The following is a 226,727-nucleotide window of genomic DNA, read 5'->3' on the forward strand; positions in this document are numbered from 1 at the left end:
TTCGCATCTGCCAGCACGTACGCACTCAGTGTGTATTCGGTATTGCTTGTGACAGGAACTGACTGCTCTAGACGAGCACCATTGCCAGAGAATTTTGCTGACTTTGCGCCGTCATAGGCAACACCGGAGACAGCGGTTGGATCCACCTCTGTCCATCCAGAAAAATCTTGTTCAAAACTTGGGTTAACGAGATTGACTTCGGCACTGTGTGCGGCAAAAGAGCTCAGTAAAACGGCACTGCCGACAATATTGACTAACTTGCTTTTCATGTTGTTCTCCACGGTTTTCAACGATGGCTTATCTTCTAATCCTGTAGAAGTAAGTTGTGCTTCATGTATTTTAATAACACAAATAGGCGTTAGTTCTTTCTCTGGAGAACAAAGATGAAGATGAAAAGCGAACTTCTGTATTTTGGTTGCGGCTAACTAGCGATCTTACGCAACTATTTGCAATGTAATTCTTTAACATGCTGCTTTGGTTTGGAAGCGCGATTGCACTTTGTAGGTGTCAAAGCTTAGAAAAGTCTTTCAGGAATAGAGGGTTACAAGCTATACAATATGAATAATTGTGAGCGAAGATCGGTTTTATGAAGACGAAAAAAAGCCGAACATGACGTCCGGCTTTGAATTAGTTCCCGATTTTTACATTAATTTTTAGTGACTAGCTAAAGATTAAATTTGTGCGAATGCGCCTTCCCAAGTGTAAGTCACACCGTCGAACTCAATGCGATGTGCGGCGTTCTGTTTGTCTTCTTCTAGATTGCAGATAGCGAAGTGGTAAGCGTTGCCTGTTGTGGTTTGCAGACGAATCACGGTACCCACTTCGTTGTTGCCAACGACGGTTACTGACTCTACTAGACCACGAGCGCCAACCGATGCTTCGATAGACTCGTTGAAGTAACCGTGTGTCTCTAGAACAGAAGCAAACACGTGGTTCTGACCAGATTGACGTAAGATCAGTGCTGGTTCGCTCTTCAAGTTGAAGTCTGGATCATTTGCACCAGTGCGAGTGAAGAACACTTTGCCGCCGTTTGTTGCGCTTGTGATTAGTGAGTAGTAGCTGTTATCGTGCAACCAGCTTACAAGCGAGCTGCCTTGAACTTGGCCTGAGCCTACATTCCATAGGTGTTGGTAGCCGTTGTCTTCGCCCATTGGGCGCAGCGTGCTTTCTACATCGTATTCAAAATCCGTACGAATGATTTGACCAGAGTAGTGCACTGGCAGGTCGTATTGGTGCTCTTGGTCTGCTTCGATGCGGTAAACATCAATCACAAGTGGTTTTTCGAATTCTGGCAATTCAGCAAGAATAATGCTGCGTTGCATGTCTACGCCATTGTAGTAACCAGAAATACGACCGCTCATGCCTTGCAGTTTTTCGTCATCAGCTTTGAAGAAGTGCTTAGAACCGAACTTGGTTTCTGCTAGCGCTGTGTCGAAGTTGTTTTGCGTCTTTTGGTCAACCGTTACTGTGTTGTGCGCGATCGTCTGCTTACAGTAAGACTTGTTCTCTGGGATGTAACGACCGCCAAATTTAGGCTCAACGTTTACCCAGCGACCAAAGCCGTAATCGTGCAGCACTTCATGACCGCGGTTAAACACGCTCAGGTGCAGACCATCGTAGTGACCGTGGTCTAGCGCTGAGTGGTACTGGTGATCGCTGCCATGCTGACCAAACCAGATAAGCGCCATTGTGTCGTCGTCTTGCTCGTCACGGTGACGAAGAATGCTTACGCCACCTTTTTCGCCTTCTGGGCCATCAGTCACGAATAGGCTACCCCAGTTGAATGGCTTGATGTTGTCTGCGGCTGCAACCGCGTCAGACAATGTTTTGCCTGAGATATGAACCCAAACGTCTTGCTGGTGGTCTGCCATACCAAGTAGCGTTTCAGACTGCTCGTAACGGTGGAAACATACTGACGTTGCCATGATTACGCCTTCATCATTGATCGAAATCGTCTTCGATGAATCGTTCAGTGCTGGCAAAGTACCATCTGGGAATGCCGTCTTAAATACTGCGTAAGACGTGGTCTTGATGACCGAGTCGTTGAACTCGTAAATACCAAGCTCAGGCTGGCGACGTTCAATCGCTTCTGCAAATAGGTAGATTGGACGCAGCGAGAAACGGTGGTAGTAAGGACCTTCCATGTAGTAGCCGTCTGGCGAGAACAGTTGGTCTAACTGAGCTAGGAAGCCGCCGCTAACTTTATCCAGTTTCAAGCCGTAAAGCGCTTTGTCTACTGCATCTTGATCGTTAATTGCGTAACCACAGATACCGACTGCTGCTACAGCCCACAGACCGTGGTTGTGTACGATGTCAAAGTCGTGACCGTAAGTGACTACGAACAGCTCAATCATTTGTTTGAACAGATCGTTTTCAATCAGTGTTTTTTGCTCTTCTTCCAATGTGTGGTAAATGCAGCTGTACGCACAAGAGGCGTATAGCATCCACATGTTCTCGTTCAGAGTTTGGTGGAAGATCTTACCCGGAGGGTTAGAGTCACGGCTGGTGTTGCTTTCTAGCGTCGGGTAAACCTTCGCGTAAGCCGTTAGCATGTCCACGATGTAATCGCGGTACTTCTGTTCGCCAGTGATAAGGAATAGGCGACCCGCTAGATCAATGTGGATGTAGTTTTGCTTGTGACGGTTATGCTCGTAACCGCCGCCTTCGCCGTGACCTGGAACTTCAATACCGACCTCAGCCATGTAAGCGTCAGTTTGTCTGATGTCACGTGCTAATGCATTTCCTAATAGGCTATCCGTGCCAAGTGCTTTGCTTAGTTCTGCCGCTTCTTCAAAGTTCATTAATAGCGGTTGGTAAGACTGGGTTTGGTAGCTCATTATTATTTCTCCTGCCCGAATGCATTCACTTCTAGAGAGTAGAAGCCATTCCAGCTGTAGGTTTTACCGTTCAATTCTACTTGGTGTGGGGTTTGGTCGTCAGCGCCTAGAACATTGCTGATCATCACAGTAACCAGTGATTTTTCAGTCGTGATTTCTACGATGCTGCCAACGGCGTTGTAACCCACGACGCGGATATCTTTCACCTGACCACGTGCATTCACCGATTGCTCAAACTCTTCGTTGAAGTAGCCGTGTGTTTCTAGCGCAGAAGCAAATAGTGTCGATTCGCCCTTGCTGCGCAGAATGAATGCCGGTTCGCTACGTAGGTTAAAGCTCGGGTCATTGGCGCCAGTGCGAGCGAAGATAACTTCATTATCGCCGTTCTGTTTCGCGCTGCTGCTTGTGCCTAACCAAGTGTAGTAGGTGTTGTTTTGTAGCCAGCTAACCAGCGCCGTATCTTGCACTTTGCCGCTCGCTACTTTCCAAAGGTGTTGGTAACCGAAGTCATCGCCAAGCGTGTTCAGTTCACCAAAGCTTTGGTAATCGAAGTTAGTACGTACGATTTGACCATCGTATTGATGAGAGTAGTCGTACTGATGCTCGCCTTCACCTTCGATGCGGTAAAGGTCTAGCAATAGCGGTGCTTCAAGCTCATCTAGGTTAAGCATGAACACACTGCGCTGCATGTCTGTGTTCGGGTAGTGGTCGTTCGCAAACGCGCTCATACCGTTGATTTCAGTGCCTTCCACTTTGAAGAAGTGAGGCAAACCGTGCACTGAATCAGCGCGGTCTACATCGAAACCATTCTGACATTGCTCATCAATCGTTACCGCGTTATGCGCGATAGTTTGACGTGCGTACGATTTGTTTTCGTCTAAGTAACGACCGCCGAATTTAGGCTCAACGTTTACCCATCGACAGAAGCCGTATTCACGCAGCACTTCTTGACCACGGTTGAAGAAGGTAATGCCAAGCGTATCGAAGTTACCATGTCCCATGCCGTGTTGACCGTAGTTCATCACAAGCTGTGACACATCACCGGTTTTATCCTGCATACGGATAAAGCCTTGTGCACCGTTGTTGCCAGTTGGACCTTCGTTAAGTTCCACACTTGGCCAGAAAGGTATACCGATTTCACGGTCTGCGATTGCTTTATCGTAAGCTTGAGAAAGCTCTAGACCGCATGGGTGCATCCAAACGGCGTTTTGAATCTTCGCCATGCCTAGAATGTTGTCATCCAAGCCGTAGTGCTTGCTGTAAACGCTCACTGCAACTTGAACACCCATATCGGTAATGCTCATGGTTCGAGATGCGTCGTTTAGGGCTGGGAACTCACCATTCGGGTAAGCTGTTGCCAGCATCGCCTGTACTGTGTTGCCAATCACTTTGTCTTTGTAGTTGTAGATGTCTACTTCAGGCATATGACGGTGTACTACTTCTGCAAATACACAAGTTGGACGAATCGCATAACGATGGTAGTAAGGGCCTTCCATGTAGTAACCAGAAGGGGCGAACAGTTGCGAGATTTGCGCTAGGAAGCCACCGGTATCATCACGGTCTTGACCGTATACCGACATCTCTAGATATTCAGGTTTTCCAATGGCTAGACCACAGATACCAACAGCCGCAACTGCCCAGATGCCGTGGTTGTGAATACGGTCGAAATCGTGCGCGTATTTCACGGTGAACATGTCTAGCATTGGTTCGAAAATGCGCTCAACAACGGCTGTGCGCTCTTCTTCTGTCATCACTGATGCCACGCAAGAGTAAGCAAGGCTAGTAAACATTAACCAACAGTGTTCATTAAGGATCTGGTGGAAAAGACGACCTGTTGGGTTAGTGTTTTTCTGTACGTGGAAATCAAAAGTTAGGTACTTCTCTGCATAGATAGCGAGAAGATCTTTAACGAACTGCGCGTACTTTTCTTCTTGAGTGATCAAGAACAAACGACCCGCTAAGTTCATGTAGGTATAGTTTTGTTTGTGGCGGTTGTGCTCGTAGCCACCCGCTTCGCCGTGACCTGGTACGTCTAGAGGCAGACGCATGAAGGCTTCAAGTTCCTTGCGATTCGCTTCAATGGATTTGCCCATTAAGCTCGGCTTTCCGACTTCCTTTCTTAGTAGTTCGACTTCTGCTTCAGTCAACAAAATCGGTTGTGTAGTCATTTCTTTACCACCCTCAGATGAAGTGTGTTGTTTTCTTAAACTTTCTATAAAGTAATACAATATTAAGTTTGGGTGTAGTTTTTGTGGCAAAAAGGGAGAGTGAAATCACGCGAATTTAGCTAACTTATTGATTTATATTGGTGTGGTAATCCTTGTTGTGACTGATGTTTCGGCGTTATCAATCGTTAAGTGGAATGCTTTAGCGAGCACCATTTGATGAATATCACATATTTTTAGATATATTGTATGACAATTAAAGTGGATCGGATATGCTCGTTACCAATTCGACAGCAGACCCTTTCGCTTTGCGTTTCACTTTTATCAATACGACGCTTTTTTAAGAGAACCTTTTAATAAAAGCATGGTTAAGAATGAAGTGCCGTAGGGTTCGCTTTAATAGAGACTTTTTAGGAGTATGACGATGAATTCTTTCTTTGTATTAGATGAGAACCCGTGGGAAGAGCTAGGCGGCGGTATCAAACGTAAAATTGTTGCTTACACAGATGATCTGATGGCTGTTCACCTATGTTTTGACAAAGGTGCGATTGGTGCTCCACATACGCATGAGATTCACGATCAAATCGGTTACGTAGTACGTGGCAGCTTTGAAGCAGAAATCGAAGGCGAAAAGAAAGTACTGAAAGAGGGTGACGCGTATTTTGCTCGTAAGCACATGATGCATGGCGCGGTTGCACTAGAGCAAGACAGCATTCTTCTGGATATCTTCAACCCAGCTCGTGAAGACTTCTTAAAGTAACGTATAGCGCAACCTCAGTTGCTAAGGTGACAGTATGAAATCATTAAATATCGCGATCATTGGCGAATGTATGGTTGAGCTACAGAAAAAGGAAGGTCAGTTGCGTCAGTCATTCGGTGGTGACACGTTGAATACCGCACTGTATTTATCTCGTTTGACCAAAGCTCACGATATCAAAACTAGCTATGTAACTGCCCTGGGTAATGATCCTTTTAGCCAAGAAATGCTTTCAGCATGGCAAGAAGAGGGCATTGATACCAGCTTAGTGTTGACTGTTAATGGTAAACAGCCGGGTATTTACTACATCGAAACGGATGAGACAGGCGAGCGTTACTTCCACTATTGGCGTAATGAAGCAGCAGCAAAGTTTTTGTTTGAACAGGACGAATCTTCGGCACTAGTCGACACGCTTTATTCTTATGATGCGGTTTACCTGAGTGGCATTACATTAGCGATTCTTACTGAAGAAGGTAAGACGCAGTTGTTTGCATTCCTCGAACGCTTTAAAGCACAAGGCGGCCAGGTTATTTTCGATAATAACTACCGTCCTAAATTGTGGGAAAGCCGAGAGAGTGCCATGTCTTGGTACCTTAAGATTCTTAAGTTTACCGATATTGCTCTGCTCACATTTGAAGATGAGCAAATGCTGTATGGTGATGAGCACCTAGAGCAATGTATTGAAAGAACCTCTGCACTGGGCGTAGATGAAATCATCATTAAACGTGGCAGCAAAGATTGTTTAGTTGTGGCGAATGGTGAAGCGCAATACGTGGCACCAAACAAAGTCGATAGCGTGATTGATACGACGGCAGCAGGTGACTCTTTCAGTGCAGGCTTTTTGGCGAAGCGTTTGACTGGTGGTAACGCGGCTGAATCGGCTTACTCTGGTCATTGTATGGCTGGTGAGGTTATTCAGCACAAAGGTGCCATCATTCCACGTGAAGTGATGCCCGATCTTCCTTTGTAATTCTTTTGCGGAGTGTTGAATAATCGGCGCTCCGCAGTGATTTATTGAACTCAAGTTAACGACGATGAGTACACTCTTATGACGACATTAAACGAACAATTAGCAAACCTAAAAGTAATTCCTGTTATTGCCATCAACAAAGCAGAAGATGCGATTCCTTTAGGTCGCACTTTGGTTGAAAACGGTATGCCTTGCGCTGAAATCACGTTCCGCACAGAGTGTGCTGCAGAAGCGATTCGTGCTATGCGCGCTGAGTTCCCAGAAATGTTGATTGGTGCGGGTACAATCTTAACTAATGAACAAGTTGACCAAGCGATTGAAGCCGGTGTGGACTTTATTGTTAGCCCAGGCTTTAACCCTCGTACGGTTCAATACTGCCTAGACAAGGGCGTAGCTATTGTACCTGGCGTAAACAATCCAAGCCTTGTTGAGCAAGCGATGGAAATGGGTCTGCGTACACTTAAGTTCTTCCCTGCTGAGCCATCTGGCGGTGTTGGTATGCTTAAAGCACTAACGGCAGTTTACCCAGTAAAATTCATGCCAACAGGTGGTGTGAGCCTAGGTAACGTAGATGAGTACTTGTCTATTCCTTCAGTGCTGGCATGTGGCGGTACTTGGATGGTTCCAACCAAACTTATCGATGAAGGCAAGTGGGATGAACTAGGTACATTGGTTCGTGACGCCGTCGCTCACGTAGCATAAGTGCAGTAGCGCCCCGATAAAATTAGCGAAAAGAATGTAAAGCGAGCCTTAGTGCTCGCTTTTTTGTGTTTGAAAGAGGCGAGATAAAGGAACCAGAAAAGAGATTTCCTACTCAGTCGTCCTCCTTCTAGGAAATGACGGTAAGGAGTAGGGGAAAAGCTGAGAGGAGAAGCATGAGGTTTGAGAGCTGGGAATAGAAATGCGCAGAACCTACTCCGCGTCATTCTCGAGAGCGACGAAGGAGCGAGTCGGGAATCTCAATTTTTGTATTCATCTATAATCGCGCTTGCGATCCAGTTCATCTGAAACATCTCATTACGTTTCCTACAAATAAATGCCACGCATTTTTGATCTTCAGACAAAGCACAAGAAAGAAAAATATTCCATACTTTAATGGATTTTCAATATATTATTTGTATTACAATATAGCGCAATGGCTTACGTGGTGATTATTCCTTTAAATCCCAAAGATCCAAGAAAATAAAGGCTTTTAGTGCGTTTTCTTCGTCGAATAACTTATGCTTTAGATCACAATTAAAGCTTATTGTAGTACAAATAAAAATATGAACGGAGTAATCTAGGCAGTAGAAAATGATCAAACTCGAAAGGCTGAAAAAATGACTATTGATACTTTTGTTGTTCTTGCCTACTTCTTCTTCCTAGTTGCCATTGGTTGGATGTTCCGTAAGTTCACGACGTCGACCAGTGACTACTTCCGAGGGGGCGGTAAGATGTTATGGTGGATGGTAGGTGCTACCGCCTTCATGACGCAATTTTCAGCATGGACGTTTACAGGTGCCGCAGGACGCGCGTTCAACGACGGTTTCGTTGTTGTAATCCTATTCTTAGCCAACGCATTTGGCTACTTCTTGAACTACCTCTACTTTGCTCCAAAGTTCCGCCAGCTACGTGTAGTAACGGCAATCGAAGCAATTCGTCAGCGTTTTGGTAAAACGTCAGAGCAGTTCTTCACTTGGGCTGGCATGCCAGACAGCTTGATCTCAGCTGGTATCTGGTTGAATGGTCTCGCAATCTTTGTGGCTGCGGTATTCAATATTCCGATGGAAGCGACCATTATCGTAACTGGTTTGGTTCTGATGTTGATGGCGGTAACGGGCGGCTCTTGGGCGGTTGTTGCTTCTGACTTCATGCAGATGCTGGTTATCATGGCGGTAACCATTACTTGTGCGGTGGCGGCTTACTTCCACGGCGGCGGTATTGGTAACATCGTGTCGAATTTCCACGGCGACTTCATGCTGGGTAATAATCTGAACTACATCAGTATCTTTGTCCTTTGGGTGGTGTTCATCTTTGTTAAGCAGTTCGGTGTAATGAACAACAGCATCAACGCTTACCGCTACCTATGTGCAAAAGACAGTGAAAATGCACGTAAAGCAGCAGGTCTTGCATGTGTGCTGATGATTGTCGGTCCTATCATTTGGTTCCTACCACCTTGGTACGTTGCGGCATTTATGCCTGATTTCGCAGAGCAATACGGCTCAGTAGGTGGTGATGCAGCTTACCTAGCATTCGTACAAAACGTAATGCCAGCGGGTATGGTGGGTCTTCTGATGTCAGCAATGTTTGCGGCGACCATGTCTTCAATGGACTCTGGACTAAACCGTAACGCGGGTATCTTCGTGATGAACTTCTACAGCCCGATTGTACGTCCACAAGCGTCACAAAAAGAGCTGGTTATTGTAAGTAAATTAACGACTATTATGATGGGCTTCATCATCATTGGTATTGGTTTATTCATTAACTCGCTACGTCATTTGAGCCTGTTCGATATCGTACTGAACGTGGGTGCATTGATAGGTTTCCCAATGTTGATTCCTGTACTGCTTGGTATGTGGATTCGTAAGACGCCGGATTGGGCTGGTTGGGCAACACTGGTTGTTGGTGGCTTTGTTTCTTACATCTTCGGTATCTCACTACAAGCTGAAGACGTAGAGCGCCTATTCGGTCTAGAGCAAGCGTTTACTGCACGCGAGTGGGCGGACCTGAAAGTTGGTTTGAGCTTAGCGGCACACGTTATCTTCACCGGTGGTTTCTTCCTACTGACAACGCGCTTCTACAAAGGTTTATCGCCTGAGCGTGAGAAAGAAGTGGCTCAATTGTTCGAGAACTGGAATACGCCACTTGTGGCTGACAGCGAAGAGCAGCAGAACCTAGATACAAAACAGCGCGGCATGCTTGGTAAGCTTATCAGCGTAGCGGGCTTCGGTATCCTAGCGATGGCTCTGATTCCAAACGAACCATCTGGTCGACTACTGTTTATCTTGTGTGGTGCGATTGTTCTCTCGGTGGGTGTTCTATTGGTGAACGCAGCTCGAGGGCCTAAAAGCCCAAAGTTAGCTAACGCGAAAAGCTAACCACAATTAACGACTCTCTATGAAAAATCCCACAGTATCGCTACTGTGGGATTTTTTTATGCTGCCATCAAAGGAGTTATAAGTGGTTTTTCATCATTCCAAGTGGCTTGCAATGAGTTATTCAGGAGGGGCAGGACTGATGTTTGATCTGCTTTGAAACTGTGGCGATACAGCGCATTGCCGAACCACTCACTCCAGATAATTGGAAGAATCCATGAATAACACCTAGATAACGCTCACAGTATGCGTCTACACCTTGAGACAACAGTGATCGATAAAGTTCTTCTCCCTCATCACGCAACGGGTCATATTCCGCGGTAATAATGGTTGTCATAGGTAGACCACTGAGGTCATTAGTCAAAAGATTAAGTTCTGGTTCAGCTGCGATTTCTGCGTCGTGGTTAGTATAAAGTTCAAAACCCGATAGAAGCATTCGCGCTGTAATAATGTAGTCGGTTCCATTTTCTATGTAGCTTTGTGAACTGCCTTGAGGGTCTAACATTGGGTAGATGAGGATTTGCTGATTTGGTAGCCAAGGCTGTGATTCTTTTAGCCTGAGTGATGTCGATAATGCCAATTGCGCCCCGGCACTATCCCCAACAAAAACCACATGATTGGTATCGCCACCATATTTGTGCCCGTGTTCTTTAATTCCTAATACAGCTTGATACACATCATCATGTGCTGCTGGATAGGTATGTTCTGGTGCAAGTCTGTATTTAATGCAGATCACAATTGTGTGAGATAAGACAGCGATTTGTCTTAGCTGGACTTCGTGGGTTTCAAAGCCTCCGCTGATGAAACAACCGCCGTGGAAGTAGATGGTGACAGGTAAGTTCACCTCGCTCGCTGGCTTATAAACTTTGATTTGAATGCCATTGATGACATCTAAGAACTCGCGCTCTAATGTTGGGCTCTCACCTGCTAAGACAGTACTGCCAATATAGCCGGCACGTCGTTCAGCGATGGTTTGTAGTGAAGGGCAAGGCTTCCCGTTAATTTGGAATTCTTCTACTAATGATTTGATACCAGCCTCAAGATAATCGGTCATTCTTTAACTCTATAACGAAAATAACCGCGGAATAATATACAAACACAAAACCATGTATATAAATACAGTGTAAATGTGTGATGTGAATGTCAAAGAGGGGAGACTGTGAGTTTAGGCTGCTAAGAGAGGGCATAAAAAGCCTTGCTACGGGGTTAGCAAGGCTTTGGAAGTGTGGTTGACTAAGGTATTAACCTTCTAATTCTGCGAAGTAATCAAAGATCACAGGTACGTCGTTTTGACCAAGGCCTTGGTCTACTGCTGCTTGTAGGCTCTTAGAAGTACCTTCAGCAATAAGAGACTCAGTACCTAGGTCTTTAACCATTTCTAGGAAGTAACCTAGATCTTTGTTTGCGTTTGCGATTGAGAAACCTAGCTTTTCTTCGCCGTCTACTGCGTAGAACTTACAGAACTGCATGAATGGTGAGTTTGATGGACCTGCAGACATGATGTCGAATAGTTGTTGACCATCAACGCCAGCACGTTTAGCAACAGCAAATGCCTGAGACATGGTTGCTACTGTTGTCATGCCCATGAAGTTGTTTACTAGCTTAGTCACATGACCAGAACCTAGCGCGCCAAGGTGGAATACGTTTTCACCTTGATCGTCCAGTACAGGCTTCACCTTGTTGAATGTTTCGATGTCACCTGCAGCCATGATGTTCAAAAGACCATCTTTTGCGTGAGCAGGTGTACGGCCTAGAGGCGCGTCGATCATGCCAGCGCCTTTCGCTGCAAGGTCTGCACCGATCTTGCGAGTTGAAGCTGGGATAGAAGTACCGAAGTCGATCAGAGTCGCGCCTTCTTTGATACCCGCTAGAATACCTTCTTCACCGTAAACGATCTTTTCTACAACTTCAGAAGTCGTTAGACATAGCATCACGATGTCACTTGCTTCAGCAAGTTCTTTAGGTGTGTTTGCCGCTTTAGCACCGCGAGCCACACAAGCTGCCACAGCGTCTTTATTCAAATCCATTACGTTTAATTCGTAACCACGGTTTTGTAGGTTCTCAACCATGTTTCCACCCATCAGACCAAGGCCGATGAAACCAATGACAGGTTTTGTCATATTAGACTCCAAATATCGTATTGTATGATTATATGGCTTCATCTTAAGTCCTCAGTTGGATTTTGCAATCGGAAAATGCAGTGAATAAGGTTTTATCGATTTTTTTGGGCAAAAGTGAGAGGTCGGTTGGACTGTGGGTTCGATTTATCTTGGCTTTTGGTGGTTTTTAGTGTTTCAGGTAATGAGTTTGTCAATACCAAATATAACTGAGATATTCGCTTTAATTGCGCAAATGTTTGTCCAATGAATAACATTAATTGTATTACAATTGTTCTATCGGGGAGAAAGGGAACAGTGGCCGTTAGGATGGAAAAATAAGAGCCGAGGTCATCGGCTCTTTTGAAAGGTGAAGGATAAAGCGTTCTTTATAAGTCGAAGCGGTCGTTGTTCATCACTTTCACCCACGCGGCAACAAAATCATGTACGAACTTCTCTTTGTTGTCGTCTTGAGCGTAAACCTCTGCGTAAGAGCGGAGCACCGAGTTCGAACCAAACACCAAATCCACACGTGACGCTGTCCATTTTGTTTGGCCAGAAGCGCGCTCGCGGATTTCGTATTCGTTATCACCGACTGGGTGCCAGGTGTAACTCATATCAGTGAGGTTGACGAAGAAGTCGTTAGTTAGCGCGCCGACGTTCTCGGTGAGTACGCCTTGGCTCGTGCCGCCATAGTTGGTGCCCAGTACGCGCATACCGCCGATAAGCACTGTCATCTCAACCGCCGTTAGCTGCATCAATTGACTTCTTTCAAGCAAAAGTTCCTCCGCGGTGACCACGTAATTGGACTTTAGCCAGTTACGGAAGCCATCATGGATTGGCTCGAGTACATCGAACGAATCGGCGTCGGTTATTGCATCCGTGGCATCTCCACGGCCTTGGCTAAATGGTACTGAGATATCCATTCCAGCATTGGAGGCGGCCTTCTCAATACCTACGCTGCCACCGAGTACAATCATATCGGCCATGCTGATAGGTGAGTGGTGCGTAGTGCGAATCGAATCCAGCACATTGAGTACTTTCTGCAATCTTTCAGGTTCGTTACCTACCCAGTCTTTTTGTGGGGCAAGACGAATACGAGCGCCATTTGCCCCGCCGCGACGGTCAGAGCCACGGTAAGTACGTGCGCTGTCCCATGCTGTAGAAACGAGCTCAGCAATGCTCAATTCGCTATTGAGAATCGCCATCTTCAGTGCATCGATATTGTCTTCAGACAGATAGTAAGAGACAGGTGGAACCGGATCTTGCCAAATCAAATCTTCCGCTGGCACATCGGGGCCAAGGTAACGAGACTTAGGGCCTAAATCGCGGTGTGTTAGTTTGAACCAAGCGCGAGCAAAACAGTCTTCGAACTCTTTTGGATTGTCACGAAAGCGCTCCGCAATCTTGCGATATTCAGGGTCATATTTGAGTGCCATATCCGCATCGGTCATCATCGGATTGTGACGGATGTTAGCGTCTTCCACATCCACTGGCATGTCTTCTTCTTTGATGTCTACTGGTTTCCATTGGGCGGCACCTGCAGGGCTCTTGGTGATTTCCCAATCGTAGGTGAACAGCAAGTGGAAGTATCCGTTATCCCACTTCGTCGGGTTAGTAGTCCATGCACCTTCAACGCCACTGGTGACAGTATCACGCCCTATGCCACGAGAGGTCTTATTGAGCCAGCCAAAACCTTGGTCTTCAATTTCTGCGCCTTCAGGCTCTGGCCCAAGTACCGAAGCATCGCCATTACCATGAGCTTTACCCACGGTATGGCCGCCAGCTGTTAGCGCAACAGTTTCTTCATCGTTCATTGCCATTCGCGCAAAGGTGACTCGCATGTCGTGTGCGGTTTTGAGTGGGTCTGGTTTGCCATCGACGCCTTCTGGGTTCACGTAAATCAAGCCCATCATCACCGCGGCGAGTGGGTTCTCAAGATCGCGTTCGCCAGAGTAACGGTTATTTTCGCCGCCGCTCGGTTGTAGCCACTCTTTCTCTGCACCCCAGTAGATGTCTTTTTCTGGGTGCCAAATGTCTTCACGACCGCCTGCAAAACCGAACGTTTTAAAGCCCATCGATTCATAAGCCATGTTGCCAGCAAGGATCATTAAGTCTGCCCAAGAGAGCTTGTTGCCGTATTTTCTTTTGATTGGCCACAGTAAACGTCGTGCTTTGTCGAGGTTGCCGTTATCAGGCCAACTGTTGAGTGGCGCAAAACGCTGGTTCCCTCGGCTTGCGCCACCACGACCATCTGCAATTCGATACGTACCTGCAGAGTGCCACGCCATACGAATCATTAAGCCACCGTAATGCCCCCAGTCTGCTGGCCACCAGTCTTGGCTGTCGGTCATCAGATCTTTCAGGTCTTTTTTCACTTCCTCGAAATCGAGTGAGTTAAATGCGTCGGCGTAGCTAAAGTCCGCGCCCATTGGATCGGTCTTATGATCGTGCTGATGAAGAATGTCGAGGTTGAGGCTTTTCGGCCACCAATTGAACTCGCTGGCTTGTTGGTTAGTGTTCGCTCCGTGCATAACAGGGCATTTGGAGTGATGGTTTTTGTCGCTCATCTCTTGCTCCCTAACAAGGGTTAGTGTCCCAAAAGTTTAGTTATTAGTTGGGTATTTTGCTTTGATGTTTTACTACGGTGACCAAAAGCGAAAAATCTCGAGATAGAGGGAGCCATAAGCGTCAGTTTTTCTGAAATGGCTCGCAGATATAGCGATTCAGCATTTAACTTCGGTCCGCTTGCCTCGAGCCTACAGAGCAAAACTTAGTGTAGATTTATGGAGAATGTAGATGGAGCTTGATACTGCTTACTCACCGACGATAGTTGCAATCGGATTAACTGGTTTGGTTTTTCTGGTTCAGCTTCTTGTTCTGGACGTATTGGGTTTAGCCCAAAGGCATACCCCGGGACATCCCATAGAAGCAGATCATGAAAGCTTTCTATTTAGGGCGTCACGGTCACTACATAACAGTAATGAGAGTGTTGGCATCTACATCTTGTTTGTGATGTTCGCATTACTATCTAGTGCATCTGCTGATCTGCTCAATATCGCAGTTTGGGTATACTTGACTGGTCGTGTGTTGCATATGCTGTTTTACTACATCAACTTAAAAATACTAAGAAGTATTGCGTTTGTAATTAGCCTAATTGGATTAGGCGCGATTTTTATTTTAGGAGCCATTAATTGGTTCTAACTAAGGTATTCACGGATGAAAAGTAAACAGAACCGAGCGGTATTGTTTGCGTTTGTATCAGGTAGCGTGTTTGGCGCTGCACTGGTCATCGCAATGTATATCCAAATTTGATTCAGTGTTGGTTGAACCTATCAAAACTGGAAAATCAAGTTATGCAAGGGGTAGGGTTGTTTTTAGCTCTGCTCCTTGTTAGTTTAAAAAATATGAAAACGACATTTACCCCTTCATCAAACTTCTTCTGGTGGCGCTCTAATTAGAGCGGCGCGGAATCCTTACATTCTTACGCTGCTGGACGGTAGCTAAGAGTGTCTTGTCTTTTTTATCTCCAGTAGCGATCTATTTTTAGTCGGAGATAAGTCATGAACACCACACTAAGTACTCAACAACGTGAAATCATTCTTACTGGCGATCGAGCTACAGGCCCTTTGCATTTAGGCCATTACGTTGGTTCATTACAGCAACGTGTTGCGCTACAAAGTCAGCACGATCAAACCATTTTAGTTGCCGACATGCAGGGGTTAACCGATAACGCGCACAACCCTTCTAAGGTCTCTTCTAATATTCTGAACGTGGTGGCGGATTATCTTGCGGTAGGCATCGACCCGACTCAAACGACCATCTGTTTGCAGTCTCAGGTGCCAGCGCTTGCTGAACTCACCATGTACTACAGCAATCTGGTTTCAATTGCGCGGTTAGAGCGTAACCCGACGGTAAAAAACGAAATCCAAAATAAAGGCTTTGAACGTTCGATTCCGACAGGGTTTCTGACTTACCCAATCTCTCAAGCGGCAGATATAACAGGCTTTCACGCTACCTTAGTTCCTGTCGGCGATGATCAATTGCCAATGCTTGAGCAAACTAACGAAATCGTAAGAAAAATAAACCATCTCGGTGGAAAAGAGATTCTGAAGGAGTGCCGTCCGCTGCTCAGCGCCGCGCCGCGTTTGCCTAGTACCGATGGTAAAAACAAGATGTCGAAAAGCATGGGTAACGCGATTAATCTAGGGGCTAAAGAGAAAGAGATTTCAGCGGCTGTGAAGTCTATGTACACAGACCCAAACCATTTGCGCATCGAAGATCCAGGCCAAGTGGAAGGCAACATCGTGTTCACTTACCTAGATGCTTTTCATACCGATAAAGATTATGTTGAAGAGCTAAAAGCACATTATCGTCGTGGCGGGCTAGGTGACGGCACTACCAAGAAAGTATTGGAAGAATGCTTACAAGAAATGCTACGACCAATCCGAGAAAAACGCGCCATGTTCCTAGATGATAAAGCGCAGCTTGTCGATATCCTCAAACAAGGCAGCCAACGTTCACGTGAGAAAACCGAACAAGTACTGTTTGATGTAAAAGGTGTGTTTGGTTTGAACCTGTTCTGAGATTCGCGGATACAGCTACATCGAGTGCGTACTCAACGTAAAGCAGTGCGGACACTCAATAGGGGGCTCTTTATCTAATGGGCCCTATTACATTCGGTAAAACCTATTGATTTAATTGATGTAAGCGATTGGACGAGTTTATTTACCCTCTGCAACAATCCTGCCATTGAAACCTTTCGCAACCCTGAAATCTCGCCCCAATTATCTTCATCCATCGTTAAATCGAGTTTCTTTTGTGATTAGGTTACCGAATTGGAACTGACTTAGCCAAAATCACATTTTATTTGTAATTTTTGCAAGGCTTGGAAGGTCTGGTTTCTTTCGTGGAAAAATAAAAATAGAGGCTACTGATCAAGTAGCCCTCAACTTTCTCGTTTGCTATCAGGAGTATGAAATGCAATACCTTGCTCAGTTGAAAGTGAGAACTCGTTTGGCGCTAGGTTTTGGTACGTTAGTAGCGCTAATGGCAGTGCTTACAATAGTTGGAATTCAAAAGGTTAACTTTATCGATATGACCTTGTCTGAGGTGACAGACATTAACTCAGTGAAACAACGATATGCGATTAACTATCGCGGCAGTGTTCATGACCGCGCGATTGCCATTCGTGATGTGGTTATGGCTCGTGATACACAAGAAATGCGTGTTTTTGAAAATGAGATCAAAAGGCTCGAAGAATTCTACCGTCAGTCGGAGTTGCGTATGCAGAAGATGATGGCTGATGGTGTTCCTTTTACGGAAAAGGAGTTAAAAATCTTGCGCAGTATTGATGAGATTCAGGCGCAGACATTGCCTTTGGTGCAAGAGGTCATTACCAAGAAAGAAAACGGTGAACCAGTCACGACAATGCTGTTAGATCAAGTTCGCCCTAGCTTTGCAATGTGGTTGAAGGTGATCAATGAGTTCATCGATTACCAAGAGGAATTGAATCAACAACTCACACCTATTGCTCGCGAACAGGCAAGTGGGTTTCAAAGCTTGATGCTTGCTTTGAGTGGAATTGCTTTACTGATTTCAATCTTAGTTGGCTTTGTTATCGAACGCAGTTTCCGACGTTCACTGGGTGGTGAACCGTTTGTCGCTCAAAGTGCGATTCAGACGATGGCAGAAGGTGAGTTAACACAAGATCATAGCGATAGTGCGCCGGGCAGTATTTTGCATTCTCTGTCTTTGATGTCAGAAAAACTAAGCTCGATTGTCAGCAATATTCGCGGAGCATCAGAACAATTGGCAGAACAAGTCGAAGAGGTGTCTCACGGTTCTCGCTCAGTATTTGATACGGCTCAACAGCAAGCCTCACTGACGGACCAAATGGCGATTAGATTGGAAACGATGCATGCTCGCATTGATGAGATTGCCAAGATCGTTCATTTATCAGAGCAAAACTCTGCTAACACATCAGAGAATGCTCGTGATGGCCGTGAGCGTATTGCTGCTGTTGCAGAGCAAATGTTGTCAGTTACCGCTGCGGTGAATGGCACTGTAGGGCAAGTGAAAGCGCTGGAAGCGAAAACGCGCGATATTGGTGGCATTGTGAATATGATCAGTGACATCTCTGAGCAGACCAACTTATTGGCGCTCAATGCTGCAATTGAAGCGGCACGAGCAGGTGAGTCTGGGCGTGGCTTTGCAGTTGTTGCAGATGAGGTGAGAAATCTAGCTAAACGTACTGGTGAAGCAACGACTCAAATTGAAAGCATGTTGAAAGAGGTTCAAGCCCAAACGGTTGCCAGCGTAAATGCGATGGAAAGCACTCAGCCACAAGTGGAAAGTTGTCAAAGGAACACCGAAGAAGCTACGCATTTATTGGTGAGTATTGAGAAACAAGCGCAGGATTCACTGGAACGAGTTCGTGACATTGTGAGTGCGACAGAAGAACAAGTTCAAGTAGTGAGCGAGCTTGTAGTGGCGATGGATCAAATTTCCAGTATGTCTAAAGACTCGATTGATTCGATGAAAAATAACGACGTTGCAAGCCAAAATCTGAATGCGCTTTCGAACAGACTAAAAGAAGAAGTCGCGTTTTTTTAAAGTCTAGCCGTATTGACTTCGTGTTCTATTTATCATCAAAAAACGCACGCTAAATTAAATAGCGTGCGATTTTCATCTATTCACTCAAGTTTCTAACTATTTTGCTCGTTGTTTTTTGAAAAGCTTCGAGCTCTTCCGAAGACATATCTTGTGTCATTTTTTTGAGTATCAACTCATCAACGTGTGCGATCTTTTCCATGACTACATTGCCTTCATCTGTGACTAGGAGCCATTGGCTACGTTTGTCTTCTGGATTCGCTTCTTTAACGATTAGACGTTGATAGCTTGAGAAAGGGAAGTGGGCTAGATGAAGCTGAGGCGACAAAAGTTGGTGTAGCAATACGTTTGCTAGGCCCTGTGATGATGAAAGACAGAAAGTACCCACTGTTCATTGACTTCATGCCTGTGTTCAAAGGGTTTATGCAGAATTTAAAACGTACAGTTAAATCAGCTATTGCTGACTAGTTATTGTTATTACCACCGCTTTGTATCGAAAAAACTGAACTGTAATGGTTCGGTTTTTTTGTGTCATCATAAAAGCGTAATTGATTGATGAGGTTTTGGAAATTCGTCGTGAAATATTACGGAAAAAAATAGCTGATTATTGAAGCGGTATATATAAGTAGAGCTACGTATCAAAATCAGAAAATAGTGATAACAACTTTATCAATGGGTGGTTAAAGTGAGCGTGTAACGCCCCGGTTATAAAGAGGCGTGAAGTAGTCACATTGTTAGTAAGTATTGTTTTTTGCGTTTGATGTCGTTTCATTTTTGAGACGTCTCATTAACGCTGTCGCGAGGAAGTTTATGAGTATTAAAGACTTAAGTGTCGTAAAGAAAATATGGTTGAGTTATTTGACTGTGTTTGCCGTATTTGCAGTGGTATCTATTATGTTGGTGCTGAGCTTATCGACTCTGAATAAGAATATTGCGGTACTTACGGAGAAGAGCCTACCGTCAGTTGCTATTCTGAAGGGGATCCAAGTCGACATCACTAAAGTGCGAAAAGATGAGTTTTCGTTGCTTCCAAATGGGGATCACCCAAAGATTGGTGAATGGCTGAAAGATCTTGATCAATGGCGTGCAGATGTGCAGTCAGGGATTGCCGCTTTTGAAGCATTGAATTTAAATACGGAAGAAAAGCAATCGTTTGCTGTATTTAAGGAAACTTGGAACCAATACATAAAAGAGACTAAACCTTATAATGATTTACTTAGCCAAGGTAAGTCTGATGAAGCGAACAAAGTCGTTTTATTCAGCTTCTCAACTTACTCAAAAGCACTGAATAGTTTAGATGATACGCTGGCACTAAATGATGAGCTTGTGAACCATATTGGTGAAGAAGTGCATGCAGAGGCGCTTTCGACTCAATACAGTGCTGGCATTGGTGCGCTCGTTATTATCGTGGTCATCGCGTTGTCTTCAGTTTTACTTTCACGTGCGATTTGTCGCCCTGTAGATCGTGCATTGGCATTTGCTTCTAAGATCGCGCAGGGTCAGTTGAACAACACGATTGACGAGGAAGATCTAACCAAAGATGAACTTGGTACTTTGCTAAAAGAGCTTGTGACGATGCAAAGCAATTTGCATTCATTAGTATCTGAAATTAGTGATTCGACCATTCAATTGACCGCTGCAGTAGAAGAGGTCAGCGCAATCTCTTCTCAAACCGCTTCTGGTATGCAGAATCAACAGCTTGAATTGAGCTCCGTCGCTTCTGCAATGACAGAGATGCAAGCCGCTGTAGGGGAAGTGGCTCAAAATACCGAAGTAGGTGCGACTTCTGCTTACTCAGCTACCGAGGTAGCGAAGCAGGGTACGGAAACGCTTCAACAAACTATTGCTGTTATCGAGCGTGTATCGCAGACAATTCAAGAGTCAGATGATTTAGCACAGGAGCTTGAATCTAGTTCGAACAACATCAACCTGGTCGTAGATGTGATTCGCGGCATCGCAGAGCAAACAAACTTGCTAGCGCTCAACGCAGCAATCGAAGCGGCGCGTGCGGGTGAACAAGGGCGAGGATTTGCGGTTGTGGCAGATGAGGTTCGTTCTTTAGCTCAACGTACTCAGGATTCAACTTCGCAAATCATCGAAATCGTGAATCAACTGCAAGAGAACACCAGCAAGATGGGGCACTCAAGTCGAGATTGCCAAGCAGGCATTGCCCAGTGTGTGGAACAAGTAAATCAAGCAGGTAATCAAATCAATGAAATTGAACACTCGGTGGATAACATTGCTCAAATGAGTACTCAAATTGCGACGGCTTGTAGCGAACAGAACTCAGTCTCTGAGGAACTGAATCGTAGTGTTGAGCACATCAATAGTGCTTCAACAGAAATGGCTGAAGGGGCATCGCAAACGGCGGTGGCTTGTCAGCAGATTAGTAGTCTTGCCCATAATCTGAAATCAAGAATGGAAACCTTTAAGCTCTAAGAGACGGTAGAATAAGAAGCCCTAGCATTATTGCTAGGGCTTTGTTTTTTGGCATGGCCGATTACAGCTTAGTGGCTATTTGGTCTGTTAGATTACTTAAGCCTTCAGAAAGTGCATCAACAAGTGCGTCGTAGCCGTCGTCTTGCAAGGGAACATTGATGTTTACTGGCGCGCTGTTTGTCACTTTGCCATTCGCATCAATAATTAACCATTCGCCTTCGAGCTCCGCATTGCCTTCAAAGTTACCGTTGAACTTGCTTAGAGAAAGCTGAAGTTTGCTTTCGTGACTCTGATCGAGCAAGTTGTTGACTTCAACAGGCCAGTATTGCGTTTGTTTGGTTCGTAGTTCGTTAATCACGCGAGAAGTGATCTGCTCAGAAATGCTGTGTGCCCATTGATTGTGCTTTGCTTGAACAATCTGAGTTTCTGATGTGCGATACACAATTCCGCTATCAGCGAGATAACTGGCTAACTCGACAGGACGAACAATGAGCGGAGTGCGTTGGACTACTAGGGTGCTATTAATGTTTGCCGCGCTGAACTCTGGCAACACATAAAAGGCATCGGTGTTTTTCGGAGCGCTACTACAGCCAGCGAGTAGGGCAGAGATCAATAAAATTCTACGTTTCATTATTTTTGTCCTCTAACTGGCATTGGGTCGTTCATCTCATCTTTACCAAATACAAGTGAGTTTGGCTTATCGTTCAATTGCTGCAGGACGGGCCTGAACTCGGTCATCACTTTCTCTAGCTCTTTCAACGTTGATTCCATTTCGCTGTACATCGTTGAGTTCGGGCCATAGCCATCAAGTGTCTTTTGTAACTGCTGCAGGCTTTGACGAATATCCGCTGGTATTGCTTTAGTGTCTTGTTGATTTAGCAACTTATCGATACTGCTCGCGACACGCTCTGCAGATGCTAATGTCTTCTCGGAGGTCTTTAGCGTCTTGTTTAGGGAAAGCAATGTATCTTCCATTGGTAAATTGTTGATCTTATTTAGGAAGTCATTAACCTGTCGTTGTACTTGAGCAAAGCCCCCTTGTTTTGTAGGAAACACATCTAAGCCCTCGAAAGTACTTGCTACGTATGGGGCTTCCTCTGGGTAGAAGTCTGTATCAATATACAATGCACCAGTCAGCAAGTTACCAGTTTTTAGCGTGCCGCGAAGGCCTTTCTTAAACTCTTCTTTTAACTTGCCTTTAAACAGCGGAAGTTTATCTACTGGAAGATTGTCATAAACTCGACCCAATTCGATACGTACTAATACTGGAATTTTCTTTGCGGAAAAATCTTCCTCAGGGGTTGGCATGCGCATAGGCACTTTCATCACAGTACCAATTCTTAGGCCTCTGTACTCAACAGGTGCTTTGCGTTTCAACCCTCGAACCGATTCTTCAAACATCATAACGAATTGAATGTACTCGTCATACATGCCTTCACGAACCTGTTTCACGTCATCGAATAAACGGAATTTTGTCATGTCTTCAGTGACTTCTGCCCCATCTCCAATTCCTGGAATCGTATCAAATGTCACACCGCCGGTGATCAACGTTTCTAAGGAGCCGAATTTGACTTCGAAGCCTTCAGCGTTTAACTGAAGATCGACGCCAGAGCTCAACCAAAAATGTGTTTTAGTTCGAATGAGACTGTCGTATGGCTTGAAGATAAACAGTTGGTACAGTGCACGGCGAGTATCAACATCAAAGCTTGTAGTTTCAACACGACCGACAGTAAAGCCTTTGTAGATAACCGGATCGCCAACGCCCAGTTTACCTGCCTCTCGGTTGGTCAGTACTACTCGTAAACCTTCCGCATCAGGAGCGGCGACAGGTGGAACATCTAACACATCAAAGTGCTCTTGCTCTATGTTTGATTTACCAGGTTGAAGCTGAATATAAGCACCGGAAAGCAGTGTTTCTAAGCCCGATACGCCTTCACGACCAATACGAGGTTTTACCACCCAAAACATCGAGTCTTCGCGAAGCATGCGCTTAGCATCTTTATTCATCTGTGCGGTGGCAATGATGTGGTCATAGTCCTTGCTCAGTTTTACATCGGTAATCACCCCAACCTTAACGTTTAGAGCTTTGATCTCGGTTTTTCCGACTTCAATACCCTCTGCGGTTGGAAGTTTTAGGTTGATTTCTGGCCCGGTACTGTTGACGTACTGAAACAGCATCCATGCGCCCATTGCCAATGCAAGAATTGGGATAATCCAAATCGCAGATATCTGCTTTTGTGGGGTTATTTGAGCGGTTATTTTGTTCTCATCACTCATATTTAGCTTTCTCAGTTAAGTTATCTGTTATTGGCTCCTGCGCTTGTTTTTGTGGAAGTTGCCACAATAAACGCGAGTCAAAAATCATTGCAGAGAGCATGGTAAAAATGACCACTGCAGCGAAAGAGAGTGCTGCAGGGCCAGGGTATATTGCCATTAAGTTCTGTAGTTGCACTAAAGCCACTAAGATGGCGACAACAAAGATATCGATCATTGACCAACGGCCAATGAACTCGGTCATACGGTACACTTTTAAACGCGAGATACTCTCTTCCGGAGGCAAGTACTGCGCTTTTTGGGCGTTGTAGTACAACCAAGCCAGCGCGAGCATTTTGGCCATCGGGATAAATACACTAGCGAAGAAGATAACTGCAGCAATCGGGTAAGAGCCCAGTTGCCACAGTAGCACGACACCTTCCATGATTGTTGAACCTTCGGAATGACCAAGGCTGACGGTATACATCATTGGGTATAAGTTGGCTGGGATATAGAAAATGATCGACGCAAACAATAGTGCCCAGGCTTTTTGCAGGTTATTTATGGGATCATACTTATGCACAGGGCTTTGGCAGCGAATACACTTCTGGTGTTTTTTATCTTCAATAGGGTTCAGTTGATGACAAGTGTGGCAGCCGATGTGATTCTCGCTGTGGTGAGTGTCGCCTTCTTTTACACTTGGTAGCTCTACCGCTGCAATGAAGTGCCCCCAGAGCCAGCTTCTATCGACCATAGAAATACATTTAACAACTAACACCGTATACACGCAGAATGCCCAGAATGAGCTGCCCATACCGACATCTGCGAGAGAGGCGATTTTAATCAGGCTAACCAATACACCAATCAGAAATACATCGACCATTAGCCAAGGTTCCACCCGGAATAAAATTCGGCACAGCACTTTTGCCATGCGCGTTTTCTTTTTGCTTAATGGGTGCTTCGTTGATTTCAATGCTTCCAAGTGAAGGAACAATATCAGACCGACATAAATGGCAGGTAACACGACTACGGTAGCCAGTAAAAGGACACCAAGTAAAACGTTGTGAAACTCAGCCAGCATTTTGGCTGCATGCATTAACGTTATTTCTTGTGTGAGCCCTTGAACGCTAAATGACATGAATGGAAATGAAATGCTCAAAACCAACATGATCAAACTAGCGATCGATACCGCCACTACACTTTGATAGGGTTTAGCGTTAACTTTTGTTAGTGAGTGCTCGCAGCGTGGACACTGTGCTTTTTGACCTTGCTGTATATCTGGAATACGGACAACTAGGCCGCATTCTTCACAGGCGATCAATTGGCGAGAATTAGGTTGAATGCTCATTCAATTATTATTTCGTACTTTTAATAACTAAGAATAACCCTTTTTATCGATATGCGCTTGTTTTAGCGGAGATGTTTTACAAGCTTCTAACCTGTTTAAATGAAAAAACTAGCCTCGGAGACTGGTTTCATGTCTATTTGATACTGCTACGGAAGAGCACCCGACCAAAATTGGCGTGATTTACCAACGTTACTACCATCTACATGAAGGCTTCAACAAAGAAGAAGCTGAGCAACAAACTCAAGTTGAAAGCGTACCAGCACAAGCGTAATCGTTACGTTTTCACTTAAGTACCCCAACTCAATTTAGTCACTAAGATAAAGCGCCTCCAGATGGAGGCGTTTTTGTTTGCTTCGATAAAGTTTTTTGATTGGCTGAAATCTATTTTTTAGACAATAATTTCAGTTGGTTAAAGGATTAAGGCGCTTGGATTACTCCAAGATAAAACGATGAAAAAACGTAAACGCATTTCGTTAAGGACAGTGCTAGGGTTGATGTTTGTCTTCTGTACCCTAGTGACAGTAGGTGTGGCGATAATTTTGCAATACCACTTTGCAAGAAAAACTGAGCTGCAACACACCCTCACTCGATATCAAGCCATCGCGACAGGGGTATCGAGTCACCTATCCAATCTACAAAATTTAGCAGAGAACGTGACACGAAGTGGCGCGCAGCTGGTGTCGCTCATTGGGGTAGATACACCCGAAGAGAGCATCATCATCCCTTTGTCTAAATTGCTGGTAAGAGAACCTAGCATTCACAGTATTTTTGTTGCCAAAGCGAACAATGACTTCTTCCAACTGATCAACCTTTCTTCAGAAGAAATACGTTCCCGTGTGGAAGCGCACCCCGGCGATAAATGGTTGTTGGTCGTTCATAGTGGCGTGAAGCGAGATCGTCGTAAGGTGAGTATTTACTACGATGAAAACTTCGTATCACGCCATGCTTCAGACGAGTTCAGTAACTTCATCCCGACTCAGCGTAGCTGGTTTGAAAATGCCGATTACGATGATACTTACAACACCTCTCCGTATCTGTTTAACACGCTAAAAGTCTCAGGGGAAACCTTCTCTATTAAGGTGCCTGAATCCGATACCGTGGTAGGCGTGGACATTCTTCTCTCCTCGCTTGAGGCTCAACTCACCAACCGTTTTATCGAAAATAAGCAAGCGTCAGAAGCGGAAGCGTTTATCTACCAAGCGAACGGTCGATTGATTGCGACCAACAAGATGATCGACATCGAAGAGCGCTTGCCCTTGGTTTCACCGGTGAATTTAACGGATGAGCAGCGAGCGCTGGTAGCACAAACGCCAGAGTTGAAAGTGTCGAACCAAAATAACTGGGCGCCGGTTGATTACACCGTTGGCGGTCGCCCAAATGGCTTCTCGATTGATCTGTTTAAGATGATTTCGGAAATGACCGGCTTAAAGTTTAAGTTTGTGAACGGTCGAAGTTGGAATGAGCTCGTCAACGACTTTAAAAATGGCAATATCGATATTCTTCAATCGATTGCCGACCAAGATGACCTTTCGAGCATTGGCGTAGTGGGTGAACCTCTTTATCACGCAAAGTTTGCGTTACTCACCACAGAAGAGAACAAGCACATCAATACCTTAGAGCAAGTGAAGAACGAAAGAATTGGCTTGCTAAAAGGATGGAGCATTCAAGATGACTTGTTAGAAGCTTACCCGCAAATGACCATCGTCAATTACGCTTCTTTGCACGATGCGATCGATGGGGTATTGAACGGTGACATCGTCGCTGTGCTCGACATTCGCCAAATATTGGTCAACAAAATACGCGAAACATTCCGTCAGAACTTAGCCATCACTTTAGTTAAGGATTCCAACCTCTCCAACGCGTTTTACTACTTGGCGAATGAGGAACAAAGACCTCTCGTTGAGATCATTAACCGCGCCATTGATGCAATTACGCCAGAGCAAAGAAAAGAGCTGCGCGAAAAATGGTTTGAGGGTAAGGCAGCACTGTCGACTTATACCTTTACGCCATACGAAGAATTGGTCAAATTTGCCAAAGATCCTGAGTTCATCAACTCGGTTCAACTGGTGGAGATCAATGGGAAAGACAAATATGTTTTCGTCTCCAAACTCACTCATAAGGAAGAGCGTTACTTTGCTGTCGTGATTCCGCAAGCTTACGTCATGTCCGGTGTAAATGAAGTGACGCTATATGCTGTGGGCGCATCCTTGTTTGTTCTTGCGTTGTTGATTCCCGTTGCATGGGAGATGGCGAAACCAATCTCTCAGCCAATCAATATGTTGAGAAAGCAAGTCAGATTTGTACGCGATCGCGAATACGACAAAGTGCAGCGTGTTCACTCTCGCATTGAAGAAATTCACCAACTAGGTCTTTCAGTGATGCGAGGCAGCAACTCGCTTAAACAGTTTGAACGAAGACAAAATGAGTTCTTTGAATCTGTCATTCAGCTTATCGCACGCGCGATCGATGAAAAGTCTCCGTACACGGCAGGGCACTGTAATCGTGTGCCGGAGATTGCTTTGATGCTGGCAGAAGAGGCCGAGAAGTCAGAGCAAGGGCCGTTTGAGTCGTTCGCTTTTGAAAGCGATGAAGAGCGTCGTGAGTTCCGCATCGCTGCTTGGCTTCATGATTGTGGCAAGATCGCGACGCCTGAGTATGTGGTTGATAAAGGCAGTAAGCTAGAAACCAACTACAACCGCATTCACGAAGTTCGTATGCGATTCGAGGTGCTGTGGCGAGATGCCCAGATTCAATATCTACTCAAAAAGCTAAAAACGATGGGTGTGGATGAGCAGCCCGAGCAAGCACTAGAACAAGAATTTGCGGCGCTGAAAGAAGAGTTCGAATTTGTCGCCAATGCGAATGTGGGGGCGGAGTTTATGTCGGATCAAGACATCGAACGTCTACACAAGCTGGCCGAGAAAGAGTGGACGCGTTACTTCGATTGTGGACTTGGTTTATCGCCATTAGAAGAAACGCGTTATCAACCACAACCAACGCCAGCAACAGAGAAGCTGCTTTCTGATCGTCCTGAGCATGTAATTGAGCGTGAACAGCCGTTTGATCTTGACCCTGAGTTTGGCATCAATATGACGGTGCCAGAAAAGCTCTATAACCATGGTGAACTGTATAACTTGGCCGTGCAGCGCGGTACGTTATCAGCAGAAGAGCGCTTTAAGATTAATGAGCACATGATCAGCGGAATCAAGATGCTCGAAAGCATACCGTTCCCACCCGAACTTGAGCGCGTTCCTCGCTACGCTACTACGCACCACGAGGCGATGGAAGGCTTTGGTTATCCGAGAGGTTTGATGGGAGAGGAGCTATCGATCCCTGAACGCATTCTGGCGGTAGCGGATATTTTCGAAGCGTTAACCGCGGCTGATCGACCGTACAAGAAAGCCAAATCCTTGAGTGAGGCAATCAGCATTATGTCGAAAATGGCACTCGGTGGGCACATTGATAAAGACGTATTTAAGCTGCTGTTAACCAGTGGCACTTATCTAAGTTACGCCAAGCGCTATCTGCCAGATGAGCTTATCGATGATGTCGATATTGAGGGCTACATAGAGAAGCTATCTTAGCCTTCATCAAGTTTGCATAATGTGCGTAAGCGTTTCGGTTCTTACGCACTTTTTTATGCGCCAAACTTAAACATCAAAGTCTTGTTCAAATTTGGTTTTGACGAAATCGATGAAGGTACGAAGACGTTTAGGTTGGTAGCGATCACGGTGGAAAATGGCAGATAGTGGCACAGACGGGATTTCCCATTCCGGCATCACTTTGACCAGTTGGCCTTTCTCGACTTCCTCGTCACAGTAACTCAATGGCACACGAATAATTCCGTTACCGTGTAGTGCGCCCATCACAAGTGCGCGGCCGTTCTTGCAACGCAGATTGCCTTTCACTATCACATCACTGTGCTCTTTCGGATTAGCAACGTTACGATAACTCCAGCGAGTGACTGAGCCCGTTAGCGTGCGATGTTTGGCTAACTCTTTTGGGGTTACGGGTTCGCCATAGGTCTTCAAGTATTTCGGGCTTGCAAGCGTCACCATATCAATCATCATCAGCTTACGCGCGACAAAACCTGCGTCTTCCAACTCGCCCATGCGAATCGCAACGTCGAATTGATCTTCAATCAAGTCAATGCGTGGCGAAGAGAAGTCGAGATCGACCGTAATGTTCGGGTATTCCAACATGAACTCATTGACGTATTTGGCAATGATGTCTTCACCGATATAACCACCCACGCAGTTTACGCGAATCAAACCGCGCACTTCTTGAGTGTCGTCGACCGCGGCGATCAACGCTTGGTCGATATCGTGCAGTGCCTTCTCACATTCTTGGTAGAAACGCTCTCCGGCATGAGTCAGGCGCAGCGTCCTTGTTGTGCGGGTCAGCAAGGTCACGCCCATTTGCGCTTCGAGCCCACTGATTTGGCGAGACACATGAGAACGCGACACCGAAAGGGCTTCTGCCGCTTTAGTGAAGTTACCCAGTTGAGCGATCAAAACGAACGAGCGAATATCAGCAAGATTAACTTTATTGAGCATGTTGAATTATTTACGGAAACGGTAGTCATAAGACTATCATAATTTGTTACCAATGAGAGCGACGCCAAAAATCATACCACTTGAGGTTTATGCTAACTTGCGTATGATTTCCGGCGTTTCCACATTTATCGAAGTTAGAATGCATTCATCCACCTCACAATCTGCTGCGTCACGACAACAGGGTAAATGGCTCCTAGCGTTAATTGGCTGGGTGATTGTGGTGTGTCTGATGAAAAATTCTGGCTTGATGTTCAGTTGTGCCATGCAATATGACGCGAGCTCTACTTCTGCGGTCGTTGGCGATGAAGTCAAAATCGTAAAAGCAGAGAGCGGACACAAATCTGGTAAGTGTGAGTTGTCTGAAAAGCTGATTCAATTTGCTCAGCAACAACTGGAAACCTTGGTCGTTGTTTTGTTTGTTGGCATCCTCGCGCTTGTCGTGTGGCGCTGTTGTGCGTTCGCCAGCAAAAGGCAATGGACCGAACCGATAGCCCGAAAGTATCGAGTCCATCTCACCTTGTGTGTATTCCGCGAATGACAAGTGATTTCTGACGAGTTTCGTCAGCGATTTTCTACACTTGTTTTAACTAGGAATAACTATGAACCACATGAAAAAAACGACTCAAGCCGCGTTGATGCTCATCATGACGTTGGCACTGAGCTTATTCTCACTGTTTGCCCAAGCACAAATGACGGACACAGGTTGGCTGACCAATCCTCAGCACCCACCTGTGCAGACACGCTTTGTCTTAACCGGACAGCAAGACCCGAATACCAACACCATCACAGGTTACCTTGATGTCAAACTGACCGGTGACTGGAAAACCTATTGGCGTTCGCCAGGTGAGGGCGGTGTTGCACCTTCCATTGATTGGGAAAAATCACAAAACCTAACTAAAGTGGATTGGCAATGGCCGTACCCGCAGAAATACGAACTGCTTGGCATTGAGACGCTAGGCTACAAAGGTGACACTGTCTTTCCAATGACGTTGCACGTCGAAGACATGAACAAGCCAGTGACGATTGATGCGACGCTGACACTATCTTCATGTACAACGATTTGTGTCCTGACGGATTACCACATTCAGCTGTCTTTCCTACCTTCCGATCTACAAGTCGATGAAGATGTGATGTTCACTTACGCGCAAGCGGTAAGCAGTGTGCCTCAAGCTTCACCATTTGTTGAAGTGACAGAAGCGAACTGGGATGCAAACCAGTCTAAGCTACAAATCAAACTGACTAACTCACAAGGTTGGCAAAAACCAGAAGTGTTGGTTGATGGTGTCGACGAAGCAACCAGCGATTACAGCTTCAAATTAGAAGGGCTGCATCAAGAGGGCAACACGCTTACTGCCAACTACCTAGTCAATACTTGGTTGGGTGACGTAGAGCTGGATAACCAGTCAGTTTATGTCTCAATCAAAGACAACAACTTATTGGCGCAAGAAACCGCGCAAGCCAAAGCAGGTTTGATTACTGAAGCCTTACCAAGTACATCACTGGTGAACATTTTCTTGTTCGCGTTACTCGGTGGTTTGATTCTCAACATCATGCCTTGTGTATTGCCCGTTCTCGGCATGAAGTTAAGTAGCATCGTAGCGGCACAAGGCGTTGAACGTCGTCAAATTCGCACTCAGTTCGTGGCGTCTTCGCTAGGTATTCTAACGTCTTTCTGGCTACTCGCTGGCTTTATCTTAGTGCTGAAGCTCACTGGTAACGCCATCGGCTGGGGCGTGCAATTCCAAAGCCCTTGGTTCTTAGGTCTAATGCTGTTGGTGACCGGATTGTTTGGTGCCAACATGCTTGGCTTGTTTGAAATTCGCTTGTCTTCGGGTACGAACACTTGGTTGGCTTCAAAAGGTGATAACTCACTGCTTGGGCATTACGTGCAAGGTATGTTCGCGACTCTGCTAGCAACGCCTTGTTCTGCACCTTTCCTAGGCACTGCGGTGGCGTTTGCACTGGGTGCAGACGTAGTGACTCTGTTTGCTATCTTCACTGCGTTAGCTATGGGTATGGCACTGCCTTGGATCTTAGTGGCTATCTTCCCGGGGATTGCACTCAAACTACCTAAGCCAGGCCAATGGATGAATGTCGTGAAAATTGTATTCGGCATCATGATGTTAGCAACCAGTGCGTGGTTGTTGTCATTGATGGCGAATCACTTGCCGGTATTTTGGGTCATTCTGATTGGCCTAGCTGCGTTCATCGTCATCATGGCGCGTGTTAAGCGTATTTATGGCAATAAAGCGTTGGCGATCTCTGGCACGGTTTCGTTGATTCTGATTGCTGGTGGTTTGGTACTAGGCAGTGTGACTGCAAATCATTGGGCGACGCCATTGCCAGAAGATTTGGCTTGGGAAAAACTGTCAAACGAAGCGATTGCAGACCACGTGAAGAATGGCCGTGTGGTGTTCGTCGATGTGACTGCAGATTGGTGTGTGACTTGTAAAGCCAACAAAATCGGCGTGATCTGGCAAGATCCGGTTTACTCACTGTTGCAAAGCCCGAACGTGGCGACACTGAAAGGCGATTGGACACATCCGAATGGCTCAGTGACCGATTTCTTGCGTGCGCACGGTCGCTTTGGTGTGCCATTTAACATCGTGTATGGCCCAGCAGCACCAGAGGGGATTCCTCTGCCAGTGATTCTGACTGACGATGTGGTGGTGAAAGCAATCGAACAGGCAAGTGGAGGCGCAATTAAGTGAACACAGTAAAAAAGCGCAAGTCGCTCAAATACTGGCTCAGTCAAGCGCTACAACTCGTCCTTATGGTGACCGTGATTTCGGTCGCCATGGATTGGTATCGCACTAAAGAGATCCCTAAAGAGCAAGCACCACCTCTGAGTGCGATCATGGCCGATGGCGAATTTGTCGATATGATTGCCAAAAGCCATGAAGAACCCGTCGTGGTGTACTTTTGGGCAACGTGGTGTCCGGCATGCAAGTTTGTTAGCCCAAGCGTGAGTTGGTTGAGTGATTACTATGAGGTGGTTGCGGTATCTGGTGCGTCTGGCCCGCAAGAACGGGTGCAAAAGTTCATGCAGTCTAAAGACTACCAGTTTGACAACATTAATGACCCGAAAAGCGCCATCATGCAAGAATGGAGCATTAGCGTGACCCCGACCATCTATGTGTTAAAAGATGGAGAAGTGAGCTCAATTACCACAGGCGTCACAACGCCAATGGGCATTCTGGCAAGGATCTGGATGGCCTAAATCAATGCGTAGCACGTCGACTTTTTTCACGATTTTACAATGACATAAGTGTGCAGGTGAGTATGGCGTGCTACATTCGGACTCTTGATGTAGATAATAAACAAGGACTGTTTTTGAAGACACAAGACCTGAGTGAGTTTGCATCAGGCATGGAATACGATGCTCAGTATGATAAACATTACGAAGATGATATTGCTCTGATACAAAAGCACATTGCGGCGATGGGTGCTCGAAGTTTGCTGGATGTGTGCTGTGGTACGGGTATTGTCACCATACCTGTCGCGAAGCAACTCGATAATGCTGTCGGTATTGATATTGCCGAAGGGATGTTAAAACATGCTAAACACAAAGCGCAGGGATTAGATAACCTTTCTTTCTTGCAACAGGATGCCACTCAATTCTCTCTCGATAAACGCTTCGACATGGCGATTATGACGGGCAACGCTTTCCAAGCTTTCCTCTCCGATGAGATGCTAGTTGGCGTCCTTAATTCGATTTCTAATCACCTCAATAGAGGTGGGCGTTTCATCTTTGATACCCGCTTACCAACGCCAGATAACTTGGAAATTGATGCTGAAATGTCGCTGTGGCAAACCTATGAATTGCCAGACAAAGGCGAAGTGAAGTACATGGGAATGAGCGAACGTTATGACGCTGAAAGTACAGTACTTTATTTGAAGAAAGAACGTCACTACCAAGATGGGACAATGGTCTACTCAAGCATTGACTTGAGGTATCGAAAGTTATCTGAAATTGAAGCGTTTCTTGCTCAGGCGGGTTTATGTATTACCGAAAAATACAGCTCGTGGACAGAAGATAAGTTGTCTGAAAACTCAAACAACCTAATTTGCGTCGCAGAGAAGCTTTGATTTATTGGGAGAACGCAATGCAAGGATATCGTATTAGCACAGCCTTTGAAGAGATGGATTTGGATTGCATTCATCAGTTCATCTCACAGAGCTATTGGGCGAAAGGAGTGCCAAGGGACACGCTAGATAAAGCGATACGAAACTCTTTTTGCTTTGGTGTGTTTACCGAGTCGAATCAGCAAATCGCGTTTGCTCGCCTTATTACTGACAAAGCCACCTTCGCTTATCTCGCCGATGTTTTCGTACTCCCTGATTACCGCGGCAGTGGTATTAGTAAGTGGTTGGTTTCTGAAATTGTGTCCCACCCAGACCTTCAAGGTCTTCGTAGAATGATTCTTGCGACGCGCGATGCACATGGTCTTTATGAACAATACGGCTTTAAGCCCATCGAGCCCGCCGAAAACTTTATGCAGATTTGGAATCCAAACGTGTATCAAGGTGAGAACCAATGAGGCGAGAAGCGCAAGATATAGCAATAAGATACCTTGAAGAAACTGATGCCGTTCCTTTGTTTGAAAACTACCTTGGTGATGAGCAAACGTGTTTGTATCTCAATCGACAAGCCCATCTAAGCCCAATTCAAACGCTACAAGCGATCGGTCGATGGCGAGCTCAGTACGAGTTGGCTCACCCTAATTTCTTGGTACTCGCAATTGAAGAAAGCGCAACTCAAGTTCCCATTGGTTGCTTAGTCTTAATCCCTGAAGGCAGTCATAGCGAAATTCACTTTGGGATCTCTAGAAATTATCAAGGTAAAGGGTATGCGACTCAGGCGTGTAAGCTCGGCATTGAGTATCTGAAAAGCATCGGAGTCGAAGAGATTTATACGGCTCCTCATATTGACCATCAAGCCAGTATTCGCGTGCTCGAAAAATGTGGATTTAAGAAACAAGGTGTCTTGAAAGAGTATGCGGTATTTCCTGCCCTTAGCGACGAACTTCAGGATTGTTTGGATATGCAGCTAAAAGAGTTGAAAGCATGAAATGGCTAATATGCTTAATGACTCTCATCGGATCTGAAGCAGTAGCAAATGAGAGGCTTCAAACTGCCGTTGAAGAGACTCCATACTCGGCTGTTGTGGTACTAACGGGCTTTGAGGGACCGGAGAAAGACGGTGGAGATAACTACTATAAGGTTCAAGCTAAGGTGCTGGATGGAGTTCGAGGCCACATTACTACCAACATTACTTTCGGTATGTACACAGAGATTGGAGATTCCCCTACAATTGGAATTGATCCAATAATCATCACTCTTTGTCATGATGAGCAAGGGTACTACTGGCCGGGAACGGGGGCTGAATTCACAGTTACCCAAGAACAAGTTTTGATAGCGAAAGAAGCCGCTAAGAACCTAACTGACGGGCAAATAGTTTTTGCACATTGCGACCAGTAGAATCTTATTCACCTAAGCCCAAAATATGTGTTTTGGGCTTTTGTTGCTTAGGCGTTATTGCACCTGCTCATCTGGATGACTCCACATCAATGGATCAGAAAAAGGTCCCTTGATGGGCTAAGTGGATTAAAAGTAGAGTAAGAATCGAAGGTGATTGAAACTGATGTTGTAAACCTCTGTCTAATCACACAATTACCATTACTTTTTTCTAGAAGCATCAAATCTCGTTATTGTCTCATCCACTAAAGCGGTTCAACGTCATTAGGAGACACCATGATCGTTACCACTCTCGTTGATAATTCTCGTGTTGAGGACCGAGCCGATCTCTGTGTTGAGCGCGGTTTATCGCTGCATATCGATACAGAAGGAACCAAACTGTTGTTCGATATGGGCAGTGGGCGAACGTTTTGCGACAACGCACCTTTACTAAACATCGATATCCAAGAAGTTGATCTCGCGGTTATTTCTCATCGGCATCATGACCATTGCAACGGTACTTCTCACTTTCTAGAGCAAAACGATGTAGCCAAAGTCTATTTAAAATCGTGTGGAGATCAGGACTATTACTTTCGAGCTTTTGGTTTCAAGAGTGATGTTGGTATCGACAAAGCTTTGTTAGACACAACCAATGACCGCATAGTGCAGGTAAGCGAAACGACGCAAGTTGCTCCGAATGTTCATGTGATTACCAAGATCAGCGACAAGTACCCACAACCCAAAGGAAATCAGTACCTCTATACCCAATCGAAAGATGGCGGTTATGAGCAAGATGCTTTTGAACACGAGTTACTTTTGGTGATCAAGGAAGAAGATGGCTTGGTTGTGTTCACGGGATGTGCGCACAGCGGAGTATTGAACATGATTGAAACCGCCATTGAATTATTTCCAAACTGCAGAATCAAAGCGGTAGTGGGTGGCTTTCATCTTGTGGGCTTACCTGTATTTAATGGCATCGGCGGTACTAAAGACGATATAAAAGCATTAGGTAAAGCCCTGTCTGAATACCCCATTGAGAAGTTTTACACGGGCCACTGCACGGGCATGAAAGCGTATCATTTGTTGAAAGAAGTACTTGATGAGCGTTTAGAGCATTTACCAACTGGGCGTCGTGTTGAAATCTAATCAATCACTCATTTTTATTTTGGAGAATAGATGTACAGTCCAAAAGTCTTACACGCACAAATCAAAGATGTGACTTGTGGTGAAAATGTCACCATCATCGAACCTGCAAACGTCTATGGCTGCGAGCTAAAAGAAGGCGTATTCGTTGGCCCTTTTGTTGAAATCCAGAAGAACACAGTGATTGGTGAGCGAACTAAAATCCAATCTCATACCTTTATTTGCGAATACGTGACCATCGGCAGTGATTGTTTTGTTGGTCATGGGGTAATGTTTGCCAACGACCTGTTCAAAGACGGAAAACCAGACGCGAATCCAGACAGCTGGGGGCGCACCGTTATTGGCAATAACGTAACTATAGGCTCGAATGCCACGATACTTGCCGTGAAAATTTGTGAAGGTGTGGTTATTGGCGCAGGTAGCGTGGTGACGAAAGACATCACAGAGAAAGGCATCTATGCAGGGAATCCAGCGAAGAAGTTGAGAGATTTACCCTGACGAAGAACACAAGCATCCACGGAAGAACCACGGAAAAAATGAAGTTTAGAGAAGTGACAGCGTCTGATTTAGCGCTGCAAAAAGAGCTATTGTTGGTGGCGCTTTGGACGCCGGATGATGAACCCGACCACGATCCAAAAGTGCTCGAACTGGCGCACATCAAAGCCTATTGTGAAGAATGGGGTAAAGCGGGCGACCTCGGATTATTCGCATTAAACCAATTCGATGAGCCAATTGGCATCGTTCAGATTCGCTATAAATCGAGCCAAACTGTCCAATATGCTGAGTATCCAGAATTGGCAATGGCGGTTCATGCCAGTCATCGCGGCAAAGGCGTCGCATCAGAACTCATGAAAGCACTATTACAGAGAGTCGAAGGCACTTGTGATGGTATTCGTCTTGGCGTTCATCCTAAAAACGAAGCCGCTCAAAAGCTGTATGAGAAGTTTGGATTCGTCACCTATGAAATCGCGCAAAGTGGTTTTCCTCAAATGGTACGAACGAAGTAAGCTACTCTCGCTTAACACAACACGAAAAGCAAAAACACAAGGAAGAATCGATGCCACTGACATACCGTAGCGCGACATTTGAAGACTTAACCAGCTTGGTTGCATTGCTGGCTAATGACCCGTTAGGAAGCAAGAGAGAAGACGCAAGCTCGCCACTGAATCAGGCTTACCTCTCTGCGTTTGAAGCGATTGACAAAGACCCGAACAACCAATTGCTGGTGGTAGAACTTGAAGGTGCTTTGGTTGGCATGTTACAGCTGACTTTTATCCCTTATCTGACCCACATTGGCAGTTGGCGTTGCTTGATTGAAGGCGTCCGAATTCATCAAGATTATCGCGGACGTGGCTTTGGTGAGCAGATGTTTGAATACGCGATAAAGCAGGCGAAAGACAAAGGTTGTCAACTCGTTCAATTGACCAGTGATAAACAACGCCCTGATGCGCTGCGCTTCTATGAAAAGTTGGGTTTTAAGGCCACGCACGAGGGCTTCAAACTGGCGTTGTAAATACTTACTAACCTAAAACTAGACCTCAAGTTCATTTACGCGTGAACTTGAGGTTTTCTTTATTCTGTCTCTTTATTTCTAGGTTAGCGTCATCTCTGCGAATTCCATCTTTCTCAAACAAGTACAAAATCTAAGCGTTTAACGCCGATTTCAGCTATTCATCCTGCTTATTGTCAAAGCGCCCTGACAAAACCTTACTAAATATGACAATCTTAGCGGCTTCAAACCACGATATCCTTAGAACTTAATGTTCATGAGATGGTCACAAGACTACAAAACAATAATTGGAATCAATGATGGCAAAAACTTGGCTTGTCGCTGCTGTGAGCGTTGCATTGCTTGGCGGCGGTGCGTATTTCTATCTGCAATCTTCGGCTCAACCAGAGGCATTTCCGACTCTGGCAGTGGAAAAGGGAACCATTGAGAAACAAGCGGTCGCAGTCGGCAATATTGTCCCTGCACACTCAGTTTCGATTAAGTCGCAAATTGACGGTATCGTCGGCGAGATTTACGTCCAAGTTGGCGAGAAAGTGAAACAAGGCCAGCCATTGATTAAGGTTCGTCCGAACCCGACGCCACAGGCACTTACGGATGCGTCCACGGATTTAATGCGTAGCGAAGCAGACCTCGAATCCGCTAAGCAAAAGCTCGCCAACTTAGAGAGCTTGGTGAAGCAAGACATCATTCCAAGCAACTACGATGAATACGTTAGCGCGCGCTCGACAGTGAAATCGGCTCAAGCGAACGTGCTTCAAAAACGCCAGAACCTCGAATTGATCCGCAGCGGTGAAGCATCGATCGGTAACGCGCGTTTGACCTCGACCATCTACGCACCGATTGACGGCACAGTATTGAACCGCAAAGTGGAAGTGGGTGAGCCAATCATCTCAACCGAATCCAGCCAAGCTGCAACAGAAATGATGTCTCTAGCCGATATGAACAGCCTGATCTTTAAAGGCAGCGTAAGCGAACATGATGCCGCACAGCTTTCTCCGGGCATGCCGGTATTGCTGACCGTTGCGCCGTATCCTGATGTAGAAATCTCCGGCGTGCTGACCAAAGTTGCGATTCAATCAGAGAACCTAAACTCGCCAGAAGGCAATGCATCGGCAAAAAGTTTTGATAACGGGTTTGAAGTGGAAGTGGGCGAGCTGAAGATCCCACAAGAAGTACTGCTTCGCTCGGGCTTCTCATCCAATGCGCAAATCACACTGAAGAAATCAGAGAACGTATTAACTCTGCCTGAGCGTGCGCTGCAATTTGATGGCGATACACCCAACGTGTTGATTCCAGATAGTTCAGAACAAGGTTTCCACAAACAGAAAGTGAAGCTTGGTTTGTCAGACGGCATCAATGTAGAAGTACTGGATGGTGTTGAGCTCAACGAAGAGATCATCGATAACAGCATGATGATGGGAGCCGCGCATGGCTAAGCTGCATTTGTCTAAAATTGGTTGCGCGATCTTAGCCGCAACACTCAGCTTACCAAGCTATGCGATTTCAATTGAACAAGCGTGGCAACAAGCGAAACAGAGTGACCCAAATTACGAGAAAGCCAAGATTGGCGTGCAACTCGGTGAAGTCGGTGTGGATGCGAGCCGCAGTTCATTACTGCCAGGTTTGAGTGCGACGGCATCGGCGGATTGGAGTGAATCGGCCGATAACACCAATAGCTACGGAGCATCACTTTCTCAAACCATTTGGGACAGCAGCTTGTGGTCCGATCTAGACCAAGCCAATGCCAACTACATCAAGGCTCAATTAGAACTGGCTCAATCGCACAATGAATTAGCACAAAGACTGCTTTCATCGTATTTGGATGTTGCGAGTGCACAAGGCGATTTGCAATTGGCGCAATCCAAATTGGAAGAAGGCAACAAACTGCTGAAGATCATCGAGAAGCGTTACCGCGCTGGTAAGGTGAAATCCGTTGATGTAGAAGAGATCCGTGCGACTCAAGTAGCTGACCGAGCGGGGATCTTGAGCGCAAGATCTGATTTGGAAGTCAAACGTGCCGAGCTTGCTGCGTTGATCAATCAAATCCCACAAAGCGTTGACCAAATTCGCACCGATTCTCTTATTCAACCGCCAATGATGGTGGACTCTCAAGAGCAATGGTTAAAGCTTGCCAAAGACAGCAGCCCGGAGCTGTTAGTGGCTGCGCAAAACGTGAAAGCCAGCGAGTTTGCCAAAGACTCAGCTCAAGGTGGTTACTACCCAACCGTAAAAGGGAACGTCGGCTACAACGATGATGACCGACGCAAAGACGGAGAATTCAACGCAGGCATTACTCTAAGTGTGCCGATCGATCTGAATGGTGCAACGCGTGCAAGAGTCGACGAAGCATCCTTGAATATCCTCAGTGCCAAACAAGATCTACGCAGAGTCGAAATCGACATTCAAAAGCGCGTTATCCAGCAGTTTACCCAAGTTGACATCAACTGGAACCAAGTCTTGATGGCAAACGAACTGGTTATCTCTCGTGAGAAAGTGCTGCGCAGCAAAGAGAAACTTTACGATGCAGGTATGTTAGAAGTATCGGAAGTCATTAGAGCCCACAACAACTTGTTTGAGGCCAAAAATAGCCTGCAAAGCAACTTGTACAACTACTGGCGTCAACGCATCGGTCTGCTGCAAACCGCAGGTAAGCTAGACGACGACACCATGGCACTGATCTCCCGAGCTTTTAATTCATGACCAGTTTACTGCAACAAACATGGCAAACGCTGATGGCGCATCGCATGAAAAGCATGCTCGCCATCATTGCCATTGCTTGGGGCGTGATATCCGTGGTGGTGCTGATTGCACTGGGTGAGGGCTTTTATCGCCATCAAACTCAGCAGTTGTCGTTTATGGTCAACAACGTGCAAATCGCGTTTCCGTCGAGCACCAGCAAACCATGGCACGGCTTACCTTCAAGGCGTCAAATTCAGATCCCGCAAGACAAAGTCGATATGATCAAGCAGTCCGGCTTTGTCGAGGCTGCGTCGAGCGTTTATGCCAAATGGGATGCGAGCGTCACCAATGACAAAGGCCAGAACCTGACCAGTAACGTCAGCGGTATTGACCCGTCTTACTTCTCCCTCATTCAACGTAAGTTGGAGTCTGGCTCGCGCAACCTGTCACCAACTGATATCGCTAACCACACGCGTGTTGCCGTGCTTGGTGATCAAATTGCCAAGATGGGTGAAATCGGCATTGGGCAAATGGTCAAAGTGAACGGCATTCCCTTCTTGGTGATTGGTATCATCAAAGATGAAGACGCAGGCATTTCATTCGGCGACAGCCGCAAAGTCTTTATTCCGCAAACCACATATCTCGATTTGTGGGGTGCCAAACCGTGGATGCTATTGCTTAAGCCAACAGAAGGTATGAATGGTCCCGCTTTCCGACAAGCCATTGTCAACTTCTACGCTAAGCAATTGCACTTTGACCCAACCGATAAAGAAGCGATCAACCTACCGGACTTTAGTGAAGGTGCTGCGCTAATCACGGGCATTTTCCGAGGCATTCAAATCTTCCTTGGGGCAAGTGGCGCAATGACCATGGCTGTTGGGGCGCTCGGTGTCGCGAACATTATGTTCCTCTCAGTGACAGAGCGAACGCGAGAAATCGGCGTGCGCTTGGCAATAGGCGCGACACAAAAATCCATCCTTAGCCAGTTCATTCTGGAGGGCTTGTTCTTGGTGGCTGTCGGTACGGCACTTGGCTTATTAGTCGCGTATATGGTGGTGGCGTTGTTAGGCTCTATTACCTTACCAGAGTGGCTAGGTTTCCCTGTAATCACACCAGATTCTATTGCGTGGTCACTGTTAGTCACACTGGTTCTGGCGTTGTTAGCGTCTTACTTCCCAGCGAGACGAGCATCGCGACTCACTCCAGTAATTGCTTTGAGTGCGAGGGCATAATCATGTTGCTACCAATGAGACAAATCTTTCAGGAAATGGCGGCAGAAAAGCTTCGCTTAGGTTTAACCATTCTTGCTGTGGCGTGGGCGACCTTGTGTATCGCCGCGATGCTGGCCGTGGGCGAGGGCATTCGTCAGGGCGTATTAAGAACCGCGCAAAATGGTAACGGGAACCTGATTTACCTAACGGGTGGCATGGCGACGGTCGATTATGGCGCTTTTCACCAAGGCAAATTCTTAACCTTAAAAGTTGACGATACCGATGTGGTCAAAGCCCTTCCTGAAGTAAAGAGCGTTGCACCGACCGCAATTTGGAATGAGCGCATTACTGTGGGCGACCGAGGCTCATGGCAAGAGCCATTGGCCGTCACTACAGATTTTGCGTCAATGACCAACCTAACGCCAATGGATGGCGGACGTTGGCTAAACCCACTCGATCAAAAGCAGATGCGCAAAGTGGTCGTATTGGGTTATTCGCTCGCGGCAGACTTGTTTAACCCTGTCGATGACTTCAGCTGGTTCGCGCCAGTGACACTGCAAACCGATCCCGTGGGGGAAAAGGTCAAGATTGGCAGTGAAGAGTTCACCGTGATTGGTGTATTGAAGAAGAGCAGTGCCGAGATTGAGCAGGGCGACCAAATCAATTATTCCAGCTTTGTGCCGTTAGCAACGTGGCAGCGCTTTCATACCAATGGCGATATTGGCGGCATCAACGTGGAGCCACAAGCTAACACCGACCGCAAAAAGCTCGCAGAGACCATTCGCCAAGTCATTGCTCGCAAACATGGCGCTAGTGTCAGTGATGAGCAAGTGGTGCAAGTGGAAGACATGTTCCTCAAACAGAAAAGCATGCAGCAGTTCTTGATTGGCCTGCAAAGCTTTCTTGGCATCATCGGTTTTGTCACCCTTGCTGTTGCGGGCGTGGGGATCGCCAACGTTATGTACGCGACCGTGAAGCGTTCAACCCGAGACATCGGCGTACGAATGGCGGTCGGTGCTACACCAACGGCGATTCGCTTGCACTATTTGGTCCAATCACTGATGACCATGATGTTAGGTGGCGTATTGGGATTAGGCGTGACTTACGCGTTGGTATCGGCAATCAGCGCCATCAACCTAGAAGGTAACGTGTTCTATGAACACCTTGGTAAACCAGTCCCGGAGCTGTCGTGGATTGTCGTCGCGATTGTGATTACCACCTTGGTGATCATCGGTGTTGCATCCGCTTGGTTGCCTGCAAACCGAGCTGCCAAAGTGAGCCCGTTGGAGGCACTGCAAAGTGAATAATAATAAGAATTCTGGAGAGAAGATGTCGAACAAACCACTTGTTGAGCTAACCAACATCTGCAAATACTACTCTAGCGGAGAGGCGGAAGTACGTGCGCTAGACGGCGTTGACTTAACCATCAATCAAGGTGAGTTTCTTTCGATTCTTGGCCCGTCTGGTTCGGGGAAATCAACGCTAATGAACATGCTCGGCTGCCTAGATAAACCGACCGATGGTAAATACCAACTAGGTGGTCAAAACGTGGCAAGTTTAAGCGCGAACGACCTAGCGGGTATTCGCAACCAAAAGATAGGGTTTGTCTTCCAAAGCTTTAACTTGTTGGAATACGCGACAGCGTTGGATAACGTGGCATTACCTTTGGTTTACTCTGGCATCAAAGCCAAGGAGCGTCGCCAACGTGCCGCGAAGTTGTTAGAACAAGTGGGGCTAGGGGACCGTCTCGACCATAAACCAAACCAGCTTTCTGGCGGTCAAAAACAGAGGGTCGCGATTGCAAGAGCCTTGGTCAACGATCCGCAAATCATCTTAGCGGATGAACCAACAGGGGCATTGGATTCGAAATCTGGTGCGGAGATTGAAGCCTTGTTCAATCAACTCCACGCCGAAGGCAGAACGTTGATCATCGTAACTCACGATAACGCCCTAGCAGAGCGCACCAAACGCATCATCACCATTAAAGATGGCAAGGTGATTTCGGATAGAGTGCCGACTTAAAAAGTCTTCCTATAGACTTGAGTTCCTCTAATAAACAGCTCTAAACAAGAAGCAATTTTGGTTGGTTAAATCAGAATTGCTTAACCCTTTCTTTCTATCCTTATCGCAAAGTCCATAAATTGTCGCCTAATGATCGGCTAATCATTTTTCTTCGATTGTCTATAAATTAAACCGGTTTAAATTTCTTGCACAGTTAGAGGTGGTGATCACAATAAGTGATTGTTCTTATTGTCCTAAATTGTTCTTGGCTCTAAATTTAAACCGGTTTAAATATTTGTCGAAAATGATGACGACTATCAAAACACTTTCCGAACATCTTAAGTTATCAAAGGCGACAGTAAGTCGAGCTCTAAATGGTTACCCTGAAGTAGGAGCGAAAACTCGTGAACGCGTTCTTAAAGCAGCCAAAGAGCTTGACTACTCTGCAAACGCGAGTGCAAAACAACTGGCTACTGGCCGTTCTGGGATGATTGGAATGATTTTGAAATCAACGAACGAACTAGTCGATGCTCCAACCTATGTTGAAGAGCTTGCCTCGATCAGTTCTTACCTTGCGGAATTAAATCACCATCTACTCATCGGTTCTTCTGTGAAAGGCGACGCGCTCTCTACCATTAAACAATTTGTCTCAAAAAAAACGGTTGACGGTTTGATTTTAAAAGCGCCAGAAGTTGATGACCCGCGAATCAAATATTTATTGGAAAAAAACTTCCCGTTCGTCGTTCATGGTCGCTCAGAGGTTAAACCTAACTATGCTTTTTACGATATTGATAATGAACAAGTCGCCACACTTGCAGTAGACCATCTCATAGAGCTTGGTCACGAGAAGATCGCATTCATAAACGCCCCAACACATTTAGCGTTTGCTCAGCAGCGTCAAGCGGCTTTTGAAAGAAGAGTCGCAAATATTAAAAGCAAGGTTGTCAACGTATCCGTTGTTGAACATGAAGGTTTTGAAGCCACAATGGCATTGCTTAACCCCAACAATCATTTCATTCCGACGGCAATCGTATGCTCAAGTGTCAGCTTGGCCTTGGGATGCTATCAAGCAATTAAACAAAGCGGACTGGAAGTTGGAAAAGACATATCTGTCGTTGCACATGATGACGTGCTAGCTCACCTTAACAGCGCCAAATTCAACCCTCCGCTCACAGTGACATTGTCTCCAATTAATGACTCTTCAAAGCCACTAGCAGAAAAAATGAAATCTCTGCTTGATGGCAAACCGATCGAAGAGCTTCAAACCATATTACCCGTCGAGCTCATTAGACGTAGTTCGACACAGCAACGATAAAAATTTTAACGTTTACACGGAGAGTTAAATTGGCAACTGTAAATACAAGCTTTCAGCATCCTGAGTGGTCAAAATCGGCCAATATTTACCAGGTCAACCTTAGACAATATTCAGAAGCAGGAGACATTCAGTCATTTAGACAAGACCTTCCGCGTCTAAAAGAGTTGGGTGTAGATATTATATGGCTAATGCCCATTCATCCTATTGGTGAAAAAGAGCGTAAGGGGAGCTTGGGAAGCCCATATTCTGTAAAAGATTATTATGGAGTTTGTCCAACGCTTGGCACTTTAGATGATTTCAAAGTTCTAGTGGATGACGTTCATGAGTTAGGAATGTACATCATTATGGATTGGGTCGCTAACCATTCAGCTTGGGATAACCGTTGGGTTACTGAGCATCCTGAATGGTACCTAAAGAATGCCCAAGGAGAGATCCATTCGTACGTCTATGATAACGGTGAAGAGCTTGAGTATTGGGATGATGTCGTGGGCTTCGATTACACTCAGAAGCCACTCTGGGACGAAATGCAAAACGCTCTTAAGTATTGGGTTCAAGAGGCTAACATTGATGGGTATCGCTGTGATGTCGCGGGTCTTGTTCCAACCCAATTTTGGGAGCGCGTAAGAGCAACGTTGGATGAAATTAAGCCAGTCTTCATGCTTGCTGAATGGTCAACGGTGGAGCTACATGAAAAGTCGTTTGATATGACTTATAACTGGGATTTCTACGACGTTATGAAATCGGTGGCTGCTGGTAAACCAATCATCACATCCTTCAAAGAGTACCTATCAAAAGAGGTGTCGCGTTACCCATATGATGCTTATCGTATGGCTTTTACTACGAATCATGACAAAAATTCCTGGGATGAGTGCGATGTGAAAATCTTCGGCGATGCATTGAAAGCGTATTTGGCGCTGACGATGACATTTCACGGCATGCCATTGATCTATAACGGGCAAGAGTCGGGATTAGGCAAAAAGCTCGCTTTTTTTGAAAAAGATACCATCGATTGGAAGACATTCGCCTTTACACCGCTAATCAAAGAACTGTTTTTCCTAAAGAAAAACAACCCAGCATTATGGAACGGCCAATATGGTTCTGTACCAGAGATTCTAGAAGCTTCAAACGGTGAAGTTATTGTTTTTTCTCGTGAAAAAGAAAACAACAAAGTCATTATTTGCATTAATTTTTCATCGAAACAAGCTGCAGTTACGTTAAATAAAACAGTCATTACTTTGGAACCTTATGGATTTAAAGCAGTGGTTGAACAACAGTAATAATAAGGTGAAACAATGAACAAACTAAAAGCGCTTAGTATCGCTACATTATTGGCAATAACTTCTTCAAACGCTGTCGCTTTCTCAGAAGACACAATTACAGTGTGGGTGCCGAGTGACAAAGGCTACAACGGCATTATCGAAATTGGTAAGAAATTCACTGAAGAAACGGGTATTAACTTAGTTGTGGAATACCCTGACAAACTAGAAGTGAAATACGAGAGTCGTGCTGCGGTTGGTCAGGGGCCAGACATCATGATCTTTGCCCACGATCGATTTGGTGGTTACGCTCAAGCTGGCCTTGTTCGTGAAGTTAAGCCTAGTGAGGAATACAAAAGTAAATTTGAAGCCTTCACTTGGAGTGCAATGAACTTCAATGGTAAGTATTTCGGATACCCGATTTCGGCGGAAACGCTTTCACTCATTTATAACAAAGACATTATTTCAGAGCCAATTGAGAACTGGGAAGATGTTTACGCCCTAGATAAAGAGCTATCCAAACAAGGCAAGAAAGCCATTATGTGGGATATTAAATCTCCGTTCTTTACTTGGCCATTGTTAACCACTAATGGTGCTTATGCCTTTGGTATAAATGATAAAGGCTACAATGCAAAAGATGTAGGGGTAAACAACAAAGGTGCTCATAAGTCGATGGCATTTTTGAAAGAGCTCGTCGATAACAAGATCATCATCGCTGATGCCGATTATGCTAATGCTGAGTCTGCCTTCAATCAAGGCAAGGTAGCTATGACGATTAATGGCCCTTGGGCATGGGCTAACTTGGACAAAAACGGAATGAACTATGGGTTGGCTGTCCTTCCTAAACTCAACGGTAACCCATCCAAGCCATTTGTGGGGGTTCTGACCGCCGGCATTAGTTCTGCCACACCAAATGAAGATTTGGCAAGAGAGTTTATCGAAAGCTACCTTCTGACCAACGATGGTCTTCGCTACATGAATAACGACAAACCCATTGGTGTACCTGCATTGAAATCATTCAATGAAGAACTGAAGAAAGACTTTAGAGTGGCCGCAACTTATGAGAATGCGATTCGAGGTGAGGTAATGCCTAACATCCCTCAAATGATGCCATTCTGGTTTGGTCAACAAGCTGCAATTGCGGATGTACTTACAGACAGACAATCGATTGAGGATGCACTTGCAACCGTTGAAAAACGCATGTTGGCGAATAAGTAGGGCACTTATTCAATACTAGATGAGCAGGTTCCAATCTGCTTAAGTGAGTTTGAATCACATAAGATGAACGCTTGATAACAAGACGAAAATCTCAATGTCGTTATCAAGCGTTATAACAAAATTTGTCTGTCCAATAGGACAGAATCAGAACTGATTAAATAGAGGCAAGTAGGAAGATACGCCAAGAAGTCGAACTAAGCGCGGCTTTTAGCCAGTAGCTGATCCACTTTTCCTTTTGCTGTCTTACTTACCGTCTGCATAAACTTGAAGCTTGGCGCTGCAATGCCCGATTGCTCAAGCTCTTCCACCATCAGCAACCACAGTTTTGCCGTTACCTGTGCATCGGCTAACGCGCGGTGGAATACACCGTCGTTTTCGATGTTCTTATAACGAACCAACTCACCCAACTTGTGTGACGGCGCATCTTGAATCAGGCGTCGTGCCACCAATAAAGAACACGCGAACTCGCCAGAATAACCGCAGTCGATTCGCTCTAGTTCTGCATCCAGAAATCGCTTATCGAACGACGCGTTGTGCGCGATAAGATTCTCACCCGCAATAAACTCACTGAACGATGCCATCACTTCATCGCAACTCGGCGCGGTGCGCAGCATGTTATTGGTTATACCTGTGTAGCCCTCAATAAATGAGCTCACACGAAAGCCAGGGTTCATAAGTTTTTGAAAACTATCAACCACCTCACCATCAACGATCTTAACCGCACCGATTTCAATTGCGCGATCACCCATATTCGGAGACAGACCTGTGGTTTCAAAGTCGAGTACGACAACGGAGTTAGCTTGAGGCATGAAGTTTTCCAACTGAACAATAAGGCGCAAGAGTATCGTTGAAAGTGGTGGAAAATGGAAGTCGGGGGAAGTGTTAGTTGCGTGAGAAATCAGGGAAAGTAGAGATAAATAATAGGTGTCAAAGGGTGCGCTAACGGGGCGTGTGATACTAAATGCCCCAAAATTGATCAGAGCTAATGCTCTATTTCTTTTTAAGGCGTGCATTCCCCATCAAATCTAATACGAGCCTAGGGAAAAAAGCATCATCATTATGGGCTTTAGGCGGTACGTGCTCTCGATTGAGCGTTAGTATGAAAAACTTCTCCCCCAACCATCATCCCACCTTCAGTAGTGAATGGCGTTTTTCAATGCCTAAACCACGATATCTTCATGTCAATGTGTGAATCTCATTCAATAAATGTTTTTCAACTTCGACGTGCAATCTATTGCGTATCAGTTAACATGAAGTCGTAAAAATATTTAATCAGGTCAAGGTGATATGAGCTATCGAGTTGTACAGATCACAGAGTTAATGGCTTATGAGTTTGGACACGTTGAAGGTGGCTTTAATGAACTCATTGAAAGCGAGTTAAAGGCAGTCATTCCATCAGGCATGGAGTTTAAAGCTTTTATGGAGCAGTTAAGGCAAGGACACCTTGTATTACTGACAGATTCACCCTCAACACCGATGCTGCTGTCTGAATCAGGAGCGATGGGGAGTAGCAATACGTGGGCTTTGAACCCCCAAGCTACCAATAATGTTGAGCCTGCTGCACAAAGTGCATTGCTGGATAGAACTCGAATGAATGAAAGTAGTGCTGGTTACAGTCGCAGTCAGAATCTCTATCCGCCGTTACCTATGCCTACGTATATTCCTGAGCCTCCATTACCTGATTACTCAGATGAACCTCCTAAGCTAAAGTATGAATACAGCTTTGAAATTACGTGCTCTCAAGATTCGGTACGTAAAGTGGGTAACTGCCACTTTATTTTGGCCAATACAGAGAATGAAGTGGAGCTAGGTCGTTGGGTTGAAACAAAAACAGAACATGGCACCCGCTACACTATATTGACTGCATTTGATGAACCTAAACAACTTGTCGCCCAAGTTGCTTCTCGTGCTATGGGAGTTTCTCCCACGCATCTCGTCAAAGTCAGGAGTAGCGGCACACAAGTCGCTGATGAAGGATTTATTCCCGTGACACCCACTGTGCAATTGGGCGAACGTTTAGGGTTCCCTACCGAAGGCTTTTATTATCACTTCCATGATTGCAAGTTGGTACAAGAGTACCGTTTACTGGGTGATAAACGTTGGGATTTTTATGCCACTCTAAGCTCGCATCAGAGTCTTGATCCTGAAAGGGGTTACAACACGGACCAATCTGCCATTCTGGTCTTTTGGAAGCTAGGTGGCAAGGTTATTGAAAATCAGTATCTTGTTTACCTACAAAGACAAATTACTCGTGATGAGTTAGATAACTTGACCGAAGAGTGGCTGAATGAGCATGGAGTGAAGTTAGATATTCCTCAATTACTTGAAGCGACCAAACATCTCATAATCAAACGAACCGTAGCAGAGAAACCAGCCGAGCAAAAACAGCCAGAGCTACTTCATCATATTGTTCAAACTGATCCCGAAACAGGATCACGAGAAACGTGGGCGAAGATTGCCAAGCAGTACGGTCTTGCTCCAAAAGCTTTGTTAGGTATCAATCCGCAGTATGACGCAGATCCGATGTCTTTATCGCTTGGTGATTCTTTGAATGTACAGAAATCGCAACCTCAACGCATTGAAAAGGAATCCGTTTACGAGATACCTCCTGAGCGTCCTAAGCGATTTAATCAACCGTTGAATACATATTATGACTATACAGATCACTATTTAGCTAATACGTCAATAGTCTCAATTAGTAACGAAAGGTTGGTCGAAAAAGACATTCCTGTAGTTAACTTGAAAAAAGTCGAAGAAAAAATACTACGAATTGGGGTGTTCTTTGATGGAACTGGGCAAAACCATCTGAATGATCTCTACAAAGAAACACGTGGGGTAAAATCACGCACCAATGTGGCACGGCTATTTGAAATTTACCCATTAGATGATGATACCAATAAAATTTATGTTGCTGGGGTCGGGACTGTGGATGGGGCGTGGCAAACTCCAACCTTGATAGATGAAGGAAAAGATGAGGTCGATTTAGCGCAAGCGTTTGGTGTTAGCCCAAACAATTTAGAGAAAACATCGACGTTCATTGACGTAGCCTACAACCTTGTCGCGGACGAAACAGGGGCATTTTACAAGTGGCAAAACTGGACAAAGCAGTATTTTAACATTATCCAGTACTTAAAAGACAACCAATTATTTCACGATATAACGCACATTGAGTTCGACGTTTTCGGCTTTAGTCGCGGCGCGGCTTTAGCTCGTCACTTTGTTAATGCCGTTAAAGATGGACTACCTGATTATGACAAGCCGCGAGATGGTGAAGCATTCGGTGAAGTTTTCCCAAACTTATTGTCACACCAAGAAGATATCAGTAGCCAACGTAAACATGGTTATTATCCTGACGAAACACGAACCTGTAGTGTTCGTTTTTTAGGGCTGTTCGATACCGTAGGCTCGTTCTATCTGGCTGGAAACAACGATGAAGGCAATTTTGAACTAGGACTTGATACTAGTTGTGCGGAGCGTGTATTCCAGATAAGTGCTCATCACGAATACAGAAAGAACTTCCCTCTAACGTCACTGCTTCCTAGCGATGGCATTCTACCATCTAACTTTTATGAGGAAGTGTTTGCTGGCTGTCACACAGACATTGGTGGCGGTTATCCTTCAAAAGAGCAGTATGCAAAGCAAGGTTTACCTGAAAGGTATGGGATGCCTCTGTCTGCAACTTATAATCGTGAGCTAATAAAAACAGAATCCATAAGAGAAGAGATACAAGCACAACAGAATGTTTATGGAGCCGCCGCTTACAGCGAACGCCTATACAAGCACGCTCAAGATGCTTGGAATTTGGAATGCCGCACTAAGGGGTTATATGGTGTTGTGACACTGGTGAATGGCATTCTCTATTATTACGAGCTACAGCCTATTAGCAATGCACTTTCGGCTTTGCCATTAGAAAGAATGAAACAGCAGGCAGAGGTCGCAGGTGTGAATTGGGATGATGAAAAGCTCGCCTATCCTCAAGATTTTAGCCAATTGACAGGAAATGATGTGGCTTTAAAAACGTTGAATGAAAAATTATTAGCTCAACCGTTAGGAAGCATTGCAGCGATACATTGGCAAGGTGAGATTAGCCAGTATGGAAAGGAATGGATACATCGTCCTCATGATGCACTAATCAATGCAGGGTGTGAGACTGCAATGGACAGTATTGTTAATGCGGTAACGAAAGAAGGTAACCAACTCAAGCGAGTGGTATTTGATAATGAAGTATAAATTTTTAATTGCTGTAAGCATGTGCTTTTTACTGAATGGTTGCTTTGAGAGTAAGCCTGTTTCAGTTGCGAGCATTGGCAATGCCGGGTCTTTAGGTGGTCCACATTTTATTCGTGATATGTGGGTCAGTGATATTTATGGTGGAGGTGCAAACTTTGCGTATGGGAGCGTCCAAGGCTGTTGTGCTAGTGCAAGCATTGGTATTGGTGTTCCTAGCGCTATAAAAGGCGAATGGGAAAATGGGGTTGGTGGTGGCTCATCACGTGAAAAGTGGCAAAAGCGTTGGAAGCCAGAATGGGGTAATTTCGATGAGAATTATGATACTAAATGGTTTCGAATTGATGATGTGATAGACAGTGAGCTTGCCAAACAAAAAATAGAAACAATGAACCATTACTACAAGAACCATCGTGCAAACCCAGTCATGAAGCTTCTAGTTAATGATGACAAAGTTATGCTTCTGTATTCTATTTTGTGTGTGAAATCTGCAAATGATGACTGCACGGTTAACGAAGGTGCAGACCCTAATGGATGGATAGTCCCTTCCCCCAATAGGCACCCTAAAAGCGTCGCTGTAGTTACCGTCCTATATGATGGTAAAGGGGAAGTGTCAGACAAACCATTTGAGGATAAGACGCCTTAATGCGGTTTAGAGTATAGCAATAGCTGCCCTACAAAACTTTAGCCAACAAGGTTCAGAGCAACCGAAGGTAAAAAAATCAATACATCAGCTAATTTGTTAACGCGGTAACGAAAGAAGGAAACCAACTCAAACGAGTGGTATTTGATAATGAAGCATAGATTTTTCATCGTCGTAAGTATGTGCTTTTTACTGAATGGTTGCTTTGAGAGTAAGCCTGTTTCAGTTGCGAGCATTGGTAATGCAGGGACACTAGGAAGCCCTCATTTTATTCGTGATATGTGGGTGAGTGATATCTATGGTGGCGGCGCGAGCTTTGCGTATGGGGCTGTTCAAGGCTGTTGTGCTAGTGCCAGTATTGGCATTGGTATCCCTAGCGCCATAAAAGGCGAATGGGAAAATAGTTTCGGTAGCAGTTACTGGAAGGAGGAATGGCAAAAGCGTTGGAAGCCAGAATGGGGTAATTTCGATGAGAATTATGATACTAAATGGTTTCGAATTGATGATGTGATAGACAGTGAGCTTGCCAAACAAAAAATAGAAACAATGAACCATTACTACAAGAACCATCATGCAAACCCAGTCATGAAGCTTCTTGTGAATAATGATAGGGTCTTGCTTTTGTATGCTTATGGCTGTACTCCAGAAATAAATGATGACTGCACCGTTAGAGAGGGAGCAGACCCTAACGGGTGGGTTCAAGTAGCACCGTATAGCACGCATAAGAACTCAACAGTGGTTGTTCTTTATGAAGGCAGAGGTGAAGTGTCAGACCAACCATTTGAGGATAAGACGCCTTAATGCGGTTTAGAGTATAGCGATAGCTGCCCTACAAAACCTTAGCCCACTGCTTCAAACCAAGACGTAGGCTTTTTTCACTTTGCGGTAGCAACTCAGGGTTAGTCACCACCTAAATGCAACTTCATGACTGTAACTTCTTTTAGCCAATAAGGTTCAGAGCAACCGAAGGTAAAAAAATCAATACATCAGCTAATTTGTTAATGCGGTAACGAAAGAAGGTAACCAACTCAAGCGAGTGGTATTTGATAATGAAGTATAAATTCTTAATTGCTGTAAGCATTTGCTTTTTACTGAATGGTTGCTTTGAGAGTAAGCCTGTTTCAGTTGCGAGCATTGGCAATGCCGGGTCTTTAGGTGGTCCACATTTTATTCGTGATATGTGGGTCAGTGACATTTATGGTGGAGGTGCAAACTTTGCGTATGGAAGCGTTCAGGGCTGTTGTAAAAGTGCCAGCATTGGCATTGGTGTTCCTAGCGCTATAAAAGGCGAATGGGAAAATGGGGTTGGTGGCGGCTCATCACGTGAAAAGTGGCAAAAGCGTTGGAAGCCAGAATGGGGTAATTTCGATGCGAATTATGATACTAAATGGTTTCGAATTGATGATGTGATAGACAGTGAGCTTGCCAAGCAAAAAATAGAGACAATCAACCATTATTACCCAAACTTCAAGACAAATGGAGTTATGCAGGTCTTAGTAAATAAAGAGCAAGTATTACTATTATACAAGTACTCTTGTAATCCCAATAGAAAGCATAATGACTGTACTATCCGAGAGAATGCAGATCCTAATGGCTGGGTACAATCTGCGCCATATAGTAAGACAGGTAATACAAAAGTCGTTGTTTTATATGACGGTAAGGGAGAGGTGTCGGACAAACCATTTGAGGATAAGACGCCTTAATGCGGTTTAGAGCATAGCAATAGCTGCCCTACAAAACTTTAGCCCACTGCTTCAAACCAATACGTAGGCTTCTCCCAATTTGCGGTAATCTTAGTTATTCATAATTTGCTAATTTTCGATTGTCCGAAACTAATAATTATCCAACTTTGAGCTGGTACACTCAAAGCCAATAACCTCTTCACTACAAATTCGAGACGCAGAAATCGCTGCGTCTCATCACCCCAACCTCAAGCAAACAACTGTACCGCGCAGTAAATCAGTGTCGCCGCTAAGGTCATATTGATCGCTTTGCCATATTTCTGGAATTGCGATTGAAGAAGTTTGCCTGCAATCGCCCAGATCAAGTTGCTGGCCAATGCGATAAACGCGAGTACTAGGCTGGTGGCCAAGATCCAGTAGATGTTTTGTGTGTAAGGCAGCACGAATGTCGAGATGGATGTTACGCCGTACAGAATGATTTTCACGTTCACGAACTGCAAACCAAAGCCCGTCAAGAAAGTGATGCCCTCAGAATCTTTTGATGCGGTTTTGATATCACTTGTCGCGATTCCCCAAGCTAACCAAATGATATAAGCCGCACCCACCCATGTGAGCCAAGGTGTAATCACAGGAAGCAGGCTGACCATGTGATAAGTGAAAACGCCACACAACAGCATCAAAACAATATAGCCGCAGAACATCCCAGAAATGACTTTGGTAGAACGCTTTAGCCCGTGTTGTGTTGCAACACTGAGCGACAAAATGTTGTTGGGACCCGGCGTGATCGAAGTAATGATGACGTAGGTGAAAAATGCGGTGTAGATGGCACTCATCTCTATCTCTCCTGTTTTTTGTGCACTATACTTCGCGTTAATCAATTAAAAAATTGAATATATTTAAACTAAGAGTTTTAACTTTTCGAACTATGCAGTTAGGAGTTTGGTCATGAATCTAAAGCGTTTCCTTACGTTTAAAACCATTGTTGAGGAAGGCTCGTTTCTTAAAGCATCGCAAAAGCTTTATTGCACTCAGTCGACAGTGACCTTTCAGATCAAACAGTTAGAACAAGATCTCTCATTACAGTTGTTCGAAAAGATCGGCCGAAAAATGGTGCTGACTCAAGCAGGAGAAAAGATTCTTCCTTACGTTTATGAGCTCGCACGAGTGATGGAAAACATTGAGGGCACGGCACAACAAGAGAGTTCTGAGCCGACAGGGGAGTTGAAGGTTTTAATCGCAGAAACTCAGCTTGCTTACAAAATGGCCAATGTTTTGAAGGAATTCAGAATACGAGCGCCGAAAGTAAGGCTCTCTCTACAATCACAAAACTGCTACAAGATTCGTGATGAATTGATTGCTGATAAAGCCGATTTGGGTGTGTTTTATCGTGTCGGTAACGATGATGCGCTTAAGGTGCATGAGTTTGAACAAGAGCCGTTAGTCCTTGTCGCTTCGCCGCTTTTAACAGGATTGGATTTGCAGAAAAGGGATCAACACATTGATTTGGGATTCATCAGCAATGGCCCTAAGTGCCTTTTCCGTCAGACTTTTGAGAGCATCATCCAAGAGCGCAACATCAGCATCGATAACATGATTGAGCTGAGCAGCATTAACACCATCAAAAACTGTGTAGAGAGTAATATCGGTATCTCGTATCTGCCTCGTTTCACTGTTGAAAAAGAACTGCAAGAGGGCAGTCTGCAAGAGCTCGCGTTTACCGATGCACCGCAAATGATCAAGCCGCTGTGTGGCTACCATGCCGGAAAGTGTGTTACGCCCGCAATGGAAGTCTTTATCGACTGTATGTGCAACGCGCACTAGACAGGCTTTTTCCTCAAACCATGAAATTCCTTCATGTTCAACGTGAAGTATTACCAATGTTATTCAAGTAACGAAGCAAGTATAAAAAACAGACTGCTCTGGTGTTAGGCACTGTGACAGCTGTTTTTGAACTGAATTTTCGAAGTAAACGCTGCGCACACTGACGATTGGGAAAATCAAAAAAACACAACCATCCCCAAGAACAGAGTTAGGAATCAGTCAGCGTTTATCTAAGGAAATAGGATACCAACTCACCATGAATAACGATTTCAACTTTGCTATTAAAAGCATCCGCTTTGATGAGAACTACCAACCATCAGACAGCACACGCATCACGACCAACTTTGCCAATCTAGCTCGTGGTGACAGCCGCCAAAATAACCTTCGCAATGCACTGCGTATGATCGACAATCGTTTTAATGCCTTGGCACATTGGGATAACCCAAATGGCGATCGTTACAGTGTCGAGTTGGAAATCATCTCTGTGGATATGGATATCCAAGGCAGTGGCGAAGCGTTCCCATCCATTGAAGTGCTTAAAACCAACATTATTGACCGCAAAACCAATGAACGCATCGAAGGGATTGTGGGTAACAACTTCTCTTCTTATGTGCGCGATTACGACTTTAGCGTTCTGCTGTTAGACCACAACAAAGACCAACCTCAATTTAGCATCCCTGCTGATTTTGGTGAGTTGCACGGCAAGCTGTTTAAAGCGTTCGTGAAGTCGGAATCGTACCAACAACATTTCCAAAAGCCGCCAGTGATTTGCTTGAGTGTGTCGGACAACAAGGTTTACCGCCGTACTGACAACCAGCATCCAGTGTTGGGTTTTGAATACCAGCCAAACGAATCGTCATTGACCGAACAGTACTTCAAAAAGATGGGCTTGCAAGTGCGCTACTTTATGCCGCCAAACAGTGTCGCTCCGTTAGCGTTCTACTTCTTCGGTGACTTGTTGAATGACTACTCGAATCTAGAGCTGATCAGCACCATCAGTACCATGGAGACGTTCCAAAAGATTTATCGCCCAGAGATTTACAACGCGAACGCGGTAGCAGGTCAATGTTACCAACCGAACTTGAAGAATCTCGATCACTCGTTAACCCAAATCGTTTATGACCGCGAAGAGCGCAGCCAGCTTGCGAAAGAGCAAGGGAAGTTTGCTGAGGAGCACTTCATCAAACCTTATCAAGCGATCCTTGAGCAATGGTCTGCAAATTATGCGTAATCGAAAACGATAATCTAAAAGGGAATGACGATGAAAACACTATTACCGACTTCAACGGCGGGCAGCTTACCTAAGCCTTCTTGGCTGGCTCAACCAGAGACGCTTTGGTCACCGTGGAAACTGCAAGGCGAAGAGCTAATTGATGGCAAACGTGATGCGCTGCGTGTCTCTTTACAAGAGCAAGAACTAGCAGGGGTCGATATTGTCAGCGACGGTGAACAAACTCGCCAACACTTTGTGACGACCTTTATTGAACACCTTAGCGGCGTAGACTTTGAGAACCGCAAAACCGTGACTATTCGTAACCGCTATGATGCGAGTGTACCGACGGTTGTTGGCCCAGTTAGCCGAACCAAACCTGTGTTTGTGGAAGATGCGAAGTTCTTGCGTCAGCAAACCAAACAACCGATCAAGTGGGCGCTGCCGGGGCCAATGACGATGATCGACACATTGTATGATGATCACTACGGTAGCCGTGAAAAACTGGCTTGGGAATTCGCAAAGATCCTTAACCAAGAAGCCAAAGAGCTTGAAGCGGCAGGCGTCGACATTATCCAATTTGATGAGCCCGCGTTTAATGTGTTCTTTGATGATGTGAACGAGTGGGGCATTGCGTGTTTAGAGCGCGCTATCGAAGGGCTAAAGTGCGAAACCGCAGTGCATATCTGCTATGGCTACGGCATCAAAGCCAATACGGATTGGAAGAAGACGCTAGGTTCTGAGTGGCGACAATATGAAGAGGTATTTCCGAAGCTGCAAAAATCCAACATCGATATTATCTCGCTTGAGTGTCACAACTCGCGTGTACCTATCGAACTACTTGAACTTATCCGCGGCAAGAAGGTGATGGTTGGCGCAATTGATGTGGCAACCAACGAGATTGAAACACCAGAAGAGGTTGCAGAAACTCTGCGCGAAGCACTTAAGTACGTCGACGCTGACAAACTTTACCCATGCACCAACTGTGGCATGGCGCCTCTATCTCGCGAAGTTTCAACCGCGAAGCTCAATGCGCTCAGCGCAGGTGCAGAGATCATTCGTAAAGAGTTGGCTGGCTAATATCAAAACTTAGGTTCGACGCAATAAATTAAAGTCAGGGTCATTCCAGCGAATCTAAGCGAGACTAGGAATCTGCTCACAACTCGCTGGGAAATGGCGATAACCTTCGAACTTCACAGCACTCGGTGGGTAGATCCTGAATCACGCTCGTCCCTCGCTGTTCAGGATGACAGATGCTAGGAATTATTTCGTTCACAACAAATCCAAGAGTTAAGCTCTTGGTTATTTTTGTCTATTAAATCAACAGTATAGATTGATTTTTGTTTATAAAAAGTTAGCATTCGGTTTATAAAAGTTAGTATTAGATAAGGCATCTAATAAAATTCAGTCCCTTTGTGATTTTAATTCGGAAACAAAAAATGCCTATTTAATCAGCTAGAGCTGAATATATAAAACAAGTATATTAATCGCGATTCATATATGGTGGCTAAATTATTTGTGATGAAGCCACTTGGATAGATAAGTGATTATATAGAGGAAAAAATGAAAAAATTATCACTGTTGTTATCGCTTTGTTCGCTAGGTTTGGTTGCTAATGGCTGTTTTGCTGCTGAATGGTTGGAAGGGGTTTATGTTAACCAAGATGAGTCATCTTCGATGGATGAAGCTATCTTCTGTGATAGCGGTAAAGCATACGCTGGCATGGCTCCAAGACTGTACCAAATTGAGGAGAAAGACGACGGTAACTACGTCGTGTTGAACTCGAACGGTAAGTTCACTTTCAAGATCTCAGACGACAAAACAGAGTTATTTCCTGCTGATGGATTTACCTCACAGTGGTTCACTGAAACCAGCCTAAAGCTAGATCCAAAACGAAACGATACTTGTAATTGGTAATCGCGTTAACAGGTAAGTGCATCACGCAATGTTCTTACTTGCACTTGAGCCTATTGCGCTTGCAAAAAGACTTTCTGATTGCGCAAAAACAATAGCTTAATAGGCTCAAATATCTCATCCTTTATTCGACCGAATTCAAGCTCCCTCAAGCTAAACCTGCACTTTTGGACTCCTCTACTTTGATGCGTAACTATCGGCATTTTTAAGCAAAACTGACTGGTAAGCTTCTTGATGTGTCTATAGAGTAAGGCTATTGCATCATTTTGTTTTTAGGGAAGTTTACTGTGATAAGAGAAATGGAAATCTCAGACTATGATCAGGTTATTGCGTTGTGGTCTGAAACAGAAGCCATGCTGCTAAGGGATGCCGATTCCAAAGAAAATATCGCCAAATATCTAGAGCGCAATCCTAGTTTGAGTTTTGTTGCGTTGGATGGTGATGTGGTTGTCGGCGCCATTTTAGTCGGGACAGATGGGCGTAGAGGTTATGTTCAACATTTAGCGGTTAAGCCTGAGTGCCGAGGCTTGGGTACTGGTGCTCGACTTATCTCAAGTGCAGTGGATGCGTTGTCTCAAGTAGGGATTGCGAAAACTCACCTTTTTGTTGCTAATGAAAACCTTAATGCGCAAGCATTTTATGAGAAGTTGGGTTGGTTCCCACGTGATGAAGTCCGTATGTTTTCCTTCAATTCCTCTGAGCTAAGCAATGTTTAGGTTGCATTGCTCACCCAATCAACAGGCGCTAAGAACCGATCAGGAATAAAACCATGAAATATAAGGTAATCAAAGAGTACACAGATGCACCAAAGGATCCGATACAGGTGTCTGAAGGTGAACAATTACAATTTATTGAAGAGTCCGACCCAAATGGGGATTGGGCCAATTGTGTATTCTGCAAAGGCGTCGGGAAAGAAGGCTGGGTGCCAACGCAAATACTTACAATTGAAGGCTGCGATGTTCTGGTGCGCAAAGATTACTTTGCAAAAGAACACACGCTGTCAGTGGGCGATGAACTTGTCGAAGAATATGAGCTAAATGGCTGGATATGGTGCGAGAAGGTTGGGGCGTTGGGTGAATGGGGATGGGCTCCTTTAAATCATTTATCTAAGGGATGAGTGAGCCAATGTGATGGTATGGCTTATCTGTACCCAGAATTAGAAAACCCAAGGTGATGAGCCTTGGGTTTGGTGTTTTAAAACGCTTCCATTAGACGTTTGTATTGAGCATCGTCCTCATACATTTTGTGGAAAATTTTGTACTTCGCATCATAGAAGTGTTTTATTTTTTCTGTCTGAGGCATCACGCTTTTGCTTATCCGACTCATCGCATTCATCGCATCTGGAATATCACTGTAGAACCCTGCAGCCACGGAGCCCAACATTGCAGAGCCAAGAAGCACGGCTTCACTCTCTTCTGGTAGTAGGATCATACAGCCAGTCGCGTTGGCGTGTTCTTGTAGAAAGACACTGTTTTTCGTACCACCGCCACAGGCCATAATGGTATCGATGTCATAGCCTGAGTCATTCATCACTTCGATAATATGGCGTGTGCCGAGTGCGATGCCTTGAATGGTTGCAAGGTACTGTAGTGCCATATCATCCAACGTTTTTGACATTTTTAGTCCGGTGATTGTGCCAGTTAAATGAGCATTCGCTCTCGGTGAGCGGTTGCCATGGAAGTAAGGCAGAACATGAATGTCTTTTGTCAAAAATGCGATGTCTTCTTTGTTGCCAGCCAGTTCCAACAAGCGATCGTTTAATAGTTGATAAACGGTTTTGCCTTGCTTGTCGGCTAGCTCCTTCGCGTTTTCATACAGTGGGTGAGAGGTTATGATGTGGTCGATCAAAGCACCGGTAGCTGATTGCCCACCTTCATTGAGCCAGTAACCCGGGATCATTGCACTGTAGTACGCTCCCCAAACACCATCAATGAATCGAGCAGTCTTTGATGCTGCCATATGGCAAGACGAGGTTCCGCCAATCAGAGCAAGACGTTTGTTAAAGTCGGCTTTCTCACCCGTCATCCCTGAGGCACCAAGAACACCAATACCACCGGCATGGGCGTCGATGATGGATGTGCCCACGGCAGTACCTGGGGTTAAACCTAAGTCATCGGCTGCGTGCACCGTTAGACCGTCACCGACAGGCTGGCCCATAGGTAGAATTCTGTCACCAATGGTTTTTGCATTATCTTCCAGTAGGTCTTCCAAACCAATCAGTTCGAAAAAGCCTCGATCCCATTTGTTTTCATGGCCAAGGTATGTCCATTTACATACGGTTGAGCAAAGGGAACGACTGGCATCGAATGTTGCTTTCCAAGTTAAAAAGTCGGGTAGGTCGAAGAAGTAACCCGCTTTTGCCCATGTATTTGGCATGTTTTGCTTGAGCCAAAGCAGCTTAGGTGTTTGCATCTCTGGTGAGATACGGTTGCCCACATAAGCCAATACAGGATGCTGAGTTTTGTTGATCCGATCGGCTTGCGCAATAGCGCGATGGTCCATCCACATTACGACGTTTTGTTCGCTGCGCCCAGTAGGACTCACCGTTAGCGGCTGGCCACTTTTATCCAACACGACTAATGAACAAGTTGCATCGAAACCGATGCCTTTGACTTGGATAGGGTCGATGTTGGCTTGGGATACTGCATCTTTAACCGCAAGACACACACATTGCCAGATGTCATCGGAAGATTGCTCAACGAAGTTAGCTTGAGGTTTGAACATCATGGTGTCGCGTTTGGCTTCGCCCACTTTACGACCTTCTGCGTTAAAGACACCCGCACGGGCGCTGCCACTGCCTACATCAACGCCGATAAAATAAATACTCATATACTGCTCCGTTAAGCCTTATTTTTTTGTAAGAAGATAAATAAGATCAAGATGCCGCCCCATAGCGCCATAGTGAGATAGCTGCTCACTCCCAGCAAATTAAAGCCACTTTCTAATGTTTGTAATACGACAAGTGCAAGACCAATACCGATAATGCGTCCAAAACCACCGTCTGGGTTAATTCCCCCCAGTACTGAAGCGAGAATGGCCGTCAAAAGATAGGATTCTCCGTAGCCAGCCTTCGCGGAGTTGAATTTTGCCATCATCACAATGGCTGCGACCCAGCAAAGCACAGAAGAGATGACATAAACGTACAAGGTCGCTTTTTGTGTGTTGATACCAGAGAAACGAGTGGCTTTTTCATTGGATCCCATCAGGTAGATAGTTCGGCCTAAACTGGTGTGCTCCAATAGTGCCCACAAGCCAATTGCAAAACCAACGAACAAGATCAGCGGCATAGGTACGCCAAAGATAGATCCGTTGCCGAGTACCAAAAGGGTTTCTGGGAAACCAGAGATAACACTACCGCCAGAGATCAACACGTTCAGACCGTTAATCAGGGTCATTGTCCCTAAGGTTGCGAGTATTGGTGAAACGCCAACGTACGCGATCAATGCACCATTGAGCAAGCCGATAACCGTAGCGGTAATGAGGCCTCCGAAAAGCGCCAGGACAAGCATTGTTGAGCTATCAGGAGCTTGAGTAATGATGCTCGCCATTACCAAACCACACGCGTTGGTTGTTGCAATGATCGACAGGTTGATACCGCCAGTCAGCATGCACACGGCCATTGCCAGTGCCAGTAGACCGAGCAGTGGCATTTGCGATGACATCGATTGTAAGTTATCAATGGAGAAGAACGCTTGCCCACTTGAGAACGCCATAACGGCGAGAATGCCAACTAAAATCACCAGTAAGTAACGAATGTTCTTGTCTGTCGGTAGCTTTAAACTATTTAGCACTTGTTCCATGGTTTATGCCTCTTGTAGCGCTTGTTTTTTCTCATTGATTGCCGTCATGCTGATGCTGCAAACAATGATTAAGCCAGTTACGACCGTGTGCCAATATGAAGGTACACCGAGCAACGTTAGACCGTTCTTAGCAACAGCGAGCAAGATCACCCCAAGGACCACGCCAAACAGCGTACCTTTGCCTCCTGTCATACTCGTGCCACCAAGTACAACTGCAGCCAGTACCGTAAGCTCAAACCCCATCAGAGAGTTTGGAGCGACTGATTGGGTAATTTGGGTTTGAACCACTGAAGCAATGCCTGCAAGTGCCCCCATGTAGCCATAAACGAACAGATTAATACCAAAGAGGTTAATACCAATACGACTCGCCGCGTCTGCATTGCCGCCTACCGCGTAAATCTGACGACCTAAGCGGGTCTTAGACATCAGGAATGAGGTGAGGGCAATCATTGCAACTAAGGTTAAGATTGGCAGTGATAAACCGTAGTCATAGCCGTCGCTACCGGTAAATGTGAACAGCTCAATACCATCCATAAACCAGTCAGGAAAACCGTACAACCATTCGCCGTTACTAAAGTAAATCAGTAAGCCAAAGAACACATTCAATGTTGAAATGGTAATGATGATCGCTGGCACCTTGAGTTTGTATACTAGTGTGGCGTTGATCATGCCCAGTAACACACCCACAACGGTTGCAATAGCAAACGCAATCATGAAGTTACCACCAATCGTCAAAATGTACGTCGCGGTGATGTACTGCGCAATCGCAGCGGTCGCTGGGAATGAGATGTCGATGCCGCCAGCGATAAGCACGACAAACAAACCACAAGCCATGATGCCTAGTAATGCAGAGCTGACTGACATATCAAAGATGTTGCCAAGAGTGAGGAAATCTTCAGAGGTAAAAGTCAGCACTGCGACAATCAACACAATCATCAATGAGAGGTAGAATTCATGACGCTTGGTGAATGAAGATAAGGAACAACGAAACTGGTTAAGCATTGACTGCCTCCATGATTTGTTGCTCGGTAGAGTGAGCGGGTTGGAAGTCATGAGTAAAACGTCCTTCTTTCATCACAATCACGCGGTGACTGTTGTAGAACACTTCTGGGATTTCATCGCTGACCATGATGATTGCCATTCCTTTTGCGGCAAGGTCTTTTGCGATGGTGTAGATTGCTTCTTTGTTGGCAACGTCTACACCCACGGTCGGAGAGTCAAGGATGAGCACTTCTGGCTCAGCGGCTATCCATTTTGCGATAGAGATACGCTGCGCATTACCACCGGATAAACTGGTTACCGGGAGTTTTGGGTCCGCGACTTTGATGGACAATGAAGAAATCAATCTATCGACGAGCTTGTTTGCCTTTAGATGGTCAAGAAAACCTGAGGGCTTCTTCAGTCTGTGCATGACTGAGGCAGTGATGTTGTCTTGAATCGCTTGTTCCATCACCAACCCAGTCGACATGCGGTCTTCAGAGACATAACCGATGCCTTGAGAAATCGCGTCACGGTTAGATTTGAATGTAGTCGGTTGGCCGTTTATGCGGATAACGCCGCTGTCTGGTTGAGTCATACCGAACAATGCCATACACAATTCGGTTCGGCCTGCGCCAAGTAAGCCGGTGATGGAGACGATCTCTCCCGCACGAACTTGAAATGAAATATCGTCAAACTGGCCACGTTTTGACAGCTTTTCGACTTCAAGTTTGACGGCACCTTGCTGGTGGTAATCGGCAAGAGGAGTGAATTCGAATCGTTGTCCGGTCATTAGAAAAGCCAATTCGTCGCTGTCTACTTCATCAGCTTGATAGGTACCGATGGTACGGCCATCACGAATGACCGTGATTCGGTCGGAGATCTCCATTACTTCATCAAGCTTGTGGCTCACAAATACCACCGTGACGCCTTTGGATTTAAGGTCTGCTACCACTTCGATGAGGTGATTCACTTCGGTGCGAGTGAGTGAGGCGGTTGGCTCATCCATGATCATTAATTTGGCATCAGATGCCATGGCTCGGCAAATGGCGACGAGCTGACATTCGGCAATTGAAAGCTGCTCAACGCGTTTATCCAGTGGTAATTTGACACCGACTTTTGCCATTGCTTGAGTTGCAATGCTCTGGATACGCTTTTGTTGCACCAGCCCTTTTGTCCATTCAACATGATCCTGAATGGCAATATTCTCTGCGACAGTCAAGTTTGGGAATAGGGATAAGTCTTGATAGATAACTTGAATGCCGTGTTCTATTGATTGCTGTGGAGTGAGTCGAGAGTAGCGTTTGCCCGCTAATGTGATTTCAGCGCCTTTCTCTGGTGCGTGAACGCCAGATATCACTTTAAATAATGTGCTTTTCCCACAGCCATTTTTGCCGGCTAAGCAGTGCACCTCACCCTGATTGAATGTTAGGTTTATCCCATCCAATGCCTTCACGGAACCAAAGTGCTTGGATACTTGCTTGAGGGTAATAAAAGGAGTTCCAGACATGATCATTTCCAATATGGTAGGGCGGCGTTGCACCGCCCAATTTAGAACAGAGTTTGTTTAGCTTAGAAACCAAGTTGACGTGCGTTGGTTTTATCCACTTCTAGAATCTTGTTAAACTTGATCACGCGGTTTTGCGTATCGATTTCTGCATCGCCCAGCCCTTGGACATTGACCCCTTGAGATACGTCTTTGCCTTCGAGCATTTGCTTAGCAACGGCAACCATGGCATAGCCTGCATCTGCTGGGTTCCACAAGAAGCCTTTATCAATCTCGCCACGAGCTAAGTAAGGAGCAGCTTGGCTTGGCATCATAATACCCACGACGCTGATTTTGTCTTTTGCGCGTTTTTTCTTAATGGCTTCACCTGCACCGATACCACCTAATGAACCGTAAGAAACGATGCCTGCCATATCTGGGTGTGCTTTCATCAGGTCATTCGTTGCTGCATAAGATTGATCGATGCTTTCTGCAACGGGCATACGGCTAGTGACTTCATACATGTCTGGGTAGTTTTTCTTTTGGTAATCGATCGCTAGATTTGCCCAGTTGTTATGCAGTGGCACCGTTAATGAGCCAACATAAACCGCGTAACCACCTTGCTTGTCCATATTTTTTGCAAGCTCATCCATGGTTGCTTTCGCGTAGGCTTGGTTATCAATCGTTTCGATATCCCAATCCGCGCCATGTCCATCTGGTGATTCATGGGTTAATACGATAATCCCTTTCTCACGAGCTTTTTTAAATACTGGCTCCAATACAGTTACATCATTCGGTACCACAGTAATTGCATCAACGCCTTTGGCAATCAAGTCTTCAATAATTTTAACTTGTTGCGCTGGATCTGGAGTGGAAGGACCAAGCTGGCGAGCTGTCACGCCGAAATCCGTAGCTGCTTGCTCGATCCCTTTGTTCATTTGGTTAAACCAAGGAATGCCAGACACTTTAACTACGTTTACGATTTCATAATCTTTAGCTTGAACGCCTGCAGCAGCAAGGGCTAGCGTTAAAGCTGCCGCTTTTAGTAAGACCTTTTTCATCTTCATCAATCCTTTATTCGTTATGTGTAGGGTAAGTTGAATCGATGAGGTGATCTTAAGGTGTATTTCAATAGAAGATTGAGCACCAGAGATTGAATTGTGATTTACACACGTTAATGAAAAATTCTCTAGCGATTTGTGTCAATAAATTGTGATCGTGAAAGTGTGACGTAATTTAAGGATCAGTTTTTGCGATTGTGGTTATCGAGAATCTAACAATTGGATCATTTTGTTTACATATTTATTGGGTTTTGAAAATGCAGGCAGATGGTGATGAGCAGAACTGGCTCTTAATGAGAGATTAATTGATAAATAGTGACGTTCAATCACAATAAATAGCAATCAAACAGTTTGTTACATGGCTTGTAGTTGATGGTCATCACCTGCGTTCATGATAAGAAAAAGAGAGAACGCAGGCAGTTTGTAATTATATAACGAATAGTAGTGCGTAGTTTTCACAAGCGGCTACTGATGTAAACCGTCCAGAACCAGAACGAGGTTCGGTTCACCATGCACATGCACAACTACATTTCCACATGTTGAATCTCTGGGTGCTTCAACAGCATCACTCGAATCCAGTGGTGTACGACCCACATCACCATGGCAGTGAGCAACACCGCAATGAAGATAGAGCTAAAGCGGTACAAGATGGAAAAGAACGCGTCTTTTTGCTCGGGAACTAACGATGTTGTTAGTGGCACGGATAGAGCAGACATGGCCGAGAATGCAATGGCGGCTTTGGCTTGCCCCTTGGTGAGCCACAGACAAAATGGTCCCATCGCGATGGTAAATGCTAGCCAGAACAACAAACCGTGCCCAAACCAACTGCCCAAAATTAACTGTACTGTCATACCCGCAATACAGCCTAGTGCGGTGCCGATGATGCGTATCTTTGCCATTGCCATTGAGCCTGCCAGTGTCATTGGCGTTAGGATAATGAGTATCGAAGCTTGTGCAGAGAGTGAGTCGTACAAATCACCCACTTGGAACACCACAAACGCTGCCATAGCGACGACCCAACCCATTGCAACTTGGCTAATGTAGTCGATATCGCTTTTCACTGGCGTGGTCATTTCTGTTTGCAGGATCTTTGATTCAGGCTCTGGGAACAGCCAGTAGGCAAGGGCGCAAACAAAGATATTGCTGAATGAGATTACCCAAAGGTTGACGTTGAACTCTTCAATATCCATGAAATCGTAGCTTGCAAAGTTAAGTACGATAGAGCCGACCAGCAATCCCATATAGCCAAACAAGTAGGTTTTCTGGTTCATCATTGCAATGCATTTGAACATCATCATGATGCCCACAGCCGCGAACATCAGAGTGGGATGGAACTGTAAGTATTCGAGAATAAAGGTGGCTTGAACCGTGGTCCAAACCGCCGAGAACAGCACCATCAATACCAATGGTAGACTGAAGTGATCCATGCGGCCGAGCACGAACAGTGGCAGCATGACGGCAAAGAAACCGTATGACCAACCAAAGATCATGCTCAATGCCAACCCCATCGAGCAGCCGAACCAAATACGTAAGGTTTTCATCGTAGCCGCCTAGTAGATAAAGTGGAACCAGCTAGCAAGATAGATTTGTACTTGTGCCATCAGCGCCCAGAACGGGCTGTTGTCTGGATAAAGCACGATGGTTGCACGCGAGCCGACAAATAGCGATGAAGGCAGTGCTTCTTCACTGGTTAGGTTCACGCGAGTGCGCTGTGCATCTCGTACCCAACGGTTGTTTACTTCGACTTTGGTTAGCGCGCCATTGGGTGTTTGTTGTGCTGCAGCGACACCGTAATCTCGGCTGGACAGATCGAAGTCGTAGACTGAGCCTGGATTAGCATCAAACGCGACCATTGCGTGATAGCTGTTATTGACGTTGGCAACCGATTTCTCGCGGAAATCAGCCGCCACCCACATTGAACCTGTTGGTACGAATGTCAGTAGTGGCATGTTAGTGTTTGCCATGGTTCCCACTTCCAACTGCAGGTTAGTCACAACACCGTCACTTGGTGCAAGTACTGAGGTATTTGCAAGATCGAGCTGTGCTTTCTCGATACCATTTTTAGCAATGCGCACAGCGGTGCTTTGGCCTTTTTTATCGCCAAGTTGGGCTTCAATCACTTTCAGGTTTTGCTGCTCAGCCTTTAGGGCTGCACGCGATACTTGGTTTTGTGCGTAGGCGTTGTCTAAGTTCGATTGTGAAATGACTTTCTGTTGAGACAGCTTCTGCAGACGGGAGTATTCACGGTGTGCGTTATTGTAGGTCGCTTCTGCTCGTGCAATGTTCGCCAATGCTGCTTCACGTTGTGAGTAGAGGGTGGCTTCTTTTTCGTAAGCCGATTGCAGTGACAACTCCGCTTGCTCTAGAGCAATTTTGTATTTGCGGTCATCGATTTTGAATAGCACATCGCCTTTGTGAACCGACTGGTTGTTGTCGATAAGCACGTCGGTCACTTTGCCAGAGACCTCTGGCGCGACTTGCACCACATAACCTTGAACTCGCCCTTCGGTGGTGATTGGCGCGTGACGGTCAGCAATGATGATGTAGAAAAAGAGTACAATGAACAGGACAATAAGTGTTCGCATCCAGTGTTTGAATTTATGATCCGCTGTCATAAGAGATACCTGAATTTATGGCGCTAACAAGCAAATAAGACAGGCGATTATAGAGAAGTTGGTCACAGTTCAGTAGAATGACATTAAGTGCATGAATGACCTAAAAGTAGGACAATGAACGTAAGTTTCGATGATCTTCACCTGTTTAGCCAAACCGTTGTACACGGAGGCATCAGTGCTGCCGCAGACGCTAACCAATTACAGCGCTCCAAAGTGAGCCGCAGACTACAGGAGTTGGAAAAAGCGCTAGGCTGCCAATTGCTGATTAGAACCACGCGAACCATTGAGTTGACCGAGCACGGCAAGCGTCTGTTTGAGCTGGTGGGGCAACCCATTGAGCACATTCAGCAAGGTTTGAATGTGATGCACGAATATCAACAAGAACTGACGGGGAAAGTACGGGTTGCTATTCCTTCTGCGTTGATGAGCTCGGCGGCGTTCAATTGGATCATCAACGAATACACCACGCGCTACCCGGAGATGTCGGTGGAGATTGAAAACCATCAAGAGAGTGTCGATCTCAAGCGCCAAGCATTCGACCTTCAGCTTCTTCCGAGCGTTGCAAAAGTCTCGGATGACAGTTATGTTCAGTTCAGTTTATTGCCGTATCGTAGTCATTTCGTGGCATCCCAAGCCTATCTTGATGCACATCCGCCGCTGAAAAACATGGATGACTTAAAACATCATCGGTTGTTGACCAATAGATACAACGCAGATTTATTGGATCCAGAATTACACGTGGCGGTTAGGTCAGATGATTTGAACTTGCTGCGTCTAATGGCGATTGCAGGAAACGGCATCGCATTCATACCTCAAGTGCATTCAAAGCCTGCCTTGGAGGACGGGCAGTTGGTCGAAGTGTTGCCAGAGTTTACTCATCCTAAACAGCATCTGACTCTGATTTATCCATCTAACCTGTTTTTACCAAACAAGGTTAAAGCCTTGATTGAGCTGTTTAGAGAAAAATTTCAATAGGAATAGCGTGAGCGGGCAATAACTTTGCGAATTTGCTCATCTGATTGTTTGGTAGTTCTGGTAGATTTATCTTAATCAAACGCTTGAATATGTTGATTCTCAAGCGACTCATAGGAGATGAGAATGTTATCGAAAAATGCCACGGGTCTGATTATTGTCGATGTACAAGGTAAGTTGGCAACGCTCATGCATGAAAGCGAAGCGCTGATTGAAAGCACCACCAAACTAGTCAAAGGAGCGAAAGCACTCAACTTACCTATCGTTTGGCTAGAGCAAAACCCAGAGCGCTTGGGGCCAACGGTAGAGCCAATTCGTGAAGTGTTGGCGAAAGATCATCTGCCGATCGCCAAGTACACGTTTGATGGTTGCAAAGAGCCGACATTCAAACTCGCTGTAGAAAATGCCAAAGTCGATACGTGGTTGGTTTGTGGCATCGAGGCACATATTTGCGTGTATCAAACTGCGGTCTCGCTGCGGCAGATGGGTTACCGAGTGGAACTTGTGACTGATTGTGTTTCTTCCCGAACACCAGCTAACAAAGCGCTGGCGCTAGCCAAACTGACCGCCAATGGTGTTGGTTTAACTGGTGTGGAAATGTGCTTGTATGAAATGGTTGAAGATTGCCGCGTGCCAGAATTTAAATCAATCCTAACACTCATTAAGTAACCAGATTCCGCTACAGCATTTATTCGAATTCTCGTTGATATCTTGGCAACATGGACTCGTTGCCAAGTAATCCACCTTGATGGATATAGATGAGAGTTTTGTCTTTATTTTCTGCCAACCACGGCTGTAAACACTGCCACATGTAAGGGTCATAAAGCAGGTCAAACTCAAGGTTAGTTTGGTCGTGCAACGCGTTCCATGTTTCGTAATCGCTTTGGTATAAACGGCCGAAGTGGTGCTTATCGCGTACGGATAAAATGGTCGGATGGTTATCCGTTTCCAAAGTATTGAATTGTTCAGTCAGGTATTGTGCGTCACCTACGCAAGCACAGGTTACTACGTCTATTCCGTGTGGTTTTAAATGCTTACTCAAATAGAGTGCGGTTGTGCCTGTTCCGGATGGTAAGGCGATGACAAACTGTTTACTGCCTTCAAAGCGCGTCCACTCAAGGATTTCCATCGCTAGCTGTTTCACACCCGGTTCGGCAATGGAAGCTCGTCCACCTTCTGGTACCACAAGGGTGGTTTCGTCCACACCACGCACTTGTTCAATATACTCCAGAGGGTGAAGCTCAGAGCCAATGTTTTGCATTGCGGTGATGGTCATTCCCAGATCAAGTGCGCCACGATAGTTACCAATCGGCGCGTCTTGGAGCCAAGAAGGAATGTGCTGAACGTAGAACTCGAAGTTCCAGCCTTTGATTTGTGCCAGTGCAGCAAGGGAATACATCGCATTGGATTGGGCTGAACCATAACTGATAAGCGTTTTGATATCGCTATTCTGCGTTTCCATCAACGCCATAAACTTACGTGCTTTATTCCCAGAAAAGTGAGAGTGCAGCATGTCATCACGCTTTAGGAAAAAGGTATGACCGTTAAAGTTGTGTTGAGTTATCGGGCTTTCAGAGAGTTTCATGCTACTGCTGACGTGTCCAACCACGTGACCTTGCCGTAAAAAGGGCGCGTAGTGTAACGCCATTAAACTCAGATAAAAAGTCCGTGTTTCAATACAACCTTTTCGATTATTCCTGATGGTCATGGGAGTCTTAAAAGGTTTCATATCCAACAAGGTTTGCAGCTTAAATGAACCAAGCGGTATCACGACTCGCGTTTCTTCTTCAAGCCACGTAAACTACGCCGCTTATTTTCATTCAATCAGAAGGCTTGGTTTTGCAGACTCTAGAACAATTACAAACAGGACAATTAGTAGGAATCAAACAACTGAAGTTGGCGGAAGGGCTAACTGAGTTTCCGATGGAAATTTTAGAGCTTGCAGAAACGCTTGAAGTATTGGACTTATCCGGCAACGCACTGTCAGATTTACCTCCAGAATTGGAACAACTGACCAAGCTGAAAATCATCTTTGCTTCGAATAACCAGTTCACCCATTTGCCAGAGGTTCTGGGCAAGCTACCAAACCTTGAGATGGTTGGGTTTAAAACCAATAAGATCAAAATGGTGAGTGAAGCCTCGCTGCCAAGCCAGTTACGTTGGTTGATTCTGACGGATAACGAGATTGAAGTTCTCCCAAACAGCCTTGGTGAAAGACCGCGCCTAAGAAAGCTGGCATTGGCGGGGAACCGCATCAAGCAACTGCCAAATAGCATGGAAAACTTGGTCAATTTGGAATTGATTCGTTTATCTGCGAACCAGTTAGAGCAGTTCCCGGACGTATTGATGAAGCTGCCTAAGCTGGCGTGGTTTGCGTTCGCAGGTAACCCATTCTGCAAACATCTATCTTCTCTAGACAGTGTGCCGAAAGTGACGACAAACAGTTACTCGCTTAACCATGTTCTCGGCCAAGGAGCGAGTGGCGTGATTTCTCATGCTAACTGGACTGACACTCAATACGACTTCCCGAGTGAAGTGGCGGTGAAAGTGTTCAAGGGCGAAGTGACAAGTGACGGTTACCCACATGATGAACTTGAAGCGTGTCTGCAAGCGGGACATCACAACAACTTGGTGAAATCCATCGCTCAAGTGGATGACGGTAATGAGTTAGCGTTGGTGATGGAGCTGATTCCAAACAGTTACTACAACTTAGGTTTGCCGCCAACTTTGGAAACCTGCACACGAGACACCTTCCCAAAAGGGTTTACCTTAACCGTCGAGCAAGTAAATGCCATTGTTGAACAGATGGTGGATGTGTTTAATCACTTGCATGACAACAAGGTATGTCACGGTGATTTGTATGCACACAATACCTTGGTGAATGAACAAGGTGAGATGATCTTCGGTGATTTTGGTGCGGCGAGCATTTACGGCTATTTATCTGAAGAGCAACAAACTGCGATTAGAACCATTGAATCCAGAGCGTTGACGTACTTTATCGAAGACTTGTTTTCTGTGTGTGAAGAGTCGGCGCCTACGTCACAAGCATTCAAACGATTAGCAGCGCTCATCGCATAGGGTGTCAATTAAGCGAATCAGAAAGAGGTATCAGATTGCCTGTGTTGATACTAAGCAAGTAAGATACCTCTCTGATTGACTCTTTTTCTTAGCAAGTTACGCCTAAGCAATTCGCGTTACTTAGGGTGGAGCTATGATCTACTCTTTATACTCTGACGCGAGATCAATCAGTGCTTCACATCCACCCTCTGGATGTGTGCCAATCTTAAATTGCCAGCCATAACGTTGGCATAAGTCATCCACAATCATCAAGCCCAAGCCATGACCATCAGAATGAGGAATACTTGAGAAGCCTTCCCCTTCGTCACGGACCGAGATGGTGTTTTTATCCATGCCTATGTGAATCGACCCTGATGGTGTTGCCGCAATACCGTTGCGAATTAGGTTGCCAAGAATAATAGTGAGCACCGCTTTGGTGGCTCGCGTTGTTGGATTACCGTTTACCTGAACATCAAATTTGAGCGCTTTTTCATCCGCTTGAGCTTGGCTTTGGGAGATGATTTGGCTGAGTTCCTCTTCGGTAATGCTTCGCATAGGAGAGTCATCTGCATTGCGCTCGTATCGCACTAAACCGAGTAGGGCGTCCACCATAGTTGACATCTGCTGCGTGGCATCCTGAATTCGATTCACTTGGCGTGTTTGGAAATCTGTATTTGCACTTCTTGCCAATAAGCTGCTTGAACCTTTCATTACCGTTAGAGGAGTACGAAGCTCGTGACTCGCATATCGAGCAAACGCTTGTTCACGCTTGATGGTTTTATTAATTTCACTTCGGTATTCGTTTAGGTGCGAAGCCAGTTTCTGGAATTCTTGTGCTGATCCGGCTGGAACTGAAAAAATCTGCGTTGGGTCACCATGATGTTGATCCAACTGGCTTTTCAATGAATTTACAGGCTCAATTAGGCTTTGAGATAGTCGCAATAAGAGACTGCCAAACAAAAAAATGAGGACCGCAACGACACTGAGTACTAAAGCGACGACGAAGATAAATTCATCGTAGGTGATTTCAATTTCATCAATGAGCGAAATGAGGATGACTGGGTACTCAACACCATTATGTGTATAAGTACTCATGTAGACCATACGTGAGGATATTTCGTCACCCACTTCATCGAGAAACTGTTTTTTTCCTACTAAGTATTCTTGATATTCGGTTGGAACTAACTCTATATCGTTGTACGCGGTGGTTAGCAGGTCGAGTTTAATGATCCCTTCATCAGGATAGAGTTGAAAGTGCTCTATGGCCTCTTTTTTGTCTATCATGATGCGACGCTCACCGACACGATCTTCAGACCATAGTAGTGACGCTGTAACTAATAGGAAGCAAAATATACCGATGACGATTGAAACCAAAGAGAAAAACAGAGCTAACCGCCCAGTCATGCTCTGTGTGTTGTCAAGCAGTCGGCGTATCATTCACCACTCTCCAATCTAAAGCCGACTTTCGGTATTGTCTTTAACAGATGTGACTCGAACGGTTTATCGAGTTGATTCCTCAGCTGGTAAATATGGCTGCGTAATACATCATTATTGGGCTCATTTTCTTGCCACAAGCTAAATGCAATATCCTCACGCGTAACGATATCCGGGGCACTCTTTACCAGCATTTCTAAGATGGTGTATGTGGTTGGATTGAGCGCCAGTAACTTGTCTTGTCTGTAAGCTTTTCGTGTTTTTTGGTCGATCGACACTTCACCGTACTCGAGTTTGGCTGAAGCCACAGTCCCACGATAACGACGGATGAGTGCTTCCATTCGAGCTTCTAAGATATCCAAGTCAAATGGTTTGGTTAGGTAGTCGTCTGCGCCATGCTGGAAGCCTTTAAGCATATCGTCACGGCTATCAAGTGCGGTCAGCATCAATACTGGGGTATTGTTGCCAGCATCTCTAAGTTTGTTGCATACCGTTAAGCCGTCCATTCGTGGAAGCATCAAATCGAGCAAAATAATGTCGAAGCTGTTTTCCATAGCAAGTTTCAATCCCAGCTCACCATTATCTGCATAATCGAGATCCATTCCTGCACACTCGAAATAATCGAAAAGCATGCCGGCAATTTCTCGATTATCTTCGACTAAAAGTACGCGTTTCATGTATTGCTCTCCATTTTTTGCAGATTTTAGAAAATCGCTTTCTGCTTTAACCGAACATTATGCACTAAGGGCGTGAAAAAGATGTCGACAACAACTCTTTCACATTGCAACAAGTAGATTAGTGCAACTAAAAGATTCCAGTGGAAGAGTAGCATGTCGACTTTAAACATTCACGCCGCAACCTTTTCAAAGGTCAATCAAGACTCTGAGCTTAAACCGGTTTTGTCTGTCATTGTGCCTTTTTACAATGAACAGGAAGTCCTTCCTGAGTTTCATCGCCGCCTAACTGATGTATTAGATGCTATGCCAGAGCATTGCGAAATTATCTACGTTGATGATGGTAGCCAAGATAGCAGTTTAATGATCGCGCAAAACTTTTCTCAATCCTCTAGCGTGGTTCGTTGTATTGCTCTTAGCCGTAATTTTGGAAAGGAATCTGCCATGAGTGCAGGCCTAGAGCATTGTAAAGGTGAGGCTGTCATCGTGATCGACGCCGACCTGCAGGATCCGCCAGAGTTGATTCCTAAGATGGTCTCCAAATGGCGTGAAGGCTATGACGTGGTGAACATGCAACGCAGTGAGCGTCATGGTGAAACGTGGTTTAAACGTTTCTCTGCGGCTTGCTTCTACAAACTCCTAAACAGTATGGCGAAGCTTGATGTACCGGAGAACGTAGGTGATTTCCGTCTGTTGAGTGCAAAAGTGGTAAAACACATCAACGCCTTACCAGAGCGTAACCGTTACATGAAAGGTATTTTCTCTTGGCCTGGTTTCAAGCAAGTCACGGTTCAGTTTGAACGCGATGCTCGTCATTGCGGAGAAACTAAGTGGAACTATCTCAAGCTAATCGGGCTTGCTATGGATGGCATCACGTCCTTTTCAATCCGTCCTCTTCGCTTGGCGACGTTGGCGGGTGCTTTAGTTGCGTTTAGTGCATTTCTTTATGGTGCTTTCATAGTGATGAAAACCGTCGTATTCGGTGAGCCCGTCACCGGTTATCCATCCATGATGGTGGTTCAACTCGCATTGGGTGGCGTTCAACTTCTGTCTATTGGTCTTTTGGGTGAATACATCGGGCGTATTTTCGTCGAGACCAAGCAACGTCCTCTCTATCTTGTTCAGTCTGTTTACGAGCAGCCAGCAAAACATCAATCCATCCAATCTCTGAAATTTAAATTGGGAGAAACCGCGTAATCATGAGTATTAATAAAACCCACCTGTGGTTGTTATTGGCGTTTGCTCTTTTACTCCGTCTTATTTCACTAGCTACTTATCCTCTAATGGACACCACGGAAGCCCGTTATGGAGAAATGGCGCGCTTAATGGTGGAAACTGGGAATTGGTTAACCCCGCAATTTGACTACGGCGTGCCTTTCTGGGGTAAGCCACCTTTATTTACTTGGATGAGTGCATACGGTATTGAGCTATTTGGCTTGAATGAGTTTGCTGTGCGTGCGCCCCATTGGTTAGCGGGTGTACTGACAATCGGCCTCATTGCATTTATGGCTCATCGAGCAGGTTTCAGTGCGCTGATCGCTTCTCTCGTCTTGGCGACTTGTGGCATTTTTTCTATCGCAGCGGGAGCGGTCATGACGGACATGGCTCTTACCCTCGCGATGACAATAGCAATGATAGGTTTCTATTACTGCTGGCTTGGAAAAGATAAGTACAGCCAACTTTGGGGCTATTTAGGCTTCTTTGGTTTAGCGTGCGGTCTGCTAGCTAAGGGACCAGTGGCGATTGTGATCATGGGTATAGCTGTATTCCCGTGGCTTGTCATCCAGCATGGTTTTTTGGGGGCTTTCAAAACGTTGTGGCAGCGTTTCCCAATTGTTTCCGGATTGGCACTGATGCTAGCAATTGCATTGCCATGGTACATCATGGCAGAGATGGCGACCCCTGGCTTTATTGATTACTTTATCGTTGGTGAACACTTTAAGCGCTTTGTGGTAAGTGGTTGGGAAGGGGACTTATATGGCTCTGCCCACGACCAACCTCGCGGTATGATTTGGTTATTCTGGCTACAATCAGCTGCGCCATGGTCTATCGTTTTACCCGTTTTAGCTTTGAAGCGTAGAAAAGCACTGAAGGAGATCGAAACCGATCATCAGGGTTTATTTACCTTTTTGCTTTGTTGGCTAATTTCCCCAATGATTTTGTTTACGATGGCAGGCAACATCTTACCTGCATATGTGCTTCCGGGAGTTCCCGCGCTTGGGTTAATTATCGCGATGCTAGTCGACAAGCAAGACCTCAAATGGCTTTCTGGGACCGCAACTGTTCTACCGGTTCTTTTGATGATCGCGATGCTAGTTTTGAATCTTGGTAAGGCGGATAGCCGCAGCGATCGTGTGATCTTAGAGCAGGTAAAAGATGAAGTTCCTGTCTTCTACGTTGGCAAGCGTCCATTCTCTGGACAGTTTTATAGCCAAGGCCAAGCAAAACAACTCGAAGATCTTGCCGTTCTAGAATCATTACCTCGTTACCATTTAGTTGGTAAAGATCATGAAGTTGATGTTCTCATCAAGAGCAAATCATTAAGTTGCATGAACGAGTTTACTGCCAATTCTAAGCGCTCCCTATATAGCTGTATTACCAGTGAAGCGAATGGCTAAATTTGCTCGGTTTGCTTTTGTCGGTGGTGTTGGCTTTGTGGTCGACACCATTATCTTTGCGTTGCTATTCCATTTTATTGGCTTGGAGCTAATGATTGCCCGTAGTATTGCCTTTTTGTTTGCGGCCACCACAACCTGGCTTGGTAATCGCTGGCTTACATTTTCCCAATCCAACAAAGCCAATCCTTTACGACAATGGCAAAAGTTTATGATGAGTGCTTGTGTCAGTGCGCTACCAAATTTCATTGTTTTCAAAGGCGTCACTTTATTCTTAGGAACTCAAGGTTTCATGGTGTACGTTGCATTAGTTTTGGGAATACTGACAGGCATGGTGAGCAACTATTTGTTGAGTTCAAAGTGGGTATTTCGCCAGGGGTGAGGTTTCAGCACATTCCCAGCTCTGCCTGAAATTGACCAAGCGACTTATTCTCATCACAGTTCAAGCTTTCTTATTCTCTCTTTTACTGAGTTATCGATAAACCGAGTGCGTAGTGCACTCGGTTTTTTTGTCTATTCTCTTCCGTTTTTTTCTTTAATTTGCGTCTTTTTGAAATTTGCTACGTCCTACAAGTATGAATTGGGATTGATTTAATGATGCTTGGTGATGTTTTATGCAAATTTAATGATCTGACGAATGCTTTAATTGGCTGGATTTTATAAATCAAATGGTGCTTCTAAGGAGTCATTACCGTATGGAGTGTTTACTGTGTTTTAGAACTTGCGCTAGATCATTAAAGTGTTCAAAATTGCAATCTTTGATTTTAAATATTTAAACTTTGATGTGGTTTAAGAAATTAAACCTGACTCATATGTTTTTGGTGATCTTGTTCAACTATTGCGCGTGATTTCGATCAATTCTTCGATTTTTGTTGGTGTTTTAGACGTAAATTGATGGTTTACAGAAGTTTACTCTGTATTGCTCAACTAACCCGAAAGAAGTAATTTACAGTCATTGAGTTCAAAAATGTAAACCAAGATGAAGAGTGTAAAGCAAGTACGATTCACCGATGAAGATAGAGAATGTTTAAGCAACTACTTTCGTTTGGCAGACACGATTGCCGATTTGATCGGACCGTACTGTGAAGTGGTTATTCATTCATTTGAAAGCCTAGAAAATTCAGTCGTGAAGATCGTGAATGGCCATCATACCGGGCGTGAAATTGGCTCGCCAATCACCGATTTGGGCTTACGTATGTGGAGCACATTCGAGAAAACAGGCGAAGTCTCTCCGAAGAGCTATTTCACCAATGCTGCTGATGGCTCGCTATTGAAATCGACCACGTGCATTTTGGCTGGTCCAGAGCAAAAGCCGATTGGCATGCTGTGCATCAACATGAACTTATCTTTCCCATTTCCAGAAATCGTCAAGACGCTGATGCCACAGTGCCACGTGTCGCAAACCTTGGTCAGTGAAACCTTCAGCAATAACGCGAACGACGTGATCAAGCAGGCACTGAGCGCTGCCATGCAAGAGGTGGATCAAGACGAGACGGTTTCCGCTAAAGGTCGTAACAAAGCCATCATTCGTTGTTTGTTTGATAACGGTGTGTTTGAACTAAAAGAGACGACCACACAAGTATCAGAGCAACTTGGGATCAGCCGTCAGGCGGTTTACAAGTTTATCCGTGAATTTAAATCAGAATAAAACTAATAACTTAGGAGTTATATCGTGAAACAGATCATTGCCACTGAACAAGCACCTGCCGCTATCGGTCCTTACTCTCAAGGTACGTCTTACGGCGACATGGTTTACACATCAGGCCAACTACCACTGGTTCCAGAAACCATGCAGTTTGTTGAGGGTGGCATCAAAGAGCAAGCTCGTCAGTCTCTAGAAAACTTAAAAGCGGTTCTAGAAGCAAGCGGTGCGGGTCTAGACACAGTATTGAAGACGACATGCTTCCTATCAGATATGGAAAACTTCGCCGCATTTAACGAAGTGTACACAGAGGTATTTGGTACAGAAAACGCACCAGCTCGCTCTTGCGTTGAAGCAGCAAGACTACCAAAAGACGCATTGGTTGAAGTTGAAGCCATTGCATACAAAAAGTAACCGATTTTCGGACATAAATGAGTATCAATAGGAGATTCTCATGAGCGTTTCATTTATTGGATTGAGCATCCTGTTCTTTGGGTTCTACGCATTACTTGCGAACTTCAAAAAACAAAAGAAAAGCTTTAACTTCCGCGTACTGAGTGCGCTTGCTGCTGGTCTGTTATTCGGCGGTGCGATTCAACTTGTATTCGGTGTTGGCAACGTTGCAACGGCAGGTTTTGCTGAACTGATTTCTGTGTTCGGTAAAGGCTACATCAAGCTTCTACAAATGATCGTTATCCCGCTAGTATTTGTAGCGATGATCTCTTCGATCATGAACGTAGAAGGCGGTGCACTTTCGCGTATCGCACCAAAAATCATCGGTATTCTACTTTTCACTTGTGCTATCTCTGCCGCAGTGGGCATCGCAAGTATTTACCTATTCGGTATCGATGCAAACGCGCTAGTCAGCACTATCGGCACTAACAGCGCTATCGAAGCGCGTGGTGACTCTCTGATTGCAACACAAGATGCGATGGCAAGCAGCGGCCTGTCAGGTATGGCGCTGTCTATCATCCCAACCAACATCTTTGACATGCTAACGGGCTCTCAACGTACGTCGACGCTATCAACGGTATTGTTCGGTATGTTCCTTGGTTACTGTATCCTGCAAGTGAAAAACCGTAAGCCTGAGAAAGTGCAAAACTTCGTTGATTTCATCAACTCTGCAAAAGAAGTCGTACTTTCAATGGTACGTGAGATTCTGAAGCTGACGCCTTACGGTGTATTCGCTCTGATGACCACGTTCATGATGACAAACGATTTGTTCGCACTAGCAGAAATGGGTCGCTTCCTACTAGCAAGCTACGTGGCAATCGGTGTCATGTTCGCTATCCACTTCGTGATGGTGTCTATGTTCGGTCTGTCTCCTGCGAAGTTCATGAAGAAAATCTGGCCAGTGCTTGTATTTGGCTTCGGTTCTCGCTCAAGCATGGCAGCAATCCCACTAAACGTTGAAACTCAAACTCAACGTCTAGGTGTGGACGAAGAAACAGCAAACATGTCAGCAACATTCGGTACCAGTATCGGTCAGAACGGTTGTGCGGGTATCTACCCAGCAATGCTAGCTATCATGGCGGCTCAAGTAATGGGCATGCCAGTTGACCTAGGCTTCATCCTACAACTGATTGCTGTCATCGCGATTGCTTCATTCGGTATCGCAGGTGTTGGTGGCGGTGCAACGTTCGCGGCGGTAGCGGTGCTGACTATCATGGGTCTAGACATTACGGTTGTGGCGATTCTGGTTTCTATCGAAGCACTTATCGACATGGCTCGTACCGCGCTTAACATCTCTGGCTCAATGTTGTCAGGTGTACTAACCGCGAAGAAGAATGGCTCACTAAACACTGAGCAATACAACGCTGATGTTGCTGCAACAGTAACAAAAGAAGCAGCAGTGTAATTTCCAAACTTAATAAAGAGCACCCAACGCGGGTGCTCTCCGTTTTTCCTGAGTTCAGGTTATTTAGGTAATAAATATGAAAGTTGTTGTCGTAGGCGGTAGTGCTGCAGGTATGAGTTTCGCAGCGAAATACAAACGTAATCAGCCATCAGATGAAGTGATTGTGCTAGATAAGCGCGATTACATCTCGTTCGGTGCGTGTGGCTTACCTTACTTTGCTGGTGGCATGTTTGATGACACTGAACGCATGATTTCTCGTACGCCAGAACAAGCGATTAAATCGGGTTTAGACGTGCGCATTGAAACTGAAATGGTGGCACTAGACCGCACTGAAAAGCAGATTAAAGTCCGTCACCAAGGTGAAGAAAGCACCATCGATTACGATATGTTGGTGATTGCCACGGGCGCGCGTCCAATCGTGCCATCGTTTGGCGAGTTCAACCCAGAACACGTATACACGCTAACCAGCATGGAAGATGGCTTGGCGGTAAAAGAAGCGCTTAAGGACAGCAACAAACAACGCGTTTGCGTTATCGGCGGCGGCTTTATCGGCCTTGAAGTGTTCGATGCTGCGCACCTACTAGGCAAACACGTCACCATTATTGAGCGTGAACAACACGTGATGAGCCGTCAGTTCAGCCCTGAGATGATTGAAGTGGTAGAAGGCGCGATTCGTGAATCTGGCGCTGAGCTAAAAACCAGTTGCAGCGTATCAGCCATTCGCGACGCAGAGCAAGGCGGTTACATCGTAGAAACCGACAACGGCAATGTGGAAGCAGACGTTGTGATCATGTCACTTGGCTTTAAACCAAACACAGAAGCGTTCGAGTTACCAAAAGCCGCGAACGGCGCACTACTAGTCGATGAGTTTGGCGCAACAGAAGATGCACACATCTACGCAGCTGGCGACTGTGCAGTGGTTCACCACATGGCGCTAGGAAAATCAGTGTATGTTCCACTTGCAACCACTGCTAACAAACAAGCGCGCATGATGGCGGATAAACTTGCAGGCAAAGACACTTACATGAGTGGTTTCTTGGGCTCGTCTTGCTTGAAAGTGCTGGACTACGAACTGGCATGCACAGGCGTATCAGAACTTCTAGCCAAAGAACACGGTTTGGAAGTGAAGGTTTCAACCATTTCAGATAAGAACCAAACCGACTACTACCCAGGTCAAGAAGACATTAAAGTGAAGCTGGTTTATCACCCAGAAACCAATGTATTGCTTGGTGGCGAAATCGTTGGTAAGAAAGGCGCAGTAGGCAGAATCAACGCACTTGCTGTTGCCATCACCGCGAAGATGACAACACAGCAACTAGGCTACATGGACTTCTGCTACGCACCACCATTCGCACGTACTTGGGATGCACTGAACGTTGCAGGTAACGTAGCGAAATAATTTAGCTATCCAGGTTCATTCAGACAAAACAAAAGGGCTCCAGAGTTATCTCTGGAGCCCTTTTTAGTATTCAAGTCATATTGAATTAACGGCGTTTCGGTTTGCGTTGACCAGCCGGTTTGCCTTGTCCTTGAGGACGACCTTGACCTTGTGAACCTGCGCCGTTTGAACGGTTTTGGTTGTTACCGCCTGGTCGAGAGCTCGAGTTAGGACGTTGACCATTTGCGCCACCATTACCGCGGTTTTGGTTTCCACGACCTTGGCCGTTTTGACCGCCTTGCGTTTTACCTGAACCGTTGCGGTTGCCAGATGGTTTGCCATCACGCGAGCCACCTTCAGAACGTTTGTTCAAGTGACCACCAAAGCCTGGTTGGTTCTTGGTGTGTTTAGTTGCGAAACGGTTTGCACCGTGACGACCAGACTTACGACGTTGTGCTGGTGTTTGCGCATCAATGTCTTCTGCTGGAACCAGACAGTTCGGCTTATCACCAATCAGGTGCTTCTTGCCCATGTTGATCAGCGCTTCACGGATCATTGGCCAGTTATCTGGATCGTGGTAGCGAAGTAGCGCTTTATGTAGACGACGTTGACGTTCACCTTTTGCTACTGGTACATCTTCACGTTGTTTGTACTTCACGCGTTTCAGAGGGTTTGTCTCTGAGTAGTACATTGACGTTGCGTTACACATCGGCGATGGGTAGAAGTTCTGTACTTGGTCACACTCGAAGTTGTTTTTCTTCAACCACAGCGCCAAGTTCAGCATGTCTTCGTCTTCGGTACCTGGGTGTGCTGAGATGAAGTAAGGGATCAGGTATTGCTTCTTACCCGCTTCCGCGCTGTACTTCTCAAACATCTCTTTAAAGCGGTCGTAAGTGCCCATGCCCGGTTTCATCATCAGGTCCAGTGGACCTTTCTCGGTATGCTCTGGAGCAATCTTCAGGTAACCGCCTACGTGGTGAGTTACAAGCTCTTTCACGTACTCTGGTGATTCAATCGCTAGGTCGTAACGTACGCCTGATGCGATCATGACTTTCTTCACGCCTTCCACTTTACGCGCGGCACGGTAAAGATCGATGGTGTGTTTGTGGTCCGTGTTTAGTTTGTTACAGATACCTGGGAACACACAAGAAGGGCGACGACAGTTTGCTTCTGCTTTCGGATCGCTACAGCCAAGACGGTACATGTTTGCTGTAGGGCCACCCAAGTCAGAGATTGTACCGGTAAAGCCAGGTACTTTGTCGCGGATCTCTTCCAGCTCATTGATGATTGAGTCTTGTGAGCGGTTTTGAATGATGCGGCCTTCGTGCTCGGTAATCGAACAGAAAGAACAGCCACCAAAACAGCCACGCATGATGTTAACCGAGGTCTTAATCATGTCGTAAGCAGGAATTTTTGCTTTGCCGTACATTGGGTGGGGAACACGTGCGTACGATAGGCCGAACACGTAGTCCATCTCTTCTGTGCTTAGCGGGATCGGAGCTTGGTTTACCCAAAGCTCACGGTCACCATGACGCTGAATCAGTGCGCGGCCAGAGTATGGGTTGGTTTCCAAGTGCATCACACGGCTCGCGTGCGCATAAAGAATACGGTCGTTGTTGAGTTTTTCAAAATGAGGCAGGCGGACAGCGGTCGTTGCTGCATCGTGACGCGATGGACGAATCGTGATCGGCTGTGCGACGGGCTCATCTTTTTTGGTATCGCACTGAGTTTCCACTTCGTAAGGGTTCTTAGGTACGAACGCTTCTTTACGAGGTTTCTCAATGCGAGAAGAATCGATAATGGTGTAGCCTTCTGGCTCTGCCGCAAGGTTTACCGCAGTACCGCGAATGTTGGTCATGGTCGAAATGTCTTCGCCATCGGCAAGACGGTGCGCGACTTCCACTAGGGCACGTTCTGCGTTACCAAAAAGAAGGATGTCCGCTTTTGCATCGAACAGAACAGAGCGGCGAACTTTATCAGACCAGTAATCGTAGTGAGCCACACGTCGCAAACTTGCTTCGATACCACCAAGAACGATAGGTGTGCCTTTATAGGCTTCACGACAACGCTGTGAATACACCAAGGTTGCACGATCAGGACGTTTACCGCCTTCGTTGTTTGGCGTGTACGCATCATCGTGACGAAGCTTTTTATCCGCCGTGTAACGGTTGATCATCGAGTCCATGTTACCCGCGGTGATCCCGAAGAACAGATTTGGCTTACCAAGCTGCATGAAAGCATCTTTGTTGTTCCATTCTGGTTGAGCAATGATACCAACACGGAAGCCTTGTGCTTCTAGAAGACGACCAATGATTGCCATACCAAAGCTCGGGTGGTCCACGTATGCGTCACCCGTGACAATGATAATGTCACAACTATCCCATCCTAGGGCGTCCATTTCTTTGCGGCTGGTCGGCAAGAAAGGTGCCGTACCAAAACACTCAGCCCAGTATTTTTTGTACTCATGAATAGGAGTAATGTCGTTGGTCATATTTTGCTCTCTGTTCCAGGGAGCGCGAATTATAGCGATTTGATGATCAGGTATCTACAGTGAAGTCGCATATCTCAGCTAGTTCAAGGCGATTTGTTCAGAGCTACGATTTTTAGGAAGAATTTTTAGGCAATTTGGCCATTTAATTCTTAAGGTTACAAGGTTTGAGGGGGATCAAACTTTACCTATAAGCATTAGTGTGCTTATAGGAAAACTTTTCTATACTCAAGGTGTTGCACAGGAGGTGCTAAAGGAGTGAGGCTAAGTTATGACTGAAATGCTTAATATGCTGCAGCAGGCAGAGCTCACACAAAGGAATGCAAGCAAAGTGATTAATTGGTCGCTTGATTTAGAAACACTTGTATTTGATTGTGATAGGCAAGCACTAAAGGATTGCTGTGCAATCGAAGAACCGATATTTAGCTTTGAGCAGTTAATTGACTATATGTCTAAACAGCAAAGAGAAGATGCTCTGAATCGTTTTAACCGAGTAAAGGCATTAGGTGGAGAGGACGGATTCTCATGCTGTATCGTTCCGAAACAGGATGTCTTAGTTCACATAGATTGTTGTTTTGAAAAGATTAATGATGCCTACATCCAAGGAACTCTGGTCCCACAGTTAAAGCTACACGGAACTGAAGAACTGGCCAAAATTCTTGAAACGATTTTTAAACTGCCGAATGTTGGTGTGCTGGTTGCCGATGAAGAAACCAAAATATTAGGATGCAACTCGGCATTTGAACGACAAATGGGTTATCAAAACCTAGATATTGTCGGACTCAAAACTCAGATATTTAGCTCTGAGCTACATAGTCGAGATTTCTACGAGAAAATTTGGGAAGAAGTCGAACGGGAAGGAAGTTGGTCTGGCAACTTACTCAGCCTCAATGCTTCGGGAGGCGACCAAGCTCATCACCTTTGTGTCTATAAGCTTGCTCTTCCAAGTCAGCAAATTCTATATTTGGGTTTTTCGACGGACATTTCCGCGTCTTTATTTAGATTAAAGAGCCGAAAAGATGGTCACTCTAATTGGATTAGTTATCTACCAAATAAGTTAGAGTTCGAAAAACAACTTAATGCCTTATGTGGCAATGATTTGAAAAAAGACATCAAGATTGTCATGACTCTTGCTCCTAAGTTCAGCTCCCAACTTATGGTTGAAGAGCAGTTAGGTTTTTCTGATTTTTTAATGCGCAGTAAACATGTCAGTATAGCGAGCCAACTTACCAAAAATGTTTTTTCTATTTGTATACAAACACCCAAATGCCGTTGGCTTAGCCCATTACGATTGATACAAATTGCAATTCGAGGGTTCTTCACTGAACTAAGGGCGGAAGTAGGCTCTGAAATGCACGATTCCGTTGTCGCAGGTCGTACAGGTGTCTCGGTCATTGGTTATGATACAGACAGTCCAACTAAAGCGGTAGTTCAAGCTGCACAAGCAATGGTTTCTGCTAAATCTGGAATTGAAAGTTACTTCAACTTTTACAACAGTGATTTGCACTCTGAACTGGTAAAACGACTTCAACTAGAAAGCCAGTTGAGAGAACAAATAGCATCAAAACAAATAGATGTTTATTTTCAACCAATTATAGAGACTAAAACAGGACGAGTTGTAAAATTTGAGGCACTCGCTCGGTTCCAACATAAAAATCAGCAGTGCAGCACTCAAGAGATGATCACTGTTATTGAAGATCTTGAGTTGGTTTCAGCGCTGGATGATTTGGTTTGCCAAATTGCTATCAAGCAGTTGCCACATTTGCAGAGTGTTTATGGAGAAGATATTGGCTTAACCATTAATCGGTCTTTGAATACTCGTCTTGACTCATTACAAGTATTGCAAAATTCATTTGAAATCATTCAGTCGAGTGGCGTTGACCCCCGCGCGGTAACCATAGAGCTAACTGAAACTGCGTACTTTGAGCAAGATGCTGAGCACGCGATGGCTCTTGAACAACTGCGTCAACATGGCATCAGGGTTGCTATTGACGATTTTGGCACGGGGTACTCTTCCTTTTCTTACCTTGAAGATGGTCAGTTTGATGTACTTAAAATTGACAGAAAGTTTGTGCAAAACCTTACAGAGGGAAGTACGAAATACAATATTGTCAAAATGATCACTCAGCTTGCCCACAGTTTAGGAGTGCAAGTTATTGCGGAAGGGGTTGAAACATTGGCTGAGCTGAAAGCGCTATCAAGAATAGGTGTAGACTTCATGCAGGGGTTTGTGTTCTCAGAGGCGCTTCCCACAGTAATGTTTGACAAGCTTGTTTCATACGAGGATCTGTTTGTTGAGGTGCAGTCAAAATTGAACCCCAACGCTTCGTTGCTCTCGATATGTCATGCGAATGTTCACCACCTCGATCCTGGCGAGCCTTTGTCCCTTGCAGTCGAGTTTATGAATTTGAATGAGGGCTCCCCGTTAGTTGTTGTTGATGAAAAGCGTTGTGTTGGCATTATTTTGAAAGAGCACATCAGTCTACATTTGACACCTTCCATGGGGACGGATTTAGAGACAGAGAGAGAAGCTAGAGTTTGGAAGAAACCCATTAATCAAGTGATGAGTACTAAGTTTCAAACGGTAGAGTCAAGCACCAAGCTCAAATATATTCCTGAGCTGCTACAAGCTAATATTAGTTTTCCTTGGGTTGTTTGCGACGAAAATCATTATTTCCGAGGTGTTATTACACAAGATGATATTTTGTACTACCTAGCAAATAGTTGAATGCCAGTAAACGTATCAATAGATTAGGGCGGTAGTAGTAGAGATCATAGTGATTTGCTATTATCGCCACCCCAAAATGACTTTTGAGTTTGCATTCAACATGATTCAACAACTGCTGTTAACTTTTCCTCCTATGCTATTTGGCGCCCAAGCGCTGTTGACCTTGCTTTTGATTAAGGGCGATATCTGTCCGGGTCAACGTGGTCGTCTGCACAAGATGTTGCCATCAATTGGCATTCTTTGGTTAGCAGTAGCATCGCTTCGTATTGAAGCATTCATGATTGTATTCACTATCTTCTATTTTTACTCACAAGTTCAAACCAAAAAGACACGTGAAAAAGGTCCTTTATGGGCGCTGCATCTAGCGAACGGTTTGGCGTTTGCTTATGTGAGCATTCAAGTGATAGAACAACCGTACTGGGCTGCTTCCGCTTCTATGGCTCTGATGGTTTTCTTCTTAGGGGCAGTATTTGCGCAGCTTCTACTTGTGATAGCGCGTAGCCGTCTACAAGCTTTCCATCGCATTCTTCCAGTGACAGGCGTGGTATCAGGTATGCTGTTGGTTGTGATGAGCCTGTTCTCTGCCTATCAATTAGATGAAGTGACGCTTAACTCTGTTACTCAACATATCTTGGCGTCATTGGCGATGCTGATTATGGCGATCGTGGTTTGGTGCTGGCATATCTTTACCCATAAGACACCAAACAAAGTCCAAGTTGCAGCGGCATTGTTACTTGCTCTTGCTTCAATGACCAGCCTTCAAGGTCTATTCCTGCTTAGCGCATAAGCCTATCTGTTTAACACTCCTATCAGAATTCTTATTGATGAGCTCGGGATTTAGACCGAGCTCACTTTCAAATCATTAGATTAAGTCTACGCTTTAGATATAGCCTCTATTGGATTAGAGCGCGCCAAGACGCATGTGCTCAACAGAATTGAGGCAGAATACCTTGTTTTAGAGGAGTGTCGCTATGGACTTAAGCAATGTGAGTAACTGGGACAGCATTATCTTGCTGGGTATCGTGAATGAAAAGTTGCGCTTAGAGTGCGACAGCTTTGAAGAACTGGTTTCTATGTATGAGATGGACGTGGAATCGGTGGTGGGCAAGCTTGATATGCTTGGTTACCAATACGACCCACTTACCAATCAATTCAAATCCTACGAACGTTAATTTCGTTTCTATATCCCATATTTTAAGCCATCTTGATGCCGTCAAGGTGGCTTTTGCATTGTTGGCGCGCGGTGGCAAAGAAGGCTTGCAAGTAACGCTTATCCTTTTCTGAGTTGCGTGTTGCTGCAAATAAGCGACGCCACAACCCATCCCCAAATGGCTTACTGGTGATGAGCCCTTGACGCGAAAACTCCGAAATAGCCCAGTTAGGCAATGCCGCGACTCCCAAGCCTGCTGACACCATTTGTACCAGCATTAGCGTGTTATCTGCTTGCTTCCATTTTGCTGGCTCTATACCTGCTGGCTGTAAGAAGTGCTTCACCACATCCAATCTTTGTTTCTGGACTGGGTAAGAAAGCATGGTTTGATCGGCAAGATCTTCAGGTTCAATGATCTCTTTATTGGCAAGGGGATGGCTGGTGGACGTGATCAGACGCATTTCGAAATCGAATAGTGGCTCATAATGCACTTCAGAGCGTGGCTGAATATCGGAAGTGATCACTAAATCAAGTTCTCCGGCGAGTAATGCAGGTAGAGGCTCAAAGCCAAATCCGGACGAGAAATCGAGCGTGACACTTGGCCACGTTAACTGATATTCCTTCAGTGCAGGCATCAACCACTGGAAGCAAGAATGGCACTCAATTGCCATGTGCAAGCGTCCGTTAACGTCCTCTTTGAGGCTGGCCAGCTCGTTCTCGGATCTGGCGATCTTTGGCAATATTTCATCAGCAAGACGCAGTAGGATCTCTCCTTCAGAAGTGAATTTTACTGGGCGAGTTTTTCGCAAAAACAGCTGACCACCAATGCGAGATTCTAGGTCTTTGATTTGGTGTGAAAGGGCGGATTGCGTTAAATGCAATGCCGTCGCGGTCGCAGTGAGTGACCCAGTATCTCTTAACGAGGTGAGGGTACGTAAGTGTTTCAACTCTATCATGAATCCCTTTCATCCTTATGTGTCTTCCATGAGCCATATTAACTTACCGATAAAAAATGGATATGTAAACGTCTAGACGTCCATTTGTGTCAATCTAGTGCGAGTGAGATCGCTCACTATGAATTTTTTTAATAAACAAGTTGAATAATTGGATGTTGTTCAACTCATGCATGAGAGAGATAGTTTTAGCCATCCAGACATCTTGGTGAATTTCATTCCCGATGTGCTGACCTCAATATCAGAAAATGAATAAGGAATACGGACATGGCTACGACAACGCATATTCTTGGTTACCCACGCATTGGCGAAAAGCGCGAACTGAAGTTTGCACAGGAGAAATACTGGCGAGGTGAAATCGATCAAGCTGAGCTTAAACGAGTCGGCGCGGCACTACGCGAGAAAAACTGGAACACCCAATCAGAAGCGGGATTGAGTTTCGCAACTGCCGGAGATTTTGCTTGGTACGATCACGTATTAACCACGACGCTGCTTTTGGGACATGTTCCTAAGCGTCATGCAACTGGCTTCCCAGATCTGGATACCTTATTCAAAGTGGGTCGTGGTCAGTCTCAATCGGGGTGTGGCTGTGCAGGTGCAGCGGCCTCTGACATGACCAAGTGGTTCAATACCAACTATCACTACATTGTACCTGAATTCAGTAAGGACGATACATTTGAAGTCAGCTGGCCACAGTTGTTTGAAGAAGTGAACGAAGCAATCAAAGCGGGGCATAAAGTAAAGCCTGTGTTGCTTGGTCCGCTTAGCTATCTGTACTTGGGCAAAGAAGTAGAAGAAGACTTTGACCGCCTTACCTTACTGCCGAGATTACTCACACCGTACCAAGCGATTTTGTCTAAGTTGGCAAGCCAAGGTGTGGAATGGGTACAAATTGATGAGCCAGTTCTTTCACTTGAACTTGAAGATAAGTGGGCTGACGCGTTTAAGTTGGCTTATCAAGTGATCCGAAGTGATGTGAAGGTGCTTCTCACGACCTATTTTGATTCTGTTACTGACACGATTGATAAGGTTATAGATCTGAAAGTCGATGGCTTGCATATTGATTTGTCAGCCGCTCCAGAGCAGCTAGAGGAAGTTGTCGCTAAACTACCACAAGGTTGGGTACTTTCTGCTGGTGTGATAAACGGCCGTAATGTTTGGCGCTCAGATTTAAGCTCCCAGTTAGAGCGCTTGCAACCAATCAAAGACAAACTTGGTGATAGGCTTTGGATCGCGAGTTCTTGTTCACTTCTGCATAGCCCTGTGGATTTGGAATTGGAACCAGCGCTAAGTGATGAGGTGAAAAGTTGGTTTGCGTTTGCAAAACAAAAAGTGACTGAAGTAGCGTTACTTGGACGCGCACTAGATGGTGACCACAATGCGATCCTCGCTTGTGACACATATAGCCAGCCAATAAAAGCTCGTAAAACCGCGACTCACGTAAACAAGCCACATGTACAACATCGTTTGGAAGGGATTTCGGCTTCTTTGACGGAGCGCAGTGCTCCTTATGTCGAGCGTGCGGCGCATCAAGCCGAAGTACTAGGTTTGCCATTGTTGCCTACTACGACTATCGGTTCTTTTCCCCAAACCGGTGAAATACGTGTTCAGCGCAGTGCGTTCAGAAGCGGTCAACTTTCAGAGGCTGAGTATCATCAAGCGCTGAAAGGTCACATTGCCGACGCGGTAAAGCGTCAAGAAGCGCTCGACCTTGATGTATTGGTACACGGTGAAGCTGAACGCAACGATATGGTGGAGTATTTTGCAGAAAACTTAGCTGGCTTCCAAACCACCAAGTTTGGCTGGGTACAAAGCTATGGCTCTCGCTGCGTGAAACCTGCGATTGTGGTCGCTGACGTAGAACGCGAAAAACCAATTACGGTAGAGTGGTCGACCTACGCGCAATCACTAACGAGTAAGCAGATGAAAGGTATGCTAACTGGCCCTGTGACGATTTTGTGTTGGACATTTCCTCGTGAAGATATCACTCGTAAAGAAATTGCAAACCAGCTCGCCCTTGCGTTGCGAGATGAAGTATCAGATTTACAAGAGGCTGGTATCAATATTATTCAAATTGATGAGCCTGCGATTCGTGAAGGCTTACCTCTGAAAAAACGCGATCATCATGAGTACCTCAACTGGGCCGTTGATGCATTTAAGATCTCGGCAGCTAGCGCGAAGCCAGAAACTCAAATTCATACACATATGTGCTATAGCGAGTTCAATGAAATTATTTACTCTGTTGCGGCAATGGATGCGGATGTCATTACTATTGAGACGTCTCGTTCTAACATGGAACTACTCAAAGCGTTTGAGGATTTCAATTATCCAAATGAAATTGGACCTGGTGTGTACGACATTCATTCACCTAACATTCCTACAGAAGATTGGATTGAAGGCTTGATCAAAAAAGCGGCAGAGAAAATACCAGCGCAGCGCTTGTGGGTGAACCCAGACTGTGGCTTGAAAACTCGTAACTGGACAGAAACCGAAGCGGCGTTAGCCAATCTGGTTTCGGCTGCGAAAAAGTTACGAACTGAGCTCGCGTAATGATTACTAGCGAATGGAAATAAAAAAGCGAGGACATTGAGCCTCGCTTTCTTCTTATCTGATTTCTTACTCATTCTAGTGAACGAATAAGCGCATTACTGTGGCTGCTGAGTTGCAGTACAAGTTTGTTCAGATACCAACTCATCTGCTATTAATTGGCCACGAGAGTTGCGGATCTTAATTCGGTACATCAATCCCATATCGATTTGTTTACGTACTGCAGGTGTATTGCAGTATGTGTAGATACTGGTATTGAGTACTTGATTTAACGGCTTAGCACCTAGCGCATCGTCGTTATAGATCATCATCATCTCAACAACATTTTTATTGGATGAAACGCGCAAGATCTTAAGTGGGCCATACTCAACAGGCAGGCCTGCAGATAGAACGCCTGCGCGGTTTGATGCCATCAGTTCAAGCTGACGTTGTTGGTCATCGTTAGATGTACAACCGGCTAACGCACCAAATACAAGGAAGAGACACAGTAATTTTTTCATAACTTAAAATACTTTCTTAAACGGCTTTACGATCACGTTTTCGTAAACACCCGCCGCAATGTAAGGGTCAGCGTCTGCCCATGCTTGGGCATCTTCCAAACTAGCAAACTCTGCTATCACGGTTGAGCCAGTAAAGCCTGCTTCACCGGGATTATCGGAATCGACCGCTGGCATTGGCCCTGCTGTAAGTAGGCGACCTTCATCTTGTAATTGTTGTAAGCGCTCAAGGTGTTGAGGGCGAACACTTAGACGTTTTTCCAACGAATTCTCAATATCCTGAGAAAAGATGACATACCACATAGCATAGTTCCTTAATTGGGAGGGTAAAGTGTTAATTTAACGCCTTTTTTATACCACGAACAAGTTTACATGCGAAATTGTGAAGCAATTCCTAGCATTTAAGTACAATAGATTACTTTTGAATCGGGCGTGGTTTACCGTCACTATCGATGGCTACGTAGTTGAATGTGGCATCACAAACCATGAAGCGATCTTCAACACCGTGTACTTTGACTGGTTTTACCCAAACCTCTAGATCAACGCTCATTGAAGTACGACCAATTTTACTGCATACGCCGTAGCAACATACAACGTCTCCAACGCTAACCGGCTTTTTAAAGGTAATGCTGGAAACTGAAACAGTAACAACGCGGCCGGAAGATATTTCTTTGGCCAAGATTGCACCAGCTAAATCCAATTGAGACATGATCCAACCGCCAAAGATATCGCCGTTGGCATTTGTGTCGGCTGGCATAGCCAAAGTACGAAGCAGTAATTGCCCTTTAGGTGAATGACCTTCTTCACTCATGATGACATCCTAATATTTCTAATATGCAAAAAATGGAGCAAACAACAAAACAGCGACCCAAGGGTCGCTGTAAATAATAAATGTGCGCGGATTATAGCAAAACTGAGTTTTTAATCATCAACCGATACATCGGATGAGTCTTCTTTCTGCTCTTTGGGCATGTGTTTGTAGATGTAGAAACCTGTTGCGATCATGTACGCAAACGTTGCAATCAACAAGCCAAATACTTTGAAGTTTACCCACACATCTAATGGAAGCTTAAAAGCAACATAAACGTTTAAGCCCGCACAGAGAGAGAAGAAGCCAACCCATGCCCAGTTGATCTTCGTCCAAACGGCTTCTGGTAAGGAGATCTCTTTACCCAACATGCCTTTGATTGCCGATTTGCCCATCGCATGGCTAACTGCTAGACCAATGGCGAAGATCATATAAACGATGGTGACTTTCCACTTAATGAAGTTTTCATCGTGTAGGAAGATTGTCATGCCACCGAAGATTGCGACCATAGCAAAGGTAATGAGCTGCATCTTTTCTACTTTTTTGTATAAAGCGAACGTCAACACAATCTGAATCGCGGTTGCGACAATAAGTGCCCCAGTCGCAACATATATATCGTACATCTTGTACAGGGCAAAGAAGACTATGAGGGGAATAAAATCAATGATTTGCTTCATATTGCAGAAAAACCGAGTTGTTGAGTTGAGGACAGTCTAGCGGAATCTCGGGCAATGTGAACACTTGAAGGTGTTTAGAGACAAAAATTGCCACGTTTACGCGGCAATTTTCTACCTTGGCTAAGCTACGTTTTGGTACTGGGAGACCAATGATTTTACGTCTTCTAAGTAGCCTTCGTGCAATAAATTGTGGACCGTCATTTCAAGCTCTTCTTCAGACATTGTGAAGCAGGTTGATTTGCCTGTCATGATAGACAAATACTGATGGTATTCATCCTCAGTAAAGTGCCCAACTCTGTCTAACAACAGTGCTTTTATACCGTGGTGTATCAATCCGTAGTAAGTATGTCTCTGCATTAGCATATAGCCTCCTCACAGTACCAATAATTTAATGTATTAATTGGTACTGTAATGTTCCTATTGCTGACGATGTTGCATAACAAGTGCCATGTTTTATATCTTTTCTACTTCTTGTTCTCTTGTATGCTGATTATTGAGCCATCGATCAAGAATATTGTTGAGGGCAGTTATGGTCGTAGGTTTTGAAAGGCGATCATCCATCAACTCGTGAATCAGCTCTAGTTCACGAGCTCCTGACTCTCCTGATAAAGCAATAATAGGGGTGTTTGGAGATAACTCTTTGATTTTTTTGCTTGCTTCAAATCCATTCATGATTGGCATCTGTACATCCATCAATACCAAGTCAATATGATTTGATTTGAATATATTGACGGCAGTTTCACCGTTGTTTGCTTGAATAGTATTGACCTTAAGTTTATCAAGATACATCTGAACCAACGCACGTTGGACTTCTTTATCATCGACGATAAGAATTGTTGGGGCATTAACTTTGACGTTGTTAAACTGAAGCCCGTCACGATTCGTTAGCGCTTTACTCGGTTGAGCTGACAGTGACTGTAGGTTGGTTATCTTCTTGTCGATAGGTTGGATGGCATTTGGTACCACTGGGAAATATAGATAAAACTCAGTGTATTGCCCTAAGACCGATTGACACTCGATTCGGCCTCCAAACGAGCGCATAACACGTTGACAGTAGCCAAGACCAAGTCCGCTACCACCGCTTTTTTGGTGGCTGAAAAAGTCCTCAAATACTCTGTGCAGAATATTTTCGTCAATGCCAGGCCCGGTATCACGAAAGACGAGAGTGTTTTCATACTGGCCAATCTCATATTGAATCTCAATTTGACTCTGAGGGTAAGAATCGAAGTAGTAAATCGCATTTCGCAAAAGATTGAAGATGACAAAGCTAAACAGTGTTTCGTTTAAGTTGGCAATAAAATCATTATTCGCAGATAAGTGAATACGTTGACTTGTTTCAGCACTTTCAAACCCATAGCGCTGTACCGCTTGCTGCACAGCCGCCTGAATGGAGACTTGTGAGCTTGGCTCATGCTCTTGAGCGTTGTCGCTCACTTCTCGCAGAATAATATCAATAAGCTGGCGACCTCTTTGAATTGCGCCTTGTCCTTTTTCTATATCCGCTAAGGTATCTGCTGTTTCTGATTTCTTTTCGATATGCTGCTTTAGCTTTTCAAACTGGAGCTGAACTTGCGCTAATGGATTTCGCATTTCATGGGCAATCGAATTCGCCAGAGCGCGACTTTGTCTGATCTTCCTGTCGGCTTCAATGGTTGTCTGGACGCGGTTTAATAGCGTTTGCAGTGCCGAAATTTCTTCGTTGGAGAAGAGTGCATTATCGATTTTGTGAGGAGAGATAAGCAAATGAGTCACAGACTTTCCTTTTCCAAAAAGCGGTAATACGAGTGCGGTCTTATTCGAGCTCATTTTCTCATGCAGCTGTTTTAGTTCACGTTCAGTTGAATAGGACTGCTCTAGCCGTTCCACCAACTCGTCAAAAACCAGTGCAGATTTCTTATTCGGCAAGTAGTTTTCATAAACGGTTTCGGTATAACTGCTGGTCACTAGACGAAGCTTCTCACTTGATATATTCAGTAAAAAAGCCAGTTGATGCATTGCATCATCGATTGAATCTTTAAACTCACTTTCTAGAGAAAGAATTTGCTGAACGGGGGTTAGAACTTCCCCATAGATGAGGAAGGACGTATAGCGACTTACCTGTTTGAATACAGATTGCCAAGTTATGCCGATGAATGAACAGATGAAAGCAGCAGTGACCAATTGGTGACTTTCTGATAACGGGATGTATAAGGCAACGAGGGGAATAGAGTACATTGCTGCAGTAAACACCGCGGTGATTACCATGTATGTCAAATACCTAGCGCTGTAAAAACGTGATGTCAGCAATGCATATCCGACAAAGAGCATTTCACTGATGGATAGGGCAGGTGGAAGCCAAGTTAGCGAAAAGTCATTAAGGAAAAAAGTCATTCCAACCTGAATTGTTAGCGTAGAAAGCATAAAGATAACAATCCCGGCAATCATGTAGTTAGAGCGGACTTTGATAAGTCTAAATTTACTTCCTTTAATATAAAACAGGTTTTTTAGCGTAAGGATGATCAACACAAAAACCAAGGTGAAAAATAAGCTAGTTAATGGGCCAAACTGAATTGAAAACTCACTAGGTGCGGCAAAAGCAACATCAATGACGGTAAGTCCTGGTACTAGATTTATTGCTATAGCGACTGTACTAAAGGCTAAGAGCACCAACTTTTGGCTGGACTTTAGTTCTGGTTTTGATACTCCGGCACTAAGTAAACACGAAAACGTATAAGCAAATGCAAATGCCGAGTAAGCAAACAAATTCGACAATACGGCTAAACCAATAGATAGTGTTTTTCCGAGCAATAATGGCAGCTCGGTGTGAAAGTACACATTGGTTAATATCCACAGGCATAGACTGAAAGAGTAGCCGATGTAATAGAGATAATACCCAGATTTAAAATCATAGTGCTTACGAACTAATGAGTTGATGAAGTATCCGATCCATGCCAATACAAAGCCAGCAGTCACGACCAGTGTTATTGCTTTTGGATACGTCATTACGTCAAAGAGATTCAAAATATCCATATCAATTTTGACTCCGCTTTTCTGCTAGGACTTTCGTTTTATAGCTTCGAAAGTCCGTTGTCTCGAAGTCTCTCCGTACATTGGGCAAATACCACATACCTTTATTGATTTGCTCTGTACCGGAACTGAAAAATGCCAAGTTTGTGTAGCTTTTCTGCGACATCGATTGATAAAAATAGAGCATGGCCGGATTTTGCGTAATGATGAAAGCCGTGCAGAACTGATTCTCGTCTAGCACTTCAGCTAAACGTTTTTGGCTAAGGTACAAGAAATACAGCCCAAGTGAACGTGGGGCAGAAATTGCCAGTCTTATTATTTCGCAAATGGCATTTTTGTTCAGTGTGTGGTGATGTAATTGATGTTGTAAGGAAGCATCAGAAGTCGTTGTTTCAGAGGTCACTTTTTGTTGAACAAGAAGCTGCCCCAATTCATTAGAGTTTTCAAAATGCCACAAAGGGTTATTGAAGTAATGAGAAAAGAACAACCATTCAGAAAGTGATTTCCCGCACTGAATTCGAGCGCTTGATATAAGATGCCTATGTTCTGAATCGATACTCGGGGCGGTTAATACAAAATGTGTTTCATTTTGGGATAACTCCAAGTCCAACAAAATCTCATACCATTGCTCTTTGCGGACAAGGGTTTGTAAATTGCTCATTAGTATGGCATCAGCAAGTCTCATCGGTTGGCTGCAATATGGTGTGAAAACTAACTCGGTATTGCTGGAGACGTTTACGAGTTCGGATTTGTAATACCCATCGACTCGTGGCATGTAAGCGTAAGTTGGAGCTTGCTCTGGACAGCTATACCCTTGGTAACTCTTGCGAAGCTTATAGATGAGATAATCACACCAAAAATCGAGCCACGATGGGTAGTGTTGGTGAATTGTGCTTTCTAGCGCTTCTAGCTCAATGGCTATACTTCCAAGTGAACTCGAAAGGCATGCTTTCTCATATGCATTGGAGGTGATTATTTTGAGCAAATTACCGCTTTCTAGCGATGGGTCTATTTTTCTTGCATCAGAAATACGTTTTCGACAAACCTCTTCAATTAGGTGTTTGCCTTGAATAGTTTCAAGCCTAATAAATGCTTCAAAAGCTCTTTCTTTTTTGACTCTTGAATCAAGATGAAATTCTAGGCTCGACTCTACTTCAGTCGAGTATTGCGCCATCCTAGCCTCGTTTGACGTTTCAATCAGGTGTTTGCCAAACCACCCTTATCATTATGTTTGTGTCGAATTGATTGAGCATACTGCTAGTTGTGTCTAACGCACATTCTAAAAAGCAGTTGCTTAAGGTCTTGTTCTATATCGACTCTTATGCTGAATATACTAATCGTATTAAAACAGGTTTCATAGTAAGAAGAGGCATAGGGCTAGGACTCTTTTGCCATATTGTGAGAGGAGGCGAAGAATTAAGGCGATAAAAAACCGGAACGAATCCCGGTTTCAATTAAATACAAAATAAAGTAGGTAATTACGCTTCTTGTTTTTGAAGCTCTACTTGTTCTGCTTCTTCTTCCACTAGCGCATCAACGATAACAGCACATGCTGCGTCACCGGTGATGTTTAGTGCCGTACGAATCATATCGAAGATACGGTCAAGAGCGAACAGCAGTGGTAAGCCTTCGATTGGAATACCAGCAGCAAGCAGTACCGCCACAACTAGAAATGAAGGGCCAGGGACACCAGCTTGGCCTACCGCACCTAGTGTAGATGTCACGATGATAGCGATGTAAGCGCCCATGCCTAGGTCAATGTTGAACAGTTGCGCGAAGAAAATGGCCACTAGGCCGTAGTAAATCGCGTTACCAGACATGTTGATGGTCGCGCCAAGAGGCAGAACAAATGACGCTGTTGAGTTGCGAACACCTAGCTCTTTCTCACACGTATCCATTGTTACTGGCAGTGTCGCCATTGAAGAAGCTGTAGACAGTGCAACCGCTTGTGGTTTCTTCATTGCAGATACGAACTTCTTCGCTGATGTTTTAGTGAACACGTGCACCATTGCTGGGTAAACCACGAAACCAAATACTAGAATTGCAGCGACGTAAACGACGAACAGTTTGAACACCACCATTAGGGCACCAAAACCAAACGTACCTACCGCTTCTGCCATCAGACCAAATACGCCGATAGGTGCGATGATCATCACTTTGTTGATCATCCAAACCATCGCGTCAACGATGCAGTTAACACCATTGATGATTGGTTCGCGGCGAGCTTTCTCTTGCTTTGAAATCGCGATGCCGAAGAACATACAGAACACTAGGATTTGAAGGATATTTGCTTCGTTTAGTGATTGGAAAACGTTAGTTGGGATCATACCAGTGATGGTTGCCCAGAAAGTAGGTAGTTCACCTTTTGAAGCGTATTCTGCCGAGAACATGCCTTCAACGCCAGAAACGTCGATACCCATGCCTGGTTGGAATACTTCACCCATAAACAGTGCCAGTGCTACTGCCAGAGCTGATGTTAGACCGAAGTAACCTAGGGTTACTAAGCCCACTTTACCAGCAGATTGACTATTGCCCAGACCTGCCGCACCTGAAATCAATGCAACAGCGACTAATGGGATCACTAACATTTTGATTAGGTTGATAAAGATAGCACCTAGTGGCGCAAATACAGTTGCACTGTGACCCATGAAGGCACCAACGGCAGTACCGACGATCATTGCAATGACGACTTGCACGCCAATGTTGTTTAGCAAACTCTTTTGTTTTAACACTTCCATAACCTCTGTGCTAATAATATGTAAAATCCTAAAATTACCCACCAATCTAAAGTTGTTATTTGGATAATTATATCGCCTTGCTTTTTACACTTATCATTCACAATTAGCAATACAATTTCAGTACAAAATGACTAGCTAATAAGTAATTTATTGACTGGTGATAATTTTTTAACCAACAGCAAACGTTTGCTATTGGTGTTGATCATGTTCGAGCTTGGATGTGTTTATAAAATTAATGGTAAAGGAAGGGGCATTTTAGAAAGTGAATGTTAAAAAAAAGATCGATTCTTATCGCTTAATAAGGAATCGATCTCATATTGATTAAATTAGTGATACGTTATTTTTGTGTTGCAGCTTTCATTGCAGAAACGAATTCGCTTAGTTTGTCGAGCATGGTTTGTGGTTGCTCAACGTTCGCTTCGATAATTTTTACAACGGCTGAACCAGAAATTGCTCCTGCTGCTCCAGATTCTAGAGCTTGTTTTACCTGCGCTGGCTCGGAAATACCAAAACCAAGTAGCGCTGGTGGCGCGTCAAATTGATTCAGTTTATCGAGCATGTGACCAACAGGCATGTTTGCTTTGGTTTCCGCGCCAGTCACACCTGCACGAGATAGTAGGTAAGTGTAGCCACCACCTAGCTCTGATACTTGCTTCAGTGTCTCGTCACTTGCCGTTGGTGGTGCGATGAAGATTGGGTGAATACCAAACTTCTCTGCAGCAGCAACAAACTCTGCACTTTCATTGGTTGGTACGTCTGCAATCAAAACCGAATCGATGCCCGCTTTTGCGCAGCGCTCATAGAAGTTTTCGATACCACGAGAGTATACAAGGTTCGCGTACATCAGAAGGCCAATAGGTAGCTCTGGGTACTTAGCTCGGATCTTACCAATTTGCTCGAAGCAGATATCAGGCGTAGCACCAGAATCTAGAGCACGAATGTTCGCACCTTGGATAGTCGGGCCATCCGCAAGAGGATCTGAGAATGGAATACCGAGTTCTAGGGCATCTGCGCCCGACTCAACCAATGTTTCCATGATTTTGTAAGACTGTTCTGCGTTTGGATCGCAAACCGTTACGAACGGTACAAACGCGCCTTGTTTTTTCTCGTTTAGGCGCTCAAACATCTTTGCATAACGGCTCATTAGATCGCTCCTTTTTCTTCTAGGATGGCATGTACAGTGAAGATATCTTTATCACCACGACCTGATAGGTTCACAACTAACAATTGTTCTTTTTCTGGATTCTCACGAGCCATACGCAGTGCATGAGCCAGTGCGTGAGAAGATTCTAGAGCAGGGATGATACCTTCGTGACGCGCAATTTCTTGGAACGCTTCTAGTGCTTCATCATCCGTCACGTTGTCATATTCAGCACGGCCAATTGCGTTTAGATGTGCGTGCTGTGGACCAACTGAAGGGAAATCAAGACCAGCAGAAACAGAGTATGACTCTTCAACTTGACCGTTTGGATCTTGCATCAATGGCGCTTTCATACCAAAGAAGATACCCGTTTTACCGTGTTTAAGTGGTGCGCCGTGTTGGTCGGTATCGATACCTTTACCAGCTGGCTCAACACCAATTAGGCGAACGCTTTCTTCTTCGATGAAGTCAGCAAACATACCGATAGCGTTTGAACCACCGCCCACACACGCGATAACTGCGTCAGGAAGACGACCTTCACGTGCCAAAATCTGATTCTTCGTTTCTTCACCAATCATGCGTTGGAAATCGCGCACGATGGTTGGGAATGGGTGAGGGCCTGCCGCTGTACCTAATAGGTAGTGCGCGTCTTCATAAGTTGCAGACCAGTCGCGTAGCGCTTCGTTACACGCGTCTTTAAGTGTTGCTGAACCCGAGTGGACAGGAATAACTTCTGCGCCCATAAGCTTCATACGGAATACGTTCGGGCTTTGACGTTCAACGTCTTTTGCACCCATGTACACGCGACACTTAAGGCCAAGTAGTGCACACGCTAGTGCGGTTGCAACACCGTGTTGGCCTGCGCCTGTTTCAGCGATGATTTCGTTTTTACCCATGCGTTTCGCAAGCAGTGCTTGACCTAACACTTGGTTGGTCTTGTGCGCGCCACCGTGAAGTAGGTCTTCACGTTTTAGGTACAGTTTGGTTTTCGTACCTTTGGTTAGGTTACGAGTTAGAGTCAAAGCCGTTGGACGGCCCGCATACTCTTGAAGAAGCGTCATGAATTCGCTGCGGAATTCTGGATCTTCTTGCGCGTCGATAAACGCTTGCTCTAGTTGCTCCAATGCTGGAACTAGAATTTGCGGAACGTACTGACCGCCGTATTCGCCAAAGTAGGCATTCAGTTTTGCCATCGTTATATTCCTTCTCGTATTTTTCGCTACGAATAGCTTTAAATTTTTTAGCTGATATCCAGCTTTAGTAGTTGCGAATGGCGGTGAAGGCCGCGAGCAACTTCTGTGAATCTTTTTTGCCTGGTGCGCTTTCTACACCAGAGTTTAAATCTAATCCCAAGCAACCTAGTGTCGCTGCTTGTTGAGCATTTTCTGGCGACAGTCCGCCCGCTAGCATAATTTGACTTGGGTCGCCGATCAGTGACCAGTCGAACACTTGACCAGTTCCGCCAGTTTGAGTGCCAACTTGCGCATCTAATAGATGGCGATCAATGTTGTCTGCTAGTAGTTCTGGCTTGGCATCAGTAACGCCGTAAGCTTTCCAAATTTCTACCGCTGCTGGCAGTTCGGCTTTGAGTTGGTTTACGTAAGCTTGGTCTTCTTGACCGTGCAGTTGCACCGCTTTTAAACCCAAAGAGGTCACGACAGAAGCAACAAAATCGATATCGTGATTTTGGAAAACGCCTACATAGTTCAGCGGAGCACCGCTCATGGTTAAGCGCGCACTCTCAAGGTCGACCGCACGCTTCGACTTCTCGACAAAAATCAGGCCACCAAATACTGCGCCAGATTGATACGCTTTTGCTGCGTCATCTGGATGAGTGAGACCACAGACTTTATTTTCGCCCAGCGTCACTTTGCGTACTGCTAGCTCTAGGTTGTCTTCTGCCATCAGTGAACTACCAATCAAGAAGCCGTCTGCGTATTCCGCTAAATCACGAACTTGTTGATGTGTATAAATGCCAGATTCTGAGATTACTGTTGCGTTAGGAGCCAGTTCACGAATTGTCGGTGCCAGTTCTTTCGTACGATTCAAATCAGTACTTAGGTCGCGAAGGTTACGGTTATTGATGCCGATAACGCGTGCGCCTAGCTTAACAGCACGATGAAGCTCTTCTTCGTTGCTGACTTCGGTCAGGATACCCATGTTCAGGCTGTGTGCTGCTTCTTCTAGCGCTTTGTACTCTTCGTCATTTAGGACAGAAAGCATCAGTAGCACGGCATCAGCACTGTAATGACGTGCTAGGTAAACTTGGTAGGTATCTACCATGAAGTCTTTGCACAGAACGGGTTGTTTGACTTGACCACGTACTTGAGGAAGAAAGTCAAAGTTACCTTGGAAGTACTTCTCGTCTGTTAAGACTGAAATTGCATCTGCATGGTTGTTGTAAACCGATGCAATGTAATCCAAGTCGAAGTGATCACGAATCAAACCTTTAGAAGGAGATGCCTTCTTACATTCGGTGATGAATGCCGTCTTTTCGCCACTCAGTGCATCGTAGAAGCTGCGGTCCGATGGCAGCAAATCAGACTGAAATGTGCTTAGCGGTTGAGACACCTTACGGTCTGCTACCCACTGATATTTGTCGCGGACAATTTTCGCCAGTACTTCTGCCATTTCTGCTTCTTTCTTAGAAACGTGTTCAGACAGGTTGTCAGCTTGCTGAGTGTTGAAGTCAGTCATCTTCTTCAATTCCTTAAGCGTGTGCGGCAAGTTGTTGTACCAATTGGTACGCCTTACCAGAATTCATTGCCTCAATCGCTTGTTGCGTGTTGGCTTTTAAATCTTCGTGGCCGAATAGACGCATTAGCAGAGCAACGTTTACTGCCACTGCGCCCAATTGTGCGTCTGTACCTTTACCCGTCAGAATATTGGTAATGATCGCTTTGTTTTCTTCAGGATCGCCACCTTTGATCGCTTCTAGCGGGTGCGCTTCTAGACCGAAGTCTGCTGGAGTTAGCGTGTACTCAGTGATCTTGCCGTCTTTGATTTCTGCAACCGTTGTTTCACCGTGAATCGCCACTTCATCCAAACCACTGCCGTGTACTACTGCTGCGCGCTTCATACCCATTTGTAGCATGGTTTCTGCGATAGGACGAACCAGTTCTTCACTGTAAACGCCCATCAATTCGATGTTTGGACGAGCAGGGTTAATCAGTGGGCCAAGGATGTTAAAGATGGTGCGTGTTTTCATGGTTTGACGCACTGGCATCGCATGGCGCACACCACCGTGGTATTGAGGTGCAAATAGGAAAGCAACACCGATCTCGTCTACCGCTTTGCGCGTATCTTCTGCGCTCATAGCTAGGTTAATACCAAACGAGTCAAGAAGGTCAGAAGAACCAGATTTACTCGAAACGCTGCGGTTACCGTGTTTCGCTACTTTTAGACCACATGCTGCAGCAACAAACGCCGCAGTGGTTGAAATGTTGATGGTGTTGTGACCGTCACCGCCCGTACCTACGATATCTGCGAAATCGTAATCTGGGCGAGGGAATGGGTTTGCGTTTGCCAGCAGTGCTTTCGCCGCGCCCGCAATTTCATCTGGCGTTTCGCCTTTGATTTTTAGTGCAGTCAGCGCTGATGCCATCAAAATTGGGTCTAATTCACCACGGATAATGATGTCGAATAGCTGTTGGCTCTCTTCCTGAGTAAGCGATTCTTGCTCGTACAGTTTGGTAATAATAGGGTTGATGATTGCTTCCATATTTCCTCTCCTAAATTTCTTATGTGCCAAGTGCTTTTTAAGCAGTGAGTGGGTTCGCTGAAGTTTGTTCTTCAAGTGCCCATTCAATGGCATTGGCCAACAGTGTTGCTCCGTAGGTCGTCATAATAGATTCCGGGTGAAACTGGAACCCGCAAACTTTATCTTCTTCATGTACAACAGACATTACCAAGTCATCCACTTCTGCTGTGATGGTTAGGCTCTCAGGAACCTTGGTCGCAACCAGCGAGTGGTAACGTGCAATTGCAAGTGGTGATGGTAGGTTTTGGTAAATCGCATGGTTTTGGTGCTCCATCATAGAGACCTTGCCGTGAATAATTTCGCCCGCGCCAGCAACGGTGCCTCCGTATGCTTCGACAATCGCTTGGTGACCAAGACAAATGCCGATCATCGGTACTTTGCCTTTCATGCGTTGGATAAGCTCTGGCATTGACCCTGCCTCTGACGGTGCACCAGGACCTGGTGATAGCAGAACCACTGGGTTTTCAAGCTCGTTTACCGCTTGTTCGATGGTTTCTGCTGGGATGTTGTTTCGGTAAATCTTGACTGAGTGACCTAGCGAGCGGAACTGATCCACAAGGTTGTAGGTGAACGAGTCAAAGTTATCGATAAAAATGATATTAGCCATCTCTGAACCCTATTCCTTATTGTGACTTATGCGCTGCTTGGATAGCAGAGATTACCGCTTGTGCTTTACCGCGCGTTTCGTCTGCTTCCGCTTGCGGATCAGAGTCGAACACCACGCCAGCACCGGCTTGAACTTGAGCAATGCCATTTTCTACGTAAGCAGAGCGAATGACGATACATGTGTCGAGTGTGCCTTCGCCGGTAAGGTAACCCACAGCGCCGCCGTAGCTACCGCGTCGTGCGCCTTCTACATCGCGAATCAACTGCATCGCACGAATCTTTGGTGCGCCAGTGAGCGTGCCCATGTTCATACAAGCTTGGTATGCGTGCAGTGCATCTAGGTCTTCACGCAGTTGGCCAACCACGCGCGATACTAGGTGCATCACGTGGCTGTAGCGGTCAACTTTTAGTAGGTCTGCTACGTGGCGAGTGCCCGCTTGTGCAATACGAGCGACGTCGTTACGTGCTAAGTCAACCAACATCATGTGTTCTGCGTTTTCTTTCATGTCGGTGCGCAGTTCAAGTTCGATGCGGCTATCTAGGTCGAAATCGATCTCGCCGTTAGGGCGTTTACCACGGCGACGAGTGCCTGCGATTGGGTAGATTTCAATTTGGTTGGTATCGGTTTCGTACTTAAGCGCGCTTTCTGGTGATGCGCCAAACAAAGTAAACAGTTCGTCTTGCATGTAGAACATGTAAGGGCTTGGGTTACTTTGTTTAAGTTCTTTGTAGGCTGCCAATGGGGAAGGGCAAGGGAGTGTAAATCGGCGAGACGGTACTACTTGGAACACATCGCCTTTCACTACGAACTCTTTTAAGTCACGAACGATTTGGCAGAAGTCTGAATCAGATACGCTAGGTTCAACCGTGACGTCGGCGATTTGCTCTGCACTTGGCAGCAGTTTTGGCGCCGCACATTGAGAGCTGATTTCTGCGATGCGAGTTTCTAGTGTTGTTTTTTCTGAATCATCGACAAACAAAGTCGCTTGCAGCTGGCAAGATTCGGTTTGATGATCCACAACCAACAGCGTTTCCGCTACGTAGAAAACGTAATCTGGGCACTGGTTTGTTGCTTCTGCATTACCAAGAGGCTCGAAGTTTGCGACTAAGTCGTAGGCAAACAGACCACCAAGGAAAATCGCGTGTTTGTCTTGCTGTGAAATATCAAAACTATGCTGAACCAAACGCAGCGCATCGAAAGAAGAGGCTTCACGTAGGCGAGAGTCTTCATCTAGTGTGTCGCACGGTTGAGTGAATTCCAAAGTCAGCGTTTCGCCATCGAAATCACTCTCAACGTCACCACGAATGTTCTGGTTTAAATGGGAAAGTAGGTTTTTACCGTTGTTGGTCAATGCCTGCATGCTGACGCTATGACCAAAGCAGACTAGACGCACGGCCGAATCGACAATCAGTAGTGATTTTAAATCTTGCTTTGAATCGATCTCAGCGGATTCTAGTAATAGGCTGTCAGTCTTGTTCTCACATAATGTGTGGAACAAGCGAGTCGGGTCTTGAGTATAAGGGACGGAGGCCGTTAGCACTTCAAGCTGTCCAAGTTTCTGAATATCAATGGCCTTATTCACAAGACCTCCTTATAGCTGTTTTATATCTTCCTGCCGTACATAGTGGCATAAAGCAAACGTTCACCCAATCAAGTTTTGGTCATATTCGATGAATGTTTAAGCAGTTGAATGTGAGATGAACGACAAAATAAAAAGCCCGCTGAAGTAGCGGGCTTTGTGTTGTTTAATTCTATAAACTAGAAGTACACGTTCGCCCACCAAGAACTTGTCCAAGTGCGCCACCAAGCAAGATCAGCAGAATTCATCTTATTCGTATGAACTGCAACTTTCGCTTCCTGGTTTTGGTTAAATTCTTGTAACATGGTGAGCCTTAACTAGGTACTTTGTATTTGTGTACTAGTTAACTAGTGCAGAGGTGAAAAGTCAACCCCAAAACAGCATTAAAACGACAAAAAAGATGAGAATTGATTTACACAGCCACACTACGGCATCAGATGGTCGATTTGCACCACATGATTTAGTGGATAGGGCATTGAGTTTTGATATCGAGGTTTTGGCGATCACGGATCATGATACGGTTGACGGCTTAGCTCCGGCCAAGCAATACGTTGAACAGAACAATCTCCCGATAAAAATCATCAACGGTATCGAGATCTCTACCGTTTGGCAGAACAAAGACATCCACATTGTGGGGTTGAATATCGATCCAGATAGCCCAGCATTGACGGAGCTGATTGAGCAGCAGAAAACGCACCGCGTGGTTCGAGCTGAATTGATCGCGGAGCGTCTACAAAAAGCCACCCGTGAGGGCGTACTAGAAGAAGTCCAGCAAATTGCAGGTGATGCGCCCATTACACGAGCTCACTTCGCCAAATGGCTGGTGGACAATGGTTACGCCAAAAACATGCAGATGGTGTTTAAGAAATTCCTGACGCGCTCTAACCCTGGTTATGTTCCACCGAATTGGTGTTCCATGAAAGATGCGGTTGACGCGATTCATGCCGCGGGTGGTTCTGCTGTATTGGCTCATCCGGGTCGTTATCAGCTTACCGCAAAGTGGGTAAAACGCTTGTTAGCGGCATTTGTCGAAGCAGGCGGAGATGCCATGGAAGTTGCGCAACCTCAACAAGCGCAACAAGAAAGACGCAACTTGGCTGATTATGCTATACAATACAAACTATTAGCTTCTCAAGGCAGCGATTTTCACTATCCATCACCGTGGATGGAGTTGGGAAGAAACCTCTGGTTACCTGCGGGCGTAGAACCAGTTTGGAAAGATTGGGGTATTGATCCTTCGTTGGACAACAAGCAACAAGACGAAGTCGAAACTCCCTAAAAAATATAGAGCCGAGAGGTTCGATAATGAGGAATTACAATGAGCCAGTTTTTTTACGTTCATCCAGAAAACCCACAGGCTCGCTTGATTAATCAAGCAGTAGCAATCATTCGTAATGGCGGTGTTGTGGTGTACCCAACCGATTCCGGTTACGCGCTAGGCTGTCAACTGGAGAACAAGCAGGCGTTGGAACGTATCTGTCAGATCCGTCGTCTGGATGACAAGCATAACTTTACTTTGTTATGCCGTGATTTATCGGAGCTTTCTCTGTACGCGCGAGTTGATAACACCGCGTTTCGACTATTGAAAAATAATACACCAGGGCCTTACACATTCATCTTTAAAGGCACGAAAGAAGTGCCTCGCCGTTTGATGAACGCAAAACGCAAGACCATTGGTATTCGTGTACCAGATAACCGTATTGCGCTAGACCTTTTGGAAGCGCTTGGTGAACCAATGATGTCAACGTCGCTTATCCTTCCGGGTAATGACGTGACAGAATCGGATCCAGAGGATATCCGTGACAAACTAGAGCACGCGGTAGACGTTATCCTTAACGGCGGCTATTTAGGTGAACAGCCAACGACGGTAATTGACTTTAGTGAAGGTGAAGCCGTTGTTGCACGTGTTGGCTCTGGCGACCCTGCACCATTTGAATAATTGGTTTGCTGTTAAAGAAATAAGAAAGGGAGGCGTTACCGCTTCCCTTTTTTGATTGGGGTTTAGATATTATACCCAAGTGACTTCAAGATGCAGGATTCAGAGCGTTGTCATTGATTCGAGGTCAAGGAAAACAACGCAGCGGAATAGCCAGCTCTTTCCAAGTTGTTTGACGCAGTAATCGGGTCAACGACACGCTCCCAAAGGGCGAGTTGCCTTGGCTTGTATACTTTGTTGCCGATTCTTGATTTAGACCCACTAGACCTTTAAATCGCCGCCGCGTCTACAAACCAAGTCATTCTCGCTGAACCTAGCATCTCGAGGTTACTTGGGTATATTTAGGTGAAATCAAAAATATTAATGTCGTTGTTACTCATGTAGTCAACGTACGCTTGATCAACACCTTTCAACGTTACTTCAATATTGAACTCGTCACTTGAGTAAACCGCCCATCCATATTCATTGAAGGAAAGCTCAAGCTGTTCCTCAGACTCAAGAAAGGAGTCTCTCTTGCCATCGCCATCAGTATCTCTTCCAAGATCAAAGGTCAGCTTGTCTTCGAAGATATTGAAGTCGAGCACTTCCGCCTTGATTTCAATCTCATTGCTGGTGATGATGCCCTCAGGCGTTTTGACGGAGAGGCGATTAGAGAATACAAACTCGTCGTTGCCTGAGCCTCCAGCGAGCGTGGAGTTACCATCACCCACGATAAGCTTGTCGTTTCCTAGGCCCGCATTGAGAAAGTTGTTGCCAGAGTAATCGAATAGAATGTCATCACCTTCTCCACCGTAAAGGAAGTCATCCCCTAATCCTCCAGAAAGATAGTCGTTGCCACTTCCGCCAGAAACATGATCTTCGCCCTTGCCACCCAGTAGATAATCATTACCACCTTTGCCATCGATATAATCATTTCCGCCAAAGCCGACGAACTTTTCATCTCCGCTATCGCCTACGAATACATCTGGCGTAAAAGAATCGACCGTTCCTTTAACATCATCTTCCTCAGCCGTTCCAAAAATCCAATTATAGTCGGGAGCTGTTGAGCTGCTTTCTGATCGAGACATATCTTTTCCTTTTGATTGTATGCGTCAAAGAGACTAGTGACACTGAAACACGCCCTAGCTGTGAGAAATCCTGATAATTTTATCAAGGTAAGGCTGAAGTGGTGGGTTATTAGCGTTTGAGTTTAGAGCGAATTTTTCTGATTCGTTTTAGTACTATTGGGTTATTTGCTGGAGGAATTGGAGTGGAATCCTAATCTGCAATTTCATCAACCAAAGCACGAAATGCTCTTACAATAGATTTAAGAATCTCGTATAATGTCCGACCGAAAAAATCCCATTCATGTGGGTAACTTGCAAAATGATGACCAATTCTGGTCTCGACGTCTGTGAAGACGACACATAGGTAGATAAATGAGCGAAAAGTTACAAAAAGTATTAGCACGTGCAGGTCACGGTTCTCGTCGTGAGATTGAATCGTTAATTAAATCTGGTCGCGTTAGCGTGAACGGAATCGTAGCTAAACTTGGTGAAAGACTCGAAGATGAGAACAGCGTAGTTCGTATCGATGGTCACGTTGTGTCTGCAAAGGCGCAAGAAGAAGTGATCTGTCGTGTTTTGGCTTACTACAAGCCTGAAGGTGAACTATGTACTCGTCACGACCCAGAAGGTCGTCGCACTGTTTTCGATCGTCTGCCAAAGATTCGTGGTTCTCGTTGGATTTCAGTAGGTCGTCTTGATGCGAACACATCAGGTCTACTGCTGTTTACAACCGATGGTGAGTTGGCAAACCGCCTTATGCACCCAAGTCGTCAGGTAGAGCGTGAATACCTTGTTCGTGTTTTCGGCGAAGTAACTGAACAAAAAGTGAAAAACTTGGTTCGTGGTGTTGAACTTGAAGACGGTATGGCGCGCTTTGAAGATGTGGTATATGCGGGTGGTGAAGGTATGAACCACACGTTCTATGTTGCAATCAACGAAGGTCGTAATCGTGAAGTTCGCCGTCTGTGGGAATCGCAAGATACGACGGTTAGTCGCCTAAAACGTGTTCGTTACGGTGATATCTATCTGGACAAGAAACTGCCTCGTGGCGGTTGGATGGAACTTGATCTTAAAGAAGTAAACTACCTACGAGAATTGGTAGAGCTTCGTCCAGAAAAAGAAACCATGCTTGATCTGAACAAAGATAACACTTCACGCAAACGTGAACGTGCTCGTAGCCAAAAAATCCGTCGCGCTGTTAAGCGTCACGAAGAGCGCGTAAATACGCCTAAAGGCCGCAGCAACAACCCTTCTCGCCGCAAGCCAAAGAAGAGCGCTGGTGATCAGGGTGCACGTAACAAGCATCGTTAATCGATAGCGAAAATTAGAAAGGCTTGCTTACCCGGCAAGCCTTTTTCTTGTCTGTCTTATTAAAAGAGGACAGTGACGTAAGTCGGTTTCATACATAAAAAAACACCAGCATGAAGCTGGTGTTTTTGATCATGTTGAGGGAACCGTTAATCACGTTTCCAAAGCATATGACAGAACTTATGTTCTGGGTCTCGACTGATTAGCATACGAGCAAAAACGTCATCAAGTACGTCATTTTCCTCGTTTACTAAGCCGATTCGAACTTCTGCATACACTTCTTTGTCGATGTCAAAGCCAACATGTTCAACCCAGTCATCACCAGTTTCAACAAGCTCAGCGGCACCACGATCTTCAAATTGCGCAGTAAACAGAATGACATCAGCTGGCTCTAGGTTGTCTGGAGCCATTTCAAGGAAGATGTCGTACGCAGCGTCGATAACGTCGTCGTAAGAAATCAAATCAGACATGCTTATGCTCGGCTCATGAACTTACGTTCAGTCGTGTTCACAATTACACGTTCGCCAGTTGCGATGTATTCTGGAACTTGAACAACAAGGCCAGAAGCAAAGCGAGCTGGTTTAGTACGCGCAGATGCAGATGCACCTTTGATTGATGGATCAGTTTCTTCAATCACTAGTTCAACAGACGATGGTAGTTCAATACCAACTGCAGCGCCGTTTACAAGGATAATATGGATACCTTGTGTATCTTCGTTGATGAACAGCATGTCATCTTCAACTTCAGCGTGCTTGAATGTGTATTGTGAGTAGTCTTCGTTATCCATGAAGATGTGCTCATCACCATCAGCGTATGAGTACACAACTGCACGTTTGTTCATTTCTACTGTTTCAACAACGTCATCAGACTTGTAACGCTCATCTACACGAGCACCAGTGTTTAGATCTGTACAACGCATTTTGTAGATTTTAGCGCCGCCACGACCACCAGGAGTCGTTACTTCGATGTCTTTTACTAGAAGAGTTTTACCATTAGACTCGATTGCGAAGCCTTTTTTGATTTCACTTGCCTTTGGCATTGTATTTTCCTATTTACACTTATTAAGCAAAACTTGGAGATTATAGCGCTAAGTTGTCTAGCTGACATCAAAATATTTACCTCCATATAAGCTAAACCTTAGCTTCGAAGTCATGTGGTTAGCTGAAACCTAGATGTATAGTACCGATAAACTTGATTCGTTACAGAAGCTGATCGATCATAGGCTATATTCCAATTAACTCTTTTTATTTCCTGATACATGTCTCTACCTGTTATTGATCCAAGCGAACCTTGCCAACCCCAATTTGAAGCCTTGATTCGAGAAGTTTTAATGTGCTTAAAAGGGGGCTTAGGGCCAAACCTCCATAGTGTTTATGTCTATGGCAGTGTGGCGCGTAAAACCGCAGTTGTAGGCAAATCAAACCTTGATATTGTTGTGGTGACTAAGACTGGGTTTGAAGACAACAGAGTGACTTTGCTTAATACCATCCGTTGGCGTGTGCAAAAAGGTTATCCCCAAGTGACAGGTGTTTCTATACGAACAGCTCTGACCAAAGAAGTCGCCAACCTAGATAGTATTTTTACCTGGGGTTTCATGCTCAAGCATTGTTGTGTTTGCGTCTACGGCGATGATCTTGCGGATTGTTTTGGTGACTACATTCCAAGCTGGGAGATTGCCAAGCATTGGAACATGGATGTAGAAGAGTGGGTGTCGATATATCGAACCAAAATAGTGCAAGCCAAGGACACCGACGAACTGATTAGCGCTCAGGTTACTATCGCGAAGAAGCTATTACGGGCTTCCTATTCTGTTATTATGCACAAAGACCGACGCTGGTTTGATGACCCCGTGGAGTGTGGCAATGTATTTCTTCAGTACCACCCAGAGAAAGAGACGGAAATTGCTCGATTGGGAATTTTGCTTTCTGGACGTTCGATTCCCAAACGCTCGGTGCTTGGCTTGTTGGATGGATATGGGCAATGGCTAGTGAAGGAATATCAGAAGACGGAATTTCGAATCGGATAACCTTAATAAAGAACATTGGTCGTACTTTTAGAACAATCCCATTTGTGGTGCAGAGAGTTGCTCAAAATTAGTACCAATAAACGGTAATATCGCATCCGCAACAGGTTTTAACTGCTTATCAATATAGTGTTGATAGTCGATAGGACTATTACGGTATTCGTGTGGCTCTGGCCCGTTTACGGTAATCAAGTACTCGATTCGACCACGATTTTGATACTGCAATGGCCTGCCTAGTTTCGCATTGATATCATCGGCCAAGCGCGCAGCACGTACTTGTGGCGGAATGTTCTTTTGATATTCGTGCAGCTTACGGCGTAATCGCTTTTGATACACTAACTGATCATCAAACTCACCATTATTGGTTTTTTCGACCATCTCTCGCACATAGTCACTAGGGTCTTCACCATTGAAGACCATTTGATACAAGATGTTCTGGAATCGCTGTGCCAGTGGTGTCCAGTCGGTGCGTGCACTTTCTAATCCTTTGAAGATAATGCGTTCTTGTTCGCCTTCACCAATCAAACCTGCGTAGCGTTTCTTGGAGCCGGTTTCCGCGCCTCGAATGGTTGGCATTAAAAACTTGCGATAATGGGTTTCGTATTCGAGTTCAAGAATCGAGTTGAGGTTGTACTCACTGCGTAAATGGTCACTCCACCATTGGTTGATGTAGTCGACCAGTTCATTACCAATTTTATCTGCGTCTGCTTGGCTAAAGGCGCCGTTTAAAGAGACAAAAGTTGAGTCAGTATCGCCATATATAACTTGATAGCCTTTGTCTTCAATCAAGACCTTGGTCTGCTTCATGATTTCATGCCCACGCATAGTGATGCTGGAAGCTAGGCGGGTATCAAAGAAACGACAGCCAGAAGAACCAAGCACGCCATAAAATGAGTTCATGATGATTTTGATCGCTTGTGAGAACGCTTTTTCATTGTTCTTCTTTGCAACATCGCGCGCTGCCCAAAGTTTTTCGATCATTTCTGGCAAGAAGTGTTTCGAGCGATGGAACTGACCGCCACGGAATCCGGGTACCGCTTCATCGTCTGCTGTGCCGATTTGAAGCTGCAAACCTTCGACTAAGCCCATAGGGTCGATCAAGAATGAACGAATAATCGAGGGGTACAGGCTCTTAAAATCTAGCACCAATACCGAGTCGTAAAGGTTTGGGATGGAGTCCATCACATAGCCGCCCGGGCTGGCAATCCAGTTTTCTGGATGCAGGTTTGGCGCAACATACCCTGCTCGGTGGATCTGCGGCAGATACAAATTAGTAAACGCTGCCACTGAGCCTCCAACGCGATCCAGTTCCACTCCCGTTAAGCGGGAGCGTTCGATAGCGAAGTCGAGTAGGTGAGTGTGGTCAAAAATCTTGTTGACCAACACACAGTCTTGCAAGTTGTATTTAGCGAGAGACGGTTTGTCTGAACGGTACATGCGATTGATTTCGTCCATTCGATCATGAACGTTATGAATCTCTTTACCTTCGCCAAGGAGTTCTTGTGAAACAGACTCAAGTGACCAAGAGCGGAAATGGTATGTCGCGGTTTTGAGCGTATCGATACCATCGAGTACCACGCGACCAGGAATAGAGATAAAGCCCTGTTGGCTTTGCGCGGAGCTGCGGAAGAAACTCGGTTGGTCAGCGCGGCCTAGCACCAGCTTCATGTTGTGCCACTCGGCACGCTTGTGCAGTAGACGGAAATCAAAGTCGATAACGTTCCAGCCGACAATCACATCTGGGTCAAATTGCTTAAACCAAGCGATTAGCGCCTGAAGCAGCGCTTTCTCATCTTTCACCCATTGGATTGGTGTGTCTGCCGGTTCAGGTTCGCCAATCATGATCACGCGTGAATCAGCAGGGCTATCTAAACCAATCGAATAGAGGATGCCTTTCTCTGAGCACTCTAAATCGAGCGAAACGACATGCAAACTAGGAATATAGTCGCCTTGACGGCACTGGGCTTTAGATACTTTAGTATGATTCTTTTGAGCCTGAAACCGACCAGTAAACTCAATGCTTCCCTTAATGAAGCGTTCCATGAGAAAGCGATCGGCGAGTTTTATATCGGCTTCCAGTGTCATGATGTCATCTTTAGCGAGCAGATCAGACAAGGTGTATGAATCTCTGATCGTTTGACAGTAGCAAGCACTTAGGGGGATGAGTTCAAAGCTTTTTAGGTTGAGTGGTTTGATTTCTAAAGGGATATGATGTTGCTTAGCTAGCGTACTAGCATGATCTTGATGACTCTGCTCAATAAAAAAGACAGGCTTTTCGCCTTGAATGGTCAGGTTTACGGGCCCGTTATTAGTCGCGACCCAAAGATCGATTTGAGTTTGCCCTGAAAGGTCCCGAGCTTGTCTGGTGAGTAAAAAGCCTTGCTGAATCGCCAACGAATATTTCCTTTAAAAACCAAAAAGGCCACATATGGTAGCCTTTTTACTTAATCAGAGGATATTAGCAAAAACTCAGTAGTAAAAATATCCCGTGAGCTTCGCTGTGGTGTTTTCTCTAGACCAATGCTGGTACTCGACTTCGCTTCGAATTGCCCAGTTTCGACTCAACGCCCAGTTCCAACTCGCTGTTGCTTTAGCATTTTGATCTACGAGTGAGTCAAACAGATACAGATACTGACCTTGTAAGGCTAAACGATGATTGTGAGTGGCTTGCCATAAAACACCAGCTTCAACACCAGAGCCCACGGTAAGGTCGTATTCAGTGAGTTCTCCTGCGCTAACATCTAAGGAGAAGAGAGTGTATAGATGAAGCTTGTCTGACTCGCCCCAAGCTTTACCTACACCACCTTGAGCAAACCATCGACCGGCAAGTTTGCTCTCTGCCGGCATTCGGTCGAAGCCACCACGGATGTTCCACGCTAAGCTGTCAAAAACACGATTTCCCGGTGCTAAAGCCATCGCATCTAAAAGTTGAAAGTTCTCGAGTCTGGCGTTTGACGCTTGGTCGATACTCAATGTGGTATCTAGAAAGCTAATTTTCGCTCCCGGAATAAAACCCGCTTGAGAGTCGAGCAAATCATGGTAGGCAGCACGCCAATGGAAGAGTGTTCGATTTGTTGCCCCATCATTATATTGGTAGCTCAATCCAACTCGAGCAGAAGCATGGCCTTTTTCAGGGGATACTTTAGGTGCTTCCACAGGAGAGAAGGGAGAGTCAGCTTTGATTCGACTGCGCTGATAGAGAAGTTGAGTCAGCTGTTTTGCTGTTGGATCTCTTTCTAAACCGTCGTCGTAAAGCTCATAGTTTAGCCATTCGTAAGCGAACTCAAGTATCGCTGCTCGCTCTTCATCCGTAAATTTTGCAGCGCTAGGGTATTCTCCTTGCTTAGCCTTGATTGCAGCTTGAAAAAGGTCTTCGTCTATTTCGTTAGATTGATGAAGCAGTCGAGTGCCAAATGCAGCGCGATATTCAGGCTCATCTAAAAGGTGACTGTCTGCGAGTGTTGCTACCGTATCTGATGGAATTGCGTGAACTGGGAAGTCGGCAACTAAAGATAGATCATCTCTTGCCAGTTCAAGTAGCGCGAGCAATTGATAAGAGCAGTTTTCATCAATGAAGTAGTAATCGAATTCAGCAGTTTGCATTTCCCATAGGTGCAATAGCACACGATTTACTTCATCTTCTGATAGCTTGAGCTTGTACTCCCAGATATCACGAGATTCAATATCGTTGTATTCACGGACTTTGCGATAGTAGGGCATGACAGTAAATCGACCTGGATAGCTGCCTGCTAAGCCTTTGAGAGCGTATAAAGCGGCATTATCATTGGTCTGAGGCTCAGCAGCAAAATTAACAGCAAACGCCACGAGTTCCTTGTGTCTTGTTTGATCCTTTGCATCGATTCTTAGCAATGTATGGCCAAACATGGAGGAAGGGTTGTTCATAAAGGCGGTAGGAAAAACTAACGTCATGCCTGCCGGGTCTAGTACTTCTTTCCAGTCATTCATTTCTGGGCAGTTTAGTATCGCCACACGATCCTGTTGTTGTTCAAGCCAAGTAAAGCGGGCTGGGTAACGACAACGCATTTCAGCCTTTGTTGTGTCATCGGCGTTGTAAAAGGCATTAAAAGTAGCGATCAACTCAGCTTCTGGGTTTGTTTTGCCGTCCACTGATAAAAAAAAGGCTTTCGAGTCAACGGTGCTTTTATAATCACTCAAAGTCGCAGGAAGGTAATGCCCCAACTTTAACCAGTAAGGCTCCTCGGACAATTGTTGCAAGTCTATCTGGTGAACATGAGCTGAGAGTGGGGAGGCAAAGACACTTGCCGAGAGGATTAAAGCATGTGTGCAAAAAGGGAACTTCATCGAATACCGCGAAAATATAGCATTAAAAAAGTGTCCAAAAGGACACTTTCTATTAGGGGGGCCAGTGCTTAGATAGTGTAAGCAGCTAGAGCGTTGTTTTCAGCAACCAAGTCGTTTAGGTTAGCGAAGACTTCTTGTGAAGTCACATTCTCAGATTTGAATACTTTCGCAAAGTTTTCTTGAGCCATTTGGTTGAAAGCCGCTTTATCGGCTTCTTGAATGCCCCAAACTTCAGAAAGCGTAGCAAGAGTCTCACCTTCGCCTTTCGCGATATCGCGAGCTAGGTTATCCATGTTGCCATCGATAAATAGTGCTAGTTTTTGTGCTGAAGTGATAGTGCCGTTACCGTCACAACCTAGCGTACCGAAAGTGATACCGAACGTTTGGTTACCAGAAGTGCCGTTAGTTGTTGCACCTAGTACTTTAAATACTTTGCCAGACTTACCGTCGAAAATCATAGTACCTAAGCCACAACCGATGTCAGAGTCAGCCATTGCAACGTTTGAAAGAGGAAGAGTAGCTAGCGCTGCCACTGCTAAGAGCTTTTTCATTATATTTTCCTGATATTTAAGTTATATCCAATTTAGAACTGCAATATAAAATTGCGGCGGCCATAATAATGAAACAATATGCATTTGCAAATCTAATTTAATGATGAAATTGAATTAGAATTAAATATGAGACACTCGTTCCTACCCAATTTCTGTTCGAGGTTAACTTATTGATAATGTTGTTAAATTGACCAGTATCACATTGTGGCACGCTTCTTTCGGGCATTACTTGTTTACATTTTCGTTGTGAGGACAATTTGTTGTATGGCTGTCCCAATGATGTGGGAAGCGACTTGTTGATGGTTTTTTGTTCGGCTAAGGTTGTGATAAATATGCAAATTCAGCCTTACTGACCAGATATAGAAATAAGTTCTTGCTAAACTTTGCGTTTCAGCACATATTCATATAAAGCAATTTTTGCCATATACGGTATTATATAGGCACTCATACTGATATCCGCATTGAATAAACTGAATGTGGGTGCAGAGCCAATTAAAAGTGTGGAGATACAAGTTTGATAAATGTTTTCCTTGTAGATGATCACGAGCTGGTTCGCACAGGGATACGACGTATTATTGAAGACGTCCGTGGAATGAACGTAGCAGGAGAAGCTGACAGCGGTGAAGATGCAGTAAAATGGTGTCGCAGTAATCATGCTGACGTCGTTTTGATGGACATGAATATGCCAGGAATCGGTGGCTTGGAAGCTACTAAGAAGATTCTTCGAGTGAATCCTGATGTCAAAATCATCGTTTTAACCGTTCATACTGAAAACCCGTTTCCGACAAAAGTCATGCAAGCGGGAGCTTCTGGTTATTTAACGAAAGGTGCAGGACCTGACGAAATGGTGAATGCCATTCGAGTGGTTAACAGTGGACAGCGTTACATCTCACCAGAGATTGCGCAGCAGATGGCGTTGAGTCAATTCTCACCAGCCTCAGAGAATCCATTTAAAGACCTTTCAGAACGTGAATTGCAGATCATGATGATGATCACCAAAGGGCAGAAAGTAACGGATATTTCTGAACAACTTAATTTAAGTCCAAAAACAGTCAACAGCTACCGCTACCGTCTGTTTAGTAAATTGGACATCAATGGTGACGTTGAGTTAACACACTTAGCGATCCGCCACGGAATGCTGGACACCGAGACCCTTTAGTGTGAATCAACCCTTCGATTCGGCTTCCTTTCTCAAGACAGTAACTCATCAGCCCGGCGTTTACAGAATGTACAACGCCGAGGCTGTTGTGATTTATGTCGGCAAAGCCAAAGATCTAAAAAAGCGCCTCTCAAGTTATTTTCGTAAGAAAGTCGACAGTGAAAAGACCCGCGCTCTCGTAAGTAATATCGCTAAAATTGACGTCACGGTAACCCACACCGAGACGGAAGCGCTCATCCTTGAGCACAACTACATCAAGCAATATTTACCGAAATACAACGTACTTCTGCGTGATGACAAATCGTACCCTTATATTTTCATTAGCGGCCATAAACATCCGCGATTGTCTATGCATCGTGGTGCGAAAAAGCGCAAAGGTGAGTACTTTGGACCATACCCGGATTCTGGTGCGGTACGAGAAACTTTGCACCTTTTGCAGAAAACACTCCCTGTTCGTCAGTGTGAAGATACGGTTTATTCCAACCGTACTCGCCCTTGTTTGATGTACCAAATTGGTCGCTGTGCAGGGCCGTGTGTCAGCACCATAATTTCTGATGAAGAATATGCCGAGCTGGTGGGCTTTGTTCGCTTGTTTTTGCAGGGTAAAGATAAACAAGTGCTTGAGCAACTAATCGAGAAGATGGAAGTGGCAAGCCAGCAGCTCCGCTTTGAAGATGCAGCGAAATTTCGTGATCAGATTCAAGCGATTCGACGCGTACAAGAACAGCAGTACGTTTCAGAAGACAGTATGGATGATATGGACGTACTTGGTTTTGCACAAGAAAACGGTATCGCTTGTATCCATATCTTGATGATTCGTCAGGGCAAGGTGCTAGGCAGTCGCAGTCATTTTCCTAAGATTCCACAGAACACCAGTCAACAAGAAGTCTTTGATAGCTTCCTTACTCAGTACTATTTGAGCCACAACGAGGCGCGCACCATCCCGTCTCGTATTATTTTGAATCAAGAGCTAAGTGGCGATATAGAGCCGATTCAGCAGGCGCTGAGCGAGGTTGCTGGTCGTAAGGTTCAGTTCCATACCTCTCCAACAGGGTCACGTGGACGTTACCTCAAACTATCGAATACTAACGCTTTGACGGCAATCACCACCAAGATCAATCACAAGATGACCATCAATCAGCGTTTTAAAGCTCTGCGAGAAGTCTTGGGGATGGAAAGCATCGCTCGTATGGAATGTTTCGATATCTCGCACACGATGGGCGAGAGTACCATTGCCTCATGCGTGGTGTTCAACAGTGAAGGCCCTGTTAAACAGGAGTATCGTCGTTACAACATTACAGGCATTACTGGTGGTGATGATTACGCAGCAATGGGACAAGCTCTAGAGCGTCGTTATTCGAAGCAGCTTGATGTAGAGAAGATTCCTGACATCATCTTCATCGATGGTGGTAAAGGGCAGCTCAACCGAGCGCATGAAATCATATCCCACTACTGGGGAGATTGGCCGAAGCGTCCAACTATGATTGGTATTGCCAAAGGTGTGACCCGCAAGCCTGGCCTTGAAACCTTAATTACCGTAGATGGTGATGAGTTTAATTTGCCAAGTGACGCGCCAGCACTTCACCTCATTCAGCACATTCGCGACGAAAGCCATAACCACGCAATTGCGGGGCATCGGGCTAAACGGGGAAAAACCCGACGAACCAGTGCGTTAGAAGGAATTGAGGGCGTGGGTCCAAAGCGTCGTCAAGCCTTGCTCAAATACATGGGCGGTTTACAGGAATTAAAGCGCGCAAGTGTTGAAGAAATCGCCAAAGTACCGGGAATTAGTCACTCTTTGGCAGAAATTATTTTCCAAGCATTGAAACAATAAGGAAAATCCCGCAACATTAAGCCGCAATGTGTAAGAGAATAATAAAATGCGTTTGAATATCCCGAACATTCTATCTCTACTAAGACTGTTCCTAATCCCAGTTTTTGTGGTTGTCTTCTATCTACCTTACTCTTGGGCTCCTTTTGCAGCAGCAATGGTTTTCTGGGTTGCAGGTTTTACTGACTGGCTAGATGGCATGCTTGCTCGTAAGCTAGGCCAAACGTCTCGTTTTGGTGCTTTCATCGACCCAGTGGCTGATAAAGTGCTGGTTGCGACGGCGTTGATTTTGATCACTGAGCATTACCACACGATTTGGGTCACGATCCCTGCGGTTACTATGATAGCGCGTGAAATCATTATCTCTGCATTGCGCGAGTGGATGGCCGAGATCGGGAAACGAGCCAGTGTGGCGGTTTCTTGGGTGGGCAAAGTCAAGACTGTCTCACAAATGTTTGCTCTGTGGGTTTTGATTTGGCGTTATGACGATTGGATGGTGTGGTTAGGCTTTGGTGCCTTGTATGTGGCAACCTTCCTAACGTATTGGTCAATGGTTCAGTACCTGGCTGCTGCAAAGGATGATTTGCTCAATGAAGAGCACCATTAAAAGAATCCAACACAAATAGCATTTTAAGAAGCAGGCTTGATAGCCTGCTTTTTTGTGTCTCGGATTCATGATAAAGAAAAATGTGACATGAGTCTTGTTTTTAATCCTACTAAACGCGTAATGCGGTTTGTTCCTTTAATTATCGATAGTTAATACAAGAAGGAATGCCATAGGGTAGGTGAACGGCGTAGCGCAATATTCATGATAAACAAGAGTATTTGGGCTAATCTCAGTATTAAAACTAATCAATTTACCGTCTTTCGAACAAATTCTGGTCAAACGATTTAAAAAAATAAAAATAGTGTTGACTCGATCGTCCGAATCCGTAGAATGCATTCCGTACCCAAGAGAGCATAGCTTGAAAGGGTGGTGAGAGAAGTTAAGCTTCCTTCACAAATGAGGCGCCTTGGCAGAGTGGCTATGCAGCGGATTGCAAATCCGTGGACCTCGGTTCGACTCCGGGAGGCGCCTCCATTATTCTTTTGAGAGTGAATGACTTTCGAGAATAAATGCGACACTAGCTCAGTTGGTAGAGCGCAACCTTGCCAAGGTTGAGGTCACGAGTTCGAACCTCGTGTGTCGCTCCAAATTTAAATGATATGGCGATTAGCGGTATCAGATGGTGTTTTACTTTTCTGTAAAGGCATCACAAAGAATATTTGTGTGCCCTGGTGGTGGAATTGGTAGACACAAGGGATTTAAAATCCCTCGACGTTCGCGTTGTGCCGGTTCAAGTCCGGCCCGGGGCACCATCTCAAAATCTGCGACACTAGCTCAGTTGGTAGAGCGCAACCTTGCCAAGGTTGAGGTCACGAGTTCGAACCTCGTGTGTCGCTCCAGATTATAAGCCCAGCATTTATGCTGGGCTTTTTCTTTTCTCGTTTGACACTATCCCTAAACTGCAGCTTCGACGATGTTGGTCTGCTTCTAGTTCTGCTTATTTCTTTCTGCTTACACAGCTCTAATGCACTTTTCTGCGAGACAGATCCATATTGTGGCAAATCCCTTAGCACTCGGTTTATTGTTATTGTGATCTTAATCAATATGAAACTGATGAAAACGTATTGCCAGACGATTTTATTCTGTGATAAATTCGCGCGCAATCTCGGAGCGTAATTTTACGTCATTTGATTCTCTGGGGGATACGCGCAGCGACCATTCAAGCTGATTGTGACACTGCGTAGGGTAGGTATCGACAAAGCCTTTTGTTGATAGACGGGATACTAGTGCTGTAGAAGCGGCATGTTAATGGGAAACCCAACATTGAAACCTTTAAATAAACACACACTAATCAGCTTCATACTACCGAAATGTCCTGTTTTACAAAACGGGTGCATTACGGAGCCTTGATTACTTCCCAAGCTTAATAAAAGTCACGCTTTTTGTGACGGGTTATCTGTATTTGTCGTTTAATCGATGACGAATGCGGAGGTGTATCTGTATCTCCTGTAATTTAATGCTAACGATAATAAATACAGGATAGAGAATCATTCTAATTCAAGGGGTCATGTAGTATGAGCACTGCCTTTGAAGTCGATAATACTATCGCAAACACTTTTTCTACTCAGGTTCCAGTTGTTGATGGAACGTATGATTTAACGCCAGATCAAATCCTTATTGAACAGGCGGAACATGAATCTGAGGTTCGTTCTTACCCACGTCGTTTACCAATAGCGATCAAGCAAGCCTATGGCTGTTTGGTTGAAGATACGCGTGGTCAAATCTTCCTAGATTGTCTTGCAGGGGCCGGCACTTTGGCTTTGGGTTACAACCACCCAGAAATCAACCAAGCGCTTAAAGAACAATTGGATTCTGGCCTACCGTATCAGACTCTGGATATTGCAACGTCTGCGAAAACGCATTTTATTAAGTCTGTTAAAGGCTTTCTTCCTCAAGAGCTGAGTGACAACTGCGTGATTCAGTTCTGTGGCCCTTCTGGTGCAGACGCGGTTGAGGCAGCAATCAAGCTGGCCAAACAAACCACGGGTCGTAACACCATGTTTGCTTTCCGCGGTGCATACCATGGCATGACAAACGGTACCATGGGCATGATGGGTAACTTGGGTACTAAAGCTCGCCGTACTGGTTTGATGTCAGACGTACACTTTATGCCTTTCCCTTACAGCTTACGTTGTCCATTTGGTCTAGGTGGTGACGAAGGGGCGAAAGCGAGTATTCGTTACATCGAGCGTCTGCTCAACGATGATGAAGCGGGCATCATGAAGCCTGCTGCGATTATCGTGGAGCCTGTGCAAGGTGAGGGTGGTGTTATTCCTGCGCCTGCATTCTGGCTACGTGAGTTGCGCCGCATCTGTGATGAGCACGGTATCCTTCTAATCTTTGATGAAATTCAATGTGGTGTGGGTAAATCTGGTTACAACTTCGCATTCGAAGAAGCAGGGATCGTTCCTGATATTTTGTGTTTGTCTAAAGCGATTGGTGGCGGCTTACCAATGTCGCTGCTTGTGATCAATAAGCAACACGATACGTGGAAGCCAGGTGAACACACCGGTACGTTCCGTGGTAACCAACTTGCTATGGTCTCAGGTGCGAAAGCACTCGAAATCATCCAACGCGACAATCTTGTTGAGCACGCAAACGTTGCAGGCCAGTATCTACGCTTTGGTCTTGAGAGCATTCAAAAACGCGTTAACTGTATCGCAGACGTTCGCGGTAAAGGCTTAATGCTGGGTGTAGAAATTAAGAATCCAAACGGCGAATTGAATAAGTTCGGAGAGCCTCTCGCTGATGGTCAGCTTACTCTTGCTATCCAACGAGCGGCACTTGAGCGTGGCTTGATGGTAGAAAAGGGTGGTCGTGATGGCTCTGTGATTCGCTTCCTTCCTCCGCTTATCATCTCTTTCGAGCAAATCGACTTTGCTCTACGAGTTCTTGAAGATGCGATCATCGCAGCAGGCGGTAGCCATGTTGAAACATCGCAACAAGAAGAATGGAAAAAGCACTTCATTCATACCGGTGAACTTGGCAGTGCTGAATTTGCGTCTGTAATGAATCACACGACAGCGGCGATGAAGTCGGTATTCGAACAAGTGAACGCACCATACTCAGGTATGAATCCTCAGTTTCTAGAAGCTGCAATTAATGCTGTCGATCTGGATAACAAAAATGCATCGCTGAAATCGGTGATTGATGAAGCGGCAGAACTTGTCGCTAAAAACGCGATCTTCACTCAACACCCTGATTGTATTGCTCACTTGCATACGCCTCCTCTGATGCCTGCAGTCGCGGCAGAAGCGATGATTGCAGCGTTGAACCAATCAATGGATTCATGGGATCAAGCATCTTCTGCGACTTACGTAGAGCAAAAAGTGATTAACTGGCTGTGCGATAAATACGAGCTTGGTGAGAAGGCGGATGGCATCTTTACTAGCGGCGGCACACAAAGCAACCAAATGGGCTTAATGCTGGCGCGTGACTGGATTGCTGACAAGCTTAGCAGCCACTCAATCCAAAAGCTGGGTCTTCCTGATTACGCAGACAAACTGCGCATTGTGTGCTCTAAGAAATCACACTTCACGGTTCAAAAGTCAGCATCTTGGATGGGACTCGGTGAGAAAGCTGTGATGACCGTCGATGCGAACGCTGACGGCACAATGGACATTACTCAGTTAGATCACGTTCTAACGCAAGCAAAAGAAGAAGGTTTGATTCCATTCGCTATTGTTGGCACCGCAGGTACGACTGATCACGGCGCAATTGACGATCTTGATTTCATTGCTGATATGGCAGTGAAACACGAAATGTGGATGCACGTGGATGGCGCTTATGGTGGTGCACTGATTCTTAGCAGCCACAAATCGCGCCTGAAAGGTGTAGAGCGTGCGCACTCGATCAGTGTCGACTTCCACAAACTGTTCTACCAAACAATCAGCTGTGGTGCTCTACTGGTTAATGATAAGTCGAACTTTAAGTTCCTACTTCATCATGCTGACTACCTGAACCGTGAACACGATGAGCTACCAAACTTGGTGGACAAATCTATTGCAACGACGAAGCGCTTTGATGCATTGAAAGTCTTTATGACGATGCAAAACGTCGGTCCTAAGGCGCTTGGCGATATGTACGATCACTTGCTAGTACAAACGCAACAAGTAGCGGACATGGTTCGTGACCACGAGCAGTTTGAACTTCTGGCTGAGCCAGCGCTTTCTACGGTTCTATTCCGTGCAACAAACGCTTGTGCAGATTTAGATGAACTGAACAAAACATTGCGTCTTGAGGCGTTGACTCGCGGTATTGCAGTTCTTGGTGAAACCATCGTTGATGGTAAGACCGCTCTTAAATTTACGATTTTGAATCCTTGTCTAACGACAGCGGACTTTGAATCTTTGCTCTTGAAAATCAACACGCTAGCAGTTGAGCTAGTTTAATAAAGGTAACGGAAAACTATGGCAGTTCTACAGATTGGTGCAGGCGGCGTTGGCTGGGTTGTTGCACATAAAGCAGCACAAAACAACGACGTTCTGGGTGATATCACAATCGCATCACGTACTATCGGTAAGTGTGAGAAGATCATCGAATCGATTCAGAAGAAAAACAACCTGAAAGATTCAGCTAAGAAACTAGACGCGCGTGCAGTGAATGCTGACGACGTAGATTCTCTGGTTGCTCTTATTGAAGAAGTAAAACCGGATCTAGTGATTAACGCGGGTCCTCCGTGGGTTAACATGCCAATCATGGAAGCGTGTTACCGAGCAAAAGTTTCATACTTAGATACATCAGTGGCAGTTGACCTATGTTCTGAAGGTCAGCAAGTACCTGAAGCTTACGACTGGCAATGGGGTTACCGTGAGAAGTTCGAAGAAGCGGGCATCACGGGTATCCTAGGTGCGGGTTTCGATCCAGGCGTAGTATCAGTATTCGCGGCGTACGCAGTGAAGCATCTGTTTGATGAAATTGACACTATCGACGTAATGGACGTGAACGCAGGCGACCACGGTAAGAAGTTTGCGACCAACTTTGACCCAGAAACGAACATGCTTGAGATCCAAGGCGATTCGTTCTACTGGGAAAACGGCGAGTGGAAACAAGTACCTTGTCACTCTCGTATGCTAGAGTTCGATTTCCCGAACTGTGGTTCACACAAAGTGTACTCAATGGCACACGATGAAGTTCGCTCAATGAAAGAGTTCATCCCTGCAAAACGCATTGAGTTCTGGATGGGTTTCGGTGACCGTTACCTAAACTACTTCAACGTAATGCGTGATATTGGCCTACTAAGTCCAGAACCACTAACGCTACACGACGGTACAGTAGTTCAACCTCTACACGTACTAAAAGCGATGTTGCCTGATCCAACGTCTCTAGCACCTGGCTACACTGGCCTAACGTGTATCGGTACTTGGGTTCAAGGTAAGAAAGACGGCAAAGAGCGTAGCGTGTTTATCTACAACAACGCAGACCATGAAGTCGCGTACGAAGACGTTGAACATCAAGCGATCTCTTACACTACAGGTGTTCCTGCAATCACTGCTGCACTGCAATTCTTCCGTGGCAAGTGGGCTGATAAGGGCGTGTTCAACATGGAACAACTAGACCCAGATCCGTTCCTAGAAACAATGCCAACGATCGGTCTAGATTGGCATGTTCAGGAGTTGGAAGCAGGTCAGGGCTTACCGCTGATTCACGAACTGAACAAATAAGTTTTATCATTAAACTTGTTTAGATAATTCGAGCAGTCATGGCGAAAAGCCGTGGCTGCTTTTGTTGTATTTGAGGTTAACCCCTCCCAGCCTCCCCTTAGAAATGGGAGGAGCAGAAACAGACCGAGCTTAGTTTTAAATCTTCCACTTTTTTGGCAAGAACAGAGGTGGCTTGGTTTAGTCCTCTCCCTTTTAAGGGGGAGTTAGAGGGGGTTAATGGTTGATAAATGGTTAGTTATGAACAAAGAACAGCTTAAAACCCCGTACTTCATGATCAATGAAGACAAACTGGTTGAGAACTTAGAAAAAGCGAAGCAGCTGAAAGATATTTCTGGTGTGAAGCTTGTGTTGGCGCTTAAGTGCTTCTCAACATGGGGCGTATTCGACATCATCAAGCCTTACTTAGATGGCACTACCAGTTCAGGTCCGTTTGAAGTGAAGCTTGGCTACGAGACTTTTGGTGGTGAAACGCACGCATACAGCGTTGGCTACAGTGAAGATGACGTACGTGAAGTAGCAGATATCTGTGACAAGATGATTTTCAACTCGCAGTCACAGCTAGCGGCTTACCGCCATATCGTTGAGGGCAAAGCGTCTATTGGTCTTCGCCTTAACCCAGGCGTAAGCTACGCAGGTCAAGACTTGGCTAACCCTGCACGTCAGTTTTCTCGTCTAGGCGTACAAGCTGACCACATCAAGCCGGAAATTTTCGATGGCATTGATGGTGTGATGTTCCACATGAATTGTGAGAACAAAGACGTGGACGCGTTCATCGGCCTGCTGGACTCGATCTCCGAACAGTTTGGCGAATACCTAAATAAACTCGATTGGGTCAGCATGGGTGGCGGTGTGTTCTTCACATGGCCAGGCTATGATATCGAGAAGTTAGGCCTAGCGCTGAAAGCGTTCTCTGAAAAGCACGGTGTACAAATGTACCTAGAGCCGGGTGAGGCAATCATCACTAAAACGACGGATCTTGTCGTTACCGTGGTAGATATTGTTGAGAACGTGAAGAAGACTGCAATTGTGGATTCGGCAACGGAAGCGCACCGCTTAGACACACTAATCTACAATGAACCTGCGTCTATCCTAGAAGCATCTGAAAATGGCGAACACGAGTACGTTATTGGTTCTTGCTCTTGCCTAGCGGGTGATCAGTTCTGTGTGGCGAACTTCGAACAGCCATTAGAAATTGGTCAGCGTCTACACATTCTGGACAGTGCGGGTTACACCATGGTGAAGCTAAACTGGTTCAATGGTCTGCGCATGCCATCTGTGTACTGCGAACGCTCAAACGGTGATGTACAAAAACTGAATGAATTTGATTATTCAGATTTCAAGCGTTCTTTGTCTCAATGGACAGTGAAGTAATCCTATTTCAACTGGTTGAACGTAAAAAGAGCAGCAAAACGCTGCTCTTTTTTAATTTATAAGCTAGGGCGTGTTAGCTTTCGATAATCACACGAGTATCTTCACTGAGCGACTCAAGCTCATTCACCACATCATCCACTTCAACTTCACTTGGTAGTTTGATCGCCAGTTTCGCGCTGAACAGACTTGAGCTTATACCGCCGCCGCCTGCAATGAACACCCGTTGACAGTCCATATCTAGGATAGAGATACCTTGGTTATCAAGCACATGAGTGATCTCATTGACAATACCTGCGCGGTCATTGGCGTCTAAACGTAACTGGAATATTGTTTCTTCACGATGTGAGTGTGGTTCTGAGTCAACAAACTTAACCACTAAGGTTTGACAAGCTGTGAACGCATCTTTAACGGTATCTACGTTCTCTTCAGGGAGCTCAACTTTAATTACGCCAGCGACTTGGTCTTCGATAAAGTTCACTTTACTGATTAACCATTTCCCACCATTTTCATGGGTAGCTGCGGCGAGTTGTTTGATGGTAGCTGGCGAAGCCTGACCGACAAAATTAACGATAAATACTGTGTTCATAATGTCCCCTCCCGGAATAAGGTTTGGGTGCGGCACTGTATACGTAATGCTGCAGTTATTGGACCTTCAGTGATCGATACTTAAGTCCTTGGAATAATGCCTTTTATTTCAGTGTAGGTGTCGCTGGGAGGTTATGTTTGACTAAAGTCAATTTTTAACTCTAATTCGTGATGCAAATAATGAAAATTATGCTCAGGGCACAAAAAAAGCAGCCGTTCGGCTGCTCATTGGAGATTTTATTTTAGAAGGTAACCTTCATTTCAAAACCATAGAAGACGTTGTCATAGCTAGCGCCGGCATCCATCGCAAACTTAGCGGCGTCTTGGTTTCCGAACCAAGGAGATGAAGCAAACTGGAACTCTGCGCTGCCGCCCCAAGCATCCGATACCCAATAATGAATATGACCAACCGGGTTAAGGAAGAAAAGTGACACGTCGCCCATTGTTTCTGAGCCCATCACTTCACCACCATTGGCAACAATGTCTTGCTCAGCTGTCAGCATCATTTCACCGACAACCGCACCGAAGAAAGGTGTGATAAAAATGTCTTGCCACGATGGAACTTCTGCAAAGGCTTCTACACCGTATTCCCAAAAGAAAGTCGACATAGTTGCAGAGTACAAGAAGGATTCGAACTCGTTGTAACCTGCGTGTCGTGCTGCCGTGTAGTATACGCCACCGAAGTATGGGTGCATGATGTAGTTAAGAAAGTGTTCATCACGATCCCAAACTGGACCACTTGAAACGTTGTCTTTCCATTTGCTACCTAGCTTACTCATGTCACGATCTTCTTCGTCCCACTTAGTAATACTTTCTGGTAGAAAAGTCATCAAACCTACCGTCGCCACACTTAAACCAAGGATGGTGTAAGTTTGACCCATAAGGTAATCCCAATCTTTGTCAGTTGGAACAATAACGTGTTTTGGTTGAAGACCTGCGTCGAGGTTTAAAGAATCATCATTATCCAGTCCCATAGCAAAACGACGATTTTGTGGTTCGAAGCTATACAGAGTGGTCGTTTCGCAGTAACCTGACAAGCAATCAGGCTTGTAAGAGAACTCAATATGGTTGCTCATATCGTACTGACTTGCATTTGCCGCAGCAGATGCTGTCAGTACAAGACCACTTAAAGTTTTCTTGAACATGGATGATTTTGACACAAAGGTCTCCGAGTTGTTGGTTAGATGATCGAGTTCACAATTATCCCTCAAAAGAACAGCCATTTAAATACTTGACCTACATTTAATCTCAACGAATTGACTAAGAGATTAGTCCAATAAAATGAAAACGATATAGGCACAATGTCGAAAAAAAGTGAATTTTGCCTAATTTCAGGAGTCAGTTGTGAAAATTGCAATGCTTAGTACCGGTGAAGAGGTGCTTCACGGTGATATTGTTGATACAAACGCAGCTTGGTTGTCGAGCTTATTTTATCAACATGGATTTGGCTTAACCAAACGATCGACAGTTGGAGATAGCCTTTCAAGCTTACTCGAAGAGTTTTTGATGCTTAGCTTCAATAACGATGTGGTTATTGTAAACGGCGGTTTAGGACCAACAACGGACGACATGAGTGCCGCAGCGGCAGCAAAAGCGGCAGAGTGTAAGTTAGTGCTATTTAAGGACTGGTTAGATTATCTAGAGGCAATGTATGCCCGTCGTGGTATACCAATGCCAGACAGTAATTTGAAGCAAGCGATGTTGCCGGAAACTGCAGAGATTGTTGATAACCCAATTGGTACGGCTTGTGGTTTTAAAATGCTGATCAATGATGCCGTGTTCTATTTTACGCCGGGAGTTCCAAGTGAATTTAAGTTGATGGCGGAAGCTCAAATTCTGCCAGACTTAAAAAAATGCTTTCCAGACGTAGAAAGCTCATCGTGTAGTCGAATTTATACCTTTGGTCTGTCGGAGTCTGGTATCTCAGATAAGCTAGACCAAATGAAACTGCCACAAGGTTATGAGCTTGGATATCGCTCTTACTTACCTTTCATCGAAGTAAAATTGTTTGGCCCATCCAATCAATTGGAACAGCGTATGAAGCTAATGCAGCTTATTCATAAACACTTGGAAACCAATACTGTAAGTGTTGATGTACCGATGGTTGAGCATATTGGTCGCTTACTGTTAGAGAAAGGGCTTACCTTGTCCGTTTCTGAGCAAAGCAGCGCTGGGCACCTGACTTATTGGCTTAATGGCGATGAAAATGTAGGGAAGCAATTTGGTCATGGCTGGGTGCTGCCTGGGCAAAATAAGACAATAATGGATGAAGGCGATACGTTGGCTGCGACTTTTGCCCTTGCCGGAGCGACACGAGAGAAATGTGGCACAGATTTAGCGTTAGTAACGGGGAAACTTGATGATGGTGTATTTTCCGTCGCTCTTTCTACCTCTGTGGGAGAGTGGGGGGCGCTCTATAAGTTATCGAGAAAGTACCAGCGCGATGACCAAGTAAAAGTTATCAGTGCTGCAGCGTTAGATTTATTACGCCGTTACTTAGAGCGCAAGCCAATGGCAGCTCAATATGCATTTTTAGAAAAAGTCAAAGAGATGCACATTCCAAACAGTGTGCTTTAAATTCTTGATGCAAAGAAGATAAATATTTCTAGATGATAGAAAGCCAAGGCGATCGCCTTGGCTTTTTTATGTTCGGTAGGGCGGTAGTCTACGCGCGTTTTTCTCTCATCGCGTAGTTCACACCGCTAAGCGAAAGGTCAGATTTTGCCTTACAAATACAGGGTAAGATTTCGTCTGGCTGGATGTAAGCCATTGCAAAACCAACATACTCCACTTCACCCGACTCCAACTTACAACGACAAGCTCCACAGTGCCCGTCACGACAGTTGTATTCAGGTAATAAGCCTGCTTGTTCCATCGTCTCCAAAATCGTATTGGATGGGTTGGATTCAATGCTCACGAGTTTGTTGATTTTGATATTTGGCATTACAGCTCAAACCCTTCGAAGTCGTCTGCACTTACTTCATTGTCAATCTGACCAACAAGGTATGAAGAGATTTCTGCTTCTTGCGGTGCTACCTGAACGTTATCCGATGACAACCAAGCGTTGATCCATGGGATAGGGTTGGACGTCGCTTCAGGGTACGCTGCAGGCAGACCTACCGCTTGCATACGGATGTTAGTGATGTACTCAACGTATTGGCTCAGGATGTCTTTGTTCAGACCGATCATTGAACCATCTTTAAATAGGTACTCAGCCCACTCTTTTTCTTGCTCAGCCGCTTCTTTGAATAGGTCAAAACACTCTTGTTTTGCTTCTTCAGCAATTTGCATGAATGAGAAGTCATCTTGACCGTTACGTAGCAGGTTGATCATGTGTTGCGTACCGTTCAAGTGAAGTGCTTCATCACGAGCGATCAGCTTGATGATTTTCGCGTTACCTTCCATTAGTTCACGCTCTGCGAAAGCGAATGAACAAGCGAAACTTACGTAGAAGCGGATTGCTTCTAGTGCGTTTACTGACATCAAACACACGTACAGTTTCTTCTTCAGATCGTACAGGCTAACTTTAACCGTTTCGCCGTTCAGAACGTGCTCACCTTCACCGTAACGGTGGTAGTCGTTTGTCGCTTGGATCAGATCATCGTAGTAGTGTGCGATGTCTTTAGCGCGCTTTAGGATGTGCTCGTTTTCAACGATGTCGTCGAATACCACACTTGGATCATTCACGATGTTACGGATGATGTGTGTGTATGAACGAGAGTGAATCGTTTCAGAGAAAGACCAAGTCTCGATCCAAGTTTCTAGCTCAGGCAGAGAAACAAGAGGAAGCAGTGCAACGTTCGGGCTACGACCTTGAATTGAGTCAAGTAGCGTTTGGTACTTCAGGTTTGAGATGAAGATGTGCTTTTCGTGATCTGGTAGCTTGTTGTAATCGATACGGTCGCTTGATACGTCAACTTCTTCTGGACGCCAGAAGAAAGACAATTGTTTTTCGATTAGCTTTTCGAAGATCTCGAATTTTTGTTGGTCGTAACGAGCAACGTTCACTGATTGACCAAGGAACATTGGCTCCTTTAGTTGGTCGTTTTTGTTCTGGTTAAAAGTACTGTAAGCCATAATGCCTCAATTCCTTTTAGACCTCCCCAAGCGGGGAGGTGTTCGATTGTTTGTTTCTACGGATTGTTAGGGTGGGTAAGATTAAATCTTACAACCGCCGCCTGCACAATCATCATCTTGTGGTTGAACTGCGTCTTTCTGGTCGTCTTTCGCACCGTCACGAGTGTTATGGTAGTAAAGCGTCTTCACACCAAACTTGTATGCAGTTAAAAGGTCTTGAAGAAGTTTCTTCATTGGAACCTTACCGCTCTCGTAACCAGAAGGGTCGTAGTTTGTGTTTGCAGAAATCGCCTGGTCAACGAACTTTTGCATGATGCCCACAAGGTGTAGGTAACCGTCGTTAGAACCGATGTTCCAAAGCAGTTCGTAGTTGTCTTTCAGTTCAGTGAAATCTGGCACAACTTGCTTCAGGATACCGTCTTTCGACGCTTTAACAGATACGAAACCGCGTGGTGGCTCAATACCGTTTGTCGCGTTAGAGATCTGAGAAGAGGTCTCAGATGGCATTAGCGCAGTCAGTGTTGAGTTACGTAGACCGTGTTCCATGATCTCTTGACGTAGGCTATCCCAATCGTAGTGCAGTTCTTCTTCACAGATTAGGTCAACGTCTTTCTTATATGTGTCGATTGGCAATAGGCCTTTCGCGTAGTTCGTTTCGTGGAACGAAGGACACTTACCTTGTTCTTTTGCTAGCGCTACAGACGCTTTCAATAGGTAGTATTGAATCGCTTCAAATGTACGGTGAGTTAGACCGTTTGCGCTGCCATCAGAGTATTTAACACCGTTCTTCGCTAGGTAGTATGCGAAGTTGATAACACCAACACCCAGCGTACGACGGTTCATTGTCGACTTGTATGCTGCTGGTAGTGGGTAATCTTGGTAATCAAGTAGGGCATCTAGTGCACGCACTACAAGCTCTGATAGTTCTTCGAAATCATCTAGAGATTTGATAGCACCTAGGTTGAACGCAGACAGCGTACACAGTGCGATCTCACCTGAATCATCTTCAACGTTCTTCAGAGGCTTAGTTGGCAGTGCGATTTCCAAACATAGGTTTGATTGACGAACTGGCGCTACTTCTGAATCGAATGGGCTGTGAGTGTTACAGTGGTCCACGTTCTGAATGTAGATACGGCCTGTTGATGCGCGCTCTTGCATTAGCAGAGTGAACATTTCGATCGCTTTAACCGTTTCTTTCTTGATTGAAGGATCGTTTTCGTATTTCACGTATAGACGTTCGAATTCTTCTTGGTTTTCGAAGAATGCGTCATATAGACCTGGTACGTCAGATGGTGAGAACAGCGTGATGTTGCCACCTTCTACTAGGCGTTGGTACATCAATTTGTTCAACTGAACACCGTAGTCCATGTGACGAACACGGTTTTCTTCAACACCACGGTTGTTCTTAAGTACCATTAGCGAGCGAGCTTCGCCGTGCCATAGTGGGTAGAACACAGTCGCAGCGCCGCCACGAACACCACCTTGAGAACAACATTTCACTGCTGTTTGGAAGTATTTGTAGAACGGGATACAACCTGTGTGGAATGCTTCACCACCGCGGATCTCCGAACCTAGCGCACGGATACGACCTGCGTTGATACCGATACCTGCACGTTGAGAAACGTAACGCACAATTGAGCTTGCTGTCGCGTTGATAGAATCAAGGCTATCACCACACTCGATAAGTACACATGAGCTGAACTGGCGAGTAGGGGTACGTACACCAGACATAATCGGTGTAGGTAGTGAGATCTTGAACTTCGACGTCGCATCGTAGAAACGCTTGATGTAATCAAGGCGCGTTTCTTTCGGGTAGTTAGCGAACAGGCAAGCAGACACAAGGATGTAAAGGAACTGAGCACTTTCGTAGATCTCACCCGAAACACGGTTTTGTACGAAGTACTTACCTTCTAGCTGTTTTACTGCAGCGTAAGAGAAATCGAGATCGCGCTTGTGGTCGATGTACGCATCAAGCTCATCTAATTCTGCTTTTGTGTAGTCTTCTAGGATATGTTGATCGTACTTACCCATATCAACAAGACGAGACACGTGGTTGTAAAGCGTAGGCGGCTCGTATTGACCGTATGCTTTTTTACGTAAGTGGAATACCGCTAGGCGAGCAGCTAGGTATTGGTAGTCCGGAGTCTCTTCAGAAATCAAGTCTGCTGCAGACTTTATCATCGTCTCATGGATATCTGACGTGGTGATGCCGTCGTAAAACTGGATGTGAGCACGTAGTTCTACTTGTGATACTGAAACGTTGTTAAGACCTTCGGCAGCCCAAGTGATAACGCGGTGGATTTTCTCCAGATCGATATTTTCTTTGCGGCCATCACGCTTAGTGACGGTAAGTTGTTGGTTCATTCTGCTTTATTTCCCTAAGAAAACTGATAAAAGCCGTATTTTTGTTTGTTTATGTGCAAAACTTGTAAAATTTGCGGCGGCTTTGTGATCAAAGTCTATCTATATATTGTAGCTTAAACACAACATATAGGGGTTAATTTGTTTGCGGGTTACAAGATAGTGCTATTGCCCCAATTTTTCAAGGCACAGGCAGGGGATGACTTGTGGATAACTATGAGAACGAAAAAAATCAGTAAGTGAACACTAACCGATGAGAAAAGGGGGAGATTGATTGGAGAAAATTGCAGTTTTCAGATCGGTTTACAAATAACCGCATGTAAAAATATTTTCCTTGATCTTTGACAGTTTTTGTTTGTTAAAAATAGATTGGTTAAAATGGAATCTAGTGCACGAAAAATGTACCAACAGAAACTAAAAAAGGCAGTAAACCTATGCTACTGCCTCTCTCACGTACCCTTCTTTTATAGGCTCATTTGGTTGATGTGATTGCTATGTAATCAGACTAGTATTTTTGAGTATGGACGATGTAGTTTACATCGACATTACGGCCTAGTTTGTAGCTATCGTTAAGAGGATTGTAGTGCAAGCCAGTGATACCCATTTCGGTTAGGTCTGTTTGGTCAATCATCTTCATCATTTCTGCTGGTTTGATGAATTTCTCGTGGTCGTGAGTGCCTTCCGGAACGATTTTCAATAGCTTCTCTGCGCCAACAATGGCAAATAGGTATGACTTGATATTGCGGTTTAGTGTAGAGAAGAAGACATGGCCGCCAGGTTTGACCAACGCTGCACAAGAACGAATCACAGAGAGTGGGTCAGGGACGTGTTCAAGCATCTCCATACAAGTCACGACATCGTAAGTCCCGGCATTTTCCGCTGCGTGGTCTTCGATGGTGCTTTGGATGTAAGTCAGCTTAGTTCCTGTCTCTAGTGCGTGCAGGCGAGCGACTTCTAAAGGTTCCTTACCCATATCTAGGCCAGTTACCACTGCACCTTCTTTTGCCATGCTTTCTGCAAGAATACCGCCACCACAGCCCACATCGAGCACTTTTTTGCCAAATAAACCGTCGGCTTTCTCCAGGACATAGTTCAAGCGAAGCGGGTTAATTTGGTGAAGTGGTTTGAACTCGCCTTCTAAATCCCACCAACGAGAAGCCATCTCCTCGAATTTCTTAATTTCACTTGGATCGACGTTTTGTGCTTTTGTCATGATAGTAATATCGCTTCGCTAATAGTCCTTTGGAAGGCGCGATTATACTCCAATGGTACGATACGTTAAAACTGCTTCTTTTCTCACAATCGCAATAGGGGACATTTTTGAACGATATTGATGGAAATATAGTCAGTTTTCAGAAAGATATGGGATGAATGTGCAAATTCTCTTCATTTAACCCATAACCAAGCTCACAACCTGATAAAAGGAGCGGGAAAGTGATGCCCCGTTGATGAATTGTGTGTTATATTTTTGCACCTTACACGTATCGTAATTACGATCAGATAATAGAGGGATAATGGCTCTATGAGCGATTTAGCTAAAGAGATCACGCCCGTAAACATTGAAGATGAGCTTAGAGGTTCATACCTAGACTACGCGATGTCAGTAATCGTGGGTCGTGCTCTTCCAGATGTGCGTGATGGCCTAAAACCAGTACACCGCCGCGTTTTATTCGCGATGAACGTACTAGGCAACGATTGGAACAAACCATATAAAAAATCAGCCCGTGTTGTCGGCGACGTAATCGGTAAATATCACCCACACGGTGATAGTGCTGTGTACGACACAATCGTACGTATGGCTCAGCCGTTCTCACTTCGTTACATGCTGGTCGATGGTCAAGGTAACTTTGGCTCGATCGATGGCGACTCTGCTGCGGCAATGCGTTATACCGAAGTACGTATGGCGAAGATTGCCCACGAACTTCTGGCTGACCTAGACAAAGAAACCGTAGACTATGTACCTAACTATGATGGTACTGAGCAGATCCCTGCGGTTCTTCCGACGAAAATTCCTAACCTACTGGTAAACGGTTCTTCTGGTATCGCGGTAGGTATGGCAACCAACATCCCGCCACACAACCTTGGCGAAGTGATCGATGGCTGTCTTGCGTACATCAATAATGAAGAAATCACTATTGATGAGCTAATGGATTACATTCCTGGTCCTGATTTCCCTACAGCGGCGCTGATCAGCGGTCGTAAAGGCATCGTAGACGCGTACAAAACAGGTCGCGGCAAAATCTACATGCGTTCAAAAGCGGAAATCGAAGTGGAGAAGAATGGTAAAGAAACCATCATCGTCACTGAAATTCCTTACCAGGTAAACAAAGCTCGTTTGATCGAAAAGATCGCTGAGCTGGTTAAAGATAAAAAAGTAGAAGGCATCAGTGCGCTACGTGACGAGTCTGATAAAGACGGTATGCGTATCGTAATTGAATGTAAGCGCGATGCTGTGGGCGAAGTGGTTCTAAACAACCTTTACGCACAAACCCAGCTTCAAACGACTTTCGGTATCAACATGGTTGCGCTAGACAATGGCCAGCCAAAACTATTCAACCTAAAAGAGATGTTGAAGTGTTTCGTTGACCACCGTCGTGAAGTTGTTACTCGTCGTACTATCTTCGAACTACGTAAAGCTCGTGAACGTGCACATATCCTTGAAGGTTTGGCGCTTGCACTAGCGAACATCGATGAAATCATCGAACTTATTCGTAAAGCTCCAACACCTGCAGAAGCGAAAGCAGGCCTTGTGGCGCGCGGTTGGGACCTTGGCAACGTAGCGGCAATGCTAGAGCGTGCGGGCACCGATGCTGCTCGTCCAGAATGGTTAGAAGAGCAATACGGCATCCGTGACGGCCAGTACTTCCTGACTGAAACTCAAGCACAAGCTATCCTAGACCTACGTCTACACAAGCTAACTGGTCTTGAGCATGAGAAGATTCTTGACGAATACAAAGCACTTCTAGATGAAATCGCAGAGCTAATGCATATTCTTGCAAGCACTGAGCGTTTGATGGAAGTGATCCGTGAAGAGCTTGAAGCGGTTCGCGATGGTTTCGGCGATGCACGTCGTACAGAAATCACAGCAGCTAGCCATGACATTGACATGGAAGAGCTGATCGCTCGTGAAGACGTAGTAGTAACTCTGTCTCACGAAGGTTACGTTAAGTACCAAATTCTAAGCGACTACGAAGCTCAGCGTCGTGGTGGTAAAGGTAAGAGTGCAACGAAGATGAAAGATGAAGACTTCATCGAACGTCTACTTGTTGCAAATACTCACGATAACATTCTATGTTTCTCAACTCGTGGTAAGACTTACCGTCTGAAAGTTTACCAATTGCCTCATGCAACTCGTACTGCACGTGGTAAGCCAATCGTAAACATCCTTCCGCTAGAGGAAGGCGAACGTATCACCGCAATTCTTCCAGTTGATGAGTTCTCACCAGAGAAATTTATCTTCATGGCGACAGGCGATGGTACGGTTAAGAAGACCCCACTGAACCAGTTTGCAAACGTACGTTCAAACGGCCTAATCGCTGTGAACCTACGTGATGATGACTCACTAATTGGCGTTGATATCACAAACGGCGATAGCGACATCATGCTGTTCTCTAAAGCAGGTAAAGTGGTTCGCTTCAGCGAAGACAAAGTACGTGCAATGGGTCGTACAGCGGCGGGTGTTCGCGGTATGAAACTAGCAGACGAAGACCAAGTTGTTTCTCTAATCGTTCCGTCTAACGAAGGCGATATCCTAACGGTTACACAAAACGGCTACGGTAAGCGTACTGAACTAGCGGAATACCCAACGAAAGGTCGTGCAACTCAGGGCGTTGTGTCTATCAAGGTTTCTGAGCGTAACGGTCCAGTTGTTGGCGCAGTACAAGTAGAAGAAGGCGACGAGATGATGATGATCACCGACGCTGGTACTCTAGTTCGTACTCGTGTAGCTGAAGTAAGCCAAGTAGGTCGTAACACTCAAGGTGTAACGCTGATCCGTACAGCAGAAGATGAGTCAGTAGTTGGTCTACAACGCATTGACGAAGTTGAAGAAGTAGAATTACCTGAAGGTGAAGAAGCGGAAGCAACAGAAGCAACTGTTGAAGGTCAAGCGCCTGAAGCACCAGCAGCGGACGATACAGCTGAAGGTTCTGAAGAAGAATAATCTTCTCAGTCACTGCTAAATTTAAAAGCCGAGCATTACGCTCGGCTTTTTTGTACTTGTATCAACGCAATGAAGGCTCTAAACCAGTAGACTGAAACTCTCTTGTTTTATGGAATGCACTATGTCGGTTTGGTTTTTTGTCGCCATCACTTTGATGGGTTTATTCATTGTGGCTTTGTCGCTGAGCGCCGCCAAAGTAAAGCCAGCGCAATGGTTTAGCTTCTGCGCGTTGGTGCTCGTGCTGACGAGTGCTAGCTTTTTACTTTTTCGTCAATCTGCTCCTCAGCCAATACAAGCCGAAGCATCGCGGATGATGACTGCTCATGACATCATTGAGGAAATCCAAGACCAATTGCGTGAAGACCCAAATAATGCTGAGCTATGGTTTCAGTTGGGGCAGGGATATCTGGTCGAAGGAGAGCTTGATGGAGCACTGATTTGCTTCGATTATGCCATTCAGTTGACAGACCCAGTCAATGCAACTCAACTTGCCGCTAAAGCAACCACCCTGTATTACATCCATAAACAAGCGATGACGAGTGAAGTCAGTTTATTGCTTGAACAAGCGTTGCAGTTAGAGCCTCATAATGAAGCGGCCTTGTCTTTGATCGCAAATGATCATTTTTTGTCATTCCGTTTTCAGGAGGCGATTGATGCTTGGGTACTATTACTAGATTCTAACGATCCCAACTTAGATAGAGTGCAAATTATTAACTCTATCAACCAAGCGAAAGAGCTGTTGTAGACGTAGAATTTAATAAGCAGTAGACGAAAGGTAGGCGACGAATGAAGAATAAAGCGTTAGGCATTTTGGTGGTGCTGTGCGGCTCCGTACTGGCAGGCTGTACTTCTTCCGAACATTCTGGCTCCTCATCTACGGTTTATTACTCTTCCGGTTACTACGATCCATGGTGGTATGATCATGACGATTACTGGATCTACTAATATCCGGGTTGTTGTGACAATGATGATGAATACAAAGAGAAATTGGAAGAGTGGTGGAATGGCTTGGATGAAGACCAACAGCAATCCATCAAAGACAAAGTTGAAGATTGGAAGGATGATGATATGTCCACCAACATTGACAACATGAAACGCCAGCTTGACGACCATTGGCAATCTCTACCTGAAGAGCAGAAGCAGGAGATTCAAACCAAGTGGGAGAATCGTCCAGAGCGAAGCGAGCCCGCAGCTTTACAAGACAAAGCATTGAAAGAAAAGGCGCAACAAAGAAAAGCACTGCCAGAGACGAAGATTCAGCGTCCTGCGGAAAGACCTAATGTGCAAATGCCTAAAACGCGCCCAAATATTCAGTCTAGGCCGAGACTTCCTCGTCGTTAGCACATTCGATTTTTGTCTCTCGATAGAATCGAGAACGAAGAAATAAAGATAACAAAGAAATAAAGAAAGGGGCGTTCAGTACGCCCCTTGTTGTATCTATTAATTAATCTTCACCAGTTAAACTAGTACGTGGCTTCGCGTTCAGCAGCTGCCTTATCCCACTCTGGTGCTACCGTTTCTAGGAAGTGTTTCTTATCTGAGTTCATTTTCTCCATATCCATTCCTAGTGCTTGTTGTGCCTTAGCTTTGGTCGAGATATCAGGGATTTGTACTGGTTCAGTAATGCCTTTGGTTGCAAGTAAACGAACCAGCTTAGTGCGTGCGTCCGCCGCACGGTCAACCGCAGTGCCTAACACCTCAAGCGCAACTTCAGGCGCGTGCATGTGGACACCATGAGACGCAATAGCGTAGTCCCAACGCCATTGTGCATGGCGGATATCTTGCAGGATCGGCTGCATTTCATCTTCGGTTGCGCCGGCTTTCCATGCTGCACCCGCTTCAAAGTGCGCTGCTACGATTTGCTTCTCGGCTGTTAGCTTCATGTTCAGTACTTGAGCTTTACGCGTTGAAACGATGCCTTGTAGCTGCTCTTTGGTTTGGGTATGACATTGTGCACAAGTGTCTTCGAAGCGATCAAACGGATTGCCCACTTTGTGGTCGGTGTAAACGGTGCCGTCTTCTTTAGTTACTTTTGGCATGTGGCAGTCCACACATACGACTTTATTCTTGCCGTGGATGCCATCACGCCATGTTTCGTAACCTGGGTGCTGTGCTTTCAACATTGGTGCCTTCGATACTGCGTGTGTCCAATCTTTGAAGTTCAATGCATCGTAGTACTGCTCCATATCGTTCACAGTGGTCCCCATATCCCATGGGAATTTCACGGCTTTGGTTGGACCGGTAAAGTAGTATTCAACGTGGCACTGCGCGCAAACAGACGCTTGTTGATCTAGGCGAGATTGCTCATCAAACTTTTTGCCGATGGCATCGAAAGCGCGTTCTACATAAGGGCGAGTTATTGCCAGCGCTGGTTCACCGTTCTTAAACTCATCAGAGCGAGTGTCGTGACAGTCTGAACAACCAATAGGGTTAACGATCTCCGATCCTAAGCGTGCCCATTTGCCTTCGAAGTAGCCATCTTCACCGCGTTCATCAATTACGCGAGCCACATCTGGGCTTTTACAGCTCCAACACGCCATCGGCATAGGTCCGGATTTTTCGTCTGTCGGTGCGCCGGTACGTAAGGTTTGGCGAACATCATCCAATGCGTAGAAGTGACCGCGGGCTTTATTGTAATCTTTCGCAAAGCCATAGCCTGCCCATAGAATCACCATGTTTGGGTCTTCACTTAAGGCATCTTCAATATGTTCACTTTCTGATGTTGCTTTCCAAGAATGATATTGGTCAGGGTGGTTTTGTTCAAAGGCATCGTTGCGTGGATCGACGAGTTCTTTATCTTCCGCTGCCATAGGAGCGCCTACCAAAAATAATTGGCTGGCGAATAAGGTCGCAACCGCGATGGGTGCGCTCATCCAGTGTTTTATGCTCACGGTGTTATCTCCATATTTGTTTTTATAAGCAGCGTTGTGAGGAGCTATTCCAAATAAGAACCGGAGATCTAAGATTAATAATATGGCTTAATCAAATAGATGAAATAGTGAGCGATACTTGTCTTGTTTTAGATCAATTTACGCCAGTGATCTCAGTCATGTTTATATTTATATACCCCTAAAGTGGTATGGTGTAACTTGTTGTGTGCTAAGGTTTTAGCTTTCTGTCTGTTTAAAAAATAGGGTGATTAAGCTCGCTTTTTGAGCGGTTGTTTCTACCCCTTATGGAGAATAGGGGTATTATAAATATAGGTTTAGCGTTGTGGCTTTCCGAAATAAGAATTGATGTCATTTGAAGGTTTGTAAAAATATCTTCAGAGGAAATTAATTGTCGCTCAAATAAATAATTGAGAATGGTTATCAATTATTATCGAGCTAAGGAAAGAAAAATATGGGCAATATAAAATTGACCATAGAGACAATGCTGAAATTTCTCTTCATCTTTGCCTTCTATGGTTTTTCCATCGCCGCCCATGCGACTTCTTCAGAGTCAGTTGAAGGTGCTCAGGCCGAGCGTCATCAAGTCGAACTGATCCGAGACCGAGACTATAAATGTCTTCAATGTCATAAGGACGCCAAAGACACTCTGAATCTATCGCATGATCCACAAGCGTTATTGAGCCAAGGAAAGCAACTTAATTGCACCAACTGCCACAGCAATATTGGTCCTGACCACCGTGAAGGGGCGCCGGATGTTATTAAGTTTTCTGCTGCGCAATCAAAAGCAGTGCACGATAAGGTGTTCCTCGATCCGAGTTTGATCCTCAAAGCTAATAGTCAGTGCGTGGATTGCCATGCGCCTACTGAGCTAAGAGAAAGCCACTGGACGCACGATGTTCATGCAAAGAATCTTACTTGCTCAAATTGTCATGATGTTCACGCTGCAAAAACCAAAGCACTGTCTTACGACAGAAAACAGCTGATCAAGCAATGTGTCGATTGTCACTCTGAATTTGCCGTCGAACCTGAACTTGCAAAAGAAGAGGAGAGATAGCATGAAATGTTCTAGAAGAAACTTCCTAGCCGGCAGCGGCGCTTTGATATTGACCACTGGCGTTGCAGGCACTTCCGTTGTTAGCTCCTCTCTTTATGCCAGCGATAGTGAGCAAGCAAAGCGTATGGGGATGGTTCACGATGAGAATGCCTGCATTGGTTGTACCGCTTGTACTGATGCTTGCCGTGAAGTGAATAACGTTCCTGAAGGCGTTACCCGTCTTAAAATTCATCGTAGTGAGCCGATTGGGGAGTTCCCTGATGTGGAATACCAGTTCACTCGAGACTCTTGCCAGCACTGTGATAATCCGCCTTGTGTATACGTTTGTCCAACTGGCGCTGCGTATAAAGACGAAGCAACTGGTATCGTCGATGTGCACAAAGAAAAATGTGTTGGTTGTGGTTACTGCTTAGCTGCGTGCCCTTATCAAGTCCGCTTCTTTAACCCGGTCGATCACTCTGCGGATAAATGTAATTTCTGTCGTGATACCAATTTAGCGCAAGGTAAACAGCCGGCATGCGTGGAATCTTGCCCGACGAAAGCACTGATATTTGGCGATTTAAACGATCCTACAAGTGAAGTGAGCAAAGCGATAGAAAGCAACGTTGTGTACCGTGATAAATCGCATTTAGGTACACAGCCTAAGCTGTACAAAATTCCACATAGCAAAGGGGAGGTGTCATCATGAACGGCTTCGAGAGTGCTTTCCACTTTGACTCGTTAGTTTGGGATTGGATCATCGCAATATATCTGTTCTTAGCGGGTATGTCCGCGGGGGCGGTAATGATATCCATCTATTTGAAACGCAAGGTTATCGAGGGTGACCCAGCAAACAATGGCATCATGAAAGCTATGGCTTGGTTAGCACCGTTTGGCATCATTGCTGGTCTAGTTATTTTGATTTTCCACTTAACTAAACCGCTAGAGTTTTGGAAGATCATGATTTACTACAATCCGACTTCCGTGATGTCTATGGGCGTTATCTTGTTCCAAGTGTACATGATCGTACTATTTGTTTGGATTGGTGTGATTTTCCGTCACCAAATCATCAATTTCTGCGAAGGCAAGTTGCCAGGCAAGTTGCTCGATTTTGTTGATGATCTCCTGATCAAGTTCGGTAAAGGTAACAACGCGATAGAACTCTTTCTGGGATTCTTAGCGATAGTTTTAGCCGCGTATACCGGCTTCCTGTTATCGGCATTGAAGACTTACCCAATGTTGAATAACCCAGTACTGCCTATTTTGTTCTTGTTCTCTAGCTTATCTTCAGGAGCGGCGGCGTGTTTGATGTTTGGCATCTTGGTTTTCAAAGAGTCAACCAGTAGCCCAAGTGTGTCTTGGGTTCACGGATTTGAACGCCCAGTTGTATTGTTTGAGCTGTTTGTCTTGGTGACCTTCTTCACAGGTCTGATCTTTAGTGGCGGTCAGAATGAGGTTGCCGCTTGGAATGCGATATCTAACGGTTTCTGGGCGCAATGGTTCTGGGTTGGGGTCGTACTCATCGGTATGCTCACACCGTTAACGCTGAACTGGTTAACGCCTTCTGAAGTTCGCCACAAGGGAAGCTACGTGTTTGTGGTGACGACGTTAAGCCTGGTTGGTGTATTGATGCTACGCACGTTCATTCTCTATGCCGGTCAGATGACTATAGTATAGGGAGGTGTAATGGAGGCTGAACTGGGGTTATTTTTACTCATACTGGTGTCGATTGGCTCTACGTGTGCGGCGTTGTTGTATTGGATTCGTCGCGCAATTGGCAAAACGGTGGCGCTACCGCACCAAACTGCAACGTCATACATCATCAGTTTGGCCTCTTTCATTTGCTTATCACTTTTGATTGTCTGTTTTGTTCAAGATAATTTCGCGCTTGAGTATGTGGTTACTCATTCCAATAGCCAACTGCCTGTCGCATTCAAGGTGGCGGCTACTTGGGGAGGGCACCAAGGTTCGATGTTATTTTGGGTGGTGACACTCAGCATGTGGGCGTCATTGATCGCTTTTAAATCACCTGTTAATGCTCAATATACTGGTGATTGCCTAGGAATCATGAACGTTCTTATTGCGATCTTTGCGTGGTTTACGCTTGCCACATCAAATCCATTTGAATATGCCCAAAGTTTCGCTCTGGAGGGACGTGACCTCAATCCGATGTTGCAGGATGTTGGGCTTATTATTCACCCGCCTTTACTTTACCTAGGTTACGTTGGTTACTCTGCGGTATTGGCTCTCGCGCTTGCTGCTTTGTTTGGAAGGCAACCACACCATGAGTGGTATGCATTTGTTCGAGGCATTGCCTATTTCGCTTGGGGTACGTTAACGGCGGGCATTTTAGTTGGCTCGTGGTGGGCTTATAGCGAATTAGGTTGGGGGGGCTGGTGGTTTTGGGACCCGGTAGAAAATGCGTCTTTGATGCCTTGGCTAGTTGGCACAGCCTTACTCCATAGCATACATTTGTCAGCAAGAAATAAAGGGGCGATTTGGAGCACTTACGCATTAGCGTTTAGTACGTTTAGCCTCAGTGTATTGGGTACTTTTGTTGTCAGAAGCGGAGTTTTAACATCTGTCCACGCATTCGCTGTTGATCCAACTAAGGGATTGGCATTGCTGTGTGTATTGGTGATTATTGTCTTTGTCACTTTTGGGTCTTTGATATATCGAGGTCAGCAGATTCCTCAATCGAACATTGATACCATTTTTAGTCGAGCTTATTTATGTTACATGGCGATAGGCTTATTAGTCATTGCTACTGCTATCGTGTTTCTTGGTACGTTTTATCCGATGGTTTACCAAGTATTGGGGTCAGGTAGTATTTCAGTCGGACCACCATATTTTAACTCACTTATCTATCCATTATTTGTTTTTAGTCTGGTTGTACTGGCTTGTTCCACGTTTTGTTCATGGCAACATTCTCGGGCAGGTAAGGATCTGAAAGTACTATGTTTGATTGCTTCTTTGAGTGTCATTACAGCCAGCATTGTAGCAATTATGGTTAACACGGGCTTGATGCTAGGTGTAATTTTTGCGTTGGCAATTTACGTCGTTTCTAGTCATGCATTTCAGTGGGTAAGAAGTGGTGCGAAGATTAGCACTGCACCTAAACTTTTTGCCCACATTGGTTTTGTCATTGCTGGAGTAGGGGCGATAGTAAATGCCTCCTACTCTTATGAATTTAGCTACCGAATGTCTCCAAACTCTCAGCATCAGTTCCAAAACGTATCTCTCGAATATGTGGATACTCACTGGAAGGTTGGGCCGAACTATACTTCGGAAATAGCAGAGATACGCCTTAGCACAACGGAACAACACAGCTTCACTCTGCTCCCAGAGAGAAGGCATTATTCAGTACGAGTTATGAATATGACGGAGCCTGCCATTAAGTCTTTTTGGCATGGTGACTACTATATTACACTTGGGGAAAAGCTGTCAGAGCAATCTTATGCGGTGAAAGTGCAGTACAGAGCCGCAATTTGGTGGATATGGTGTGGCGGTATCGTTGCACTAATAAGTATGTTATCAGCCTTACTGCCTAAAAGATCTTGGAGTCGAGTCAGTGATGAATCCTTCGCATAAACTAGCTATTCTAGCGGGAGCTATTGCGGTATTTTCGGTAACCAGTTACCTGTCTTTAGCTGATCGTCCAAACGTCGAGACAACGAAAAATCGGGTGGTCTATGTTCCAAATTTTCAGGCTGACAGCTTAGCGACAACGGACGTACTTACGGAAAAGCTGTTTGCAGAGCATGATTTGCAAATTTTAAACGTCTGGGCGTCTTGGTGCGGTGTCTGTAAACGTGAGCATGATGAATTGTTGAGTTTATCGCGAGCAGGTGTACCAATAATAGGTTTGAACTATAGAGATCAAAGCCATGCAGCTCAAGAATACTTGGCTCGGGAGGGTAACCCATATGCCAAGGTGATATTTGATCCCAAAGGTGAGCTAGGGATCGATTTAGGTATAATAGGAACGCCGGAAACGTACCTAATTGATCAAGAGGGGCAGATTTTGATCAAATATCGTGGTGAAATTAATAAGGATAAATGGAATGCTATTTTCTCTAAGTTCTTTGATATCTCGATATAATTTATCTTTTGTATTATCTTTATTATTCGCCTTACTCCCATTAAATGCGTACGCTATTCAAGATGATCAAAATGTTGATCTTTTTGAATTTAAATCAGTTGAAATGCAACAGCGTGCAATTACTTTGGCTAAGTCTCTTCGTTGCCCTCAATGTCAAAATCAAAACCTAGTCGAGTCGAATGCCTATACTGCGAAAGCGCTACGGCTGAAGGTCTACGAGATGGTGAATGAGGGATATACAGATAAAGAGATCAAGCAATACTTAGTTGATCGATATGGAAATATTGTCCTGTATGATCCGCCATTTAACCTCTCAACGGCATTATTATGGATCTTTCCAGGGCTATTTATGATCCTTTTTCTAATTATTTCGATCAAAAAACTCAAGCGTTAATAGTGTGATAATTGTTCCACTATTTAAAATTAATTGTGCATATAACAGGCAAGATGTTATCATTTTCAAGAATTTCAGATTAATTCAGTGAATAGCGAACTAAATAAAAAGATGAGCTAACGCGTATTTCGATAACGTATTATATGTAGGTGTTTGCAGTGGATTCAGTAATATCGCAATTAAAAAAGGACTTTTACTCGCAGATTCGAGCATTGCAATCACCGAAGCTGCCGCAAGTCACATCAACGCTAGCCGTTTTAAGTGATGAAGAGCTTCAAGAGCTCGAAAATGTCTGGATTGAGCTTGTTGTGTGGAAGAACAAGCAAACTCACTAAGTTACTATACAGCCAGTTTTATATAAAAAACCCCAGCCTTTGCGGACTGGGGTTTTTTATTGTACTTATTTTAAAATGTTATATTATAACATTTGTCAGCCGGGTAATGCTGTATGATTAACTAGGTACTAAAAGTGTTCTAAAAAGAATCAACCATAACTGGTTAGTTTGATTACCCTTTAAGTGAAGCAGTTGCATTCAAAGTGATCTTAAGATTGAAAAATCAGGTATCAATCCCCATAGTCTGTGATTGAGAGAGATTTCTTATGAATGCAATTACAAAAGTGCATCAAGCAATACATCAAGTGAGTATAGATATGGCGGAAGTTCGTGCCAGAGTAGATTTTAAAGTCGGGGCAAAAAGTAACATTGAAGCTGAGATTCTGTCCTTCCACGGATTGAAAACAGACAAAGAACACGTTGCAGTAATTTTCAAGCATGCAGATCAAACGCAAGACACACCGTTAGTCAGAATGCACTCTGAGTGTTTGACTGGTGACGTATTCCATTCTTCACGCTGTGACTGTGGTGAGCAACTGGAAGAGACCATCAACCGTATGGGTGAATCAGGTGGGATCATTCTATATCTTCGCCAAGAAGGTCGTGGCATTGGCCTATACAATAAGATCGATGCGTATCGTCTACAAAGCCAAGGCATGAATACTTATGAAGCCAACAACCACCTAGGCTTTGATGATGACTTGCGTGACTTTACGGAAGCTGCACAAATGTTAGAAGCATTAGGTGTGAATAAGATCCGCCTTGTGACAAATAACCCTAAGAAAATCCGTGAATTATCTGAGTATGGGATAGAAATCGCTGAAGTTGTCAATACCTCTGCACATATCAAAGATGGCAACGAAAATTATTTGAAGGCCAAGGTGTCCCACGGTAAGCACCATCTAAAGGTTTAATATTAAAGATAAATCTAACAACAAAGATTGTTAAAAGCCTCATATTTGTGAGGCTTTTTTTGTATCTGGAGTTGCAAATAAATTGTAAATTTGTATTATCTCGGGACTAAAAGTGCAAATAAGAATAATTAGCACTACCAATACGATAATTAAAATGCTCAACAAGGATGCTTCAGATGAATGCAAAAACAGTTTTAGTCCAGTCTATTGCTGCATCACTTCTCATTGCCAGTGGTTCTACGGTTGCTGCTACAGTAACTAAACAACAAGTTGTCGAACATTATGCAGATGTTGCTCACGCGGTATTTTCTGATTCTGTGACAACAGCAAAAGCCCTCGATGTAAAAATCGACGAATTCCTTAAATCTCCATCCGCAGCAAAGCTTGAAGAAGTAAAACAAGCTTGGCTAGATTCTCGCGTACCATACCAACAGTCTGAAGTTTTCCGCTTTGGTAACGCGGTCGTTGACGATTGGGAAGGTCAGCTAAATGCGTGGCCACTTGATGAGGGCCTAATTGATTACGTTGCAACTGATTACCAATATGAACTAGGTAATGAAGGTGCTTCCGCTAACATCATTGCGAATACAAGTCTCCAGATTGGCGCGTCGAAGCTAGATGTCGCTAAAATCACACCAGAATTGCTAGCAGATCTAAACGAAGTAGGTGGTTCTGAAGCAAACGTTGCTTCGGGTTACCATGCGATTGAGTTCTTACTTTGGGGTCAAGATCTTAACGGTACTAATGCAGGTGCAGGTCAACGAGCTTACACTGACTTCGTTGTAGGTTCTGAGTGTACTAATGGCAACTGTGAGCGTCGTGGTGAGTACTTAAAAGCAGCAGCTGATCTACTGGTTCAAGACCTCGAGTGGATGGAAAAGCAGTGGTCTGCAGACGTGAAAGGTAACTACCGTGAAGAGCTTCTTAATGGCTCGGCAGACAACGGTCTTCGTAAGATGCTATTCGGTATGGGCTCTCTTTCTCTGGGTGAGCTAGCTGGTGAGCGCATGAAAGTTGCACTAGAAGCAAACTCGACAGAAGACGAACACGATTGTTTCTCAGACAACACTCATAATTCTCATTACTACAACGAGCAGGGCATTTATAACGTTTACACCGGCCTATACAAGCGTGAAGATGGAACATTGCTATCTGGTCCAAGCATTGCGGATCTTGTTGCTCAAAAAGACAAAAAAGCAGCAAAAGAAATCCAGAAGCAGTTTGATGTTACTCGCAGCCAAGTAGGTGAGCTAGTGACTTCTGCTGAGAAGAACAACCAGCACTTCGATCAGCTAATTGCGGCGGGTAACGCACAAGGCAACGCGTTAGTAAACGACACCATCATGTCGTTGGTAGCCCAAACCGGTGCGATTGAGCGAGCGGCAAACATTGTCGGCATCGATAGCCTAAGCCCTGATACTGCTGACCACGAGTTTTAATAAGAAAACCATAATAAATAAGGGCTCTTTGTGAGCCCTTTTAACGTTTGAGCTCGTTGTTATCACCCTTGTTGTATATGTAGAGCAATGATATGAAGCCATACCTAATTTCTGCGCTAGCCGCGATCCTTTCTTCTTCTGCCATGGCTTACGATGTTAAGTCTGGTGGCAAAACCAGTGTCAAAAAAGATGGCGCGAATGCCTATTCTCTTCCTGCTGCCAACCTGCCAATGAGTAAGCGCCTTGACTTCAGTGTCGGCAACAGTTTTTTCCGCAACCCCTGGGTTCAAGCTCCTGCATCGACGGACGCCCGTGATGGTCTAGGTCCGCTGTTTAACACCAATGGTTGTCAGAACTGTCACATCAAAGATGGTCGTGGTCATCCGCCAGAGAAAGATGATTTACATGCCGTGTCTATGTTAGTGCGCTTGAGCATTCCTGCGATGACGCCTGAGCAAAAAAAAGCGTACATCAAAGACGGTGGCATTCCCGAGCCCACTTATGGCGGCCAGCTGCAAGACTTTGCACTTCAAGATCAGACCCCAGAAGGCAAAATCGAAATCACTTATACCGATGTGCCTATTGAGTTTAAAGACGGCACGACAGTGACGCTGAGAAAGCCGCACCTAAACATTACCGATTTAGGGTATGGCGACATGCATCCGGATACTGAATTTTCAGCGCGTGTGGCGCCACCAATGCTCGGCCTTGGCTTGTTAGAGAGCATTCCCGACGAAACACTGTTGGCTTGGGCTGATGAACACGATGCCAACAAAGACGGCATCTCAGGTAAAGCAAACAGGGTTTGGGATATTGAGAAGGACGACTTCTCGATTGGTCGTTTTGGCTGGAAAGCCGGACAGCCGACGCTAATGCAACAAAATGCCGCGGCATTCAATGGCGATGTCGGTTTGACGAGCCACTTTTTCCCAAATGAAAACTGCACCTCAAAACAAACTATTTGTGATGACATGCCAAATGGTGGAAAGCCAGAAGTAAGCCAAAATATCCTTGATTTCGTTGAGTTCTATAGCCAACACTTAGCGGTGCCAATTCGTCGTAATGTCAATGATCCAGAAGTGAAGCTTGGTCAACAGATCTTTGCATCATCTGGCTGTGAAAGCTGTCATAAGACAAGTGTGAAGACCGCTAAACGACCAGGATTGCCAGCGCTTTCTGAGCAGTTAATCCATCCATACACAGACATGCTTTTACATGATATGGGTGAAGGCTTAGCCGATCACCGTCCGGAATACTTAGCAAACGGGCGTGAATGGCGAACTGCACCATTATGGGGGATTGGCTACACCGAGGAGGTTAACGGCCATACTTACTTCCTACATGATGGACGTGCGCGCAACCTTATGGAAGCAGTATTGTGGCATGGTGGCGAAGCTGAAACAGCTAAGCAGAATGTCTTGGCACTGAATAAGAAAGAACGTGACGCATTGATTGCGTTTTTGAATTCTCTATAAGGCACATACCATGAAAAAAAGACTGTTAGCGAGTGCTATTTCAGCAACTCTAAGTTTGGTTGGCTGTCAGGCAACAAACGAATTGGCCTCTGCAAAGCCAGAAAAGACAAACCACCTTTCACAAAATGTGTATGAAGTGGAGTTTCAAGCAGCGCAGGCATTTTTAGTTCAAACGACCAATCTTGAGCAGAGCTTTACTGATTACTGTGCGTCAGAGAGCAAAGATTACGCGAAAGTAAAACAGCAATGGCATCAAACTATGCTGGCGTGGATGGCGTTGCAAGGTCAAGAGCGTGGTCCAGCGACGGCATTAGAGCAAAGTTGGAACGTTCAGTTCTGGCCAGATAAAAAGAACACCACAGGCCGTAAGATGTCTGTGCTGACGAAATCGGACCAAGCTTGGAGTGCAGAGGAGATTTCGACGCAAAGCGTAACCGTACAAGGTTTAGGCGCGTTGGAGTGGTTGCTTTATGATAAAGCTTCGACCTTATCTAGCGACAGCAAGACGTGTGCAACAGGTGTTGCGATAGCCGAAAATTTAGATAATAAAGCACAGATCATTTCTGATTCTTGGGCAGAAAACCCGTGGAAATCGTTAGATGTGACAGAGTGGGAGTCTGAGTACATCTCGCTGTTATCTAACCAGCTTGAATACAGCATGAAGAAGCTGAGTCGTCCATTAGCGAAGATTGGCAAACCTCGTCCTTATTTCTCAGAATCGTGGCGTTCAGAGACTTCGTTATCAAACTTAAAAGCGAACCTTGAAGGAATGGAAGCACTCTATTTTGCCAACGGTAACGGTTTGGATGCTCTGTTGAGAGATCAAGGCCATGCAGATTTGGCTGATCGTGTTACCCATCAGTTTGAAATGGCTGTAGATACATGGCCAGAAGATAAGAGCTTGGTTGCCGCGCTGCAAAGCAAAGAAGGTTATCGTATGGTGCTAGCTCAATACAACAAGCTAGAACAATTGAAGTACTTGATCCACGAAGAAGTGGCGATCGAGCTTGGCGTGGTTATAGGATTTAATGCAACCGATGGTGACTGATCAAACCCGCCGAACCTTACTTAAAGCCGCTCTTTTTGGGGCGGCTACACCTGTTATGCCGTTTGGTTGTACTTCAACAAACTCACGTGAGCCAGCGCTGATAGGCTGTTCAATCATTGGCCGAGATAAATACGCTGCGGTGGTGGCTGATGAGCATGGTATGCCAATCACTACGTTACCTATTCCTGAGCGTGGTCATGGCGTAGCAACAAACCAGCAGGGGCACGCAGTGGTCTTTGGCCGCAGACCTGGTACGTTCTTTATGGTGTTTGATTATCGCTCAGAGCAAATGATCAAACTGCAACTAGCAAAGTCGAATCGCCATTTCTATGGTCATGGTGTTTACTCACATGATGGCACTTTATTGTTCGCTACCGAAGGCGAAAGGGATACAAGCCGCGGGATCATTGGTGTTTATGATGTGCAGAAGCAATATCAAAAAATCGATGAGTTAACGGGTTTTGGTCTTGGTCCTCATGAAGTGATCATGATGCCTGATGGCGCATTAGCGATTGGCGTCGGTGGTGTACACACGAATGGTCGTGAACCACTGAACCTTGAAACGATGAAACCGAGCTTAAGTTATCTTTCACAAGATGGTGCGTTGCTGGATCAGGTTTCTTTGCCGGATCATCAGCTAAGTATTCGTCACTTAGCCCATGATGGAGCAGAAACCGTGCTTTGCGGACAGCAGTACCGCGGAGAGCCAGACGAATACCCTGCACTCATTGCCATGCATACTCGTGGCGGTGAAATGCAGGAGCTTCATGCAGAGCCGGAACAATGGGCACGCTTTAACCATTATGTCGCAAGCATTGCGGCGACAGATGAATGGATTTTGGCGACGTCGCCTCCAGGTAGCTGCTATGGGATATGGTCTAAGTCTACTGGTCGACTCGTTGAATTAAATGCGCTACCTGATGCGTCGGGTGTGGTTGTCTACGGTGATGAATTCCGTGTCAGCTCTGGGGCAGGTAAAGTTGTTGAGCAAAGGCCAACGAAGTCAAACCTTGCCATGGCTACTGGCATTCAGTGGGATAATCATTGGTCGAAGATTACGTAATAGGGGGGGAATTAAGAGTCTAATGACACTTCTATCGGAGGTTTTCTGCCTAGATTCTTAATTTTAAACCTGCAAGCCGTGAGATATTTGCCATACTTTTTTTAAGGCAAGTTTTCCGAGGGATCGTGATCGTGTTTGCTAGAATTCTATTAACAACGGCGCTTATGGTGCCGTTTTTCAGCTTTTCTACTGTTGTTTCTCAAAACGCCACTGCTGATACAGAGCAGGTGGGAGCGGTTGCACAACTATCCATTGAGAAAATGATCCATTACCCAGAAGTGATTGATCGGCTCTACCAGAGCACCAGCTATCGCTTAAATTGGGAAAACGAGGATATTGCACAACAATTCTTGTTTCAATTGCAAGTATTGTCTCTTGCTGAGGTTTCTCCAGTATTTCAAGACCAAATCAGACGTGTTGCTTATGTAAAAGAAGAGGGAGATGCTCTTGATTATGATTTAGTCATGACAGATACGCTACTCATGTACCTAAGCTATTTAGAGCAAGTCCAAGAACATGGCTTACAATGGTTGTTTGGCCAAACCGAAGAAGTGTCATTGCCTGAACCTAGCATCGAAGTACTTACCGCTTTAAGCACCGAAATTACCATTGGTAAGTTAGAGCAATTTCTCATCAATTTATCTTCACCGTTGCAATCCGATCCCGCCTTCAATCAATCTTTTTATTCGCTCCAAGACTATGCCAAGCTTGATTACCCTACCTACCAGCAACAAGGTTTAGCGAGAGTCGGTGATGTGCTAGAAAATAAGCCCATACTCCTTGAGCGAATGCAGGTCGTTGGCATCGATGTCGACGATTTACTTTATAGTGGTCCACAATTTGATGAAGAGCTGGAAATGGCCATAAAAGCATTCCAGAAAATTCATGGTCTAAAGCAGGACGGAATTATCGGTCCAAACACCATTCGTTGGGTTAATTTTTCGCCTGAGCAACGATTGCATCTACTTGCACTTAACTCAGAACGTTCTCGTTTGTGGGCAAAAGAGCGAGACAATGTCGTGTTTGTTAACGTGCCAGGGTATGAAGTGACATACTGGCATAATGGTGAAGCATTATTTGAGTCTAAAGTTGTTGTAGGCCGAACAACTCGAAAAACACCTATCATGACGGGGACTCTTGATTCTGTCATCCTTAACCCTACATGGAATGTACCTTGGAAGATTATGGTGAAGGACATCATTCCAAAGGTTAAGAAAAACCCGATGTACCTACTTGAGCAAAATATTCAGATAATTCGCTCATGGGATTCAAGCGAGATCATTGATCCTACGACGATACATTGGGCTTCGGTTAACCCGCGTAGCTTTCCTTATCGGATGAGACAATCTTCTGGATCTAATAACGCGTTAGGCTTGTATAAGTTTAATATGCCAAACCCTCAGGCTATTTATTTACATGACACGCCGAGCAAAAACTTGTTTCAAGAAGATAGACGTGCTTTCAGTTCGGGTTGTGTAAGAGTAGAAAACGCTGAACAGCTGGCCGAGCTGTTGTTTAAGACCCAAGGCCTTGAAGAACGTCTAGAGAAAAAACGTGAAAGTGGTAGAGAGGCGAATACCTCGGTGCCCCTGAGTAAACGTATCCAGGTACATATTATTTATCAGACAGCTTGGTTAGAAGAAGGCATGCTGTACTATCGAGATGACATTTATCGTTACGATCATCAAGGTTGAAATTCGTTCTCAATTAAAAAAAGTTACAATTCATAAAATTCGTTTGCTGTTCAATAAGTAAACAAAAAATCCAGCCTAAAAGTGACAAGCTGGACCGATTTATGCGTTTGACGCGTTAAATTGGTTTCGGTAATGTCCGCTGCTTGTAGAGTAATTGAGCAGTATTTTCTAATGGTAAGTCGTAATTTTTCTCGTCGTGATTTTCTTAAAATGACCGCTGGTGGTGTTGTAGTTGCTTCAGCTATGCCGTCAGTGTCTTGGGCGTCATTACCCGACGAGCCTCGTGTACTTACGATGAATAACCTAAATACTGGTGAATTACTTGAGTCGTGTTATTTCAACGGCTCGAGCTACGTCGATGAAGAACTCCAACGTCTTGATAAATTCTGTCGTGATCATCGTCGTAATGAAGTTCATCCAATGGATAGATGCTTGTTCGACCAAATCAGCCAAATTCAAAAGTTGATCGGCACGGAAGCTGAAGTGATTGTGATTTCAGGCTACCGTTCACCGGTAACCAATGCGTCTTTACGAAATGGCTCTTCTGGTGTTGCGAAAAAAAGCATGCATATGGAAGGGAAGGCGATCGATTTCCGTTTGGATGGTGTGAAATTGTCTACCGTTCGTGACGTGGCATTAAGCTTAAAGGCTGGTGGCGTTGGTTATTATCCAAGTAGTAATTTTGTCCACATCGATACGGGGACCGTTCGTTCTTGGTAGACCCGAACTAAGGGTCACTTTAACGAGTAAGAATGCTGCGCTTTGCCCTCTGAACAAAGCTTGAAGTCATTTTGGCTTAGTGTCATAGTTGCGGCAGTTTTCATGCAATTTTATTCGGTATAGGTTATTTATGGCTCTGAAGTACCAAGTTGTTCCCGTAACATCTTTCTCTCAAAACTGTTCTATCGTCTGGTGTGATGAAACCATGAAAGGCATTGTGGTTGATCCAGGTGGTGATGAAAAGCAACTTGCAATGCTAATCAAAGAGCTCGGTGTTGAAGTCGTAAATCTAGTTCTAACGCACGGTCACTTAGATCATGTTGGTGGAACTGAGCCTTTATCTGCTCTTTTAGGCGGTACTGAGATCGTTGGTCCACACAAAGCAGATAACTTCTGGTTACAGGGGTTAGAAGGTCAGAGCCAAATGTTCGGTTTTCCATTAACTGAAGCGTTTGAACCACACCAATGGTTAAATGAAGGTGACAAGGTCACTTTTGGCAATCAAACACTGAACGTGATCCACACCCCAGGTCATACTCCTGGTCACGTTGTGCTTTACAGTGAAGAAGCTCGTTTGGCGTTTGTCGGTGATGTTTTGTTTAACGGTAGCGTTGGTCGAACTGACTTCCCACAAGGCGATTTCAACACGCTTATTAGCTCTATCAAAGAGAAACTATGGCCATTGGGCAATGATGTTACATTTGTACCAGGTCATGGTCCGCAATCGACGTTTGGACACGAACGTAAAACAAACCCTTTCGTTGCTGACGAAATGCCACTCTACTAAAGCATCTTTGTATTAGGTATCAGGCTCGGCGGCTGCCAAGTAACGTCGAGCCAATCCCACAAACGCATCAGCTTCTCTATCCAAGTCACTTGTTGAAATAAATACATCGTAGCCATAAAACTGCCTTTGGTACTTCATTCTATTCGCGAGCATCGCAAGTAAACCTTCGTAGAGTATGCCCTTTTGATTAATGTAAGGGGCAGGATCCAGCACCATATCCTCGAATTTTGTTTCACAATGATTTTGCCGAGCACCTAGATACAGCAGTGCGCGTTGACTTAAAAGAACTTCTGTCGCGATACGAGGGCAGATAGCATCTAGATATGGGGAGTAATGCTTTAAACGAATGCCTACCCAAGGTAGAGGCTGGTGCCATCCTTCTTGCTCATATGTACATATTCCTATGGAGTCAATGTCTTGCCAACGGACGACCCAGCCGCCTTTGAATAGGTGCTGTTGAAAATGGGATTGTGTAAGAGTAAAACCTACCTGGCTTTTTTTGATCATCATGATTGCAAAGCCAACAATGACTGCCATTAAAACCACAGATAGCATTGCTTGCTTCCACCCTGGGGCGATCAACACGAGAAACAGTGTAATGATGACCACCAAAAGCATAATCAGTTTGTTGATGGGGGAGTCGGCTTTAAACTGCGAGTTAGTAAGGTGTAACGTTTCCATGTTTCAACCTCGGGATAAAAGACAAATTAACCAAATCGCCCAATGCCTGTTGGGTTGCATATTGATTTAAGGCGAACCTCTGTTTTTATACCCAGTATTGACAAAATGCGTTCACAAATTTCTTGATTAAATAATAGACGTTCTATGCATTGAGCGCATTTTTCACAGCGTTTCGCTGCCAAAACCTACAAATTGATTGGGAATTTTGGTATAAAACGCGCTTCAAATTTTCATCCCTGCTGAGATGCAGTGAACTGGAGAAATATTCAATGAGACTTGCTCATAAGCGTAAAGTGCAGATGAAACTGCAAAAGCGCATTAAAGCGACAGTTGCAAACGTAGCAAAAGCACCAAAGACAGCTAAGCCTGTTGCGGAAAAAGTCGTTGCAGAAAAACCTGTTGTTGAGAAAGCAGTAGCTGAGAAGAAGGTAGCTGCAGTAAAAACAGACGTTGCTCTAACTCCTAAGCAACAACAAGTATTAGACATTGTTGTCGCTAATGCTGAAGGTATTAACCCTAAAGGTATTGGTCTAGCTGCAGGTCAAGAAGATACAAAAGCGGCATCATGGGCTACAGGCGCACTGAAAAAGCTTCTTGAAGAAAACCTAGTTCAAAAAGAGCAGTTAGCAGGTAACAAAGTTATCTACAAAGCAGTTTAATTACCCCTGTAATTCTGTTTCTTAATTGAATACCTCGATTTCGGTCGGGGTATTTTTTTACCTGCAATTTGTCTTTCTCGATTTCTAATTGAGCATTCTAACGATACAAAGTCGTTATTTGTCACATTTTCTTAAATACTGTGTAAATTCTTCCGCAGTCAAATACTTAAGTACTTACTAATTCTTCGTCTATTCCACTCCGATCTTAACTGCATGATTATTATGCTTTATCTTTTTTGGATATCAAAAAGACTACGTATTACTACGTACTACCAATGGCTAGGGCTTGCCTGGCAATACAAATTTGTTGCGTGTTCATGCCCATTTCGGTCTCCGCTGTAGTATTCCATTGTATATACGAATCCTTATGTAATGGATGACAACAATAACCTTGGTGACAAAGGACGTGAACGATGAGTCTTATCCAAAAATCTTTGAAACGAGTACTCAAAGCGACGGCGATGGTAGCAACCATGGCATTCGTAGCAACTTCTGCTAACGCTGCTGACGATAAAGTATATCGCTTGAAATTAGCGGAGACGTGGGGCCCTAACTTCCCAATCTTCGGTGATGCGACAAAAAACATGGCAAAAATGGCAGAGGAAATGTCAAACGGCCGTCTACAAATCCGTATTGACTCTGCAAACAAACACAAAGCACCACTTGGTGTGTTTGATATGGTGAAATCAGGTCAGTACGATATGGGCCACTCGGCTTCTTATTACTGGAAAGGCAAAGTACCAAACACTCTTTACTTTACCTCTATGCCTTTCGGTATGCTGCCTACAGAGCAGTACGCATGGTTCTACTATGGCGGCGGTATGGAGTTGATGGAGAAGGTTTACTCACCACACAACTTACTGTCTTTCCCTGGCGGTAATACCGATACCCAGATGGGCGGCTGGTTCCAGAAAGAGATCAAATCAGTCGACGATCTGCAAGGTCTGAAAATGCGTATCCCTGGTTTTGCGGGTGAAATCCTTGCTGAGCTGGGTGCGAAGCCAACCAATATTGCACCGGGCGAACTTTACACCTCGCTTGAGCGTCGCACGATCGATGCACTGGAGTGGGTAGGTCCGTCTCTTGATTTACGTATGGGCTTCCACAAAATTGCACCTTACTACTACACAGGTTGGCATGAGCCAGGTACTGAGCTGCAATTCCTAGTTAATAAGCGTACTTGGGAACGTCTACCTGATGATCTGAAAGCGATTCTTCAAGTGGCGATGAAAGCGGCGGCGTACGACATGTACACCCAGTCTAAGCACGAAAGTGGCAAAAACTGGGCGTCGATTCAGTCTGAATACCCGGATGTTCAAGTAAAAGACTTCCCACCAGAGGTTATCTCTGCACTGCGTGAAGCGAATGAGCGTCTACTTAAACAGCACGCAGAAAAAGATGCCCTAGCGAAAGAGATTCAAGAGTCGCAAGCAAATTATATCGAGCAAGTGCGTCCTTGGTCTGACATTTCACATCGAGCTTACCTAAACAGCCAAGCTCAACAGTAACTTCATCAAGCAGGGCTATCTCCAAGTATTAAGGAATAGAGCCTGCTAATGAAGCCCAAGAAAAACTTCTCGAAGAGAAGACTATAAAAGTGCTCCGCGAACCAGCGGAGCCAATCCACGAGTTCCATGGAGTTCGGAATGAGAAGCCTGATTTATATTGAGCGAATCTTTAACCGCTTTGGTGATTTTCTGGGGTGGTTGTCCAGCATCCTATTCATTTTGTTGTTAGCGAACGTGGTGTACGACGTTGTCATGCGTTACGTGTTTAATGACGTGTCTATTGCCTTTCAAGAGATGGAATGGCACCTCTTTTCTGCTGTATTTTTGCTTGGCGTTTCATATGCGATTAAATCCGGTGGTCACGTCAGAGTAGATATTTTCTATGAACGTTTATCTTACAAAGCACAATCCATCATCGACATTTTAGGCACCTTACTTTTCCTTTTCCCGTTTTGCCTATTGGTTGCTTGGTTTGGTATCGACTTTGCCAAAGAGAGCTATGCCCTTGGTGAGACGTCCGGTGACCCAGGCGGTTTACCATATCGATGGATCATTAAAGGCATGATCCCATTGTCATTCTTGTTTATGGCGGTTAGCGGTGTTGGTTTGCTGCTTCACTCCATCAATAAAATTGTTAACCCTCATCTTATCTATGCCGGTAACAACGGTAAGTCGTAAAAGGAAGTCAGTATGATCGGTATAGTGATGTTTTTTGTAGCTCTATTTGCGCTACTGCTTGGTTTCCCTGTTGCCTTCACCTTTGGTGGCATCGCATTAATATTTGGCGTTTGGGCAGAGGGCATGGATATGTTTGCTTTCATGCCATATCGCATTCAGTCCATCATGGAGAACACGGTACTAATGGCGGTGCCACTGTTTGTCTTCATGGGCTTGGTGTTACAAAAGACAAGACTTGCAGAGCAGTTGCTTGAGTCTATGGGGCGCCTATTTGGTGGCGTTCGTGGTGGTATCGCAATTTCTACGGTATTGGTAGGCGCGCTACTAGCCGCATCGACAGGTGTGGTTGGTGCATCGGTTGTCGCAATGGGTCTAATCTCTTTGCCAGTGATGCTTAAGTACAACTACGACAAAGGATTGGCCTGTGGCACCATTTGTGCCTCTGGCACGTTAGGTCAAATCATCCCTCCTTCTATTGTCTTAATTTTGCTCGGTGATGTATTAGGCGTACCCGTAGGTGACTTATTCCAAGCGGCAGTATGGCCGGGCTTAATGCTGGTGGGTGCATACGTTGTCTACATTCTGATCTACGCCAAGCTCAATCCAGAAGCCGCTCAACCTATCGAGCGTGATGAGTCGATCAGCCGCAAAGAAGAAGTATTCACCGCGCTTAAAGCGGTATTACCGCCGCTTGCGCTGATCATCGTGGTGCTAGGCTCTATCTTTGCTGGTATTGCAACACCAACGGAATCCGCGGCGCTGGGAGGTGCTGGTGCGATTGTGCTTTCACTGCTCTATAAACAGTTCAGTTGGTCGATGGTGTATGAAGCCTCCAAAGAGACAGTGAAAGTGACCGCAATGGTATTTGCGATACTGCTTGGTGCGACGGCATTCTCGATGGCTTTCACATACACGGGCGGCGATTACCTGGTTGAAGAGTGGATGCTACAACTACCGGGTGAGAAGTGGGGTTTCTTGATTATTACGATGGTGGTGATTCTTATCCTTGGCTTCTTCATCGACTTCGTTGAAATCTGTTTCATCATTGTGCCTATTATTGCGCCTGTTGCAGAGCTGATGGGTATCAACATGACATGGTTTGCAATTCTCATTGCGATGAACCTTCAGACATCGTTCCTCACGCCACCATTTGGCTTTAGCTTGTTCTATTTGAAAGGCGTAGCTCCAGCAGGTGTGACAACGCGCGATATCTACCGAGGTGTGATGCCATTCATCGCGATTCAAATTGTTGTGCTCGCTTCGTTGCTATTCTTCCCTGGCTTCTACGGCATGGCGTAATGCAAGTAAGAAAAGAGAATTTGTGACCTGAGAGTTTTTACCTTTTGAGACAAGTTGTTAAGCTGTTTGTCGAAATGGCAAACAGCGTTTCATTGGAGGAAAGGGATGCCTCTCAAAGCCAAGTTAATATTGCTGGCACTGATACCGGTGGTGTTAGTGTCAGCCAGCATCAGTTGGATTTCCATCTACCAAGCCAAGACTCTTGGACAGCGAGAGGTGGAAATCTTTCATCAGAACCTCATTCAATCTAAAGAAGCGGCATTGAAAGATACGGTTGATCTGGCTTTTGATGCAATTTCTCATATCTATAATGATCCCACTCTTGAAGAGAGTGATGCTAAGGCGCGTGTTAAAGCAATCCTCAATCGTCTTCGCTATGGTTCAGACGGCTACTTCTTCGCCTATGATAAGCACGGTACAAACTTAGTTCATCCAATTCTTCCCGATCTTATTGGGCAAAATTTGTTGCATATACAAGATGAAAACGGAGACCACTTAATTGAAACGTTACTCCATCAAGCCCAACGAGGTGGCGGGTTTCATCAGTATCTATGGCAGAAGCCATCAACTGGTGAGGTGGTTCCCAAGTTGAGCTATGCCGCTTGGTTGGATAAATGGGATTGGATGATCGGCACGGGCTTGTATATTGAAGATGTCAGTCGCGAAGTCGCGAATATGCGTGCAGCAGTAAATCAGAATATTGAAACGACATTTTTCTCTGTCGTGATCATTCTGGTGGTGACCGTCTCGGTTATTATTGTCCTAACGCTGGCGATTAACTTGCATGAACATCGCTTGGCAGACAAGCACCTCAAAGAGCTTGCCCATAAAACGGTAATGTTCCAAGAAGACGAAAAAAAACACTTAGCCAGAGAGCTACATGACGGTATCAATCAGCTATTGGTCTCCAGTAAATGCCACTTAGATTTGATGGCTCATCGTATCGAAGATGAAAAGCTTAAATCCCACCTAGATAAATCTCAACGCTCGCTAATTACCGCGATCAACGAAGTTCGTCATATTTCTCATCAACTTCGACCTAGTGCGCTGGATGATATTGGTCTTGAAGCGGCACTCACCACCTTATTACAAGACTTTCATTCACATTCTGGTATCGACATTGATAGTCACTTTGATACCAATCAGGTGAAGTTGAAATCTGAGGTTGCGACGACCTTGTATCGTGTTGCTCAAGAGTCGCTGAACAATATCGAGAAGCACGCTAAGGCGAAAAAGGTCACGGTTATTTTGCAAAAGATGGGCAATATGCTGCAATTACTGATACGAGATGACGGCATCGGGTTCCTTGTTAACCAATCGGTTCATCGTCAGGGGATTGGTTTACGTAATATGCGCGAGCGTGTTGAGTTTATTGGCGGTGAGTTTGAATTGATGAGCGAGCCAGGATTAGGCACAGAAATCACCGTATTATTAGATTTGGATGGATTAGTTTATGGATAAACCAATTAGTGTGGTGATAGTGGATGACCATCAAGTGGTTTTGGATGGTTTTATGGCGCGCCTAGAGCTAGAGCCTGACATTGATGTGATTGGAACCGCAAGCAATGGCCTAGAAGCGATCGAAGTTTCTAAGATGCTCAACCCGGATGTAATTCTAATGGATATTAGTATGCCAATTATGAATGGCATTGAAGCGACGGGTGTGATTAAAGAGGAGAGGCCAGAGAGCAAAGTACTAATGCTGACGATGCATGATAATCGTGAATACATTATGAAGGTGATGCAGGCTGGGGCAGTGGGGTACATGCTGAAAGAAATCTCTGCAGAGAAGATGGTGCAAGCGATAAAAACCGTGAATCAAGGATCGACGTACTTTTGTGAGTCTGTCACTCAAACTTTATTTACTCAAGATGTTGTACCGATTGCACAAAAACCAAATCCACTTAGCCGCCGTGAGGAAGCCGTTTTAAAACTGGTTGCGCAGGGGCACAGTAGCAAAAAGATTGCGACACTTTTGGATATCAGCTATCGAACGGTAGAGACACACCGCCACAATATAAAACACAAGTTGGATTTGCATTCGACCGCAGAATTGGCCAAATACGCATTTGAGACAGGTTTGGTTGAGTGAGTGTTAAGATGAAAGCGCTCATTACTGGATGAATGAGCGCCCTCGAAAGTGACTATTCAGGCTTAGTGATGCTTCCAAGCTCTAGCATTGGCGCAACATCGATATCTTCAGCATTCATCATAGTTGAAATGCGTTGAACGGAAGACAGGAGTAAGCTTTGTTCCCACTCTTCCAACTTTTGGAAGCGGCTGATGAAGTGTTCCTGTAGGGGAGTTGGCGCTTGCTTTAACGCTTCTTGCCCTTTTTCTGTTAGTACCGCATGCACTTTACGTTTGTCTTGGACACTACGACGGCGTTCAACAAGCTGATTGCGCTCTAAACGGTCTAAAATAGTGGTAGCGGTTGCCTGGCTCATATTGGTATGGCTAGACAGCTGTTTGATAGTGACATTGTCTAATTCACTAATGGCACGCATCAGAATCAGTTGTGGAGCCGTTAAACCAGACTCTTTGCTCAACTTTTTAGAATGTAAATCAATAGCTCGGATGATCTGACGAATCGAGACCAAGACTTCTTCGTACTTTTCCAATTTAGTAATCCAGTCATTAAGGGATCATGTAACGACGCGACACTAACTCAAAAGCGTTGCTATTAAAAGGGCTTAGTTAGTATTAGCGACACCATTTTTCAATTATTTGCCTTGGCTCTCCTTATTAAATTTATGGCTTTTTACGGCTCAAAAAGCATGACCTAGAATAATTATAGTAAGAAATGTTTGTGGTCTAATTATTGCTGTGGTTGTTTTCGCTTTTTTTGGTGGATTTTTCTGATTGAAAAGTAAGTTATTGGATTTTTTATCAGCAAAATATAGACAAAAATGCCTAAAATGGTAGGATCTTCCACTTTCATGGAAAATAAAATGTATCGTGTTCGAAGGTTTTTTGCGTTATGCCGAAAAAATTAGAATGCAAAAGAGAGGAACAATGACAAAAGGTATAGATAAGTACAGTATCGACAGTACCGACTATACGGTTGGTCAAGATAACGTACAAAAATGGGGGTTTGATGTACATAATCCTGTTTTTGGTATCAGTGCAGGTTTCATTGCACTATTTCTTATTGCGGCGTTAGTTCTTGATGCGCATACAGCCAAAACCGCGTTAGACGGAATCAAATGGAAAATTATCGGTTCATTTGATTGGCTCTTCATTATCTCAGGCAACATCTTCGTTATCTTCTGTTTAGGACTTATTGTGTCGCCAATGGGCAAGATTCGCCTAGGTGGTAAAGATGCTGTCGCTGATTACTCGTTTGTTTCGTGGCTTGCAATGCTATTTGCTGCAGGTATGGGTATCGGTCTGATGTTCTGGAGTGTGGCTGAGCCAGTGGCTTATTTCACTGGTTGGTATGAAACGCCATTGGGTGTTGAAGCGAATACCCCAGAAGCTGCCAAACTCGCATTAGGTGCAACTATGTTCCACTGGGGTCTACACCCATGGGCGATTTATGGTGTCGTTGCGCTTTCATTAGCTTTCTTTACTTATAACAAAGGCCTACCGCTGTCTATGCGTTCGATTTTTTACCCACTGCTGGGTGATCGTGCATGGGGCTGGGCTGGTCATATTGTAGATATCCTTGCGGTACTCGCGACACTGTTTGGTCTTGCGACGTCACTGGGCCTTGGTGCACAACAAGCAGCGAGTGGTATTCATCATGTGTTTGGTGTTGAGCCTGGTCTAGGTCTACAGATTGTTGTGATTACTGTCGTTACCTTACTAGCGGTTGTCTCAGTGGTTCGTGGTATTGATGGCGGTGTAAAAGTCATCAGTAATATCAACATGGTTATTGCATTTTTACTGTTAATCCTTGTTGGTTTGATCGGATGGGCGGTGAGCTTAGGCTCGATTCCTACCACGTTGATGGCTTATGTAGAGAATCTCATTCCACTTAGTAACCCATTTGGTCGTACTGATGAAGCTTGGTTCCAAGGTTGGACTGTATTCTATTGGGCTTGGTGGATTTCATGGTCTCCATTCGTGGGTATGTTCATTGCTCGTGTATCTCGTGGCCGTACTGTGCGTGAGTTCATCACTGCGGTATTGATTGTTCCTACGGCGGTAACACTTGTTTGGATGTCGGTGTTTGGCGGTCTAGCTATCGACCAAGTGATCAATAATGTTGGTGAACTAGGCGCAAACGGTCTTACCGATGTTTCGCTAGCAATGTTCCAAATGTTTGATGTATTGCCATTCGGTAACATGCTATCAATCATTGCAGTTGTGCTGGTATTGGTATTCTTCATTACCTCGTCAGACTCAGGTTCACTAGTAATCGACAGCATTACCGCTGGTGGTAAAGTGGATGCACCGGTTCTGCAGCGCGTATTCTGGGCCTTCATGGAAGGCGCAATTGCAGTTGCGCTGCTGTGGATTGGTGGTTCGGAAGCGGTTCAAGCACTGCAAGCAGGCGCGATTTCTACTGCTCTACCATTTACCCTAGTTTTACTGGCGATGTGTGTCAGTCTATTGATGGGTATGAGAACAGAGAAACACTAAGCTACTGTAAAATAAAGCTTAATTTATAAACTTAAAGCCAGCATTATTGCTGGCTTTTTTTGTGCGAAAATTCTGACGTTTGACAAAAAAATGGCGCAAGAAAATTCTTTTTTTACAATAACTTATTTCACTATTGAGTAGTGTGAAATTTGGTGCGCTTAACGTAAATTCTGTGTAAACTCGCTGCTCACTTACTGTTCTCCCAACAAAAAATAAACTATGAAACTATCACTAAAACAAAAGCTCATTGGCGCTAGTCTGTCTGCTGTTGTTGTCATGGCGGCAGCATTGACGTGGTTGTCGGCAGGTCAATTATTTGATCAAACACGTGCTGGTGTATATTCACGAGCACAGAGTCTAAGCAATGCAGCATCTGAAGGTATTGCTGACTGGGTTGCCATTCGTAAAGACATCGCGACGGCTTTCAACGATTACTCTACTGAGCAAGACGTTGTTCCTTTTTTACAACAAGCACGCAAGGCGGGTGGTTTTGACGACATCTTCCTAGGCACTCCGGAAGGCGGAATGTATCGCTCTCATCCAGAGCGAAACCGCGCAGGTTATGATCCACGCACTCGTCCTTGGTACAAAGATGCTAACGCCGCTGGCAAACAAATCATTACAACGGCTTATCAAGATGCGATCACCAATGCTCTGTTAGTCACTATCGCTGAGCCTGTATACCAGAGTGGTCGTTTTGTTGGTGTGGTTGGCGCTGACGTTCTGATTGATCAGCTTATTGATGACGTAATTAGCTTAGATGCTGGTGAAAATGCGCACGCGATGCTGATCGACATGAGTGATGGTACTTTCCTTGCTCATCCAAACAAAAGTTTGACGCTTAAACCAATCGCCAACCTTTCAAATGATTTTTCTAAAGATTCTATTGAGCGTGCAGCAAATAGTGGCTCCATCGAAACCGCAACAATTAATGGTCAAGAGAAGCTGTACTATTTCAGTAAAGTTCCAAACACCCACTGGATGTTTGCGATTGAAATGGATCGCGCGACTGAAGAAGCTGGCCATTCTCAATTGCTAAGAGAAATGATGATTACAGCTGTACTGATTACCATTGCTGTGATTGTGATTGTCTCTTGGTTAGTAGGTTTCTTGTTCCGCGATCTTGGTCGAGTGTCAAAAGCGCTGGAAGAAATTGCATCTGGTGAAGGGGACTTAACGCAACGACTTGAACCTCGTAGTGACGACGAAGTCGGAAAGCTTGCTGAAAACTTCAACCGCTTTGTTGGTAACATGCATACTATGGTCACTAAGCTTAGCCATGTATCAGCAGCACTTTCCCAACAATCACGTCAAACCGCTCAGCAGGCGGAAGAGCGTAGTCAACGTATCGCGTACCAACAAGATGAAATCAACATGGTAGCGACTGCGGTAAATGAAATGGCTGCGGCAACGCAAGAGATTGCAGGCAATGCAGAGAATACGGCTCAAAATTCTGAAGAAGCCGTAGAAGCATGTGCACATGGTTCGAGCCAAGTAACGCAAACACAAGGTTCTATCCAGAACTTAGCGCAAGAAGTTCAAGTAGCAACCAATGTTATCCAAGAGTTGGAAGCGCATGGTAACAGCATCAATACCATTTTATCGACCATTCAAGGTATCGCTGAGCAAACTAACCTTCTTGCACTGAACGCAGCAATTGAAGCCGCGCGTGCAGGTGAGCAAGGCCGAGGTTTTGCGGTAGTTGCGGATGAAGTGCGCGTACTAAGCCAACGAACTCACGCTTCAACGCAAGAAATTCAAGAGACGATTGAAATGCTGCAAGGTACAACAGCGAAAGCTGTCGGCATTATGGATGATAGTCGTCGCTTGGCTGATACTAGCGTGGATGATGCGAACTCTGCAGCGGCAAGCCTAACGCAAATTCATTCTGCAGTAGAACGCATCAACGATATGGCTACTCAAATTGCATCAGCGGCTGAGGAGCAAGCATCAGTAACGTCTGAAATTACACGCAATACTGAAGGTATTCGTGACGTTTCAAACGAGCTATCTTCTGAAGCACAACATGCTGCAGAGCAAGCTGCACAGTTGTCTGAGCTGTCTCATGAGCTAGAGCAAGAAATTAAACGCTTTAAGTTATAGTTCAGCGAATACTGACTAAAAAGGAGCCACTTGGCTCCTTTTTTTCTTTAGGCTAGAACGCTCACTGGAACTACAACCATAAGCTGCTTATAGGCTGGTCAGCACTATAGTGATGGGCGATCTGTGCTTGCAGTAGCTCTGCAGTGGCGATGGCATCTGTCAAAGCATGGTGTGGTGTGTAGTCTGGCAGCCCATAACGACGACGAGATTGTGCTAGTCGCAGTGAGCCGGGTTTATTACCTTTCAACTTGTTCCAAAGCCCCCCAGAGAGTCTCTGCTGGATGTCTTCTTCGATTTGAAGTGTATCTAAGACTGGAAACTCGATACCTTCACCAATACGTACTTGAAGAGCTTGGTTGAGAAACTCTCGCTCTATGCGACGATAGTGAACGACCACCACCTTGCCAGCTAGGCTTGGCAGAAGCTCTTCAAGAATATCGCCAAGATCAGGTGCATCAATGAGTTCGTTGTGGGTGATACCATGGATGATGACTGAGTCTTCATCCAGCTTCTCTTGTGGTCGAACTTTCCAGTGCTTAGCTTGGCGCAAAAAAATTCGATTGAGATTGAAGGGCACTAGACCAATTGTGATGATGCCATTTTTCTGTGGGTTGAGCCCCGTGGTCTCGAAATCGAGCGCGACAAACTCTACTTGAGATAATGGCGTGTCTGGCGCAGGTAGCTCTGTCCCATAAAAGGCGATTAGGCGCTCATCTGTTGCCCTTTCCAGTTTTTGCTGAAACTTCATTGGCCATTGAATGGAAGGCTTTTGAAACAACTTCTTTATCATTCCTTGCCTCACTTAAACTTGTTGCTAGCCTGATAGCGGAACTTAAGGAAGTTCTGACCATTACTTAATATTTGAAACGCATCTTTAAGGTTGCGCCTTTCAAAGTCCGATAAGTTTTCTGGCTCGATGTTGTTATCCGGTTCGGTACCTAACTCTACGTCAATCGCTTGGTGGCGAATACGAACCATAGAGATAAACTCCATCGCGTCCTTCAAGTCCTGCGCGCGTCCTTTGGGTAAAATGCCTGCATCAATTATGTCATCTAACCGTTCAAAGGAGTTTCGAGCACGAGAGCCTACTGCTAGTGAGTGAACTCGAATTAAGTCGACTAGGGGAGCGGTGCCTCTTCGTTTTAAGTTGATCGAGTTTTTATGCTGGCCATCTTTCTCCATCACGAAATCTTTAAAGAACCCAAGTGGAGGCGTTCGATTAAGGGCATTTCTGGCAAGACATGCGAGGAAACGGTTGTTCTTACGCGCACGACGGACAATGAAACTGGTTAGTTGTTCTGCCCATTTTAAACGTCCATAAACACCATCTAAGTCGAAAAAGATAGACGCATTGAGTAGTGCTTTCGGGTTTGGGTCATCAATCCAATCTGCGAAGCACGCTTCCCATTCAGAGCGCGTCATTCTCCACATAGGGTTGGTTGCCATGATGTCTCCCGTGCAGTACTTATAGCCGCACGCGTCTAAGCCGTCACTTACGAATTTTGCCAAAGCTTCAAAGTACTTACCGTGCTTTTCTGCTTTATACGTGTCATCGAGAATGATGGCATTATCTTGGTCAGTAACAAGTAATTGCTCGTCTCGTCCCATTGAGCCAAGGGCTAAGAAGCAATAAGGGACAGGTGGTGGCCCAAGCTCTTGCTCGGCTAACTCTATTAGGCGCTGTTTGAAGCTTCTGCCTATCACAGACATAGCGCTACCAACCATATGGGAGTTGGCATCTTCATTAACAAGGCGCACAAAGCTGCTCTTCACTTCATCAGCGACGATAGCGAGGTCTTCAATGGTTTGCTGTTGGAATATGCTGCTCACAAGAAGTAGTGAGTTTTGAGATTCATAACGGACGATATCTGTTGCTTCAATAATGCCGATTGGCATTTGATCTTTCACTACTGGCAAATGGTGTACGTTGTATCGAAGCATCGTTAGCATGGCTTCATAAACATAGGCGTTGTGGTCGAGTGAGATAACCTCAGTTGTCATTACGGTTGACACTTCATCGAGAGGAGACAACCCCTCAGCTAACACTCTAGTACACAAATCTCGATCGGTAATGATGCCGACGACAGGTGATTGCGGATCTTCTTCGTCTAGTACAAAGTCAGGGTCAACGATCAGTAGTGATGAGACATTGTCTTGCGCCATCAATTGAGCCGCTTCTTGAATGGTTTGTCCTCGTTCAATAGTAGGTGCATCGCGTGTTAGCAATGTCTTTACTTTTGAGGTCGTTAGGTCATTTGCATCGCTATTTTCAGATACGGCTTGTCTTAAGCGAGCGCTATTTTCAACTTCAACAAAGTCTGCAAAAGAATCAAAGCTGTCGTATAGCTCTTGGAATATATCGCCAGGGATGCAGTAAAGGAGGGTGTCTTCAATCGCTTTGACTGGGAAGCGTACTTTATTGTTGGTGAGCAGGCCCATTTGGCCAAAGAGATCACCTTCGTCTAGTCGGTTATACAGTTCCCCTTTGCGTCGATAAACTTCTACCACACCGCTTCTGACCATATATAGGTCATTAATTTGATCGCCGAAGTGAATGACAGGAGTGTCCTGTCGATAGTAAGAAATCTCGATATTCTCGGTAATTTTGTTCAGCGTTTCTTCTGGTAATTCATTGAAAGGAGGGTACTTGACGAGAAAATTATAAATCTCTAACAGCTCTGCATCCATGAAGGTGCCTTTTTCTTCGCAAATGATAGGTTAATCATAACTTAGTTTTAAAACAGAATCTTATCGGATCACACAAAACCCCAGTTCGTGATAAAATTAGTAATAAACTTACGCTAAGATTGAGTAGGTTTGATTTGTGACTAGGATCATTGAGTGCGTTTTTTATCCGTTTTAACAATAAAAACACCTATAAATGGCACTCATGCAAGGAATTAAAATGGTAAGAATATTGTTAGCTGCGCCTCTTGTAGCATTACCTTTAATGAGCATTGCCTCAGAATCTGAACAAGCGGAGAAGTTTGGGTATGAGCATATCCAATTAGAGCTTGGAGCAGGAACAACAAATGAAGAATGGCTAGATAACTCCAACGCAACAACCATTGTGCTTGGCGGCAACTATTTAATTGCAGACAATTGGTTGTTCAATGTTGATTACTCCGCTCAGTTTTTCCACCCAGACGACTTCACTTTACGTATAGACCGTTTATTGTTTGGGGGTGGCTATCGTTATGGGATCAATGATGTTTTTGATGTGTATGGCATTTATGGCTTAGGTGCAATCAAAGCAAAAGCAAAAAATGACACCACAGATCGCACTATTTCATCAGAGAGCGAGTTTATTCAGGCTGCGACCTTTGGTGCAAATTACTTATTCAGTGAAAAGTTAATAGGCACTGCTGAAATAAGCATTAACCGCAGTGATATTGTAGATGAAAACAACTATAAGCTGGCGTTTAATTACCAGTGGCATAAGGTCATCGGAACGGGCGTGTATTATCAGTTAAGAGACACAGACTATCGTGGTTCAAGCTCTGAACACATCAACGAAGTTGGTATCGGATTCAAGTTTATCTACTAAAACAAAAAGGTCAGCATTCGCTGACCTTTTTTAATAATCCAGTTTGCTCTACGAGCATTTAATTATAGAACCGCAGCAATGCCTTTGCACAGTGGTCCCATGTTTGATTTCGTCATACCCGCTACACTGATTCGACCTGAGCCTACGATGTAAATACCGAACTCTTCTTTCAGACGGTTTACTTGCTCTTTAGACAGACCAGAGAATGAGAACATGCCGTTTTGACGCTCGATGAAGCTAAAGTCTGCGACTACACCTTCAGCCTTCAGTGTTGCTACAAATAGCTCACGCATCTCTTGGATACGATCACGCATTTCAGCGACTTCTGCTTCCCATTCTGCACGCAATTCAGAATTGCCAAGAATGTGAGTAACCACGGCGCTACCGTGTGCTGGTGGGTTAGAGTAGATTGAGCGGATGATCGCTTTCACTTGCGAGAATGCCGTTGCTGCAACTTCTTCTGACTCAGCCACTAGCGTAAATGCACCAACACGCTCGTTGTATAGACCAAAGTTCTTAGAGAAAGAGCTCGCGACTAGGATCTCTTTGTTGTACTTAGCGAATGTACGTAGACCTGAAGCGTCTTCTTCTACGCCTTTAGCAAAACCTTGGTACGCAAAGTCGAATAGAGGCAGTAGTTTCTTCTCAGCGACCAGCTTCGCTAGCGTGTCCCACTCTTCCGCTGTTGGATCAATACCAGTAGGGTTGTGGCAGCATCCATGAAGCAAAACAACATCGCCTTCTGAAGCAGCTTGCAAATCATTTAGCATTGCATCGAAGTCTTTGTCTTTTGTTTCTGCGTTGTAGTAGCTGTATTGTGCTGTCTCGATACCTGCAGCTGTGAATACGCCGTTATGGTTAGCCCAAGTTGGGTTACTGATCCAGATCTTTACTTCGCCAAGTTGACGCTTAATGAACTCACCAGCAACGCGCAGAGCACCAGTACCACCAGGCGCCTGAGCCGTTTTCGCACGCTTGCCAGCAACGATTTCAGCATCTGCACCGAAAAGCAGTTTTTGTACAGCTAGACCATATTCCGCTGTACCTTCGATCGTTAGGTAAGATTTGGTTTTTTCCGTTTCAATCAGTGCGGCTTCGGCTTTTTTAACAGTTGCAAGAACAGGGGTTTCACCTTGCTCGTTCTTGTAAATACCAACGCCTAGGTTAATTTTTTCAGCGCGGGTATCTTTTTTAAACTCTTCAGTAAGGCCAAGAATAGGGTCAGCCGGAGCGGCAACTACTTTTTCAAACATAATCTTCATCCATGTTAATCGAAGGGGTCTGCTGACATTTATACCTTTCAGCAATATTCGTTACAACAGTTAGTGATAAGAAAACTTAAAAAAGTTTTGATTTGAAACAGAATTCTAACATAACAAGGTTTTTTGTTATGTAAACCCCTCTTAAGTTGGCGATTCAGAGGGGGATAATTGGCTAGGCGGCTATATTTTGTTCATCTTGATATTGCTGTGCAATACGCTGAAACTCAGCTTCGATCGCAAGGAAAGCATCGACAATCTGAGGATCAAAATGTTTGCCTTTTCCTTCTAAGATGATTGCTTTCGCCTTGTCATGACTGAATGCAGGTTTATATACACGTTTTGAAATTAGTGCGTCATAAACATCAGCCAGCGCCATTAGACGGCCTGAAAGAGGAATCTCTTCCCCAGAAAGTTGGTTTGGATATCCACTGCCATCCCATTTTTCATGGTGGGTGAGGGCAATCTCTTTAGCAACTCGTAAAAATGAACTACTTCCTAGTTGCTTTTCTGCTATTGATAGTGCTTCTGCACCAATTTCAGCATGACCCTTCATGATCTCAAATTCTTCGTCGGTAAGTTTACCTGGCTTCAATAGGACGCTGTCAGGCACACCGACTTTACCGACATCATGTAGCGGTGCGGATTTATAAAGCAGCTCGATGTAGTTTGGAGTCAGCAAAGATTGGTATGCGGTATTCTTGGATAGATATTCTGCTAATACTTTGACGTATTCTTGGGTTCTCAGAATATGGGCGCCTGTTTCATTATCACGAGATTCAGCAAGTGCAGAAAGGCTGACGATAGCAACGTCACGCGTTGTTTTTACCTCATTTTGAGAGACTTGCAGACTGTCTAACATTTGGTTAGTTAGACAGGCCATCGCGCCGAGTTCATCATGCTCAAATATCGGTAGTCGATGTTCTAATCTACCTTGGGTCACTTCTTTTAATGCATCCTCCTGGCTAAGGAGAATCTTCTGCATCAGTTTTGTCCACAGCACCATGATAGCTATAACATAACCACCAATGACTAATGCAATGTAGACAAGCTCTTTAATGAAGCTGATCTTTCCGAGCCCGTTGGTGATTTGCTCTGGGTTTTGCTCTAGCCAATAGATATCTTTCACAGCAACCATGGTTAATATAGTCGTCAAGGTGATGAGCAGTACGATCATCATTCCAATCATTTGTTTAATAATGGATTGACGTTGGCCAGAGAGTGCAAAATCGAAGCGCTTTTTGTGGCTTAAAGCATCAAAGTGAACGAGCTTACTTTGTAGTTGAAGGATCAGGCCAGTAAGAAAACCAAACAAGGCCATACCCAATAAAACCTTTACGTTGCTGTCCAAAGTAAAGTCATATTGCAGATTATAAAACGCAGCGAAAGGGATACTCGCAATAGTAAATAAAGAGGCGTCAAGTAGAGCTTGTCTGTTATCTGCAATGAGAGGATGTCGAGAGAGAATATAGTGTCGAACTATAAAAAGAATTGAGAAGACAACCGTACAATGCAGAATGACTTCAAATGCATTTAATGTACTAAGCATTGGGCACACACGCCCACCGTAGGTTCCAAAGAAAAATGCAGCCGCTAAATAGAGTTTAAATGTCAGTGGTGCATTGTAGTTAGTATTCACCATAGTTAGTTTTACCTTATCAAAGCGTACCGTTCACTCTATTTTTTGGCTTACTGAATAGACAGAAGCGGCTTTGGATGTGATAGATACGTAGTTGATATTAAATTTGTAAAATCAAAGACCAGGAATTTTATCGATAGATTGCACGCATTGATAGATTTTTGTTATTAATTAGCTCAATAATTAAAAAAGCCCCGACTAAGCGGGGCTTTGAAATGGATCATTAAACCTATTTCTTTAGGTTAATTTCTGATTCTACAGCATTGGTTTCAATGTCTGGTTTGCTTGACAGCTTTTCTGTCGCCCAGTCATTCATGTGTTTCAGAATTGCTTTTAAGGCATGCTTTTCAGTTGGCGCTTCAGTTGCTTCAACTTCTAGTTTTTGTTTTGGGTGCGATCCTGTCGCATCTTCAGCAACATGCAGCCAATCTGGATGCCAGTAATAAGGCTGACCGGATGCTGTGCTCCACGTATGAACACCGTTAGTCTCACCTTTGTATTTAATATCGTTTTCGTTGTACTTAGTCATTATTATCTTCTCTCATGTTCATGAGTTGAGGTATGTCACCATTACGTTATAAATGTAACAGATGCCTGCAAAAATAATGTGACAGTAATCTATTTATGTCGTCGATATTAACGCCAATAAAGTGTAAACGTCTCAATTAATAATTTTAGCACGCAAATTAACGGCTTAACTCAAGGTTTAAGGTGGCCGCTACAAGAGTAGCAGCCAACGGAGTGAACTGAATCATTCATTGTTTAGATGCTTAACAATGGCTTCTTTCGCGTGTTCTTCTGTAGCCGTTTCGCCATCCGGAACTTCTAGTTCACATTTAGGCTGTAAGCCTAACGCATCCTCTGCAATATGGAGCCAGTCGGGGTGCCAGTAGTACGGAGTATCACTATCAGGGTGATCCCAACTATGAACGCCTTTATGTGTACCCCTATAAGATAGATCGTCCATGGTAAACAGTTTCATCGTTACCTCCAGAGAGAGTGTTCATGTCATTGAAAGTATGGAACATAAAATGACACTTTGCGCTGTAAAATGCTAAGGCAAAGTTTGAGAAGTTATCTTACAACATTGGCACAAAGCGTTAGGAATTTTTGGGATGATTTATGCTATCTTGCCATTTCGGGTGCTTAAGAGGGAATTATGAATCGCTATCGACAATTGGCAGAGTTGTTTAAAACTCAGATCCAACAGAACACATGGAGAGCAGGGGAGAAATTGCCCTCAGTTCGCATAACAAGCCAGAGCCATTCGGTGAGTGCCGGAACTGTATTGCAAGCTTATCAATTGTTAGAAGCTCAAGGGTGGGTGACGGCAAAGCCGCAATCAGGGTACTTTGTTACCGCCGAGCTCGAACGATTAGAAGCTTCAAATTCAGAAAGCAGCGTTCTGCGAGTGTCAGTCAACGATGAGTTGTATGGTTTTCTTAAGCATCAAGCGTTACCAGAGGCGATAAAGCTTGGCTCAGCATTTCCTGATCCGACATTGTTTCCATTGGACGCGTTAAACCGTAATCTTGCCAGTTCTGGGCGTAAAATGGCCCCGGATTCTTTATTAGATAACCTTCCACCCGGCAGTGAAGCGCTTCGTCGCTTGATTGCACAGCGCTATATACAGCAAGGCATGAGTTTAACTCATGATGATATTGTGATCACCTCTGGTGCGTTAGAGGCTCTTAACCTTAGCCTACAAGCTGTCACTCAACCCGGTGATACCGTAGTCGTAGAATCCCCGACCTTCTATGGTGCACTGCAAGCCATCGAGCGATTGGGCTTAAACGCGATAGAAGTGTCTGTTGATGCGGAGGATGGCCATTCATTAGAGCAGCTAGCGGAAGTATTTAAAAATCACGACATCAAAGCTTGCTGGCTGATGACAAATTTTCATAATCCAACAGGAACCTCTCTCTCTGCCCAGAAAAAGCAGCGTGTCATTGAGCTTGCGAATCAACACGATGTCTATGTGATAGAAGATGATGTTTATGCTGAGCTGTATTTTTCCGATAGCAAGCCGGTGGCATTGAAAAGCTTTGATACACAAGAGCGTGTACTGCATTGCGGATCACTGTCGAAAAGCCTGTGCCCAGGTTATCGCTTAGGTTGGGTCGTGAATAAGCGCTTTAATGAAGCAATCCAAAAGCTGCAACTGATGTCGACCTTGTCAGGCAGTGCACCTATTCAGCAGGGGGTCGCACATTACCTTCAAAACGATAGCTACGATAATCACCTAAGAAAGTTGCGTAAGACGCTCCAACGGCGTCAACAACGATTTATTGAGCTTCTTGAACAGTACCTTCCTGCGCAAGTTAATTTTTATTTACCGCAAGGTGGGTATTTTCTTTGGTTAGCGCTGCCAAAAGGTGTCAGTAGTAAAACGCTCTATCAAGCATTGCTTGCCGAACAGGTGACCATTGCTCATGGCAAGTTGTTCTCTTTGGATGCACAGTTTGAAAACTATCTGCGGCTTAATACCTCATTAGCGGCAGATGAAAATGTAGAGCAAGCCATCTGTAAATTGGGTGATTTGCTTCACTAACGGAACTGTTTGATCTTTTTTCCGACTAACTGTATCAGAACGGTTTAGAAAGGTTGTGTTTCACTCTCCCATAGAGTCATCGATAAGGAGGAGTGACAATGAAAAAGCAGTTGGTAAAACATGAATTGAGGCTCATCGCCGTTGCCATTTTTAGTGCATTCTTACTTGTGTTTGCACATCTTATTTTGGCGAAGTCTTTCTCTCATATGGCGTGGACTGAGTACACCGCCGCAGTTATCCCTTTTATTATGTTTGGTTTGTGCGTATTGGGTGTTAAGTATGCCGCCCATGCAGATAAAGACGAGGATAACGACCCTTAATAGTCACATTTAAAATTAGGAATAAATTGAATGAAGAGTTCAATCTTGCTTGTGTTATCTGTGTTTACGTTTGGTTGCGCTGCTAATCAGGACGTTGAGCCTAAATCCGTCACTTTGATTTATGATCAATCTAAACTGACGGCTGAGATCCAAGCTGATGATCATTTTGAAGCTCATGTAGACAATGATAAAGAACGTATCGATTTATCGGGAACGGTAAAGAAGCTTCATCCCGACTACCTATTAGATGTCTCGGTGATTAAAGCAAGCAAGATTAAACATGCAACAAATCAGATTAACACGTCGTTTGTTATTAAGCAGAAAGACCTCGAAAAGCCGGTTTTGATTGGTGGTGTCTACCATCACACGGTTATGAGCGATGAGAATGACAATGTGGAGGTAACAGAATCTGCAAGTATCATGAGCGTGAAGTTGAGCCAATAGTTAAAAGCGCACAATCAAAGCATTACGTGCAATATTTACCGTAATTACTACAAAATAAAAGACCTCCACTAGGGAGGTCTTTTTAATTCTTTATCACTCAGCAGTGATTAGAAGTTCGCAGAGCGAGGTGTACGTGGGAACGGGATCACGTCACGTACGTTGCCCATACCAGTCACGTAAGATACTAAACGCTCAAAGCCTAGACCAAAGCCAGCGTGTGGCACTGTGCCGTATTTACGTAGGTCACGGTACCAACTCATGTGTTCTGGGTCGATACCCACTTCACGCATACGCTCGTCCAGGATTTCTAGACGCTCTTCACGCTGAGAACCACCGATGATCTCACCGATGCCCGGAGCTAGTACGTCCATTGCAGCTACTGTCTTACCGTCATCGTTAGCACGCATGTAGAATGCTTTGATGTCTTTCGGGTAGTTCTTCACGATTACTGGCGCTTTGAAGTGCTCTTCCGCAAGGAAACGCTCGTGCTCAGAAGACATATCGATACCCCATTCAACTGGGAATTCGAATTCACGACCTGAATCAAGAAGGATCTGGATTGCGTCAGTGTAGTCTACTTGTGCAAAGTCAGAAGATACGAATTGCTCTAGACGAGTGATTGCTTCTTTGTCGATGCGTTGAGCAAAGAACTCAAGGTCATCGCGACACTCTGCAAGAACTGCTTTAAATACGAATTTCAGCATGTCTTCAGCGAGTTTCGCTACGTCATCCAGTTCTGCAAACGCCACTTCAGGCTCAACCATCCAGAATTCTGCTAGGTGGCGGCTTGTGTTTGAGTTTTCAGCACGGAAAGTAGGACCAAACGTGTATACCTTGCTTAGTGCACAAGCATAAGCTTCTGCGTTTAGCTGACCAGATACGGTTAGGAACGTTTCTTTACCGAAGAAGTCTTCGTTGTAGTCCACATCGCCTTTGTCTGTGCGAGGTAGGTTTTCCATGTCTAGCGTAGAAACGCGGAACATTTCACCAGCACCTTCAGCGTCAGAAGCTGTAATTAGTGGTGCAGATACCCAGAAGTAACCTTGCTCGTGGTAAAAGCGGTGAATCGCTTGAGATAGACAGTTACGTACACGTGCTACCGCACCGATTACGTTTGTGCGCGGACGTAGGTGCGCAACTTCACGTAGGTACTCGATAGAGTGACGAGTTTTTGCCATTGGGTAAGTGTCAGCGTCTTCAACCCAACCTACAACTTTAACGTCAGTTGCAGCAAGTTCGAACGCTTGACCAGCCGCTGGAGACTCAACAATCTTACCAGTTACTTCAACAGAGCAGCCTGTAGTTAGCTTAAGCACTTCGTTTTCGTAATTATTAAGATTATTTGGGACCACGGCCTGAATCGGGTCGAAACAAGAGCCGTCGTAAATGGCAAGGAAAGAGATTCCAGCTTTGGAATCACGACGTGAACGGATCCAGCCACGAACAGTAACTTCACTGTCTACTGCTAGCTGACCTTTCAAAACGTCTGATACAGGCGCGTAAGTCATGTTTTCAATATTCTCCATTGAGGTAAAAATTCAACTCAACGCTCGCAAAAGTAGTTGTCTTAAAACGGATTTGTTTAAAAAACAAGCGAAGCATTGAGCTGGATAGAATTTTTTAGATTCAACGGAACATATTACCTGTCAAATCGTCAGCTTCAACCTTTATATTGGTTTGAAGGCTAGATTTTTATCATTTGAGTCCACTTTTCTCTTCAGATAAGCAAAATTGGTTAAGTAATTGCTCTAGTCGGTCTGACAATTGTTCTAAATCCACACTGATGTCTCGCGTTAGAGTCGCTGACTCGGATGTGTCATTAGCGTGTTTGGTTATGGTATCGACTTTAGTTTGAATATGTTTACTTACGTCAGAAGTGGCTTGTGTCTGGTGCTGAATATTCTGCGCATGTTGAAGAACTTGATGCATTTCGCTGACAACATTTCTCATCGCATTGGATAGCTCTTCAACATCTACGGAACGTTGGTGTGCGTGATGACAAACCGCATCCACAGAAGAAAGTGACTCTGAGCTGCCTTGTTGGAACTGAGTTATAATATTTTCGATGTTAGTCGTTGCTTCCGTTGTCCTTGAAGCCAAGTTACGCACTTCATCCGCGACAACGGCAAAGCCACGTCCTTGCTCTCCCGCACGTGCTGCTTCAATCGCCGCATTGAGTGCAAGGAGGTTAGTTTGTTCCGCTACGCCTTTGATAACGTCAAGGATTGAGGAAACTTCTTCGGTTTGTTGGTTGAGCGTCGAAATTTTCTCTCTTACATGATCGATATCGCCGACTAGATTTTTAATATCTTCACTCACGCCATGAGCCTGAGTCGCACTTTGTGTGGCAACGTCTACCGTATGATTGATTAATCCAGTGGCGTCAACTGTCGCTTGTTCTACATTTGCTTGTTGATCCAGCATGTCATTGATGTTGCTTTGCACTTCGTTGGTTTCTACTTGCTGGTTGTCTGCGGCTTCATCGGTTGATTGGGCGACGTTTGTGAGTTTGCTTGCGGAATCTGCAAGTGAGTGAGAGGTATCTTGTACTCTTTCCAAACTATCGGAAACGGTGTCCATAAATGAATCGATAGATTGTGAGAGTAACCCCATTTCATCCTTCTGTTTCTGCTCCAAGCGTTGCGATAGGTCTTTACTTGCGCTCACGTTAGACATAAAGCGTGAAATCTTTTGGATAGGGCGAACGATAATTTTGCGGATTAGGCCCATGGTAATGAGGAAGCCAATAAAGGCGATAGAGGACATGATGCCAATCGCAAACATGGCCTGTTTGTTGATCATTGAGTTCACATGATTCATGTTGTACTCAAGACGAATCGCACCAAGCACTTCACCCTCAGGAGTAATATGGCAGGCTACACAGTTGGTTCCGCGATAATTTTCACTGGACTTCATTGGCAAAGCCACCACCATTCCCTGACCCCATTCCGCAGTAAACGGCTCAATAACGAGTTCACCAGCTAAAGCTCGGCGGTCGATATCATCTTGTGGCAGTTGGTTCTCTTTGCCTGGCCCATAAAACTTTGACACGCTGTCCGCTCGTAAGACTCGAACTTGTTCGATTCCGTCTTGAGCGAGGGCTTTTTGGCGCAATGTTTCCTTTTGAACCATTGTGCCTGTCAGCATCATCATATTTAGGCTGTCAAAATAGTTACTTGCTTTGTCATGCAGTTGTTCGCTCAGTACATCATTAATAAGTGATTTTTGTTGATAGTACTGGTATCCGGTAGACACAGCTAATACGCAGCTAAAGACTGCGATTAACGCGACTAGGAGCTTAAATGTTATTGTTGAGCGCATAATTTTTATAAAGTTATTGGAATAAACGCCACAATTTTAGAGGCTTATGTAAGGTATAGCGATGAGGCTGACGAATGATTGTGACCATAAACATAATGTGGTTATGTAAATGTGATGTGAGTAACATGTAATCAAATGATTGACGCTGTGCCAAATTTGCGACACTTCATCCTGCTTTATAAAAACGACCCAGCTAACTGATTGCTTGGCTATCATTGTTTCTATTAACAGAAGCGACACTTGTTACTTGTGGGTGAATTACTTAGTATTGCGTGTCTTTTTTAAAGCCCGAGAACCAAAATGAGAACCGAACTATACAAAGAGTTCATGTTTGAAGCTGCACATCACCTTCCTCATGTACCAGAAGGACACAAATGTGGTCGCTTACACGGACACTCTTTCCTTGTTCGCCTTTACGTTGAAGGTGAAGTTGATCCGCACACTGGTTGGGTTGTGGATTTTGCAGAAATTAAAGCTGCGTTCAAACCGATTTATGATCGCCTAGACCATTACTACCTAAATGATATTGAAGGTCTTGAAAACCCAACAAGTGAAGTCCTTTCTAAGTGGATTTGGCAACAGCTTAAGCCAAATTTACCGCTACTAAGCAAAGTAGAAATTAAAGAGACGTGTACTGCAGGTTGTATTTATACCGGTGAGTAAGCGTACTACCAATAAAAAAGCCAGACACAGTCTGGCTTTTTTTGATCGTTGCGTATTTAGGCTAGTTTGCTACGGCTTCAATCAATTGTGTGTCTCGGCGGCGCTGACGGTTACGGTACATTACGGCAGCAATGGCAGGTAAACTGAACGCAATAAAGCCAAGAATCAATGCGTATGCACCAGTTTCTGCACTTATGCCAGCAGGGACATCAAACGACACAAAAATCGTTACAGAACAGCTTACTAAGCCGAGAGTAGCCACCAGCATCATTCCCACTTTTCCTCCCGGAACACGAAATGGGCGTTGAATATCTGCATGCTTGCGACGTGACACTAAGAAGCAGACGAAGATGCAGATGTACATCACCATGTAGAGTTGGGTCATCAGGATGTTTAGTAGCCACATGCCTTGGTTAACATTTGGCACTAAGATAAACACCAAAGAAAGGACGCTTACAATTGCCCCTTGTAAGAGCAGGAGTGGCACCGGCGCTTGGTTCTTGTTTTCTTTTGCTAATGTCATTGGCATAAAGTGGTCTTTCGCTGCCACGTGTAAGCTCTTAGTTGGCGCTATGATCCAGTTGTTCAAACTCGCTAAGCTACCAAAGACTATCGCAAGCGCGATAACTGGCAGCATGAATGACATGTTCAAATCATCGAAGAACGCTTTGAACGCCAGAATGACCCCTTCACTCAAGCTTGAATGATCGCTCGATACTACGGAAGAAATTGATAGTGAACATGCTGTTAGAGAAACTAAAATCAGCACTGTTGATACGATAAGTGCTTTCGGATAGGTCTTTTGTGGATTATCGACTTCACTCGCGTAAGAGGTTGTAATTTCAAGGCCAGTCAATGATAGTACGACAGCAGTAAATCCCGCCCCAATGCCATCTTGAGAAAAGTCTGGTAACCAATCTGACGCATGGCGCAGTGAGATATGTGATTCACTTGGATTGGTGTACGCCCAGTATCCGCCTAAACCAATGATCAGCAGGATAGGAAAGATAAGTCCCAAAGTGCCGAACACGTTAGTGATAAGTGAAGACAAACGTAGACCGAAGATATTCACCAAGGTAAGCGCCCAGAAAATCACGTTAATCATGATCAACATGAAGATGTTGTTCTGCGCCAGTTCCGGGAAGAAAGGATACGCACCCGTCGCAACAATAAAGGAGATGAGCGGAGGGTAGTAAACGATATTCTCAGCGTATTGATACCATACCGTTGTAAAACCGAAATTAGGACCTATGGTCTCTTTACCCCACAAATAGACGCCACCTTGCTGAGGGTAGGTGGTGCTGAGCTCTGCACATACCAACGCCGTAGGAACAAAGAAGCAAAAGCCAGCCAATAGGAAGAAAGAGATGGCGTGACTACCAAATAAGGCGGCACCCGGAATGTTCCTGATACTGTCGACGGATGTGACCGTAATCATGATGACAGAAAAGACACTGAGTTTGACGGCGGATTTGGCGATACTGCTCATTCGATACCTTTAGTGATTGAGCCTCGTGCCTCAATAGGAGAACACGCGTGCTACAAGTAAGACGTGCGTATTGTAGGGCTGCCAGAATCTGTGGGTATATAGCTAAAAATGGTATGTATTTACCCAAAAATGAATAGATGTGTCAGAGGCTTATTTGTAATCAATTTAAACGTTTGCTCTGGTTGGAAAACGAAATTTTGATTCAAAATTTGTATGTTAACAATAGTGTTTATATTGATTCATTTGGTACTAAAAGAAGAGAGAGCTAGGAGCCATAATGAACGTTTGACTCTCCCCTTGGGTAAGGGCCTAGGTTTAAAGCTATCAGAGTATGTGAGAAAGTGGAGGATATGATGGGATGCTGTAATCAAGCGCCAAAAGGGGGAACCGGAAAGCTCTCGTATTTACTAGGGTTAGTTGCGGTCTTGTTTGTTGGAATCTTAGTGTTGGCTGCCATTTTTGGCTAACTTAAAAGCAATAAAAACACGCTCTCGGGCGTGCTTTTTATGTCTGCCATTAGGCTCTAAAAACGAGTGTTGGCTAAACCAATGCCGAAGAAGATAAACAACCCACCACTGACATAGTTCAGCCACTTACTGGTTTTTGACGACGTCAGCAGCGTTTTCACTTTGGTGGCAAAGAAGATCACAAACAAAAACCAGCTTGCGACAATGCTTGCCTGAAGTGCACCTAATATCATGCTTTGCTCAAAAATATGTGCTGGTTGCACAAACTGAGGGAAGATTGATAGATAGAACAAAACGATTTTCGGATTCAGGAGATTGGTTAGCAACCCCTTCACAAAGGCTTGTTTAAGAGTCTGCTCTTCAATCTTACGTTCGAGCTTTAACTTCTGGTCTGCCAGCTTGAGACCGCTTTTTAAGTTATTAATCCCCAACCATACTAAGTAAGCGACGCCCATCCATTTTAGAACGTTGAATGCCAGTGCGGATTGAGAAAGCAGTAAGCTCAAACCTTTTGCGGATACAAACGCGTGAATCATAAAACCCAGAGCGACTCCGAGAATGTTAGCAACAGCAAAACGACGGCTTTGTGTAAGTGCTGTGAACAGGATTAATAGTGCATTTGGGCCAGGGACAATAGCGAGGAAAAAGACAATGCCACCGAAGGCTAAGAGGGTGTCGATGTTCATTATGATTCCAATTACGACAGATGAGTAACGTTAAAGGCAAATAAAACGAGACTTTACACGGATAAGAATAGAAAACAAAGCACATCTCCAGTCGATGTACAGAGCTATGTCTATACCCAAGCAACCTCGAGATGCTAGGTTCAGCGAGAATGCCCCGATTGCTGCGTTAAACGACTTGGAAAGAGCTGGCTATTACACTGCGTTGTTTTCCTTGCTTACTTTCGGTAAACAGGGACTCAATGACAACGCTCTGAATCCTGCACCTTGAAGTCACTTGGGAATAATAGGTCTTGGGTATAGTGGGCAGAGGCTCATAATGTGCACGAGTTATGTGTGGTTTGTCGCGTAAATCGGTCAGCCACTCAAATTAGAAAGATTTTTATTGTGTAGTGAGTCGAAGAACCATAGAATCCGCGCGCTTTGATTTTTGATATAAGCTCAGCCAATGATAAAAAGCAAACTGATTATCATTGTTAACGTTTACTTATTAGACATTTATGTCTTGCGACACTTTCATGAATAAATACAAAAAGCCTGAGTTTAAGGCTGCTTTTCTTGCTCCAAGTTATTGGGGAACGTTGCTTATCATTGGCATCATGTACTTATTGAGCTTACTTCCATTTAAAGTTCAGTTAGCGTTAGGTAGAGGTGTTGGTCGTCTAGCTATGCGGTTAATGAAAAAACGCCAGCTGACCATTAAACGTAATCTTGAGCTGTGCTTTCCTTCTATGAGCGAAGCAGAGCGTGCGGCAATACTAAAAGACAACATAGACAATACTGGTATTGCACTTTTTGAAACCGCGATGGCCTGGTTTTGGTCAGACTCTAGAGTCAACAGTCATGTCTCTATTAAAGGAATGGAGCACATAGAGGCGCTTGAAAAGCAGGGAAGAGGTGCGCTGATGTTGGCCGTACATTCTATGAACTTGGAACTCGGTGCGCGTGCATTTGGGATCAAAAAGTCGGGGACAGGTGTTTACCGACCAAATAACAACCCGTGCTTTGATTATTTTCAATACAAGGGGCGTTCTCGCTCTAACCGAACGTTAATCGACCGAAAGAATGTGAAAGGGATGCTAGAGGCTCTAAATTCTGGGGAGCGTGTATGGTATGCCCCGGATCATGATTACGGAACTCGTCGCTCTACTTTTGCTCCGTTATTTGCAGTAAAACGAGCATGTACTACAACCGGTACGAGTTTGCTGGTGGATGCTACCGATTGCGCGATCGTTCCCTTCACTATGGTTAGAGAAAGTGATGGTCACTATACGCTAACGATCAGTGCTCCTGTTGAAGGTTTTCCAAAGAATGAACCAGATCAAGCGGCAATGTTCGTCAATAAGATAGTCGAGAAGTCGATCATGGCGAGTCCGAGCCAATACATGTGGCTTCACCGTCGTTTTAAAACGCGTCCTGATGGTGAACACTGTTTGTACAAACCACGTTTAGCAACCGCTATCTGATTCAACTGCCCAGACATTGTTCTGGGCTTTTTATTGCCTGATGCATCCGAGGTTAGAACCAGTATTTTGAGGTTACTTGGGTATCTTCCTTTACGAAAATGGTTTGCTTATCGCTTTGCGTACTTTTAGTGAGCTTGAACACAGATAAGATAACTTTTTGGTTATGAATCATTTTTCATTGATCTAAAACTAATTTTTGCACCTCAAGTAATGCGCATAATTTCTGTTCGGATTGTTTAGAGTTGTCACTCTACTGTTCGAACTCCGCCTGTATTCGAAAGGCTAATCATCTCAGGAAGAGAAGTAGTATATGCGCCCTTATCTAAAATACATCGTCCCAACGGTCATTCCGTTAATCATTTTACTTTTGCCTCTCTCGGCATTTCCGTTTGAAGGTATTACTATCGTCCAGCAACGAGTTATCGCCATTTTCTTGTTGGCTGCGCTATGTTGGGTATTCGAGCCGATTCCTATTTACGCCACTTCCGTCGTTATTATCGTGTTGGAGCTACTGTTGGTGTCCAACAAAGGACTGGTGTTCTTTCGGCTAAATGAAGGGCAGGATCACTTTGGTCAATTGTTGCAATACAATGAAATCATGGCGACGTTTGCTAGCCCAATCATCATGCTATTTTTAGGTGGTTTCTTCCTTGCGATGGCAGCGACTAAATATCGACTGGATGTCAACTTAGCGCGCGTGTTACTAAAGCCATTTGGTCAGAACCCCAAGTACGTCATGCTAGGGTTAATGCTCATTACCGCAGTGTTCTCAATGTTTATGTCGAACACAGCCACGACAGCGATGATGCTCTCAATCTTAACTCCGGTCATTGCAGTATTTGGCCCCAAGGATCCAGGGCGCATTGCATTCGCACTCTGCATTCCTGTCGCTGCTAACATTGGTGGTATCGGCACTCCGATTGGTACCCCTCCAAATGCGATTGCTTTGAAATATCTCGTTGGAGACAACTTGATTACGTTCGGGGAGTGGATGGTTTTTGGTGTACCGTTTGTTGTGATTATGATGGCGCTAGCCTGGTTCCTGATCGGCTTTATGTACAAAGCGGAACAAACAACAATCGACTTGAATATCAAGAGTAAGTTCCTAAAGACGCCAAAGGCGATGATTGTATACATCACCTTCGCGGGTACGATTTTGCTTTGGTTGATGGGGTCGGCTCATGGCATGAACTCATATACTGTTGCATTGATTCCAGTAGCTGTTTTCTCTTTGACGGGAATCATCAATAAAGAAGATTTGAAAAAAATATCTTGGGATGTGCTTTGGCTTGTGTCAGGTGGTATCGCATTAGGGTTAGCGCTTGATAAAACTGGCTTAGCACGACTGGTTGTTCATAGCATTCCATTCGATGAGTTCTCTCCTTACGTTGTGCTCTTTGGGGCCGCATTCCTATGTTTGTTGATGGCGAACTTTATGTCTCATACTGCCACGGCAAACTTGTTAATGCCGATTATGGCTGCGCTTGGCACTTCAATGGCGTCACTGACACCATTAGGTGGCGAAGTCACGTTGATTCTTGTCGTCACTTTTGCGGCATCGTTAGGTATGTCTTTGCCAATCAGTACACCTCCGAACGCATTAGCGCACGCAACTGGTCATGTTCAGAGTAACCAAATGGCAAGAGTTGGTGTGGTTTTGGGTGTTGTTGGTGTGCTACTGAGTTTCTTAATGGTGTGGGTCCTCCATACTGTGGGTCATATCGGGTAATTCATGTACGAGAGTAAACTGGACGCTCTAGTAGAGCGTTACTTTAGTGATATAGAGCGACGAATAACGGTGGCATCCGGCTCTATATTGATTGAGCAAGAGGGCTACAACGAGAGGCTTTACTACGTACTTTCTGGAGAACTCGCTGGTCTTTATTCCGAAGATGGTAAGAGTCAGACTCAGGTGTTTTCAGCGTCAGTTGGGGCATTTATTGGTGTTCATAGCTTCTTCTCTGGTACATGGACAGCTTCGTCGACAGTGATTGCGCAATCAGACGTTGAGCTTGCTTGGATTGAACGTCATACCCCGGTTGTCGCTGAAGAGGAGTTCGGGCCATTAACTGCGCAATTTATGCCGGTGATCGTTAATGAACTGTCACGCCGCCAACGACGAGCGACACAAGAAGCTCTTGAAAAAGAGAAAGCGCTACAGAAACTTCATACTGCGGAGCAAATGACTACATTAGGTCAATTGGCAGCAGGCATTGCTCATGAGCTCAATAACGCAATTGGTGTAGTGAGCAGTAAGTCTGAACGCTTAGAAACGGTGATTATGGAACTACTGGAAGAGATCCATCCTGAAGCGAGTCAGTTTTTTGATTATGGCTTGATGCAAGGGCAAAGAGTGACGTCAAGTGAAGCCCGAACTCGAGGCAGACATTTTGAAAAGCAGTACGCTTTACCAAAAGATCTGGCAAGAGACTTGGCTCGTGCTGTTCCAACCGACTATTTGAACGAACACTGGCTTAAACGACCTGAAGAAGCGATTCGTTTCTGGCAAATGGGGAGGGATCTTCATGATCTAAGATTGGCTTCCAAGCACACCGTTGGGATTGTTAAGTCTGTTAAGCAACTAGGTCGAACTGATATTGACCTTGATGAGGCTCTGAGTATTAATGATTCAATAAACCGTGCGCTTGCTTTGTTGCAAAGTGATTTGAGGCGAGTGAAAGTGAAGTTTAGTCCTGCAGAGCTACCAGTATTTGTTGGCTCGCAGACGGAGTTAGTGCAGATTTGGGTCAATATTTTAAAGAATGCTTGTGACGCACTTAGAGATACTGAATCTCCGGAAATTGATATACAAACCAGAGTCAATAAAAACCGTATCCTCGTCACGATTGCAAATAATGGCCCTGAAATCAGTGAGGCCACAAGACGAAAGATCTTCCAGCCAAACTTTACCACCAAAAAGGGGGGCTTATCGTTTGGACTTGGCCTAGGCCTGTCAATAGTGAAACGGATCATCGCTGGCTATAACGGTTCGGTAGCGGTTAAGAGCGACAAAGAAATCACCATATTTAGAATCAAACTACCTGTAGAGGAAGAACATGGAAAAGCTTAATTTGATTTGCGTGGATGACCAACGTGAGGTTTTAAGTGCTGTCCTACAAGATTTGCAGCCACTGACTACATGGCTAAACATTGAAGATTGTGAATCAGCAGATGAAGTTTTAGAGCTTATGGACGAACTTGATGCAGAAGGAGAAATGGTTGCATTGCTGATTTCTGATCATGTTATGCCGGGTAAGACTGGCGTCGAGCTACTCACTGAGGTATCTAAGGATTCTCGATTTGTTCATACTCGCAAAGTATTACTCACTGGTCAGGCAACTCATACGGATACCATAAACGCGATTAACTCGGCAGGCATAGATCGCTATTTTGAAAAACCATGGCAGGCTGAACAGCTCATTGAATGTGTACGTAATTTGGTGACGCGTTATGTATTCGATATGGGCCTAGACTACAGTCAATATCACGAATATCTAGATCAAAGTGTTGTGTTTGAAAAACTGAGATAGTCATCACTCTCAGGTAGATTCGTTGGTTCGAGTGATGGATGCTAAGCGGCATCTTTCACTTGGTTTCTACCGTTGTTTTTGGCTAAGTATAGTAGGGCGTCTGCAGATTTAATGGATTGCTGGAGGCAATGCTCTACTGGGCTAACGCCACAAGAAACCGTTACTTTTGGTACTGTATTTGTATTAGCAATGTCTTTTCTGATTCGTTCAAATATGGAGTGAGCAACTTCTTTCGAGTCAGTTTTTATCATAACCACAAACTCTTCACCTCCCACTCTAAAAGCGTAATCACTGATTCGAATCCTACTCTTTATCATTGCAGAGACACGTTTAATTACTTGGTCACCAATATCATGTCCATAGGTATCATTGACTAATTTGAAATGGTCTATGTCAATCATCCCAACGAAGTAAGCATTCTCTTTTAGGGTTTGTTTTTGAACTTTCTTGAGGTAATGACGGTTATATAAGCCTGACAGCTCGTCTTGATAAGTGATCTTGCTTAGCTCACGTTTGTCGTGTCGAACAAGATATAAGTAGTACGAGATACCTATCGCGAATGCTCCAAGGAACAAGAATGCGTAAAAATAATTTGGGGTTAAGGTGTCTGAATTAACGAGTAGAATGACGAACGTTTTTTTCTCGCCCAGTGGCTCTGCCTTTTTATAAACCAGGGTGAACTCGCCAAGGTTCATCGTTCCTGCTTCTCTCCTTGTTCTTGAAAGTTGCTCGACAATACTTTGATATTCCCCTTTTAAGCTATCGAAGGCAGCGATGTTGGGATGACTACTACCGTACACAAAACCATCTTCATTCATTAAAATTGTGTTGTGACGGAAGTTTGCAACCATCTCACTCACGTTTACATCGATAAGCAGGTAGCCCGTATGCTTCTTTTCCAGGTAAATCGGAGCGATTTTGGTGACAAGGCCTTTTTTGGGGAAGAAAACAGTTTGTGTATGCTGAGCGTTTAAAGGGCTTTTATAGAAGTGATTATAAGAAGGTGGTATTTCACTGTTAGCAAATTGATGACTAGGCTCATTTGATATTATCCGAATACTCTTGAACAGTGATTGTTCAGCGAGCAACTGTTGAACAGTGTTCTCGAAAGGAATGGGATTACCGAAATAGTGACTAGCAATAATGGTATGCGATAAGTTTAAGTAGCTGCTAATCAAGTTCTTACGAAGTTTATATGATTCATATGCCGCATCTACTTGTTGTGCATGATCCTCAATTTTCTCTCGCTTAATATAGCTAATCGGCGTGTTAATAATAAAAATGATGGCTAGTACTAAGAGCAGACTCCGAATTTCAATATTGATCGAAGCATTCGTGAGTCTGTTGTAATGAAGTAGCATTCTTCCTTAGAAGTCCTTTATCCAAAAAGCAAACCAATCGCGTCACAGGATTCCATAAGATGAGGCGCGGTTGGGTGAACTTTTTGTTACAAGCACTGAAAATGAGTGGAACTACGACTGAACTAGGGTGTATCGACTAGCACTCGCGACAGATAGCGGTTTAGAGAACCAGTAGCCCTGAAGGTAATCAACACCTAGTTCTGCGAAAAACACATTCATTTTGGCATCTTCAATACCTTCAATGACGACTTCTATTTCATTTTCTTGGCACATGGCGATTAAGAACTTCAAGTACTCCCGAGAAGAGTGATTCGTCAGAGTTTTCCAAGCCATGCTCTTATCGATTTTTATTTGCGTCATTGGTAAATCAAAGAAGCAATTGAGAGAGCTATAGCCAGCACCAAAGTCATCGAGAGAAAGCGCAAAACCAATCTCACTTAACGCGTTTAGTGGTTCAATTGCGGCTTGGTTACTGTCTAAGATAAAGGTTTCTGTCAGTTCCAATACGATAGAGTTTGGTTGAACTCCAGCCTCATCGGCCATTGCTTTTATGGTCGCGGGGAAATCACGATTCAGTAACTGCAGAACTGAGACGTTCACATTAACACGAGTCTGGGTTTGATAGCGCTCTCTATACTCTTTAATAAAGGCACAAGCTTTGGCGAAAACTTGGTAACCAAGTTCGACGATAAGGCCTTTGTTTTCGGCAACTGGAATAAACTCGTCTGGGTAAATTTCGCCAAATTCTTCGCTTCGCCAGCGGACCAAGGCTTCAAAGCTGACTATCTTTGTTTTTTTAGCACAAATAATAGGTTGAAACTTAACGCTGAGGGTATGGTTGTCGAGCGCGGTTTTTAAGCCTTGCTCGATGAAGAAGTATCTATCAACAATCTGTTGGGTTTTTTGGCTGTATACCGCGATATGATTCTCTTTTTTTTCACAAGCGTATTGGCAGGTTCGCGCGGCTTTGTGAATGATTTCTTCCGCCGAAAGATCAAGATCAAAGGTAGGGTATAAGCCAATACTGATGTTACTACCAAGTAATTTTCCATCTTCACGCATCGCTTGGTGGTAATGTTGCTTGATGGTTTTTACAAACTCCATTAGCTCTTCGAGTGCGTATGCTTCATGGATGAGGATAGCAAAATCGTCGTCATGGATCCGATACACGTCACTGATTGATTGAGGAAGTTGATTTAGCGTCTCCAACAGTTTATCAACCAAGTCTTCCACTAGGTCATTACCGTAGTGATTGATAAAGGATTTGATGTCTTCGATACGAATATAAACCAGAGATGCTTGGTCATAGTTCGCTTGTTTATGTTCTTTTATGTCTAGGAGTAGCTTACTGCGATTTGCGATTCCTGATGCACTATCATGAAACGCTACTTGATGGATGTAGCTCTCCATCAGTTTTCTTTCAGAGATATCCCTATGGCTTCCGACCATGTATAAGCCATACTCGCTTTCTTTGGTCATGGCTACGCCCTCGATCCAGACATATTGCCCGTTCGGTTTGCGGAGGCGATAAGTGGTAGCGACGCGAGTATTGTTGGTGATGATGTGCGCATCGACGCGATTAGATAAGCGCTCTCGATCTAGTGGATGCACTAACTCTAACCAGCTGTCGAGGTTGATCCTTCCAGCGTTAATACCGAACTGCTCATAGAATTTTTGATTGTAAAAAACCATTGCTCCATTTTCGTCCATATAAAATAAGCCTTCATTAAAGACATCAAAAATATGGATGAACTTTTCTTCTACAATCTTAAGAAAATCCCGGTCTTGCTCTGTTACCGTAGGCTCAACGTTACTTGTCATTAGCTATCGCTCTTGTAGAAAATGCTATCTCGGCGTGATGATCTAGGGAGAACAATCGATTCAACATGATTAGTGAGTTTATCCTTTAACTCTATGTGCTTTAAATAGTAGTTATATAATTATCAATCTAATGTGTCATTGCGTTTACGCAAACAAATCTAAAAATAATGCAACAGACTGAAATTTCGAAACTCTTAGTATCAATCATGTTGATTTAAATATGATAGTCAACCTCAAATACTAATAATTTGAAGTGGTTATTGATTTGGTTATCAAATTATAACGTTACTAAATTAAATGGTGGCAAAATGAGCAAGTGTTATCCTTAATTTTCGTGTGGTGAAAGCGCGCTATTATTGACTCAAGTCTCAATAAGCTTAGTGCGCGTTAATTTATTATGACGGGGAATGGTCCGATGTCATATAATAAGTAAATTATCTAGAAAACAGATTCTTTGATTTATGCAGTACAACCCAGAAGATTCGATAAAAATAGCAATTGCAGACATGGGTGTTGGTATGTTTGTGACTGCTATAGAGCAAAATAAACGTGTAAACCTCGCCAACGCTGGACGAGTGTCGACGCAACAGGGTATCGAGAAACTAAAAGCAAGTGGCGTCAAGTTTGTTTGGGTTGATCAAAAGTTATCTTCGAGTGCTTGTGTGTTTAAACCCGTTGCTGCTGAGTCTGAAGAATTATCACCAGTAGAAGAGCAAACTAAAGTCCCTCGTGCTTTTCGCACTAGAGAAGCGCAGCACAAACGCGCGAAAAAGCTTATTGCAGAAGCTAAAGGTTTAGCTCAGAAGCTCCTAAACCAAACGTTTGAGGGTAAGGTCATTGAAGTCGACGAGATTGAATCGTGGGCCGATGATATGATCGAGAGTGTCTTTATCGACTCTGATGCGCTTCAATGTGTATCAGCCCTCCGCCAGAAAGACACTTACTTACTCGAACACTCTGTCAATGTTGCTTGTTTACTAGTGACATTCGGTAAGCATTTAGGTTTGAACAAAGAGACGCTCAAACAACTAGCGATTGGTGGCATCATTCATGATGTTGGCAAAATCAAAGTTGATGACGCGGTTTTACATAAACCAGCCCGCCTAACCCCAGAAGAGTTTGAGCACATGAAGCTGCACCAAGTCTTTGCGGGAGAAATTATTCTTGGTGTGAAAGGGTTGAGTGACGTCAGTCGTGATGTGTGTTTAATGCATCACGAGAAGCTTGATGGTAATGGTTACCCGCGTGGTTTATCTGGCGACCAAATCCCGATGCATGGTCGCATGAGCTGTATTGTGGATATTTACGATGCATTGACGGCAGATCGCGTTTACAAAAAGGGTATGAGCTCGGCAGAAGCGTTCAAAATCCTATTGAGTTTGACGCCATCCCACCTTGATCCTGATCTGGTGTATAAGTTTATCAATTGCATTGGCGTATACCCTGTGGGTTCGATCGTGCAATTGAGTGATGGTCGAGTTGGTATTGTGTGGACATCCAACGAATCTCAGCCGCTTAAACCAATCGTGAAGTGTTTCTACTCGCGTAAATACAAGCGTTATATTGACGTTGCGATGGTGGATTTAAAGAACAGTCCACACTCGGTTGAGAAGGCTGTTGCACCATCATCGTTAGAAGTGGATCCAAAACCTTTCTATGACTAACGTACAGTGACTGCTTATTTGATGCGATCTGTGAGTGATGTTGTCGAATAAGTAATCACTTTACATGGTTGCATATTACCAGTATGTTGGTTGCATAACTAAACAGCTTAAAGTGGGTTAGGGGGGAGATAAACAGAGGCGCTTTTACGCTGGCTTCTTGCTTAGACTTCTTACTCAGAACTTTTATTTAGGAGCTCGATTGACTTCGAGTTTGTTCAGTTATGACACACAATAGTGTGGTGTCTTTCTATCATTGCGTTTCATGGATAGAAACGTTGAGAAAGGCAAATAGGCTACGCGATTTATACACCCATCTACACATTGGAAAGGAGCGCCAATGCAACTCGATACTTGGATCTACTACACCCTCGCTATACTTGTCCTGACTGCCTCTCCTGGCCCTAGTTCGCTACTTTGTTTGAGCAAAGGTGTCAGTAATGGATTTCGCCATGCCTTTGCGACCGCCCTTGGCAGCCTGACGGCAATTACCATTATTCTTACCCTATCTTTTACCGGACTTGGCGTTGTCATCGCCTCTTCAGAGCTGGTATTTAACATCATTAAATGGTGTGGTGCTGCCTATCTTGTTTGGCTTGGTATCCAAGCATTGCGCTCGAAGCAAACCGATTTTTCACAAGCGCAACCAGAGCAATCTTCTTCAAATTACTTAAGCGCATTTACTAGCGGTTTTATTGTTGGTTCGAGCAACCCAAAAGCCATTGTTTTCTTTACCGCGCTGTTTCCTCAATTTATTGACCCATCTGCATCGTTATTCACTCAATATATTGTCTTTGCCAGTACCTTTGTGGTGTTCGAACTGAGTTGGCTGACCTTCTATGGCTTGCTAGGTGTGAGAACATCGGATTGGCTGTTTGCGAAAGGACGAGCGAAGTTGTTCAATCGTCTGACTGGGGGCGTCTTCATCAGCGCGGGCGTGATGCTGTCGACTGCGCATCGTAGCTGAATTGATAATTATTTCGCTAACTTATTAAAACTTAGACTAAATTAGCAAAACATTATTTCCAAAATGGAAATTAGCATTTTGGTTTTTTTCATTAGTGGAAAAGATCTCTGAGGCGTAGAATTCAACATGTCCTTTCAAACAATACTCTGAAATGAGTAAATCATTTGAAAGGGCGTATTCGTTGTATTTTCTCCAGGAACATCTTAGATGACTCAAAGCCTTTCCGATCTTCAGCAGCGTTTCCTTGCTATCGCGACAGATAGTAACTTGTCTCCAAAACAGAAATCGAACTTTCTTGCTTTGGAAGCCGAAGCCACTATTCCATATATGACCGTCTCTGACGAGGTAAGCCAAGCAATGCAGCAAGGCGTCATATGTGACATGTTTGAAGGTCACGCGCCGTTTAAGCCGCGCTATGTTTTGCCAGACTACGCAAAATTTCTTTCTCAAGGTTCTGAATACTTGGAGTTAGCTCCAGCAGAAGATTTTGATGATGCGATCAACATGTTGACCATCATTTACCATCACGTGCCTTCGGTAACCAACATTCCGGTTTACCTTGGTCAACTTGATGATGTGCTAATGCCTTACGTTGGTGACCTCACTGACGAGCAAATCTACAAAAAGTTAAAGCACTTTTGGATCATGCTGGATCGCACATTGCCAGATGCTTTCATGCACGTGAACATTGGTCCGACGGACAACATCATTTGTCGTACGATTTTGAAAGTAGACGCAGAGCTAAAACAGATCGCGCCAAACCTAACCTTCATGTACGACGAGGCGGTAACGCCAGATGACCTATTAAAACAAGCGACACAAAACATCTGTGAGTGCAGCAAGCCACACATCGCGAACTATCCGATGCACGCGAACGCGTATGAAGGTGGCCGCTTTGGAATCGTGAGCTGCTACAACTCTCTGCCATTGGCTGGTGGTTCAAACACGCTAGTGCGCATGAACCTGAAAGAAGCAGCAAACCGTGCAGATAATCGTGAAGACTTCTTCAACAACGTACTGCCGGAATACCATGGTTTGATGGTTGAGTTGATGGACGCACGCGCTTCACACCTGCATGAGAAGTCAGAGTTTTTTAAAGGTTTCCTAACACAAGAAGGTTTGATTGAAGAGTCTCGCTTTGCGCCAATGTATGGCATCTACGGCATGGCAGAAGCGGTAAACGTATTGCTAGAGAAAGAGGGCAATGCAAGCCGTTATGGCCAAGATGCACCCGCAAACGAGCTAGGTCATGCGATCTCAGCAAAGTTGTCTGACTTGGTAGAAAGCACACCAGTGAAGTTTGGCCTAGAAGGCAAAGCGTTACTGCACGCGCAAGGTGGCATCAGTCTTGATTTGGATGTAACACCAGGCGTTCGTATTCCTTACGGCAACGAACCAGATCCAGTGTCTTACGTGCAGGCAACGGCAGGGCATCACCAGTACTACCGTTCTGGTATCAGCGACATTCTAACCATCGACGAAACGGTGAAATCAAACCCAGAAGCGATGTTCAACCTATGTAAAGGCGCATTGAATGCAGGTTACCGTGAGTTCACGGCAAACGTTGCGTCAAACGACTTGGTTCGCGTAACGGGTTACATGGTGAAACTGTCTGATATCGCAAAATACGATGCAGAAGGTTCACGTACCAATACCACATTCCTAGGTGCAGAAGCGGCGAAGAACACCGGTATTTTAGAGCGTTCACCACGTGTGGTGAGCCACGAAATGTCACCGACTTACGCTAAGTAATTGGTGACGGATAAGAATAAGATGGCTAGACGATCGGAACACCTCTTGGCTAAGGTAACTCGTATCCTTCCGTTCTCTTGTGTTGATGGACCGGGAAACCGTCTAGTCATCTTTCTACAGGGTTGTAACTATCAGTGCATCAACTGCCACAACCCGCACACCATCAATCACTGCAATCATTGTGGCGATTGTGTGAGTGAGTGTCCGGCAGGCGCATTGAAGTTCGACGAAAACAACAACGTTGTTTGGCTTAAAGAGGAGTGCACCCACTGCGACCGTTGTATAGAGGTATGTCAGTACCAATCTAATCCAAAAATTACTGACTACTCTGTGGAAGCAATGCTCGATTTGATACGAAAACAGCGTTATTTCATTAGCGGTGTGACGGTATCCGGTGGGGAATCTACCTTACAGCTTCCTTTTATTATTGCGCTGTTTAAAGGCATCAAACACGATCCTGAATTGCAGCATCTCACTTGTTTCATCGATAGCAATGGTTCTTTATCCACCGCAGGTTGGGGAAGAGTCTTACCGTACATGGATGGCGCGATGATTGACCTTAAATCGTGGCAAAGCGAAACGCATCGCTGGCTGGTCGGGCGAGATAACCACCGTGTATTCCAAACCATTCAGTATTTAGCGCAAGCAGGCAAGTTGAATGAAGTGCGTTTGCTTCATATTCCGGGTAAAAGCGATTTAGATACGGAAGTTGCAACGGTGGGGCATTATCTGCAATCGTTGCCAGAATCGGTCAACATCCGTTTGAATGCCTTTCAACATCATGGTGTAACGGGTGAAGCTTTAGAGTGGGAGAGGTGTTCTCAGGATGAAATGGAACGCTTCCACACTCAGTTAAGTCAATTTGTTAGCAGACCAATGACCATGCCATCGGTCTACGTGTAGTAAAGCAAGGTAAATGAGCTTAGAGCTTATTCACTCTGGGCTTGCTGCATACCCCCAAGGTTTCACATGCCTTAAGCACTTGTTGTTGTAGCCATCTTAAAGCGGGATCGTTCAGACTCGCTTTATTCCACACCAAACTGTACGCTACTTGTCCATATTCGAATGGAAGAGATCTCTCCACTAACCCCTTCGCTTGTAATGCCACTCGCGCCCAGAGCTTAGAGCAGGTAAACAGATAATCAGAGTGGTGGCACATTACCGCTGCGGATCCAAAGTCTGCTACGTGCATCGCGATGCTGCGCTTGGCATAACGCTGAGTTAAGTTCTGTTCAAAATAAGGTTGGGATAAGTCTTTATCGTGAATGCCAATGTGTCTCGCACACAGGTAGTTCTCTACTGAGAGTTCTTCCGTCACTAACGGGTTATTACTGCCCATTAAACAGATCATTTCATCTTCTAGAATTGTCTGCCATACCAAGTCCTTATTGTGCGTTGGTGGTTGGCTAATGTCGTGGGGCAGAATCATAAAATCCACTTGCCCACGGATCAGAGAATCAAAACTCATCTGCTCTTTTGCATAGACGTTCAATTGCGCTCGGCTGCCCATCTGTTGAGATAGGTTTCGTAACATCGGTGCGAAGATCTCAAAGGTGCTTTCGCGCATCGCCAAAGAGAAGCGACCTTCGTAATACGCAGGACTAAACGAACCTTGGTAGAGCAAACCGTTCATGCTGGAAAGAATGCCGTGTACGGAAGGGCCGATGTTCAAAGCAAATGGCGTTGGGACTAAACGAGTGCCATCGCGGTAAAAAAGGTCGTCTTTTAGAATGTCGCGCAATTGGCTGAGCGTTTTACTCACGCTAGAAGGGGTCACGCAAAGTTGTTCCGCTGCTTGAGTCACGCTGTGGGTCGTGAGCAGCATGTGCAATACGGTAAGGTGTTTAAGGCTAATGCGTGAGAGTGTTATGTAATCCATTCGTAAGACTAGGGTCTGTTTATCTTTCGTGGTTAAATTTTGTTCGAGATAAAAGCGTTTTAGTCGCGGCGAGTCGATTGAAGCCTAGTGGCTCTATGTAAAATTGACTCAACAAAGAATAAAACGCTTTTAGCCGAACCCTTTGGGCAGCGTTTGTAGGTGCTTTCTACTGCGTTATCGGCTTATCAGGTAGAATAGCTACATATCAAAGCCTCTGCCTTGTATAAAACATCTACAAACTGCTGCAAAAATCATCACAAAAGGTCAACAGACCCTAACTCGTGTGATTTTTCTCAGTATATCAAAATATTATTGTGAAACATTTTTTTACGATTGTTGAAGCACGAAAAATAAGGCGTTTCAATTCGTGCTCGATGCAATAGTTTGGCTCAACTAGGCACCTGATGGGGTGAACGAAGGTAATAACCTTTAGAGTACGAAAGATGGCTGACACAACCCTGACAAAATAGGGGATTGCGAACGAATAGGAGAGGTGATTAACTCAACTTTCCTAAGTAACAGAGGTTTAAATAAACTTAATGGACGACCCCTTTAGTCGACTGAACAATTCACTGTATGGCTTCCAATCACAGGAGGCGTACTCATGTTAGAACTTTTCATGCAACCAGAAGCGTGGGCTATCTTCGCTACCTTGTTTGCTCTTGAAGTTGTCTTAGGCGTTGATAACGTCGTATTTATCTCCGTTCTGTGTGAACGATTACCACAACACCAGCGTAAACTTGCTCGAAATCTAGGTATTGGCCTAGCGGTTATGGCGCGTATTGTTTTGGTGTTCTCGATCTCTTGGATCATGCAGCTTACCCAGCCATTAATCAGCTTCAGCGGCTACGCGTTTACCGGTCGTGATTTGATTATGATTGCGGGTGGTGCGTTCCTACTGGCGAAAAGCTTGAAAGAGCTGTGGAGTTGGTTAACACACACTGAACACGGTCATTCGACCCATGTCCGTACTGGCCTTGCTGTGGTTCTTCTGCAGATCGTTGCCGTTGATGCTGTGTTCTCGATGGACTCGGTGATCACTGCGGTTGGTCTAACGAGCGAAGTACCAATCATGGTGGCGGCGATCATTTCGTCAGCGATTGTGATGGTGTTGACGGCGGAGAAAATCAACAACCTAGTGACGCGTTACCCGGGCTTTAAGACCCTTGCACTGCTGTTCCTAGTATTGCTAGGTGGTCTGTTGATGGCAGAAGGTTTTGCGATTCACATCAACAAAGGTTACGTGTACTTCGCGATGGCGTTTGGTCTAGTGCTGGAAATGTGTCATATCCAGCTTAAGAAAAAACAACGCCCAGTGATTCAACGAATTCGTCCAATCCGACCTCGTTCTATTGCGCTTCAAACTCGATAATTGAAACGCAGCAACTGAACCAAATTGAGCCGCTCTTGAGAGCGGCTTTTTTACGTCTGTACTTTGTTATTTGTGTGGATTTGTCGTGTCGATAGAAAATGGAATTTGTTGTTGTAGCACGGATTTCTTATATAGACCGCCCAAATCTACACGAGTGTACAAAATAGAATGAACAAATTGATCGACGCGTTATCGACGCACGGATACTACATCTGGGATGATTTTATTTCTCAAGAGGAAGTGGCTGAGCTGCGTGACTGTATTCCTGATGATTGGAAGAAAGCACGTATTGGTCGTAACGACGACGTGACTCGTATTGAAACCATTCGTAGTGACAAGATCCAATGGTTGAAGCGCGATATGGGCGCGCCAGTGGCGTCTTTCTTAGACAAGATGGAAGAGATTCGTTTGGAAGCAAACCGTCATTTCTTCCTTGGTTTGTTTGAGTATGAAGCGCACTTCGCGAAATACGAGAAAGGTGACTTCTACCAAAAACATCTCGATTGCTTCAAAGGCAATGAAAACCGCCGACTAACGACCGTGTTCTACATGAATGAATCGTGGAGCGAAGAAGATGCTGGTGAGTTGGTGGTATACGATTTGAACGACAACGAGATTGCAACGATTCCACCGCGTTCGGGTCGTCTGTTCGTGTTCTTATCTGAGCAATTCCCACACGAAGTATTACCGACAAACGCTGAGCGATTCAGTATTGCGGGTTGGTTCCGTATCAACGGTGTAAAAGACAATCAGCTAGATATCGCACACTAAACGAAAAGGACACGTTAGACGTGTCCTTCTGCTTCTTGCTAGAGGTTATTCCACGTCTGTGGAAATCTGGTAGCAGTATTCTAGGTGTTGAGTCAGGACGCCATAAACATCGTGGCAGAGTTGTTGACTATCAATCATTTCATCCATGAGTTGGGCGATTTGATCTTGTGTCATTCTTCCTCGATAAGGGCGATCTTGGGACAGAGCTTGGAAGACATCAGCAACCGCGATAATTCTTGATGGCATATCGAGTTCTTCTGCCGTTTTGTGGTAAGGATATCCAGAGCCATCCAGTCTTTCATGATGATTCGAAGCCCATTCTGCTATCTTGGCGTTTGGAAACACTTTATGAAGTGCTAGCTCTGTGTCTATCGTATGGCGTTTGATTCGAGTGTATTCCTCTTCATCTAGCGCGCCTTCTTTATGCAGGATCTCATCGGGTGTTTTTAGTTTTCCGATATCGTGCACTAGACCAGCGATAAATATCATCTCTTGATGGTGTTCATCGAGACCCATTTCTTTTGCTAGGTACCTTGAAAGCTCTGCAACTTTTTGGGAATGCTGATAAGTGAAAGGACTTTTAGCATCAACGATCTTCGCTAGAAACAACCCAAGGCTATTGAGGTCTTCAATGGTGAGTTGTTTTTGTAACCAATCTATATTTTCGAAACTTAAGCCGATGGTTTCGATGTTTTCTGACTCCATTGCAAACCAGAAACCGTCTGTCATGATGAGTTTCACCATCGCTTCGCACATGTCGGGGTTAAATAGTGTTCCTGAGTTCGCGAGTACGGCTTCGGCGATAATATTTTCATGCAGTGTCACCAAATCAGAGTGACAGTCTGTAGCGTAATGAGCTCTTAAAAAATCCAATCGGTCAGACAAGTAGAGAAGGGCAGCGATATCTTTCTCAAATGGTGAAAGATCCGATTGTTCTAGGTCTTGCCAACGAGTGTGGTGATGAAGGATAGGCGTCGCAAATTGAGCGAGCAAGCTACATTGTTTTAGCGACTGATACCCTCTAATGCAATGCGCTTGAGCATCCTGAGGAACCAACTCCTCGAGTAGCATCATATGCTCTTTAGTCTCAGAAACACCACAATCATGAATCATTCCAGCGAAGTAACAAAACTCCGCTTTTTTAACATCCCATTTCATCGCGATTGCACATTTATAAGCGATATACGCCACTCTGTGACTGTGGTGTGTGTCATCCACACCGACGTAATCGAGTGCTCTCGCTACCCAAATTAACGCATGTTTAAGATCTACTTCAAAGCCTGTTGGTGAATAGTTAGCAGGGGATTGCTTCATTACTTTGTCCGACGTTTTAATTATTATTTATATATGTGTTATCTCAGTAATGATACTTGGTGTTAATAAAAAATATTATCCTCATTTAAAGAATTAAGTCATTAATTTGAACTGGGTAATAGTTTGGTTGATAAAAATGGGAACATGAAATATCAAAGTGAGGTAATCTCGTTTTTGGATGTAACTGATTACTATTACCATTAAAGGGGTGGCGATGAATAGAGTTGTAGTTTGGGGCGCAAGCAGTGGCCTTGGATTGGCAATTGCAAAGTATTTTGCAGAGAAAGGTGCTGAAGTGGTTGGAGTCGCGAGAAGTCCAGAAAAAAGCCCAGAATTGAAGGCGATTTGTCAGTCTACATTTGCATGTGATGCTACGGTTGCTGAAGAGGTTGATCGCGTTGTTGAAAAGCTTAATCAAGAAGACATCATCATTAGCACGATGGGCAGTTTCCGTGCAGACATTCCGGTAGATTACCTTGGCCATCGCTACCTTATCGATGCTGCGTGTAAAGCATCGCTCAAGCGTTTTGTTCTGGTCACGTCACTTGGTTGCGGTGATAGCTGGAAATACCTTTCTGACCGTTCTAAAGCGGGTTTTGGTGGTGTCGTTCGTGAGAAATCACTGGCGGAAGCTTGGTTACAAACCAGCGATTTGGATTACACGATAATCCGCCCAGGAGGATTAAAAGATGGTGAAGCTACTGGTACTGGCGTATTGGGCGAACCCAAAGAGGTTCATGGGTTGATTTATCGCCAAGAGGTGGCGAGATTGGCTTATGAAATGCTAGAAAGAGGGGAAGGCAGCCACCAAATTTTCCATTGTGTTGACTCACAACTTGGTTAGTCGATCTGATTTATAGCGATTGGGGGGGCATACGGTGTGTTCCCCTTTGTTTTTCTGAATGGAAAACAACCCGATCCCTGCCAAGTTCTTTGGCTTGATATAACGCGGCATCTGCTTTATCGAGCAGTACGCAGGTATCAATATATTCGCCCTCTTGGCTCGAACAGAATGCAACACCAATAGAAATTGATAACACTCGATCTTTTGCCTGCGATGCGTGTTCAATGTTCAGATCTTTAACTTCTTTCCTGAGGGTTTCGCCCAGAATCTCACCCTCTTCTAGGCTGGTAAGGTTAACCATCAATACAAACTCTTCTCCGCCCATTCTAAAAGCATAGCCATGGTGGATATCGGCTAATTTACTGACCACTTTGCTCACATGCATTAAGGCTTCGTCGCCACAAAGGTGACCATAGTGATCGTTGTAAGCTTTGAAAAGGTCAATGTCGATATAGAAGCATGTAATATAACCTTCTTGAGATTGATAGCTCAGTAATCGGAAAGAAGAGTCGAGAGAGCGGCGATTTAACAATCCAGTTAGAGGGTCATGTTTTGTGAGTTCGTTTAATCGCTTGTTTTTATCAGTGACCTTATCGACCAGTTGACTAAAAGATTTTGCTAATTCGCCAATTTCATCTGTTCTATGGCTTTCTGGCACTTGCAACACTGAAATGGATTCAAAGTTTTGTTTCATGAAATTTGATAGGCGCTTAATCGGCGAAGATAGGCGATAGGACAAAGTCAGTAGTAGCGGATACGAGATCGCTAAGCTGATAACGATTTCTTTGAATAAATCTAGGATGAATGCCTGTTTGATTTCATTAATTTGTTCAATGTCATATAAGATTTCGATAAAGCCGGATACGCCATTTACCAGAGGTACTTTGACGTACATAAGTCCTTTCTCAAAATCAATATGGCTCTTGTCCTCTGCACGACAAGGCGTAAGGTCTTTGATGTATTTTTGGTTAAACTCCAAACTCTGGCGATACTTTGATTTAGCATCTACTAACCGATTAATCAGGTAATCAACTTTGTCTGGAGTACTAAGGTTTGAGTCTCTAACGGAATTAAGGCGGCTGAGTCGCTGTTGGAGTGTTGATTCATAATTAGGAGGGTAGTGGCTACGCCAGACTTCGCCTATTTCTCTGCTGTAGACGATCTCCATACGATGCTGGCTTATGGAAGAATTCCCAGACACGTACAGATAGTTAAGCTCACCTTGCATATTGAGTTGAGCTTTTAATGCTGGAAGTAATAAGTTCGCGTAGTTGTTGCCATGTACAGCATCACTTACATGGCTAACCAGCGCGGCTACACTATGTTCCCTGGATGTAATAGTCGTTTTTATGATGGTATCCATAGAGCTTTGATAGTTATAGATACTTAAACCACCAATCATGACTAAAACCAAAAGAAAATGTGAGATGAATATAGTACTTCTTATTGAATTTCTCACTACACCTTTCACTCATTAAATACATCAATAATCGGTACTGCACAGGTACCATTGATGCATATGTCTTTGTAGCCATTATGGCATCGATAACAGGCTTCGATATTCAAGGAGGGATGCTGTGCTGATATGTCATTACCTTCCCTATCAAAAGAGCCATACAAGGTTTCGCCAGCCAAGTGTTCCGTTACAAAGATAATATTGGACTCCTCATACACCGCGACAGCTGTAATGCCATCGGTATAGGGGCCATGAGCTTTATATGCTTCTAGTTTTTTTTGAGGGACGTAGATAGAAAGGCTGGTTCCTTTCCCACCATTGGTCCAGTTGTACATCTTTACTGTTTGCTGAATAAATGTTGGAGTTTCCGGAGGTAAAACCACGTCACTTGCAGGAATAATACTTCGCTTCACAAGAACATAGTCTTCCCAGTTATTAGGAAAACTCGCCATTGAAGAAGCGTAAACAGATGAAGAAACGAGTAACATCGAATACAAGACGTGTCTCATGATGAGCCCCCCAGTACATCTTGATATATAAATGGTAGTTGATTGTTCGAGGGTTTGCGGTGAAAGGTGGCATGAGCACAAGTTTTTAATTGTGAGCTATAGTTCTAGAGCAAACTAGAATAATTACTCAAGTTTACGACGTTGGGCTTGGATTGCCCTGAATAAGGAAATGGAATTGATATGCTGAAACACCTTCTTTATCGTGGTTACACCAATGGACTGAAAGCGGCGGCTTACGTACTCCCTTTGCCTAAACCGACCTTGTTTTCGGGACCTGGTAGCCTTCATGAACTGACCGAAGCGATTGCTGACCTTGGATTTAAAAAGTTGCTCCTTGTGACCGATGACGGTCTGGTAAAGGTCGGTATGGCGGAACAGGTGGTGGAAAGCGCAAAAGCTAAGAGTTTAGATGTCGTGTTGTTTTCTGAGGTGAAACCCGATCCCACCTACGATCAAGTCGAGAGTGGTTTAGCGATGTATTTCGAGTCAGAGTGCGATGCGATTTTAGCGTTAGGCGGTGGATCGGCCATGGATTGTGCCAAAGTCATCGCAGCTAGAGCCACCAACAAGAAACCCATTAAGAAACTCGCTGGTCTGTTTCGCGTGTGGAGGACGCCTGCACCTTTATTCGTGATTCCGACGACATCGGGTACTGGGTCGGAAGTGACGATTGCTGCGGTGGTCTCTGAACCAGATACCCACCACAAAACCCCATTAATGGATCCGAAGCTAGTGCCTTTGATGGCGGCATTAGATTCGAATTTGCTGGTTGGTTTGCCTGCGAAGATAACGGCAGATACAGGTATTGATGCGTTGACACACGCGGTAGAAGCTTACATTTCCCGAAACGCGACAACGGAAACCAAAGCGTATTCTGTTGCTGCCATCAAACTGATATTCAAATACTTACCTCGTGCTGTCGAAGAGGGCAGTGACCGTCAAGCTCGACACAAAATGGCAATGGCGTCTTACTATGCGGGTTTAGCCTTTACCAAAGCGAGTCTTGGTTACGTTCACGCATTCGCGCATAACTTGGGTGCCAAGTACGGCTTGCCTCATGGAATGGCAAATGGTCTTGCTTTGCTGCCTGTGCTCCGGTTCTCTTTCTCTGAGATTGAGCCACAACTTACCGCCCTAAGTGAAGCCTTGATAGGGACGCAAGGTGGGCATGTGCCTAGTGCACAAGATTTCTTCGATCGACTGGAGGGGTTGTACAACGAGATTGGCATTGAGCAAACGTCGTCACTGTTGCAAGCGTCTGACACCGATGAGTTAGTGACTTTGATTCTCAAAGAGGCGCATTGGAACTACCCAGTGCCTAAATTTATGAATGAAGAAGAGTGCGGCCAATTGCTTGCGGAAATCAGAGTTTAGATATGAGCGTATAAAATAATTTACACGCGTGGATTTTTATCCTTACACTTTGCTTGATCTTATTAGAAAGATCCTACAGAATCGTCATCATTCCAAATATGGTGTTAGTTTTGGCGTGCCGTTGCCCGATCTGATGCTGACTAATCTTATTAAGCTGTAAAGATAAATATACAATGAGTCGATCTAAAGTGTTTGGTAGCACCCTGATTATCGCAGGGACTACGATTGGTGCTGGTATGCTGGCACTTCCTCTTGCCTCTGCAGGCATTGGTTTTTCTACCTCTTTAATTATCATGTTGGGGTTGTGGGCATTAATGGCGTTTACGGCGCTGTTGATGCTGGAGCTTCACCAATATGCGGACAGCAGTGCAACCCTTCATACTCTGGCGAAACAAATCCTTGGTCAGAAAGGCAAGTGGGTTGCGAGCTTTGCTATGCTGTTCTTGTTCTACTCATTGTGTGCTGCCTACATCGCTGGTGGCGGTGCTCAGTTTGGTGACCGTCTAACAGAATGGTTTGGTCTTGATATTTCTGGCTCAACTTCTACCATCATCTTCACGCTTATCGTAACAATGGTTGTGACGGTTGGTACTGGAACGGTAGACAAGGTAAACCGAGTGCTGTTTGGTCTAAAGATGGTGACCATGATTGCAGTATTGTCATTCCTAGCGCCAAACGTGACCGAATCTTACTTACTGAGCATGCCAATTGAGCAAGGTCTTGTCGTTGCAGCGATTCCAGTCATCTTTACCTCTTTTGGTTTCCACGGCAGCATCCCTGCGATTGTTAACTACCTAGATGGCGACACTTCGTCTCTACGTAAAGCGATTATCGTTGGTTCGACGATTCCACTCGTGATCTATATTTTCTGGCAAATCGTAACCCTGGGTGTTGTAAGCCAAGACACCTTGATTGAAAACGGCGGTTTGAGCGCGCTGATTGGTCAATTGTCTCAAACTGTTCACCAGTCAAATCTTGGTAGTGTGGTAGGCGTATTTGCTGACCTTGCGCTTCTGACGTCTTTCCTAGGTGTGAGTTTGGGTCTGTTTGAGTTCTTGGGCGACACAATCAAAGGTGACAGTGAAAAGCCAAATCGTTTAATCGCCGCAGTGGTGACTTTTACACCGCCACTAGGTTTTGCATTGTTCTACCCACAAGGCTTCATCATGGCTCTGGGTTACGCAGCGATTGCTTTGGCTATTCTTGCTATTTTCCTACCGCTAGTGATGGTGGTGAAGGTGCGTCGCTCTGATGAGTTTACTGGTGAATACCGCGTTGCGGGTGGACAAGGGGCTCTATTAGTAACGGGCATTGCCGGCACGGGCATCGTGATGGCGCAGCTACTTATTACTTTGGGTGTACTTCCTGCATTGGGTTAATCACCAAGCTGATAGATAACGAACAACTCATCATGTATTGAAAAACCAGTGTGCGAAAGTGCGCTGGTTTTTTTGATCTGGATTAAATTACCGTAGAATATTCGGTGAAAATATTGGCGAAAAACTGTTTTTATTTCGTACACTTAAGTTGTGGTATGTCGATAATTTAGGTGGAGAAAAGCCGCTCTAATCACATCAAATACGCTGACTTTCATGAGCCTTTTCTTCTGGTTTCTCTACTTGGTGTGGAGGTGAAGTATGGCGCACCGGAGTTTTTACCCGTTTGCAAAGCCGCTCAATGAGCAAATGCAAACTTTGAAGAATAGGATGCAGGCACATTTACCATGTGTCGATAGGGTGTCTTTTGCGAAGTATCACCCTAAACAAGGCATGCTTAAATCTTTTGCCGAAAGTGAGTTCGACACTTGGTGTTTGGCTCATCACGAAGCGCCACTTCGAAAACTGCACAATCTGAGCATTGCCGCTGACAATGCCATCCCTCGTCTTGTTAACGATCTCTACGACATCAACCACTGTCCACGTATTCAAACCTTATTAAAAGAAGGTTACCACTCGTCTGTTGCTATCCCTTGTTACGACCAGCAAACCTTTACTGGGTTCGTGTTTCTTAATTCTATTCAGCCTAATGCGTTCAGTGTAGAAGCGTTGAATGGATTGAAACCTTACTTTGAAATGGTGCAATTCGCGGTTGAGTCTGAAGATCATGTTGTCAATGCGATTGAAATATTGGCAGAAAGAATGCAGTGCTTGATGCCGGGCTACTCGCCTGAGGTTTACTCGCACACCAAGCGTATTGGAATGTACGCCCAATTGATTGCGACAGAGCTTGCCGACTCATATCAGTTTAGCGATGAAGTTGTCGAGCAAATCGGAATGTTCACTCGTTATCATGCTTTGAGTGACATTAAGCTCCCTGCTGATGTGGTGTGCAACCGCCGCTGCGTGAATGCAGAGCAAGAAGCGTTGTTAACTGAGCACATCGAACAATGCGTTGAATCAGCAGATAACATTGTGGCGAGAATTGGTAATCCGGTTCATCCGAGTGTCACTTTATTCCAGCAAATTACGTCTTATCAATATGAAAACCTTGATGGATCCGGTTATCCGTACGGTCTGGATCGTTCAGGTATTCCTATCGCCGCTCAAATCGCGTCAGTCGCCAATGTGTTTGATGTCATGACCACCCATCATCCATATCGTCAAGCGTGGTCAATTCCGTATGCCTTGTTAGAGCTTGAGAAACGCGTTTATCAAGGCTTGTTATCCCGAGAGTGCGTGAATGCCTTGCGCGATCATCAAGGCTATCTAAAACAAATCATTCATAAGTACCCAGAGCATTATGCTGGTATGGGGTTAATGTGAGAGTAGAGGAGCGAACGGTGAAGGGAATCAAAATATTGACTAGGAGGTCAGAATAAATAATACTGTATATGTATACAGTAACTAGTTTGGAGGTGAAGTATGTTGTGGGAAACCCTAGAAAGAGTAAACCGCTTACGCCAACAAGCACTTGCGAATGCTGAATTCGTAGAGTCGGCAAAGGAGCATGAAGAAGCCTTGCATGACCAAGAGTATCACTATCAACCAAGAAAGCGTTCAGCCAAAGACAAACAAGGTAAGAAGTCGCTGGCCGATATCTATAAAGAAGTAGAGTTTGGCGCTGACGCCCGTCATTAACTGGTTCAACAACGCTGCGGCTCTCATCCAACTCTTCCTATCGTCGCAGCTTAATTTATTCCTTGAGCGAGCATTGTGAATGGCGATGCTCGCCAACAATAGTCCTCGTTTCCAATCCCTATCTCGTTTCGCTTGAAATCACTTTATCCCCTTGCTTCTGACGTGCTTGCATTAACGAGAATGTGTCTCCAGCAAGATTTATAAAATTATTTATTAATGATAATGACAATGGTTTGCATTTGTATCTTCGCTGTTATATAAAGCCAAGCTTATTAATCGTTTTGTTGAATAAAATTATAAAACGTAACGGGAAGGTAGACGGCAAAGCGAAGTTTCACCAGCCCCGAGACGTAAATAGGATTAGGTGAAGTAGGGATGTTAGAAGCCAAGGCACTCCAATTCGACATTGACGGTAAGTCTCTGTTGAAAGCATTTGATTTGACGTTTGAAACTGGAAAAACGTACGCGCTTGTCGGACACAATGGTTCTGGCAAATCCACACTTCTTAAGCTGCTCGCTCAGCAGCAACCATACAGTGAAGGCGATATCTTGCTGCATGGTGACAACATCAACCGTTTATCGGCAAAGAAATTTGCTCAGCACATCGCTTATCTCCCTCAACATTTACCGATGACCGACAGCATCTTAGGCCGAGATTTAGTGAGCTTTGGTCGTTACCCTTGGCATGGTTTGCTTGGCAGGTTAAGTGCGAAAGATAAAACCATCGTGGAAGAGGCGATGGAAATGACAGGAACAACCAAATATGCCGATCGCCTTGTTGACACGCTTTCTGGTGGTGAGCGTCAACGCGTGTGGCTAGCGATGCTACTCGCACAGAAAACCGAATATCTGTTGCTCGATGAGCCGTTGTCTGCGCTCGATATTAGTCATCAGGTCGATATGCTTTCTTTGATCTCTAAACTCAGTAAAGAGCTTGGCTTGGGGGTCATTATCGTACTGCATGACATTAACTTAGCTGCGCGCTTTTGTGATGAGATTGTCGCATTGCACCAAGGTGACTTGATAGCACAAGGCGAAGTTCAACACGTATTTACCGAGCCTAAGTTACAACAAATCTATGGCATTGAAATGCGTATTTCTGACCATCCTGCTGGGTATCCAGTAGCGATGCCAAGTTAAGTGGGGTCAACAATGGATTGTAAACCACTAATTACTTGGCTGAAGCGAGCCATTTTGGTGACGAGCCTTGCTTCTCCCTTATTTGCTCATGCGATGGAACAACCGTCATCACAACGAGTGATGTCGGTAGATTGGACACAGACCGAAACCATGCTTGCTCTCGGCGTTGTTCCAGTCGGGGTTGCACAAGGGCAAGATTATGATGCGTGGGTGAAAGCGCCAATGTTGCCAAAACAAACGAAAGATGTCGGTTTAAGAACGCAACCAAACATCGAACGTATCTACGAGCTCAACCCTGATCGTATTTTTATCGCCCCTTACTTTTCTGCCATGGAAAACCGATTAGCAGAAATTGCACCTGTTACAACGATAGACCTATACGGGCAGGGAATCACTGATTGGTCGGTGTTGACTCAATTTACACGTACTTTCGGCAAAGAGCTGGGACGAGAGATTGAAGCTGAAACGTTTATTGAACAGTCAGAAGCGCAGCTTGCCTCACTCAAGCAAAAAGTCGATCAAGATTCAGCCCCATTATTAATGGTCCAATTTATGGACACTAAACACGTGCGTGTCTTTGGCGAGAACAGCTTGTATTCCCAAGCGATAAACAAGCTCGGCCTTACTAATGCGTGGACGGAAGAAACCAATAGCTGGGGCTTTAGTATGGTCGGTATCGACAAACTCGCGGGAATAAAAGCGCAGATCGTCATTGTGGATCCGCTTCCTCATGGTGGAGAACAACAGTTGGCTCAGGACCAATTTTGGCAATATATCGTAGAACAATCAGGTCATCCGGTTATGCGCGTTGAGCCTGTCTGGAGCTTTGGTGCAATGCCCTCTGCGGTTCGCTTTGCTCATTTAATCGCTGCGGCAAAAGAGAAGGGGCACTTCTGATGAGAGCTTTTCCTTTATCTTTAGTGATCTTACTTTCCCTGTTCACGATGTCGGTTGGTGCACTACATCTGAGTCAAACCACCGCCTTTTCTATTGGTTTCGCAAGCCTTTGGCAACCTGACTTCCAGTCGATAAATTCTGTGCTTCTTCACTTTAGCTGGTGGCCACGCGTGTTTACGACGGTGATCTCCGGAGCAGGCTTGGCAGTGGCTGGCGTATTGATGCAACAGGTTCTACGTAATTCGTTGGCATCACCTACGACTTTAGGGGTTGCGAGTGGTGCGAACTTTACGCTCATGCTTGCCACGCTATTCACACCTTGGATGCTAGACTTTTCCGCCAACTTAGTTGCTTTGGTCGGCGGTGTTACCTCGATGGGGTTAGTGATGCTGCTGTCTTGGCGCCGTGCACTTTCTCCGACCGTTGTTGTCGTTTCTGGCTTGGTGATCAACTTGTATTTTGCCTCTCTGAGTACGGTCATTTTGATGATGAATACGGAGAAGCTCAATGGGCTGATGATCTGGGGCGCTGGCTCCTTAGTTCAGAGTGGCTGGGATGATTTCAGTTATCTTGCACCAAGAGTTGCCATTGTTGCGCTAGTGGCATTTTTGTTTGCTAAACCTTTGAGCCTTTTGGAGCTATCAGAGCAAGGTGCAAAAAGTTTAGGACTATCGCTCGCGAAGCTACGTTTTGTTTGTCTTGGCTTAGCGGTGCTTATGACTTCTTGGGTTGTGGCGACGGTGGGTATCATCGGCTTTATCGGTCTTGCTGCGCCAGCAATCACACGCTTGATTGGTGTGCATAAGATTCAACACAAGCTTTGGGTTTCAATGTTGATTGGTGCAATGCTTTTGACCCTCACCGATTTAGTGATTCAACAATTACCAGGTTTGATGGCGAGTTTCATTCCGACTGGCGCGGCGACGGCGGCGTTGGGCGCACCACTGTTGCTTTGGTTACTACCTCGATTATCACAGAAGACACAAGGGCATACGCAAACCGTGCTTACTCGTCATTCTGAGCGCGTCAGCAAACTCAACAAACACGCCATCGCATTTACCTTGTTGATCATCTTGGCGGCAGTCGTGCTCTTCAGCACAGTTTCAGTCCAGAACCAAGGATGGACATCGCTATTCTCTACCCATGAATGGCTATTTTTGGAATGGCGCACACCTAGGCTTTTAGCTGCGGCGATGGCCGGGGCGATGTTGGCGATTGCAGGAACCATGATTCAGCGATTAAGTGGCAACCCGATGGCGAGTCCTGAGGTGATTGGTATCAGCTCAGGAACTGCAATGGGGTTGATCATTGCTATGTTTACGGGCGTCGGTGCATCGGTTGTGACTTTGTCTATTGGTGGCTTGATTGGTGCTTTACTGACGGTACTAATCATTGTCTTGTTGAACAGAAAATCTGGCTTCCAACCAGAACGAATCTTGCTGACAGGTATTGCCATTACTGCACTCATGAATGCCATTCAGAGTTTTATTTTGGCAACGGGTGACCCACGCAGTTATCAAGCGTTGGCTTGGTTATCTGGCTCGACGTATTACGTGTCAATGGACACGCTGCTCCCGCTGGCACTGTCTGCCATTGTGTTTATTGGTTTGAGTTTTGTCTGTGTTCGCTGGTTAGATATTTTGCCGATTGGAGCTTCTTCTTCCAAAGCGCTCGGCATCAAAGTTGACCGTTCTCGTGCCATTTTATTATTGCTTGTGGCTTGTCTTACTGTCAGCGCGACGCTGGTTGTCGGTCCTATTAGTTTCGTCGGTTTACTTGCGCCACATTTGGCACGTTTGTTTGGCTTTAATAAAGCATCGCAACACATGTTGTGTGCCGCCTTGCTTGGCGCTGGTGTGATGTTATTGGCTGATTGGCTGGGCAGACAGGTGCTTTATCCGCAAGAGATCCCAGCAGGGTTGATGGCGTCTCTAATCGGCGGTTTATATCTGATGTGGGGACTACGTCGCCTGTAACGACGGTGTGTGTTTCCTAAATAACATACCAAAACAATAAAAAAATCTATGGCTGGGTGGTCGCTCTCATCACCCAGTTTGTGATGCTCGCAAAACACGTTCGGTGTTTTTGCGTTTAAGGAAAATCAGTGGTTATGCCGGAACCAACCTGTTGAGTTTGTCTATTGGCTCAATGCATAAAGGTTGGAAAGGTTGCCGACAAAAAAGGAGAAAAATGATGAATCGGCAGTTTATGCTAACACCCGCAGCAGTGGCTATTGCGATGGTGCTAGCAACCCCTCAAGTGCTTGCTCAAGAAGATGAAAACATCGTCGTAATTGGCCAACAAGAAGACAGTGCTGTTGGCCCTGACTTTAGTTATCTTGGCGCAAAAAGTCGCACTGCGACAAAAATGGATTTAGCGATCAACGAAACGCCACGCGCTGTTTCTGTTGTGACTCGTGAACAGATGGATGATCGTGCATCAATCAGTGTTTCAGATGCTCTGCAATATACGCCAAGCATTCAAACCAATTACTTTGGTGAAGACAACAAACAAGACTGGTTTATTATCCGTGGCTTTAAGCAGGCGAACAGTGGCTTATATCAAGATGGAACCCGTCTGTACTCATCTGGATTTTACAGTTGGCAGATTGACCCGTTTGCATTAGAGCGAGTGGAAGTGCTACGTGGTGCTGCCTCTGTGCTTTACGGTCAAAACCCACCAGGTGGTGTTATTAACTTGGTGAGTAAACGTCCTCAGTTTGATGCTGGCTCTGGTCAGGTGTCTTTGGAGTATGGTTCTGAAGATCGTAAACAGATTTCTCTGGATGTGAACTCAGAAGTAAACGAGAAGCTTGCTGTTCGTGTGCAAGGTTTGGCACGAAAGAACGGTACACGTGTTGATGGCGTCGAAGCTGAGCGTTTCCTCGTTGCGCCGTCACTGACGTACAAGTTCACTGACGCGTCAGAAATTACTTTGCTAACCAGTTACCAAAAAGATGATTCTGACCCATATCTGCAGTTCCTACCTGTTGAAGGAACATTGAAGCCAAACAAAAACGGTAAGATAAGCGATAGTCTCGCGGTCGGGAACACGGATTGGGAAACGTTTGAGCGTGAGCAGGTATCGGTTGGTTACGAGTTTTCGCACATGTTCAATGACTCGACTTCTTTTGTGCAGTCGACTCGCTACAGCCAAATGGATGTAAAGCTACAACAAATGTATTCGTACGTTTATGCGGCTGACGTTCCGGGGTTAGGTCCATTGCTCGACCCGTTGAATGAACGTAAAAGTATCCTACGTGCTGCCAGTACAGAAGAGGGCTCTTCTGATGCATTCAATATTGATAACCGCCTGATGCACAACATGCAATGGGGCAGTGTTGAACACAACCTCATGGTTGGTATTGACTACCAGATGGTCAGTATTGATGGTAAAGACTTTGCAAGCGACCCACTAGTGGCGGATGGTAATTCCATCTTGAATACACCAATTGGCATGTTACCAGACCCACGTTTTGATGTGTTCAACCCAAATTACTCGAACAATGTTTGGTTGCTAGATCCAACAACGCTTCAACCATTGACTGACGCAGACAAGCAGCGAACAAAGGTTGATAACGAGCAGCTTGGCATCTACCTACAAGACCACATCTTGGTCAATGACAAGTGGGCCGTTCTTCTTGGTGCGCGTTATGATGATACGAGTAATGAAGTTCACAATGTAACGACAGGCTCTCGAACCAAAGTGGATAATGAAGAGTGGACGTTTAGCGTAGGCACTGCCTACATCACGGATACTGGCTTCACGCCATACTTTAGCTACTCGCAGTACTTTGATCCTATTATTCAGCAAGACAGTGCAGGTAAGCCTGCTAAGCCTGAAAGTGGAGACCAATTTGAAGTTGGTGTGAAATACCAACCACGTACCTTTGATGGCTACTTTAATGTTGCCGCTTATCAGGCAACAAAAGAGAACCTAGCTCGAATCCACCTAAATCAATTAACTCAAATTGGTAAAGTGGAGAATAAAGGTATCGAACTTGAAGCGGTTGCCAATGTGACGCCGTCACTAACCTTGCTTGGCAACATCGCGTATGTAGACTCTGAAATCAAAGAAGACGTGAATGCAGCGTGGGTAGGGAACTCACCATCTCAAGTTGCGAACACGGTATCATCTGCTTGGGCACATTACCGTTTCTTAGAAGGAACGCTTGATGGTTTAGCTGTGGGGCTAGGTGCGCGTTACACGGGTGAGTCATACGGTGATAACACGGAGACACTTAAAGTGCCGGGTTATTTCTTGATGGATGCCACTGTGAGCTACCGTATTGGTGATTACAAACTGCAAGTTGCAGCCAAGAACCTAGCAGACAAAGAATACGTCGCAACGTGTGATGGTTTCTGCTGGTATGGTGACCGCCGCAATGTTATCGCAAGCTTAACTTACGATTGGTAAGCGCTAGCACAAAATAAAAATCCCCCGAAAAGTCGGGGGATTTTTTTAGAAATTAGCTTTGCGTACGTAATGAGGGTTTTTGTATTTCTTTTCTGGGCCAAAGTTACTCACAACCAGCTTGTTCCAGAGCGTTTTGTCAAATTCGCCTTTAGGGATGGAAGGGTAGAGTGTTTCTTCTTCTTCCCGAGCAAAGTTCATATATTGCTTTTTCTTTATCTGGTTGTATCGCTTCGCGATCTGATTGTGTTTTCTTACCCATTCCGCTTTATATTCGCGCAGAACTTTCTCGCCTTTCTCTACATCCATTCGCGATAAAAAAAGTCTTTTATAGGAAACTTTTCTATCTAGCATCGTACGCATCACAGTCTGAATATATTTACCGTGATGGGTGATGGTGATGTCATTTTCATCGATAGGCTTTATACACCAGCCTTTGGGTAAAAAGTCTGGTTTTTTAAACTGCTTATTTCGTTCCATCAACACCTGATGCAATACAAGATCAGAGGTGCCACGAAACGTTTTTTGCCACTTCGCAATACGAATTTGTAATGACCCGGGCAAACGATAGATATTAGTAAACTTATCTTGGTCCATGGACTGTAGTCATGACTCTATTTAGTAATATTTAAGATCGCCAAACCAAAGCGTCGGCTAGGGTGGAAGTTCCGAGCCGTATATGAATGGTTGACTTGTTATTTAGCGCGATTTTACAACGAGCGGGCTCAAAATAGCGAGGGGTTATGTCAATAATAGGTAAGAAATATCAAAATTGTTGAAAATATGAAGAAAATGACTGAGCCTCGCTAGCCTAATTTACGTTAGGTTCACAAGGCTCAGGATAATTAAAAAGAACGAGCTTAAACCGCTTCCTCCAACCACTGTTCCTCGCCTTCGAGTTGCTGGATATGGCGATTTGCTTGTTGTAGTTGGTACATTTGAGCGTAACGTCCCTTAAGTTTTAGCAGTTCGGAGTGGGTACCTTTCTCAACTAAATCACCATGATGCAATACCACGATTTGATCAGCATCTAAGATGGTTGATAAACGGTGGGCGATAACGACCAGCGTCATATCTTTACGCAATACTTCTAGGCTCTTTTGAATCAGAGCTTCAGTACCGGAGTCAATGTTCGCCGTGGCTTCATCCAAGATGAGTACCTTAGGCTTCGCAACTAACACACGCGCTAATGCAAGAAGCTGCTTTTGACCAGCTGATAGGTTTGTTTCACCTTGTCCAAGAGTTGTATCTAAACCATTGGGGTAACGACGAATTTGCTCCGACAATCCCACTTTTTCTAACGCATCCCAAATCAATTCGTCTTCTACCGCTCTACCCAATGAGATATTCTCTCGTACGCTCGCTGGCAGAATGTGTGGGTCTTGCTGAACCATAGCAACGTCTTTGCGAAGTACACCTTTTCCTAGGGATTTCAATGGGCGACCATCAATCAGCAGTTCCCCACTGTTTGTTGGATAGAAGCCCATCAGTAGCGAAGCGAGTGTGCTTTTTCCGCTCCCTGTATGACCGACCAGCGCAATAAAGTCCTGATGCGCAGCTTGTAGGGAGATGTCCTTTAAGACGTCTTGCTTGCCATCGTAGCTGAAAGTGAGATTACTTAACTCAATCGCGCCCGTTTGCAGCGGTTTATGGTCGTCACCGTAGCTCTGTTCTTGTGCGTCCATCAACTCAAAAACACGCTCACTCGAAACTAATGCTTGTTGAAGCAGTGCAAGTTGCTGAGTCATTTCAATGAGAGGTTCAGTTACTCTACCTAAGTAGCTTATGAAGGCGTAAAGCACACCGACACCAATCATCTCGATACCGTTAAAGCCAAAAATAGCTACCAGTGACAGCAATGCGAGACCAGCTAGCAGGTCCATGAGAGGGCGCAGTAAGAAACCATTGAGTCGAATCACTTTCTTTGATGCTACGAGATGGTTAGCCGTCAACTCGTTGAACTGCTTATTGAACCGTTCTTCCTGCTGCATAAGCTGGATGACACTCATGCCCTGTATAGACTCGCTTAAGTTCGCGTTAATGTCGGTTAGCAAATCACGCATATTGCGGTAATTCTCTGTACTCAGCTTTTTAAACAGGTACATAAAGCCAACCACGATTGGAAGAAGAATCAGGACGACTAATGTCAGCTTCCAACTCATGTAAAACATCACACCAAGCATGACTAAAATCATCACAACGTTTTTGACTACCGTTGCGATAAGTAACTCGTAAAACTGCTGCAGAGATTCAGTATCGTTGGTAATACGAGAGACCAACTTTCCTGCAGGTGTGTAGTCAAACGCAGATAAAGGCTGCTTGATTACGCCAGAAAACGTCTGTTTACGGATGGTTTTGATGATATTGGTTGCAACAATACTAAACTGCAAAGATTGAAAGTAAGCAAAGGTTGCAGCAATAACCTGCAGACCGATATATCCAGCCGCTAAGGTAATCAAAATATCTTTGGTGTAATCCCCTTTGGTAATATGCTCATCGATAAAGTATTGAATCAGCCAAGGGCCACCTGCGTTTGCTAACGCAGCGATAAACAGCAGCAACAAGCCTTTAATCATAGGTTTCGGTTGCTGAAGAGGGTAAGACAACAATCGTTTGAATGTACTCTGTTTCATGGTTACTCCTCCATTGCCTGTTCTAGTTTTTGGTATTGGTACATTTCCGCATACCACCCTTGTTGTTCCAGTAGAGCCTGATGTCTACCTCTTTCCGCGATGTGCCCATGGTTCAGCACCAAAATTTCATTTGCGGCTTCCAACGCTGTTAAGCGATGTGCAATTACGATCAGTGATTGATCTCGATAATGTTGCTCAAGGTTCTTCAGGATCTCATGCTCTGTGCGACCGTCTACCGCAGATAGAGCGTCATCGAGAACAAGAATATCCGCGTTAAGTAGCATTGCTCTAGCTATCGCAATACGTTGCTTTTGACCACCAGACAAGGTGATGCCTTTTTCACCGACTTCAGTTTGGTAGCCATCAGGAAACTTCTCGATATCGTCATGGATACATGCGTATTTTGCCGCTTGATAAACCTCTTCTTTCGAAGCCTTTGGGTTGCCTAATGCGATGTTGTCATAAATGGTTTGCGAAAAGAGAAACGGGCTTTGGTTGACGATGGCAAATCGACTACGCCATTCCGAAAGAACAGCATCTTTGATTGAAACGTCGCCAAACTTAATTGCTCCGTCATTCAGCTCATGTTGTCTGAGTAGCAAAGTGAGTAACGTTGACTTGCCACTACCAACGGCTCCCGCAATACCCAGCATTGTTCCTGGCTCAATAACACAGTGCACATTGGTGAGTGCTGGTGGCAATTCTGCAGACCAATGGAAAGATTCAATATCAATGTTAAGCGGCAGAGGTTTATCGCCAAGCGGCTTATCGCCACTGGTGATCTCTGGCTTCTCATTGAAAATTTCTTCTAGACGATTCCAAGCCGCAGAGCCACGTTCCAAGATATTGAATAAGAAAGCAAATGCCAGCATTGGCCAAATCATAAGGCCGAGATACATGGTAAACGCGGTTAAATCACCTAATGTGATGTCTCCTTTATCCACCAAATATGCACCAACTGCCACACTAAGAAAAAAGGACATGCCGATGGTGATTTGGATTGCAGGGTCGAACCGAGCATCCGCACGTGCGACGGCGATGTTTTTACTTCCTGTATCATCAACAACATCTTCAAAACGTTTCTGTTCTTGGTCTTCCAAGCCAAAAGCTCGCAACATCCTTACGCCATTAAGAGACTCTTGAGTCATGTCAGACATGGTGGAAAATGCTTCCTGAGCGATACGAAAACGCTTATGCAGGATGCGAACAATAAAGAAGATCATCACCGCAAGAAATGGCATAGGTAGCAAAGCCATAACGGTGAGTTTCCAGCTGATTTGCGTCACCATGATGATCAGTACTGCAACCCCGGTAATCAACGAATCGGCTGCGGTTAACACACCTTCTCCAGCGGTCATAACGATGTTACGAACGTCGTTAGTTCCGCGAGCCATAAGGTCGCCTGTTTTGAAGCGCTCAAAGAATCGAGGAGGCTGAGTTGAAAGGTGGCGGTATAAGCGATTACGCAAAATGGTACCGAGCTCCCAACTGGCTCCGAATAACCAAATTCGCCATAAAATGCGACAAGCATAAATCGCAAAGAAAAGCGCAATTAATCCACCTAACCACAATAGAAGGGTTTGCGTTGTCATCGTCTGTTGAACAACACCATCGACAATAAGACCTACCGCTTTGGGTGGAATTAGCTGGAGAGCGGAAATGACGGCAAACAGTAAGATTGAACCTACATAGTGCTTCCATTTGAGTTGGAAATACCAACGCAGCTGCCAAAAAATCTTCATCGCGCCTCCTGCTTTAAATTATTGAATTTTTTATAAATCTAATCATTCATTATTCGAGATAATAATATGAATACAAGCACATTCTTTCGCTAAATCATAAAACAATACAATCTATCGGATCGCCATAAACGTTACGGAGAAAAATGTGATCAATAGCTAAATATGGAGGGGGTTTTGGATAAATGTGAAATATTTGTTTAATGCGTGAAATAAAAAGAAACAGTATACCCAAGCATCTCATGGTTACTTGGGTATAAAAGTGTGGGGGGCTTCCGATTGCCTTTAGATGATAAACCCAGCTATTTACTACGATTGAGATTAACAGTCTTCGGTTTTTATATCGTATGAAAGAGCACCGCCCGCTTGTGTGGGGTAGTACACTTCGACATAGCAAAGGTTGTGTCGGCTTACGGGCTTGTTGGCGAAGCCGATCAAAAAGTAGGGCTCGTCTGGCGAGTCTTTACCGTACCATCGGTTGATGGTGAGTTGCGGGTCAAAGCCAGCTAGGTCTTTTGCTGCAAGTACAAACTTGATCAATCCGAAATATCCAACCACATCGTTGCGACCGTCGTTATCAAGATCAATATTTTCCGTTGCTCCGCCATCAACATGCTCTTGGGATTGTAAAACGGCTTTAGCATAGACTTGGTCATTGGCGGTTCGCAACGCATCACGCGCACCGACAAGAACCGCAATACGAGCATCTTTTTGGATACTGAGAAAGCGAGGAACGGCAACCGTTCCAACAATCGCCAAGATGGTGATTGTCACGACTAAACCGATAAGAGAGAAACCTCTAGCTGCATCCATATACTGCACCATTTAAGTGGATTTTTTGTGCGACTATTTTCATTTCAATGCAGGGAGGTGGTGGTATGAAAAAAGTATTAGAAAACATGACGAACTTCGGTATTTGGAAAGCCCGATGTAAGGTAGTTATCTTGAGTTAGGGTATGGCAGAGAGAAAGCAGCTGCGGTTTATCTGAGTTGTATTTGGATGAGTCAAATTGATGTAGACCATAGAAAAACAGGTGAGTTGTTCTAACTTATTTTTTACCCTTTATGAGTTAGACTTTTTACCCATTAACATTCTGTTTATGGCTTTTGTTCTACTCAAAACAGGAAAACTCCACAATGCACTAGGCATTTATAAAGCACGCAAAAATCCCATAGGCATTCAATTTAATATCCGCTAATTCATTTTGCCAAGGTTATATTAATTGAGTTGCATTAAAATGATGGGCATAATACTTGGCAGAAGTAACACAGAGAGCAATATAACAAGGCGTTATGTTTAGGCGATAACCCCAAGGTAAACAATCACAACAAATGAAAGGTATTAATAATGAGTAAAGTTATGTTTGAGGATTTCGGATTTAAATTAGCTGTAATCAACCATTTGATGTACGACAATGAACTGCTAACCCCTATTTTTAACCTTGAAAATCATATTAAAAAGTGCCGCAATCTTGATGATAGCGAAGTTCATGAGTTGTTTGAAAGTGAGGAAGGGTACGCTCCGTTTCCTGAAGCAATAGAGTTTTTCAAAAATATTGAAATCCCCCAGCATTTACTGGAAAACATCGATGAGATAATAATGGATGGTGGAGATGAAATATATTCTCAAATTATTCCTTGGTGGGGTGGAGAGGACTATTATGAGATTTTTGGCATCAAGTCAGCCGAAGATGCTGATATGATGAAGAATCTTAAAGAGATCACTCTACTAGATAGTGAAAATGAATTGATAATAGATGACTTTAAGAGAAAAGGCATAGAAGCAGATTGGGTTTAAAATTCACTTACCAAGTTCTTATTTGAACTATAGCAGTATAGCAGGCCTTGTGGTTTCTCATATCAATGGACATTGATCGATCGAGCTAAACGATGAGTTTAGTTGTATAAGATTTGATACAGTGGTTATGATTTTAATCACAGATTTATGGCTTTTTAGTATTGAAAAGTAGTGAGAATATGAAAATTAAAACGTTACTCGGGTTTGTAGTGGCTTTGGTATTCGTTGCTCATCACTTAACAGGGCGTTATGTCTCGTCTATATTTAAATGTTTAATTTGATGAATGTAGAATAAAATTTTTTTGTACGAACTTGACCAGCCTATAGAAATTGGTCAGAGATACGTTTTCTACCTATTCAAAAAAACTCAACCTCCAAAGTTTTATGCGGATTTGTTCGATAAAGCTAAGGCTGAGAGTGCGGTAGGGACTGTCAGAAATATCATCCATCCTGATTTTGGTGAAATCACCTCCATTGACACTCGAGGGTTAGACTAAACCATTACGTCAAAAAGTGCTGTCTCTTTTAGAGTTGAAGCCGAACAAGAGCTAGGCGTAGTCTATGGATATAATATACAACCATAAAGAATGGACGTTTATTGTTGAGTTTGAGAGAAACACATAACAATCTGCTTAAGAATGATTCGCAATGCTTGGCATTTTGCTATGTGTTGCGTTTCATGTTTGATGTGTAATGCGGTAGCATCGGTATTGTGTTGCTCACACCTTAATGCGTCGTTAGTCTTATGAAGGAAATATTGTGGAAATCTGGAAGTTACTATTCTTTATACCTGCATGCTTTGCGCTCAATATGACACCTGGTCCAAACAATCTATTATCCATGAACAACGCTCGTTGTTACGGTTTCAAATCCGCTTTCATTGCTGGACTTGGTCGTATTGCTGCATTTGCTGTAATGATCGCTTTGGCTGCTTCCGGTTTAGCCGTCGTTCTCTATGCTTCTGAGACTTTATTTCTAACCATTAAAATTGTGGGTGCAGCTTATTTGTTGTGGATTGCATTTAATCTTTGGCATTCGGAAGCTAGCCCTGTCTCAGAGCTAAAAAATACACGCAATCGGATAGGCTTAGCCAAACAAGAATTTTTGCTAGCCGCTGGTAATCCAAAGGCGATTTTAATCTTTACCGCCTTTTTACCGCAGTTCGTCGATGTTTCGTCTAGCGTAAATGAGCAGTTCTTCGCTTTAGGGTCTACGTTCCTAATTTTAGAAATGGGGGCAATATCGATTTATGCCATATTTGGATTGTATTTAAGGAAGTGGTTCACGAAGCCGAACATGGCAAAGCGCTTCAATAGAGGTTGTGCAACTTTTTTGGCTATGTCTGGAGCAAGCTTGTTACTAAGTCGCCAGTAATCAAACTAATAAACTGTTTAAGAGTGACTCGCAATGAGCGACATTTTCACAATACGCCGGGGTGTGTATTTAAGGTGGTATGGTTAGGTTTCGTGGCCGCGTTGCGCACTACTTAATGCGGTATAGGTTAATAAGGAGGTTACATGTTAAGAAATTTATTTACTGCACTCTTAGGTGTGCTTTTGTCCATCATATTGGGCTTTGTAGCTTACTATGCTTATTCCAAGTTCACTATTGATACCCATGAAGTAGATTGGAGCGGTGTTTCTGGAATGATGGATACCTTGATGGTTATTCTAACAGTGCTTCTTTTGATTGGTCTCAGGCAAGGGGCTCAATCTATAGACCAGGCTAATCATTCAAGGGATGCAGACTTATTGAACTGGGCAATGGGTGAAATGGATGAGCTCAAAGAGTCTATTAAAATAGTTACTGACGCCCACAAGAGAGAACCATATTGCATCAATGTTCAAGATTTATCGGAAGATTATGTTTCTAATTGGAATGATGAAGAGCTCAAAGCTGCAAATAAGGTAAGCATTGGTTTGCAACGAATTGGTTACTACGCTTCTCAAAACCTAGTTTCCAAGAAGCATTATTTAAACCTTTGGGGCCCAAGTTATTTATCGTGTTGGTATTCACTTGAAAGTTGGGTAAAGCATAAACGCTTGAAGTTAGAAGAGCCTCTAGATATTGAAGATGGGGCTTATAGCCGAAGATACTTTGAGTACTTTGCTGAATACTGCGAAATGGAGTTACCAGACTTGTTGTATGACAACACAAGAAAGCAGTTTAAGTTGCCACCTTTGCCAAGAGTGAAAGGAGTCAGGCGTTATCTAAAAAGGTTAGCTTTGAGGTTTAAAAGTCAAAACTTAACCTAACAAATGTTTTAGGGTGATTTGTCACACGTGGCATTTTAACTATGCATTGCGCTTTGTATTCGAGGTGGTGTTCGATAGCTTCTGCATTGCGTTGTCCACACCTTAACAGGGTGTTACTTGAATTTGAGGAATTGAGTAAATGAAGAGACCAATTGCGATATTTATTGCAGCTTTGTGCCTAGCTTCGGTTAGCGTCCAAGCCAATGATTATCAGTTAAAACAAGCATATGAAAATCATCAAAGTGATATTCAAGTTCAAGGCTCGGGTAAAGTAATTCGTTTGCTACCTGACGACAATGACGGAAGTAGGCATCAAAAATTTATATTGAAATTGCATAGCAAGCAAACCTTACTAGTCGCGCACAATATTGACTTAGCCCCTAGAATTCCCGATCTAGAGGTTGGCGATAGTGTGCAGTTTTACGGCGAGTATGAATGGAGTAATAAAGGTGGTGTCATGCACTGGACACACCATGATCCAAACAATCGACACCCGCATGGTTGGTTAAAGCACAACGGCAAGAAGTACGATTAAAAATTCACGCAACAAACTGTTCAGGAGTGGTTAGCAACGCGTGGCATTTTTACTATGCGTTGATTTAAGTGTTTAAGGTGGTATGCAGCGACTTCGGTATTGCGTTGCTCACCCCTTAACAGGGCGTTATGCCACTTTTATTTTACTTCTCATGGATGAGGATAGAATTAGATGCAATATGGGATTCAGCATCACATAGAAGTTACGGCAAAAGCTGCCGGAGCTGTGATTTTTAATCAACGCAATGAAGTGTTATTGGTTCAAGAGCTAACCGGCTCAAAGAAAGGTCTATGGCATATACCGTCAGGTAGTGTTGAATCTACAGAGTTTCCTCAAGAGGCAGCGGTCAGGGAAATTGCAGAAGAAACGGGTTTAGAAGTTGCTTTAGAGAACTACTTAAATACCTATGCAGGACGTTTTGATGATGGTGAATTAGTATTACGTCATGTCTGGGTCACAGAAGTTAAAGACCAAGTCATATTGCCTAATTTCAACCATGAAATAGGTTGTGCAAAGTTCTTCTCGTTAGCTGAAGTGCGGGATTTGTATGCTCGATCGAAGTTGCGGATGCACCATACATTTTTAATGATCAATGATGCTTATAAACAGCGGGAAAAATTGGCATAACAAACTGTTCAAGAGGGATTCGCAACGCGTGGCATTTTCACTATGCGTTGGTTTAAGTGTTTATGGTGGTATGCGGCGGCATCGGTATTGCGTTGCT

192 protein-coding genes, 4 tRNA genes, 2 pseudogenes and 1 other annotated feature (1 of these 199 cut by a window edge) are annotated in these 226,727 nt (G+C 44.7%); of the genes and pseudogenes, 123 read left to right on the forward strand and 75 right to left on the reverse strand.

Annotated features, from left to right (window positions below; translation table 11 throughout):
• From KIV41_RS14560 to KIV41_RS14570, 3 genes are all read right to left on the reverse strand, one after another.
• On the reverse strand, nt 1–269 hold the 5' end (the start) of the coding sequence (locus tag KIV41_RS14560; RefSeq protein ID WP_285336906.1) for a polysaccharide lyase family 7 protein. Its footprint begins 1,075 nt before the window's first position; only the first 269 of its 1,344 coding nucleotides appear in the window; its start codon is at nt 267–269; the stop codon falls past the left edge of the window.
• A gap of 402 nt (nt 270–671) precedes the next feature.
• The gene (locus KIV41_RS14565; protein WP_285336908.1) at nt 672–2,837 is read right to left on the reverse strand and encodes a heparinase II/III family protein; all 2,166 of its coding nucleotides are present in this window, start codon (nt 2,835–2,837) and stop codon (nt 672–674) included.
• Nucleotides 2,838–2,839: 2 nt separating this feature from the next.
• Complete coding sequence (locus tag KIV41_RS14570) at nt 2,840–5,005, reverse strand: heparinase II/III family protein (protein WP_285336910.1); 2,166 nt, start codon at nt 5,003–5,005, stop codon at nt 2,840–2,842.
• 421 nt (nt 5,006–5,426) lie between these two features.
• On the opposite strand from KIV41_RS14570, the gene KIV41_RS14575 reads away from it, so the two are divergent.
• The 4 genes from KIV41_RS14575 to KIV41_RS14590 all read left to right on the forward strand — a co-directional run bounded on the left by KIV41_RS14575 (nt 5,427) and on the right by KIV41_RS14590 (nt 9,806).
• Nucleotides 5,427–5,762, forward strand: coding sequence for a cupin domain-containing protein (locus tag KIV41_RS14575; RefSeq protein WP_005450851.1), 336 nt, complete (start codon nt 5,427–5,429; stop codon nt 5,760–5,762).
• A 34-nt stretch (nt 5,763–5,796) separates the two neighbouring features.
• Complete coding sequence (locus KIV41_RS14580) at nt 5,797–6,729, forward strand: sugar kinase (RefSeq protein WP_050924411.1); 933 nt, start codon at nt 5,797–5,799, stop codon at nt 6,727–6,729.
• A 78-nt stretch (nt 6,730–6,807) separates the two neighbouring features.
• Nucleotides 6,808–7,431: a bifunctional 4-hydroxy-2-oxoglutarate aldolase/2-dehydro-3-deoxy-phosphogluconate aldolase gene (locus tag KIV41_RS14585; RefSeq protein ID WP_005388506.1), complete on the forward strand. Its 624-nt coding sequence runs from the start codon at nt 6,808–6,810 to the stop codon at nt 7,429–7,431.
• 617 nt (nt 7,432–8,048) lie between these two features.
• Nucleotides 8,049–9,806, forward strand: a complete 1,758-nt coding sequence (locus KIV41_RS14590) for a transporter (protein WP_285336912.1) — start codon at nt 8,049–8,051, stop codon at nt 9,804–9,806.
• 121 nt (nt 9,807–9,927) lie between these two features.
• Here the strand turns inward: KIV41_RS14590 and KIV41_RS14595 are convergent, their stop codons facing one another.
• The 3 genes from KIV41_RS14595 to katG all read right to left on the reverse strand — a co-directional run bounded on the left by KIV41_RS14595 (nt 9,928) and on the right by katG (nt 14,469).
• Nucleotides 9,928–10,857: an alpha/beta hydrolase gene (locus tag KIV41_RS14595; protein ID WP_045387987.1), complete on the reverse strand. Its 930-nt coding sequence runs from the start codon at nt 10,855–10,857 to the stop codon at nt 9,928–9,930.
• Nucleotides 10,858–11,044: 187 nt separating this feature from the next.
• On the reverse strand, nt 11,045–11,923 hold the full coding sequence (locus tag KIV41_RS14600; RefSeq protein ID WP_045387984.1) for an NAD(P)-dependent oxidoreductase: 879 nt from the start codon (nt 11,921–11,923) through the stop codon (nt 11,045–11,047).
• Nucleotides 11,924–12,288: 365 nt separating this feature from the next.
• Nucleotides 12,289–14,469 carry a catalase/peroxidase HPI gene (gene katG, locus KIV41_RS14605; protein ID WP_285336914.1) on the reverse strand — a complete coding sequence of 727 codons (2,181 nt, stop codon included), beginning with the start codon at nt 14,467–14,469 and terminating at the stop codon, nt 12,289–12,291.
• 229 nt (nt 14,470–14,698) lie between these two features.
• On the opposite strand from katG, the gene KIV41_RS14610 reads away from it, so the two are divergent.
• The 3 genes from KIV41_RS14610 (at nt 14,699) to KIV41_RS14620 (ending at nt 18,514) form a co-directional block, all read left to right on the forward strand.
• Nucleotides 14,699–15,103 (forward strand): MAPEG family protein, encoded by a 405-nt coding sequence (locus KIV41_RS14610; protein WP_252041858.1) that lies wholly within the window; start codon nt 14,699–14,701, stop codon nt 15,101–15,103.
• 359 nt (nt 15,104–15,462) lie between these two features.
• Complete coding sequence (gene trpS, locus KIV41_RS14615; RefSeq protein WP_252041859.1) at nt 15,463–16,485, forward strand: tryptophan--tRNA ligase; 1,023 nt, start codon at nt 15,463–15,465, stop codon at nt 16,483–16,485.
• A 394-nt stretch (nt 16,486–16,879) separates the two neighbouring features.
• The gene (locus tag KIV41_RS14620; protein WP_285336915.1) at nt 16,880–18,514 is read left to right on the forward strand and encodes a methyl-accepting chemotaxis protein; all 1,635 of its coding nucleotides are present in this window, start codon (nt 16,880–16,882) and stop codon (nt 18,512–18,514) included.
• A gap of 76 nt (nt 18,515–18,590) precedes the next feature.
• On the opposite strand, the gene KIV41_RS14625 is transcribed toward KIV41_RS14620, so the two are convergent.
• Nucleotides 18,591–18,854 carry a hypothetical protein gene (locus KIV41_RS14625; protein WP_252041862.1) on the reverse strand — a complete coding sequence of 88 codons (264 nt, stop codon included), beginning with the start codon at nt 18,852–18,854 and terminating at the stop codon, nt 18,591–18,593.
• Here KIV41_RS14625 and KIV41_RS14630 point away from each other — a divergent pair.
• Both KIV41_RS14630 and KIV41_RS14635 read left to right on the forward strand, forming a co-directional pair.
• Nucleotides 18,806–18,979 (forward strand): annotated as a pseudogene (locus KIV41_RS14630) (DUF3861 family protein); the annotation flags it as partial. The gene KIV41_RS14625 and the pseudogene KIV41_RS14630 sit on opposite strands and share 49 nt — an antisense overlap.
• 342 nt (nt 18,980–19,321) lie before the next feature.
• Nucleotides 19,322–20,950, forward strand: a complete 1,629-nt coding sequence (locus KIV41_RS14635; protein WP_045387960.1) for a methyl-accepting chemotaxis protein — start codon at nt 19,322–19,324, stop codon at nt 20,948–20,950.
• Nucleotides 20,951–21,011: 61 nt separating this feature from the next.
• Here the strand turns inward: KIV41_RS14635 and KIV41_RS14640 are convergent, their stop codons facing one another.
• Genes KIV41_RS14640 through KIV41_RS14650 form a run of 3 tightly spaced genes read right to left on the reverse strand, consistent with a single transcriptional unit; the run spans nt 21,012 to nt 24,551 of the window.
• The gene (locus KIV41_RS14640; protein ID WP_285336916.1) at nt 21,012–21,581 is read right to left on the reverse strand and encodes a membrane integrity-associated transporter subunit PqiC; all 570 of its coding nucleotides are present in this window, start codon (nt 21,579–21,581) and stop codon (nt 21,012–21,014) included.
• Nucleotides 21,581–23,227: an intermembrane transport protein PqiB gene (gene pqiB, locus KIV41_RS14645; protein ID WP_045387955.1), complete on the reverse strand. Its 1,647-nt coding sequence runs from the start codon at nt 23,225–23,227 to the stop codon at nt 21,581–21,583. Before pqiB ends, KIV41_RS14640 begins: the two co-directional genes overlap by 1 nt.
• Nucleotides 23,220–24,551, reverse strand: coding sequence for a paraquat-inducible protein A (locus tag KIV41_RS14650; RefSeq protein ID WP_010447377.1), 1,332 nt, complete (start codon nt 24,549–24,551; stop codon nt 23,220–23,222). The genes pqiB and KIV41_RS14650 overlap by 8 nt, the downstream gene beginning before the upstream one ends.
• A 449-nt stretch (nt 24,552–25,000) precedes the next feature.
• On the opposite strand from KIV41_RS14650, the gene KIV41_RS14655 reads away from it, so the two are divergent.
• Complete coding sequence (locus KIV41_RS14655) at nt 25,001–28,135, forward strand: HD domain-containing phosphohydrolase (RefSeq protein WP_285336917.1); 3,135 nt, start codon at nt 25,001–25,003, stop codon at nt 28,133–28,135.
• 66 nt (nt 28,136–28,201) lie between these two features.
• Here KIV41_RS14655 and KIV41_RS14660 read toward each other — a convergent pair whose 3' ends face one another.
• Entirely contained in the window at nt 28,202–29,107 is a 906-nt protein-coding gene (locus KIV41_RS14660) for a LysR family transcriptional regulator (RefSeq protein ID WP_285336918.1), read from the reverse strand.
• Nucleotides 29,108–29,246: 139 nt separating this feature from the next.
• On the opposite strand from KIV41_RS14660, the gene KIV41_RS14665 reads away from it, so the two are divergent.
• The 19 genes from KIV41_RS14665 to malE all read left to right on the forward strand — a co-directional run bounded on the left by KIV41_RS14665 (nt 29,247) and on the right by malE (nt 46,897).
• Nucleotides 29,247–29,645: a hypothetical protein gene (locus KIV41_RS14665; RefSeq protein ID WP_005438907.1), complete on the forward strand. Its 399-nt coding sequence runs from the start codon at nt 29,247–29,249 to the stop codon at nt 29,643–29,645.
• 61 nt (nt 29,646–29,706) lie between these two features.
• Nucleotides 29,707–31,818, forward strand: a complete 2,112-nt coding sequence (locus KIV41_RS14670) for a protein-disulfide reductase DsbD (protein ID WP_252041869.1) — start codon at nt 29,707–29,709, stop codon at nt 31,816–31,818.
• On the forward strand, nt 31,815–32,327 hold the full coding sequence (locus tag KIV41_RS14675; protein ID WP_285336919.1) for a protein disulfide oxidoreductase: 513 nt from the start codon (nt 31,815–31,817) through the stop codon (nt 32,325–32,327). Before KIV41_RS14670 ends, KIV41_RS14675 begins: the two co-directional genes overlap by 4 nt.
• A gap of 113 nt (nt 32,328–32,440) precedes the next feature.
• A complete protein-coding gene (locus KIV41_RS14680) occupies nt 32,441–33,196 on the forward strand; it encodes a class I SAM-dependent methyltransferase (RefSeq protein ID WP_252041871.1) in 756 nt (251 codons plus the stop codon).
• A gap of 17 nt (nt 33,197–33,213) precedes the next feature.
• On the forward strand, nt 33,214–33,648 hold the full coding sequence (locus KIV41_RS14685) for a GNAT family N-acetyltransferase (protein WP_045387936.1): 435 nt from the start codon (nt 33,214–33,216) through the stop codon (nt 33,646–33,648).
• A complete protein-coding gene (locus KIV41_RS14690) occupies nt 33,645–34,178 on the forward strand; it encodes a GNAT family N-acetyltransferase (protein WP_252041872.1) in 534 nt (177 codons plus the stop codon). Before KIV41_RS14685 ends, KIV41_RS14690 begins: the two co-directional genes overlap by 4 nt.
• Nucleotides 34,175–34,588 carry a hypothetical protein gene (locus tag KIV41_RS14695; RefSeq protein ID WP_252041873.1) on the forward strand — a complete coding sequence of 138 codons (414 nt, stop codon included), beginning with the start codon at nt 34,175–34,177 and terminating at the stop codon, nt 34,586–34,588. The genes KIV41_RS14690 and KIV41_RS14695 overlap by 4 nt, the downstream gene beginning before the upstream one ends.
• A gap of 273 nt (nt 34,589–34,861) precedes the next feature.
• A complete protein-coding gene (locus tag KIV41_RS14700) occupies nt 34,862–35,710 on the forward strand; it encodes an MBL fold metallo-hydrolase (protein ID WP_199454875.1) in 849 nt (282 codons plus the stop codon).
• 30 nt (nt 35,711–35,740) lie between these two features.
• Entirely contained in the window at nt 35,741–36,205 is a 465-nt protein-coding gene (locus KIV41_RS14705; protein WP_039984293.1) for an acyltransferase, read from the forward strand.
• Between the two features lie 38 nt (nt 36,206–36,243).
• Nucleotides 36,244–36,714, forward strand: a complete 471-nt coding sequence (locus tag KIV41_RS14710; RefSeq protein ID WP_252041875.1) for a GNAT family N-acetyltransferase — start codon at nt 36,244–36,246, stop codon at nt 36,712–36,714.
• A 50-nt stretch (nt 36,715–36,764) separates the two neighbouring features.
• Nucleotides 36,765–37,220, forward strand: a complete 456-nt coding sequence (locus KIV41_RS14715) for a GNAT family N-acetyltransferase (RefSeq protein ID WP_039984290.1) — start codon at nt 36,765–36,767, stop codon at nt 37,218–37,220.
• Between the two features lie 296 nt (nt 37,221–37,516).
• A complete protein-coding gene (locus KIV41_RS14720) occupies nt 37,517–38,653 on the forward strand; it encodes an efflux RND transporter periplasmic adaptor subunit (protein ID WP_020197206.1) in 1,137 nt (378 codons plus the stop codon).
• Nucleotides 38,646–39,917 (forward strand): TolC family protein, encoded by a 1,272-nt coding sequence (locus KIV41_RS14725; RefSeq protein ID WP_285336920.1) that lies wholly within the window; start codon nt 38,646–38,648, stop codon nt 39,915–39,917. Before KIV41_RS14720 ends, KIV41_RS14725 begins: the two co-directional genes overlap by 8 nt.
• Entirely contained in the window at nt 39,914–41,128 is a 1,215-nt protein-coding gene (locus tag KIV41_RS14730; RefSeq protein ID WP_252041877.1) for an ABC transporter permease, read from the forward strand. Before KIV41_RS14725 ends, KIV41_RS14730 begins: the two co-directional genes overlap by 4 nt.
• A 2-nt stretch (nt 41,129–41,130) precedes the next feature.
• Nucleotides 41,131–42,414 (forward strand): ABC transporter permease, encoded by a 1,284-nt coding sequence (locus tag KIV41_RS14735; protein WP_005443345.1) that lies wholly within the window; start codon nt 41,131–41,133, stop codon nt 42,412–42,414.
• Between the two features lie 22 nt (nt 42,415–42,436).
• The gene (locus KIV41_RS14740; protein ID WP_252041878.1) at nt 42,437–43,129 is read left to right on the forward strand and encodes an ABC transporter ATP-binding protein; all 693 of its coding nucleotides are present in this window, start codon (nt 42,437–42,439) and stop codon (nt 43,127–43,129) included.
• A gap of 199 nt (nt 43,130–43,328) precedes the next feature.
• A complete protein-coding gene (locus KIV41_RS14745; RefSeq protein WP_285336921.1) occupies nt 43,329–44,423 on the forward strand; it encodes a substrate-binding domain-containing protein in 1,095 nt (364 codons plus the stop codon).
• A 29-nt stretch (nt 44,424–44,452) separates the two neighbouring features.
• Nucleotides 44,453–45,700 (forward strand): alpha-amylase family glycosyl hydrolase, encoded by a 1,248-nt coding sequence (locus tag KIV41_RS14750; protein WP_285336922.1) that lies wholly within the window; start codon nt 44,453–44,455, stop codon nt 45,698–45,700.
• Between the two features lie 15 nt (nt 45,701–45,715).
• A complete protein-coding gene (gene malE, locus KIV41_RS14755) occupies nt 45,716–46,897 on the forward strand; it encodes a maltose/maltodextrin ABC transporter substrate-binding protein MalE (RefSeq protein ID WP_252041882.1) in 1,182 nt (393 codons plus the stop codon).
• 194 nt (nt 46,898–47,091) lie between these two features.
• Here the strand turns inward: malE and KIV41_RS14760 are convergent, their stop codons facing one another.
• A complete protein-coding gene (locus KIV41_RS14760; RefSeq protein ID WP_285336923.1) occupies nt 47,092–47,706 on the reverse strand; it encodes a PolC-type DNA polymerase III in 615 nt (204 codons plus the stop codon).
• 478 nt (nt 47,707–48,184) lie between these two features.
• Here KIV41_RS14760 and KIV41_RS14765 point away from each other — a divergent pair, with 478 nt between their 5' ends.
• The 4 genes from KIV41_RS14765 to KIV41_RS14780 all read left to right on the forward strand — a co-directional run bounded on the left by KIV41_RS14765 (nt 48,185) and on the right by KIV41_RS14780 (nt 53,470).
• A complete protein-coding gene (locus KIV41_RS14765) occupies nt 48,185–51,127 on the forward strand; it encodes a DUF2235 domain-containing protein (protein WP_285336924.1) in 2,943 nt (980 codons plus the stop codon).
• A complete protein-coding gene (locus KIV41_RS14770) occupies nt 51,117–51,770 on the forward strand; it encodes a hypothetical protein (RefSeq protein WP_285336925.1) in 654 nt (217 codons plus the stop codon). The genes KIV41_RS14765 and KIV41_RS14770 overlap by 11 nt, the downstream gene beginning before the upstream one ends.
• 147 nt (nt 51,771–51,917) lie before the next feature.
• The gene (locus KIV41_RS14775) at nt 51,918–52,568 is read left to right on the forward strand and encodes a hypothetical protein (RefSeq protein ID WP_285336926.1); all 651 of its coding nucleotides are present in this window, start codon (nt 51,918–51,920) and stop codon (nt 52,566–52,568) included.
• A 248-nt stretch (nt 52,569–52,816) separates the two neighbouring features.
• Nucleotides 52,817–53,470 carry a hypothetical protein gene (locus tag KIV41_RS14780; RefSeq protein ID WP_285336927.1) on the forward strand — a complete coding sequence of 218 codons (654 nt, stop codon included), beginning with the start codon at nt 52,817–52,819 and terminating at the stop codon, nt 53,468–53,470.
• Nucleotides 53,471–53,697: 227 nt separating this feature from the next.
• Here KIV41_RS14780 and eamB read toward each other — a convergent pair whose 3' ends face one another.
• On the reverse strand, nt 53,698–54,282 hold the full coding sequence (gene eamB / locus KIV41_RS14785; protein WP_285336928.1) for a cysteine/O-acetylserine transporter: 585 nt from the start codon (nt 54,280–54,282) through the stop codon (nt 53,698–53,700).
• 112 nt (nt 54,283–54,394) lie between these two features.
• Between eamB and KIV41_RS14790 the strand changes: the two genes are divergently transcribed.
• The 6 genes from KIV41_RS14790 (at nt 54,395) to KIV41_RS14815 (ending at nt 59,511) form a co-directional block, all read left to right on the forward strand.
• Entirely contained in the window at nt 54,395–55,270 is an 876-nt protein-coding gene (locus KIV41_RS14790) for a LysR family transcriptional regulator (RefSeq protein ID WP_285336929.1), read from the forward strand.
• Nucleotides 55,271–55,526: 256 nt separating this feature from the next.
• On the forward strand, nt 55,527–56,501 hold the full coding sequence (locus tag KIV41_RS14795; protein WP_005443333.1) for a DUF1852 domain-containing protein: 975 nt from the start codon (nt 55,527–55,529) through the stop codon (nt 56,499–56,501).
• 30 nt (nt 56,502–56,531) lie between these two features.
• The gene (locus tag KIV41_RS14800; protein WP_038871935.1) at nt 56,532–57,560 is read left to right on the forward strand and encodes a methionine synthase; all 1,029 of its coding nucleotides are present in this window, start codon (nt 56,532–56,534) and stop codon (nt 57,558–57,560) included.
• A gap of 483 nt (nt 57,561–58,043) precedes the next feature.
• On the forward strand, nt 58,044–58,397 hold the full coding sequence (locus KIV41_RS14805) for a hypothetical protein (protein WP_088881009.1): 354 nt from the start codon (nt 58,044–58,046) through the stop codon (nt 58,395–58,397).
• Between the two features lie 296 nt (nt 58,398–58,693).
• Nucleotides 58,694–59,110 (forward strand): GNAT family N-acetyltransferase, encoded by a 417-nt coding sequence (locus tag KIV41_RS14810; protein WP_199460200.1) that lies wholly within the window; start codon nt 58,694–58,696, stop codon nt 59,108–59,110.
• Nucleotides 59,111–59,163: 53 nt separating this feature from the next.
• The gene (locus KIV41_RS14815; protein ID WP_285336930.1) at nt 59,164–59,511 is read left to right on the forward strand and encodes an SH3 domain-containing protein; all 348 of its coding nucleotides are present in this window, start codon (nt 59,164–59,166) and stop codon (nt 59,509–59,511) included.
• Between the two features lie 77 nt (nt 59,512–59,588).
• Here the strand turns inward: KIV41_RS14815 and KIV41_RS14820 are convergent, their stop codons facing one another.
• The 7 genes from KIV41_RS14820 to KIV41_RS14850 form a co-directional block, all read right to left on the reverse strand.
• A complete protein-coding gene (locus KIV41_RS14820) occupies nt 59,589–61,223 on the reverse strand; it encodes an FGGY-family carbohydrate kinase (RefSeq protein WP_010447431.1) in 1,635 nt (544 codons plus the stop codon).
• Nucleotides 61,224–61,234: 11 nt separating this feature from the next.
• Nucleotides 61,235–62,194, reverse strand: coding sequence for an ABC transporter permease (locus tag KIV41_RS14825; protein ID WP_285336931.1), 960 nt, complete (start codon nt 62,192–62,194; stop codon nt 61,235–61,237).
• Nucleotides 62,195–62,197: 3 nt separating this feature from the next.
• Complete coding sequence (locus KIV41_RS14830) at nt 62,198–63,196, reverse strand: ABC transporter permease (RefSeq protein WP_002162592.1); 999 nt, start codon at nt 63,194–63,196, stop codon at nt 62,198–62,200.
• On the reverse strand, nt 63,189–64,682 hold the full coding sequence (locus tag KIV41_RS14835; protein ID WP_071236159.1) for a sugar ABC transporter ATP-binding protein: 1,494 nt from the start codon (nt 64,680–64,682) through the stop codon (nt 63,189–63,191). Before KIV41_RS14835 ends, KIV41_RS14830 begins: the two co-directional genes overlap by 8 nt.
• A gap of 62 nt (nt 64,683–64,744) precedes the next feature.
• Entirely contained in the window at nt 64,745–65,719 is a 975-nt protein-coding gene (locus KIV41_RS14840; protein WP_285336932.1) for an autoinducer 2 ABC transporter substrate-binding protein, read from the reverse strand.
• Nucleotides 65,720–66,243: 524 nt separating this feature from the next.
• Nucleotides 66,244–67,260, reverse strand: coding sequence for a DUF2955 domain-containing protein (locus KIV41_RS14845; RefSeq protein ID WP_138956379.1), 1,017 nt, complete (start codon nt 67,258–67,260; stop codon nt 66,244–66,246).
• A 9-nt stretch (nt 67,261–67,269) separates the two neighbouring features.
• Complete coding sequence (locus tag KIV41_RS14850) at nt 67,270–68,334, reverse strand: HlyD family secretion protein (RefSeq protein ID WP_010447439.1); 1,065 nt, start codon at nt 68,332–68,334, stop codon at nt 67,270–67,272.
• Nucleotides 68,335–68,448: 114 nt separating this feature from the next.
• Here KIV41_RS14850 and KIV41_RS14855 point away from each other — a divergent pair, with 114 nt between their 5' ends.
• Together KIV41_RS14855 and KIV41_RS14860 are read left to right on the forward strand one after the other, a co-directional pair.
• Nucleotides 68,449–69,309 (forward strand): LysR family transcriptional regulator, encoded by an 861-nt coding sequence (locus KIV41_RS14855; protein ID WP_252041892.1) that lies wholly within the window; start codon nt 68,449–68,451, stop codon nt 69,307–69,309.
• Nucleotides 69,310–69,432: 123 nt separating this feature from the next.
• Nucleotides 69,433–69,975 carry a hydrolase gene (locus KIV41_RS14860; protein WP_252041894.1) on the forward strand — a complete coding sequence of 181 codons (543 nt, stop codon included), beginning with the start codon at nt 69,433–69,435 and terminating at the stop codon, nt 69,973–69,975.
• 19 nt (nt 69,976–69,994) lie between these two features.
• Here KIV41_RS14860 and KIV41_RS14865 read toward each other — a convergent pair whose 3' ends face one another.
• Nucleotides 69,995–70,891: a 1-aminocyclopropane-1-carboxylate deaminase/D-cysteine desulfhydrase gene (locus KIV41_RS14865; RefSeq protein WP_045387869.1), complete on the reverse strand. Its 897-nt coding sequence runs from the start codon at nt 70,889–70,891 to the stop codon at nt 69,995–69,997.
• Between the two features lie 254 nt (nt 70,892–71,145).
• On the opposite strand from KIV41_RS14865, the gene KIV41_RS14870 reads away from it, so the two are divergent.
• A complete protein-coding gene (locus KIV41_RS14870) occupies nt 71,146–72,384 on the forward strand; it encodes a leucine-rich repeat-containing protein kinase family protein (protein WP_045387865.1) in 1,239 nt (412 codons plus the stop codon).
• 138 nt (nt 72,385–72,522) lie between these two features.
• On the opposite strand, the gene KIV41_RS14875 is transcribed toward KIV41_RS14870, so the two are convergent.
• Together KIV41_RS14875 and KIV41_RS14880 are read right to left on the reverse strand one after the other, a co-directional pair.
• Complete coding sequence (locus tag KIV41_RS14875) at nt 72,523–73,800, reverse strand: HAMP domain-containing sensor histidine kinase (RefSeq protein WP_045387861.1); 1,278 nt, start codon at nt 73,798–73,800, stop codon at nt 72,523–72,525.
• Nucleotides 73,797–74,474 (reverse strand): response regulator transcription factor, encoded by a 678-nt coding sequence (locus KIV41_RS14880; RefSeq protein WP_010447445.1) that lies wholly within the window; start codon nt 74,472–74,474, stop codon nt 73,797–73,799. Before KIV41_RS14880 ends, KIV41_RS14875 begins: the two co-directional genes overlap by 4 nt.
• Nucleotides 74,475–74,627: 153 nt before the next feature.
• On the opposite strand from KIV41_RS14880, the gene KIV41_RS14885 reads away from it, so the two are divergent.
• From KIV41_RS14885 to KIV41_RS14915, 7 genes are all read left to right on the forward strand, one after another.
• Nucleotides 74,628–75,668 carry a glycosyltransferase family 2 protein gene (locus tag KIV41_RS14885; protein ID WP_010447446.1) on the forward strand — a complete coding sequence of 347 codons (1,041 nt, stop codon included), beginning with the start codon at nt 74,628–74,630 and terminating at the stop codon, nt 75,666–75,668.
• Nucleotides 75,669–75,670: 2 nt separating this feature from the next.
• Nucleotides 75,671–77,089: a glycosyltransferase family 39 protein gene (locus KIV41_RS14890; protein WP_285336933.1), complete on the forward strand. Its 1,419-nt coding sequence runs from the start codon at nt 75,671–75,673 to the stop codon at nt 77,087–77,089.
• On the forward strand, nt 77,082–77,468 hold the full coding sequence (locus tag KIV41_RS14895; RefSeq protein WP_285336934.1) for a GtrA family protein: 387 nt from the start codon (nt 77,082–77,084) through the stop codon (nt 77,466–77,468). Before KIV41_RS14890 ends, KIV41_RS14895 begins: the two co-directional genes overlap by 8 nt.
• Nucleotides 77,469–78,065: 597 nt before the next feature.
• Nucleotides 78,066–78,734, forward strand: a complete 669-nt coding sequence (locus KIV41_RS14900; protein WP_285336935.1) for a transcriptional regulator — start codon at nt 78,066–78,068, stop codon at nt 78,732–78,734.
• Nucleotides 78,735–78,758: 24 nt separating this feature from the next.
• The gene (locus KIV41_RS14905; protein WP_005434996.1) at nt 78,759–79,142 is read left to right on the forward strand and encodes a RidA family protein; all 384 of its coding nucleotides are present in this window, start codon (nt 78,759–78,761) and stop codon (nt 79,140–79,142) included.
• 40 nt (nt 79,143–79,182) lie between these two features.
• Nucleotides 79,183–80,586 (forward strand): cation:dicarboxylate symporter family transporter, encoded by a 1,404-nt coding sequence (locus KIV41_RS14910; protein ID WP_285336936.1) that lies wholly within the window; start codon nt 79,183–79,185, stop codon nt 80,584–80,586.
• 76 nt (nt 80,587–80,662) lie between these two features.
• Nucleotides 80,663–81,985 (forward strand): CoA-disulfide reductase, encoded by a 1,323-nt coding sequence (locus KIV41_RS14915; protein ID WP_252041897.1) that lies wholly within the window; start codon nt 80,663–80,665, stop codon nt 81,983–81,985.
• 85 nt (nt 81,986–82,070) lie between these two features.
• Here the strand turns inward: KIV41_RS14915 and KIV41_RS14920 are convergent, their stop codons facing one another.
• Entirely contained in the window at nt 82,071–84,455 is a 2,385-nt protein-coding gene (locus KIV41_RS14920) for a YgiQ family radical SAM protein (protein ID WP_071236149.1), read from the reverse strand.
• A gap of 268 nt (nt 84,456–84,723) precedes the next feature.
• Here KIV41_RS14920 and KIV41_RS14925 point away from each other — a divergent pair, with 268 nt between their 5' ends.
• The 3 genes from KIV41_RS14925 (at nt 84,724) to KIV41_RS14935 (ending at nt 88,352) form a co-directional block, all read left to right on the forward strand.
• Nucleotides 84,724–87,180: an EAL domain-containing protein gene (locus KIV41_RS14925; RefSeq protein ID WP_045387841.1), complete on the forward strand. Its 2,457-nt coding sequence runs from the start codon at nt 84,724–84,726 to the stop codon at nt 87,178–87,180.
• Between the two features lie 76 nt (nt 87,181–87,256).
• The gene (locus KIV41_RS14930; RefSeq protein ID WP_285336937.1) at nt 87,257–87,967 is read left to right on the forward strand and encodes a hypothetical protein; all 711 of its coding nucleotides are present in this window, start codon (nt 87,257–87,259) and stop codon (nt 87,965–87,967) included.
• Between the two features lie 184 nt (nt 87,968–88,151).
• A complete protein-coding gene (locus KIV41_RS14935; protein ID WP_005445023.1) occupies nt 88,152–88,352 on the forward strand; it encodes a DUF4250 domain-containing protein in 201 nt (66 codons plus the stop codon).
• A gap of 22 nt (nt 88,353–88,374) precedes the next feature.
• Here KIV41_RS14935 and metR read toward each other — a convergent pair whose 3' ends face one another.
• Nucleotides 88,375–89,286, reverse strand: a complete 912-nt coding sequence (gene metR, locus KIV41_RS14940; RefSeq protein ID WP_285336938.1) for an HTH-type transcriptional regulator MetR — start codon at nt 89,284–89,286, stop codon at nt 88,375–88,377.
• Nucleotides 89,287–89,550: 264 nt separating this feature from the next.
• Between metR and metE the strand changes: the two genes are divergently transcribed.
• Nucleotides 89,551–91,833, forward strand: coding sequence for a 5-methyltetrahydropteroyltriglutamate--homocysteine S-methyltransferase (gene metE, locus KIV41_RS14945; protein WP_285336939.1), 2,283 nt, complete (start codon nt 89,551–89,553; stop codon nt 91,831–91,833).
• 95 nt (nt 91,834–91,928) lie between these two features.
• On the opposite strand, the gene KIV41_RS14950 is transcribed toward metE, so the two are convergent.
• From KIV41_RS14950 to KIV41_RS15020, 15 genes are all read right to left on the reverse strand, one after another.
• On the reverse strand, nt 91,929–92,330 hold the full coding sequence (locus KIV41_RS14950; RefSeq protein WP_071236145.1) for a GspS/AspS pilotin family protein: 402 nt from the start codon (nt 92,328–92,330) through the stop codon (nt 91,929–91,931).
• A gap of 3 nt (nt 92,331–92,333) precedes the next feature.
• The gene (locus KIV41_RS14955) at nt 92,334–92,630 is read right to left on the reverse strand and encodes a YciI family protein (protein WP_010447476.1); all 297 of its coding nucleotides are present in this window, start codon (nt 92,628–92,630) and stop codon (nt 92,334–92,336) included.
• Between the two features lie 112 nt (nt 92,631–92,742).
• Complete coding sequence (gene yciA / locus KIV41_RS14960; protein ID WP_010447478.1) at nt 92,743–93,138, reverse strand: acyl-CoA thioester hydrolase YciA; 396 nt, start codon at nt 93,136–93,138, stop codon at nt 92,743–92,745.
• Between the two features lie 110 nt (nt 93,139–93,248).
• Nucleotides 93,249–93,812 (reverse strand): septation protein A, encoded by a 564-nt coding sequence (locus tag KIV41_RS14965; protein ID WP_038885028.1) that lies wholly within the window; start codon nt 93,810–93,812, stop codon nt 93,249–93,251.
• 120 nt (nt 93,813–93,932) lie between these two features.
• Nucleotides 93,933–94,175, reverse strand: a complete 243-nt coding sequence (locus tag KIV41_RS14970) for a hypothetical protein (protein WP_010447482.1) — start codon at nt 94,173–94,175, stop codon at nt 93,933–93,935.
• Between the two features lie 90 nt (nt 94,176–94,265).
• On the reverse strand, nt 94,266–96,821 hold the full coding sequence (locus tag KIV41_RS14975) for a response regulator (protein ID WP_285336940.1): 2,556 nt from the start codon (nt 96,819–96,821) through the stop codon (nt 94,266–94,268).
• Nucleotide 96,822: 1 nt separating this feature from the next.
• Nucleotides 96,823–97,992, reverse strand: coding sequence for an acyl-homoserine-lactone synthase (locus tag KIV41_RS14980; protein ID WP_045387828.1), 1,170 nt, complete (start codon nt 97,990–97,992; stop codon nt 96,823–96,825).
• Nucleotides 97,993–98,296: 304 nt separating this feature from the next.
• Nucleotides 98,297–99,556, reverse strand: a complete 1,260-nt coding sequence (locus KIV41_RS14985) for a dicarboxylate/amino acid:cation symporter (RefSeq protein WP_252041898.1) — start codon at nt 99,554–99,556, stop codon at nt 98,297–98,299.
• Nucleotides 99,557–99,893: 337 nt separating this feature from the next.
• On the reverse strand, nt 99,894–100,700 hold the full coding sequence (gene trpA / locus KIV41_RS14990) for a tryptophan synthase subunit alpha (RefSeq protein ID WP_045387822.1): 807 nt from the start codon (nt 100,698–100,700) through the stop codon (nt 99,894–99,896).
• On the reverse strand, nt 100,700–101,890 hold the full coding sequence (gene trpB, locus KIV41_RS14995; protein WP_005445041.1) for a tryptophan synthase subunit beta: 1,191 nt from the start codon (nt 101,888–101,890) through the stop codon (nt 100,700–100,702). The genes trpA and trpB overlap by 1 nt, the downstream gene beginning before the upstream one ends.
• A gap of 64 nt (nt 101,891–101,954) precedes the next feature.
• Complete coding sequence (gene trpCF, locus KIV41_RS15000; RefSeq protein WP_045387818.1) at nt 101,955–103,394, reverse strand: bifunctional indole-3-glycerol-phosphate synthase TrpC/phosphoribosylanthranilate isomerase TrpF; 1,440 nt, start codon at nt 103,392–103,394, stop codon at nt 101,955–101,957.
• A 13-nt stretch (nt 103,395–103,407) separates the two neighbouring features.
• The gene (gene trpD / locus KIV41_RS15005) at nt 103,408–104,418 is read right to left on the reverse strand and encodes an anthranilate phosphoribosyltransferase (protein ID WP_045387816.1); all 1,011 of its coding nucleotides are present in this window, start codon (nt 104,416–104,418) and stop codon (nt 103,408–103,410) included.
• A gap of 37 nt (nt 104,419–104,455) precedes the next feature.
• On the reverse strand, nt 104,456–105,064 hold the full coding sequence (locus KIV41_RS15010) for an aminodeoxychorismate/anthranilate synthase component II (protein WP_005434961.1): 609 nt from the start codon (nt 105,062–105,064) through the stop codon (nt 104,456–104,458).
• A gap of 16 nt (nt 105,065–105,080) precedes the next feature.
• Nucleotides 105,081–106,646: an anthranilate synthase component 1 gene (locus KIV41_RS15015; RefSeq protein ID WP_138956357.1), complete on the reverse strand. Its 1,566-nt coding sequence runs from the start codon at nt 106,644–106,646 to the stop codon at nt 105,081–105,083.
• A gap of 126 nt (nt 106,647–106,772) precedes the next feature.
• Nucleotides 106,773–106,876: a sequence feature (Trp leader region), on the reverse strand.
• Entirely contained in the window at nt 106,823–106,948 is a 126-nt protein-coding gene (locus tag KIV41_RS15020) for a hypothetical protein (protein ID WP_010447500.1), read from the reverse strand. (Overlaps the previous feature by 54 nt.)
• Before the next feature lie 95 nt (nt 106,949–107,043).
• Between KIV41_RS15020 and KIV41_RS15025 the strand changes: the two genes are divergently transcribed.
• Both KIV41_RS15025 and KIV41_RS15030 read left to right on the forward strand, forming a co-directional pair.
• Nucleotides 107,044–107,922 (forward strand): PHP domain-containing protein, encoded by an 879-nt coding sequence (locus tag KIV41_RS15025; protein ID WP_045387807.1) that lies wholly within the window; start codon nt 107,044–107,046, stop codon nt 107,920–107,922.
• 39 nt (nt 107,923–107,961) lie between these two features.
• A complete protein-coding gene (locus tag KIV41_RS15030) occupies nt 107,962–108,582 on the forward strand; it encodes an L-threonylcarbamoyladenylate synthase (protein ID WP_010447505.1) in 621 nt (206 codons plus the stop codon).
• Nucleotides 108,583–108,920: 338 nt separating this feature from the next.
• Here the strand turns inward: KIV41_RS15030 and KIV41_RS15035 are convergent, their stop codons facing one another.
• On the reverse strand, nt 108,921–109,646 hold the full coding sequence (locus tag KIV41_RS15035; protein WP_252041903.1) for a calcium-binding protein: 726 nt from the start codon (nt 109,644–109,646) through the stop codon (nt 108,921–108,923).
• Between the two features lie 351 nt (nt 109,647–109,997).
• Here KIV41_RS15035 and rluB point away from each other — a divergent pair, with 351 nt between their 5' ends.
• Entirely contained in the window at nt 109,998–110,936 is a 939-nt protein-coding gene (gene rluB / locus KIV41_RS15040) for a 23S rRNA pseudouridine(2605) synthase RluB (protein WP_010447509.1), read from the forward strand.
• A 146-nt stretch (nt 110,937–111,082) separates the two neighbouring features.
• On the opposite strand, the gene KIV41_RS15045 is transcribed toward rluB, so the two are convergent.
• Together KIV41_RS15045 and yeiP are read right to left on the reverse strand one after the other, a co-directional pair.
• Entirely contained in the window at nt 111,083–111,403 is a 321-nt protein-coding gene (locus KIV41_RS15045) for an HI1450 family dsDNA-mimic protein (protein ID WP_005431208.1), read from the reverse strand.
• Nucleotides 111,404–111,405: 2 nt separating this feature from the next.
• Nucleotides 111,406–111,972 carry an elongation factor P-like protein YeiP gene (gene yeiP / locus KIV41_RS15050; RefSeq protein WP_010447515.1) on the reverse strand — a complete coding sequence of 189 codons (567 nt, stop codon included), beginning with the start codon at nt 111,970–111,972 and terminating at the stop codon, nt 111,406–111,408.
• A 219-nt stretch (nt 111,973–112,191) separates the two neighbouring features.
• Here yeiP and KIV41_RS15055 point away from each other — a divergent pair, with 219 nt between their 5' ends.
• Entirely contained in the window at nt 112,192–112,959 is a 768-nt protein-coding gene (locus KIV41_RS15055; protein WP_045387800.1) for a nucleotidyltransferase, read from the forward strand.
• A 27-nt stretch (nt 112,960–112,986) separates the two neighbouring features.
• On the opposite strand, the gene KIV41_RS15060 is transcribed toward KIV41_RS15055, so the two are convergent.
• The 3 genes from KIV41_RS15060 to KIV41_RS15070 all read right to left on the reverse strand — a co-directional run bounded on the left by KIV41_RS15060 (nt 112,987) and on the right by KIV41_RS15070 (nt 117,830).
• Nucleotides 112,987–115,350: a DNA polymerase II gene (locus KIV41_RS15060; RefSeq protein WP_285336941.1), complete on the reverse strand. Its 2,364-nt coding sequence runs from the start codon at nt 115,348–115,350 to the stop codon at nt 112,987–112,989.
• Nucleotides 115,351–115,425: 75 nt separating this feature from the next.
• Nucleotides 115,426–117,279, reverse strand: a complete 1,854-nt coding sequence (locus KIV41_RS15065; protein WP_285336942.1) for a DUF4105 domain-containing protein — start codon at nt 117,277–117,279, stop codon at nt 115,426–115,428.
• A 68-nt stretch (nt 117,280–117,347) separates the two neighbouring features.
• The gene (locus KIV41_RS15070) at nt 117,348–117,830 is read right to left on the reverse strand and encodes a DUF3015 domain-containing protein (protein ID WP_038885009.1); all 483 of its coding nucleotides are present in this window, start codon (nt 117,828–117,830) and stop codon (nt 117,348–117,350) included.
• A gap of 514 nt (nt 117,831–118,344) precedes the next feature.
• On the opposite strand from KIV41_RS15070, the gene uvrY reads away from it, so the two are divergent.
• The 10 genes from uvrY (at nt 118,345) to nspC (ending at nt 128,461) form a co-directional block, all read left to right on the forward strand.
• Entirely contained in the window at nt 118,345–118,989 is a 645-nt protein-coding gene (gene uvrY, locus KIV41_RS15075; RefSeq protein WP_010447546.1) for a UvrY/SirA/GacA family response regulator transcription factor, read from the forward strand.
• Between the two features lies 1 nt (nt 118,990).
• Nucleotides 118,991–120,823, forward strand: a complete 1,833-nt coding sequence (gene uvrC / locus KIV41_RS15080) for an excinuclease ABC subunit UvrC (protein WP_071236132.1) — start codon at nt 118,991–118,993, stop codon at nt 120,821–120,823.
• A 46-nt stretch (nt 120,824–120,869) separates the two neighbouring features.
• Complete coding sequence (gene pgsA / locus KIV41_RS15085; protein WP_005445072.1) at nt 120,870–121,427, forward strand: CDP-diacylglycerol--glycerol-3-phosphate 3-phosphatidyltransferase; 558 nt, start codon at nt 120,870–120,872, stop codon at nt 121,425–121,427.
• Between the two features lie 400 nt (nt 121,428–121,827).
• A tRNA-Cys gene (locus KIV41_RS15090) sits at nt 121,828–121,901 on the forward strand.
• A 37-nt stretch (nt 121,902–121,938) separates the two neighbouring features.
• Nucleotides 121,939–122,014 (forward strand) — tRNA-Gly (locus KIV41_RS15095).
• 78 nt (nt 122,015–122,092) lie between these two features.
• Nucleotides 122,093–122,179 (forward strand) — tRNA-Leu (locus KIV41_RS15100).
• 11 nt (nt 122,180–122,190) lie between these two features.
• Nucleotides 122,191–122,266, forward strand: a tRNA-Gly gene (locus KIV41_RS15105).
• Between the two features lie 675 nt (nt 122,267–122,941).
• Nucleotides 122,942–125,818 carry a pyridoxal phosphate-dependent class III aminotransferase gene (locus KIV41_RS15110; RefSeq protein WP_045387787.1) on the forward strand — a complete coding sequence of 959 codons (2,877 nt, stop codon included), beginning with the start codon at nt 122,942–122,944 and terminating at the stop codon, nt 125,816–125,818.
• A gap of 18 nt (nt 125,819–125,836) precedes the next feature.
• Nucleotides 125,837–127,090: a carboxynorspermidine synthase gene (locus KIV41_RS15115; protein WP_041058319.1), complete on the forward strand. Its 1,254-nt coding sequence runs from the start codon at nt 125,837–125,839 to the stop codon at nt 127,088–127,090.
• Nucleotides 127,091–127,327: 237 nt separating this feature from the next.
• Nucleotides 127,328–128,461, forward strand: coding sequence for a carboxynorspermidine decarboxylase (gene nspC, locus KIV41_RS15120; RefSeq protein WP_010447562.1), 1,134 nt, complete (start codon nt 127,328–127,330; stop codon nt 128,459–128,461).
• A gap of 73 nt (nt 128,462–128,534) precedes the next feature.
• On the opposite strand, the gene KIV41_RS15125 is transcribed toward nspC, so the two are convergent.
• On the reverse strand, nt 128,535–129,047 hold the full coding sequence (locus KIV41_RS15125) for a glycine cleavage system protein R (protein WP_010447563.1): 513 nt from the start codon (nt 129,045–129,047) through the stop codon (nt 128,535–128,537).
• Nucleotides 129,048–129,288: 241 nt separating this feature from the next.
• Entirely contained in the window at nt 129,289–130,191 is a 903-nt protein-coding gene (locus KIV41_RS15130) for a DUF3943 domain-containing protein (RefSeq protein ID WP_010447565.1), read from the reverse strand.
• Nucleotides 130,192–130,390: 199 nt separating this feature from the next.
• Here KIV41_RS15130 and KIV41_RS15135 point away from each other — a divergent pair, with 199 nt between their 5' ends.
• Nucleotides 130,391–131,623: a CinA family nicotinamide mononucleotide deamidase-related protein gene (locus tag KIV41_RS15135; RefSeq protein ID WP_010447566.1), complete on the forward strand. Its 1,233-nt coding sequence runs from the start codon at nt 130,391–130,393 to the stop codon at nt 131,621–131,623.
• Nucleotides 131,624–131,711: 88 nt separating this feature from the next.
• Here the strand turns inward: KIV41_RS15135 and yfaE are convergent, their stop codons facing one another.
• The 4 genes from yfaE to ubiG all read right to left on the reverse strand — a co-directional run bounded on the left by yfaE (nt 131,712) and on the right by ubiG (nt 136,697).
• On the reverse strand, nt 131,712–131,990 hold the full coding sequence (gene yfaE, locus KIV41_RS15140) for a class I ribonucleotide reductase maintenance protein YfaE (protein WP_010447568.1): 279 nt from the start codon (nt 131,988–131,990) through the stop codon (nt 131,712–131,714).
• Nucleotides 131,990–133,123, reverse strand: coding sequence for a class Ia ribonucleoside-diphosphate reductase subunit beta (nrdB, locus tag KIV41_RS15145; protein ID WP_010447569.1), 1,134 nt, complete (start codon nt 133,121–133,123; stop codon nt 131,990–131,992). Before nrdB ends, yfaE begins: the two co-directional genes overlap by 1 nt.
• An 81-nt stretch (nt 133,124–133,204) precedes the next feature.
• Nucleotides 133,205–135,487 carry a class 1a ribonucleoside-diphosphate reductase subunit alpha gene (nrdA, locus tag KIV41_RS15150; protein ID WP_010447570.1) on the reverse strand — a complete coding sequence of 761 codons (2,283 nt, stop codon included), beginning with the start codon at nt 135,485–135,487 and terminating at the stop codon, nt 133,205–133,207.
• Between the two features lie 502 nt (nt 135,488–135,989).
• Nucleotides 135,990–136,697, reverse strand: coding sequence for a bifunctional 2-polyprenyl-6-hydroxyphenol methylase/3-demethylubiquinol 3-O-methyltransferase UbiG (gene ubiG, locus KIV41_RS15155; RefSeq protein WP_010447571.1), 708 nt, complete (start codon nt 136,695–136,697; stop codon nt 135,990–135,992).
• A gap of 309 nt (nt 136,698–137,006) precedes the next feature.
• Here ubiG and gyrA point away from each other — a divergent pair, with 309 nt between their 5' ends.
• From gyrA to KIV41_RS15170, 3 genes and pseudogenes are all read left to right on the forward strand, one after another.
• On the forward strand, nt 137,007–139,646 hold the full coding sequence (gene gyrA / locus KIV41_RS15160) for a DNA topoisomerase (ATP-hydrolyzing) subunit A (RefSeq protein WP_045387776.1): 2,640 nt from the start codon (nt 137,007–137,009) through the stop codon (nt 139,644–139,646).
• 121 nt (nt 139,647–139,767) lie between these two features.
• Nucleotides 139,768–140,391 (forward strand): cytochrome c, encoded by a 624-nt coding sequence (locus tag KIV41_RS15165; protein ID WP_038886851.1) that lies wholly within the window; start codon nt 139,768–139,770, stop codon nt 140,389–140,391.
• A gap of 41 nt (nt 140,392–140,432) precedes the next feature.
• Nucleotides 140,433–140,987 (forward strand): annotated as a pseudogene (locus tag KIV41_RS15170) (hypothetical protein).
• A gap of 122 nt (nt 140,988–141,109) precedes the next feature.
• On the opposite strand, the gene nrfA reads toward KIV41_RS15170, so the two are convergent.
• Nucleotides 141,110–142,537 (reverse strand): ammonia-forming nitrite reductase cytochrome c552 subunit, encoded by a 1,428-nt coding sequence (gene nrfA, locus KIV41_RS15175; protein ID WP_285336943.1) that lies wholly within the window; start codon nt 142,535–142,537, stop codon nt 141,110–141,112.
• 451 nt (nt 142,538–142,988) lie between these two features.
• Between nrfA and nrfB the strand changes: the two genes are divergently transcribed.
• The 15 genes from nrfB to KIV41_RS15250 all read left to right on the forward strand — a co-directional run bounded on the left by nrfB (nt 142,989) and on the right by KIV41_RS15250 (nt 157,541).
• Complete coding sequence (nrfB, locus tag KIV41_RS15180; RefSeq protein WP_071235526.1) at nt 142,989–143,591, forward strand: cytochrome c nitrite reductase pentaheme subunit; 603 nt, start codon at nt 142,989–142,991, stop codon at nt 143,589–143,591.
• 1 nt (nt 143,592) lies between these two features.
• Nucleotides 143,593–144,279 carry a cytochrome c nitrite reductase Fe-S protein gene (nrfC, locus tag KIV41_RS15185; protein WP_252041913.1) on the forward strand — a complete coding sequence of 229 codons (687 nt, stop codon included), beginning with the start codon at nt 143,593–143,595 and terminating at the stop codon, nt 144,277–144,279.
• Nucleotides 144,276–145,247, forward strand: a complete 972-nt coding sequence (nrfD, locus tag KIV41_RS15190; RefSeq protein ID WP_252041914.1) for a cytochrome c nitrite reductase subunit NrfD — start codon at nt 144,276–144,278, stop codon at nt 145,245–145,247. Before nrfC ends, nrfD begins: the two co-directional genes overlap by 4 nt.
• A 9-nt stretch (nt 145,248–145,256) precedes the next feature.
• Nucleotides 145,257–147,161: a heme lyase CcmF/NrfE family subunit gene (locus KIV41_RS15195; protein WP_285336944.1), complete on the forward strand. Its 1,905-nt coding sequence runs from the start codon at nt 145,257–145,259 to the stop codon at nt 147,159–147,161.
• Nucleotides 147,145–147,672 carry a DsbE family thiol:disulfide interchange protein gene (locus KIV41_RS15200; RefSeq protein WP_010447593.1) on the forward strand — a complete coding sequence of 176 codons (528 nt, stop codon included), beginning with the start codon at nt 147,145–147,147 and terminating at the stop codon, nt 147,670–147,672. The genes KIV41_RS15195 and KIV41_RS15200 overlap by 17 nt, the downstream gene beginning before the upstream one ends.
• Complete coding sequence (locus KIV41_RS15205) at nt 147,659–148,066, forward strand: cytochrome c-type biogenesis protein CcmH (protein WP_373417613.1); 408 nt, start codon at nt 147,659–147,661, stop codon at nt 148,064–148,066. Before KIV41_RS15200 ends, KIV41_RS15205 begins: the two co-directional genes overlap by 14 nt.
• A 158-nt stretch (nt 148,067–148,224) precedes the next feature.
• Nucleotides 148,225–148,401: a hypothetical protein gene (locus KIV41_RS15210; RefSeq protein ID WP_010447597.1), complete on the forward strand. Its 177-nt coding sequence runs from the start codon at nt 148,225–148,227 to the stop codon at nt 148,399–148,401.
• A 266-nt stretch (nt 148,402–148,667) separates the two neighbouring features.
• Nucleotides 148,668–149,315, forward strand: a complete 648-nt coding sequence (gene ribA / locus KIV41_RS15215; RefSeq protein ID WP_010447607.1) for a GTP cyclohydrolase II — start codon at nt 148,668–148,670, stop codon at nt 149,313–149,315.
• A gap of 176 nt (nt 149,316–149,491) precedes the next feature.
• Nucleotides 149,492–150,754, forward strand: a complete 1,263-nt coding sequence (locus KIV41_RS15220) for an imelysin family protein (protein WP_010447608.1) — start codon at nt 149,492–149,494, stop codon at nt 150,752–150,754.
• Nucleotides 150,755–150,846: 92 nt separating this feature from the next.
• Complete coding sequence (locus KIV41_RS15225; RefSeq protein ID WP_285336945.1) at nt 150,847–152,229, forward strand: di-heme oxidoredictase family protein; 1,383 nt, start codon at nt 150,847–150,849, stop codon at nt 152,227–152,229.
• Nucleotides 152,230–152,239: 10 nt separating this feature from the next.
• Nucleotides 152,240–153,277 carry an imelysin family protein gene (locus KIV41_RS15230; RefSeq protein WP_285336946.1) on the forward strand — a complete coding sequence of 346 codons (1,038 nt, stop codon included), beginning with the start codon at nt 152,240–152,242 and terminating at the stop codon, nt 153,275–153,277.
• Nucleotides 153,258–154,340, forward strand: coding sequence for a DUF1513 domain-containing protein (locus KIV41_RS15235; protein WP_182025829.1), 1,083 nt, complete (start codon nt 153,258–153,260; stop codon nt 154,338–154,340). The genes KIV41_RS15230 and KIV41_RS15235 overlap by 20 nt, the downstream gene beginning before the upstream one ends.
• 164 nt (nt 154,341–154,504) lie before the next feature.
• A complete protein-coding gene (locus KIV41_RS15240; protein ID WP_285336966.1) occupies nt 154,505–156,034 on the forward strand; it encodes a murein L,D-transpeptidase in 1,530 nt (509 codons plus the stop codon).
• 171 nt (nt 156,035–156,205) lie between these two features.
• Nucleotides 156,206–156,754: a YcbK family protein gene (locus KIV41_RS15245; RefSeq protein ID WP_285336947.1), complete on the forward strand. Its 549-nt coding sequence runs from the start codon at nt 156,206–156,208 to the stop codon at nt 156,752–156,754.
• Between the two features lie 130 nt (nt 156,755–156,884).
• Nucleotides 156,885–157,541 carry an MBL fold metallo-hydrolase gene (locus tag KIV41_RS15250; RefSeq protein WP_005430620.1) on the forward strand — a complete coding sequence of 219 codons (657 nt, stop codon included), beginning with the start codon at nt 156,885–156,887 and terminating at the stop codon, nt 157,539–157,541.
• A gap of 12 nt (nt 157,542–157,553) precedes the next feature.
• Here the strand turns inward: KIV41_RS15250 and KIV41_RS15255 are convergent, their stop codons facing one another.
• Complete coding sequence (locus tag KIV41_RS15255) at nt 157,554–158,222, reverse strand: DUF2982 domain-containing protein (protein ID WP_038885657.1); 669 nt, start codon at nt 158,220–158,222, stop codon at nt 157,554–157,556.
• Between the two features lie 269 nt (nt 158,223–158,491).
• Between KIV41_RS15255 and KIV41_RS15260 the strand changes: the two genes are divergently transcribed.
• From KIV41_RS15260 to KIV41_RS15285, 6 genes are all read left to right on the forward strand, one after another.
• Nucleotides 158,492–158,881, forward strand: coding sequence for a hypothetical protein (locus KIV41_RS15260; protein ID WP_010447624.1), 390 nt, complete (start codon nt 158,492–158,494; stop codon nt 158,879–158,881).
• Between the two features lie 413 nt (nt 158,882–159,294).
• Nucleotides 159,295–160,389, forward strand: coding sequence for a TRAP transporter substrate-binding protein (locus tag KIV41_RS15265; RefSeq protein ID WP_010447626.1), 1,095 nt, complete (start codon nt 159,295–159,297; stop codon nt 160,387–160,389).
• A gap of 138 nt (nt 160,390–160,527) precedes the next feature.
• Nucleotides 160,528–161,067, forward strand: a complete 540-nt coding sequence (locus KIV41_RS15270) for a TRAP transporter small permease subunit (RefSeq protein WP_285336948.1) — start codon at nt 160,528–160,530, stop codon at nt 161,065–161,067.
• 12 nt (nt 161,068–161,079) lie between these two features.
• On the forward strand, nt 161,080–162,366 hold the full coding sequence (locus KIV41_RS15275; RefSeq protein WP_038885656.1) for a TRAP transporter large permease subunit: 1,287 nt from the start codon (nt 161,080–161,082) through the stop codon (nt 162,364–162,366).
• Nucleotides 162,367–162,471: 105 nt separating this feature from the next.
• On the forward strand, nt 162,472–163,827 hold the full coding sequence (locus KIV41_RS15280) for a cache domain-containing protein (protein WP_010447632.1): 1,356 nt from the start codon (nt 162,472–162,474) through the stop codon (nt 163,825–163,827).
• On the forward strand, nt 163,820–164,458 hold the full coding sequence (locus KIV41_RS15285) for a response regulator transcription factor (RefSeq protein WP_038885655.1): 639 nt from the start codon (nt 163,820–163,822) through the stop codon (nt 164,456–164,458). The genes KIV41_RS15280 and KIV41_RS15285 overlap by 8 nt, the downstream gene beginning before the upstream one ends.
• Nucleotides 164,459–164,510: 52 nt before the next feature.
• Here KIV41_RS15285 and cosR read toward each other — a convergent pair whose 3' ends face one another.
• Nucleotides 164,511–164,987, reverse strand: coding sequence for a MarR family transcriptional regulator CosR (gene cosR / locus KIV41_RS15290; RefSeq protein WP_010447635.1), 477 nt, complete (start codon nt 164,985–164,987; stop codon nt 164,511–164,513).
• A gap of 394 nt (nt 164,988–165,381) precedes the next feature.
• Between cosR and KIV41_RS15295 the strand changes: the two genes are divergently transcribed.
• Nucleotides 165,382–166,953, forward strand: a complete 1,572-nt coding sequence (locus KIV41_RS15295; protein ID WP_010447637.1) for a BCCT family transporter — start codon at nt 165,382–165,384, stop codon at nt 166,951–166,953.
• 219 nt (nt 166,954–167,172) lie between these two features.
• The gene (locus KIV41_RS15300; protein WP_285336949.1) at nt 167,173–169,056 is read left to right on the forward strand and encodes a methyl-accepting chemotaxis protein; all 1,884 of its coding nucleotides are present in this window, start codon (nt 167,173–167,175) and stop codon (nt 169,054–169,056) included.
• Between the two features lie 70 nt (nt 169,057–169,126).
• Here the strand turns inward: KIV41_RS15300 and KIV41_RS15305 are convergent, their stop codons facing one another.
• Nucleotides 169,127–169,846, reverse strand: a complete 720-nt coding sequence (locus tag KIV41_RS15305; RefSeq protein WP_045387731.1) for a 3'-5' exonuclease — start codon at nt 169,844–169,846, stop codon at nt 169,127–169,129.
• Nucleotides 169,847–169,854: 8 nt separating this feature from the next.
• Entirely contained in the window at nt 169,855–171,744 is a 1,890-nt protein-coding gene (locus KIV41_RS15310) for a DUF294 nucleotidyltransferase-like domain-containing protein (RefSeq protein ID WP_038887348.1), read from the reverse strand.
• 217 nt (nt 171,745–171,961) lie between these two features.
• Between KIV41_RS15310 and KIV41_RS15315 the strand changes: the two genes are divergently transcribed.
• Nucleotides 171,962–172,603, forward strand: coding sequence for an outer membrane beta-barrel protein (locus KIV41_RS15315; RefSeq protein WP_252042114.1), 642 nt, complete (start codon nt 171,962–171,964; stop codon nt 172,601–172,603).
• Between the two features lie 62 nt (nt 172,604–172,665).
• Here the strand turns inward: KIV41_RS15315 and KIV41_RS15320 are convergent, their stop codons facing one another.
• The 4 genes from KIV41_RS15320 to KIV41_RS15335 all read right to left on the reverse strand — a co-directional run bounded on the left by KIV41_RS15320 (nt 172,666) and on the right by KIV41_RS15335 (nt 176,483).
• A complete protein-coding gene (locus KIV41_RS15320) occupies nt 172,666–173,856 on the reverse strand; it encodes an amino acid aminotransferase (RefSeq protein WP_285336950.1) in 1,191 nt (396 codons plus the stop codon).
• A 181-nt stretch (nt 173,857–174,037) separates the two neighbouring features.
• Entirely contained in the window at nt 174,038–175,504 is a 1,467-nt protein-coding gene (locus tag KIV41_RS15325) for an HD-GYP domain-containing protein (protein ID WP_285336951.1), read from the reverse strand.
• A 226-nt stretch (nt 175,505–175,730) separates the two neighbouring features.
• Nucleotides 175,731–176,030 (reverse strand): hypothetical protein, encoded by a 300-nt coding sequence (locus KIV41_RS15330; RefSeq protein WP_045387721.1) that lies wholly within the window; start codon nt 176,028–176,030, stop codon nt 175,731–175,733.
• 222 nt (nt 176,031–176,252) lie between these two features.
• The gene (locus KIV41_RS15335; RefSeq protein WP_010447656.1) at nt 176,253–176,483 is read right to left on the reverse strand and encodes a hypothetical protein; all 231 of its coding nucleotides are present in this window, start codon (nt 176,481–176,483) and stop codon (nt 176,253–176,255) included.
• 177 nt (nt 176,484–176,660) lie between these two features.
• On the opposite strand from KIV41_RS15335, the gene KIV41_RS15340 reads away from it, so the two are divergent.
• The 3 genes from KIV41_RS15340 to KIV41_RS15350 all read left to right on the forward strand — a co-directional run bounded on the left by KIV41_RS15340 (nt 176,661) and on the right by KIV41_RS15350 (nt 178,816).
• A complete protein-coding gene (locus tag KIV41_RS15340; protein WP_252041926.1) occupies nt 176,661–178,052 on the forward strand; it encodes a PLP-dependent aminotransferase family protein in 1,392 nt (463 codons plus the stop codon).
• 98 nt (nt 178,053–178,150) lie between these two features.
• Nucleotides 178,151–178,372, forward strand: a complete 222-nt coding sequence (locus KIV41_RS15345; RefSeq protein ID WP_010447660.1) for a hypothetical protein — start codon at nt 178,151–178,153, stop codon at nt 178,370–178,372.
• Nucleotides 178,373–178,402: 30 nt separating this feature from the next.
• Nucleotides 178,403–178,816, forward strand: a complete 414-nt coding sequence (locus KIV41_RS15350; RefSeq protein WP_285336952.1) for a hypothetical protein — start codon at nt 178,403–178,405, stop codon at nt 178,814–178,816.
• 107 nt (nt 178,817–178,923) lie between these two features.
• Here the strand turns inward: KIV41_RS15350 and asnS are convergent, their stop codons facing one another.
• Both asnS and KIV41_RS15360 read right to left on the reverse strand, forming a co-directional pair.
• Nucleotides 178,924–180,324: an asparagine--tRNA ligase gene (gene asnS, locus KIV41_RS15355; RefSeq protein WP_045387711.1), complete on the reverse strand. Its 1,401-nt coding sequence runs from the start codon at nt 180,322–180,324 to the stop codon at nt 178,924–178,926.
• 187 nt (nt 180,325–180,511) lie between these two features.
• Nucleotides 180,512–182,137 carry a methyl-accepting chemotaxis protein gene (locus tag KIV41_RS15360; protein ID WP_285336953.1) on the reverse strand — a complete coding sequence of 542 codons (1,626 nt, stop codon included), beginning with the start codon at nt 182,135–182,137 and terminating at the stop codon, nt 180,512–180,514.
• A 300-nt stretch (nt 182,138–182,437) separates the two neighbouring features.
• On the opposite strand from KIV41_RS15360, the gene queD reads away from it, so the two are divergent.
• Nucleotides 182,438–182,800, forward strand: coding sequence for a 6-carboxytetrahydropterin synthase QueD (queD, locus tag KIV41_RS15365; RefSeq protein WP_010447667.1), 363 nt, complete (start codon nt 182,438–182,440; stop codon nt 182,798–182,800).
• Between the two features lie 61 nt (nt 182,801–182,861).
• Here queD and KIV41_RS15370 read toward each other — a convergent pair whose 3' ends face one another.
• Both KIV41_RS15370 and KIV41_RS15375 read right to left on the reverse strand, forming a co-directional pair.
• Entirely contained in the window at nt 182,862–184,289 is a 1,428-nt protein-coding gene (locus KIV41_RS15370; protein WP_252041928.1) for an APC family permease, read from the reverse strand.
• A gap of 523 nt (nt 184,290–184,812) precedes the next feature.
• Nucleotides 184,813–185,442, reverse strand: coding sequence for a LysE family translocator (locus KIV41_RS15375; RefSeq protein WP_252041929.1), 630 nt, complete (start codon nt 185,440–185,442; stop codon nt 184,813–184,815).
• A gap of 515 nt (nt 185,443–185,957) precedes the next feature.
• Here KIV41_RS15375 and KIV41_RS15380 point away from each other — a divergent pair.
• The 4 genes from KIV41_RS15380 to KIV41_RS15395 all read left to right on the forward strand — a co-directional run bounded on the left by KIV41_RS15380 (nt 185,958) and on the right by KIV41_RS15395 (nt 190,435).
• Nucleotides 185,958–186,905: an LpxL/LpxP family Kdo(2)-lipid IV(A) lauroyl/palmitoleoyl acyltransferase gene (locus KIV41_RS15380; RefSeq protein ID WP_038887378.1), complete on the forward strand. Its 948-nt coding sequence runs from the start codon at nt 185,958–185,960 to the stop codon at nt 186,903–186,905.
• A 310-nt stretch (nt 186,906–187,215) separates the two neighbouring features.
• Complete coding sequence (locus tag KIV41_RS15385; RefSeq protein WP_010447677.1) at nt 187,216–188,634, forward strand: DASS family sodium-coupled anion symporter; 1,419 nt, start codon at nt 187,216–187,218, stop codon at nt 188,632–188,634.
• A 3-nt stretch (nt 188,635–188,637) separates the two neighbouring features.
• Complete coding sequence (locus tag KIV41_RS15390; protein WP_285336954.1) at nt 188,638–189,975, forward strand: sensor histidine kinase; 1,338 nt, start codon at nt 188,638–188,640, stop codon at nt 189,973–189,975.
• Nucleotides 189,962–190,435, forward strand: a complete 474-nt coding sequence (locus tag KIV41_RS15395; protein ID WP_038887363.1) for a response regulator — start codon at nt 189,962–189,964, stop codon at nt 190,433–190,435. Before KIV41_RS15390 ends, KIV41_RS15395 begins: the two co-directional genes overlap by 14 nt.
• A 41-nt stretch (nt 190,436–190,476) precedes the next feature.
• Here the strand turns inward: KIV41_RS15395 and KIV41_RS15400 are convergent, their stop codons facing one another.
• Together KIV41_RS15400 and KIV41_RS15405 are read right to left on the reverse strand one after the other, a co-directional pair.
• Nucleotides 190,477–191,796 (reverse strand): sensor domain-containing diguanylate cyclase, encoded by a 1,320-nt coding sequence (locus tag KIV41_RS15400; protein ID WP_252041933.1) that lies wholly within the window; start codon nt 191,794–191,796, stop codon nt 190,477–190,479.
• Between the two features lie 111 nt (nt 191,797–191,907).
• Nucleotides 191,908–193,617, reverse strand: coding sequence for an EAL domain-containing protein (locus KIV41_RS15405; protein WP_252041934.1), 1,710 nt, complete (start codon nt 193,615–193,617; stop codon nt 191,908–191,910).
• 461 nt (nt 193,618–194,078) lie between these two features.
• Between KIV41_RS15405 and KIV41_RS15410 the strand changes: the two genes are divergently transcribed.
• The 4 genes from KIV41_RS15410 (at nt 194,079) to KIV41_RS15425 (ending at nt 198,900) form a co-directional block, all read left to right on the forward strand.
• Complete coding sequence (locus tag KIV41_RS15410) at nt 194,079–195,281, forward strand: HD-GYP domain-containing protein (RefSeq protein ID WP_071235505.1); 1,203 nt, start codon at nt 194,079–194,081, stop codon at nt 195,279–195,281.
• Between the two features lie 337 nt (nt 195,282–195,618).
• A complete protein-coding gene (locus KIV41_RS15415) occupies nt 195,619–196,245 on the forward strand; it encodes a LysE family translocator (RefSeq protein ID WP_010447688.1) in 627 nt (208 codons plus the stop codon).
• 207 nt (nt 196,246–196,452) lie between these two features.
• Nucleotides 196,453–197,997, forward strand: a complete 1,545-nt coding sequence (locus KIV41_RS15420; RefSeq protein ID WP_252041935.1) for a YjjI family glycine radical enzyme — start codon at nt 196,453–196,455, stop codon at nt 197,995–197,997.
• 21 nt (nt 197,998–198,018) lie between these two features.
• Nucleotides 198,019–198,900 carry a YjjW family glycine radical enzyme activase gene (locus KIV41_RS15425; protein ID WP_285336955.1) on the forward strand — a complete coding sequence of 294 codons (882 nt, stop codon included), beginning with the start codon at nt 198,019–198,021 and terminating at the stop codon, nt 198,898–198,900.
• A 19-nt stretch (nt 198,901–198,919) separates the two neighbouring features.
• On the opposite strand, the gene KIV41_RS15430 is transcribed toward KIV41_RS15425, so the two are convergent.
• Complete coding sequence (locus KIV41_RS15430; RefSeq protein ID WP_252041938.1) at nt 198,920–199,876, reverse strand: LysR family transcriptional regulator; 957 nt, start codon at nt 199,874–199,876, stop codon at nt 198,920–198,922.
• A 604-nt stretch (nt 199,877–200,480) separates the two neighbouring features.
• On the opposite strand from KIV41_RS15430, the gene KIV41_RS15435 reads away from it, so the two are divergent.
• Together KIV41_RS15435 and KIV41_RS15440 are read left to right on the forward strand one after the other, a co-directional pair.
• Nucleotides 200,481–201,248 carry a TerC family protein gene (locus KIV41_RS15435; protein ID WP_010447695.1) on the forward strand — a complete coding sequence of 256 codons (768 nt, stop codon included), beginning with the start codon at nt 200,481–200,483 and terminating at the stop codon, nt 201,246–201,248.
• 168 nt (nt 201,249–201,416) lie between these two features.
• On the forward strand, nt 201,417–202,019 hold the full coding sequence (locus tag KIV41_RS15440) for a 2OG-Fe(II) oxygenase (RefSeq protein WP_010447697.1): 603 nt from the start codon (nt 201,417–201,419) through the stop codon (nt 202,017–202,019).
• A gap of 45 nt (nt 202,020–202,064) precedes the next feature.
• Here KIV41_RS15440 and KIV41_RS15445 read toward each other — a convergent pair whose 3' ends face one another.
• Nucleotides 202,065–203,333: an HD-GYP domain-containing protein gene (locus KIV41_RS15445; RefSeq protein ID WP_285336956.1), complete on the reverse strand. Its 1,269-nt coding sequence runs from the start codon at nt 203,331–203,333 to the stop codon at nt 202,065–202,067.
• A gap of 214 nt (nt 203,334–203,547) precedes the next feature.
• Here KIV41_RS15445 and KIV41_RS15450 point away from each other — a divergent pair, with 214 nt between their 5' ends.
• Nucleotides 203,548–204,177: an SDR family NAD(P)-dependent oxidoreductase gene (locus KIV41_RS15450; RefSeq protein WP_282064135.1), complete on the forward strand. Its 630-nt coding sequence runs from the start codon at nt 203,548–203,550 to the stop codon at nt 204,175–204,177.
• A gap of 10 nt (nt 204,178–204,187) precedes the next feature.
• Here the strand turns inward: KIV41_RS15450 and KIV41_RS15455 are convergent, their stop codons facing one another.
• Complete coding sequence (locus KIV41_RS15455) at nt 204,188–205,579, reverse strand: diguanylate cyclase domain-containing protein (protein ID WP_285336957.1); 1,392 nt, start codon at nt 205,577–205,579, stop codon at nt 204,188–204,190.
• Between the two features lie 65 nt (nt 205,580–205,644).
• Entirely contained in the window at nt 205,645–206,142 is a 498-nt protein-coding gene (locus KIV41_RS15460; RefSeq protein WP_285336958.1) for a hypothetical protein, read from the reverse strand.
• Between the two features lie 180 nt (nt 206,143–206,322).
• Between KIV41_RS15460 and KIV41_RS15465 the strand changes: the two genes are divergently transcribed.
• The 8 genes from KIV41_RS15465 to KIV41_RS15500 all read left to right on the forward strand — a co-directional run bounded on the left by KIV41_RS15465 (nt 206,323) and on the right by KIV41_RS15500 (nt 217,046).
• Nucleotides 206,323–207,516: an iron-containing alcohol dehydrogenase gene (locus KIV41_RS15465; protein WP_285336959.1), complete on the forward strand. Its 1,194-nt coding sequence runs from the start codon at nt 206,323–206,325 to the stop codon at nt 207,514–207,516.
• Nucleotides 207,517–207,689: 173 nt separating this feature from the next.
• Nucleotides 207,690–208,895, forward strand: coding sequence for an aromatic amino acid transport family protein (locus KIV41_RS15470; RefSeq protein ID WP_010447710.1), 1,206 nt, complete (start codon nt 207,690–207,692; stop codon nt 208,893–208,895).
• A gap of 258 nt (nt 208,896–209,153) precedes the next feature.
• Nucleotides 209,154–210,278: an HD-GYP domain-containing protein gene (locus KIV41_RS15475; protein WP_285336960.1), complete on the forward strand. Its 1,125-nt coding sequence runs from the start codon at nt 209,154–209,156 to the stop codon at nt 210,276–210,278.
• Nucleotides 210,279–210,377: 99 nt separating this feature from the next.
• The gene (locus tag KIV41_RS15480) at nt 210,378–210,593 is read left to right on the forward strand and encodes a hypothetical protein (RefSeq protein ID WP_005433984.1); all 216 of its coding nucleotides are present in this window, start codon (nt 210,378–210,380) and stop codon (nt 210,591–210,593) included.
• Between the two features lie 375 nt (nt 210,594–210,968).
• Entirely contained in the window at nt 210,969–211,733 is a 765-nt protein-coding gene (locus KIV41_RS15485) for an ABC transporter ATP-binding protein (protein ID WP_285336961.1), read from the forward strand.
• Between the two features lie 12 nt (nt 211,734–211,745).
• Entirely contained in the window at nt 211,746–212,630 is an 885-nt protein-coding gene (locus KIV41_RS15490; protein WP_285336962.1) for an ABC transporter substrate-binding protein, read from the forward strand.
• Nucleotides 212,630–214,606 (forward strand): Fe(3+)-hydroxamate ABC transporter permease FhuB, encoded by a 1,977-nt coding sequence (gene fhuB, locus KIV41_RS15495; protein WP_285336963.1) that lies wholly within the window; start codon nt 212,630–212,632, stop codon nt 214,604–214,606. The genes KIV41_RS15490 and fhuB overlap by 1 nt, the downstream gene beginning before the upstream one ends.
• 217 nt (nt 214,607–214,823) lie before the next feature.
• A complete protein-coding gene (locus tag KIV41_RS15500) occupies nt 214,824–217,046 on the forward strand; it encodes a TonB-dependent siderophore receptor (protein ID WP_252042115.1) in 2,223 nt (740 codons plus the stop codon).
• 45 nt (nt 217,047–217,091) lie between these two features.
• Here the strand turns inward: KIV41_RS15500 and KIV41_RS15505 are convergent, their stop codons facing one another.
• From KIV41_RS15505 to KIV41_RS15520, 4 genes are all read right to left on the reverse strand, one after another.
• Nucleotides 217,092–217,640 carry a hypothetical protein gene (locus tag KIV41_RS15505; protein ID WP_285336964.1) on the reverse strand — a complete coding sequence of 183 codons (549 nt, stop codon included), beginning with the start codon at nt 217,638–217,640 and terminating at the stop codon, nt 217,092–217,094.
• Nucleotides 217,641–217,903: 263 nt separating this feature from the next.
• On the reverse strand, nt 217,904–219,676 hold the full coding sequence (locus tag KIV41_RS15510) for an ABC transporter transmembrane domain-containing protein (RefSeq protein ID WP_252041948.1): 1,773 nt from the start codon (nt 219,674–219,676) through the stop codon (nt 217,904–217,906).
• A gap of 2 nt (nt 219,677–219,678) precedes the next feature.
• The gene (locus KIV41_RS15515) at nt 219,679–221,418 is read right to left on the reverse strand and encodes an ABC transporter transmembrane domain-containing protein (protein WP_252041949.1); all 1,740 of its coding nucleotides are present in this window, start codon (nt 221,416–221,418) and stop codon (nt 219,679–219,681) included.
• A 318-nt stretch (nt 221,419–221,736) separates the two neighbouring features.
• Nucleotides 221,737–222,228, reverse strand: coding sequence for a type II secretion system protein (locus KIV41_RS15520; RefSeq protein WP_171356900.1), 492 nt, complete (start codon nt 222,226–222,228; stop codon nt 221,737–221,739).
• 535 nt (nt 222,229–222,763) lie between these two features.
• On the opposite strand from KIV41_RS15520, the gene KIV41_RS15525 reads away from it, so the two are divergent.
• From KIV41_RS15525 to KIV41_RS15560, 5 genes are all read left to right on the forward strand, one after another.
• Complete coding sequence (locus KIV41_RS15525; protein ID WP_171356901.1) at nt 222,764–223,213, forward strand: hypothetical protein; 450 nt, start codon at nt 222,764–222,766, stop codon at nt 223,211–223,213.
• A gap of 759 nt (nt 223,214–223,972) precedes the next feature.
• Nucleotides 223,973–224,587, forward strand: a complete 615-nt coding sequence (locus KIV41_RS15530) for a LysE family translocator (RefSeq protein ID WP_045387642.1) — start codon at nt 223,973–223,975, stop codon at nt 224,585–224,587.
• Nucleotides 224,588–224,730: 143 nt separating this feature from the next.
• Nucleotides 224,731–225,468, forward strand: a complete 738-nt coding sequence (locus KIV41_RS15540) for a hypothetical protein (protein WP_252041951.1) — start codon at nt 224,731–224,733, stop codon at nt 225,466–225,468.
• Between the two features lie 139 nt (nt 225,469–225,607).
• Entirely contained in the window at nt 225,608–226,003 is a 396-nt protein-coding gene (locus tag KIV41_RS15550; protein WP_045387639.1) for a DUF3465 domain-containing protein, read from the forward strand.
• Between the two features lie 171 nt (nt 226,004–226,174).
• Complete coding sequence (locus KIV41_RS15560; protein ID WP_045417241.1) at nt 226,175–226,630, forward strand: NUDIX domain-containing protein; 456 nt, start codon at nt 226,175–226,177, stop codon at nt 226,628–226,630.
• Nucleotides 226,631–226,727: the final 97 nt, after the last annotated feature.

This window comes from Vibrio sp. D401a (genome assembly GCF_030248515.1).
In the GTDB taxonomy this organism is placed as follows: Bacteria; Pseudomonadota; Gammaproteobacteria; order Enterobacterales; family Vibrionaceae; genus Vibrio; species Vibrio rotiferianus.

Excerpts from the sequence above, each read along its gene's own strand:
- KIV41_RS14565 (WP_285336908.1), bottom strand. The coding sequence starts at position 2,837 with ATGAGCTACCAAACCCAGTCTTACCAACCGCTATTAATGAACTTTGAA.
- KIV41_RS14570 (WP_285336910.1), bottom strand. The coding sequence starts at position 5,005 with ATGACTACACAACCGATTTTGTTGACTGAAGCAGAAGTCGAACTACTA.
- KIV41_RS14575 (WP_005450851.1), top strand. The coding sequence starts at position 5,427 with ATGAATTCTTTCTTTGTATTAGATGAGAACCCGTGGGAAGAGCTAGGC.
- KIV41_RS14580 (WP_050924411.1), top strand. The coding sequence starts at position 5,797 with ATGAAATCATTAAATATCGCGATCATTGGCGAATGTATGGTTGAGCTA.
- KIV41_RS14585 (WP_005388506.1), top strand. The coding sequence starts at position 6,808 with ATGACGACATTAAACGAACAATTAGCAAACCTAAAAGTAATTCCTGTT.
- KIV41_RS14590 (WP_285336912.1), top strand. The coding sequence starts at position 8,049 with ATGACTATTGATACTTTTGTTGTTCTTGCCTACTTCTTCTTCCTAGTT.
- KIV41_RS14595 (WP_045387987.1), bottom strand. The coding sequence starts at position 10,857 with ATGACCGATTATCTTGAGGCTGGTATCAAATCATTAGTAGAAGAATTC.
- KIV41_RS14600 (WP_045387984.1), bottom strand. The coding sequence starts at position 11,923 with ATGACAAAACCTGTCATTGGTTTCATCGGCCTTGGTCTGATGGGTGGA.
- katG (WP_285336914.1), bottom strand. The coding sequence starts at position 14,469 with ATGAGCGACAAAAACCATCACTCCAAATGCCCTGTTATGCACGGAGCG.
- KIV41_RS14610 (WP_252041858.1), top strand. The coding sequence starts at position 14,699 with ATGGAGCTTGATACTGCTTACTCACCGACGATAGTTGCAATCGGATTA.
- trpS (WP_252041859.1), top strand. The coding sequence starts at position 15,463 with ATGAACACCACACTAAGTACTCAACAACGTGAAATCATTCTTACTGGC.
- KIV41_RS14620 (WP_285336915.1), top strand. The coding sequence starts at position 16,880 with ATGCAATACCTTGCTCAGTTGAAAGTGAGAACTCGTTTGGCGCTAGGT.
- KIV41_RS14635 (WP_045387960.1), top strand. The coding sequence starts at position 19,322 with ATGAGTATTAAAGACTTAAGTGTCGTAAAGAAAATATGGTTGAGTTAT.
- KIV41_RS14640 (WP_285336916.1), bottom strand. The coding sequence starts at position 21,581 with ATGAAACGTAGAATTTTATTGATCTCTGCCCTACTCGCTGGCTGTAGT.
- pqiB (WP_045387955.1), bottom strand. The coding sequence starts at position 23,227 with ATGAGTGATGAGAACAAAATAACCGCTCAAATAACCCCACAAAAGCAG.
- KIV41_RS14650 (WP_010447377.1), bottom strand. The coding sequence starts at position 24,551 with ATGAGCATTCAACCTAATTCTCGCCAATTGATCGCCTGTGAAGAATGC.
- KIV41_RS14655 (WP_285336917.1), top strand. The coding sequence starts at position 25,001 with ATGAAAAAACGTAAACGCATTTCGTTAAGGACAGTGCTAGGGTTGATG.
- KIV41_RS14660 (WP_285336918.1), bottom strand. The coding sequence starts at position 29,107 with ATGCTCAATAAAGTTAATCTTGCTGATATTCGCTCGTTCGTTTTGATC.
- KIV41_RS14665 (WP_005438907.1), top strand. The coding sequence starts at position 29,247 with ATGCATTCATCCACCTCACAATCTGCTGCGTCACGACAACAGGGTAAA.
- KIV41_RS14670 (WP_252041869.1), top strand. The coding sequence starts at position 29,707 with ATGAACCACATGAAAAAAACGACTCAAGCCGCGTTGATGCTCATCATG.
- KIV41_RS14685 (WP_045387936.1), top strand. The coding sequence starts at position 33,214 with ATGCAAGGATATCGTATTAGCACAGCCTTTGAAGAGATGGATTTGGAT.
- KIV41_RS14690 (WP_252041872.1), top strand. The coding sequence starts at position 33,645 with ATGAGGCGAGAAGCGCAAGATATAGCAATAAGATACCTTGAAGAAACT.
- KIV41_RS14695 (WP_252041873.1), top strand. The coding sequence starts at position 34,175 with ATGAAATGGCTAATATGCTTAATGACTCTCATCGGATCTGAAGCAGTA.
- KIV41_RS14700 (WP_199454875.1), top strand. The coding sequence starts at position 34,862 with ATGATCGTTACCACTCTCGTTGATAATTCTCGTGTTGAGGACCGAGCC.
- KIV41_RS14705 (WP_039984293.1), top strand. The coding sequence starts at position 35,741 with ATGTACAGTCCAAAAGTCTTACACGCACAAATCAAAGATGTGACTTGT.
- KIV41_RS14710 (WP_252041875.1), top strand. The coding sequence starts at position 36,244 with ATGAAGTTTAGAGAAGTGACAGCGTCTGATTTAGCGCTGCAAAAAGAG.
- KIV41_RS14715 (WP_039984290.1), top strand. The coding sequence starts at position 36,765 with ATGCCACTGACATACCGTAGCGCGACATTTGAAGACTTAACCAGCTTG.
- KIV41_RS14720 (WP_020197206.1), top strand. The coding sequence starts at position 37,517 with ATGGCAAAAACTTGGCTTGTCGCTGCTGTGAGCGTTGCATTGCTTGGC.
- KIV41_RS14725 (WP_285336920.1), top strand. The coding sequence starts at position 38,646 with ATGGCTAAGCTGCATTTGTCTAAAATTGGTTGCGCGATCTTAGCCGCA.
- KIV41_RS14730 (WP_252041877.1), top strand. The coding sequence starts at position 39,914 with ATGACCAGTTTACTGCAACAAACATGGCAAACGCTGATGGCGCATCGC.
- KIV41_RS14735 (WP_005443345.1), top strand. The coding sequence starts at position 41,131 with ATGTTGCTACCAATGAGACAAATCTTTCAGGAAATGGCGGCAGAAAAG.
- KIV41_RS14740 (WP_252041878.1), top strand. The coding sequence starts at position 42,437 with ATGTCGAACAAACCACTTGTTGAGCTAACCAACATCTGCAAATACTAC.
- malE (WP_252041882.1), top strand. The coding sequence starts at position 45,716 with ATGAACAAACTAAAAGCGCTTAGTATCGCTACATTATTGGCAATAACT.
- KIV41_RS14760 (WP_285336923.1), bottom strand. The coding sequence starts at position 47,706 with ATGCCTCAAGCTAACTCCGTTGTCGTACTCGACTTTGAAACCACAGGT.
- KIV41_RS14765 (WP_285336924.1), top strand. The coding sequence starts at position 48,185 with ATGAGCTATCGAGTTGTACAGATCACAGAGTTAATGGCTTATGAGTTT.
- KIV41_RS14770 (WP_285336925.1), top strand. The coding sequence starts at position 51,117 with ATGAAGTATAAATTTTTAATTGCTGTAAGCATGTGCTTTTTACTGAAT.
- KIV41_RS14775 (WP_285336926.1), top strand. The coding sequence starts at position 51,918 with ATGAAGCATAGATTTTTCATCGTCGTAAGTATGTGCTTTTTACTGAAT.
- KIV41_RS14780 (WP_285336927.1), top strand. The coding sequence starts at position 52,817 with ATGAAGTATAAATTCTTAATTGCTGTAAGCATTTGCTTTTTACTGAAT.
- eamB (WP_285336928.1), bottom strand. The coding sequence starts at position 54,282 with ATGAGTGCCATCTACACCGCATTTTTCACCTACGTCATCATTACTTCG.
- KIV41_RS14790 (WP_285336929.1), top strand. The coding sequence starts at position 54,395 with ATGAATCTAAAGCGTTTCCTTACGTTTAAAACCATTGTTGAGGAAGGC.
- KIV41_RS14795 (WP_005443333.1), top strand. The coding sequence starts at position 55,527 with ATGAATAACGATTTCAACTTTGCTATTAAAAGCATCCGCTTTGATGAG.
- KIV41_RS14800 (WP_038871935.1), top strand. The coding sequence starts at position 56,532 with ATGAAAACACTATTACCGACTTCAACGGCGGGCAGCTTACCTAAGCCT.
- KIV41_RS14805 (WP_088881009.1), top strand. The coding sequence starts at position 58,044 with ATGAAAAAATTATCACTGTTGTTATCGCTTTGTTCGCTAGGTTTGGTT.
- KIV41_RS14810 (WP_199460200.1), top strand. The coding sequence starts at position 58,694 with ATGGAAATCTCAGACTATGATCAGGTTATTGCGTTGTGGTCTGAAACA.
- KIV41_RS14815 (WP_285336930.1), top strand. The coding sequence starts at position 59,164 with ATGAAATATAAGGTAATCAAAGAGTACACAGATGCACCAAAGGATCCG.
- KIV41_RS14820 (WP_010447431.1), bottom strand. The coding sequence starts at position 61,223 with ATGAGTATTTATTTTATCGGCGTTGATGTAGGCAGTGGCAGCGCCCGT.
- KIV41_RS14825 (WP_285336931.1), bottom strand. The coding sequence starts at position 62,194 with ATGGAACAAGTGCTAAATAGTTTAAAGCTACCGACAGACAAGAACATT.
- KIV41_RS14830 (WP_002162592.1), bottom strand. The coding sequence starts at position 63,196 with ATGCTTAACCAGTTTCGTTGTTCCTTATCTTCATTCACCAAGCGTCAT.
- KIV41_RS14835 (WP_071236159.1), bottom strand. The coding sequence starts at position 64,682 with ATGTCTGGAACTCCTTTTATTACCCTCAAGCAAGTATCCAAGCACTTT.
- KIV41_RS14840 (WP_285336932.1), bottom strand. The coding sequence starts at position 65,719 with ATGAAAAAGGTCTTACTAAAAGCGGCAGCTTTAACGCTAGCCCTTGCT.
- KIV41_RS14845 (WP_138956379.1), bottom strand. The coding sequence starts at position 67,260 with ATGAAAACCTTACGTATTTGGTTCGGCTGCTCGATGGGGTTGGCATTG.
- KIV41_RS14850 (WP_010447439.1), bottom strand. The coding sequence starts at position 68,334 with ATGACAGCGGATCATAAATTCAAACACTGGATGCGAACACTTATTGTC.
- KIV41_RS14855 (WP_252041892.1), top strand. The coding sequence starts at position 68,449 with ATGAACGTAAGTTTCGATGATCTTCACCTGTTTAGCCAAACCGTTGTA.
- KIV41_RS14860 (WP_252041894.1), top strand. The coding sequence starts at position 69,433 with ATGTTATCGAAAAATGCCACGGGTCTGATTATTGTCGATGTACAAGGT.
- KIV41_RS14865 (WP_045387869.1), bottom strand. The coding sequence starts at position 70,891 with ATGAAACTCTCTGAAAGCCCGATAACTCAACACAACTTTAACGGTCAT.
- KIV41_RS14875 (WP_045387861.1), bottom strand. The coding sequence starts at position 73,800 with ATGATACGCCGACTGCTTGACAACACACAGAGCATGACTGGGCGGTTA.
- KIV41_RS14880 (WP_010447445.1), bottom strand. The coding sequence starts at position 74,474 with ATGAAACGCGTACTTTTAGTCGAAGATAATCGAGAAATTGCCGGCATG.
- KIV41_RS14885 (WP_010447446.1), top strand. The coding sequence starts at position 74,628 with ATGTCGACTTTAAACATTCACGCCGCAACCTTTTCAAAGGTCAATCAA.
- KIV41_RS14890 (WP_285336933.1), top strand. The coding sequence starts at position 75,671 with ATGAGTATTAATAAAACCCACCTGTGGTTGTTATTGGCGTTTGCTCTT.
- KIV41_RS14895 (WP_285336934.1), top strand. The coding sequence starts at position 77,082 with ATGGCTAAATTTGCTCGGTTTGCTTTTGTCGGTGGTGTTGGCTTTGTG.
- KIV41_RS14900 (WP_285336935.1), top strand. The coding sequence starts at position 78,066 with ATGAAGAGTGTAAAGCAAGTACGATTCACCGATGAAGATAGAGAATGT.
- KIV41_RS14910 (WP_285336936.1), top strand. The coding sequence starts at position 79,183 with ATGAGCGTTTCATTTATTGGATTGAGCATCCTGTTCTTTGGGTTCTAC.
- KIV41_RS14915 (WP_252041897.1), top strand. The coding sequence starts at position 80,663 with ATGAAAGTTGTTGTCGTAGGCGGTAGTGCTGCAGGTATGAGTTTCGCA.
- KIV41_RS14920 (WP_071236149.1), bottom strand. The coding sequence starts at position 84,455 with ATGACCAACGACATTACTCCTATTCATGAGTACAAAAAATACTGGGCT.
- KIV41_RS14925 (WP_045387841.1), top strand. The coding sequence starts at position 84,724 with ATGACTGAAATGCTTAATATGCTGCAGCAGGCAGAGCTCACACAAAGG.
- KIV41_RS14930 (WP_285336937.1), top strand. The coding sequence starts at position 87,257 with ATGACTTTTGAGTTTGCATTCAACATGATTCAACAACTGCTGTTAACT.
- KIV41_RS14935 (WP_005445023.1), top strand. The coding sequence starts at position 88,152 with ATGGACTTAAGCAATGTGAGTAACTGGGACAGCATTATCTTGCTGGGT.
- metR (WP_285336938.1), bottom strand. The coding sequence starts at position 89,286 with ATGATAGAGTTGAAACACTTACGTACCCTCACCTCGTTAAGAGATACT.
- metE (WP_285336939.1), top strand. The coding sequence starts at position 89,551 with ATGGCTACGACAACGCATATTCTTGGTTACCCACGCATTGGCGAAAAG.
- KIV41_RS14950 (WP_071236145.1), bottom strand. The coding sequence starts at position 92,330 with ATGAAAAAATTACTGTGTCTCTTCCTTGTATTTGGTGCGTTAGCCGGT.
- KIV41_RS14955 (WP_010447476.1), bottom strand. The coding sequence starts at position 92,630 with ATGTGGTATGTCATCTTTTCTCAGGATATTGAGAATTCGTTGGAAAAA.
- yciA (WP_010447478.1), bottom strand. The coding sequence starts at position 93,138 with ATGAGTGAAGAAGGTCATTCACCTAAAGGGCAATTACTGCTTCGTACT.
- KIV41_RS14965 (WP_038885028.1), bottom strand. The coding sequence starts at position 93,812 with ATGAAGCAAATCATTGATTTTATTCCCCTCATAGTCTTCTTTGCCCTG.
- KIV41_RS14970 (WP_010447482.1), bottom strand. The coding sequence starts at position 94,175 with ATGCTAATGCAGAGACATACTTACTACGGATTGATACACCACGGTATA.
- KIV41_RS14975 (WP_285336940.1), bottom strand. The coding sequence starts at position 96,821 with ATGGATATTTTGAATCTCTTTGACGTAATGACGTATCCAAAAGCAATA.
- KIV41_RS14980 (WP_045387828.1), bottom strand. The coding sequence starts at position 97,992 with ATGGCGCAATACTCGACTGAAGTAGAGTCGAGCCTAGAATTTCATCTT.
- KIV41_RS14985 (WP_252041898.1), bottom strand. The coding sequence starts at position 99,556 with ATGGAAGTGTTAAAACAAAAGAGTTTGCTAAACAACATTGGCGTGCAA.
- trpA (WP_045387822.1), bottom strand. The coding sequence starts at position 100,700 with ATGAGCCGTTATGCAAAGATGTTTGAGCGCCTAAACGAGAAAAAACAA.
- trpB (WP_005445041.1), bottom strand. The coding sequence starts at position 101,890 with ATGGCAAAACTGAATGCCTACTTTGGCGAATACGGCGGTCAGTACGTT.
- trpCF (WP_045387818.1), bottom strand. The coding sequence starts at position 103,394 with ATGACTGACTTCAACACTCAGCAAGCTGACAACCTGTCTGAACACGTT.
- trpD (WP_045387816.1), bottom strand. The coding sequence starts at position 104,418 with ATGGAAGCAATCATCAACCCTATTATTACCAAACTGTACGAGCAAGAA.
- KIV41_RS15010 (WP_005434961.1), bottom strand. The coding sequence starts at position 105,064 with ATGGCTAATATCATTTTTATCGATAACTTTGACTCGTTCACCTACAAC.
- KIV41_RS15020 (WP_010447500.1), bottom strand. The coding sequence starts at position 106,948 with ATGTTACAAGAATTTAACCAAAACCAGGAAGCGAAAGTTGCAGTTCAT.
- KIV41_RS15025 (WP_045387807.1), top strand. The coding sequence starts at position 107,044 with ATGAGAATTGATTTACACAGCCACACTACGGCATCAGATGGTCGATTT.
- KIV41_RS15030 (WP_010447505.1), top strand. The coding sequence starts at position 107,962 with ATGAGCCAGTTTTTTTACGTTCATCCAGAAAACCCACAGGCTCGCTTG.
- KIV41_RS15035 (WP_252041903.1), bottom strand. The coding sequence starts at position 109,646 with ATGTCTCGATCAGAAAGCAGCTCAACAGCTCCCGACTATAATTGGATT.
- rluB (WP_010447509.1), top strand. The coding sequence starts at position 109,998 with ATGAGCGAAAAGTTACAAAAAGTATTAGCACGTGCAGGTCACGGTTCT.
- KIV41_RS15045 (WP_005431208.1), bottom strand. The coding sequence starts at position 111,403 with ATGTCTGATTTGATTTCTTACGACGACGTTATCGACGCTGCGTACGAC.
- yeiP (WP_010447515.1), bottom strand. The coding sequence starts at position 111,972 with ATGCCAAAGGCAAGTGAAATCAAAAAAGGCTTCGCAATCGAGTCTAAT.
- KIV41_RS15055 (WP_045387800.1), top strand. The coding sequence starts at position 112,192 with ATGTCTCTACCTGTTATTGATCCAAGCGAACCTTGCCAACCCCAATTT.
- KIV41_RS15065 (WP_285336942.1), bottom strand. The coding sequence starts at position 117,279 with ATGAAGTTCCCTTTTTGCACACATGCTTTAATCCTCTCGGCAAGTGTC.
- KIV41_RS15070 (WP_038885009.1), bottom strand. The coding sequence starts at position 117,830 with ATGAAAAAGCTCTTAGCAGTGGCAGCGCTAGCTACTCTTCCTCTTTCA.
- pgsA (WP_005445072.1), top strand. The coding sequence starts at position 120,870 with ATGCGTTTGAATATCCCGAACATTCTATCTCTACTAAGACTGTTCCTA.
- KIV41_RS15110 (WP_045387787.1), top strand. The coding sequence starts at position 122,942 with ATGAGCACTGCCTTTGAAGTCGATAATACTATCGCAAACACTTTTTCT.
- KIV41_RS15115 (WP_041058319.1), top strand. The coding sequence starts at position 125,837 with ATGGCAGTTCTACAGATTGGTGCAGGCGGCGTTGGCTGGGTTGTTGCA.
- nspC (WP_010447562.1), top strand. The coding sequence starts at position 127,328 with ATGAACAAAGAACAGCTTAAAACCCCGTACTTCATGATCAATGAAGAC.
- KIV41_RS15125 (WP_010447563.1), bottom strand. The coding sequence starts at position 129,047 with ATGAACACAGTATTTATCGTTAATTTTGTCGGTCAGGCTTCGCCAGCT.
- KIV41_RS15130 (WP_010447565.1), bottom strand. The coding sequence starts at position 130,191 with ATGTTCAAGAAAACTTTAAGTGGTCTTGTACTGACAGCATCTGCTGCG.
- yfaE (WP_010447568.1), bottom strand. The coding sequence starts at position 131,990 with ATGCCAAATATCAAAATCAACAAACTCGTGAGCATTGAATCCAACCCA.
- nrdB (WP_010447569.1), bottom strand. The coding sequence starts at position 133,123 with ATGGCTTACAGTACTTTTAACCAGAACAAAAACGACCAACTAAAGGAG.
- nrdA (WP_010447570.1), bottom strand. The coding sequence starts at position 135,487 with ATGAACCAACAACTTACCGTCACTAAGCGTGATGGCCGCAAAGAAAAT.
- ubiG (WP_010447571.1), bottom strand. The coding sequence starts at position 136,697 with ATGACAAAAGCACAAAACGTCGATCCAAGTGAAATTAAGAAATTCGAG.
- gyrA (WP_045387776.1), top strand. The coding sequence starts at position 137,007 with ATGAGCGATTTAGCTAAAGAGATCACGCCCGTAAACATTGAAGATGAG.
- KIV41_RS15165 (WP_038886851.1), top strand. The coding sequence starts at position 139,768 with ATGTCGGTTTGGTTTTTTGTCGCCATCACTTTGATGGGTTTATTCATT.
- nrfB (WP_071235526.1), top strand. The coding sequence starts at position 142,989 with ATGGGCAATATAAAATTGACCATAGAGACAATGCTGAAATTTCTCTTC.
- nrfC (WP_252041913.1), top strand. The coding sequence starts at position 143,593 with ATGAAATGTTCTAGAAGAAACTTCCTAGCCGGCAGCGGCGCTTTGATA.
- nrfD (WP_252041914.1), top strand. The coding sequence starts at position 144,276 with ATGAACGGCTTCGAGAGTGCTTTCCACTTTGACTCGTTAGTTTGGGAT.
- KIV41_RS15195 (WP_285336944.1), top strand. The coding sequence starts at position 145,257 with ATGGAGGCTGAACTGGGGTTATTTTTACTCATACTGGTGTCGATTGGC.
- KIV41_RS15200 (WP_010447593.1), top strand. The coding sequence starts at position 147,145 with ATGAATCCTTCGCATAAACTAGCTATTCTAGCGGGAGCTATTGCGGTA.
- ribA (WP_010447607.1), top strand. The coding sequence starts at position 148,668 with ATGAATGCAATTACAAAAGTGCATCAAGCAATACATCAAGTGAGTATA.
- KIV41_RS15220 (WP_010447608.1), top strand. The coding sequence starts at position 149,492 with ATGAATGCAAAAACAGTTTTAGTCCAGTCTATTGCTGCATCACTTCTC.
- KIV41_RS15225 (WP_285336945.1), top strand. The coding sequence starts at position 150,847 with ATGAAGCCATACCTAATTTCTGCGCTAGCCGCGATCCTTTCTTCTTCT.
- KIV41_RS15230 (WP_285336946.1), top strand. The coding sequence starts at position 152,240 with ATGAAAAAAAGACTGTTAGCGAGTGCTATTTCAGCAACTCTAAGTTTG.
- KIV41_RS15235 (WP_182025829.1), top strand. The coding sequence starts at position 153,258 with ATGCAACCGATGGTGACTGATCAAACCCGCCGAACCTTACTTAAAGCC.
- KIV41_RS15240 (WP_285336966.1), top strand. The coding sequence starts at position 154,505 with ATGGTGCCGTTTTTCAGCTTTTCTACTGTTGTTTCTCAAAACGCCACT.
- KIV41_RS15245 (WP_285336947.1), top strand. The coding sequence starts at position 156,206 with ATGGTAAGTCGTAATTTTTCTCGTCGTGATTTTCTTAAAATGACCGCT.
- KIV41_RS15250 (WP_005430620.1), top strand. The coding sequence starts at position 156,885 with ATGGCTCTGAAGTACCAAGTTGTTCCCGTAACATCTTTCTCTCAAAAC.
- KIV41_RS15255 (WP_038885657.1), bottom strand. The coding sequence starts at position 158,222 with ATGGAAACGTTACACCTTACTAACTCGCAGTTTAAAGCCGACTCCCCC.
- KIV41_RS15260 (WP_010447624.1), top strand. The coding sequence starts at position 158,492 with ATGAGACTTGCTCATAAGCGTAAAGTGCAGATGAAACTGCAAAAGCGC.
- KIV41_RS15265 (WP_010447626.1), top strand. The coding sequence starts at position 159,295 with ATGAGTCTTATCCAAAAATCTTTGAAACGAGTACTCAAAGCGACGGCG.
- KIV41_RS15270 (WP_285336948.1), top strand. The coding sequence starts at position 160,528 with ATGAGAAGCCTGATTTATATTGAGCGAATCTTTAACCGCTTTGGTGAT.
- KIV41_RS15275 (WP_038885656.1), top strand. The coding sequence starts at position 161,080 with ATGATCGGTATAGTGATGTTTTTTGTAGCTCTATTTGCGCTACTGCTT.
- KIV41_RS15280 (WP_010447632.1), top strand. The coding sequence starts at position 162,472 with ATGCCTCTCAAAGCCAAGTTAATATTGCTGGCACTGATACCGGTGGTG.
- KIV41_RS15285 (WP_038885655.1), top strand. The coding sequence starts at position 163,820 with ATGGATAAACCAATTAGTGTGGTGATAGTGGATGACCATCAAGTGGTT.
- KIV41_RS15295 (WP_010447637.1), top strand. The coding sequence starts at position 165,382 with ATGACAAAAGGTATAGATAAGTACAGTATCGACAGTACCGACTATACG.
- KIV41_RS15300 (WP_285336949.1), top strand. The coding sequence starts at position 167,173 with ATGAAACTATCACTAAAACAAAAGCTCATTGGCGCTAGTCTGTCTGCT.
- KIV41_RS15305 (WP_045387731.1), bottom strand. The coding sequence starts at position 169,846 with ATGATAAAGAAGTTGTTTCAAAAGCCTTCCATTCAATGGCCAATGAAG.
- KIV41_RS15310 (WP_038887348.1), bottom strand. The coding sequence starts at position 171,744 with ATGGATGCAGAGCTGTTAGAGATTTATAATTTTCTCGTCAAGTACCCT.
- KIV41_RS15315 (WP_252042114.1), top strand. The coding sequence starts at position 171,962 with ATGGTAAGAATATTGTTAGCTGCGCCTCTTGTAGCATTACCTTTAATG.
- KIV41_RS15320 (WP_285336950.1), bottom strand. The coding sequence starts at position 173,856 with ATGTTTGAAAAAGTAGTTGCCGCTCCGGCTGACCCTATTCTTGGCCTT.
- KIV41_RS15325 (WP_285336951.1), bottom strand. The coding sequence starts at position 175,504 with ATGGTGAATACTAACTACAATGCACCACTGACATTTAAACTCTATTTA.
- KIV41_RS15330 (WP_045387721.1), bottom strand. The coding sequence starts at position 176,030 with ATGACTAAGTACAACGAAAACGATATTAAATACAAAGGTGAGACTAAC.
- KIV41_RS15335 (WP_010447656.1), bottom strand. The coding sequence starts at position 176,483 with ATGAAACTGTTTACCATGGACGATCTATCTTATAGGGGTACACATAAA.
- KIV41_RS15340 (WP_252041926.1), top strand. The coding sequence starts at position 176,661 with ATGAATCGCTATCGACAATTGGCAGAGTTGTTTAAAACTCAGATCCAA.
- KIV41_RS15345 (WP_010447660.1), top strand. The coding sequence starts at position 178,151 with ATGAAAAAGCAGTTGGTAAAACATGAATTGAGGCTCATCGCCGTTGCC.
- KIV41_RS15350 (WP_285336952.1), top strand. The coding sequence starts at position 178,403 with ATGAAGAGTTCAATCTTGCTTGTGTTATCTGTGTTTACGTTTGGTTGC.
- asnS (WP_045387711.1), bottom strand. The coding sequence starts at position 180,324 with ATGACTTACGCGCCTGTATCAGACGTTTTGAAAGGTCAGCTAGCAGTA.
- KIV41_RS15360 (WP_285336953.1), bottom strand. The coding sequence starts at position 182,137 with ATGCGCTCAACAATAACATTTAAGCTCCTAGTCGCGTTAATCGCAGTC.
- queD (WP_010447667.1), top strand. The coding sequence starts at position 182,438 with ATGAGAACCGAACTATACAAAGAGTTCATGTTTGAAGCTGCACATCAC.
- KIV41_RS15370 (WP_252041928.1), bottom strand. The coding sequence starts at position 184,289 with ATGAGCAGTATCGCCAAATCCGCCGTCAAACTCAGTGTCTTTTCTGTC.
- KIV41_RS15375 (WP_252041929.1), bottom strand. The coding sequence starts at position 185,442 with ATGAACATCGACACCCTCTTAGCCTTCGGTGGCATTGTCTTTTTCCTC.
- KIV41_RS15380 (WP_038887378.1), top strand. The coding sequence starts at position 185,958 with ATGAATAAATACAAAAAGCCTGAGTTTAAGGCTGCTTTTCTTGCTCCA.
- KIV41_RS15385 (WP_010447677.1), top strand. The coding sequence starts at position 187,216 with ATGCGCCCTTATCTAAAATACATCGTCCCAACGGTCATTCCGTTAATC.
- KIV41_RS15390 (WP_285336954.1), top strand. The coding sequence starts at position 188,638 with ATGTACGAGAGTAAACTGGACGCTCTAGTAGAGCGTTACTTTAGTGAT.
- KIV41_RS15395 (WP_038887363.1), top strand. The coding sequence starts at position 189,962 with ATGGAAAAGCTTAATTTGATTTGCGTGGATGACCAACGTGAGGTTTTA.
- KIV41_RS15400 (WP_252041933.1), bottom strand. The coding sequence starts at position 191,796 with ATGCTACTTCATTACAACAGACTCACGAATGCTTCGATCAATATTGAA.
- KIV41_RS15405 (WP_252041934.1), bottom strand. The coding sequence starts at position 193,617 with ATGACAAGTAACGTTGAGCCTACGGTAACAGAGCAAGACCGGGATTTT.
- KIV41_RS15410 (WP_071235505.1), top strand. The coding sequence starts at position 194,079 with ATGCAGTACAACCCAGAAGATTCGATAAAAATAGCAATTGCAGACATG.
- KIV41_RS15415 (WP_010447688.1), top strand. The coding sequence starts at position 195,619 with ATGCAACTCGATACTTGGATCTACTACACCCTCGCTATACTTGTCCTG.
- KIV41_RS15420 (WP_252041935.1), top strand. The coding sequence starts at position 196,453 with ATGACTCAAAGCCTTTCCGATCTTCAGCAGCGTTTCCTTGCTATCGCG.
- KIV41_RS15425 (WP_285336955.1), top strand. The coding sequence starts at position 198,019 with ATGGCTAGACGATCGGAACACCTCTTGGCTAAGGTAACTCGTATCCTT.
- KIV41_RS15430 (WP_252041938.1), bottom strand. The coding sequence starts at position 199,876 with ATGGATTACATAACACTCTCACGCATTAGCCTTAAACACCTTACCGTA.
- KIV41_RS15435 (WP_010447695.1), top strand. The coding sequence starts at position 200,481 with ATGTTAGAACTTTTCATGCAACCAGAAGCGTGGGCTATCTTCGCTACC.
- KIV41_RS15440 (WP_010447697.1), top strand. The coding sequence starts at position 201,417 with ATGAACAAATTGATCGACGCGTTATCGACGCACGGATACTACATCTGG.
- KIV41_RS15445 (WP_285336956.1), bottom strand. The coding sequence starts at position 203,333 with ATGAAGCAATCCCCTGCTAACTATTCACCAACAGGCTTTGAAGTAGAT.
- KIV41_RS15450 (WP_282064135.1), top strand. The coding sequence starts at position 203,548 with ATGAATAGAGTTGTAGTTTGGGGCGCAAGCAGTGGCCTTGGATTGGCA.
- KIV41_RS15455 (WP_285336957.1), bottom strand. The coding sequence starts at position 205,579 with ATGATTGGTGGTTTAAGTATCTATAACTATCAAAGCTCTATGGATACC.
- KIV41_RS15460 (WP_285336958.1), bottom strand. The coding sequence starts at position 206,142 with ATGAGACACGTCTTGTATTCGATGTTACTCGTTTCTTCATCTGTTTAC.
- KIV41_RS15465 (WP_285336959.1), top strand. The coding sequence starts at position 206,323 with ATGCTGAAACACCTTCTTTATCGTGGTTACACCAATGGACTGAAAGCG.
- KIV41_RS15470 (WP_010447710.1), top strand. The coding sequence starts at position 207,690 with ATGAGTCGATCTAAAGTGTTTGGTAGCACCCTGATTATCGCAGGGACT.
- KIV41_RS15475 (WP_285336960.1), top strand. The coding sequence starts at position 209,154 with ATGGCGCACCGGAGTTTTTACCCGTTTGCAAAGCCGCTCAATGAGCAA.
- KIV41_RS15480 (WP_005433984.1), top strand. The coding sequence starts at position 210,378 with ATGTTGTGGGAAACCCTAGAAAGAGTAAACCGCTTACGCCAACAAGCA.
- KIV41_RS15485 (WP_285336961.1), top strand. The coding sequence starts at position 210,969 with ATGTTAGAAGCCAAGGCACTCCAATTCGACATTGACGGTAAGTCTCTG.
- KIV41_RS15490 (WP_285336962.1), top strand. The coding sequence starts at position 211,746 with ATGGATTGTAAACCACTAATTACTTGGCTGAAGCGAGCCATTTTGGTG.
- fhuB (WP_285336963.1), top strand. The coding sequence starts at position 212,630 with ATGAGAGCTTTTCCTTTATCTTTAGTGATCTTACTTTCCCTGTTCACG.
- KIV41_RS15500 (WP_252042115.1), top strand. The coding sequence starts at position 214,824 with ATGAATCGGCAGTTTATGCTAACACCCGCAGCAGTGGCTATTGCGATG.
- KIV41_RS15505 (WP_285336964.1), bottom strand. The coding sequence starts at position 217,640 with ATGGACCAAGATAAGTTTACTAATATCTATCGTTTGCCCGGGTCATTA.
- KIV41_RS15510 (WP_252041948.1), bottom strand. The coding sequence starts at position 219,676 with ATGAAACAGAGTACATTCAAACGATTGTTGTCTTACCCTCTTCAGCAA.
- KIV41_RS15515 (WP_252041949.1), bottom strand. The coding sequence starts at position 221,418 with ATGAAGATTTTTTGGCAGCTGCGTTGGTATTTCCAACTCAAATGGAAG.
- KIV41_RS15520 (WP_171356900.1), bottom strand. The coding sequence starts at position 222,228 with ATGGATGCAGCTAGAGGTTTCTCTCTTATCGGTTTAGTCGTGACAATC.
- KIV41_RS15525 (WP_171356901.1), top strand. The coding sequence starts at position 222,764 with ATGAGTAAAGTTATGTTTGAGGATTTCGGATTTAAATTAGCTGTAATC.
- KIV41_RS15540 (WP_252041951.1), top strand. The coding sequence starts at position 224,731 with ATGTTAAGAAATTTATTTACTGCACTCTTAGGTGTGCTTTTGTCCATC.
- KIV41_RS15550 (WP_045387639.1), top strand. The coding sequence starts at position 225,608 with ATGAAGAGACCAATTGCGATATTTATTGCAGCTTTGTGCCTAGCTTCG.
- KIV41_RS15560 (WP_045417241.1), top strand. The coding sequence starts at position 226,175 with ATGCAATATGGGATTCAGCATCACATAGAAGTTACGGCAAAAGCTGCC.